Origin of the sequence: Pectobacterium atrosepticum (genome assembly GCF_000740965.1) — a bacterium.
Taxonomy (GTDB): domain Bacteria; phylum Pseudomonadota; class Gammaproteobacteria; order Enterobacterales; family Enterobacteriaceae; genus Pectobacterium; species Pectobacterium atrosepticum.
On record NZ_CP009125.1, the window covers coordinates 2075566 to 2306251 of the forward strand.

The 230686-nt window shown below is 50.6% G+C and carries 210 protein-coding genes, 1 tRNA gene, 4 pseudogenes and 1 other annotated feature (2 of these 216 running past the window's edge); of the genes and pseudogenes, 139 read left to right on the top strand and 76 right to left on the bottom strand.

Annotated elements, in window-relative coordinates:
* From rimK to rlmC, 8 genes are all read left to right on the top strand, one after another.
* On the top strand, window positions 1-153 hold the 3' portion of the coding sequence (rimK, locus tag GZ59_RS09085; protein ID WP_011094221.1) for a 30S ribosomal protein S6--L-glutamate ligase. 759 nt of this gene lie to the left of the window's left edge; 153 of the gene's 912 nt are visible here — the last part of the coding sequence; the start codon falls outside the window, past its left edge; it ends in the stop codon at window positions 151-153.
* A gap of 246 nt (window positions 154-399) precedes the next feature.
* Window positions 400-879 carry a type III secretion system chaperone family protein gene (locus tag GZ59_RS09090; RefSeq protein ID WP_039294919.1) on the top strand — a complete coding sequence of 160 codons (480 nt, stop codon included), beginning with the start codon at window positions 400-402 and terminating at the stop codon, window positions 877-879.
* Window positions 880-1247: 368 nt separating this feature from the next.
* A complete protein-coding gene (gene potF, locus GZ59_RS09095) occupies window positions 1248-2357 on the top strand; it encodes a spermidine/putrescine ABC transporter substrate-binding protein PotF (RefSeq protein WP_011094219.1) in 1110 nt (369 codons plus the stop codon).
* Between the two features lie 271 nt (window positions 2358-2628).
* On the top strand, window positions 2629-3762 hold the full coding sequence (gene potG / locus GZ59_RS09100; RefSeq protein WP_011094218.1) for a putrescine ABC transporter ATP-binding subunit PotG: 1134 nt from the start codon (window positions 2629-2631) through the stop codon (window positions 3760-3762).
* Window positions 3763-3776: 14 nt separating this feature from the next.
* Window positions 3777-4742 (top strand): putrescine ABC transporter permease PotH, encoded by a 966-nt coding sequence (potH, locus tag GZ59_RS09105; RefSeq protein ID WP_011094217.1) that lies wholly within the window; start codon window positions 3777-3779, stop codon window positions 4740-4742.
* Window positions 4739-5584 carry a putrescine ABC transporter permease PotI gene (gene potI, locus GZ59_RS09110; protein WP_011094216.1) on the top strand — a complete coding sequence of 282 codons (846 nt, stop codon included), beginning with the start codon at window positions 4739-4741 and terminating at the stop codon, window positions 5582-5584. Before potH ends, potI begins: the two co-directional genes overlap by 4 nt.
* Window positions 5585-5791: 207 nt before the next feature.
* Window positions 5792-6244: a YbjO family protein gene (locus tag GZ59_RS09115; RefSeq protein WP_011094215.1), complete on the top strand. Its 453-nt coding sequence runs from the start codon at window positions 5792-5794 to the stop codon at window positions 6242-6244.
* 126 nt (window positions 6245-6370) lie between these two features.
* The gene (rlmC, locus tag GZ59_RS09120) at window positions 6371-7498 is read left to right on the top strand and encodes a 23S rRNA (uracil(747)-C(5))-methyltransferase RlmC (RefSeq protein ID WP_011094214.1); all 1128 of its coding nucleotides are present in this window, start codon (window positions 6371-6373) and stop codon (window positions 7496-7498) included.
* A 387-nt stretch (window positions 7499-7885) separates the two neighbouring features.
* Here the strand turns inward: rlmC and artJ (GZ59_RS09125) are convergent, their stop codons facing one another.
* From artJ (GZ59_RS09125) to artP, 5 genes are all read right to left on the bottom strand, one after another.
* Window positions 7886-8617, bottom strand: coding sequence for an arginine ABC transporter substrate-binding protein (gene artJ, locus GZ59_RS09125; RefSeq protein ID WP_011094213.1), 732 nt, complete (start codon window positions 8615-8617; stop codon window positions 7886-7888).
* 277 nt (window positions 8618-8894) lie between these two features.
* Complete coding sequence (gene artM / locus GZ59_RS09130; RefSeq protein WP_011094212.1) at window positions 8895-9563, bottom strand: arginine ABC transporter permease ArtM; 669 nt, start codon at window positions 9561-9563, stop codon at window positions 8895-8897.
* Window positions 9563-10279, bottom strand: a complete 717-nt coding sequence (gene artQ, locus GZ59_RS09135; protein ID WP_011094211.1) for an arginine ABC transporter permease ArtQ — start codon at window positions 10277-10279, stop codon at window positions 9563-9565. Before artQ ends, artM begins: the two co-directional genes overlap by 1 nt.
* An 11-nt stretch (window positions 10280-10290) precedes the next feature.
* A complete protein-coding gene (artJ, locus tag GZ59_RS09140; protein WP_039291291.1) occupies window positions 10291-11022 on the bottom strand; it encodes an arginine ABC transporter substrate-binding protein in 732 nt (243 codons plus the stop codon).
* Window positions 11023-11042: 20 nt separating this feature from the next.
* The gene (artP, locus tag GZ59_RS09145; RefSeq protein WP_181023433.1) at window positions 11043-11771 is read right to left on the bottom strand and encodes an arginine ABC transporter ATP-binding protein ArtP; all 729 of its coding nucleotides are present in this window, start codon (window positions 11769-11771) and stop codon (window positions 11043-11045) included.
* A 157-nt stretch (window positions 11772-11928) separates the two neighbouring features.
* On the opposite strand from artP, the gene GZ59_RS09150 reads away from it, so the two are divergent.
* Window positions 11929-12252 (top strand): heavy metal-binding domain-containing protein, encoded by a 324-nt coding sequence (locus GZ59_RS09150; protein WP_005967367.1) that lies wholly within the window; start codon window positions 11929-11931, stop codon window positions 12250-12252.
* 75 nt (window positions 12253-12327) lie between these two features.
* The gene (locus tag GZ59_RS09155) at window positions 12328-13155 is read left to right on the top strand and encodes an N-acetylmuramoyl-L-alanine amidase (RefSeq protein WP_039291295.1); all 828 of its coding nucleotides are present in this window, start codon (window positions 12328-12330) and stop codon (window positions 13153-13155) included.
* Here the strand turns inward: GZ59_RS09155 and GZ59_RS09160 are convergent.
* From GZ59_RS09160 to GZ59_RS09175, 4 genes are all read right to left on the bottom strand, one after another.
* Complete coding sequence (locus GZ59_RS09160) at window positions 13152-14588, bottom strand: DUF2867 domain-containing protein (RefSeq protein ID WP_039291297.1); 1437 nt, start codon at window positions 14586-14588, stop codon at window positions 13152-13154. The two genes, GZ59_RS09155 and GZ59_RS09160, sit on opposite strands and share 4 nt — an antisense overlap.
* Before the next feature lie 267 nt (window positions 14589-14855).
* A complete protein-coding gene (gene hcr, locus GZ59_RS09165; RefSeq protein WP_011094206.1) occupies window positions 14856-15881 on the bottom strand; it encodes an NADH oxidoreductase in 1026 nt (341 codons plus the stop codon).
* Window positions 15882-16020: 139 nt separating this feature from the next.
* Window positions 16021-17673: a hydroxylamine reductase gene (gene hcp, locus GZ59_RS09170; RefSeq protein ID WP_011094205.1), complete on the bottom strand. Its 1653-nt coding sequence runs from the start codon at window positions 17671-17673 to the stop codon at window positions 16021-16023.
* A 189-nt stretch (window positions 17674-17862) separates the two neighbouring features.
* The gene (locus GZ59_RS09175; RefSeq protein ID WP_011094204.1) at window positions 17863-18762 is read right to left on the bottom strand and encodes a LysO family transporter; all 900 of its coding nucleotides are present in this window, start codon (window positions 18760-18762) and stop codon (window positions 17863-17865) included.
* A 308-nt stretch (window positions 18763-19070) separates the two neighbouring features.
* On the opposite strand from GZ59_RS09175, the gene GZ59_RS09180 reads away from it, so the two are divergent.
* Window positions 19071-20735 carry an ATP-dependent endonuclease gene (locus tag GZ59_RS09180; RefSeq protein ID WP_011094203.1) on the top strand — a complete coding sequence of 555 codons (1665 nt, stop codon included), beginning with the start codon at window positions 19071-19073 and terminating at the stop codon, window positions 20733-20735.
* A gap of 120 nt (window positions 20736-20855) precedes the next feature.
* On the opposite strand, the gene cspD is transcribed toward GZ59_RS09180, so the two are convergent.
* Window positions 20856-21077 carry a cold shock-like protein CspD gene (gene cspD, locus GZ59_RS09185; RefSeq protein ID WP_011094202.1) on the bottom strand — a complete coding sequence of 74 codons (222 nt, stop codon included), beginning with the start codon at window positions 21075-21077 and terminating at the stop codon, window positions 20856-20858.
* A gap of 424 nt (window positions 21078-21501) precedes the next feature.
* Between cspD and clpS the strand changes: the two genes are divergently transcribed.
* From clpS to GZ59_RS09200, 3 genes are all read left to right on the top strand, one after another.
* Complete coding sequence (clpS, locus tag GZ59_RS09190) at window positions 21502-21822, top strand: ATP-dependent Clp protease adapter ClpS (protein ID WP_011094200.1); 321 nt, start codon at window positions 21502-21504, stop codon at window positions 21820-21822.
* A 29-nt stretch (window positions 21823-21851) separates the two neighbouring features.
* Window positions 21852-24125, top strand: a complete 2274-nt coding sequence (gene clpA, locus GZ59_RS09195; RefSeq protein ID WP_011094199.1) for an ATP-dependent Clp protease ATP-binding subunit ClpA — start codon at window positions 21852-21854, stop codon at window positions 24123-24125.
* A 242-nt stretch (window positions 24126-24367) separates the two neighbouring features.
* Window positions 24368-24847, top strand: a complete 480-nt coding sequence (locus GZ59_RS09200; protein WP_011094198.1) for a carboxymuconolactone decarboxylase family protein — start codon at window positions 24368-24370, stop codon at window positions 24845-24847.
* On the opposite strand, the gene pdxR is transcribed toward GZ59_RS09200, so the two are convergent.
* The 6 genes from pdxR to trxB form a co-directional block, all read right to left on the bottom strand.
* The gene (gene pdxR, locus GZ59_RS09205) at window positions 24839-26293 is read right to left on the bottom strand and encodes a MocR-like pyridoxine biosynthesis transcription factor PdxR (RefSeq protein ID WP_181023434.1); all 1455 of its coding nucleotides are present in this window, start codon (window positions 26291-26293) and stop codon (window positions 24839-24841) included. The two genes, GZ59_RS09200 and pdxR, sit on opposite strands and share 9 nt — an antisense overlap.
* Window positions 26294-26445: 152 nt before the next feature.
* Entirely contained in the window at window positions 26446-26664 is a 219-nt protein-coding gene (gene infA, locus GZ59_RS09210; protein WP_002211347.1) for a translation initiation factor IF-1, read from the bottom strand.
* Between the two features lie 115 nt (window positions 26665-26779).
* Window positions 26780-27484 (bottom strand): leucyl/phenylalanyl-tRNA--protein transferase, encoded by a 705-nt coding sequence (gene aat, locus GZ59_RS09215; protein WP_039291306.1) that lies wholly within the window; start codon window positions 27482-27484, stop codon window positions 26780-26782.
* A 33-nt stretch (window positions 27485-27517) separates the two neighbouring features.
* Window positions 27518-29257: a heme ABC transporter ATP-binding protein/permease CydC gene (gene cydC, locus GZ59_RS09220; RefSeq protein WP_039291312.1), complete on the bottom strand. Its 1740-nt coding sequence runs from the start codon at window positions 29255-29257 to the stop codon at window positions 27518-27520.
* Entirely contained in the window at window positions 29257-31023 is a 1767-nt protein-coding gene (gene cydD / locus GZ59_RS09225) for a heme ABC transporter permease/ATP-binding protein CydD (protein WP_039291313.1), read from the bottom strand. Before cydD ends, cydC begins: the two co-directional genes overlap by 1 nt.
* A 236-nt stretch (window positions 31024-31259) precedes the next feature.
* Window positions 31260-32222 (bottom strand): thioredoxin-disulfide reductase, encoded by a 963-nt coding sequence (trxB, locus tag GZ59_RS09230; protein WP_039291314.1) that lies wholly within the window; start codon window positions 32220-32222, stop codon window positions 31260-31262.
* Window positions 32223-32806: 584 nt separating this feature from the next.
* Here trxB and lrp point away from each other — a divergent pair.
* From lrp to GZ59_RS09260, 7 genes and pseudogenes are all read left to right on the top strand, one after another.
* Entirely contained in the window at window positions 32807-33301 is a 495-nt protein-coding gene (gene lrp, locus GZ59_RS09235; RefSeq protein ID WP_011094192.1) for a leucine-responsive transcriptional regulator Lrp, read from the top strand.
* Between the two features lie 201 nt (window positions 33302-33502).
* Window positions 33503-33928, top strand: a pseudogene (locus GZ59_RS24125) (DNA translocase FtsK 4TM domain-containing protein); the annotation flags it as partial.
* Between the two features lie 621 nt (window positions 33929-34549).
* Window positions 34550-36826 (top strand): annotated as a pseudogene (locus GZ59_RS09240) (DNA translocase FtsK); the annotation flags it as partial.
* 212 nt (window positions 36827-37038) lie between these two features.
* Window positions 37039-37650 (top strand): outer membrane lipoprotein periplasmic chaperone LolA, encoded by a 612-nt coding sequence (gene lolA / locus GZ59_RS09245; protein ID WP_039291318.1) that lies wholly within the window; start codon window positions 37039-37041, stop codon window positions 37648-37650.
* 7 nt (window positions 37651-37657) lie between these two features.
* A complete protein-coding gene (locus GZ59_RS09250) occupies window positions 37658-39001 on the top strand; it encodes a replication-associated recombination protein A (protein ID WP_039291319.1) in 1344 nt (447 codons plus the stop codon).
* A gap of 103 nt (window positions 39002-39104) precedes the next feature.
* A complete protein-coding gene (serS, locus tag GZ59_RS09255; protein WP_011094188.1) occupies window positions 39105-40400 on the top strand; it encodes a serine--tRNA ligase in 1296 nt (431 codons plus the stop codon).
* A gap of 314 nt (window positions 40401-40714) precedes the next feature.
* Window positions 40715-41869, top strand: a complete 1155-nt coding sequence (locus GZ59_RS09260) for an MFS transporter (RefSeq protein ID WP_039291320.1) — start codon at window positions 40715-40717, stop codon at window positions 41867-41869.
* Here GZ59_RS09260 and GZ59_RS09265 read toward each other — a convergent pair.
* Window positions 41855-42796 carry a LysR family transcriptional regulator gene (locus GZ59_RS09265; RefSeq protein ID WP_039291321.1) on the bottom strand — a complete coding sequence of 314 codons (942 nt, stop codon included), beginning with the start codon at window positions 42794-42796 and terminating at the stop codon, window positions 41855-41857. The genes GZ59_RS09260 and GZ59_RS09265 overlap by 15 nt on opposite strands.
* A 273-nt stretch (window positions 42797-43069) precedes the next feature.
* On the opposite strand from GZ59_RS09265, the gene GZ59_RS09270 reads away from it, so the two are divergent.
* Genes GZ59_RS09270 through GZ59_RS09280 form a run of 3 tightly spaced genes read left to right on the top strand, consistent with a single transcriptional unit; the run spans window position 43070 to window position 47118 of the window.
* Window positions 43070-44377: a cytosine permease gene (locus GZ59_RS09270; RefSeq protein WP_039291323.1), complete on the top strand. Its 1308-nt coding sequence runs from the start codon at window positions 43070-43072 to the stop codon at window positions 44375-44377.
* Window positions 44378-44429: 52 nt separating this feature from the next.
* Window positions 44430-45539 carry a DUF917 domain-containing protein gene (locus tag GZ59_RS09275; RefSeq protein WP_039291325.1) on the top strand — a complete coding sequence of 370 codons (1110 nt, stop codon included), beginning with the start codon at window positions 44430-44432 and terminating at the stop codon, window positions 45537-45539.
* A gap of 10 nt (window positions 45540-45549) precedes the next feature.
* Complete coding sequence (locus tag GZ59_RS09280) at window positions 45550-47118, top strand: hydantoinase/oxoprolinase N-terminal domain-containing protein (protein WP_039291327.1); 1569 nt, start codon at window positions 45550-45552, stop codon at window positions 47116-47118.
* Window positions 47119-47228: 110 nt separating this feature from the next.
* Here GZ59_RS09280 and pflA read toward each other — a convergent pair whose 3' ends face one another.
* From pflA to GZ59_RS09295, 3 genes are all read right to left on the bottom strand, one after another.
* The gene (pflA, locus tag GZ59_RS09285; protein ID WP_051918065.1) at window positions 47229-48026 is read right to left on the bottom strand and encodes a pyruvate formate lyase 1-activating protein; all 798 of its coding nucleotides are present in this window, start codon (window positions 48024-48026) and stop codon (window positions 47229-47231) included.
* 40 nt (window positions 48027-48066) lie between these two features.
* Window positions 48067-49053 carry a phage integrase gene (locus tag GZ59_RS09290; RefSeq protein WP_011094182.1) on the bottom strand — a complete coding sequence of 329 codons (987 nt, stop codon included), beginning with the start codon at window positions 49051-49053 and terminating at the stop codon, window positions 48067-48069.
* A 66-nt stretch (window positions 49054-49119) separates the two neighbouring features.
* Window positions 49120-49419 (bottom strand): helix-turn-helix transcriptional regulator, encoded by a 300-nt coding sequence (locus GZ59_RS09295; protein ID WP_011094181.1) that lies wholly within the window; start codon window positions 49417-49419, stop codon window positions 49120-49122.
* 108 nt (window positions 49420-49527) lie between these two features.
* Between GZ59_RS09295 and GZ59_RS09300 the strand changes: the two genes are divergently transcribed.
* From GZ59_RS09300 to GZ59_RS09350, 11 genes and pseudogenes are all read left to right on the top strand, one after another.
* The gene (locus GZ59_RS09300; RefSeq protein ID WP_011094180.1) at window positions 49528-49890 is read left to right on the top strand and encodes a Cox family DNA-binding protein; all 363 of its coding nucleotides are present in this window, start codon (window positions 49528-49530) and stop codon (window positions 49888-49890) included.
* Window positions 49887-50087 (top strand): hypothetical protein, encoded by a 201-nt coding sequence (locus GZ59_RS09305; RefSeq protein ID WP_011094179.1) that lies wholly within the window; start codon window positions 49887-49889, stop codon window positions 50085-50087. Before GZ59_RS09300 ends, GZ59_RS09305 begins: the two co-directional genes overlap by 4 nt.
* Entirely contained in the window at window positions 50084-50209 is a 126-nt protein-coding gene (locus tag GZ59_RS23880) for a phage filamentation protein Fil family protein (RefSeq protein ID WP_011094178.1), read from the top strand. The genes GZ59_RS09305 and GZ59_RS23880 overlap by 4 nt, the downstream gene beginning before the upstream one ends.
* Window positions 50210-50289: 80 nt before the next feature.
* Window positions 50290-50625, top strand: coding sequence for a DUF5347 domain-containing protein (locus GZ59_RS09315; RefSeq protein ID WP_011094177.1), 336 nt, complete (start codon window positions 50290-50292; stop codon window positions 50623-50625).
* Between the two features lie 70 nt (window positions 50626-50695).
* On the top strand, window positions 50696-50929 hold the full coding sequence (locus GZ59_RS09320) for a DUF2732 domain-containing protein (RefSeq protein WP_011094176.1): 234 nt from the start codon (window positions 50696-50698) through the stop codon (window positions 50927-50929).
* On the top strand, window positions 50926-51825 hold the full coding sequence (locus tag GZ59_RS09325; RefSeq protein ID WP_011094175.1) for a 3'-5' exonuclease: 900 nt from the start codon (window positions 50926-50928) through the stop codon (window positions 51823-51825). Before GZ59_RS09320 ends, GZ59_RS09325 begins: the two co-directional genes overlap by 4 nt.
* Complete coding sequence (locus GZ59_RS09330; RefSeq protein ID WP_011094174.1) at window positions 51822-52670, top strand: DNA adenine methylase; 849 nt, start codon at window positions 51822-51824, stop codon at window positions 52668-52670. Before GZ59_RS09325 ends, GZ59_RS09330 begins: the two co-directional genes overlap by 4 nt.
* Window positions 52663-53692, top strand: a pseudogene (locus GZ59_RS09335) (phosphoadenosine phosphosulfate reductase domain-containing protein). The gene GZ59_RS09330 and the pseudogene GZ59_RS09335 overlap by 8 nt, the downstream one beginning before the upstream one ends.
* Window positions 53692-56226 (top strand): replication endonuclease, encoded by a 2535-nt coding sequence (locus GZ59_RS09340; protein ID WP_039291329.1) that lies wholly within the window; start codon window positions 53692-53694, stop codon window positions 56224-56226. The pseudogene GZ59_RS09335 and the gene GZ59_RS09340 overlap by 1 nt, the downstream one beginning before the upstream one ends.
* A 335-nt stretch (window positions 56227-56561) precedes the next feature.
* Window positions 56562-56846, top strand: coding sequence for a hypothetical protein (locus GZ59_RS09345; RefSeq protein WP_039291330.1), 285 nt, complete (start codon window positions 56562-56564; stop codon window positions 56844-56846).
* 9 nt (window positions 56847-56855) lie between these two features.
* A complete protein-coding gene (locus tag GZ59_RS09350) occupies window positions 56856-57266 on the top strand; it encodes a type II toxin-antitoxin system PemK/MazF family toxin (protein WP_039291331.1) in 411 nt (136 codons plus the stop codon).
* Window positions 57267-57337: 71 nt separating this feature from the next.
* On the opposite strand, the gene GZ59_RS09355 is transcribed toward GZ59_RS09350, so the two are convergent.
* From GZ59_RS09355 to GZ59_RS09365, 3 genes are read right to left on the bottom strand one after another with little or no spacing between them, the layout of a single operon-like run.
* Window positions 57338-57613, bottom strand: a complete 276-nt coding sequence (locus GZ59_RS09355; protein ID WP_080708286.1) for an Ogr/Delta-like zinc finger protein — start codon at window positions 57611-57613, stop codon at window positions 57338-57340.
* 47 nt (window positions 57614-57660) lie between these two features.
* Window positions 57661-58716, bottom strand: a complete 1056-nt coding sequence (locus GZ59_RS09360) for a phage portal protein (protein ID WP_039291335.1) — start codon at window positions 58714-58716, stop codon at window positions 57661-57663.
* Window positions 58713-60524 carry a terminase large subunit domain-containing protein gene (locus GZ59_RS09365; RefSeq protein WP_039291337.1) on the bottom strand — a complete coding sequence of 604 codons (1812 nt, stop codon included), beginning with the start codon at window positions 60522-60524 and terminating at the stop codon, window positions 58713-58715. The genes GZ59_RS09360 and GZ59_RS09365 overlap by 4 nt, the downstream gene beginning before the upstream one ends.
* 175 nt (window positions 60525-60699) lie before the next feature.
* On the opposite strand from GZ59_RS09365, the gene GZ59_RS09370 reads away from it, so the two are divergent.
* From GZ59_RS09370 to GZ59_RS23670, 24 genes are all read left to right on the top strand, one after another.
* Complete coding sequence (locus GZ59_RS09370) at window positions 60700-61758, top strand: GPO family capsid scaffolding protein (protein ID WP_039291339.1); 1059 nt, start codon at window positions 60700-60702, stop codon at window positions 61756-61758.
* Window positions 61759-61787: 29 nt separating this feature from the next.
* Complete coding sequence (locus GZ59_RS09375; RefSeq protein WP_039291340.1) at window positions 61788-62795, top strand: phage major capsid protein, P2 family; 1008 nt, start codon at window positions 61788-61790, stop codon at window positions 62793-62795.
* Between the two features lie 2 nt (window positions 62796-62797).
* On the top strand, window positions 62798-63502 hold the full coding sequence (gpM, locus tag GZ59_RS09380) for a phage terminase small subunit (protein ID WP_039291341.1): 705 nt from the start codon (window positions 62798-62800) through the stop codon (window positions 63500-63502).
* A gap of 110 nt (window positions 63503-63612) precedes the next feature.
* Window positions 63613-64086, top strand: a complete 474-nt coding sequence (locus tag GZ59_RS09385; protein WP_039291342.1) for a head completion/stabilization protein — start codon at window positions 63613-63615, stop codon at window positions 64084-64086.
* Entirely contained in the window at window positions 64083-64574 is a 492-nt protein-coding gene (locus GZ59_RS09390) for a phage tail protein (RefSeq protein ID WP_039291343.1), read from the top strand. The genes GZ59_RS09385 and GZ59_RS09390 overlap by 4 nt, the downstream gene beginning before the upstream one ends.
* Window positions 64574-65278 (top strand): phage virion morphogenesis family protein, encoded by a 705-nt coding sequence (locus GZ59_RS09395; RefSeq protein ID WP_039291348.1) that lies wholly within the window; start codon window positions 64574-64576, stop codon window positions 65276-65278. Before GZ59_RS09390 ends, GZ59_RS09395 begins: the two co-directional genes overlap by 1 nt.
* Before the next feature lies 1 nt (window position 65279).
* Window positions 65280-66419, top strand: a complete 1140-nt coding sequence (locus tag GZ59_RS09400; RefSeq protein WP_039291350.1) for a DUF2586 domain-containing protein — start codon at window positions 65280-65282, stop codon at window positions 66417-66419.
* 2 nt (window positions 66420-66421) lie between these two features.
* Window positions 66422-66877: a phage protein gene (locus tag GZ59_RS09405; RefSeq protein ID WP_039291352.1), complete on the top strand. Its 456-nt coding sequence runs from the start codon at window positions 66422-66424 to the stop codon at window positions 66875-66877.
* Between the two features lie 3 nt (window positions 66878-66880).
* On the top strand, window positions 66881-67168 hold the full coding sequence (locus GZ59_RS09410; protein WP_039291358.1) for a phage holin family protein: 288 nt from the start codon (window positions 66881-66883) through the stop codon (window positions 67166-67168).
* Window positions 67165-67506 carry a M15 family metallopeptidase gene (locus tag GZ59_RS09415; RefSeq protein WP_039291360.1) on the top strand — a complete coding sequence of 114 codons (342 nt, stop codon included), beginning with the start codon at window positions 67165-67167 and terminating at the stop codon, window positions 67504-67506. The genes GZ59_RS09410 and GZ59_RS09415 overlap by 4 nt, the downstream gene beginning before the upstream one ends.
* The gene (locus GZ59_RS09420) at window positions 67506-67880 is read left to right on the top strand and encodes a hypothetical protein (protein WP_039291362.1); all 375 of its coding nucleotides are present in this window, start codon (window positions 67506-67508) and stop codon (window positions 67878-67880) included. The genes GZ59_RS09415 and GZ59_RS09420 overlap by 1 nt, the downstream gene beginning before the upstream one ends.
* Window positions 67780-67998 (top strand): hypothetical protein, encoded by a 219-nt coding sequence (locus GZ59_RS24130; protein ID WP_476726656.1) that lies wholly within the window; start codon window positions 67780-67782, stop codon window positions 67996-67998. Before GZ59_RS09420 ends, GZ59_RS24130 begins: the two co-directional genes overlap by 101 nt.
* Window positions 67995-68267, top strand: coding sequence for a putative phage tail assembly chaperone (locus GZ59_RS09430; RefSeq protein WP_039291366.1), 273 nt, complete (start codon window positions 67995-67997; stop codon window positions 68265-68267). The genes GZ59_RS24130 and GZ59_RS09430 overlap by 4 nt, the downstream gene beginning before the upstream one ends.
* A 44-nt stretch (window positions 68268-68311) precedes the next feature.
* The gene (locus GZ59_RS23720; RefSeq protein ID WP_164671199.1) at window positions 68312-68461 is read left to right on the top strand and encodes a DUF6890 family protein; all 150 of its coding nucleotides are present in this window, start codon (window positions 68312-68314) and stop codon (window positions 68459-68461) included.
* A gap of 2 nt (window positions 68462-68463) precedes the next feature.
* On the top strand, window positions 68464-70644 hold the full coding sequence (locus GZ59_RS09440) for a phage tail tape measure protein (protein WP_039291370.1): 2181 nt from the start codon (window positions 68464-68466) through the stop codon (window positions 70642-70644).
* On the top strand, window positions 70641-70970 hold the full coding sequence (locus tag GZ59_RS09445; RefSeq protein WP_039291372.1) for a DUF2590 family protein: 330 nt from the start codon (window positions 70641-70643) through the stop codon (window positions 70968-70970). The genes GZ59_RS09440 and GZ59_RS09445 overlap by 4 nt, the downstream gene beginning before the upstream one ends.
* Window positions 70967-72151: a baseplate J/gp47 family protein gene (locus GZ59_RS09450; protein ID WP_039291377.1), complete on the top strand. Its 1185-nt coding sequence runs from the start codon at window positions 70967-70969 to the stop codon at window positions 72149-72151. Before GZ59_RS09445 ends, GZ59_RS09450 begins: the two co-directional genes overlap by 4 nt.
* Window positions 72144-72776, top strand: coding sequence for a hypothetical protein (locus GZ59_RS09455; RefSeq protein ID WP_039291379.1), 633 nt, complete (start codon window positions 72144-72146; stop codon window positions 72774-72776). Before GZ59_RS09450 ends, GZ59_RS09455 begins: the two co-directional genes overlap by 8 nt.
* 6 nt (window positions 72777-72782) lie before the next feature.
* Window positions 72783-74738 carry a phage tail-collar fiber domain-containing protein gene (locus GZ59_RS22435; protein ID WP_051623282.1) on the top strand — a complete coding sequence of 652 codons (1956 nt, stop codon included), beginning with the start codon at window positions 72783-72785 and terminating at the stop codon, window positions 74736-74738.
* Complete coding sequence (locus GZ59_RS09470) at window positions 74738-75352, top strand: tail fiber assembly protein (RefSeq protein WP_039291381.1); 615 nt, start codon at window positions 74738-74740, stop codon at window positions 75350-75352. Before GZ59_RS22435 ends, GZ59_RS09470 begins: the two co-directional genes overlap by 1 nt.
* Window positions 75353-76054 (top strand): hypothetical protein, encoded by a 702-nt coding sequence (locus GZ59_RS09475; protein ID WP_039291383.1) that lies wholly within the window; start codon window positions 75353-75355, stop codon window positions 76052-76054. It begins immediately after the preceding gene.
* Window positions 76051-76614 carry a baseplate complex protein gene (locus GZ59_RS09480; protein ID WP_039291389.1) on the top strand — a complete coding sequence of 188 codons (564 nt, stop codon included), beginning with the start codon at window positions 76051-76053 and terminating at the stop codon, window positions 76612-76614. Before GZ59_RS09475 ends, GZ59_RS09480 begins: the two co-directional genes overlap by 4 nt.
* The gene (locus GZ59_RS09485) at window positions 76611-78281 is read left to right on the top strand and encodes a hypothetical protein (protein WP_039291391.1); all 1671 of its coding nucleotides are present in this window, start codon (window positions 76611-76613) and stop codon (window positions 78279-78281) included. The genes GZ59_RS09480 and GZ59_RS09485 overlap by 4 nt, the downstream gene beginning before the upstream one ends.
* Window positions 78282-78364: 83 nt before the next feature.
* Window positions 78365-78619 (top strand): hypothetical protein, encoded by a 255-nt coding sequence (locus tag GZ59_RS23670; protein WP_039291393.1) that lies wholly within the window; start codon window positions 78365-78367, stop codon window positions 78617-78619.
* 265 nt (window positions 78620-78884) lie between these two features.
* Here GZ59_RS23670 and GZ59_RS23725 read toward each other — a convergent pair whose 3' ends face one another.
* The 4 genes from GZ59_RS23725 to ycaO form a co-directional block, all read right to left on the bottom strand.
* A complete protein-coding gene (locus GZ59_RS23725; RefSeq protein WP_039275386.1) occupies window positions 78885-79046 on the bottom strand; it encodes a hypothetical protein in 162 nt (53 codons plus the stop codon).
* A gap of 466 nt (window positions 79047-79512) precedes the next feature.
* The gene (gene pflB / locus GZ59_RS09500) at window positions 79513-81795 is read right to left on the bottom strand and encodes a formate C-acetyltransferase (protein ID WP_011094141.1); all 2283 of its coding nucleotides are present in this window, start codon (window positions 81793-81795) and stop codon (window positions 79513-79515) included.
* A gap of 57 nt (window positions 81796-81852) precedes the next feature.
* Complete coding sequence (gene focA / locus GZ59_RS09505; RefSeq protein ID WP_011094140.1) at window positions 81853-82713, bottom strand: formate transporter FocA; 861 nt, start codon at window positions 82711-82713, stop codon at window positions 81853-81855.
* Between the two features lie 452 nt (window positions 82714-83165).
* Window positions 83166-84929, bottom strand: coding sequence for a 30S ribosomal protein S12 methylthiotransferase accessory factor YcaO (gene ycaO / locus GZ59_RS09510; protein WP_039291399.1), 1764 nt, complete (start codon window positions 84927-84929; stop codon window positions 83166-83168).
* Window positions 84930-85321: 392 nt separating this feature from the next.
* Between ycaO and serC the strand changes: the two genes are divergently transcribed.
* From serC to GZ59_RS09540, 6 genes are all read left to right on the top strand, one after another.
* On the top strand, window positions 85322-86407 hold the full coding sequence (serC, locus tag GZ59_RS09515; RefSeq protein ID WP_039291400.1) for a 3-phosphoserine/phosphohydroxythreonine transaminase: 1086 nt from the start codon (window positions 85322-85324) through the stop codon (window positions 86405-86407).
* An 82-nt stretch (window positions 86408-86489) separates the two neighbouring features.
* Entirely contained in the window at window positions 86490-87779 is a 1290-nt protein-coding gene (gene aroA, locus GZ59_RS09520) for a 3-phosphoshikimate 1-carboxyvinyltransferase (RefSeq protein WP_039291401.1), read from the top strand.
* Window positions 87780-87999: 220 nt separating this feature from the next.
* Window positions 88000-88680, top strand: coding sequence for a (d)CMP kinase (cmk, locus tag GZ59_RS09525; protein ID WP_039291402.1), 681 nt, complete (start codon window positions 88000-88002; stop codon window positions 88678-88680).
* Between the two features lie 116 nt (window positions 88681-88796).
* Window positions 88797-90470, top strand: a complete 1674-nt coding sequence (gene rpsA, locus GZ59_RS09530; protein WP_011094135.1) for a 30S ribosomal protein S1 — start codon at window positions 88797-88799, stop codon at window positions 90468-90470.
* A gap of 91 nt (window positions 90471-90561) precedes the next feature.
* Window positions 90562-90846, top strand: a complete 285-nt coding sequence (ihfB, locus tag GZ59_RS09535; protein ID WP_005967571.1) for an integration host factor subunit beta — start codon at window positions 90562-90564, stop codon at window positions 90844-90846.
* Window positions 90847-91144: 298 nt separating this feature from the next.
* On the top strand, window positions 91145-93016 hold the full coding sequence (locus tag GZ59_RS09540) for an amidohydrolase (RefSeq protein WP_039291411.1): 1872 nt from the start codon (window positions 91145-91147) through the stop codon (window positions 93014-93016).
* Window positions 93017-93077: 61 nt separating this feature from the next.
* Here GZ59_RS09540 and hisIE read toward each other — a convergent pair whose 3' ends face one another.
* The 9 genes from hisIE to hisL form a co-directional block, all read right to left on the bottom strand.
* Window positions 93078-93710 (bottom strand): bifunctional phosphoribosyl-AMP cyclohydrolase/phosphoribosyl-ATP diphosphatase HisIE, encoded by a 633-nt coding sequence (gene hisIE, locus GZ59_RS09545; protein WP_011094134.1) that lies wholly within the window; start codon window positions 93708-93710, stop codon window positions 93078-93080.
* Complete coding sequence (gene hisF / locus GZ59_RS09550) at window positions 93704-94480, bottom strand: imidazole glycerol phosphate synthase subunit HisF (protein ID WP_039291413.1); 777 nt, start codon at window positions 94478-94480, stop codon at window positions 93704-93706. Before hisF ends, hisIE begins: the two co-directional genes overlap by 7 nt.
* Window positions 94462-95199: a 1-(5-phosphoribosyl)-5-[(5-phosphoribosylamino)methylideneamino]imidazole-4-carboxamide isomerase gene (hisA, locus tag GZ59_RS09555; protein ID WP_039291414.1), complete on the bottom strand. Its 738-nt coding sequence runs from the start codon at window positions 95197-95199 to the stop codon at window positions 94462-94464. Before hisA ends, hisF begins: the two co-directional genes overlap by 19 nt.
* Before the next feature lie 6 nt (window positions 95200-95205).
* Entirely contained in the window at window positions 95206-95796 is a 591-nt protein-coding gene (hisH, locus tag GZ59_RS09560; RefSeq protein WP_039291416.1) for an imidazole glycerol phosphate synthase subunit HisH, read from the bottom strand.
* On the bottom strand, window positions 95796-96863 hold the full coding sequence (gene hisB / locus GZ59_RS09565) for a bifunctional histidinol-phosphatase/imidazoleglycerol-phosphate dehydratase HisB (protein ID WP_039291418.1): 1068 nt from the start codon (window positions 96861-96863) through the stop codon (window positions 95796-95798). Before hisB ends, hisH begins: the two co-directional genes overlap by 1 nt.
* A gap of 15 nt (window positions 96864-96878) precedes the next feature.
* Complete coding sequence (gene hisC / locus GZ59_RS09570; protein ID WP_039291422.1) at window positions 96879-97952, bottom strand: histidinol-phosphate transaminase; 1074 nt, start codon at window positions 97950-97952, stop codon at window positions 96879-96881.
* Window positions 97949-99277 (bottom strand): histidinol dehydrogenase, encoded by a 1329-nt coding sequence (hisD, locus tag GZ59_RS09575; protein WP_039294930.1) that lies wholly within the window; start codon window positions 99275-99277, stop codon window positions 97949-97951. Before hisD ends, hisC begins: the two co-directional genes overlap by 4 nt.
* Before the next feature lie 5 nt (window positions 99278-99282).
* Entirely contained in the window at window positions 99283-100182 is a 900-nt protein-coding gene (gene hisG, locus GZ59_RS09580) for an ATP phosphoribosyltransferase (RefSeq protein WP_011094127.1), read from the bottom strand.
* A gap of 49 nt (window positions 100183-100231) precedes the next feature.
* Window positions 100232-100353: a sequence feature (His leader region), on the bottom strand.
* A complete protein-coding gene (gene hisL / locus GZ59_RS23485; RefSeq protein WP_106389040.1) occupies window positions 100329-100376 on the bottom strand; it encodes a his operon leader peptide in 48 nt (15 codons plus the stop codon). Its footprint overlaps the feature before it by 25 nt.
* Before the next feature lie 278 nt (window positions 100377-100654).
* On the opposite strand from hisL, the gene GZ59_RS09585 reads away from it, so the two are divergent.
* The gene (locus tag GZ59_RS09585) at window positions 100655-101497 is read left to right on the top strand and encodes an SDR family oxidoreductase (RefSeq protein WP_039291424.1); all 843 of its coding nucleotides are present in this window, start codon (window positions 100655-100657) and stop codon (window positions 101495-101497) included.
* Window positions 101498-101577: 80 nt separating this feature from the next.
* Here GZ59_RS09585 and GZ59_RS09590 read toward each other — a convergent pair whose 3' ends face one another.
* The 4 genes from GZ59_RS09590 to GZ59_RS09605 form a co-directional block, all read right to left on the bottom strand.
* Window positions 101578-103518: a methyl-accepting chemotaxis protein gene (locus GZ59_RS09590; RefSeq protein ID WP_039291426.1), complete on the bottom strand. Its 1941-nt coding sequence runs from the start codon at window positions 103516-103518 to the stop codon at window positions 101578-101580.
* Window positions 103519-103822: 304 nt separating this feature from the next.
* The gene (locus tag GZ59_RS09595) at window positions 103823-105757 is read right to left on the bottom strand and encodes a methyl-accepting chemotaxis protein (RefSeq protein WP_039291428.1); all 1935 of its coding nucleotides are present in this window, start codon (window positions 105755-105757) and stop codon (window positions 103823-103825) included.
* A 459-nt stretch (window positions 105758-106216) separates the two neighbouring features.
* Window positions 106217-106918, bottom strand: coding sequence for a response regulator (locus GZ59_RS09600; protein ID WP_011094123.1), 702 nt, complete (start codon window positions 106916-106918; stop codon window positions 106217-106219).
* 83 nt (window positions 106919-107001) lie between these two features.
* Window positions 107002-108603: an ATP-binding protein gene (locus GZ59_RS09605; protein WP_039291429.1), complete on the bottom strand. Its 1602-nt coding sequence runs from the start codon at window positions 108601-108603 to the stop codon at window positions 107002-107004.
* A 419-nt stretch (window positions 108604-109022) separates the two neighbouring features.
* On the opposite strand from GZ59_RS09605, the gene GZ59_RS09610 reads away from it, so the two are divergent.
* The 11 genes from GZ59_RS09610 to GZ59_RS09660 all read left to right on the top strand — a co-directional run bounded on the left by GZ59_RS09610 (window position 109023) and on the right by GZ59_RS09660 (window position 119925).
* On the top strand, window positions 109023-110393 hold the full coding sequence (locus GZ59_RS09610; RefSeq protein WP_039291431.1) for a 2-hydroxycarboxylate transporter family protein: 1371 nt from the start codon (window positions 109023-109025) through the stop codon (window positions 110391-110393).
* A gap of 117 nt (window positions 110394-110510) precedes the next feature.
* Entirely contained in the window at window positions 110511-111395 is an 885-nt protein-coding gene (locus GZ59_RS09615) for a fumarylacetoacetate hydrolase family protein (protein ID WP_039291433.1), read from the top strand.
* An 89-nt stretch (window positions 111396-111484) separates the two neighbouring features.
* Window positions 111485-112549 (top strand): [citrate (pro-3S)-lyase] ligase, encoded by a 1065-nt coding sequence (gene citC, locus GZ59_RS09620; RefSeq protein WP_011094119.1) that lies wholly within the window; start codon window positions 111485-111487, stop codon window positions 112547-112549.
* 23 nt (window positions 112550-112572) lie between these two features.
* The gene (citD, locus tag GZ59_RS09625; protein ID WP_011094118.1) at window positions 112573-112863 is read left to right on the top strand and encodes a citrate lyase acyl carrier protein; all 291 of its coding nucleotides are present in this window, start codon (window positions 112573-112575) and stop codon (window positions 112861-112863) included.
* Window positions 112863-113738, top strand: a complete 876-nt coding sequence (gene citE / locus GZ59_RS09630) for a citrate (pro-3S)-lyase subunit beta (protein WP_011094117.1) — start codon at window positions 112863-112865, stop codon at window positions 113736-113738. Before citD ends, citE begins: the two co-directional genes overlap by 1 nt.
* Before the next feature lie 53 nt (window positions 113739-113791).
* The gene (gene citF, locus GZ59_RS09635; RefSeq protein ID WP_039291436.1) at window positions 113792-115321 is read left to right on the top strand and encodes a citrate lyase subunit alpha; all 1530 of its coding nucleotides are present in this window, start codon (window positions 113792-113794) and stop codon (window positions 115319-115321) included.
* 26 nt (window positions 115322-115347) lie between these two features.
* Window positions 115348-115875: a citrate lyase holo-[acyl-carrier protein] synthase gene (gene citX, locus GZ59_RS09640; protein ID WP_080641312.1), complete on the top strand. Its 528-nt coding sequence runs from the start codon at window positions 115348-115350 to the stop codon at window positions 115873-115875.
* Window positions 115853-116758, top strand: a complete 906-nt coding sequence (gene citG, locus GZ59_RS09645; RefSeq protein WP_039291442.1) for a triphosphoribosyl-dephospho-CoA synthase CitG — start codon at window positions 115853-115855, stop codon at window positions 116756-116758. Before citX ends, citG begins: the two co-directional genes overlap by 23 nt.
* Window positions 116759-117155: 397 nt before the next feature.
* On the top strand, window positions 117156-117911 hold the full coding sequence (locus tag GZ59_RS09650; protein WP_011094113.1) for a flagellar brake protein: 756 nt from the start codon (window positions 117156-117158) through the stop codon (window positions 117909-117911).
* 411 nt (window positions 117912-118322) lie between these two features.
* Window positions 118323-118565 carry a hypothetical protein gene (locus tag GZ59_RS09655; RefSeq protein ID WP_039291444.1) on the top strand — a complete coding sequence of 81 codons (243 nt, stop codon included), beginning with the start codon at window positions 118323-118325 and terminating at the stop codon, window positions 118563-118565.
* On the top strand, window positions 118555-119925 hold the full coding sequence (locus tag GZ59_RS09660; RefSeq protein WP_039291447.1) for an APC family permease: 1371 nt from the start codon (window positions 118555-118557) through the stop codon (window positions 119923-119925). Before GZ59_RS09655 ends, GZ59_RS09660 begins: the two co-directional genes overlap by 11 nt.
* A 60-nt stretch (window positions 119926-119985) precedes the next feature.
* Here GZ59_RS09660 and sbcB read toward each other — a convergent pair whose 3' ends face one another.
* Complete coding sequence (sbcB, locus tag GZ59_RS09665) at window positions 119986-121413, bottom strand: exodeoxyribonuclease I (protein WP_039291451.1); 1428 nt, start codon at window positions 121411-121413, stop codon at window positions 119986-119988.
* A 281-nt stretch (window positions 121414-121694) separates the two neighbouring features.
* Here sbcB and GZ59_RS09670 point away from each other — a divergent pair, with 281 nt between their 5' ends.
* From GZ59_RS09670 to GZ59_RS09725, 12 genes are all read left to right on the top strand, one after another.
* Window positions 121695-122645, top strand: a complete 951-nt coding sequence (locus GZ59_RS09670; RefSeq protein WP_039291453.1) for a siderophore ABC transporter substrate-binding protein — start codon at window positions 121695-121697, stop codon at window positions 122643-122645.
* 11 nt (window positions 122646-122656) lie between these two features.
* Window positions 122657-123619, top strand: a complete 963-nt coding sequence (locus GZ59_RS09675; protein ID WP_039291456.1) for an ABC transporter permease — start codon at window positions 122657-122659, stop codon at window positions 123617-123619.
* Window positions 123606-124613, top strand: a complete 1008-nt coding sequence (locus tag GZ59_RS09680; protein WP_039291462.1) for an iron chelate uptake ABC transporter family permease subunit — start codon at window positions 123606-123608, stop codon at window positions 124611-124613. The genes GZ59_RS09675 and GZ59_RS09680 overlap by 14 nt, the downstream gene beginning before the upstream one ends.
* Window positions 124610-125368 (top strand): iron ABC transporter ATP-binding protein, encoded by a 759-nt coding sequence (locus GZ59_RS09685; protein ID WP_039291463.1) that lies wholly within the window; start codon window positions 124610-124612, stop codon window positions 125366-125368. Before GZ59_RS09680 ends, GZ59_RS09685 begins: the two co-directional genes overlap by 4 nt.
* A 329-nt stretch (window positions 125369-125697) precedes the next feature.
* Window positions 125698-126015 carry a PTS system regulator TmaR gene (tmaR, locus tag GZ59_RS09690; protein ID WP_011094105.1) on the top strand — a complete coding sequence of 106 codons (318 nt, stop codon included), beginning with the start codon at window positions 125698-125700 and terminating at the stop codon, window positions 126013-126015.
* 326 nt (window positions 126016-126341) lie between these two features.
* Entirely contained in the window at window positions 126342-128615 is a 2274-nt protein-coding gene (locus GZ59_RS09695) for a ComEC family protein (protein ID WP_039291464.1), read from the top strand.
* Between the two features lie 37 nt (window positions 128616-128652).
* Window positions 128653-130401, top strand: coding sequence for a lipid A ABC transporter ATP-binding protein/permease MsbA (msbA, locus tag GZ59_RS09700; protein ID WP_039294933.1), 1749 nt, complete (start codon window positions 128653-128655; stop codon window positions 130399-130401).
* The gene (gene lpxK / locus GZ59_RS09705; protein WP_039291465.1) at window positions 130398-131399 is read left to right on the top strand and encodes a tetraacyldisaccharide 4'-kinase; all 1002 of its coding nucleotides are present in this window, start codon (window positions 130398-130400) and stop codon (window positions 131397-131399) included. The genes msbA and lpxK overlap by 4 nt, the downstream gene beginning before the upstream one ends.
* A 111-nt stretch (window positions 131400-131510) precedes the next feature.
* The gene (locus GZ59_RS09710; RefSeq protein WP_011094100.1) at window positions 131511-131693 is read left to right on the top strand and encodes a Trm112 family protein; all 183 of its coding nucleotides are present in this window, start codon (window positions 131511-131513) and stop codon (window positions 131691-131693) included.
* Window positions 131690-132442, top strand: a complete 753-nt coding sequence (kdsB, locus tag GZ59_RS09715; RefSeq protein WP_011094099.1) for a 3-deoxy-manno-octulosonate cytidylyltransferase — start codon at window positions 131690-131692, stop codon at window positions 132440-132442. Before GZ59_RS09710 ends, kdsB begins: the two co-directional genes overlap by 4 nt.
* A 425-nt stretch (window positions 132443-132867) precedes the next feature.
* On the top strand, window positions 132868-134181 hold the full coding sequence (gene pelN / locus GZ59_RS09720; protein ID WP_039291466.1) for a pectate lyase PelN: 1314 nt from the start codon (window positions 132868-132870) through the stop codon (window positions 134179-134181).
* 402 nt (window positions 134182-134583) lie between these two features.
* Complete coding sequence (locus GZ59_RS09725; protein WP_011094097.1) at window positions 134584-135477, top strand: YcbJ family phosphotransferase; 894 nt, start codon at window positions 134584-134586, stop codon at window positions 135475-135477.
* Here GZ59_RS09725 and elyC read toward each other — a convergent pair.
* Window positions 135429-136277 carry an envelope biogenesis factor ElyC gene (gene elyC, locus GZ59_RS09730; RefSeq protein ID WP_011094096.1) on the bottom strand — a complete coding sequence of 283 codons (849 nt, stop codon included), beginning with the start codon at window positions 136275-136277 and terminating at the stop codon, window positions 135429-135431. The two genes, GZ59_RS09725 and elyC, sit on opposite strands and share 49 nt — an antisense overlap.
* Before the next feature lie 168 nt (window positions 136278-136445).
* Between elyC and cmoM the strand changes: the two genes are divergently transcribed.
* The 7 genes from cmoM to GZ59_RS09770 all read left to right on the top strand — a co-directional run bounded on the left by cmoM (window position 136446) and on the right by GZ59_RS09770 (window position 147370).
* Window positions 136446-137231, top strand: coding sequence for a tRNA uridine 5-oxyacetic acid(34) methyltransferase CmoM (gene cmoM, locus GZ59_RS09735; RefSeq protein ID WP_011094095.1), 786 nt, complete (start codon window positions 136446-136448; stop codon window positions 137229-137231).
* Window positions 137228-138553: a chromosome partition protein MukF gene (mukF, locus tag GZ59_RS09740; protein ID WP_011094094.1), complete on the top strand. Its 1326-nt coding sequence runs from the start codon at window positions 137228-137230 to the stop codon at window positions 138551-138553. Before cmoM ends, mukF begins: the two co-directional genes overlap by 4 nt.
* Window positions 138534-139256, top strand: a complete 723-nt coding sequence (gene mukE, locus GZ59_RS09745; RefSeq protein WP_010277044.1) for a chromosome partition protein MukE — start codon at window positions 138534-138536, stop codon at window positions 139254-139256. Before mukF ends, mukE begins: the two co-directional genes overlap by 20 nt.
* A gap of 53 nt (window positions 139257-139309) precedes the next feature.
* The gene (gene mukB, locus GZ59_RS09750; RefSeq protein WP_039291479.1) at window positions 139310-143749 is read left to right on the top strand and encodes a chromosome partition protein MukB; all 4440 of its coding nucleotides are present in this window, start codon (window positions 139310-139312) and stop codon (window positions 143747-143749) included.
* Between the two features lie 421 nt (window positions 143750-144170).
* Entirely contained in the window at window positions 144171-145913 is a 1743-nt protein-coding gene (ldtD, locus tag GZ59_RS09760; protein WP_039291482.1) for a L,D-transpeptidase, read from the top strand.
* 179 nt (window positions 145914-146092) lie between these two features.
* Window positions 146093-146641: a peptidoglycan L,D-endopeptidase MepK gene (gene mepK / locus GZ59_RS09765; RefSeq protein WP_011094090.1), complete on the top strand. Its 549-nt coding sequence runs from the start codon at window positions 146093-146095 to the stop codon at window positions 146639-146641.
* An 81-nt stretch (window positions 146642-146722) separates the two neighbouring features.
* Complete coding sequence (locus tag GZ59_RS09770; protein WP_039291484.1) at window positions 146723-147370, top strand: MBL fold metallo-hydrolase; 648 nt, start codon at window positions 146723-146725, stop codon at window positions 147368-147370.
* Between the two features lie 71 nt (window positions 147371-147441).
* Here GZ59_RS09770 and GZ59_RS09775 read toward each other — a convergent pair whose 3' ends face one another.
* The 4 genes from GZ59_RS09775 to pncB all read right to left on the bottom strand — a co-directional run bounded on the left by GZ59_RS09775 (window position 147442) and on the right by pncB (window position 153161).
* Window positions 147442-148632: an amino acid aminotransferase gene (locus GZ59_RS09775; protein ID WP_011094088.1), complete on the bottom strand. Its 1191-nt coding sequence runs from the start codon at window positions 148630-148632 to the stop codon at window positions 147442-147444.
* A 324-nt stretch (window positions 148633-148956) separates the two neighbouring features.
* Window positions 148957-150069, bottom strand: a complete 1113-nt coding sequence (locus GZ59_RS09780) for a porin (protein WP_011094087.1) — start codon at window positions 150067-150069, stop codon at window positions 148957-148959.
* A gap of 295 nt (window positions 150070-150364) precedes the next feature.
* Window positions 150365-151765 carry an asparagine--tRNA ligase gene (gene asnS, locus GZ59_RS09785; RefSeq protein WP_011094086.1) on the bottom strand — a complete coding sequence of 467 codons (1401 nt, stop codon included), beginning with the start codon at window positions 151763-151765 and terminating at the stop codon, window positions 150365-150367.
* A 190-nt stretch (window positions 151766-151955) separates the two neighbouring features.
* A complete protein-coding gene (pncB, locus tag GZ59_RS09790) occupies window positions 151956-153161 on the bottom strand; it encodes a nicotinate phosphoribosyltransferase (RefSeq protein WP_011094085.1) in 1206 nt (401 codons plus the stop codon).
* 223 nt (window positions 153162-153384) lie between these two features.
* Between pncB and pepN the strand changes: the two genes are divergently transcribed.
* The 3 genes from pepN (at window position 153385) to GZ59_RS09805 (ending at window position 158003) form a co-directional block, all read left to right on the top strand.
* Window positions 153385-156000 carry an aminopeptidase N gene (pepN, locus tag GZ59_RS09795; protein ID WP_011094084.1) on the top strand — a complete coding sequence of 872 codons (2616 nt, stop codon included), beginning with the start codon at window positions 153385-153387 and terminating at the stop codon, window positions 155998-156000.
* Between the two features lie 203 nt (window positions 156001-156203).
* The gene (pyrD, locus tag GZ59_RS09800; RefSeq protein ID WP_011094083.1) at window positions 156204-157214 is read left to right on the top strand and encodes a quinone-dependent dihydroorotate dehydrogenase; all 1011 of its coding nucleotides are present in this window, start codon (window positions 156204-156206) and stop codon (window positions 157212-157214) included.
* A gap of 201 nt (window positions 157215-157415) precedes the next feature.
* Window positions 157416-158003 (top strand): cell division protein ZapC, encoded by a 588-nt coding sequence (locus tag GZ59_RS09805; RefSeq protein WP_011094082.1) that lies wholly within the window; start codon window positions 157416-157418, stop codon window positions 158001-158003.
* Window positions 158004-158068: 65 nt separating this feature from the next.
* On the opposite strand, the gene GZ59_RS09810 is transcribed toward GZ59_RS09805, so the two are convergent.
* Window positions 158069-159172, bottom strand: coding sequence for a YcbX family protein (locus GZ59_RS09810; RefSeq protein ID WP_011094081.1), 1104 nt, complete (start codon window positions 159170-159172; stop codon window positions 158069-158071).
* 113 nt (window positions 159173-159285) lie between these two features.
* On the opposite strand from GZ59_RS09810, the gene rlmKL reads away from it, so the two are divergent.
* The 7 genes from rlmKL to GZ59_RS09840 all read left to right on the top strand — a co-directional run bounded on the left by rlmKL (window position 159286) and on the right by GZ59_RS09840 (window position 169426).
* Entirely contained in the window at window positions 159286-161403 is a 2118-nt protein-coding gene (gene rlmKL, locus GZ59_RS09815; protein WP_011094080.1) for a bifunctional 23S rRNA (guanine(2069)-N(7))-methyltransferase RlmK/23S rRNA (guanine(2445)-N(2))-methyltransferase RlmL, read from the top strand.
* A 3-nt stretch (window positions 161404-161406) separates the two neighbouring features.
* A complete protein-coding gene (locus GZ59_RS09820; protein WP_011094079.1) occupies window positions 161407-163317 on the top strand; it encodes an ABC transporter ATP-binding protein in 1911 nt (636 codons plus the stop codon).
* A gap of 100 nt (window positions 163318-163417) precedes the next feature.
* Complete coding sequence (pqiA, locus tag GZ59_RS09825) at window positions 163418-164764, top strand: membrane integrity-associated transporter subunit PqiA (RefSeq protein WP_071598449.1); 1347 nt, start codon at window positions 163418-163420, stop codon at window positions 164762-164764.
* Window positions 164724-166391: an intermembrane transport protein PqiB gene (gene pqiB / locus GZ59_RS09830; RefSeq protein ID WP_373365825.1), complete on the top strand. Its 1668-nt coding sequence runs from the start codon at window positions 164724-164726 to the stop codon at window positions 166389-166391. Before pqiA ends, pqiB begins: the two co-directional genes overlap by 41 nt.
* Entirely contained in the window at window positions 166391-166957 is a 567-nt protein-coding gene (gene pqiC / locus GZ59_RS09835) for a membrane integrity-associated transporter subunit PqiC (protein WP_011094076.1), read from the top strand. Before pqiB ends, pqiC begins: the two co-directional genes overlap by 1 nt.
* A gap of 316 nt (window positions 166958-167273) precedes the next feature.
* The gene (gene rmf / locus GZ59_RS22840; RefSeq protein ID WP_010276992.1) at window positions 167274-167441 is read left to right on the top strand and encodes a ribosome modulation factor; all 168 of its coding nucleotides are present in this window, start codon (window positions 167274-167276) and stop codon (window positions 167439-167441) included.
* 425 nt (window positions 167442-167866) lie between these two features.
* Entirely contained in the window at window positions 167867-169426 is a 1560-nt protein-coding gene (locus tag GZ59_RS09840) for a methyl-accepting chemotaxis protein (protein ID WP_011094075.1), read from the top strand.
* A gap of 292 nt (window positions 169427-169718) precedes the next feature.
* On the opposite strand, the gene GZ59_RS09845 is transcribed toward GZ59_RS09840, so the two are convergent.
* Window positions 169719-169808, bottom strand: a tRNA-Ser gene (locus GZ59_RS09845).
* Between the two features lie 278 nt (window positions 169809-170086).
* Here GZ59_RS09845 and GZ59_RS09850 point away from each other — a divergent pair.
* Window positions 170087-170824, top strand: a complete 738-nt coding sequence (locus tag GZ59_RS09850) for a phosphatase (protein WP_011094074.1) — start codon at window positions 170087-170089, stop codon at window positions 170822-170824.
* Between the two features lie 46 nt (window positions 170825-170870).
* A complete protein-coding gene (locus tag GZ59_RS09855; protein ID WP_011094073.1) occupies window positions 170871-171449 on the top strand; it encodes a TorD/DmsD family molecular chaperone in 579 nt (192 codons plus the stop codon).
* Between the two features lie 72 nt (window positions 171450-171521).
* Here the strand turns inward: GZ59_RS09855 and GZ59_RS09860 are convergent, their stop codons facing one another.
* From GZ59_RS09860 to mdtH, 3 genes are all read right to left on the bottom strand, one after another.
* Window positions 171522-172088 carry a lipoprotein gene (locus GZ59_RS09860; RefSeq protein ID WP_011094072.1) on the bottom strand — a complete coding sequence of 189 codons (567 nt, stop codon included), beginning with the start codon at window positions 172086-172088 and terminating at the stop codon, window positions 171522-171524.
* A 186-nt stretch (window positions 172089-172274) separates the two neighbouring features.
* Window positions 172275-172922 (bottom strand): glutaredoxin 2, encoded by a 648-nt coding sequence (grxB, locus tag GZ59_RS09865; RefSeq protein ID WP_011094071.1) that lies wholly within the window; start codon window positions 172920-172922, stop codon window positions 172275-172277.
* A gap of 181 nt (window positions 172923-173103) precedes the next feature.
* On the bottom strand, window positions 173104-174309 hold the full coding sequence (mdtH, locus tag GZ59_RS09870; protein WP_011094070.1) for a multidrug efflux MFS transporter MdtH: 1206 nt from the start codon (window positions 174307-174309) through the stop codon (window positions 173104-173106).
* Window positions 174310-174623: 314 nt separating this feature from the next.
* Between mdtH and rimJ the strand changes: the two genes are divergently transcribed.
* From rimJ to murJ, 4 genes are all read left to right on the top strand, one after another.
* Window positions 174624-175214, top strand: a complete 591-nt coding sequence (rimJ, locus tag GZ59_RS09875; RefSeq protein WP_039291495.1) for a ribosomal protein S5-alanine N-acetyltransferase — start codon at window positions 174624-174626, stop codon at window positions 175212-175214.
* A gap of 9 nt (window positions 175215-175223) precedes the next feature.
* Entirely contained in the window at window positions 175224-175862 is a 639-nt protein-coding gene (locus tag GZ59_RS09880) for a YceH family protein (protein ID WP_011094068.1), read from the top strand.
* A 29-nt stretch (window positions 175863-175891) separates the two neighbouring features.
* Window positions 175892-176857 carry a Gfo/Idh/MocA family protein gene (locus GZ59_RS09885; RefSeq protein ID WP_011094067.1) on the top strand — a complete coding sequence of 322 codons (966 nt, stop codon included), beginning with the start codon at window positions 175892-175894 and terminating at the stop codon, window positions 176855-176857.
* A gap of 127 nt (window positions 176858-176984) precedes the next feature.
* Window positions 176985-178520, top strand: coding sequence for a murein biosynthesis integral membrane protein MurJ (gene murJ / locus GZ59_RS09890; protein ID WP_011094066.1), 1536 nt, complete (start codon window positions 176985-176987; stop codon window positions 178518-178520).
* Between the two features lie 97 nt (window positions 178521-178617).
* Here the strand turns inward: murJ and argS are convergent, their stop codons facing one another.
* On the bottom strand, window positions 178618-180348 hold the full coding sequence (argS, locus tag GZ59_RS09895) for an arginine--tRNA ligase (protein WP_011094065.1): 1731 nt from the start codon (window positions 180346-180348) through the stop codon (window positions 178618-178620).
* Between the two features lie 655 nt (window positions 180349-181003).
* Here argS and GZ59_RS09900 point away from each other — a divergent pair.
* Together GZ59_RS09900 and cutC are read left to right on the top strand one after the other, a co-directional pair.
* Window positions 181004-181552 carry a VOC family protein gene (locus GZ59_RS09900; RefSeq protein WP_039291498.1) on the top strand — a complete coding sequence of 183 codons (549 nt, stop codon included), beginning with the start codon at window positions 181004-181006 and terminating at the stop codon, window positions 181550-181552.
* Window positions 181553-181990: 438 nt separating this feature from the next.
* Entirely contained in the window at window positions 181991-182749 is a 759-nt protein-coding gene (gene cutC / locus GZ59_RS09905) for a copper homeostasis protein CutC (RefSeq protein ID WP_011094063.1), read from the top strand.
* Window positions 182750-182904: 155 nt separating this feature from the next.
* Here cutC and GZ59_RS22845 read toward each other — a convergent pair whose 3' ends face one another.
* From GZ59_RS22845 to GZ59_RS09915, 3 genes are all read right to left on the bottom strand, one after another.
* On the bottom strand, window positions 182905-183141 hold the full coding sequence (locus tag GZ59_RS22845; RefSeq protein WP_071598450.1) for a hypothetical protein: 237 nt from the start codon (window positions 183139-183141) through the stop codon (window positions 182905-182907).
* A 403-nt stretch (window positions 183142-183544) separates the two neighbouring features.
* Window positions 183545-184147: a hypothetical protein gene (locus tag GZ59_RS09910; RefSeq protein WP_039291503.1), complete on the bottom strand. Its 603-nt coding sequence runs from the start codon at window positions 184145-184147 to the stop codon at window positions 183545-183547.
* Window positions 184148-184160: 13 nt separating this feature from the next.
* Window positions 184161-184745, bottom strand: a complete 585-nt coding sequence (locus tag GZ59_RS09915) for a papain-like cysteine protease family protein (protein ID WP_011094060.1) — start codon at window positions 184743-184745, stop codon at window positions 184161-184163.
* 38 nt (window positions 184746-184783) lie between these two features.
* Between GZ59_RS09915 and GZ59_RS22855 the strand changes: the two are divergent.
* The 3 genes and pseudogenes from GZ59_RS22855 to GZ59_RS24065 form a co-directional block, all read left to right on the top strand.
* Window positions 184784-184959: pseudogene (locus tag GZ59_RS22855) on the top strand (type II toxin-antitoxin system HicB family antitoxin); the annotation flags it as partial.
* A gap of 313 nt (window positions 184960-185272) precedes the next feature.
* Window positions 185273-185572, top strand: coding sequence for a hypothetical protein (locus tag GZ59_RS23890; RefSeq protein ID WP_011094058.1), 300 nt, complete (start codon window positions 185273-185275; stop codon window positions 185570-185572).
* A 158-nt stretch (window positions 185573-185730) separates the two neighbouring features.
* Complete coding sequence (locus tag GZ59_RS24065) at window positions 185731-186180, top strand: nuclear transport factor 2 family protein (RefSeq protein ID WP_226302311.1); 450 nt, start codon at window positions 185731-185733, stop codon at window positions 186178-186180.
* Here the strand turns inward: GZ59_RS24065 and cmoB are convergent.
* The 5 genes from cmoB to GZ59_RS09940 all read right to left on the bottom strand — a co-directional run bounded on the left by cmoB (window position 186065) and on the right by GZ59_RS09940 (window position 190691).
* Window positions 186065-187048: a tRNA 5-methoxyuridine(34)/uridine 5-oxyacetic acid(34) synthase CmoB gene (cmoB, locus tag GZ59_RS09920; RefSeq protein ID WP_011094057.1), complete on the bottom strand. Its 984-nt coding sequence runs from the start codon at window positions 187046-187048 to the stop codon at window positions 186065-186067. The two genes, GZ59_RS24065 and cmoB, sit on opposite strands and share 116 nt — an antisense overlap.
* Window positions 187045-187788, bottom strand: coding sequence for a carboxy-S-adenosyl-L-methionine synthase CmoA (cmoA, locus tag GZ59_RS09925; protein WP_039291507.1), 744 nt, complete (start codon window positions 187786-187788; stop codon window positions 187045-187047). The genes cmoB and cmoA overlap by 4 nt, the downstream gene beginning before the upstream one ends.
* Window positions 187789-188018: 230 nt before the next feature.
* Complete coding sequence (locus tag GZ59_RS09930; RefSeq protein ID WP_011094055.1) at window positions 188019-188414, bottom strand: MAPEG family protein; 396 nt, start codon at window positions 188412-188414, stop codon at window positions 188019-188021.
* A 156-nt stretch (window positions 188415-188570) separates the two neighbouring features.
* Complete coding sequence (locus tag GZ59_RS09935) at window positions 188571-189383, bottom strand: DUF72 domain-containing protein (protein ID WP_080641321.1); 813 nt, start codon at window positions 189381-189383, stop codon at window positions 188571-188573.
* Window positions 189384-189473: 90 nt separating this feature from the next.
* Window positions 189474-190691, bottom strand: coding sequence for an EAL and HDOD domain-containing protein (locus GZ59_RS09940; RefSeq protein WP_039291511.1), 1218 nt, complete (start codon window positions 190689-190691; stop codon window positions 189474-189476).
* Between the two features lie 543 nt (window positions 190692-191234).
* On the opposite strand from GZ59_RS09940, the gene aspS reads away from it, so the two are divergent.
* From aspS to ruvB, 6 genes are all read left to right on the top strand, one after another.
* On the top strand, window positions 191235-193031 hold the full coding sequence (gene aspS, locus GZ59_RS09945; protein WP_039291514.1) for an aspartate--tRNA ligase: 1797 nt from the start codon (window positions 191235-191237) through the stop codon (window positions 193029-193031).
* Between the two features lies 1 nt (window position 193032).
* Complete coding sequence (gene nudB / locus GZ59_RS09950) at window positions 193033-193476, top strand: dihydroneopterin triphosphate diphosphatase (protein ID WP_005967739.1); 444 nt, start codon at window positions 193033-193035, stop codon at window positions 193474-193476.
* Between the two features lie 23 nt (window positions 193477-193499).
* Complete coding sequence (locus GZ59_RS09955) at window positions 193500-194243, top strand: YebC/PmpR family DNA-binding transcriptional regulator (RefSeq protein WP_011094041.1); 744 nt, start codon at window positions 193500-193502, stop codon at window positions 194241-194243.
* 80 nt (window positions 194244-194323) lie between these two features.
* Entirely contained in the window at window positions 194324-194836 is a 513-nt protein-coding gene (gene ruvC, locus GZ59_RS09960) for a crossover junction endodeoxyribonuclease RuvC (RefSeq protein ID WP_011094040.1), read from the top strand.
* Between the two features lie 227 nt (window positions 194837-195063).
* The gene (ruvA, locus tag GZ59_RS09965) at window positions 195064-195681 is read left to right on the top strand and encodes a Holliday junction branch migration protein RuvA (protein WP_011094039.1); all 618 of its coding nucleotides are present in this window, start codon (window positions 195064-195066) and stop codon (window positions 195679-195681) included.
* A gap of 7 nt (window positions 195682-195688) precedes the next feature.
* Window positions 195689-196693, top strand: a complete 1005-nt coding sequence (gene ruvB / locus GZ59_RS09970; RefSeq protein ID WP_011094038.1) for a Holliday junction branch migration DNA helicase RuvB — start codon at window positions 195689-195691, stop codon at window positions 196691-196693.
* A 71-nt stretch (window positions 196694-196764) separates the two neighbouring features.
* Here ruvB and GZ59_RS09975 read toward each other — a convergent pair whose 3' ends face one another.
* The 3 genes from GZ59_RS09975 to GZ59_RS09985 all read right to left on the bottom strand — a co-directional run bounded on the left by GZ59_RS09975 (window position 196765) and on the right by GZ59_RS09985 (window position 200249).
* Complete coding sequence (locus GZ59_RS09975) at window positions 196765-198144, bottom strand: carbohydrate porin (protein ID WP_011094037.1); 1380 nt, start codon at window positions 198142-198144, stop codon at window positions 196765-196767.
* 170 nt (window positions 198145-198314) lie between these two features.
* Window positions 198315-198620, bottom strand: a complete 306-nt coding sequence (locus GZ59_RS09980) for a PTS lactose/cellobiose transporter subunit IIA (RefSeq protein ID WP_005967750.1) — start codon at window positions 198618-198620, stop codon at window positions 198315-198317.
* A gap of 318 nt (window positions 198621-198938) precedes the next feature.
* Window positions 198939-200249 carry a PTS cellobiose transporter subunit IIC gene (locus tag GZ59_RS09985; RefSeq protein WP_011094036.1) on the bottom strand — a complete coding sequence of 437 codons (1311 nt, stop codon included), beginning with the start codon at window positions 200247-200249 and terminating at the stop codon, window positions 198939-198941.
* Between the two features lie 459 nt (window positions 200250-200708).
* Here GZ59_RS09985 and GZ59_RS09990 point away from each other — a divergent pair, with 459 nt between their 5' ends.
* Window positions 200709-201668 carry a LacI family DNA-binding transcriptional regulator gene (locus GZ59_RS09990; protein ID WP_039291518.1) on the top strand — a complete coding sequence of 320 codons (960 nt, stop codon included), beginning with the start codon at window positions 200709-200711 and terminating at the stop codon, window positions 201666-201668.
* A gap of 93 nt (window positions 201669-201761) precedes the next feature.
* Here GZ59_RS09990 and znuB read toward each other — a convergent pair whose 3' ends face one another.
* Window positions 201762-202547: a zinc ABC transporter permease subunit ZnuB gene (gene znuB, locus GZ59_RS09995; protein WP_011094034.1), complete on the bottom strand. Its 786-nt coding sequence runs from the start codon at window positions 202545-202547 to the stop codon at window positions 201762-201764.
* Window positions 202544-203302 carry a zinc ABC transporter ATP-binding protein ZnuC gene (gene znuC, locus GZ59_RS10000; RefSeq protein ID WP_011094033.1) on the bottom strand — a complete coding sequence of 253 codons (759 nt, stop codon included), beginning with the start codon at window positions 203300-203302 and terminating at the stop codon, window positions 202544-202546. Before znuC ends, znuB begins: the two co-directional genes overlap by 4 nt.
* A gap of 76 nt (window positions 203303-203378) precedes the next feature.
* Here znuC and znuA point away from each other — a divergent pair, with 76 nt between their 5' ends.
* The 3 genes from znuA (at window position 203379) to lpxM (ending at window position 206869) form a co-directional block, all read left to right on the top strand.
* Entirely contained in the window at window positions 203379-204380 is a 1002-nt protein-coding gene (znuA, locus tag GZ59_RS10005; RefSeq protein WP_011094032.1) for a zinc ABC transporter substrate-binding protein ZnuA, read from the top strand.
* Window positions 204381-204392: 12 nt separating this feature from the next.
* Window positions 204393-205715, top strand: coding sequence for a murein DD-endopeptidase MepM (mepM, locus tag GZ59_RS10010; protein ID WP_011094031.1), 1323 nt, complete (start codon window positions 204393-204395; stop codon window positions 205713-205715).
* A 176-nt stretch (window positions 205716-205891) separates the two neighbouring features.
* A complete protein-coding gene (gene lpxM, locus GZ59_RS10015; RefSeq protein WP_011094030.1) occupies window positions 205892-206869 on the top strand; it encodes a lauroyl-Kdo(2)-lipid IV(A) myristoyltransferase in 978 nt (325 codons plus the stop codon).
* Between the two features lie 110 nt (window positions 206870-206979).
* Here the strand turns inward: lpxM and pyk are convergent, their stop codons facing one another.
* A complete protein-coding gene (gene pyk, locus GZ59_RS10020; protein ID WP_039291523.1) occupies window positions 206980-208422 on the bottom strand; it encodes a pyruvate kinase in 1443 nt (480 codons plus the stop codon).
* A gap of 375 nt (window positions 208423-208797) precedes the next feature.
* Window positions 208798-209667: a MurR/RpiR family transcriptional regulator gene (locus tag GZ59_RS10025; RefSeq protein ID WP_011094028.1), complete on the bottom strand. Its 870-nt coding sequence runs from the start codon at window positions 209665-209667 to the stop codon at window positions 208798-208800.
* A gap of 388 nt (window positions 209668-210055) precedes the next feature.
* Between GZ59_RS10025 and zwf the strand changes: the two genes are divergently transcribed.
* A complete protein-coding gene (zwf, locus tag GZ59_RS10030) occupies window positions 210056-211531 on the top strand; it encodes a glucose-6-phosphate dehydrogenase (protein WP_011094027.1) in 1476 nt (491 codons plus the stop codon).
* A gap of 167 nt (window positions 211532-211698) precedes the next feature.
* Entirely contained in the window at window positions 211699-212340 is a 642-nt protein-coding gene (locus GZ59_RS10035; RefSeq protein WP_011094026.1) for a bifunctional 4-hydroxy-2-oxoglutarate aldolase/2-dehydro-3-deoxy-phosphogluconate aldolase, read from the top strand.
* 188 nt (window positions 212341-212528) lie between these two features.
* On the opposite strand, the gene purT is transcribed toward GZ59_RS10035, so the two are convergent.
* On the bottom strand, window positions 212529-213707 hold the full coding sequence (gene purT, locus GZ59_RS10040) for a formate-dependent phosphoribosylglycinamide formyltransferase (RefSeq protein WP_011094025.1): 1179 nt from the start codon (window positions 213705-213707) through the stop codon (window positions 212529-212531).
* A gap of 200 nt (window positions 213708-213907) precedes the next feature.
* Between purT and GZ59_RS10045 the strand changes: the two genes are divergently transcribed.
* Window positions 213908-215959 (top strand): S9 family peptidase, encoded by a 2052-nt coding sequence (locus tag GZ59_RS10045; protein ID WP_011094024.1) that lies wholly within the window; start codon window positions 213908-213910, stop codon window positions 215957-215959.
* 354 nt (window positions 215960-216313) lie between these two features.
* Here the strand turns inward: GZ59_RS10045 and GZ59_RS10050 are convergent, their stop codons facing one another.
* The gene (locus GZ59_RS10050; protein WP_011094023.1) at window positions 216314-216544 is read right to left on the bottom strand and encodes a DNA polymerase III subunit theta; all 231 of its coding nucleotides are present in this window, start codon (window positions 216542-216544) and stop codon (window positions 216314-216316) included.
* Window positions 216545-216916: 372 nt separating this feature from the next.
* Here GZ59_RS10050 and ftnA point away from each other — a divergent pair, with 372 nt between their 5' ends.
* From ftnA to cspE, 3 genes are all read left to right on the top strand, one after another.
* Window positions 216917-217423 carry a non-heme ferritin gene (gene ftnA / locus GZ59_RS10055; RefSeq protein WP_011094022.1) on the top strand — a complete coding sequence of 169 codons (507 nt, stop codon included), beginning with the start codon at window positions 216917-216919 and terminating at the stop codon, window positions 217421-217423.
* A 281-nt stretch (window positions 217424-217704) separates the two neighbouring features.
* A complete protein-coding gene (locus tag GZ59_RS10060; protein WP_011094021.1) occupies window positions 217705-218061 on the top strand; it encodes a YebY family protein in 357 nt (118 codons plus the stop codon).
* 530 nt (window positions 218062-218591) lie between these two features.
* Window positions 218592-218804 carry a transcription antiterminator/RNA stability regulator CspE gene (gene cspE / locus GZ59_RS10065; protein ID WP_005967874.1) on the top strand — a complete coding sequence of 71 codons (213 nt, stop codon included), beginning with the start codon at window positions 218592-218594 and terminating at the stop codon, window positions 218802-218804.
* Between the two features lie 218 nt (window positions 218805-219022).
* Here cspE and GZ59_RS10070 read toward each other — a convergent pair whose 3' ends face one another.
* Entirely contained in the window at window positions 219023-219331 is a 309-nt protein-coding gene (locus tag GZ59_RS10070) for an excalibur calcium-binding domain-containing protein (RefSeq protein ID WP_011094020.1), read from the bottom strand.
* 234 nt (window positions 219332-219565) lie between these two features.
* Between GZ59_RS10070 and GZ59_RS23730 the strand changes: the two genes are divergently transcribed.
* A complete protein-coding gene (locus GZ59_RS23730; protein ID WP_162837368.1) occupies window positions 219566-219712 on the top strand; it encodes a hypothetical protein in 147 nt (48 codons plus the stop codon).
* Window positions 219713-219754: 42 nt separating this feature from the next.
* On the opposite strand, the gene GZ59_RS10075 is transcribed toward GZ59_RS23730, so the two are convergent.
* Together GZ59_RS10075 and GZ59_RS10080 are read right to left on the bottom strand one after the other, a co-directional pair.
* The gene (locus GZ59_RS10075) at window positions 219755-220237 is read right to left on the bottom strand and encodes a cupin domain-containing protein (RefSeq protein ID WP_011094019.1); all 483 of its coding nucleotides are present in this window, start codon (window positions 220235-220237) and stop codon (window positions 219755-219757) included.
* Window positions 220238-220492: 255 nt separating this feature from the next.
* Window positions 220493-220720: a YdgH/BhsA/McbA-like domain containing protein gene (locus GZ59_RS10080; RefSeq protein ID WP_011094018.1), complete on the bottom strand. Its 228-nt coding sequence runs from the start codon at window positions 220718-220720 to the stop codon at window positions 220493-220495.
* Between the two features lie 180 nt (window positions 220721-220900).
* Between GZ59_RS10080 and GZ59_RS23500 the strand changes: the two genes are divergently transcribed.
* Together GZ59_RS23500 and GZ59_RS10085 are read left to right on the top strand one after the other, a co-directional pair.
* Window positions 220901-221044 (top strand): hypothetical protein, encoded by a 144-nt coding sequence (locus tag GZ59_RS23500; protein WP_226302310.1) that lies wholly within the window; start codon window positions 220901-220903, stop codon window positions 221042-221044.
* A 39-nt stretch (window positions 221045-221083) separates the two neighbouring features.
* Window positions 221084-221779, top strand: coding sequence for an extensin-like domain-containing protein (locus GZ59_RS10085; protein ID WP_039291528.1), 696 nt, complete (start codon window positions 221084-221086; stop codon window positions 221777-221779).
* Between the two features lie 18 nt (window positions 221780-221797).
* Here the strand turns inward: GZ59_RS10085 and GZ59_RS10090 are convergent, their stop codons facing one another.
* The 4 genes from GZ59_RS10090 to yebS form a co-directional block, all read right to left on the bottom strand.
* On the bottom strand, window positions 221798-221989 hold the full coding sequence (locus GZ59_RS10090; RefSeq protein ID WP_011094015.1) for a YdfD/YebW family protein: 192 nt from the start codon (window positions 221987-221989) through the stop codon (window positions 221798-221800).
* 133 nt (window positions 221990-222122) lie between these two features.
* The gene (gene rsmF / locus GZ59_RS10095; protein WP_011094014.1) at window positions 222123-223577 is read right to left on the bottom strand and encodes a 16S rRNA (cytosine(1407)-C(5))-methyltransferase RsmF; all 1455 of its coding nucleotides are present in this window, start codon (window positions 223575-223577) and stop codon (window positions 222123-222125) included.
* 124 nt (window positions 223578-223701) lie between these two features.
* Window positions 223702-226344 carry a PqiB family protein gene (locus tag GZ59_RS10100; RefSeq protein WP_011094013.1) on the bottom strand — a complete coding sequence of 881 codons (2643 nt, stop codon included), beginning with the start codon at window positions 226342-226344 and terminating at the stop codon, window positions 223702-223704.
* 2 nt (window positions 226345-226346) lie between these two features.
* Window positions 226347-227627: a membrane integrity lipid transport subunit YebS gene (yebS, locus tag GZ59_RS10105; protein WP_011094012.1), complete on the bottom strand. Its 1281-nt coding sequence runs from the start codon at window positions 227625-227627 to the stop codon at window positions 226347-226349.
* Window positions 227628-227930: 303 nt separating this feature from the next.
* Here yebS and GZ59_RS10110 point away from each other — a divergent pair, with 303 nt between their 5' ends.
* The 3 genes from GZ59_RS10110 to prc all read left to right on the top strand — a co-directional run.
* A complete protein-coding gene (locus tag GZ59_RS10110; protein WP_011094011.1) occupies window positions 227931-228437 on the top strand; it encodes a GAF domain-containing protein in 507 nt (168 codons plus the stop codon).
* A gap of 84 nt (window positions 228438-228521) precedes the next feature.
* Window positions 228522-229271, top strand: a complete 750-nt coding sequence (proQ, locus tag GZ59_RS10115; RefSeq protein WP_011094010.1) for an RNA chaperone ProQ — start codon at window positions 228522-228524, stop codon at window positions 229269-229271.
* 19 nt (window positions 229272-229290) lie between these two features.
* On the top strand, window positions 229291-230686 hold the 5' portion of the coding sequence (prc, locus tag GZ59_RS10120) for a carboxy terminal-processing peptidase (protein WP_011094009.1). It continues 620 nt past the right edge of the window; the window shows 1396 of its 2016 coding nt (coding positions 1-1396); its start codon is at window positions 229291-229293; the stop codon falls past the right edge of the window.

Below are 230686 nucleotides of genomic sequence, written 5' to 3' on the forward strand. Positions count from 1 at the left end.
CGGGGACCGCTGGTGATGGAGGTAAACGCTTCGCCGGGGCTGGAAGGGATTGAAACAACGACCGGGCTTGATATTGCTGACATGATGATCGAGTTTATTGAGCAAAAGACTCAGAGGCGCATCGCAACATCGTCAACAATAGGAAAAAGTTAGCTTTCTGAAACAGATCCTGCGCCGTAAAATACGGTGTTGCTCCTTGGCTCATGGGCCTTGGCGTAAGGTTGAGTGAAGATGTTGCCACATTGCGGAACGAGAAATGCGCGTAGTGAGGCACTTTTATAATGGCATCGTCGCACAATATTCCGTAAGCTATGGGCCGTTTTTAACATCGCTTTTGCGTGAGTGGTGTTCCCTTTTCAACAAGGCTGTCTTTATGGTGGCAGGTATGAGGCAAACATGATGGATTCACTCATCGTACCGGATTTGGCTATGCTACGGCGATGGCTGGATCAACTGAATATTCTGTATTTCGAATGTGATTCCTGTCAGGCACTTCATCTTCCTCATATGCAAAATTTTGATGGTGTGTTTGATGCGAAAGTTGATCTGGTAGATGACGTGATCCTGTTTTCCGCACTTGCGGAAGTGAAGCCTAGTGCACTCATTCCTCTGGTCGGCGATCTGAGCCAAATCAATGCCAGTTCATTGACCGTCAAGGCATTTATCGACGTTCAAGACGATAATCTGCCAAAACTGATTGTCTGCCAGTCATTCAGCGTTGCCGCAGGCATGACGTTGGAACAATTCAGACATTTTATGCAGCAATCCGAAGAACAGATATCGATGGTGATTCTTGAAGCTGGTGCTAATAATCTGCTGTTTATTGGGGATGAAGAAGAGGGCTCTGCTGCCAGAGTCACGACTTCACATTTGCATTGATACGGTTGCTGCCAACGGCAGCAATTAGTTTTACTTATTTTCCGCTCGCCGCCATTTATTCTGGTAATTTCGCATTATTGCCAGATATTTCTCTTTGTTTGTCGCTAAACGCCTTCATCACATCGATAAAATGTGAATAAATAATCGTTAAAACCCATTTTTTACGTTCAAGTATGGTGTGCATGATGTTGTGGGGTTATGCTTTATTCCTGTAAGGGACAGACTGCCGAATCGGTGCTATGTCTGTGTCTGAGCGAATAAAAATCGGTGCATATTCATTCACCGATTAGATATCGCGGCAGGATATATTTTGTATCGGAACGATACATATACCCACGAATCACCCCCTTGAATGGAGGAAGGAACGGATGTTCACCCAACGTAAAAAATGGCTCTCGGGTGTTGTTACCGGCTTGCTGATGGCCGCGTCCGTCACCGCATCTGCGGAAGAGAAAACGCTGCATGTTTATAACTGGTCCGACTATATCGCACCGAACACGTTAGCCAATTTCCAGAAAGAAACCGGCATTAAGGTCGTCTATGATGTGTTTGACTCCAACGAGGTGTTGGAAGGCAAGCTCATGGCGGGCAGCACGGGTTTTGATCTGGTGGTACCTTCTGCCAGCTTCCTTGAGCGCCAACTCTCAGCGGGCGTTTTTCAGCCATTAGACAAGAGTAAACTGCCGAATTACAAAAATTTGGATCCTGAGCTGATGAAGCTCATTGCACAGCACGATCCTGATAACAAATATGCGTTGCCTTACCTGTGGGCGACTACGGGCATTGGCTATAACGTTGATAAAGTTAAAGCTGCGCTGGGTGCCGATGCGCCGGTTGATAGCTGGGATCTGGTATTGAAGCCAGAGAATCTGGAAAAGCTGAAAAGCTGCGGCGTATCCTTCCTGGATGCACCGGAAGAGATCTTTGCCACGGTATTGAATTATCAGGGTAAAGATCCGAACAGTACCAAACCGGGTGATTACACCACGTCAGCGACTGACCTGCTGCTGAAGTTGCGCCCGAGCATTCGTTATTTCCACTCGTCGCAATATATCAACGATCTGGCGAACGGCGACATCTGCGTTGCAGTCGGCTGGGCCGGCGATATCATGCAGGCGGGGAATCGTGCGAAAGAAGCGAAGAACGGAGTGAATATCCAATATAGTATTCCGAAAGAAGGTGCGTTGGCATTCTTTGATGTCCTCGCCATTCCGAAAGATGCTAAAAATCTGGATGAAGCCTATGCGTTTCTGGATTACCTGATGAAGCCGGAAGTGATGGCTGAGATCAGTAACCACACCTATTACGCTAGCGGTAATCTGGCATCCTTGCCTTTAGTGAACGAAGAGATTCGTAACAACCCAGGCGTTTACCCGCCAGCAGATGTCCGCGCTAAAATGTTTACGCTCAAGGTGCAATCTCCTCAGATTGACCGTACGCGTACTCGTGCATGGACCAAGGTTAAGAGCGGCAAATAGACTTTTGGATCTGAATAGTTACCCAAGAGCTTGATGGTTGCCGGTTTCGGCAACCAGAGAATAGATGGGTATAAAATACTCTAAATAATTCAAGTTTCAGGCAGCCAACGCACATGCAACTTGAAGTATGACGAGTATTAATGTGGCAAAGAACAGGCGGAGATACCGCCTGTTTGCGCTCTATATTGTGTCACACCGCTGAATGTAAAAAGTGCCTACTGGCGACATCAGCGGTGTGGCTTGTTCTGCTTTTGCCGGAGAGCAATACGAAGTGAATGACGCGATCCCCCGCCCTCAATCAAAACCTCAAAAAGCGGCCACGCCGCTGCTGGAAGTGCGCAACCTGACGAAGTCGTTCGATGGTCAGGCCGCCGTTGATGATGTCAGCCTGACGATTTATAAAGGCGAAATTTTTGCTCTGCTGGGTGCATCCGGCTGTGGGAAATCCACGCTGCTGCGCATGCTGGCAGGTTTTGAGCTCCCCACGCAGGGGCAGATTGTTCTGGATGGTCAGGATTTGTCATTGGTGCCGCCTTACCAGCGTCCCATCAATATGATGTTTCAGTCTTATGCGCTGTTCCCACACATGACGGTGGAGAAGAATATCGCGTTTGGTTTGAAACAGGACAAGTTACCGCGTGCAGAAATCAAAGATCGCGTGGAAGAGATGCTGTCGCTGGTGCATATGCAGGAGTTCGCTAATCGTAAGCCGCATCAGCTTTCCGGCGGTCAGCGTCAGCGTGTTGCGCTGGCACGTAGTCTGGCGAAGCGTCCAAAACTGTTGTTGCTAGACGAGCCGATGGGAGCGCTGGACAAGAAATTGCGTGACCGCATGCAGCTTGAAGTGGTCGATATTCTGGAACGCGTAGGGGCGACCTGCGTGATGGTGACGCACGATCAGGAAGAAGCCATGACTATGGCTGGTCGTATTGCCATCATGAATCGCGGCAAGTTCGTACAGATTGGCGAGCCAGAAGAGATCTATGAGCACCCGAATACGCGTTTCAGCGCGGAATTTATCGGCTCGGTTAATATGTTTGAAGGGATATTGCAGGAACGTCAGGACGATGCTCTGATCATCAAAAGTCCCGGGCTGGTGCATTCGCTGAAAGTAGATTCGGATGTCTCGGTGGTGGATGGCGTTCCGGTTTACATCGCGTTGCGTCCTGAAAAAATCATGCTGTGCGAAGAGGTGCCAGCTGACGGCTGTAATTTCGCGGTGGGGGAAGTGGTGCACATCGCTTATCTGGGCGATTTGTCGATTTACCACGTCAGGCTCAACAGCGGGCAAACTATCAGCGCACAGTTACAAAACGCCTACCGCTATCGCAAAGGCACACCGACCTGGGGAGATGAGGTTCGGTTGTGTTGGGATGCGGATAGCTGTGTCGTTCTGACGGTGTAACGAGGAAGAATGCCATGACTTTATTTCCCGAACATCACACGGCGGAACCACCAGGCAAAGCCAGACTCTGGCTGCGAGTGTTGATGGCGCGCTGGCGTCAAAAGCACGGCCGCAAGCTGGTTATCGCGCTGCCGTATCTGTGGCTGCTGCTGCTGTTTATGCTGCCATTCCTGATCGTATTTAAAATCAGTTTTGCTGAAATGGCGCGGGCGATTCCGCCCTATACCGATCTGGTTTCCTGGATGGACGACAAGCTGGATATTTCCCTTAACCTTGGGAACTACCTGCATTTGTTGGACGATCCGCTGTATTTCGATTCCTATATGCAATCGCTTCAGGTTGCTGCTGTATCGACGCTGTGCTGCTTGTTTATTGGCTATCCACTGGCCTGGGCAGTCGCGCACAGTAAACCCTCAACGCGTAATATTCTGCTATTACTGGTGATACTGCCGTCATGGACGTCGTTCCTGATTCGCGTTTACGCCTGGATGGGGATTCTGAAAAATAACGGTATCCTGAATAACTTTCTGCTGTGGCTGGGCGTGATTGATGAACCGCTGATCATTCTGCATACCAATTTGGCGGTTTATATCGGCGTCGTCTATTCCTATCTGCCGTTTATGGTGTTGCCGATTTATACCGCGCTGACGCGGCTGGACTATTCGCTAGTGGAAGCCTCGTTGGATCTGGGCGCACGGCCATTAAGAACCTTTTTCAGCGTGATCGTCCCGCTAACGAAAGGCGGAATTATTGCGGGCTCGATGTTGGTATTCATTCCAGCGGTGGGGGAATACGTGATTCCAGAACTGCTTGGCGGGCCGGACAGCATCATGATTGGCCGTATTCTGTGGCAGGAATTCTTTAATAACCGCGATTGGCCAGTGGCATCCGCTGTCGCCATCGTCATGCTGCTGCTGTTGATTATGCCGATTATGTGGTTCCACAAGCATCAGAGCAAAACGGCGGAGGGGGAAGCGTGAATAATTTACCTGTTGTTCGCTCACCGTGGCGTATTGTGATTTTGGTGCTGTGTTTTACGTTCCTCTATGCACCGATGCTGATGTTGGTGATCTATTCGTTCAACAGCTCCAAGCTGGTTACCGTGTGGGCAGGATGGTCGACGCGCTGGTATATCGAGCTATTCCACAATACGGCAATGATCAGTGCCGTGTTCCTAAGCCTGACGATTGCTGCCGCCTCGGCAACGATGGCCGTGATCCTCGGAACGATCGCTGCCGTGGTGATGGTGCGTTTTGGCCGTTTCCGCGGGGCTAATGGGTTTGCGTTTATGCTGACAGCACCGCTGGTGATGCCGGATGTGATTACTGGCCTGTCGCTGCTGTTGCTCTTTGTGGCATTAGGGCATGCTATTGGATGGCCAGCAGAGAGGGGGATGTTCACCATCTGGCTAGCGCACGTCACGTTCTGCACCGCGTATGTCACAGTAGTGATCAGTGCTCGTCTGCGTGAACTGGACCGTTCTATTGAAGAAGCTGCTATGGATCTGGGCGCGAACCCGCTCAAAGTCTTCTTCATTATCACGGTACCGATGATTGCCCCTGCGCTGCTTTCCGGCTGGCTTCTGGCGTTTACGCTGTCGCTGGACGATCTGGTTATCGCCAGTTTTGTGGCAGGGCCTGGCTCGACAACGTTGCCAATGCTGGTGTTCTCCAGCGTCAGAATGGGCGTTAATCCACAAATTAACGCATTGGCTTCTCTGATATTGTTAGTCGTTGGTATTATTGGTTTTATCGCCTGGTGGTTTATGGCGAGAGCAGAGAAGCAGCGCTATCGCGATATGCAAAAAGCGAGACGCGGCTGATTCGATTTCTCACCGTAATTTGCTAGCCTAGCGAAGATTTCCAGCAACGCCGCCAAAGTATGGGGGCGTTGCTGTTTTATAGGGTTATCAAGTTTTATATCAGTATCACGTTTTATATTGGCATCGAATTCTATATTGGTGCTGTATTTTTAGCGGATAAATGCCGCATGAAGGGAGAGCGTTGAAATTCTGTACACGAAGAAGGAAATGACACAACGCAAAGTTTATGCCCCGGTGCCAGTGATGGTGGCGGGGATTGCGATTATTGCTACCCGTTTTTTGGGGATTTTGCTGCTCGTGTGGGAATTGGGGCTCAGCGATTTAAGCGGCTGGATTGGCAGTAACGCGGAGGCTTGGGATTCGACGCTGGTGTTACTATTATCGCTCATTATCGTCGGTGTAGAGATCCGCTGTGGCTTTGCCGTTTTGGCTGGTGTGAACTGGGGACGATGGGGCTATATAGCCTGTCAGGGAGTTGTAGTGTGTTATCTCCTGCTGGCGTCACTAAGCGAATTTATGCCGGCGATATTCCATATTTCGGGGGAGAACCACGCCGCCGTGCTGCATCAACTCCTGATGCAAAAGATCCCCGATCTTCTGGTGATTGTTTTACTGTTTCTGCCACGACGCAGTAAGCGTTTTTTTCTACGCCAGAAATAGAAATTTCTATCTCCTGAGCCAGTTGTGCTGCTGGCGTCGCCCATGAGCAGCGGAAAGATCATAGGGTGACGCTGTCAGGGTGGTATAATCCTTTTATTCTGTATTTCTTCTGATAGTTAGATTTTTATGCATTGTGCCCGCTACAGCACGGGAACCTGTCGTTCCTGCCAATGGTTGGAAAAACCCTACCCACAGCAATTGTCTGATAAGCAGCAGCACCTTGAAGACTTGCTGCAACCGCACGCCGTGCAGCGCTGGCTACCGGTGCAACCTTCTGCGCAGACTGCATTTCGTAATAAAGCCAAAATGGTGGTGAGCGGCAGCGTGGAACGCCCGTTATTGGGGATGTTACACCGTGATGGAACTGCGGTAGATCTCTGTGATTGCCCGCTTTATCCGACCAGCTTCGCGCCAGTTTTCGATGTGCTTAAAGTCTTTATTGCCCGTGCGGGGCTGACGCCTTATAACGTGGCCCGGCGCCGTGGGGAACTGAAATACCTGTTGCTGACGGAAAGTACGCAGCGCGGTACGTTCATGCTGCGCTTTGTCTTACGCTCAGAAACCAAGCTGGCACAATTACGTGCCGCAATGCCTTGGCTACAACAGCAGTTGCCCCAGCTTGAGGTGATATCCGCCAACATTCAGCCTGTGCATCAGGCGATTATGGAAGGGAAAACGGAGATTATCCTGAGTGACGCGGCTGCATTGGCTGAGCAGTTCAATCAGGTGCCGTTGTATATCCGTCCGCAAAGCTTTTTCCAGACTAATCCGCAGGTAGCGGCTGCGCTATATGCGACGGCACGCGACTGGGTTGCAGAGCTGAAGATAACTAGCATGTGGGATCTGTTCTGCGGGGTAGGGGGTTTTGGCCTGCACTGTGCATCATCTGAGATGCGTTTGACGGGCATTGAAATCAGCGCTGAGGCGATAGCCTGCGCACGTCGCTCTGCGGAACAGCTAGGGTTGAAACATGTGGAGTTTCAGGCGCTGGATTCAACACAGTTCGCGACAGCAAAAGCGGAAATACCCGATCTGGTGCTGGTTAACCCACCGCGCCGTGGTATCGGCAGCGAGCTGTGCAGCTACCTGAGCCGGATGGCGCCGGACTACATTCTCTATTCCAGCTGTAATGCTGAAAGCATGGCAAAAGACATGACGGAACTGGCGAACTACCGCGCGCTGCGTGTACAGCTGTTCGATATGTTCCCACACACGGCGCACTACGAAGTACTGACGTTATTGAAGCGCGCTTGATAAGCGATAACTATATGTAATAAAAAATATCTCGGTAGCAATTTACTACGTTGTTGTATCTATGTTCGACAGTATGAAAGTTTCGGGCGTGTCAATCCTAGTGCTTTTCTATGATTTCATCACATGCCCGACAAGGAGCGCTCAATTGCCGCAGCTCCTTGACCACTGGCTTTTGGCGTGAATTGCGCCGCTGCGCGGTGCCTTCGGTGATCGTTCCCGCTTTTCGAGCCGCCAGTGACGCGTTCCCGACGCGGCACTGTCTTTCGCGGCGTCCTGCCGCTCACTCGACGGTAACGATCACCTCAGCGCAATTCTTTACGCCTGGACGACAAAAAAGCGGCGTTATATGCATGATTTCATACGATATCACACTGCGCAGATCGAACCTTATTGCGGGAACCACTTGTCATTGATGGTTTTGTACGTGCCATCGGCTTTGATCGCATCCAGCGCTTTATTTAACTTCTCCAGCAGTGCCTTGTCATCGGGACGAACGGCGATGCCCAATCCAGTGCCGAAGTATTCTGCGTCAGTCACATGCTCACCAACCGTCGCCAGTTCAGGGTTCGTCTTAATCCACTCGTTGACGACCGCAGTATCACCGAATACGCCGTCGATACGGCCGTTCTTCAGATCCAGTACCGCATTCTGATAGCTGTCATAAGAGACGGTTTGCACTTCTGTGTGCTTATCGTGCATGTATTTCTGGTGCGTCGTGCCATTTTCCATACCGATACGTTTACCTTTCATGGCAGCAAAATCGCTGAATTTCCCTTTCTGCGCGATAACCACGGCAGAGTTAGCATAGTAGGGCTGTGTAAACGCCACCTGCTTGCTGCGCTCTGGCGTGATATCCATACCGGAAATTACCGCGTCATAGCGACGGAATTTAAGCGCGGGGATTAGGCTGTCAAACGCCTGATTGGTGAACGTACATGTGGCTTGCATTTGTTTGCACAGCGCTTTCGCCAGATCCATATCGAAACCGACAATTTCATTGCTGGCATCCAGTGACTCAAATGGCGGGTAGGTGGCTGATGACGCAAAACGGATGGTGTCTGCGGCGGTGGCGCTGAAGGTGATTCCTGCCAGTAACGTGGCGAGCACTAATTTTTTCATTACCTACTCCTTTCTACTTTTTTTATATAATAGAGTTGCGCGGAAGGATTCCAGCGTTATGGTGATTACCATGCCAGTCATTGAATTTATATGCAATTAAAATGATTAATAAATCGATTAATTGCATGTTTTTACATCAGCAGGCAATAAAAAATTTTTGGGAGAAATTTTTAACGTTGTGTCAGCAACGGCCCTTAAGGGGGGCGGCCAGTGATGGCACGCCATAAAAAAGCAGGCTATAAAAGCCTGCTTTCTAAGTGGGTAAGTGCGTTAAGGATCAGTTGCGGCGTTCGAATACCAGTGAGCGACGTTCAACCCAGCGCATCAATAATGTCAGTAACCCATTGACGCAAAGGTAGATAATTCCAGCCGCGCCAAACACCATCACATCATATGTCCGGCCGTACATCAGTTGGCTGTAGCCCATGACTTCCATCAGCGTGATGGTATAAGCCAGCGACGTACTCTTAAATACCAGCACCACTTCGTTTGAATAAGAAGACAGCGCGCGTTTAAACGCGAACGGCAGCAAAATGCGTAATGTCTGCTTCTGATTCATTCCCAGAGCGGCGCAGGATTGCCACTGTCCGGCGGGAATTGCTTTTACCGCACCATAGAACAGCTGTGTGGTATAAGCCGCGCTATTGAGCGCTAGCGCCACCATCGCACATAGCCACGGCTGTGAAAGCAGGCTCCACAGCCAGGGGATTTGCTGAATAGAGGTAAATTGCCCCGGGCCGTAGTAAATCAGAAAGATTTGCACCAGCAGCGGCGTACCGGTAAACAGCGTAATGTAGCCTTTCGCCAACATTGATATGATGGGCGTTTTTAGCGTCAGTACAACAGTAAGCAGCAGTGATAACACCAGCGCGACGACAATGGAGACGGCAGTTAACGTCAGACTGGTATGCAGGCCTTTTAATAGCTCAGGTAAATAAGCGAGCATCAGGAAGGCCTCCGCTCAAAACGCGTGGTGCGCAGTTCAATGCGTTTCAGCACATACTGACTTAATAGCGTGATAACCAAATAGATTGCTGCTGCGACGACGTACCAGGTAAAGGGCTCCTGTGTCCGTGTAGCAATGCTTTTGGTTTGCAGCATCAAATCGTTAACGCTAATCAGCGAAACCAGTGCGGTATCTTTCAGCAATACCAGCCACTGATTACCCAATCCCGGCAGGGCATGGCGCCACATCTGCGGCATAATCAAGCGGAAAAAAATCGCAGACTTGCTAAGCCCGAGGGCTTGTCCTGATTCCCATTGTCCTTGCGGGACGGCTTTCAATGCGCCGCGCAGCGTTTGGGAGGCGTAGGCCGCATACAGCAGCGCCAGCGCAATGACGCCGCACAGGAAGGGGCTGATTTCAAACATGCCGATATCCAGTTTTACCGGAATCTGCACAATGAAGAGGTTCAGGATAAAACCATCCGCCAGCAGCATCAGCAACTGGGAAGAGCCAAAATAGATAAATAGCACGACCAAAATTTCTGGCAGGCCGCGCACGAGTGTGACTACCGCTGTACCCGTCCAGCTAACGGCTTTCCAGCGAACGGTTTCCCAAACGGCAAACAGCATCGCCAGCGCTAGGCCGAGCACCAGTGCACAAACGGCAAGGCCGACGGTCATACCGGCGGCGCTTGCAAGAGGTTGAAATTCAATCATTGAGCGTCAGATTACTGCTGGAACCATTTTTTATAGATGGTCTCGTAAGTGCCATCCTGCTTGATTTTGCTGAGTGCATCGTTGAATTTTTTCAGCAGCTCATCGTTATTCTGGCGTACCGCGATGCCCAGACCGATACCGAAGTAATCTTTATCCGTTACGTTTTCACCAACGGTAGCCAGCGTATCGTTCTGTTTCAGCCATTCGTTAACTACGGCGGTGTCACCGAATACTGCATCCAGACGGCCACTTTTCAGATCCAGCACCGCATTCTGGTAGCTGTCGTAAGGCACCGCAGTAATTTCAGGATGTTTTTCCAGCAGATATTTCTGGTGAGTGCTGCCATTCTGCATCCCTACACGTTTGCCTTTCAGTGCAGCGACGTCGGCAACTTTGCCTTTCTGGGCGATAAACAGGGCGGCGTTATCATAATAAGGCTGACTGAATGACACCTGCTGCTGACGCTCCGGGGTGATATCCATCCCTGCGATGACGGCTTCAAAACGACGGAATTTCAGGCCAGGGATCAGGCTGTCGAAAGCCTGATTGCTGAACGTGCAGTTTGCCTGCATTTCTTTGCACAGTGCGTTAGCCAGATCGATATCAAAGCCCTGAATCTGGTTATTGGCATCAACAAATTCGAACGGAGGGTAGGAGGCTTCTGTCGCGAAACGGATAGTATCCGCGGCGTTAGCAGAGGCGGCACTCACTGCGAATAATGCTGCAACAATCAATTTTTTCATTATTGTTTTCCTGATAGTAATCAATGTGATAAATAACCAGCGAATTCAGGCGTCTGCGGCTGAGCAAAGTGCGTCGCATCGCCTTGTTCAACGATGCGGCCGTTTTCCATATAAACCACTCGGCTGGCCGTTTTACGGGCAAACTCGACTTCGTGGGTCACGATCACCTGTGTAATGCCGGTTTGCGCCAATTCACGGATGATATTGACGACCTGAGCGGTAATCTCTGGATCTAATGCGGCAGTCGGCTCATCAAACAGCAAGACCTGAGGTTCCATCATCAGCGCACGAGCAATCGCGACACGTTGTTGCTGTCCACCAGAAAGATGGAGAGGAAATCGATCGGCAAAATCATTGAGGCGCAGGCGAGTCAGCAGCTTGTCTGCACGCGCTTTAGCTTCTTCCTTACTCAGCCCCAGCACGCGGCAAGGCGCTTCGATCAGGTTCTGCACCACGGTCAAATGTGGCCATAAATTATATTGCTGGAACACCATCCCGACGTTCTGACGCAGTTCACGGATTGCGCCGTCGGAAGGCGTGCGCTGAAAATCAAACTGATTACCAGCGATGGAAAGCGTACCTGAGCGTGGCATTTCCAACAGGTTAAGAACGCGTATCAGCGAACTCTTTCCCGCCCCGCTAGGACCGAGAAGCACCAGCGTTTCACCCGCAGGACAATCGAGGGTGATGTCAAATAGCGCCTGGTATGTGCCGTAGAAACAGTTAATGCCGTTTAGTTGAATACTCATGCGTAATAATTGAATAGACATTGATGCGGCGAATGTTAACGTTGGCAGAATAGTTATGCAATCACCGTGGGTTAAAATTTGCCAATAAGCGATTTATTGGTTAAATAATAGCACAAAATAGTGGTTTACGGCTTGAGGCCTGCTTTAGGAGAAACGAATGCAATTATCCACCACGCCCAATCTGGAAGGCTTCACCATTACTGAATATTGTGGCGTCGTAACCGGCGAAGCTATCTTGGGCGCGAATATCTTCCGTGACTTTTTCGCCAGTATCCGTGATGTGGTCGGCGGCCGTTCCGGTGCCTATGAGAAAGAGCTACGTAAGGCGCGGCAGATTGCGTTCAAAGAGCTACAGGAACAAGCTGAAGATTTAGGTGCGAATGCCATTGTCGGCATTGATCTTGACTATGAAACCGTTGGGAAGGATGGCAGCATGCTGATGGTGACCGTCAGCGGTACCGCAGTGAAGGTTCGCCGCTGAGGATGGAAGTCGCTTGTATAGAGGGTGAAGTGGTAAAGCGATGTGGCGCAAAAGACACATAAGAGTGGAATAACGATGTTTAAATGGGTGAGTTGCATAGCGTTGGGGTTGTTGGCGGGCTGCCAGGCGCCGTCTTCGTTGCAGGAACAGCATAATTATGTACTGGAGACCGCGTTGCAGTCGCGGGCGCAGGAATCCCGTATCCGCTTTTTGGTGATTCACTACACGGCGGAAGATTTTGCCACCTCGTTGAATATTCTGACGGACGATCACGTCAGCGCCCATTATCTTATTCCGGCACATCCGCCGTTGCAGCACGGCAAGCCGCTTGCGTGGAAACTGGTGCCTGAATCTCAGGCTGCCTGGCATGCAGGGGCGAGCAGTTGGCGTGGGTTTAGTCGACTGAATAATTCCTCGATTGGTATTGAGATCGAAAACGCGGGCTATCAGCGCACGTTAACCGGCTATACGTGGGCACCGTTCCCCACCTCGCAGATTCAGCTCGTGACCGCAATTGCTCGTGATATTGTCGAACGTTACCAGATTGCACCACAGAACGTGGTGGCGCACAGCGATATTGCCCCACAGCGGAAACAAGACCCCGGCCCACTCTTCCCTTGGCGGATGCTGGCGCAAGCTGGCGTTGGTGCCTGGCCGGAGGCACGTCGGGTTACGTTTTATTTAAAGGGACGGCAATCGACAGAACCGGTGGATGAAGCCATTTTGCTGGAAAAATTGTCGCGTTACGGCTATTCGGTGCCGGAAACGATGACGGCACGCGAGAAGCGGCAGGTGATTGCCGCTTTCCAGATGCATTTTCGTCCTGAGAATTATCAAGGCCAGCCAGACGCGCAGAGTGAGGCGATCGTTGATGCGTTGCTGGAAAAATACAGCCGCCGCTAAACCGTTTCCTTCTCTGCCAGCTTCGCAATACGGGCCGCCATGCCACGGAAGATAAACAGGTGAGCGGGCATCATTAGAAACCAGTAGACCAGCCCGTTAAACCCGGAAGGGTGCCAGCGGGCGCGCACATCTACGGTTCGGTGAGTGCCTTTGTCCGTGATAGTAAAATTGAGTTTACCCAGCCCCGGTGCTTTCATGCCGAATAGCAGTACCAGTTGGCGCTGTGGCTTGATCGAAATCACCTTCCAACTGTCAATCTTGTCGCCGACCTCCAGCGTTGGGCGGTCGGGGCGTCCGTAAGTCACACCGTTGCCGCAGAGATCGTCCAGCCGGGCGCGGATATTCCAGAGCGTATTGGCGTAAAAATAGCCTTCCTTGCCCCCAACCTGCTGGATCACTTGCCAGAGTGCTTGGCTGGATGCAGACGTTTCAAGCGTATGGCCCGCCTGTTTGGGGTAAAAGCCGTAATTCGGCTTCCAACGTGCACGTACTTCGGTATCGTCGCCCCAGTCAGCCTGCTGTCCGCTCTCCATTTCGCTTTGCAGCGTGGTGCGCACGGCGTCATCAAAGCTAATCAGCTTTTGTGGAATCAATGCCTGTAGTTCGCAGCCATCGGCCTGCAAATCGTGTTTTAACCCCTGAATCAGGGCACGAGCGATGGACGGAGGAACTGATGTCACCAGATGTAAAAACCAGACAGACACCAGATGCGTGGGCATGGGAACCGGGATCAGCAATCTGCGCTTGCCGCTGATCTGAATGAAGCGCTCGAACATCGTTTGATAGCTGATGTATTCGGGGCCTGCCGCATCCATAATGCGATTTTCTGTCGCAGGGTGATGCGCAATGTTGATCAGATAAACCAGCAGGTTTTCCAGCGCAATCGGCGACGATTTAGAGCGCACCCAGCGCGGCGGGGTCAGCACCGGCAGGTTATAGACCATGTCGCGCATGATCTCGAACGCCGCCGACCCAGTCCCGATAATAATACCCGCGCGCAGCTCCGTGACAGGAATCCCACTACTGCGTAAGACATCACCGGTGATCTGGCGTGCCAGCATATGCGGTGAGGTATCATCCTTCGCCTGAAGCGACCCCAGATAGATAATCTGCTTTACGCTGCTGGAGGTGAGTGCCAGCAACAGATTCATGGCCACCATGCGCTCTTTGGCGACGAAATCCGCGCCGTCGCCCATGCTGTGCACCAGATAATAGAGCGTTTCCGCCCCCCACAGACCATTAGGCAGGCTTTCTGGCTTAGTGAGGTCAACCTGCTGACAGTCGACGCCCGGCCAGTTCCGCGACGCGAGGGATTCGATATTCCGACCGGCAGCAATCACCCGGTTGCCCTGCTTGCTCAAGCGTTCGGTTAAATGGCGGCCAATGTAGCCAGTTGCGCCCAGAATCAGAATCGGGGCTGAGGGGGATGTCATACGCCAGCGGCTCCACAGCAAAATATAACCATGGCTTACTATATCCTAAATAATTCGAGTTGCGTGAAGGCGGCAACCGCATGAACCCTAGGAGCTTACTCAAGTAAGTGACTGGGGTGAGTAAGGGAAGCCAACGCACAAGCAATTTGAAGGATTACGGATATAACGGGGAACGACGAAAAGTGTGCGATAACAAGGCGTAATTTAACATGGCCTACCTGCCCGATAGCCGTGCTACCGAGCAGAAGGAGGTAAAACGGGGGAATATCAGGCCAGAACAGTATCGCCTTGTAGCTGGCAGCTACAGGCCAGAACATAGCCTTGCTCGATCTCGGCAGGCGTCAGCGTCATGGTGCTGGTAGTGGTGTATTTACCGGACAGCACGCGGGTTTTACAACTCCCACACACCCCAGCACGGCAGGCGGCGAGAACGTGCACCTTATTGGCTTCCAGTGCGGCCAGCAGGCTGATACCCACCGGAACACGCAGATTCTTCAGCGGACGGCTGATGGTCAGCGTGATCTGATCGGCGTCTTCATCCACCACTTCATCAGTCGGGCGGAACTGCTCTTTAAAGATGCGATTTGACGCCACGCCAAGCTGCTGACTCAGCGTTTCAATCTGGTTCATATATGGCGCAGGGCCGCAGGTCATGACGGTGCGGTTGGTGATATCCGGCACGCGTTCGACGAGCAGGTCGCCGCTGATGCGTCCGGCGAGGAAACCGGGCGCGGCGTCAAATTCTGCCATCAGCGTCAGATGCAATTGCTGCGGGTAGCGCTGCACCAGATCTTGCCATTCGCTGGCGAAGATCACCTGCTGTGGGTTGCGCACGTTGAAAATGATGTGGATATCGATTTGCGGCTTGTTTGCCAGCAGCCAGCGGCACATCGACATAATCGGCGTGACGCCGCAGCCTGCTGCTGCCATCAGGTAGCGATCGCTGACCGCGTTGGCGCAGGTAAATTCGCCCTGTGCATCGGACAGCCACAGATAGTCACCAATTTTTAGCGTTTGGGTCAGCCAGCGGGAGCCAACGCCGTCGTCCAGCCTTCTTACCGTCAAGGTAATAAAGCGGCTGAGGCCCGGCGAAGAGGAGATCGTATAAGCCCGTAGCGTCTCTTCGCTGTTAGCAATGCTGACTAGCGCATATTGACCCGGCTGATACGGATAAAAATCATGATTAACCAGTGAAATTGTCCAGACATCCGGGGTTTCCTGGGTAATCGAGTGCACCTGCATGCGGTTAGAACAAAGCGGTGTCGGCCCAGCGTGTGGTACTGGCATCGTCATAGTCAATCTCCATAACAAACGGATACGGTGAAGCGTGTAAAGATAGCGGCCCATGATTAGCAGGGCTTAGCGTGAAGCATCAATGCCGACACTTCACGCTGCGTGACGAGGAACGCGCTCCTCCGTCCGCGTTGATTCATCAAGCGGCCAGAATGGTGTTCATGTCCTGTTCAACGGTGGTAATCGCCCGCATACCGAATTTGTCGTTCAGAATGGCAAGCAGGTTGTCCGTCAGGAAGCCCGGTGCAGTTGGCCCGGTGTAAATATTTTTCACGCCAAGAGACAGCAGGGTAAGCAGGATGACAATCGCTTTCTGTTCAAACCAAGACAGCACCAGACTAAGCGGCAGATCGTTGACGCCACAGCCCAGTTTTTCCGCCAATTTAACGGCCAGAATAATTGCCGCATAGGCGTCGTTACATTGACCAACATCCAGCAGACGTGGCAGGCCTTCCAGCGTACCGAAATCCAGTTTGTTGAAGCGGTATTTACCGCATGCCAGCGTCATGATCAGGCAATCCTGCGGGACGCTCAGCGTGAAGTCAGTGAAGTAGCTGCGTTCTTCACGGCTGCCGTCACATCCGCCAACCAGAAAGACGTGGCGCAGTTTTTTCTGTGCAACCAGGTCGATGACGGTATCTGCGGCGCTCAGCAACGTTTCACGACCAAAGCCGACGGTGATCATGTGCTCGATTTCGCTGTATGGGAAACCCGCCAGACCTTGTGCCTGTTCGATAACCGAACTGAAATCGTCACCTTCCAGATGGTTCACGCCCGGCCAGCCTACGATGCTGCGCGTCCAGATGCGATCGCCGTAGTTGCCCACGTTCGGGTCGATAATACAGTTAGACGTCATGACGATCGCGCCAGGGAATTTGGCAAACTCGGTTTGTTGGTTTTGCCAGCCGCTGCCGTAGTTACCTGCCAGATGCTTGAATTTTTTCAGCTCTGGGTAACCATGTGCAGGCAGCATCTCGCCGTGCGTATAAATATTCACGCCAGTGCCTTCGGTTTGCTCTAGCAGCATGCGCAGGTCTTTCAGGTCATGACCTGAAATCAGAATGGCTTTACCCGCAATCGGGCGTACGTTAACGGAGGTTGGCTGTGGGTGACCGTAAGCGTCGGTTTCGCCATGATCGAGGATTGCCATGACGTTAAAGTTCATTTTACCGATGCCCATTGCGTTGTTCAGCAAGGTATCGACGTCGGTTGGCTGTGTGCCCAGCCATGCCATGAAAGCATGATATTCGGCATAGATAGCGTTGTCATATTGACCAAGAACATGGGCGTGTTCCATGTAGGCCGCTGCGCCTTTCAGGCCGTAGAGGTTGAGCATACGCAAGCCGTGGACGTCATCACCCACGATGGCTTTATCGCTGTCCAGCGCAAAATCCTCTGCCTGTTGCAGTAAGGTCGGAATATCGTTGCCTGCCAGTTGCAGCGCTGCCATCGGGTGATCTACGGTCGCCGTGGCATCGTGCAGACGGCAGCGAACTGCTAGCGACTCACGCAGTGTAATGGCTTCCTGTGCGTAGCCAATAATACGTTGGGAATCGAAGTTAACGTTGGTCAACGTAGAGAAGAAAGCGCGTGGTGCAAAGTTATCGACATCATGATCGATAATATCCAGTTCGCGTGCTTTCAGCGCCCAGGCAGAAAGCCCTTGCAGCACAGCCACCAGCAGGTCTTGCAGATCGGAGGTTTCTGCGGTTTTGCCGCACATGCCCTGCGCGTAAGAGCAGCCGTTTCCAACAGGGGTACGAATCGTTTGTTCACATTGCACACAAAACATGATGACTTCCTTTTTTAAAGTTGCATTTTAAATGCTTGTTTAAAGCATAGTGTCAGCCGAGGCAGGTAAAAAGGCTTTTTTAATGCAACTTTAGGTAAATTTGATTTAGCGCAAGTTTGGTGATGGGCAATGAAAATCACTCTCAATCACAGCCCATAAACGAGGGAGAAAACGACGATGAATGTGCACTTATGAGGAAAATAACGCCATCAGTATCGGTGCCGCGAGACTTAATAAGAAACCATGTACGATGGCAGCAGGCACGATATCAATACCCGCACTGCGTTGTAAAACCGGCAGCGTGAAATCCATCGACGTCGCACCACAAAGGCCTAATGCACATGAGCGATTGCGCTGTGCTAGCGCAGGAATCAGCATAATAGCCAGCAACTCGCGGGCCAGATCGTTGAAAAATGCCGCGCTGCCGATGACGGGGCCAAGGGCGTCGGTCAGCAGAATGCCTGACAGCGAATACCATCCGTAGCCGGATGCCATCGCCAGACCGGTTTTCAGCGGTAGTCCCAGAACCCATGCGGCAAGCAGGCCGCCACCGAGTGCGCTGATACCCACGATGAGCGCGATAACCAAACCGCGACGGTTTAATACTATCTGGCGTAATGTCATCCCGCTGTTACGCAGTTGAACGCCCACCAAAAATAGCAGAAAGATCAGTGCATATTCGCTGCCTTTGCTGGCGTGAGTGAACCCAGACCATTGTGTTAAACCGAGCAAAAAGCCCGCGAAGACCACGCCACAGAGTTTGAACGATTCAAGGATCATATGCAGTCGGGAAGGCGGTGCGGCGTCTTTGAATTTGCTGTGCCACGCGCTGCGTTTTTCCCATAGCCACAGCGCAATACCGTTTGCCGCGACAATGCAGAATGCGAATACGGCGGTGTAGCGAAAGATCAGTAACAAATTGCTGCTGAGGTTTTCCAGAAAGGCCAGACTAATCCCCATTAAAAACAGAATAACGTACACCATCCAACTCAGCAGTTGGTTAATCAACAGTAATGTTTTTTTGGCACGCAGCGGCACTAGATAGCCAATGATGAGCGGTAATAAAATAATTAATAATCCTGAATACATCACAGAATTGATGTCCTTACGCGAGAAAAACGGCACTAACCCGTATTTTAGGATTTGCGGGGGGCCGTAGTTAAACAATGAGGCTTTTCTTCTTCATTCTACCCCGATAGGCGTCGACGCGACGGGAATGCAAACCGTGCGTCAACAACATCGTGGGATTCATCGGCTACACTTGGCGGGAAGAAAAACGATAATCTATTAAAATTAAACAAATTATCGGAGCGAGTAAAGCGCTGACTGGCAGGATATTCTACGTGATGGAGATCTTGCCAGCAGAAACCCGCAGGTAGCCGCTACAGGAGAGAAGAATGCATCTGGAAAGTATTGAAATCCTGGGGTTTCGGGGAATTAATCGTCTGTCGCTGACACTGGACGAGAATAACGTGCTGATTGGGGAGAACGCCTGGGGGAAATCGAGCCTGCTGGATGCGCTTTCGCTGCTGCTGGCGCCGACATTGCCGCTTTATCATTTTGATATGCAGGACTTTCATTTTACCCCGGGGGATGAAAACAGTCGGGAAAAGCACCTTCAGATTATTTTCACTTTTTGCGAGACGGCGCCCGGCCACCATTTATCCCCTCGCTATCGTTCGCTTAGCCCAGTTTGGGTGGAGGGAAATGAGTCGCTATACCGCGTTTTTTATCGGCTGGAAGGTGAGGTGGACGAAAGCCAGTCAGTCTTCACCTGGCGCAGCTTTCTGGACGCCGACGGGCATCCGATACCGCTGGATAATATTGATGAACTGGCCAGAGAAATCATCCGCCTGCATCCGGTATTGCGGCTGCGCGATGCGCGCTTTATGCGGCGTCTGCGCTCCGGGACGCTGGCGGCGACGTTAGATAACAGCAATGAAAAACTGGCTCAGCAGTTTGAGCAACTGATACGTGAGTTGGTGCAAAACCCGCAGAAGCTGACGGATAAAGAGCTGCGTCAGGGCTTAGTGGCGATGCAGCAACTGCTGGAGCACTATTTTTCCGAGCAGAATGCTACGGGTAACGACCGACGTCATCATCGCCATGCGCGAACACACAATGGTAAATCGTGGCGATCGCTGGACAACATCAACCGCCTGATTGCCGATCCCAATAGCCGCAGTAGCCGAATTATCCTGCTAGAGCTGTTTTCTACGCTGCTACAGGCGAAAGGTTCAGTGGTGTTGGATCCCCATGCTCGTCCGCTCTTGCTGATTGAAGACCCAGAAACCCGGCTGCATCCGATTATGCTGTCCGTTGCCTGGGGGCTACTGACGCAACTGCCGCTCCAGAAAGTCACGACAACCAACTCAGGAGAGCTGCTGTCGCTGGTGCCAATGGAGCAGGTGTGCCGTCTGGTGCGGGAATCTTCACGGGTTGCGACGTACCGCATTGGTCGTCAGGGTATGAATGCGGAAGATAGCCGGCGTATTGCGTTTCATATTCGTCTGAATCGACCTGCTTCTCTCTTTGCTCGCTGTTGGCTGCTGGTGGAAGGGGAGACTGAAGTCTGGATGTTGAATGAACTCGCGCGTCAATGCGGCCATCATTTTGAGGCGGAAGGGGTAAAAGTGATTGAATTTGCCCAGTCGGGCCTCCGGCCATTGTTGAAATTCGCGCGCCGTATGGGGATTGAATGGCATGTGCTGGTCGATGGTGACGATGCGGGGAAAAAATATGCGGCGACGGCAAGAAGCCAGCTAATCGTACAGGATGAAAGTGAGCGAGATCATCTGACCGTCTTGCCTGCATCGGACATGGAGCACTACATGTATCGTGAGGGGTTCAGTCAGGTTTATCACCGCATTGCACAATTACCGGAGAAAGTGCCGCTATCGATGCACAAAGTCATCATTAGGGCTATCCATCGGTCATCCAAACCCGACTTGGCGATTGAAGTGGCAATGGAGGCCGCAACGATGGGCAGCGATGCCATCCCTCCACTCATTCGCGGTATGTTCTCTCGCGTGCTATGGCTCGCTCGAGGGCGTGCAGATTAATGTCATGTAGCGATAAAAAATGCCGTTCAGTGTGCTGAACGGCATTTGTCGCATTGTATTAATTTTACTGTTTAGCGTCGTGTGTTCTGAGTAGAAATGTAGGGTGTAGTGTAGAAGGGGTCAGGATACGGCCTCGACGATTTGCGGGACGATCAGGCAGGCATGATTGCCTTTCGGCCCTTCATGAACATCAAACCTGACAACCTGTCCGGCTTTCAGCGTCCGGTAGCCATCCATTTGAATAGTTGAGTAGTGCGCGAAGATATCGTCACCACCCCCTTCTGGACAGATAAAACCAAACCCTTTGGCATTATTGAACCATTTAACAGTACCTGTCTCCATGCATTGACATCCTTCGCAAGAGTATTCTTTTCAGTAATAGGTGTGGTTATTTGGTTACTACGAATACGAATTGATTAAAACCTCATCAATTCTTCCGTACACTTTAGTGAAATCGATCCCGGCGTCAAGCGATCCACCGCATGGTGACGAGGGGAGTTTGTCAAAGTTTGATGCAGATAACGCTATTGATGAACTAACAATCGCGTTGCGTAATCAATATATCGGATACAGGACTTGAATTTTGCTTTCCGGGAACCATTTCATTCCTCAGGTGGTAAAATAAAAAGTAGACGTGCTACTGTAAATGTAGAGATACCCGTCATCTTTCAAGTTGCAGGCACTCATTTACTGCTTCTCGGATTTTTTGGGAATAAACAGACGAATGTCGCGAGTCGCGATATTCGTTACATGATGTGGATAGAGAATGGGAAACAACCGTACGTGGTCACAATCGGAAAGCCTGACCGCCGATCAACAGAAAGAAAAATTGCAGCCGCCATCCATGTATAACGTGGTGTTGAATAACGATGATTACACCCCGATGGAATTTGTTATTGACGTTCTGCAAAAGTTCTTTTCTTATGATATTGAACGTGCCACACAGCTTATGTTAACGGTGCATTATCAGGGTAAAGCAATTTGTGGCGTATTCAGCGCTGAAGTCGCTGAGACCAAGGTCGTACAAGTCAATCGTTATGCCAGAGAAAACGAGCAGCCGCTGCTCTGTACGCTGGAAAAAGCCTGAAGTCAGGCAATTTATTGGGAGAGGTGCCTATGCTCAATCAAGAACTGGAACTCAGTCTCAACATGGCTTTCGCCAGAGCGCGTGAGCACCGACACGAGTTTATGACCGTGGAGCACCTGTTGTTGGCTCTGCTCAGTAATCCGGCCGCCCGTGAAGCACTGGAAGCCTGCACGGTAGATTTAGCCGCGCTGCGTCAGGAACTGGAAGCCTTCATTGAACAGACCACTCCAACATTGCCGCAGAGTGACGATGAGCGCGAAACGCAACCGACGCTCAGCTTCCAGCGCGTACTACAACGCGCCGTCTTCCACGTGCAGTCCTCCGGCCGCAGTGAAGTATCCGGCGCCAACGTTCTGGTCGCCATTTTTAGCGAACAGGAATCTCAGGCCGCCTACCTCCTGCGTAAGCATGACGTCAGTCGTCTGGATGTCGTGAACTTCATTTCCCACGGCACGCGTAAAGAAGAAACCGATCAGGCACCTAACGCTGAAAGTCCCGTCAATGAAGAACAGGCAGGAGGGGAAGATCGTATGGAAAACTTCACCACCAATCTGAATCAACTGGCTCGCGTTGGCGGTATCGATCCGCTCATTGGCCGGGAGAAAGAACTGGAGCGCACGGTTCAGGTATTGTGCCGTCGCCGTAAAAATAACCCGCTACTAGTCGGCGAATCCGGCGTGGGTAAAACTGCCATTGCCGAAGGGCTTGCCTGGCGTATTGTGCAGGGCGATGTACCGGAAGTGATGGCTGAGTGCACCCTGTACTCGCTGGACATCGGTGCGTTGTTGGCAGGCACCAAATATCGTGGTGATTTTGAAAAACGATTCAAGGCGCTGTTGAAGCAGTTGGAGCAGGATAAAAACAGCATTCTGTTCATTGATGAAATCCACACGATTATCGGTGCGGGTGCCGCGTCCGGTGGTCAGGTTGATGCTGCTAACCTGATTAAACCGCTGCTTTCCAGCGGCAGGATCCGCGTGATCGGTTCCACCACCTATCAAGAGTTCAGCAATATCTTTGAAAAGGATCGGGCGCTGGCGCGTCGTTTCCAAAAAATCGATATCACTGAACCTAGCGTAGAAGAAACCATACAAATCATTAATGGTCTGAAGCCGAAGTATGAGGCTCACCATGATGTCCGCTATACATCGAAAGCAGTTCGCGCTGCGGTAGAGCTGGCGGTGAAATATATCAATGACCGTCATTTGCCGGATAAAGCCATCGATGTGATCGATGAAGCGGGTGCACGCAGCCGTTTGATGCCGGTCAGCAAACGCAAGAAAACGGTCAACGTGAGTGACATCGAATCGGTTGTCGCCCGTATCGCCCGTATTCCAGAAAAAACCGTCTCCGCTAGCGATCGCGATGTGCTGAAAAACCTCAGCGATCGCCTGAAAATGCTGGTGTTTGGGCAAGACAAGGCTATCGAAGCGTTGTCTGAATCTATCAAGATGAGCCGTGCAGGATTGGGTCAGGAGCGTAAGCCGGTAGGGTCCTTCCTGTTCGCAGGCCCTACTGGTGTCGGTAAGACAGAAGTGACGTTACAACTGGCAAAAGCGCTGGATATCGAATTGCTGCGCTTTGATATGTCAGAATATATGGAGCGTCATACTGTCAGTCGCTTGATTGGTGCGCCTCCAGGCTATGTTGGCTACGATCAAGGGGGCCTGCTGACGGATGCGGTGATCAAGCATCCTCATGCGGTGCTGCTGCTGGATGAAATCGAAAAAGCGCACCCTGACGTCTTTAACCTGTTGTTACAGGTGATGGATAATGGCACGCTGACGGATAACAATGGTCGTAAAGCCGATTTCCGTAATGTCATTGTCGTCATGACCACCAATGCGGGCGTGCGGGAAACACAGCGTAAATCCATCGGTATCATCCATCAGGACAACAGTACGGATGCGATGGAAGAGATTAAGAAGGTGTTTACACCGGAGTTCCGTAACCGTCTGGACGGCATTATCTGGTTCAACCATCTATCGACCGACGTCATCCAGCAGGTTGTCGATAAATTTATCGTTGAACTCCAGGCGCAACTGGACGCGAAAGGCGTGTCGCTGGAAGTGAGCGATGAAGCGCGTGACTGGCTGGCAGAGAAAGGCTACGACAAAGCGATGGGTGCCCGACCGATGGCGCGCGTGATGCAGGAAAGCCTGAAGAAACCGCTGGCCAACGAGCTGCTGTTTGGTTCGCTGGTGGATGGGGGTTCTGTGACGGTAGAACTGGATAAAGAGACGCAACAGCTGACGTACGGCTTCCAGAGTGCGCAGAAGCGTAAAGCGGAAAGCGTTAATTAATCGATACCGTGTGTTATCTAAGAGGAGGGATGCTGATGCATCCCTTTTTTATTGCTGCACCTATCGCTTTTGGTGTTCTATTGCGCATTATGGCCCAGTTGAAAATACGATTCTTGGAGCTTGGCGGATAGGCCAAGATTTCACACAATCATGGTTACTGAACTGAGGCATTACCCTGTGCACATTAACGGGCATGTGGCTGTCTCTCTTCACCTCAACCCTGTCTAGTTTTGGAGTTAACTATGAGCCAACGTCTTGATTATTACAGTAAGTCTCCCGATGCTGCCAAAAAGTATCTGGAGTTCAATAACATTCTACACAAGAAACCGTTTCTGGCTGAGATAGGCCATCTGGTTACGCTGCGTGCTTCCCAGCTTAATGGCTGTGCATTTTGCGTCGATATGCATGTTAAAGAAGCCAAGATTAATGGGGAGCGGGAGCTACGCTTGCACCATGTGGCTGTCTGGCGTGAATCACCGCTTTTCTCCCCGCGTGAGCGTGCCGCACTTGAGTGGACTGAGGTATTGACGCATCTTCCTCCACATGGTGTGCCGGATGCGGTATTTTCACGCGTGCGTGAGCAACTGTCAGAAGAGGATTTGGCTGACTTATCGTTCATGATTATCGCGATTAATGGCTGGAACCGGCTGGGGGTTGCGTTTCAGGTCGTTCCTGGTTCCGCAGATAAGCTGTACGGGTTGGAAAAAGCGAACTTAAGCTAACGAGTTTCCGTGCTGTTCACATTCAGCAAGAATTAATGCGGCAAGCCGTTCCGACTCCATCACGGTGGTGCAGTTAGTGAAGCTGACGAGTAAAGCATTATCGCCACTCCCTGATACTGCCCAACGCGATAGCGGCTGAACGGCAATTCCCTGAGCCAGCAAGCGGTCGGCGAGTTGCCGATCGCTAAATTTATCCGGTAGGCGTAAAACTAAATGCATGCCGCCGGGCTGGGAGTCGATGCGTATGCGGTTTCCCAAAATACCTTGCAGCACAGTGATGGTGGCCGTGCGACGTTCTGCATAAAGGCGTCGCGTGCGCTGAATGTGCCGGGCAAAATGCCCCTCAGTAATGAAGCTGGCAACGATAGACTGCGTCATTGTTGGCGATGCTGACGCGAAGAAAATTCGATTTATGTGCTCAAAGGCTGCAACCTGCGATTGGGGCACAACCAAATAGGCCAATCGAATCCCCGGAAATAATACCTTGCTAAAGGTCCCCGCATATAAAACCCGTCCATGACGATCCAGGCTCGCGAGGGCCGGAAGTGGGCGACTGATATAACGATATTCTCCATCGTAATCATCTTCCATTATCCAGGCATTTTGCGCCGTTGCCCACTGTAATAATGCTTGCCGGCGAGGAAGCGACAACGACATGGACAAGGGGCTTTGATGCGCGGGAGTGACAACGGCCATACTGGCATCATTCGCCTGCGCGATGCCGCGTTCGACGTTAATTCCTTCACGATCAACGGATACTGCGATCGGACATAATCCAGATTGTGATAGCAACTGGCGAGTGGGGGGATAACCGGGATCTTCGACCCATACGCGTTGCCCCGATTTCAGCAGAGCCAACGTCGCGAGTTGCAAATTGGCGCGCCAACCCGAGGTGATGAATACCTGATTTGCTGTACAGTCAATGCCGCGTGACACTTGCAGATAAGAGGCGATGGCGTTTCTTAGTGCTGGTAAACCATAAGGCGCAGGGTAATCCAAATCCGGTAATTGCATGCTGCGAAGGTAGCGTGCACCCAGTCGAGCCCACAGTTTGCGCGGAAAGGCGTCAAAAGCGGGAACGCCCATTTGAAAGGGCAATAATTGCGATGGACGCCATAGTATCTGTTGTTCATCGTCTGGAGCTGAGGGAGATACTGGTGTCTCTGCAACGGGAAGGGATGCTGAGGGTAAATCAGGATTTACACGCGTCCCTGCTTGTCCGTGAGCCTGTAGATAGCCCTCGGCAATAAGTAATGAGTAGGCTTGTTCTATCGTTCCGCGTGCAACACCGAGTTCTTTAGCAAGCATGCGAGCAGAAGGTAGACGGTCGCCCGGAAACAATAGGCCTACGCTGATAGCCCGGCGCACCCGCTCATAAAGCTGACGATAGAGCGGCGTACTCTCCTGAAAGGAAAGAGGTGAAAATAAGTGAGAGCCAGGCTTCATAGTGGAATCCATGACAAGCAGATTATTGTCCAAAAAAACTGTTGGCTCTAAAAACTATTAGCTCTAAAAAACAAAGCCCTTGCCATGAAGGAAAGGGCTGGAGAGGGAGTCACATCCTCATATACCGCTGTTATCAGCGATGAGCGAACCGCTTAACGGCTGCGGAAGACAATGCGGCCTTTACTCAGGTCGTACGGGGTTAACTCTACAGTGACTTTGTCACCCGTCAGGATGCGGATATAGTTTTTACGCATTTTACCGGAGATATGAGCGGTAACCACGTGCCCGTTTTCCAATTCAACGCGGAACATGGTGTTGGGCAGCGTATCAAGCACGGTGCCTTGCATTTCAATATTGTCTTCTTTGGCCATCGAATCCTCTAGGTCTAATACTATCTTTATTTTTTAACCGCAAGATAATGCCGAAAAACCGACATTATGTAAAGAAGCGTTCACGTTTGGGGCGTTATTTACTCGGTTTCTGCTATCAGAATGCCGGTTCTGCGAGCTGCTGTGGTAGCCAACAACCCTCCTCGACAGCGATATCCTGCCACTGGGAAAGCTGTTGCAGAAAGCGATCGCGTGGAATTTCACTCACGCCAAGCGACGCTGTATGGGAATTTAACACCTGACAATCAATCAAATGACCGCCGTGGCGAATAAAATGCTGTTGAAACGCCAGCAGCGCATATTTTGAGGCATTATCCATACGGCTGAACATTGACTCACCGCAAAATAATCGCCCTTGTTCAATACCATATAACCCACCAACCAGTGCGCCATTGTGCCACACTTCGACGGAATGTGCTTTCCCAACCTGATGAAGCTGGCGATAAGCTGAAATTATGTCCGGCGTAATCCAGGTGCCGTCATGGTGTTCCTGCGCGCAGGCGTGAATAACATCATCAAACGCCTGATTCAGCGTGGCATGAAAAGTATGGCGCTTCAGGAATTTTTTCATGCTGCGGCTAAGATGGAGTTCGCCGGGAAGCAGAACCGCACGCGGATTCGGAGACCACCATAAGATAGGTTCACCGGGAGAGAACCAGGGGAAAATGCCTTGCCGGTAAGCTGCCTTCAGCCTGGCAACGGAGAGATCGCCGCCAACGGCCAGCAGGCCGTTGGGGTTATCTAGTGCATGATTCGGGTCAGGAAACTGAAGCGATTGAGACGATAACTGATATAGACGCATGTTGTTCAAACGTTGTGCTTCATTGAAATTGCCTTAAACGTGTTGGCGAAATTGCCAATAGCGCCCTTGTTGTGCCATCAAAGCCTGATGGCTGCCCTGTTCGATCACCTTGCCGTCATCGAGAATGCAGATGCGATCCATCGATTCTAAACCATATAGCCGATGAGTGATGACGATCAAAGTCTTATCAGCACAGTGTTGGCGGAGCAGTTGCAGGATACGTTTTTCGGTTTCTGCATCCAACCCTTCAGTGGGTTCATCCAACAAAACTAACGGCGCATCGTGTAATAAGGCACGAGCTAAAGCGATACGACGCTGTTCGCCACCGGATAGCTGGCGACCACCTTCTCCCAGCCAGGCGTTCAGTCCCTCATTTTCCAGCAGTTTTTCTAACCCGACCTGCTGTAATACCTCAGCCAGTTTTTCGTCCGGTGCAGTTGGGGCCGCCAGCAGCAGATTATCGCGCAGCGTTGCGCTGAAAATATGTACGCGCTGCGGCACCACACTCATCATGGCGCGGAGATCTTCTTCCCGCCAATCGGTAAGGGCGTGCCCGTTCAGCGTAATATCCCCGTATTCACAATTCCATGCCCGAGTCAGCAGTTGTAATAGCGTGGATTTTCCGCACCCAGTACGTCCCAACAGCGCCAGATGCTCTCCCGGCTGAATGGAAAGGGAGATATTTTGCAGCACGGGCTGTGGCTGACCGGGATAAGTGAAGCCGACATGTGAGAGTTCAAGTGAGGCCGTGCGCGAGGTTTGTGGGCCATGCATTGGGAACGTGACGTCAACGGGCTGGCGAATGATTTGATCGACCCGAGCAGCGGACGCAATAACTTGCCCCATGTGTTGGAAGGCCACTGTAACGGGAGCCAGCGCCTCGAAGGCGGCAAGCGAAGCGAACACGAAGAGGGCGATCAATGCTCCGGGCTGTGGGTTACCGCCAACGCCATCGGCAGCCAGCCACAGAATCAGGGTAACGGTAAGCCCACTGCATAAAATCATCACAGCCTGAGACAGACCGGTAAGATTGGCCTGCTGACGCTGGCGACGCAGCCAGTTAATTTCCACCAGAGCCAACTGCTGACGGACGCGATCGAGCGCACCGAAGACGGTCAGCTCCGCCTGACCTTGCAGCCAGGTTGTAAGCTGAAGGCGGTACTGTGCGCGCAGCGCGGTCAAGTCCTGCCCGATGCCGTTCCCTGCCTGATAAAAGAGAACGGGCAGGCACAGCAGTAACGTCAGCATGATGGCACCAAGCGTCAGAGCCAGCGAACCATCAATGAAGCTCAGACCGTAACAAACGATAAGAATGACGGCGAAGGCGCTGATGATGGGTGAAATAACACGAAGATAAAGATGATCGAGTGTATCAACGTCAGCCACGAGCCGGTTTAGTAGTTCGGCCTGACGAAATTGTGCTAGTCCTCCGGGGGAGAGCGGCAGAATGCGGGAGAATGTGAAAACGCGTAGACGCAGTAAAACGCGGAATGTGGCATCGTGGCTGACGACTCTTTCACCATAGCGTCCAGCCGTACGCGCGATGGCAGCGCCCCGCACGCCAGCGGCGGGCAGCATGTAGTTAAAAGTAAGTAGCCCGACGATCCCTGCCAGTGCGGAGCCCGCTAGAAACCAGCCGGATAGGGCGAGTAGACCGATGCTGGCCAGCATAGTAGCAATCGCCAGCACCACGCCCAGACTCAAATACCAGAAGTGCTGACGGTAAAGTGCCAGAAACGGTTTTAATACCCGCATCGTTTTCATCTGAGACATTACAGCGCCTCCTGTCGTTGTGCCAGCAGCGCCGCGAAGGGGCCTATTTCGGCTTGGAGTGTTTGATAATCCCCCTGTTGAACTAACCGACCGCTTTCCATCACCCAAATTGCATCATACTCGGTGATATCGGTGAGCTGATGTGTGATTAGCAGCGTAGTCTGGGAACGTGCAGCCTCGTTCAGCGCCGTCATAACGAGCTCCTCGCTATGGGCATCCAGGCTGGCTGATGGTTCGTCCAGCAGCAGTAAATTACAAGGATGAATGAGTGCACGGGCAACGGCGACTCGCTGTGCTTGCCCAACGGATAAACGCGCGGCACCGTCACCGATCGTGGTTTCCAACCCCTGTGGAAGCTGTGGTAAAAATTCTTGCACATAAGCGCGCTCAATCGCCTGCTGCAACGCCACGATACTGGCCTGCGGATTGCCTAGCAGAATATTGCTGCGCAGCGTCTGTTCCGGCAAATGGGGGTTTTGTCCAACCCAACTCAACTGCTTTCGCCATGATTCAGGCGTAAGCACGTTCAATGCCTGACCATTCACTGTTAATGAACCGCGATAAGGCAGGAACCCCAGTAGCGCATTAAGCAGAGAGCTTTTCCCTGCTCCGCTGATACCGACCAGCGCGATACGTTCGCCTGCACGAATATCGAACGTCAACGGTTGAGTCAATGGTGTGCCATTCGGTGCGAGGACAACCAGGTCTTCCGCTTTAATGGCAATCGCGGTATTGCTGCTGAATTCGTGTGCGCCTCCGCCGACTGTCTCACCTTCCTCTGCCAAAAAAGTCACCAGCGATTCTGCTGCGCCAATAGCCTGTGCCTTGGCATGATAGAAAGTGCCCAAGTCGCGTAAAGGCTGAAAGAATTCAGGTGCCAGAATCAGCACGAGAAAACCGGCGAAGAGCGTCACGCCCATTCCATAATGGCCAAAATTCAGCTCACCGAGATAAGAAAAACCGAAATAGACAGCGACAACCGCGATCGAAATGGAGGCAAAAAATTCAAGGACGCCCGAGGAGAGAAACGCCATGCGCAGCACTTCCATGGTGCGGCTACGGAAATCTTCGGAAGCATGGCGGATTTGTTCGGTTTCAGCCTGACCGCGATGAAACAAACGTAGCGTCTCCATCCCGCGTAGGCGGTCAAGGAAGTGTCCGCTCAGGCGAGCTAACGCCAGAAAGTTTTGCCGGTTGGCATCCGCTGCGCCCATACCGACCAGCGCCATAAACAAAGGGATGAGTGGTGCTGTCAGAAGTAAAATCAGACCCGCTGCCCAGTTGAGCGGAAAGATCGTGATCAAGATAAGTAGCGGGATCAGAGCGGCAAGATACATTTGCGGCAGATAGCGGGCGTAATAATCCTGCATATCATCAACCTGCTCAAGAATCATCGTTGCCCAACTGCCAGCGGGTCTACCCTGTACCCAGGCTGGGCCAAGCTGTTGCAATCGATCCAATACCAGTTTACGAATGTGCTGCCGAACCGCTTGTCCGCAAAGAAAACCAACACGCTCGCGTAACAAACTATTGAGTGCGCGCAGAATAAATGTGGCGATTAGCAGAAGAAAGGGGGAGAGCAGGGATTCACGTGGGACATGATCGATGATCAAGGCATGAAGCAAGGTGGCTAACAGCCAGGCTTGTGCCACGATTAACGCGCCGCTCAGGAATCCAAGCAGCCGTGAAAGCCGTAGCCAACGTTGCGCCAGCTTACTTTGCTGTTTCAGCCAGGCGGTCAGTTCTTGCTGTCTGGTTTTTTTCATCAGGCACCAGTTCGTTATGTTGCAGAAATGGACTTAACAGAAAATAACTCTTATGTAACCATGAGTTAACAAAATTATCTTCTATCATGCAGAATGCCGCCATGTTACCGCGAGCGGGACGCGCTGCAAATGAAAAGGAGAGGGGAAATAGGGTAGGCGATCAATTTTTGTGTTGCGGAAGGCAAATCGGAAGGAAGAAAACGGAACGGCAGTTGCCGCTCCGTTTCAGTATCGTACTACTTATTGACGGTCAGTCCGTCCAGGTAGCGCTCAGCATCCAGTGCAGCCATACAGCCTGTACCCGCGGAAGTAATCGCCTGACGGTAGATGTGGTCCATTACGTCGCCTGCGGCAAAGACACCAGGAATGCTGGTTTGTGTCGCATTGCCGTGAATGCCGGATTGCACTTTGATATAACCGTTTTCCAACGCCAGTTGACCGCCGAACACGGCCGTATTCGGGCTGTGGCCGATAGCAATAAATACGCCAGCCAGTTCCAGTTCTTCTGCAGTATCGCTTTGTGTATCGCGGATGCGCACACCGGTTACGCCCATGTCATCACCCAGCACGTCGTCCAGCGTACGGTTGGTATGCAGGATGATGTTGCCGTTTTTAACTTTTTCCATCAGACGGTCGATCAGGATTTTCTCTGAACGGAACGTCTCACGACGGTGGATCAAATGCACTTCCGCAGCGATGTTAGACAAATACAACGCTTCTTCTACTGCGGTATTCCCGCCACCAACAACGGCGACTTTCTGATTACGGTAGAAGAATCCGTCACAGGTTGCGCAGGCGGAAACCCCTTTGCCTTTAAACGCGTCTTCAGATGGCAGGCCAAGATAACGAGCTGATGCGCCTGTAGCGATGATCAGCGCGTCACAGGTGTACTCGGCGCTATCACCGAATAAACGGAATGGACGGTTCTGCAAATCAACGCGCTCAATATGATCGAAGATCACTTCGGTATTGAATTTGGTTGCGTGTGCGTGCATACGCTCCATTAACAGCGGGCCAGTTAAATCATCGGCGTCGCCCGGCCAGTTCTCTACTTCGGTCGTGGTCGTCAACTGACCGCCTTTTTCCATACCAGTGATCAATACTGGCTGTAAATTCGCCCGTGCAGCATAAACTGCGGCAGTGTAACCCGCTGGGCCTGAACCCAGAATCAATAACTTGTGATGTTTAACGGTACCCATGCTTTCCTCATTTCATGACGGCGGATAATGCTCATACGGCAATAGACTTCCTTACTATGAACAATTTATTACTATGAACATATCTACCACGGACAATGAGAACGATTGTAAGGAAATTACAGGAGTAAAAAAAGTATGCAGAAAAGTTGCTGGCTATTTGTTTAATCGTTAATGACGATGGTGATGACAAATCGCTGAAAAATCAGCCACATTCATAAGTAAAATGATTGAAGCCACCTTGGTGAATGGCTCTGGCTTATCCAATCTGGCAGTTTCTTCTGATTTTCGTTGTTTTGCTTTGACAATCGGCTGTGCATTTGCGAAAACATCTGGGTAAGAGGAAATTTTTTGTATGTGGACAGTTAAAAGCTCGGCTTTTTATTCGTTTCTGCGCAGGTAGGTCTTTTGGGCCATGGATATGACGTGATGGTCTTCTTCGCGGGTGAGTAATGCGTAGGGCGAGAACGAGAAGTGAATACTGTTGATATACAAAATAGGCAGCGTGTCTTCTTTAAGGGTAACTCTGATACATGAGGTCTATCGGGGTAAAGCGTGTGCAGGGAAAGTGAAGAGAGACAATAATAATGGTAGACACTAAAAAACGGCCAGGAAAAGATCTCGATCGTATTGATCGTAACATCCTGAACGAATTGCAAAAAGATGGGCGTATTTCCAATGTCGAGCTTTCCAAACGGGTTGGGCTATCACCAACGCCTTGTCTGGAGCGTGTACGTCGTCTGGAAAGACAGGGTTTCATTAATGGCTACACAGCGCTGCTAAACCCGCATTATCTGGATGCGTCACTGCTAGTTTTTGTTGAAATAACGCTAAACCGCGGTGCGCCTGATGTGTTTGAACAGTTTAACACTGCGGTGCAGAAGCTAGAAGAAATTCAGGAATGCCATCTGGTTTCCGGTGATTTTGACTACCTGTTGAAAACGCGTGTGCCGGACATGTCCGCTTACCGTAAGCTCCTGGGCGAAACGCTGCTGCGTCTGCCGGGCGTTAACGACACCCGTACATACGTGGTGATGGAAGAAGTGAAGCAAAGTAATCGTCTGGTCATTAAGACTCGATAAACGTGTGGGTGCAAAACCCGATAAATTCAGCTACACTCCTGTGAATTTATACAGTCCCAGCGCCGGGTTTTCTCGGCGCTTTGTCATAAACCTTACAGGCCCCTGGAGAGACTCTTGAGCCAGGAATATACAGAAGATAAAGACGTTACCCTGAAAAAACTCAACGGAACACGTCGTTTGCTTGAAGCGATTTTAATCGTAGTGGCACTTTTTGCGGTTTATCTCAGTGTCGCACTACTCAGTTTCAGCCCCTCGGATCCCAGTTGGTCACAGACTGCGTGGCATGAGCCTATCCATAATTTTGGTGGTGTGGCGGGTGCCTGGTTGGCGGATACGCTGTTCTTTATTTTTGGCGTTCTGGCCTATGCCATTCCGCCGATTATGTTATCCCTGTGCTGGGCTGCTTTCCGCCAGCGTGATAACCACCAGTCTATTGAATATTTTACCTTTTCACTTCGCCTGATAGGGACATTGGCGCTGATCCTGACCTCTTGTGGTTTGGCTGCGTTGAACATTGACGATCTCTATTATTTCGCTTCCGGTGGTGTCTTGGGAAGCCTGTTGAGCAGCTCAATGATCCCACGTTTCAACAGCATGGGTGCGACGCTCATTCTGCTGTGCGTTTGGGGCGCAGGGTTAACGCTGTTTACCGGCTGGTCATGGTTAACCATTGCCGAAAAAATCGGCGCGGGTGTGTTGGCCTGTCTGACATTTATGTCAAACCGTTCGCGCCGCGATGAGGACTACCGTGAAGACGATGAGCGTGATGCGCTTAACGTGCAGCATGATGAAGTATCAGGCGAAGCCATAACACAACAGCGTGATGACGATGATGTCCTGTTTTCTACGCCTTCCGTTGCTGGTGTCGTAAACGACACTGCGATGGATGACAAGATAGAAGAAGCATCCTCTTTAACCGAAAATGCGCCAGTTACTACACAACCGATCTCGTTAGCAGAAGCGCCGGTAGTGAATTCGGTATTATCTGAGGTTGTGCTGCCCGTTACCCCATCAGCGATTGATTCGACACCGTCGCTGAACCCGCCGTTGTATTCGTTTGAAGTCCCTGATGCGCCTATCGCGATGCCGGAGATTATGACCTCGCCTGAGATCCATAGCAGTGCGTCTATGCCTTACGGGAATACTTACGAGAATAGTGCTGTACCGCCGATAGTAACGTCACCGATAGTCCAACCGTTTGCTGAACCGCCACAACCAGCACGTGAGACAGATTTCAATGTGAACAACACCTTTATGCCCGCGTTCAGTGCTGATGCCGATGATAATCTGCAGATTAAACGCGGCGTAGGGCCTGAATTGCCGCGTCCTAATCCCGTGCGTATTCCTACGCGCCGTGAACTGGCGTCATACGGAATCAAGTTACCGTCACAGCGTCTGGCCGAAGAGCAAGCAAGGCTACAGGCGCAGAGCGGTAGTGCAGAAATGGAATTGACGAACGACGTGTATCAGGAAGAGACGCTGGATGATGTCGCCGAGCAAGAAGCTGCATTGCAGCAAGCGTATCTGGACCAGCAGCGCCAGCGTTACGGTGATGAGTACCCGTTACAGGAAGATGATGAAGACGCGCTTCTGCAAGCACAGCTAGCCAGAGATTTCGATGCACAACAGCAGTCACGCTATGACGCCAGTTCGTCGGAGCACGATGAACACATTCGTGCTCCGATAACACCGCCTGTGACCAGTGAGCCTATTCAGTCAAACCCTGTGGTGCCGCATAACGCTTTTTCATTCTCACCGTTTAGCGCGGAGAGTGAGCGCGAGCCTGAGCCACGTACGTCGAGCGAACCCACGTATTCGCAGCCAACCTATAACACTGAGCCAGATCTTCCGCCGATGCATGCTGATGAGGACGAGAGCGACGAGCGCAATCCGTTGATGTTTGATCAGCCAGTGCAATCGACGTCAGCGCCTGTTGACGTTACGCGACAGGAAAATGCAACAGCGCCAGCGCATCATCCGGCAATGGATGGCCTGATTCATCCGTTCCTGATGCGTAATGAACAACCGTTGCAGAAGCCGACTACGCCGCTGCCAACTTTGGATTTGTTGACCTCGCCGCCGACAAGCGAAGCGCCTGTTGATAATTTTGCTCTAGAGCAAACGGCGCGATTGATTGAAGCGCGTCTGGCTGATTTTCGGGTAAAAGCGGATGTGGTCGATCACTCTCCTGGACCGGTAATCACACGGTTTGAATTGGATCTGGCTCCGGGTGTTAAAGCAGCGCGTATCTCGAATTTGTCGCGCGATTTGGCGCGTTCACTGTCAGTTGTTGCCGTGCGTATTGTTGAGGTTATTCCCGGTAGGCCGTACGTTGGACTGGAATTGCCGAATGCACACCGTCAGACGGTTTATCTGCGAGAAGTGCTGGACTGCGATGCATTCCGACATAACCCTTCACCGCTGGCAATCGTGTTGGGGAAAGATATTGCAGGCGAACCTGTCGTTGCTGATTTGGCGAAAATGCCACACCTGTTGGTTGCTGGTACGACGGGCTCCGGTAAGTCGGTCGGCGTCAACGCCATGATCATCAGTATGTTGTATAAAGCCACGCCTGAAGACGTACGCTTTATCATGATCGACCCAAAAATGCTGGAACTCTCCGTGTACGAAGGCATTCCGCATTTGTTGACGGAGGTCGTGACTGACATGAAGGATGCCGCAAATGCGCTGCGCTGGTGTGTCGGTGAAATGGAGCGTCGCTATAAACTGATGTCAGCGCTTGGCGTGCGTAATCTGGCGGGATACAACGAACGCGTGATGACAGCAAATGCGATGGGTCGTCCGATTCCCGATCCGTTTTGGAAGCCGGGCGACAGTATGGATATGACTCCGCCAGTGCTGGAAAAACTGCCGTACATTGTCGTTATGGTTGATGAATTTGCTGACCTGATGATGGCTGTGGGTAAGAAGGTTGAAGAATTGATTGCCCGACTGGCGCAAAAAGCGCGTGCTGCGGGGATTCACCTGGTACTGGCGACCCAGCGTCCTTCGGTCGACGTAATCACCGGACTGATCAAAGCGAACATTCCGACGCGTATTGCGTTTACTGTTTCCAGCAAGATCGACTCACGAACTATCCTTGATCAAAGTGGCGCGGAATCGCTCCTGGGAATGGGGGATATGCTGTATATGGCACCTAACTCCTCAATACCTATCCGCGTTCATGGCGCTTTCGTGCGCGATGAGGAAGTTCATGCTGTCGTTCAAGACTGGAAAGCGCGCGGCCGCCCTCAATATATCGATAATATTGTCAGCGGCGGTGATGATGCTGAAGGTGGAAGCCTCGGTCTTGATGGCGATGAAGAACTCGATCCTTTGTTCGATCAAGCTGTAGGATTTGTGGTCGATAAGCGTCGTGCCTCTATTTCCGGCGTACAGCGCCAGTTCCGAATTGGCTATAACCGTGCTGCGCGAATCGTTGAGCAAATGGAAGCGCAGGGCATTGTTAGTTCTCCTGGGCACAATGGTAACCGTGAGGTCTTGGCTCCGCCATCAATGGAATAGAGCACTGTATTGATTGAAACCACTCCCTCTAAGGGCTGCGCGAGCAGCCCTTATGCAAAGAAGCGTAAAAGCGGCAATAAGCGGATAATTCACCTATCCCCGCTCAAGTGGGTTCAGATAACATAGATCTACGAATACGTGGGCGCTATGTGAAGCGTCTGACCTCGCTAGACGAAGGCGCGTTATATTTAGAAATTCAAAGGATTATGCGTATGAAAAAGTGGTTAGCTATCAGTTGCCTGATTGCAGGTGTTACCTCAACCGCTGTCTATGCGGACGCGGCAAAAGATTTGCAGGGTCGCCTCAATAAAGTAAACAGTTTCCATGCGAACTTCAGCCAGAAAGTAACTAGCACCGATGGTGCAGCGGTGCAGGAAGGGGAAGGCGAACTGTGGTTGAAACGCCCTAACTTATTTAACTGGAAAACCACGTCGCCTGATGAAAGCGCGTTGATTTCTGACGGTAAAACACTTTGGTTTTACAACCCGTTTGTTGAACAAGTCACGGCAACCTGGCTGAAAGATGCAACAGGAAATACGCCGTTCATTCTGATTACACGTAACGATACCAGCGATTGGAATAAATACGATGTGCGTCAGAAAGGCGATGATTTTGAACTTACGCCGAAGTCAGCGAGCGGCAATCTGAAGCAGTTCGCGATTAATGTGACGACAAACGGCACGATCAAGCAGTTTACCGCGACGGAACAGGATGGGCAGCGGAGCACTTATGTGCTGAAGAACCAGCAAAACGGCGCGGTGGATGCTGCGCAATTCACTTTCACACCGCCGAAAGGGGTCACGCTGGACGATCAGCGTCAGTGAGGTAAGAGTGAGCAATCTGTCACTTGATTTTTCCCATAACGAGTTCCAACCGCTGGCCGCGCGTATGCGGCCAGCGACATTGGCGCAATATATCGGTCAACAGCACCTGCTTGGTGCTGGTAAGCCTCTGCCACGAGCTATCGAGGCGGGGCAGTTGCACTCAATGATTCTTTGGGGGCCGCCAGGAACGGGAAAAACCACGCTGGCAGAACTGATTGGGCATTATGGCCAAGCCGATGTTGAACGCATTTCTGCTGTGACGTCCGGCATCAAAGAAATTCGTGAAGCGATCGAGCGTGCCCGACAAAATCGTAATGCGGGGCGACGTACCATTTTGTTTGTCGATGAAGTCCATCGTTTCAACAAAAGTCAGCAGGATGCGTTTTTACCGCATATCGAAGATGGAACGATCACCTTTATTGGTGCGACAACGGAAAACCCTTCTTTTGAGCTTAATTCCGCGTTGTTATCTCGAGCCCGTGTTTATTTGCTGAAAGCGCTGATGGCGGAAGATATCGAGCAGGTGTTGCTGCAAGCGATGAGTGACAGTGAACGTGGTTATGGTGGGCAGAATATTGTTTTGCCTGCCGAGACTGGGCGGATGCTAGCCGAATTGGTCAATGGTGATGCCAGGCGTGCGTTGAATAGCTTGGAAATGATGGCGGATATGGCGGAAATTGACGCGCAGGGCATGCGTATCCTGACGCCTGCACTCCTCAATGAAATCGCTGGCGAACGTAGTGCCCGCTTTGATAACAAGGGCGACCGCTATTACGATCTAATTTCAGCGTTGCATAAATCGGTAAGAGGCTCAGCGCCGGATGCAGCACTCTATTGGTACGCCCGAATCATCACCGCCGGTGGCGATCCGTTATATGTTGCTCGACGGCTGTTGGCAATTGCTTCGGAAGATGTCGGTAACGCTGATCCACGAGCGATGCAGGTCGCTATTTCCGCCTGGGATTGTTTCACTCGCGTTGGCCCCGCAGAAGGCGAGCGGGCTATCGCTCAGGCGATTGTTTATCTGGCCTGTGCGCCAAAAAGTAATGCAGTATATAGCGCTTTCAAAGCGGCGATGCAGGATGCGCGCGAGAAGCCGGATTATGATGTTCCCGAACATTTGCGCAACGCACCTACCCGATTGATGAAAGAAATGGGACTAGGAGCAGAATATCGGTATGCGCACAATGAACCTAATGCCTATGCGGCTGGCGAGAGTTACTTTCCGTCGGAAATGGCCGATACGCACTATTATGCGCCTACCTCACGTGGCCTTGAGGGCAAAATTGGTGAAAAGCTCGCCTGGCTTGCTACTCAGGATCAAAATAGCCCGACAAAACGCTACCGTTGAACTAAGCGTTGCGGTAAGGTTATTAAGGTATTTTCTGAAGCCGGCCGCGTAGCGCGCCGTGTACGCCACCATTTCATTTGATAATCATAAGCACAGGATTAGCATGCTCGATCCCAATTTACTGCGTAATGAGCTAGACGCAGTCGCCGAAAAGTTACTGGCTCGCAGAGGCTTTAAGCTGGATGTTGAGACCCTGCGTAAGCAGGAAGAACGTCGTAAAGTATTGCAGGTAGAAACCGAAAGCCTGCAAGCAGAGCGTAACTCCCGATCGAAAGAGATTGGTGCAGCGAAAGCACGCGGTGAGGATATCGAGCCTTTGCGTCGTGAAGTTAATACATTAGGCGAAAAGCTGGATACTGCGAAAGCAGAGCTGGATCAGTTGCAGAATGAGATTCGCGATCTGGCGTTAACGATCCCGAACCTGCCGGACGACTCCGTGCCGCTTGGGAAAGATGAATCACAGAACAAAGAAGTTACCCGCTGGGGTGAGCCGCGTAAGTATGATTTCGCCGTGCGCGATCATGTTGAACTCGGCGAGATGGCTGGCGGACTGGATTTTGCCGCTGCGGTGAAATTAACCGGTGCGCGTTTTGTCGTGATGAAAGGACAGATTGCTCGTCTGCACCGTGCGCTTGCCCAGTTCATGCTGGATTTGCATACACAACAGCACGGTTATCAGGAAGCGTATGTGCCTTATCTGGTAAACCACGCCACGTTATATGGTACGGGCCAGTTGCCTAAGTTTGGTGAAGACCTGTTCCACACCAATCCCTTAAGCGAAGAAGCAGAAAGCAGCCAATACGCGCTGATCCCGACTGCTGAAGTCCCGCTGACCAATCTAGTACGTGACGAAATTCTGGATGAAGAATCTTTACCGTTGAAAATGACCGCACACACACCTTGCTTCCGTTCAGAAGCGGGTTCGTATGGTCGTGATACGCGTGGGTTGATTCGTATGCACCAGTTTGACAAGGTTGAACTGGTACAAATCGTCCGTCCTGAGGATTCCATGCAGGCGCTGGAAGAGTTGACGACCCACGCCGAAACGGTGCTGCAACTGCTTAAATTACCTTATCGTAAGGTATTGTTGTGCACTGGCGACATGGGCTTTGGCTCCACCAAAACTTACGATCTGGAAGTTTGGTTGCCAGCGCAGGACACGTATCGTGAAATTTCTTCCTGCTCAAACATGTGGGATTTCCAGGCGCGCCGTATGCAGGCCCGCTGTCGCAGCAAGTCCGATAAGAAGACTCGACTGGTTCACACGTTGAACGGTTCTGGTCTGGCGGTTGGCCGGACACTGGTGGCCGTTCTGGAAAACTATCAGCAGGCCGATGGCCGCATTGAAATTCCTGAAGTACTGCGCCCCTATATGGGCGGGCTGGAATTTATTGGCTAATCGCTGCTATTTGAATTAAGCGCCTAAGGGCGCTTTTTTTACGTCTCATGTTCGGTAATATTTTTTTATCGTAAAAATAATTTATCTATATCATGCCGCCCGTGCTACTTAACTTTTAAGATTAAAATGTTTTAAAATCAATCAAATACTAACCTTCTGCTTTCAAGGGTGACGACCCTTCAGCGAGTATTGATTAATTCTTTCAATCCACAATTTGAGAAAGGCGTTTTAGCACTTTTTGCTCGGATTGACTTTTATATACGCAATGGCATGATGCGCTCACTCTTCTCCGGTTGTTTGGTTATTCACTCGCTATGTCTGCTTATTCCCGCCCAGTGCTGTTATTGCTCTGTGGACTTCTGCTGCTGACGGTTTGTATTGCAGTATTAAATACGTTGGTCCCACTTTGGCTAAGTTATCAGTCTCTTCCTGTCTGGCAGGTTGGCCTCGTTGGTTCTTCCTATTTCGGTGGCAATCTGGTTGGAACGCTATTAGCCGGTAAATTAATCAAACTTTATGGTTTCAACCGCAGCTATTATTTTGCGGCTTTATTATTTGGCATCGCGATCGTTGGCCTCGGTATTTCTGCGGATATCGGCAGTTGGTTATTCTGGCGCTTCTTGGCAGGGATAGGTTGCGCATTGATCTGGGTTGTGGTTGAAAGCGCCTTGTTATGTAGTGGAACGTCGACGCAGAGAGGACAACTGCTGGCTGCTTATATGATTGCCTATTACCTCGGTAGCGTGATTGGACAGCTATTGCTTGGCGTGTTGCCTACATCATTATTGAGCGTGCTGCCGTGGATGGTCGCGTTAGTTACTTTGGCTGTATTACCTCTGTTGTGTACTCATCTTCCTACTCCGCCCGAACAGCACGAAAAGCATGTCAATATGTGGAAAATGCTGAGGTATCGCAGTGCGCGTCTAGGAATACACGGCTGTATTATTTCCGGCGCAATTTTAGGATCGCTGTATGGCCTGATGCCGCTGTACCTCTCCCATCAAGGAATGAATGATGCGCAGGTTGGGTACTGGATGGCGCTGCTGATTAGCTCAGGTATTGTCGGGCAATGGCCTGTTGGGCGTATGGCTGACCGCTATGGTCGGTTGTTGGTTCTTCGGGTGTTAGTCTTTGTGGTGATTATTGGCTGTGTTGCCATGCTAAGCATTAGTCACTATGCCATGGCACCGTCGCTATTTTTATTGGGATGCGCAGGGTTTACGCTATACCCGGTCGCTATGTCGTGGGCATGTGAGAAGGTGCGTCCTGAAGAGTTGGTGGCGATGAATCAGGCGTTACTCCTTAGCTACACGCTTGGCAGTCTTTGCGGGCCAAGCGTTGCTGCGGTGTTGATGCAGAATTATTCTGATCGATTACTGTTCGTACTAATTGCCGCGGTAGCGATGATCTACCTGATGATATTGCTCAGAAAAGCCGATCATCATCCAACGCCATTAGCTGCTGCCTGAGTTAGCGGTATCAAGGCTGGCCAACGAGCTTTGTCCCGCGTCTACCATATTGTTCCACAGCGCCTCGGCTACCGGGCTAAGGCGTTGTTTTGCATTTCGTACCAGATAAAATATGCTGGTTAGCTTTAAACGATCTGGAGCAACTGCCGCAAGCTTCCCTTTTTCCACCCACGATGCTGCATAATGGTCGGGAAGAAAACCAATATGGGTTCCCGCGAGCAGAAGTAACAAGCTTCCTTCTAGATGCCAAGCTGTCTGGTGGTAACCTTGCTTTGATACAGAACCTAGCTGTTTAGATATCTCGTTGACGGCATGCCCACCAATTAACAGCCTGCGAGGATTTAATTCACCCTCAAGCCATTCACGTTCGATCATCTCAGCATTTTCTGCTAGAGAATAAAAGTAGCTATGTTCAACAAAGACGGGCTGATAGAAAATGTCTGCGGGGATGTCATCGGGTAGGGCGCTTAGAACAACATCGAGATGCCCGTTTTTTAGCCGTTCCATGAGCGGAAGGTATTCCATAATTTCGATTTCGACGTTGACTTCCGGGCTTTGGTCATAAAGATGGGATATAGCTTGTGATACAACGTTGTTGGGATGTGTGGCGATATTATCCAAGCAGCCTAGTTTTACTTTACCTATAAGCTGATGTTTGATACGGGCTAGTCTGTTAGCGAAATCATCGAGCGTGGAAATGACAGATTTTGCTTCCTGATAGACCACTTCACCTTCCGTTGTTAAGGCAAAACCCCCGCGACCACGTTCACACAAAACAAGCCCAAGTGTATCCTCGAGTCGAGACAGGTAGTGGCTTAGGACGGGTTGACTTAATCCAGTTACGGTTTGTGCGTTGGTAATTCCTTGTTTTTCAACGATTTTACAAAAAAGCTTTAACCAGCGAATCTCCAGTTTATCTAAGCGCATAGCATTTCCTTCGCATACATTACATATCTGAATGTTAACATCAAAATATATCTGTATTAATCGATATGAATCCCATTTATCTTACTGTTAAGCCGCATAGTAATGTGGTTACCACGAAAAAGCGTGGTTTTATGCGTCACATCAGGGTCTCTCATAAGCACAATGGTGTTGTTAGCTTGCTGACAACACCATTGTTCTATACGTCGCCAGACAACCTCTATAAAATATCACAACGATACAATAATTATTTGCTGCTTATTCAATGGAGGAGTTATGTCTCAAGGGAATGCTGTGCCTGAAAAACAACAACAGGAGCGGCAAATCTATGATTACGAATACGAACCTGTCCCTGCCGAAGCCAGAAAACGCTGGTATGTAATTACGTTAATATGGTTGGCGATCGGAATTGATATTTCAGGTTTGTTCCTTGGTACTTTTTTGAGCGGTGGGTTACCATTTTCTCAGGCCGTCAGTGCTACGCTTATTGGTTCTGCTTTGCTCGGTGTGCTTGCAGCATTATGCGCTAATGTGGGTTATGGCTGTGGACTATCGACGACGTTGTTAAGTATCTCGGTGTTTGGCAAATTTGGCGGCAAACTTATCGGCATATTCTCTGCGGTTTCTTTAGTGGGGTGGTTCGCTTTCCAGCTTGATTTCTTTGGTGCCATGCTACAAAAGGCATTACTTCATTATCATTTTGAACCCGGCCGTTTTCCTATCTTACTATTTGGCATGATACTGATGGCATTAACAGCTATTTGGGGAGTCAGATCATTAGGACGGCTCAGCATGTTTAGCGTTCCTTTAATGCTGATCCTGATAGTAACAGGGATTTATTTGGCCGCAGTTGATCACTCTACACCACCAACAATAACTATTAAAAATCCCATTAGTATGGGAAGCGCAATCTCTTATGTTGTCTCTATCTGGATAGTTGCGGCTAGTATTATGTCCCCTGATATTGCGCGCTACGCCAAAACACGTAAAGACGCCATCTTAGGGGCAGGATTAGGCTTTTGCTTCGGTAATAGCGCGACAATCTTAGTTGCGCTTTTACTGACCCATCTGGTCGGTAGCGATGATCTTGTCGAAATATTCTTTAGTATTGGGCTGGGCATGTCAGCCATTGTGATTTTAATCTTTGCTCAATGGACAACAAATAGCTCAAATCTAATCTCCGCATCGTTAGGGCTCTCTGTGGTTATCCGGGCATTGTCACGACCTACGCTAGTGATTTTGATGGCTTTTATCGGATTATTTTTCGCCTACAACGGGATGATTAATAATTTTACCCAATTTCTCTCATTATTGGGGGTGATAGTTTCACCAATCGCTGGTGTATATCTGGCTGAATATTACTTTTTTGACTTATCACCATCAAAGATCGATATATCAGAACCGAAGAATCTGAACATTGGGGCCGCTGCAGCGTGGATATGCGGAAGTTTGGTTAGCCTCTTGACATCGACAGATTTTTTCAATGTTCTTACTATTAGCTCTATTTCTGCTTTAGATGGAATAATGGTGAGTATGGCGGTATATGTCGCTTTGCGTAAGATATTCCCACGAGTGGGAATGTAATTGCTTGAACCCCTATTTTTAAATAGGGGTTCTTCGTCTGTCTGGACAAATAATGACTCGTTATATTGATTCTGAAACAATAGATGATATTGCTCTGGGAGCGTCGGTTCTCGGCACAGGGGGCGGGGGAGACCCCTATCTTGGCTCGCTAATTGCCAAGAATGCATTACGTAATACCCAGCCTATTGTTCTGATGAATCTCGATGATATCGAAGATGACTCACTTTTTGTTCCATGTAGCACTATGGGTGCGCCGACGGTTTCTGTGGAGAAAATTATTTCACAGCGCCAGATTATTTTGGCATTTGACACGATGGAAACAGTGCTAGCGGAATCAGCTTCGGGAACATTTTCAATCGAAGTCGGTGGTATTAACTCTCTGATCCCATTTGTTGTTGCGGCTAAAAAAGGGCTGCCGGTTATCGATTGTGATGCAATGGGGCGTGCATTCCCCGAAGCGCAGATGGTGACCTTTTTTCTCGATGGCTTATCTTCGGCACCGAACACGCTAGCTGATGAGAAAGGTAACTCGGTTATCCTTAATCCTATTGATGGTGTGTGGTCTGAGCGGTTAGCCAGAGCCATTACAGAGCAGATGGGTGCCGCCTGTGCGATGTGTGATTATCCGCTCCGTGGACACGAGCTCAAACGTAGCGCCATAAAAGGAACGCTTACCCTAGCGCAAAATATCGGAAAAACGCTGCGTGAGGCTCATCAGTCGGGCAGTGATCCTGTGCAGTCTCTACTCACTGTGCTTAATGGTCACGTCATTGCATCGGGTAAGATTATCGATGTTGATCGGCGCACAACCGGTGGTTTTGCTCGAGGTAAAGTGGTGCTGGATGGTATGGGCAACGATAAAGGCGAATCGTTTACGGTACTTTTCCAGAATGAACTCTTGCTGGCTTATCGCTCGTCACAGACGACAAACCCTACGCAGGATAATCTGCTGGCAGTTGTACCTGATTTAATCTCGATATTAGACAGTGAAACGGGACGTCCGATTATTACGGAGCATTTACGTTATGGGCAGCGAGTCGATATCATTGCCTATCCGTGCAATGACAAATGGCGAACGCCAAAAGGGATTGAGGTCGCGGGGCCGGAGTATTTCGGCTATCCGGTGCGGTATGTACCAATAGAACAGCTTGCAAACCGCTGAGGCTTTCCCGATGTTACATAAAAATGATTACCGACTCGGGATTGATGTCGGAGGCACAAACACGGATGCAGCAATTTTAGATGCTGATCTGCGCTGTATTGCGACGGCTAAATTTCCTACGAGTATGGATATCTATAGCGGCATTGAGCGCGTGATTGCTGCGGTATTGGCGCAATCAGGCATCGAGCCGCAGCATATTTGCTATGCGATGTTAGGCACAACCCAATGTACCAATGCAATTGTTGAGCGAAAAGGGCTGGATCGCGTCGGATTACTGCGTCTGAGTCTGCCAAGCAGTGATAGCGTCCCGCCGCTGTTTGGCTGGGATGACGAGTGGCAAAAGACATTAGGTGAGCATTTCTACCAGCTTCATGGCGGCTATGAATTTGATGGTCGGGAGATCCATCCCGTACTATTGAATGAAGTGCTGGCGGTCTGTGACAAGATGCGTGGTCATGTGGATAGCGTTGCTATCTGTGGCGTATTTTCCCCAGTAAATAATGATCAGGAATTGCAGGTTGCCCAATGGGTGAATGCGGCATTGCCTGATGTTTCCCTGTCATTATCCCACCGAATAGGCAGCACGGGATTGCTGGAAAGAGAAAACGCGACGATCCTGAATGCGTCGCTGCAAAGTACCGCAAACCGTTTTGTTAACGGCTTTATACAAGCGCTAGTTCGGCACGGAATCAAGGCTACGCCATTCTTCGGGCAAAATGACGGCACATTGATGTCCGAAAGTATGGTGAAGCAATATCCCATTCTGACGATGGCCTGTGGGCCAACGAACTCTATTCGCGGTGCGTGCCACCTTTCGGGATTGGATAATGCGCTGATTATTGATGTTGGCGGTACGACGACAGATATTGGCGTATTAGTTAATGGCTTCCCGCGTGAATCGGCAATTGCCGTTGAAGTGGGCGATGTGCGGACGAATTTCAGGATGCCGGATATTATTTCTATCGGCATTGGTGGTGGGACTTGCGTTCGGCAGTCTCAGAACGGAACACTCACCCTTGGGCCTGACAGCGTCGGCTATCGTCTTCTTGAGCAGAGCGTCAGTTTTGGCGGGGAGACATTAACGCTCAACGATATCATGCTGCAACTTCAGCCTGAGCGATGGACATCCTCGCTTTCTCATCCACTGCCTGAGCTAGATAAAGCACTTTGTCTGGAGGCTTATCGTCAGATGATTGATAAAGTGGAAAGTGCTATCGATCGGATTAAATCGTCGAGTGCGGCCATTCCTGCCGTGCTTGTTGGCGGTGGCAGTATTTTACTGCCTGACGTTTTATCCGGTGTCAGTCAGGTCATGCGTCCGCAGAATTTTGATGCGGCAAATGCGGTGGGTGTGGCACTAGGGAAAGTGGGGGCACAGATCGAGCGCGTGGTTAAAATGCCGGATAACGATCGTGAAAAGATAAAAAGCGAATTACAGCAGCAAACTATTTGTCTTGCGGAAGAGACGGGAGCCATGTCTGGCAGCGTTGAAATCATCGATTATCAGGAAATTCCGCTAGCCTATCTGCCGGGGAATGCAGTACAGGTGAAAATCAAAGCGGCAGGGAATCTGGCTTAACTCGGTACTTGTCTACAATGTAGCGGGTCAAGATCAGTCGCGATGTTGATCCGCTGAAATGAAAATAGCGCGCTGAGTGAGCGCGCTATTTTTTCAGAAAGCGTCAGAGATTAGTAGATTACCTTGTGACCGTAGCTTTCCAGAATCGATTTAACGCGATCCATCGTATCGGCTTTCGGCGGTTTAACACCGTCTAATTTGTACTCTTCCCCCATCGCTACCCACTTGTGTTTACCAAGCTCATGGTACGGGAGAAGCTCAATTTTCTCGATGTTCGTCATATCTTTGGTGAATTCGCCCAGCTTGTGCGTGGATTCATCGTCATCAGACCAGCCGGGTACCACCACATAACGTATCCAAGTGCGCTGGTTGCGTTTTGCCAGATAGCGAGCGAAATCCAGAGTGCGGTGATTCGATACGCCAACTAAATTCTGATGGATATCATCGTTCATTTGCTTCAGGTCGAGCATCACTAAATCGCTGACGTCCAACAGCTCGTCAATGACGGGATCGTAGCGGCGTACAAATCCATTGGTGTCCAAACAGGTGTTAATGCCTTCATCCTTACAAGCACGGAACCAATCGCGTACAAATTCGGCTTGCAGAATGGCCTCGCCGCCTGATGCGGTTACACCGCCGCCGGATGCATTCATAAAATGGCGATAGGTCACGACTTCTTTCATGAGTTCTTCAACCGTCACTTCTTTGCCGCCGTGCGTATCCCAGGTATCACGGTTATGGCAATACAGGCAGCGCATCAGACAGCCCTGAAAGAAGATAATGAAACGGATGCCTGGGCCATCGACGGTGCCACAGGATTCAAAAGAGTGGATGCGACCGATTACTGACTTTACAGCTTCAGCTATATCGGGTTTTTCTGTTGAAAAACAAGTATTTGAGTTATTCATATGATACCAATTAGAGCTAAGTGGTGCTGATTCATGGACATTATATGGACACTCCGTTGAGTGGATTTAGCAACACAGCATCTTGTAAGAAGTCTGGCGCAAAGTGTGCATAGACCATCGTTTGCTGGATCGTGGAATGCCCTAAAATTCGTTGCAGTGTAATAATATTACCCCCATTCATCATAAAATGCGTGGCGAATGTGTGCCGGAACACATGCAGTGCTTGCCCATCTGGTAAATCAGGTTTCATTGCACGTAATGTGTTTCTTACTGCGTCGTAATTTGGATGACATACGAAACCCGTTTTAGCGTGCTTTATTTGTGTCATCAGCGCCGGAGATATGGGAATGGTTCTACGTTTCCCATTTTTGGTTTTCATAAACGTGAGCATATTGTTGATAATGTGTTCACATTTAAGATTCGCGACTTCTCCCCATCGTCCTCCTGTTGCCAGGCAAACCAGAACGGCTTTGCGGTTATCACCATCCAGCAACTGAAGTAAGTCTTCTATTTCTCCGGCAGTCAAAAACGCCATTTCGGCTTGCTGTTCTTTCAACTGCTTCACATCTTTAAACGGATGCTGGGAGTGATACTCATCGGCTTCAATGAGCTTCGTAAACATTCCGCTTAAAATGGCATGATGCCGATTAACACTTGATGGTTTTAAACCTTCATTCAACCTGTTTACGCGGTAATCCAGAATTGCTTTTTTCGTTAGCTGGTCTGCACGTATTACGCCCACCTCAGCCAGTTTCACAATAATAGCGTTCAATCTTCCTTTCTCAATTTCTCCCCGATCGTGACTTTTACCGTGGTAAATCCACCAAAGGGATAGCAATTCAGTCAGTTTTCGGCGGTCTGCTGGCTTTTCTACCCAATCTTTATTGTGGTAGTTGACCAAAATGTGACGCTCAAAAATCTGGGCTTCGCCTTTTGTATTAAATTTTCGCCGAATGCGTTTTCCTTCTGCACCCTGCGGCCTAACGTCCACTTCATAACGACCATCATCAAGTTTCTTAATCGACATAAGATAACTCTCCGATGAAATGCTCATCTTGAAAATCAATATCAAAAAGGTAGGAAAAGTAAATATTTAGCCAATTTTGTGATCGGATTGGTGAGATTTTGTTTCGTCTTGCCCAATGTGTGCGAGGGCCGGTGCTATCTGCCCAGCTTCTGGGTTGGTTTCATCAAACATGAACCAGTCACGATATTTTCTGAATCTAGGGTGCTTTAGTAGCCGCACAACCGCATCATGTGAAATTGAAGATTTTCCATTTTCATACCCAACATACGTGACGTAATTAATTCCTGTCATATCAGCTACTTCTTTCTTTTTTAGCCGTTCAGACTCACGGATCAGTTTTAACTTTTCTTGAATCATAATTGACATAATGAATCAGATCTCTTATTTTTAATCAAAAGCAAAACCCAGAAGTACACTAGATAGTCCTAAAGGGTTCTAGTTAGAAGTACGGGTAACCATGTCGGAGGATAACAAATGTTAGACGAGGCTAAAACCATTCTTGAGGGGGAGGGGGACGATACGGCAAACACTACGCCGCGTCGTCAGATCCGATTGTCAGAGAAGCCTGCCGATCTCTTGTCAAAAGAGGGGTTTGCTCTGTATGTCGGTAAAACGACATCCGCTATTGTTGCCATGGCTAAAGCGGGGAAATTACCAGCCTTTTATATGGCTGACCCGCTAAAGCCAGGTGGTAATGCTGAGCTGTGGATTCACCGCCTAGAGTGGGATAAATACGCTAAGCAGTTGGTTGAAACCGCCCCGCCAGAATGGCATGGCTGGAAAGATAGAATTAGTGCCAGTAAACCGACCCGCCGCCATCGTGGGGTGTCTGCATGAGCGGTGAATTAATTAAAGTCAGCGAACATACCAGTGTTTATCGCGGCTTCTCTATTATTCGCTGTCCTAGAACAGCAACCAATCCGATAACTCGTTATCGCATAAGTCAAGGCGATCAATCTTTCGGGCTATTTGATGCACTAGGGCAGGCGACTTCTTATATTAACGAACTGCACGGCATGAGGAATTCAGCATGATTAGCACAGCGCGTTTATTAAAAGAAAAATCACCATCCCCGCAAGAAAATAAAGGCTGGCTGGAATTACCAAACGGCCAGCGTTTCCAGCCTACTCCCGCGCAAGCTTATTTTGCGCCGTGAAGCAAGAAACCCTACATGCCAGCGCCTAAGCAAAAGCGCCGCTGGTTTGCCCGCCTGATGGGTATTGCGGCGTAACTGTCATGGCTAACACCGAAGCCGTCCGCGCCGTTCCACTGAGTATCGCGGCTAGAACTGACGGGCTGAATCACATAGCTATGCTGAGGGGAAAACACTTCAACACAAACAGTGAAAAAGACATGTGCCGCTTTATTGACGATATGCGAGATAAGATAGACGGCGATTATCATCAAAATATGCGCGTACTGTCAGCGATATTTGAATTAGCAGATATTGATAAGGAACGGCGTAACATGAAATTTAATGAACTGACAACTGAAGAAAAAGCAAAGCTGATTAAGGCGATGAATAAACTTAAAGCAGTTGTGAGTTTATTCCCCAAACATTTAATTCTTTAACCGTAATAACTCCCGTTTTTAAAGGCGTAAACCCGCCGGGCTTTCTATTACCTGAAAAAAGGAAATCACGATGAGAAATGCAGAAGTTAAAGCGATGCAAGTAGCTGGCAATGAAGCACTTGTTTCACTGCTGGGAAAGGCTCGATTGGATGAAAAAAAAGACCAGCACTGGTCGTTTGCTCAACGTCTGGCAGCGCTGGCCCTTCACGCGCAGCAAAAAGAATATTCCGCAGCAGAGGTTATCGAGCTGCTGCGCAAAGAGGCAGAACACTTTGAGCATTCGTCACAGGAGATCATCGTATGAACCACGTCATGATTGATATTGAAACAATGGGTAAGAATCCCCGCGCACCTATTGCCTCTATTGGTGCCGTGTTCTTTAACCCTAAAACAGGTGAGTTGGGTGAACAATTCTATTGCCGTGTCGATTTTGAAAACGACATGCTCAATGGCGCGGTGACAGATAGCGGAACTATCAAATGGTGGTTGCGCCAGTCGCCAGAAGCCAGCGCTGAATTAATTAGTGATGATGCGACCCCGATTTGGGGGGCGATCAGTCAGTTTAGTGACTGGCTGACTGATAACGCTGAAAGCTTGAAAACGTTAAAGGTATGGGCAAATAGCCCATCTTTTGATTGCACCATTTTGAAGTCTGCGTTTGAACGGACTGAGATCGATATTCCGTGGAATTACTGGAATGAGCGGGACGTCAGAACGATGAAAGAAGTTGGGTTCGCCATCATGAATATGGGGCGTTTTCTCGGCACAGCAGAAACCATCGGCGTTAAGCATAACGCGCTGGATGATGCTATCAACCAAGTGGCTTTGGTTTCTGCTGTTATGTCTCGGTTGGTCGGTAATAAGCCGGAGAAATTAGGCGGCTGCGACTGGATTGATTGGAACGAATTAAGCAAACGAGGGCTATTGGCCCGTATTAATCATGAAATTATGCACCCAATCGGCCTAGCTATTTTCCGCGATCAAGAAACGGGGGGATCGGGTGGTGCATTAATTTCCCCTGATGGCAAATGGGAGTATGGCAAAAATCTACATGAGCCATTAAGTAACTTGATATTCAGTGAAGTTGCTGATTTTTTTGCTGGCTTAGAGCAACCTGGTGCGCCACGTTCAGCCGCAGATATGCAAAAGGCGTTGCTTTGTCGCTTGGAGCGGGTGATACGCGCGAGGACGCCGCAATGATCCGCCCGTTCATCAAATGGGCGGGGGGCAAAACCCGCGTCCTGCCTGATTTGTTGCCACTCTTGCCGAAAGGCGATTGTCTTGTAGAGCCATTTGTTGGCGGTGCGTCTGTATTCCTGAATACGGACTATCCCAGCTATGTGCTGGCTGATATCAATCCTGATTTAATTAATTGCTATCGTGTCGCTACTACTGATACGGACGCATTAATCTCAACGGCAAAAGTTCTATTTCAGCATGGCAATAATAAGGCTGAATACGAAACCCGCCGCCGTAGCTTCAACTATCAACGCAGTACAGGATATGGAACAGGGATAGAGCAGGCAGCGTTATTTTTATATCTAAACCGTCATGGTTATAACGGCATGTGTCGCTATAACCGTGAAGGCGGTTTTAATATTCCGTTCGGTAAATATCGTGCGCCCTATTTCCCAGAGCAAGAAATAAGGCAGTTTGCGGAAAAAGCCAATGATACCGGCGCTATATTTGTTTGTGCCGACTTCAAGGAAACCCTTCGTGTTTATGCAGAGCCGGACACTGTAATTTATTGCGATCCTCCTTATTTGCCTGTCTCTGACACAGCAAATTTCACTCAATATCATCATTCTGCCTTTACGCACGAACATCACCGCCAATTGGCTAAATATTTAAAGCACGTTCGTTACGAAACTGACGCGGCGGTAGTCATTTCAAATAGCGATACACCAGCCACGCGCGAGATTTATCAGCACTATCAATTCCATGAAGTCAGCGTCAGCCGTTCGCTGGGCGCTGCCGTTGCATCGAGGAAAAAGGCCAGGGAGTTAATTGGCGTGCTGACTGCGGGGATGTTGCGCGATGCATAATAATCTTGCCCCATTCACTCTTAATTGGCGCTGCCGTGAGCCAAATATCATCAACGTTATTAGCGTCTCAGGGGGTAAAGACAGCCTAGCTCAATGGCTGTTAGCCGTAAAGAACGGCGTTAGTCACATTCCGGCATTTGCTGATACCGGTCACGAGCATCCTCAGACTATGGAATATTTGGATTACCTGGAATCCAAACTAGGGAAAATCAGACGTGTCCATGCCGATTTTTCTCGGCAAATCGCAGGTAAAAGAAAATTCATTGCCGAAAAGTGGCCTATCACGCTTGTTTCAGAATGTGGTTTTACTGATGTGCAGGCCGAAAACATTATCGCTACTGCGTTAGATACCCTGCATCCTACCGGTATCCCATTTCTTGATTTGTGCATGTGGAAAGGCCGCTTTCCATCAACGAAACGCCGTTTTTGTTCAACTGAGCTAAAGCATGAACCTATCCGGCTACAAGTTGTTGAACCGATTGTTGATGCGGGGTTTGAGGTCGTCTCTTGGCAAGGTGTTCGTGCCGAAGAATCCGCGTCACGCGCCCTTTTGTCAGAATGGGAAAGCGGCTTTGATCTTGGCCCTCGTCTGAGCATCTATCGCCCCATTCTTCACTGGAAACACGCTGATGTTTTCGCGTTAGCAAAACGACACGGCATCAAGCCAAATCCCCTCTATGAGCAAGGCTGTAGCCGTGTCGGCTGTATGCCGTGCATCCATGCCAGAAAGTCAGAACTTGCAGAAATCTTCCGCCGTTGGCCTGAAGAAGTTGAGCGAGTCGCGCGCTGGGAACGCCTTGTTGCGGCATGTTCTCGTCGTCAGAACTCAACATTCTTCCCCTCAACAAACGATCCCAAAAAAGCAGAGCGCCGCATTGAGTGTATTAGCGTCGAGTCTCACGGTATCCACACCTACAGAGATTGGGCATTAACAACTAGGGGGGGGGCAGCAGTTCGATTTATTGGGCGAAGCCGCCGATCCGATGGTCTGCAACAGCGTTTACGCTGGGGTTTGTGAGTAATGTCCGAACAGTGGGCCTATCCGTGGAATGCACCACGTCCAGCGATCTCCATACCACAGGGGATCGCAGATTCATTTCTTTCCTCTACCGCAAATGCCACTGAGCCGCATCCGGCTGTCGAGCGTCATCTCAAGCGGTTGGTATCACGCGCCGCTTTCTCCGATCTGGATTTCGAGCAGGCCGTCGCGCGGCTGGAATACTTCGAGCATAATTCAACATTACTGACAATGCGCCGCCAGTTCGCAGAAGCTGAGCGGGACGAGCATCAAGCGTCATTACAAAACTGGATGGAAACGCCGGAAGGTGTCGAAACTCGTTTACTCGAACAACCGTTTTTTATCCGCGATACCTACAGGAAAAAAATAGAATGGCTGCGCGCTAACCGCGAGCCGCGACACGTCAGCGCCTTTTTCATGGGAACCGTGAAAAAAGCCCTGCTGCGTCTTGATGCCGTGCGTGTCAAGCAAGGTGTGCGTGACGGTTTTACGTCAGAGCTTGCCAGCTACTGGCGCGCACGCTGGCAGCATTTGGCAGAGTTTACGAAACATGAAGCGATTAACGCTGGTCATGCTATTGCGGCCAGCATCACTGAAATGTTTGAAACCGAATGCGGCAACACCTTGCCATCTGATATGACCAATGACGAGATCCAGTCGCTTTTCTGGCATTTGGGGCATGAAATGCTCGCGTTGCGGGTAACGCCGCCGTGCTGGGGCGTGATCATTGGCGATAACGAATCAAAAAAACGTATTTGCTCCGCCATTCTGCGCATCATCAGCCCTGAATGGTGGGGGCGTAAGTTGTGGCGTTTGCGCTGCGAATGGCGAGAAAACCAGTTCCGCGCCATCGGCGTGATCCATAAAAAACGGATGCCTTACGTCAGCATTGATGCACTGAATCAGTGGCAGGAGCAGCGCCGCAAAAACCGTGAGTTCTTTAAGGCGCATGAACTGGTTGATGAAGATGGCAACGTCGCATCGCTGGAAAATATGGTATACGCCAGCATCAGCAATCCAGTTATTCGCCGTCACGAACTCATGACGAGAATGGCGGGCGTTGAAATGGTTGCCATATCGCGCAGTGACGAGGGTGTTTTTCTTACAATCACTTGCCCGTCGCGTTATCACGCCACTATTCAGAGTGGTCATCAAAATCCCAAGTGGGATACGTCATCACCTCGGCAGGGACAGCGCTATTTATGTAAGACATGGGCTAAAGCCATGTCGAAACTGAACCGACGCGGCCTGCGTCCGTATGGCTTTCGCGTTGCCGAACCGCATCACGACGCTACGCCGCACTGGCACGTATTGCTATTCATGCCGCCCGAAGATCGGAAAGAAATCACTGAAATTCTGCGCGAATACTTTATTGCTGTAGACCGCGCGGAGCTGGGGCGTAATACCGGTGCGCGCTTTAAAGCGAAGCGCCTCGATCCCCAAAAAGGCAGTGCTACTGCCTACGTGGCGAAATATATCAGTAAAAACATCGACGGCTACGCTCTTGACGGTGAGCGTGATAACGAAACCGGAAAGCCTCTGCGCGAAACCGCACGGTTTGCGATGGCCTGGGCATCTCAACATAACATCCGGCAGTTTCAGCCGTTCGGCCTGCCGCCAGTCACCGTCTGGCGCGAGCTGCGCAAACTGGCGAACCAACTTACCGCAGTGCAGAAAGAAGCCGGAACCTTCAGGCGTGGGGCTTCTCAGTTAGCTGATCCGGCAATGGATGCCGTGCTGGCTTCGGCTGATGCAGGCTGTTTCGCTACTTACATCGAAAAGCAAGGCGGCGTGCTGATCCCGCGTGAGCTTTACACCGTGCGCATCGCGTATGAGGAAGCTGACGAGCAAAACGATTACGGCGAAACACCGGAAAAAATCTTTGGCGTTTTCTCACCGCGCTTAGGTGAGATATCACGTATCTGTACTCGTCTTGTTAAGTGGAAAATCCGCAAAAAACAGGCAGCAGACGCAGGCGTTAATGATGGCGCTGATCGTGGGTTGGCCGTTACGTCGCCCACCGGCGACGCTTGGAGTTCTGTCAATAACTCTACGGGCGATGAAAAAATAAGCATTTCCGAACCCGCCGATAGAGAGATTGGCAGTACGTCAGAGCCAGAAATTACCGACTTTGAGCACATGACCGACACGGAACGGCGTGGATTGCTCAACCGTCTTCGATCTCAGCCGCCGGATCGGCGACATAAAGAACACTCGTCCACAACTCAGCCCCATAAAGAGACTGAAAAACAGACTGTTAGTAAGCGGTCGGACGACTGGCGCACCAGCGTTGCCGATTTCGCCCGTTCGCTGGGTTGGGATATCAGCGCCGGTGAGCTGCGGCGGTTGGAAACCGGCAACGCGATCACGATTGCGGGCTATGCCTACGTTGCCAGCGCTGACGGCTGTCTGTACCAAGCGCCGATGAAGAAGCAAAAAGACACGGAATATCATGATAAAGCTGCGGCACTACTGCAACGTATCGCAGTGTTATGTGAAGCGACATGGTCTGAAACTACGTCGCAGAGGTATAGATAAAAACAGATAGGTGATACTAAGAGATATCATATTGATATCTTTTTCTTGACGCGTGATATCAATATGATATCTTTAACTCAGCTCGATAACGGGCTCAAATTAAACTTAAACTTAAACTTAAACTTAAACTTAAACTTAAACTTAAACTTAAACTTAAACTTAAACTTAAACTTAAACTTAAACTTCAAATTAACTTCAAATTAACTTCAAATTAACTTCAAACTTAGGAACTATCCAATGCGAAATTTAGTAAATATAAACGCATTTTTTCTTTTGCGAATATGAACTTAACAAAGAAAGAGAGGTTAACCACCAAATAACAGGAGTAGAAAATTATGACAGTAAACGTCGTTAAAAAAACCGGAGATTTTGTCCTTAGATTAAGAGAGAAAGATTCTCTGAGCGCCATCAGCGGTCGCACGTTGGAGACGTTGATAGACGTAACAGGCATGACAAAAACCGAATTGGCTCATCTGGCATTGCGAAGATTGGCCGATGCACTTTTGCCACATTACGAGAAAGACGATGGGGCATTATCCATCGCTCAAATCCAAACTATCCGAGAGTTCTCTACTGCTACGGATATACCGGAGGAGCGATTTACTAAAAGTCTTTTGTAAGGAGACATAATGATAAGTGGTACAACAGTATACGGCACTCTCCCTGAGCCAGGTGATATCGTCTGGTGTTACTTTCCTCAGGTAAAAGGAAAACCAGGGCCTAAGCCACGCCCTGCGTTAGTTGTGAAGGTGGCGGAAGAAGATAATGCTGTGATGGTTGTCTACGGGACAAGCCAGAAAACGGATAAAATTTTCGACACTGAATTTGTGCTCAGGTGTGATGATGCTGGTTTTGCAATCTCTGGACTCGCTTACGATACAAAATTTGATATGAGCACTCTGGTAACATTGCCTTATACGAACGAGTGGTTTGATATTGCCCCGATGAAAGGGGGGCAGCTACCAATCTCACCTGTGATGGGAACGCTGCACCCTACCTATATTTTGGCTCTAAAAAAGGCGAGTAAAAAAGGCTCATAAGAATTAGACGGCCTAAATGTAGAGAGAAAGCCCGCATTAGCCTAAAACTCTAGAAGGCGTAATGCGGTGCTTTACGTGCCATGTCCACTGAGCAAGTTGAGAGCGAATTGTTTTTCGTCGGGCTTGAGTTGGTCAATTAAGAATTTAACCAGCTTGTTGCCGGTTAACCCACTGGGACTAAGAGTGTGAGAAAACGAGGCGTTAAAAACAAACGTGTGACCGCATTCAACTTCGGTACAGGCGCAGTATAAATCCGCTAGTTTCTTGTCTTTCCAGTCAGACTTACGAATGATGGCTGGTGAGCCGCATTCAGGGCAATTAATTTTAAAAATTCGCATGTTCACCATCCCGCACGCTATTCCTAACAATGGACATGATTTTAACTTAATTGCGCTCATTTTTCGCCCTTATCATCGGTCATTGGTGAGGTTTCAACGTTAAACTGTAGATGTAAATGCGCTGGGATCTCGCTGTCCGTATTGACGCCATTCATAAATTTTCGTTGCAGCGGGATGACTTCATCCTTTCGGTATGTCGTGCGGGCCGTGTCAGGGTTGCCCATTACTGCGCCGTTTGTGGGAATAATGCCCGCGAGGCCAGCGGGGAAGCGATGAGCGGTGAAAATATCCTGCGCGGTGATCCCTTTGATGTTGGCAAACTCATCTTTTGCGCTAACCTCCCCAACGGGCAGGATTTTAACCCCCTCGGGGTTGCCTTTCGGGATGTTAATAAACATATTGCGGAAGTTGCCTAGCCCTTTTGACTCCGCGATCTTGGTCTTAATTTCATTTTCCATTTCCAGCGTCAGATTAGGGTCACTGGTATAAAGAATGAAGCCCATGTGCGCCCCGTTGTTGTAGTAACGGCGGCGGAAAATGGTCGCTTCGCTGTTGAGCAAGGCGGAATGAATTCCCCCGATGTAATCCGGCAGGCCGTAAACCTGCTGGCGCGGGTCGTACATTTTGAAAAAGACGATATCTTCAGGTTCATAAATCAGGGCTGGCCCTTCCTGAAGGATGACGAAAGAACCCTCCTTACGGCAGCGCAGGTAAAGCGAGGGCAGCGGCAGCAGGTCGATCACTTCCCCAAAAACATTGCGGATCTTCAGGATAGCAACATCCCCGAACAGCAGATAATCAAACGCCATTTGTTCGACCTGGTCAGCGGTTAACCCGCCGCTGATGTAGCCACTTGCCACCATGTTTCGCCGTGCATACAGTACGCCGCCGTGCTGTGCATTGAGGTTAGGCAACTGCGACAGCGCCAGGCGATCGATAGGTAACCGCCAGTGGTTATATTCATTGTCATACCAGATATTGTGGTAATCCGTGCCGGTTGTCAGGATGGGTTCCGGTTCGCCAAAGGTGATCACGCTGCCGCGCCCTGGCGTGAACGTCTCTACGTTATTTCCTGTTGCGGCCTTGAATTTCTTATTCTGTCTCTTTGTCATGCTGCTTCCCCGAATGCCCAGGTTGATGGGCGGTCAAATTCGTGATCGATAGGTTCATTAATAACGGCGTGTGAGATGGCGAAGAACACATCCGCGTGGCCGGTTGCATCGGAGCGTTCTGCAACGAATGTCAGTGCGTTGCCGCTGTTGGTCGTGGTGCGCCGGATAGCCATAAATGACGCTGGGATTTCCGCGCGCTCTTTATTGGTTTCGTCGATAGCGTCTTTTGCCCATTCAATACGTTTACGTTCGACAACGTCGATCATCTTCATGACCAGGCGGTTTTTACTTTCAACGCTGTAAAGAATGGCCGTGGCTTCACGGGGCGCGAACTTGCTGACTAGGTCATATACCCCTTTACCGATGCCGGTTGTGTCGATCCCGATATACGTGATGTTGAAACGGCGCATGAGCTGTTTTATCTGATCGGCCTGCCAGCTAAAGTTAAGCCCTTGCCATTGCCAGATAGCCAGAACGCGGAAGCGCTCACCGTCATGGATCGGGGGCGCGATTATTACAAACGTGGAATTATCACCAGAGCGGGACGGGTCAAAGCCTGCCCAGACTTCGCGGTTGCCGAATGGCCGTGCGGCGGTGGGGTCATAGTCACCCCAGATTGCCTTATCCACTTCGCAGCCAACCAGAGCGGCGAACTTGAATACCGCGTCTTTGCTGTCAACGAACTGGCACATGTAGAGCATGGCGAACGCGGTCGGGTTGTATTTATTGCGCAGGCGATCGATGTCAACGAGCGCACCCAGCCCGCCCGCGATAGCGTCTTCCATCGTAATGACATAACGCCAGATGCCATCAGGGCAAATAATCCCCTCGCGCATGGCACTGTCTTTCGGAAACTCAATGCCTTTACGCTTCGGATCGTCACCGCGCCACTCATCGCCAGTCCAGACCGGATACGCCTGATGTGTTTTGGCGCTGGGTGTTGAAAAGTAGGTCGTTCTAAATTTGTTATGTGTCGCCATGGCGCTTGCGACTTCATGCAGGCGCGTGAATTTCGGGATCCAGAAGACTTCGTCACCATACAGATGACCGTTAAAACCCTGCGCGGTGCTGGCGTTTGTGGACAGAAAACGCAGGATTGCACCGTTGCTGAGGCGGATATTTTTACCCGTCAACGTGATGCCAAAATGGTTCTGCGCTATCTGGACAATATACTCACGGAAGATTTCAGACTGGGCGCGGGAGGCTGAGAAGAAAACCTGATTGTCACCGCTGACGACAGCATCTTCAAACGCTTCCCAGGCGAAATAGTAGGTCATGCCGATCTGGCGGCTTTTCAGAATGAAGCGCCAGTCTTCATCTTTGTGATCGCGGCAGTGTAGCTGGTACTCGAAAAGATGTTCCTGTGCCCAGGTATCCAGCATTTCAGGCGTCAGGCTGGAAACATCATTTTTCTTATACCGGCGCTTTCTTTCCCCTGGCTCTCCGCTCGCTGCACTGAGGCAATAACCTTCACCATCATAGGCCGCTTTTTTGGCCTGCATTTCTGCCATTTTTTCGGCGTGCTTATTTTGCTGCGCCATTAGCTTGACGTGGTGAGCAATCAGATCCCGAAGTTCTTCCAGCTCCAGCGCGGTTTTCTTTTCGCGCCCCGTTAGCTGATCGATGCGTCTGGCGATCACATGCTCGACCGCTTCAACAGGCAGCAGAGAAGCCCACTGGCCTGTTTCAGCCCAGTGATAAATGGTGCGCGGCGGGAGGTTTAATTCCTGTGCAATATCTTTCGGCGCCCAACGTTTAATATATAGGGCGCGTGCCGCGTCTTTTATTTCATCGGAGTATTTAGCCATGCGGATATTATGACGGGAATATTCAGACGAAATTATCATTAAATATCGGAAAAAAACGGATAAGCGTTTATATCCGAATACATCAGAAATAAAGCAGTCGCGAACAATTAATCAATTAGTAATACTGACTACCGCAAACGAAATACCGTTATTTACTTTTTCAATGAAGGTTATTATGCCGCAATCTCATTACCGCACTGATTGGTTATGTATTGCCACGTCTGGACAGGCTGTGGACGGTCGCACCATTGAACCGCAATGGCTGATTGATGCGGCAGAAACCTACACCCGTAAAACCTATACCGCCATGATTTGGCCGCACCATCCACAGTATGACATTGGTGAGCGTGAATTTACCTGCAATCTGGGGGAAGTCGATGCGCTGAAAGTGGAAACGGAAGGGGATGTCACGAAATTATATGCCCAGTTAGTGCCGAATCAATTTTTAATTGATGCCAATCGAATGGGGCAAAAGCTTTTTACCTCTGCTGAGTTTGTTTCTGATTTTGCGGGCAGCGGGCGTGAATATCTTTTCGGGCTGGCCGTAACCGATATTCCGGCCAGTCTGGGAACGGAAAAACTCAAATTCGTTTTGGCTGGAGAAGAAAAGGACGCTGAGCGCGGAAACCTTGAAACGTTCAGCCTGGGTAAATTACAGACGCCGGATAAAAAAGAGTCTTTCTGGTCGCGCTTATTTTCGGCCAGTAAAGCGTTTACGCCAACACCAGAGCCTAACACTGATAAGCCCGACGAGGGCGAGGAACAAAAAATGGAAGAGCTAAAAGCCCTCCTTCAGCAATTGCTGGAATTGGTCAAAAACGGCAAAGACGCTGCCAGCGGTGACGCTGACGCGGTTGACACGCCGGAGCAGGCCGCAGAAGCAGTGGCAGACATCGCCGAAGAGATCGCCGCTGCCGCCGATGAGGTAGCCGTGCTGGCGCAGGACGTTGCTGATAACCCAGAAGACGAAGTCAAAGCGGCGGAGTTCACCGTGGCAAAAGCCAATCTGGCAAAAGCCATGAAAGCGTTCAACGTCACCCCAGATAAGCGCCCTCGTTCGCGCAGTCGTCGCCGTGAGTTTTCCGCACGTAGCAAGCCTGCTAACGATGCGATGGGCGATCTGACCACGCAACTGACCACTGTTCTGACCAAGTTGTCAGCGATGGAAGACGGTGGGACGCGTCGTCCAAACAGTGCGCCAAACGGCGGTAATCAACCGTTTGAGTTTGTTTAACTGCTCCTTTTTTCAGGAATAAAAAGATTATGCAATTAACCCCAAAAGCCGAAGCGCTACTGCGCAAATATGCCGCAGGGCTGGCAACCGCTAACGGCCAGGTGGATACGTCGCGATTTTTCTCGCTGACGAACCCAAAGGAAACCCAGCTCCGCAGTGCGCTGCTGCAAAGTTCCGAATTCCTGAGCCTGTTGCCGAACGTGTTGGACGTCAATCAGGTAACCGGTCAGGTCGTGACCACGGGCAAGCCAGGTATTTACACCGGCCGTAAGAAAGACGGCCGCTTCAGTCGCCCGCTGAGCGTGGGGGGTAACGAATACAAGCTGGTTGAAACGGATTCGGGTTCGTATCTGCCGTATTCGCTGCTGGTTGTCTGGGCAAATGCGGGCAGCGAAGACGAGTTTTTTCAACGTATTCAGGCATTCAGTAACGAGTCATTTGCGCTGGATATGTTGCGCGTGGCGTTCAACGGTACCAGCGTTGCGGACGATACCGATCCCGATGCCAATCCGAACGGCGAAGACGTCAACATTGGCTGGCACCAGATTGTTAAGACGCGCTCCGCTGAGCAAATCATCGTTGACGACGTGACAATTGGCGGTGCCGGTGCTGACTTTATCGGTCTGGATGCCGCAGTCACCGATCTGGTGCATAACTGCATTTATGAGCCGTTCCGCAATGATCCGCGCCTGATTGTGCTCGCGTCCGCCGACCTAATCGGTAATGACGCCACAACCATGATGAATCGGATTGATCGCCCGACTGAGAAGGTCGCGGCCCAGCTTATTGGCCGTCAGATTGCAGGGCGTACCGTATACACCCCGCCGTTTATGCCGGAAGGTCGCCTCGTTGTTACCACGCTGGACAACCTGCACTTGTATACCCAGGGCGGTACACGCAAGCGTAAAGCCGAGTGGAACGATGACCGCAAGCGCTTTGAAAATAATTACCTGCGCATGGAAGGTTATGGCGTCGAGCATGACGAGCTTTACGCGGCATTCGACAAAATCACTCTGGCAACCGGAGAGGGTGAATAAACATGGCCATGTCCCCGTGTCAGCGCCACCGCGCCAGCGTGAAAGCCGCCAAGGCGCTGGATAACCGTGAAGCGCTGGCCGCATCGCCGGTTAGCTTCCATCTGCAAAAGCTGGAGCTGGAAAAGGATGTCGCAATACTGCGCAGCCTGCCGCGCACGGAAGACCGCATCGAAATGAAACGCGATGTGCTTCTCCCGCGCTGGATGCCGAGCGTTGAAGCCTATCTTGCCGGTGATGCCCGCTTCGCCAATCCGGCGCTGGCTTACTGTGTGATCTGGTTGTTTGACACAGGGGAAATGGGCAAGGCATTGGACTGGGCCGACGCGGCAATCAGCGAGAGCCAGGCGACGCCGGATAACTTCAAAAGCACGTTACCGGCATTTGTTGCCGACACGGTGCTGGAGTGGGCTACCGGTGAAGCCGCCGCCGGTCACAGCATTGAACCGTATTTCAGCCGGACGTTTAACAACGTTCGTGATAAATGGCGGCTGCATGAGGACATCAACGCGAAATGGTTCAAATTCGCAGGGCTGTATTTGCTGCGTGATGAGAACGGCCAGCCGCGTGCAACGGCGGTTGATGACGTTGACACGCTCGAGCAGGCGGATGCGCTGTTAGAGCAGGCTGAAAAATTTAACCGCCATGCGGGTGTGGGCACCATCCGTAAAAAGATTACGGCCCGCATTCGGGGGCTGACCGAAAAATAACGACTACCGCAAGCCGGGGCGGGCGCGAGGGAGGTTGAAAACTCGTAAGGTTTTCAAGGCCGTGGATCTCGGTCTGCCCGCTTCCCCTACTTGCATTAATGAGGTGTGACATGGCCGTGCCATCCCTGGGGTTTAGCGGAAAACCGATTGATTATCAGGATGAACCCATCGTTAACGGTGTCGCGTTCTGGCCCGATCTCAATCTGGCGGAGTTTCAGCGCTCACGCACCATTCCGCCCGATCTGCCTGCGTCTACGGCGGCACAGGCGCTATTGGCGGCGGTTGCAGAGGTGAATGATAACCTCGGTGATGTAGTGATTTACTGGCGTGAACGGGGTCATGAGCAGGCCATTGATGTGCCAGGCGCACGGGCAGGGAATGAAAATCAACTGACCGCGCAATACAAAAAGGCGATTTATGCCCGCGCCAAAGCCGATTTACTGGGCGAATTCGCCAGCATTGGCCGACGCGAAACGCACCCAGGACAGGAGAGCGCTGAGACGCGAGACATTCTGTTAGCAGAAGCCGCCTTTGTGCTGCGAAACATGCAACGTTATCCGCGCGTTGGGGTGCATCTGATATGAGCCAGATTGAAAGTCTGACCGCCTTTTTAACGCAGAACCTGCCCGAGCGGGCTATGCAGCAGTTTGAAAGTGCGCTGGACAATGCGGAGTTAATACCCGCGCCCAAAGCGCTGGGGCTGGAACAGCGCCGGATAGGGGTATTTCGCTACCAGGCGATATTGAACTGGGGATCGTTCCCGTATCGGATTTGCCCGCCTGCGCAGGTTTACGCACTGGTGCTGGCATGGCTGGCTGATAGCCGCAACGAGCTGTATGACGAACTGGTGCTGTCGCCGCCCAGCGTTGACATTGAATTCGATGAAGAAGTGTCCTCCCCATTGGAGATCGTCGTCGAGCTGGCTGACAGCATCAACATCCGGCCAAGCGAAACGGGCGATATCCCATTTGGCGGGCAACGCTGGGAGCTGGCCGATCCTGAGCTATGGACGGCGTTAAGCGGGGCACTGTATGCCGCCGACGCCCACGGCGCACCGCTGAGTGAATCGTAATGGCGGTAGCTGTTCAGGGCGGGTTGCCGCAGCGACAGTTACGGCAATTGCGTGCCGCGCTGGCATCACTGGAACTGCCGCCGAAAAAGCGCCAGCGGCTGCTGTGGCGCATTGCCAAGCTGGGGGTCATTGTCGCGGCCAAGCGCAATCAGCGTAACCAAACCAGCCCAGACGGCCAGCCGTGGGCACCGCGAAAGCGGGGCAAGGGGAAAATGTTGCGCCAGTTGCCGAAGCTGCTACATGTGCGCGAAATGCCGCAGATCGACGCAGTCAGAATTTATCTTCAGGGCGGGCAGTACAAAAACGGCCAGGTGCCGGTTTCAGCCGGATTGATTGGCGCAGTACACCAGGGCGGTGCGTCATTTTCAATGAGTGCCGACCGTGCGCCACGCCCCGATCAGCGCAACCGGCCCGCGTTGCCCAGGCAGGCTAAAAAATTACGCGCTTTGGGTTACAAAATGCGCAAGGGGAATCGGTATGTCAAAGCGAGTAGCAAATACATTCTCGACACCTTGAGCATGGCGCAGGCGGGGTTATTGATAAAAAAACTCCGTGGTGAGCCAACAAAAACGACCTGGAAAATAGATATTCCCTCGCGTGTATTTTTGGGCGTGAGTGATGACGAATTTAACAAGATTTTGGCGCGTCAGTTGCAGGCCATCGGGTTTGGCTGGGACGTCAATGCACAGGACAGCGGGGGATAACATGACCTGGCCTACTATCACAATCAATCAGCTCAATCAGCTTCAGGGCGAAACAAAAGAGATCGAGCGCGTGGTGCTGTTCGTTGGCCGTGCGGTCGGGGATGCGATCCCTGTCACGCCGGTAAACACCCAGAGCAATCTGGATAGCCTGCTGGGCGCTGAAGACTCAACGCTCAAGCGTTGTGTTGAGGCTGCGCGGCTGAACGCAGGGCAGAACTGGAGCGCGTTTGTTGTCTCTATTTCTGACGACGAACTGGACGAGCAGCCCGCCGCCGAGGTTGCCAAAATCTGGGCGCAACGGGTTGAAAACGCGCAGGCCGTCGCCAGCGTGGAAGGGGTTGTCGTCACGCTGGAGGCGACAAAATCCACGATTGCCGCTGCTGCCAGCCTGCGTACCACGCTGATTTCAAAATATGGCCGCTGGGTCTGGTTCATCCTGTCCGTTAGTGGCCTGCAAGCGGGTGAATCGTGGACGGTGTACCTCGCCCGCTTAGCGGATTTACAGCGTGGCGACGCGGTGCCCTCGGTGCAACTGGTGCCAAATTTGTGGGGCAGTGAAGCGGGCGTATTGGCGGGGCGTCTGTGTAGCCGTGCCGTGACCGTCGCAGACAGCCCCGCGCGAGTACGCACAGGGCCGTTAATTGGCATGGGCACCGTATTGCCTGTTGATAGTGACGATATGCCGCTAGGGCTTGCGACCTTGCAGGCGCTGGAAGCCATCCGCTACAGCGTCCCGATGTGGTATCCGGATTATGACGGTATTTACTGGGCTGACGGGAGAACGCTGGACGTTGAGGGCGGCGACTATCAGGTGATTGAACACCTGCGCATTGTGGACAAAATCGCGCGGCGTGTTCGTCTCCAGGCTATCGCAAAAATTGCCGATCGCTCAATGAATAGTACGCCAGGCAGTATCGCCGCCCATCAGACGTTTTTTGCGCGTCACATGCGTGAAATGTCCCGCAGTAGCCAGATTAATAACGTCACGTTCCCTGGCGAGGTGCAGTCACCCCGCGAGGGGGATGTGGTGATCGCCTGGACGTCATCGGTCGCCGTGGCGGTTTATCTCACGGTACGGCCTTACGGCAGTCCGAAATCAATCACAGTGGGCATCATGTTAGATGCCACGTTGGAGGCATAACGATGACACAGCGAATCGGCGGGCAGTCGTTTGATATTTCGCTCGGTACTGAGCTGGTACACGTCAAAACCGCGACATTGGATATCACGGATAACACTGCTGTATCACAAACGCGCGGCATTCCAGACGGTTTCGTCGCGGGTGATGTCGGTGCTGAAGGTGAAATGGAATTTGATACGAAGAATTTTAAAAAAATCACCGCACTGGCGCGTGTAGCAGGCAGTTACCGCGCGATCCCGACCTCCGATATTTTGTTTTACGCCAACACTGGCGATGAAGAATTCAAGGTTGAGGCGTTCGGGTGCAAGTTGGTCCTGACGGGGCCGGTTGCCTTTGATCCGAAAGGCGGGGAGACGGCGACGCATAAAGTGAAGTATCTGGTGACCAGTCCCGATTTTGTTCGGATTGATGGCGTGCCGGTACTGTCGGAAACGGATATTCGGGATCTCATTGGGTGAATTATGCCAAACGGTGAAACGTCATTTTTTGCAAATTTATTGTTGGTGGGGGCGGCAATCGGGCTGGGGAAACTGCTGGTCAGCGAAGAACGGATCACGTTTCGCCTGTTAGTGGGCCGCATTATTTTAGGTTCGGCGGCGTCAATGGTCGCGGGTGTGGCCCTGATCCAGTTTCCTGAGTTGCCAGAACTGGCGGTATTGGGATTGGCCTCGGCGCTGGGGATCGCCGGTTCAACCGCGATTGAAGCCATCATTGAACGCAAACTGAGAGCATCACGGGGGAATTCATGAGTTTAAGCGCAAAACAAGCCACGTTTACGGTCATGGTTGCACGCCTGATCACCTGGGCGGCAGAGAACGGCTATTCACTGACGTTCGGCGAAGCCTATCGGACGGCGGAGCAAGCCGCTATCAATGCCAAATCGGGGGCAGGTATCAGTAACAGTCTGCACACCCAGCGTCTGGCCGTGGATTTTAATCTGTTTGTTGACGGTGTGTATCAGTCAAGAACGGAAGCCTACACCCCACTCGGCGAGTTTTGGGAGTCTATCGGCGGCGCGTGGGGCGGGCGCTTTACTTCTCGTCCCGATGGTAACCATTTTAGCCTGGCACACGGCGGCGTGCGCTGATGAAACAGCTACTGGCGTTCGTGGTGGCGGCGTTTCTGGCGGGCTGGTATGTCAACGACTTGCAGCACGATAGCACAGAGTTGAGCATCACCCGTGCGGCTACCGCCGCCGCTAATGGCGTGCGTACCAGCCTGGAAGACATCGCCGGTCAATCGGGGCGGGTGCTGGAAGAAAAATTACAGGAGCTACGCGCCAATGAGCACACCCAAGACCGTGTTTTTCATACGGAAACCCTTAAGCCTATTTTTCTTAATGTGTGCGCTAGTGATGAGTATGTCCGGTTGTTCAACGACAGCGCAGAGCAGGCCGAGCGTGCCTTATCAGGAAAATTTGCTAACCCGCTGTCCGGTGCAACTCCCCCGCCTGGCGGGTAATACCGGCCAGGATTTTGATCAGGCATTACGGGCGTACAGCACGCTGTATAGCGAATGCGCCGCCCGACATAACCAACTGATAATTGAAGTTAATCAACGCAGAGAGATTGAACAATGAGCAAAGAAACTAACGTGATCACGTTGACCGTCAACGGTCGTGAACTGTCATTTTCGCCAACGCTGGTGGCGTACAACAAGCTGTCAAACGAGGCGGCGCGTGACGGTGATGTCATCGGCACGATTGCCACCTATCTGAAGCGTATCGTTACCCCCGATACCCGCGACACGCTGAATGAGTTGCTGCAATCACCCGGCATCGGCACGCAGATCGCTAAGAAGGTCAACGAGATTTACGCGCCAGAGGTGGAGATCGAAGTAAAGGGATAAGCGCGCTGATTGATGCCATTAAGGGCAATCAGCTTGAGCAGTATATGACGCTGCGGCGTCATTACCTGCCCCATGACGATGACGACGCCATGAGTCTGGCCCGTGCGGCGTGGCTGGCTGAGTATTTTCACGAATGCCAGATTAACAGTACCGCCGCAGGTATCGCTTTTGCGTTCAACGGCAGCAGGGAATAACGATGAGAGAGCTGGGCTTTTTATTGAGTCTGAAAAACCAACTGAGTGCGCCGCTGGGGCGGGCACAGCAATCCGTTGAACAGTTTGCTAACCGCAGTGCGGATGCGCTGGCACGGGTGGCAGTTGGGGCGGCGGGGTTGTGGGGCGTCGCTCAGGGCGTTAAGGGGTTGCTCGATCCTGCTAACGACGTCAAAAAAGCGCTGGATGAATTATCGACACGTAACGTCAGCACGCAGTCGCTGGATGCAGTTTATCAATCAGCCCAGGCATTCAGCACGGCGTACGGTAAGTCGGCGGCGGAGTTTGTCGCGTCAGCAACGGTCATCCGTAGTTCAATCGCTGGGATAACTGACACCGAGCTTCCCCGATATACCACGGGCCTGAATACGCTGGCCGTGGCAACAAAATCCAGTGCTGAAGGTGCCGCCAGTTACATGAATGACATGGCGAGTAACTTCAGCACCGTGGCAAAGCGAATGGGCAACATTCCGTTTGCTGAAATGATGGCGTCAAAAGGGGCGTACATGGTGCAGAACTTTGGCACCAGTCTGGACGAAATCAAGGAATTGGTGAAGTCCAGTAAAGGAACCGGCACACAGATGGGTGTGGGCATGGATGAGCAATTTTCTGTGATGGGGATGCTCAAGCAGACAAAAGGCACGGAAGCGGGCGGGATTTATGATGCGTTTCTGAAATCAGCGGTAGAGGGCGGTAAACAGCTTGGTCTGAGTTTCACCGATGCGCAGGGCAAGATGTTGCAATTCCCCGACATCCTGCAAAAGCTACAGGGAAAATTTGGCAGCTCGATCGAGGGCAACATCAAAGCACAGGCCGCGTTAAATAAGGCGTTTGGTGATGGTGCGCAGGCATTAACGGCGACGTGGGGCCAGGCTGATAAGTTGCGTCAGCATATGCGCGATATGGGGAATACGCAGGGGCTGGATCGCGCCACGGAAATGGCGAAAAAAATGGCGGATATGTGGGAACGTCTCGATAAGGTCTGGGAGCGTATCCGAGTATCGATCGGGATGCGGCTGATCCCTGCTATTTCCCCTCTTGGTAACACCGTGATCGCTATCGGTGAAAAATTTGCTAAATGGCTGGATATGTTCCCGAACATAGCCCGCTGGCTGGGGTATGTTGCCCTGTCTACGTTGGCGTTTGCGGCAGCGGGCGCGACAGCTAACATCGTCTTTGGCGCGTCCAGATTTATCTGGACGGGGCTGTTACCGCTCTGGTCGCTCGGGACTAAATCATTAGCGCTGGTCACGGGGCAATTAAACGTCATGACCTCAATCGGTACAAAAGCGACAACGGCAATGAACTGGCTGCGCTCGTCATTTATCGTCACCAAAGTCGCTGCCTGGGCGGCGGCGATTGGTGTTAATGCGGTCATCTGGCCGATCCTCGCCATCATTGCTGCCATTGCGCTGGTTGTCATCGCTGTCGTGAAGTTTTGGCACCCCATCAAAGCATTTTTCAACGGGTTTATCAGTGGGTTTAGTGAGGCGTCCGGTGCGCTGGCGCCACTGTCTCCGCTGTTTGATTTACTGGGTGCTGCCATCGGGATTGTCTGGCAGGGGATAAAAGCGCTGTTTGGTAGCTTCTCTGAGTTGTTAACGCCGATTGCGTATTCGTCTGAAGAGTTGGCGGGCGTCACGTCAGCGGGTGAAATGTGTGGCCGTATCGTTGCGGAGGCTATCGGCTGGATCCTGGCTCCTATCGGCTGGGTGGTTGAGGCGTGCCGCGTGCTGGATGGCGTTTTTGCTGACCTCTGGTCATCGATACAGCTCGGGTGGGAAATGGCCGTGAATTTCTTTGCGGGATTATCCCCTGTTGCGGCCTTCGGTGGATTTGTTGACGCCATAAAAAATATTTTTAGTGGGCTGTGGGCCTCGCTAATGGACTCGTTTACCCAAACCTACAATTTCATTGCGCAGGGGCTGAATTATCTGCCTGGTATCAATATTGACCTGAAGCCGACCTCCGGCAGCACATTGGCCGCACCGGCAGGAATAACCGCGCCACCGATGCAGAACGGCGGGATTTCCAAAACCTTACAGACCAATAATCAAAGCACGGCAAATACGCGCAAAACGGAAATTGCCAGCGTGAATATCTATCCACCTAACGGCGCAACGTTCACCAGTATCGCCGAATCTCAGGAGCTGGCCGCAGGATGAGTGATGCACTGTATTTTGACCTGCTAATCACTGACGGTGATTTTACGCTGAATACCGGTAATGAGCCGCAGTTGTGTAATAACCGCGTCAGCATTGCACAGGATGTGGTTCACCGGCTGATTGAATCAGGACTGGTTAAACAGCTGGTTGCTGAACGCAGTCCGGTATTGCGCAGTGACATCATGTTACGCATGGAGCTGCTGACAGAAGAAGATACGCGCCTGGTGCCAGGGACGGTGGTTATCCGTGATAACGGTCGTGGAAATTATTTCATTGACGCTGAAACGTATGATTTCGGCCCTATTTCAGTGAGTGAACCATTATGAGTAACCGCCCCAATCCCGACTATGAACGTATTCTGGCTGAACAGGGCATGCCTGTTACCGATAAACAGATCCGTGCCGAGTTTGACGAGGTTGTTGCCGATGCGGGCATGATAACGAATACCTCCCGTATGTCCCCGTTTTGGCGATTAATCACGGCGATTGTTACCGCGCCGGTGATGTGGTTAAAGAATGCGCTGGTTAACACCGTGATGAAAAATCTGTACCTGGCTACCGCCAGCGGGGCATTTGTTGATGTGTTCGCCTGGGCTGTCAATCTTGAGCGCAAAGGCGCGGCGGGAGCGCGTGGCGTGATTTTGTTTACTAAATCCGATCCCAGTATTACGGCCGTTGTTCCTGCGGGAACGCAGATTCAGACCGAGCGGATCAACGGTACTGTCTACCGGCTGACAACAGATGCGGATTTTACTATTGATGCCGGTATCAGCAGCGCCTTGATTCCGGTGACTGCCACCGGTGCCGGTAGCGGGCATAACCTTGCGCCTGGCTACTATCGCATTTTATCGGTTGGTGTAGACAACATTGAGCAGGTTGTTAACGACGATGACTGGCTGACAGCGCCAGGCGCAGATGTTGAATCTGATGACGAGCTACGCGACAGGGTGCGCAATCAGTTTAATTTGCCTGGGCAATATCACATTGATGCCGTCTATCGTGGCGCGATTGCGCAGATTGCAGGGCTGACGACTGACCGTATCTTTTTTCAGCATGACGCGCCACGCGGGCCAGGTACAGCCAATGTCTTTTTGTTGCTGGATTCCGGCGTTGCCAGTCAGCCATTTATCGATACGGTCAATGATTATGTGATGGCGCAAGGGCACCACGGGCACGGTGATGATGTCCTGTGTATGCCGTTGCCGGAGTTTGATGTACCGCTCGGCGTCACGGTTTACCTGAAAAATTATGAAAATTTCACGATACAGGAATTGCAGGCGTTACGCGTTAACGTGCTGGATCTGATCCGCTGTGCATTCCGTCAGAACACCGATTATGACGTGAAAAAGACGTGGCCCTATTCCCGTTTTTCCTTTTCAGCTCTGGCGGGGGAGTGTCACCAGTATTTTCCTGTGATCGAGTCAATCACCTTCAGTGAGTCAGATATTGTCAGTGATCTGAGCATTCCGCGCCTGTCGGGTGTCAGCGTGGTATTTAAAAATGTCTGAGTTCAAAACGTGGCTGGATAGTCAGCCGCTGCCACCCTGGATGGATAAAGGGGAACCAATCAAGCTGTTTACGGCCGTAAAACAATTTTGGCTGAAAACGTATGACTGGGTGCAATTTCCATTACGTCAGTTTGACGCTGAAACGTGTGACGTGGCGCTGCTTGACGCGATGGCCTATCAGCGTGATATCCAGCGGTTTAACGGGGAGCCGTTAGCACTCTACCGCAAACGGGTGAAGTTCGCGTTTATCAACGCGGTTGATGCGGGCAGCGTTGCGGGGTTTATCAACATCTTCAGGCGGCTTGATATCGGTGATGTGACGCTGGCTGAACGCCAGCCCGCACATGACTGGGACGTTATCCTGGTGCAACTGGATGACGAGCAACTCGGCACCTATAACACGTTGATGATGGATTTGATCCGCCAGTATGGCCGGACGTGCCGACGCTACCATTTTGATGTAACGAACGCGGATATATCCCGTATTCGTGCTGCTGAGTTCAGCCATGATGCCGCGTTTTACGCGGTCGATGTTGACACTGTGCATGGCCTGGTCGAAGGGCGAACCCCAACGAACGCCCCCGCGTTTACCTCATCAACCGAATACTACACAGCCAGTCAGTGAGGATTTATGGCACAGAGTATTGTTACCCGTGCATTTGAAGCATGGAACGTAAAAAAAACGCTGGACGGGCAACCCGCCGTTCCCGATCAGATTGTTTTCGCTCTCATCCCTAATCAGGATGAGGATCAGGCGGTGAGCCGTGATGAGGGGATGCCCGACGCCGCCGCAATCAAACACCGTGCCGCTATCACGCAATCGGGTGTGCTCAATACTAACGCGGTGGTCTATTCCGTTGTGTTAGACACCGCTATCGGGGATTGGGATTACAACTGGATAGGGCTGGTCGATAGTCAAACCCAAACGGTACTGATGATTGTCCATGTTCGTACTCAGCAAAAAATAAAAACGCAGAACGGCAGGCAGGGAAACAGCCTGACCAGAAATCTGGCTATGCAGTTTGACGGGGCCGCAGAAGCGACGCAGATCAATGTATCTGCGCAGACCTGGCAGATTGATTTTTCTGCCCGCCTGTACGGCATGGATGACGCACTCCGTGTGGCTTTGTTGGATTACTACGGCCCCGCCGCATTTCTGGGGGATGGGTTCAACGTATCGGTTGCGGGTACGCAGGCGATGGTAGCACCAGGTGTGGGGTATGTCGGTGGTTTGCGTGCTGTGCTGGATGCTGCGGAACAACTGGCTGTTAGTGCGAATACGGGCGTATGGGTGGACGTTAGCCGTCAGGGAACGGTGACGGGTGCATGGGAAAACCGTGTAACGCTCCGCACTGCGGCGGAACTGGCGGATTACACTGACGAAAACGGCTATGCACACTACATAGCGAAGGTCGCTACCATCACGGCGGGGCAGGTTGTTGATAATCGTATGGCGTCCCCTGTCTATTTGCTCGATAAGCGTTTTTTACAGATTGATGCAGCGGCTGAAAAATATGCGCCATTGAAGAGCCCTAAGCTGATTGGAGCGCCAACCGCGCCGACCGCGTCGCAACTGACCAGTAATAGCCAGATTGCTACAACTGAATTTGTGAAAGCGGCAATTCTGGCGTTAGTGAATGATTCGCCTGCTGATCTGGACACACTGAAAAGCCTCGCTGAAGCGGTCAACAATGATCCTGATTTTTCTAAAAAGGTATTAAGCGCGTTAACGGGAAAACTGGAGAAAGATAAGAACGGTTCGGATATCAATGATGTAGGCGTCTTTTTGTCAAACATTGGTGCCGTCAGCCTCAATACATTTCAGGTGATTACCGGAAAGAAATTGCTGTCTGCCGACGATGACGTGTTGACGATAAAGCCCACGGCTAACGGGCAGCGTGCATACATCCAGTTTAATAATGCGCAGAGCACAGAGGCGATAGCGTTTGTCGGGATGCGGTACGGCAATAACGAGCAGGCACTAACGTTTGAGCACCGATCAGGGTCATCAATCAGATTGGTGGATGGCGAAGTCAGCTTACACGGATTGCCTCGCGTAACAACCGCGGCACAGGGTACGAATACAACGCAGATTGCATCAACCGAATTTGTGCAGTCCGCTATCAATGACGGCGCGGGTATTCCACTGCCGTGGCCCCAGGCAGTCGCCCCGACTGGCTGGATGAAGTGCGCAGGTCAGTCGTTTAACAAATCCGAATACCCTAAGTTATCGCTGGCGTACCCGTCTGGCGTATTGCCGGACTTGCGCGGCGAGTTTATCAGGGGGTGGGATGATGCCCGTGGTATTGACGCCGCACGTGTACTGCTCAGTGCTCAAGGCGATGCTATTCGTAATATCACTGGCGAGATCTGGACGACAGCACAGAATCTTCAGTTTTTAGGGGAAAACCTGCAATCAAGCGGCGTGTTTGAATTGCTGCATGAATTTGGTGTTGGCGCTATCGCTGATGGGGCGGGGGATTCATGCCCATCACGCATGCGTTTTGACGCATCACGCACTGTGCCGACAGCGTCGGAAAACCGCCCACGCAATATCGCATTTAACTACATCGTGAGAGCCGCATAATGAGCAACTATTCAACACAAATTAAAAACGCAGAGCTGAATGAAAGCGGGCTGGCAATCAATGCGGGCTGGATTACGGTTTATCACGTGAACTCCGCGACACGCGAATATCAGTCAGCTAGTTATGAGTACGTCATGCAGGGTGTTGGCTTACCCGCTGACAGCTACGCCGATGAACCCGAGTTACCGCCCGTTGGTCAGGCGCTGCGCCGTACAGATGACGGAAAGGCGTGGGAGGCTGTGCCAGACTATAGAGGTCAGACCGTTTATAGCATGAACACGCGGCAGGCACAGATCGTTACGCAGTTCGGTGAACTGCCGGATAACGTCACGCTGCTGAAACCTGCCACCGAATTCGATGTTTGGAACGGTAAAAAGTGGGTTATCGATAAAGCCGCGCAAGCCGCCGCCGCGCTCAAGGCCGCACAGCTGGAGCTGGCGACACGCAAAGCCGCTGCGACATCGCGCATTAATGAACTGACCTATGCCATTGATCTGGACATTGCGACCGATGACGAGAAAACGGCACTGACAGCGTGGCAGAAATACGCGGTGCTGCTGAGTCGCATTGATGTGAATGCGGCGAAAATCGACTGGCCGGAGGCACCACAGTAAATGTGGCATGAAAAACGCCTGGCTATCCCCGCGAACATGCGCCCAATCACATGCTCGACAGTGGTCGTTCATCCGTGGACGTTTGGTGTCGGGCAGACGGTGGAATCTGGTGTTTTTCTCAGTCCGCCCAACGCCGTTAACACACTGGCGGGAAAATTGGCGGGTACGCCCGCCAATCATGATGTCGTGATATTCATGATAACTGCGCCCACGATTGAGCAATTTATTACGTTGTTAACTGCCGCCGCTGCGGTGTTCCCGTTGCCTGATTTGACGCAGGTTCAGCGCCGTGCACGCTCGGCGTTGAGTCTGGCGGTAACGAAAATGCAGCGCCCCATGATGGCAGGCAGTTTGCCCGCTGCGGTACCGCTGTCATTCAGTACCGCCCGCTCGGCCTCCACTGCGCAGGCGATGCAGCAGGCTATCGGGCAGGCAAGCGGCGCGGGTATGGCGGATATCGCCGACGCGTTGGCAGGGTTTGCTGCCCAGCGTCAGACGTTATTAGCCGCAGCGGGTGAGACATTACAGCAGCTACAGGGGATGTCAGTGCCTATTTGGGCGTTAGAAGTCAGCGGTAGTGTCGAAACGGCGCTGCTGGACATGCGGGAAGATATCCCTAACCCTGATGCCGTCTTGACGCTGTGCATGATGTTTGTTGGCGAGGATTTGGGGCCGCTGCGTGAAATGGTGACAGAACGATGAATCAGATTATTGTGCTGGCGTTGGATGGTGAGGCGATATTGCTAAAAAATATTCTGGTGTCGCCCTCAATGCAAATTCAGGATAAAGACCAGAGCGGGCAGGCCAGCAGCACGGCCAGCGCAGAGCAGGGAATTAAGGGCAAGGAATTGCGGGTTTCCGGTTTGATCCCGTTTGCTGAGAAAACACAGCTTACCCGCCTGTTTGCGCTGGCAGAGGCTAAAAGTGCTGACGGCAGCATGAAGCGTTACCGCGTGGCGAATGAAGTCGCCCAGGCGATAAAGTTCAGGGAAGCAACCTTCTCCGGCGCTATCGATGCCGCGCCGCAGACTGACAAAATGGCCTGGCTGGTGAATTTCACGCTGAAAGAATTTTTTAGCGTGGCAGAGCGTAAAGCGGCGCAGGCCAGCGCCAAAGGCGGGGCGGGAACCAGTGCCGGTGCAACGGCACAAACGGCCAGCGGAACAGGCAACGCCGATGAAGGTGAGGAAAAGCTCTCCTGGTTTGAATCCGTGCTGAAAAAAATCGATAACAAGATAGGCCCCGCAGGGGAACAGACATGAAACCGATCATCGCATTGCGGCTGGCTGGCGACGATATTCCCGTCAGTGGCTTAAATCTGGTGCTGGAGCTGAATAAATGCGGACTGGGGTTTGTTACGGCATTGACCGATCGTGATGTCACGGGCGAGCTGGTTCGCTTAGATTTGGGGTACAACACGTCGGTGTACCGCTGGTTTACCGGATTTGTTGAACGCTGTGCGCCTGCGGAGAACGGCGCACAGCGTCTGTTTATTCGTGAGCTGGTTGGTGTATTTGAGCGCCATTGGCCGATCTCGCTGCAACATCCCACGCTACGTGATGTGATAAAACAACTCGAATCCAGCACGTCCATGCGGTTTTCATTGCCTGCCGCGCGGTATGTCGATACGCCAATCCCACATTTCACCCATTCCGGCAGTGGTTATCTGCTACTGGCTAATTTGGGGCGTGCGTTTGCCATTCCTGACTATACGTGGTTCCAGTTGCCGGATGGTGAGGTTTATGTGGGCAGCTACGCGGATTCGCGTTTTGCTGATTCTCCTGTTGACGTTCCCAATGAATTTTCTACCGCAGGCGGGGCAGGGAATACCCAGACATTGCCGGTCATTCCGGCTATTCGTCCAGGGGTTATTGTTAACAGCCGACGCATTACCAAAGTGGCTATTGATAATGATGAAATGTCGCTGACGTGGACACCACTGAATGCCAGCGGCAAACCCGCGCAGAAGCCGCCCGCGCAACGCCAGATAGAACAGCATTACCCAGAGCTGAGCGCCGGATTACACCTGCCACGTCTGGCGCGAGTGATGAGCACTAACGACAGTGCCGCGCTGGGTGACCAGTCTGATCCGTTTCGTCCCCGCTATGCAGTCAACCTGCAACTGATGGATGAGAACGGCAACCCTGCCGCCGACACACCCGAATATCACGCGGTACCACTGCCCGTTCCGATGGCAGGGGCTGAAGGGGGCATGTTTCAGTATCCGCCTGCGGGATCGGTTGTTGAAATTGGCTTCGCGGAGGGACGGCCCGATAAACCGGTTATCAGGCAGACCATGCAGGACGGCATGGCATTGCCAGATATTAAGCCAGGTGAACAGCTCCAGCAGCAACGCGCAGGCGTCAGCCAGCGTGTCACAACTGATGGCAGTTGGCAGCGTGAAACTGACCAGACTATTCAGGAACGCAGCAGTCAGCGCCACGTTACCAGCGATGCAGAAACTCGCACGACCACGACACGGACAACCACAGTCAACGGGACAGACACCACAACCGTGCTCGGTACCCATAAATTATTGGCTGGCGCGGTTGTGGCATTGGCGGACGGGGATTATGCGATCGGAACGTCGGCAAACATGCTGATACGTAGCAGCAAAGACCGGAATGACTATGTCGGCCAGAACTACCATTCAGAGGTTGCGGGGGCACTAACAGAGCGTATCGCGGGTATCCGTCGCAGTGTCGCCGCACAACAAGAATTGATTGCGCCATCAATCAGGCTGGGCAACGATCAGTTGAATGTGCTCACGCTACTGACGGACACACTGGACGTGCTGCACACGCTGGCGCAGCAGACGGCCAACCACACGCATAACAATACCGGCACACCGCTTAACGCCGAGGCGATCAATGGTACCGGTCAACGTGCTACGGCGTTAAGCGAGAAATACGGCCCCTTCATCGCCTGATAGGCTGCGCATTTTTACCCTTCCACGTAAAACCGCATCAATCAAATTCTAAGCCCCGCAGGCTGTCATTAACGTGACGGTCTGTGTCGTTTCGTGATCGCTCAACCATCGCCCGCGCCGGAGTTCTCAGCCCGCATACGGAAGCGCCAGCGAGACGTAAAGCGCGCTACACCGCACCCGCCTGCACGATTTGGATCATGAAAATTTTGCAAAAGAAATCTGGCGCAAACCATACCGCCAGCCCGCGCGGTGGCTGGGGTTCTGGTGTCTGGGCGCTTTTGCACGGTACGCAAGGTTTTGCAGCATTTTGCAAAATCAGGCGCATGACGCCCGCGTGATGAATTGAGTAATGCATTGTTTTAAAAGGATCACTTGCGGTTTTCGTCACTTTTTTTATGAACAAATTTTGAGGTTGTTATTTTTGCCGAAATGCGAGAAATCCAGTGCGGGCGCGGCTTGCAGGGTGATAGCGTTGTCGGAAGTGTTTGCAAAATATTGCATGAAAGGATCTACAAAAGGATCGTTAAGGGGCCGTAAAAAAAGCTAGCGGGCTGATGACGGAAAGCAGATTCAGGGCGTTCTGTGATGGTTCGCCCGACACGTTTAAATGCCGAGCTTGCGACGTGGGCTGTACAGTGTGTGATCTACAACGATGAATCCTTTTTCCAGCCATTGCGTCACCTGGGCAGGTTGTACGCCAGTGAGTCGGGCAAACGATGCCTGATTCCCGTTGTAGTATTTTTTGATGTAGTCGAGTAGTGGCATGGAAGCATCCTTTTATCTATCTCAATTGAAATATAGTAAAATACTATATGATAATTTAAGTGTAAAGTGAGAAGGCAAAAGAAAACCCGCAATTACGCGGGCTTATTGTCGATGTGGTCAATGTGTGGACATTGAATAAAATAAATCCTTTTATTTCATGTTGTTATGGTCTATTTCAGGTCACCGATTACTGACATTGCGAGGTTTTCTCCAAATTTGACCGGACAATAGCGGTCTTTATGAGCGCAGTCATGAGAAAGCAGGTACCTATCTGGCAGGAATTTCTGACAGAAGAACACCGTATGACAGATGCTGCGTCGAATCTGTTTTGCAAGCCATCCACATGATGAAGGCAATATAGCGGGCTGGCAAAACAGGCTGACAATCTGAACGACAAGCGAGGGCGAGAAAAAGGCCCCACTGACGTGGAGCCTTTATTTTACGCTTTTTCAGACAGCCATGGAAATTAGATTGACTGTGTGAAGGTACGGGTAATGACGTCTTGCTGCTGTTCTTTAGTCAGTGAGTTGAAACGCACTGCGTAGCCAGATACACGGATAGTCAACTGCGGATATTTTTCCGGGTTTTCCATCGCATCAAGCAGCATTTCACGGTTCATGACGTTGACGTTCAGATGTTGACCGCCTTCGATGCTGGCTTCGTGGTGGAAGTAACCATCCATCAGGCCAGCAAGGTTAGCTTTACGCACGTTGTCGTCTTTACCTAACGCGTTAGGTACGATGGAGAAGGTATAAGAAATACCATCTTTCGCGTACGCAAACGGCAGTTTGGCAACAGAAGTCAGAGAGGCAACCGCACCTTTCTGATCACGACCGTGCATTGGGTTAGCACCTGGTCCGAACGGTGCGCCTGCGCGGCGGCCGTCTGGCGTGTTACCTGTTTTCTTACCATATACCACGTTAGAGGTGATGGTCAGAACAGACTGAGTTGGTGTTGCGCCACGGTAGGTATTCAGTTTCTGAATTTTCTTCATGAAACGTTCAACCAGGTCACAAGCCAGTTCATCTACGCGAGAGTCGTTGTTACCGAATTGCGGATATTCGCCTTCGATATCAAAGTCGATAGCCAGACCATCTTCATCACGAATTGGTTTAACTTTGGCATATTTGATGGCAGACAAGGAGTCAGCAGCAACAGACAGACCAGCGATACCACACGCCATGGTACGGAAAACGTCACGATCGTGCAGTGCCATCAGCGCCGCTTCGTAGCTGTATTTGTCATGCATGTAGTGAATGATGTTCAGAGAGGTGACGTACTGCTTAGCCAGCCAATCCATGAAGTGATCCATACGTTCCATCACTTCGTCGAAGTTCAGAACATCACCTTTGATCGGTTCTGATTTCGGACCAACCTGCATTTTCAGTTTTTCGTCCACGCCGCCATTGATTGCGTACAGCATGGTTTTTGCCAGGTTTGCACGGGCACCGAAGAACTGCATTTGTTTGCCAACGATCATCGGGCTTACGCAACAAGCAATCGCGTAGTCATCGTTGTTAAAGTCAGGACGCATCAGATCGTCATTCTCGTATTGCAGAGAAGAGGTATCGATGGAGACTTTAGCGGCATAGTTTTTAAAGCTTTGTGGCAGTTTCTCAGACCACAGAATGGTCATGTTCGGCTCTGGAGAAGGCCCCATTGTGTACAGGGTGTTCAGGAAGCGGAAGCTGGTTTTGCTCACCAGTGTACGACCATCCAGACCCATACCAGCCAGAGATTCTGTTGCCCAGATCGGGTCACCAGAGAACAGCTCATCATACTCAGGTGTACGCAGGAAACGCACCATACGCAGTTTCATGACCAGATGGTCAATCATTTCCTGAGCTTCTTCTTCCGTGATTTTTCCTGCTTTCAGATCGCGATCGAGGTAGATATCCAGGAAGGTGGAGACACGTCCGAAGGACATTGCCGCACCATTCTGTGATTTAACTGCAGCCAGATAGCCGAAGTAAGTCCACTGAACGGCTTCCTGAGCTGTCGTTGCTGGGCTAGAAATATCACAGCCATATTTAGCTGCCATTTCTTTAATTTGGCTCAGTGCATGATGCTGATCGGCAATTTCTTCACGCAGACGGATCGTTGCTTCCAAGTCTTCGCCATTTTCCAGTTTGGATTGCAGAGAAGTGAACTGAGCAAACTTGTCTTTCATCAAGTAGTCGATGCCGTACAGCGCAACGCGACGGTAGTCACCGATGATACGGCCACGGCCATAAGCATCCGGCAGACCAGTCAGAACACCAGATTTACGGCAACGCATGATGTCTGGGGTGTAAACATCGAACACGCCCTGATTGTGCGTTTTACGGTATTCAGTGAAGATTTTTTTCAGTTGAGGATCAAGTTCACGACCGTAAACTTTGCATGAACCTTCAACCATTTTGATGCCGCCGAACGGAATTAACGCACGTTTCAACGGAGCGTCAGTCTGAAGACCAACGATTTTTTCCAGGCCTTTGTTGATGTATCCCGCGTCGTGAGACGTGATAGTTGCAGCAACATTGGTATCAAAATCAACAGGCGCATGAGTGCGGTTTTCCTGTTTGATGCCTTCCATGACGCTGTCCCACAGCGCTGAGGTCGCTTTGGTTGCGCCAGCTAGGAAAGACTCATCACCTTCATACGGCGTGTAGTTTTTCTGGATAAAGTCACGAACATTGACGTTATCCTGCCATTCACCTTTGCTAAAGCCTTGCCATGCATTGGCCAATTTTTCATTCAGCTCGGTCATTTTACACCTACCTTTGATATGGATTTCTTAAAACCCGACGTTGCGGCCGATTGCACCTTAGTGGTGCTTGTCTCCACCGCGCAAATAAATTACCCAATATGTTAAACCGACCATTACGCCGCCGCCGATGATGTTCCCTAGGGTGACGGGAATCAGATTATCGGTAATGAAGTGGCTAACGGTTAAATGTTCAAACTGAGACGGCACCATGCCAATGGCATTCCAGAATTCCGGGGCCGCAAAATTTTTGATAACGATGCCCATAGGAACCATGAACATGTTGGCGATGCTGTGCTCAAAACCGCTGGAAACAAACATGGCGACAGGCAGAATCATTGCAAACATTTTATCTGTAAGCGTACGGCCAGAATAGCTCATCCACACGGCCAGACAGACCAGCAGGTTTGCCAGAATACCCAGACACAACGCTTCAACGAACGTATGTTCAAGTTTGTGTTCAGCTGTTTGCAGGACGTTCAGACCCCACGCACCGTTTGCGACCATATGCTCTCCCGAGAACCAGATAAGTCCAACGAAGAAAAGCGCGCCAATCAGGTTGCCGACATAAACATTAGCCCAGTTACAGGCTAGTTGTTTCCAGGTAATACGTCCACTGGCTTTGGCAATCACGATGAGAACGGTTGAGGTAAACAAGTCTGCGCCGCAGACGACAACCAACATGAGGCCAAGGGAAAAACAGATACCCCCGATCAGTTTCGCGATACCGAAAGGAATCGTCGCGGTCCCGGTAGTGGCAGTAATATAAAAGACGAAGGCGATCGAAATAAACACACCCGCAGTGATCGCTAAATAAAACGTCGTACACGGTTGTTTGGTAGCTTTATAGACTCCGGCGTCTTCAGCAACTTTTGCCATAGCGGCCGGTAGTAATAGAGTGAAGGGGTTGTCAGCTTTCACACTAACTCTCTCTTAAAATTTATCAGCGTTGAGATACTAACAAAGCAGTATACGGTAAAATTTGATGTGGATCATATTGCAAGAAATTAATAGGCAGGTAAGTAGGGGGTGATAGTATAATTTTATAGGTAACGTATTGAATTATATAATATAAAAATATTTTAAATTTTACAAAAAGAGTTGAATGGCATACGTTAAACCTACCGATTTAGCGTTAATGAAAATCATGTTTTGTAGAATTTTAGTACCACCTTGTCGAGGTAATTTAATTAAAAATTCACCATTCAATAACAATACTCTGGTTATGCATCACGAATAATCAGTATTGCCCTTTGGATAATGAAATAGCCCTTTAAATTAAAGGGCTATTTCAGGTGGTGATGCGTAGATTGCTATTTGCAATGGATCGCACTCATCGCTATGAGACGCGTGCTGGCTGCCTCACTCAGGCATTATTTAGCCTGCCAATAACGACGTTTAGCTTGTTGCAGTTTTTCATAGGCAGCCAGTAGCGACTGGTGCGCAGGTAAAGAAGTAAATGTGTCATCCACGGCAAAGAGACCGTAAAAACACGCTTCTCCAGCAACGGCGGCACTGGCAGCCTCGACCGTCTCGCTGCCGTACATTTTGGTAAACGCATCGTAATATTCTGCTGGATCGCGCTCAGGCTCTTGTGCCAGTAACAGCAGGGTTTGCAGGCAGCGGTAGTAATTGCTGCGCTGTGCCGTAAAGACGGAGTCGTTGAAATCCTGCGTCCATTCTGTCCAGATCAGAGCCTGATCCAGATCGCCACCGGCCAGACCCAGCATGGCTTTCAATTCGCCAACGCGTAGAGTGAGCCAGCCGTTATCTTTTCCGGTGGCAATACCAAGCAGCTCGCGTACGCGAGTGAAGTCATCCAGCCCTTCATCATCCAACTGTTGCAACAGCGCCAGATAGTCTTCTTTTTTCCATTTGCTGTCCGGCAGCGCCAGCAGTGTGTCACGCAGATGAGCACCCATGCTGTTATTGGCTAACAGCAGATCGTCGGCAGGGTAGATATCTGACATTCCCGGCACGATGATGCGGCAGGCATAAACGGCCAGATGCTCATAGTCAGCAATGTAGACTTCTTTATCTTCCTGCTGGAAGATCGCCATCAGCGTTGCGAATTCTTCTTCTGTCGACCCTTTAAAGCTCCAGTCGGCAAATTCATAATCCGCCTGCTTCTTGAACATATCCCAGGAGATCAGACCACTGGAATCGATAAAGTGGGTTTCCAGATTAGCGTGTTCGCCAACTTCTTCATCATCGAACGTCGGTGGAGTAAATACGTCCAGATCTTTCAGGCCGCGACCCTGCAACAGTTCAGTGACGGTACGCTCCAGCGCTACGCCGAAGTCAGGGTGTGCGCCGAAGGAGGCGAAACAGGTGCCGTTAGCAGGATTAAACAGTACTACACAGATAACCGGATATTTACCGCCCAGTGAGGCATCGTAGGAAAAAATCGGGAAGCCTTCTTTTTCCAGCGTTGCAATCGCTTCGACCACGCCTGGATAGCGGTTCAACACGTCTTGTGGAATTTCCGGCAGGCTGATGGATTCAGCAATGATTCGGTTTTTAATGCTGCGCTCAAACACCTCTGACAGCCCCTGAACGCGGGCTTCGTTGGCGGTGTTACCGGCGGACATTCCGTTAGAGACGTACAGATTACCGATGATATTCATCGGAATATAGACGGTTTGCTGATCGGACTGACGAGTAAACGGCAGTGCGCAAATACCTCTGTCGGCATTGCCGGATTGCAGATCGATCAGATCGCTGGCGCTCAGTTCCTGTTCTGGGTCGTAAAACTGGTGCAGACGGGCATCCAGAATACCTTCCGGCAGCGCATCATCTTCTGGAATAGGGAACCATTTTTCATTCGGATAGTGAACGAAATCACCGTTAGCGATAGTTTTGCCGAGATAGAAGTCAGCAAAGAAATAGTTGGTGGACAGACGCTCGAAATACTCGCCTAACGCGGAAGCCAGAGCCGCTTTTTTACTGGCACCTTTGCCGTTAGTGAAGCAGAGAGGACAATCGCGATCCCGAATATGGACAGACCAGACGTTCGGCACTGGGTTCAGCCATGACGCTTCTTCGATGTTAAACCCCAGGTCCTGGAGTTGCTGTTGAAAACGGGCGATGGAGTCTTCCAGGGCGGCGTCTTTGCCTGGGATAAACGTTTGAGTCATGGTGTTCACTCTTATCGAGATTAGCGGAAGCGGCATGATACGGATTTTTCTGTCTGGACTCTATTCATTCATAACAGATCGGCAACAGCGAAAAAGAACAGACTACGTAACGTGTCGTTTTGCATAATGAAAGCGCAATAAGCATTGCAGCCGCGATGGACGAGTGATAAAACCGATAGCAGGGTAAAAGTAGTGTGGTTATGGCGGTCGTTCCGTTATAGCTACGATCTTGTAACAGCGGTGTTTTTATAACCGGCAGGTCTATATGCTCTAAATAATTCGAGTTGCAGGAAAGCCAACGCACATGCAGCTTGAAGTATGACGGGTATAAAAATGGTATTTGTAACAACGGTGATAAAACAGCCGCTATTTTTCAGGTGTGGTGAGGGGAAATGACTCAGATTTTTAATTTTAGCGCCGGTCCAGCAATGCTGCCGGTTGAAGTACTGCGTCGTGCTGAACAGGAATTATGTAATTGGAATGGCCTGGGAACATCGGTCATGGAAATCAGCCACCGCAGTAAAGAGTTTATGCAGGTTGCCGCTGAATCCGAACAAGATCTGCGTGATTTGCTGAAAATCCCCTCCAACTACAAAGTGCTCTTTTGCCACGGCGGTGCTCGTGCGCAATTTGCGGCAGTGCCGTTAAATCTCCTAGGTGAGCGCTCAACAGCGGACTACATCGACGGCGGATATTGGGCACACAGTGCAATCAATGAAGCCGAAAAGTACTGCACGCCTAACGTGATTGACGTAAAAACGCGCATAGACGATCTGCGCGGCATTAAACCGATGCGTGAATGGAAATTGTCTGATGACGCGGCGTTTGTGCATTACTGTCCGAATGAAACCATTGACGGTATTGCGATTGAAGAAGAGCCGGATTTTGGCGACAAAATTGTGGTCGCCGACTATTCTTCCAGCATTCTGTCCCGTCGCATTGACGTTAGCCGCTATGGCGTGATCTATGCCGGTGCGCAGAAAAATATCGGCCCTGCTGGCCTGACGCTGGTTATCGTGCGTGAGGATTTGCTGGGTAAAGCACGTCGTGAACTGCCATCGATTCTGGATTACCAAGTTCTGGCGGACAATGACTCCATGTTTAACACGCCGCCGACGTTTGCCTGGTATCTGTCCGGCATGGTCTTCAAATGGCTGAAAGAGCATGGCGGTCTGGCTGAAATGGAAAAACGTAACCAAGAGAAAGCTGACTTGTTGTATAGCGCGATCGATGGTAACGACTTCTATCGTAATGACGTCGCGTTGGCGAACCGTTCTCGTATGAACGTACCGTTCTTACTGGCAGATTCCGCACTGGATAAAGTCTTCCTGGAAGAGTCAGTCGCGGCGGGTCTGCATGCGCTGAAAGGCCATCGTGTTGTGGGCGGCATGCGTGCTTCTATCTACAATGCGATGCCGTTGGAAGGCGTGAAAGCGCTGACTGAGTTTATGGCCGACTTCGTACGCCGCCACGGTTGATTAACGTCAACCCCGCTATACATTTTGATCAACCCCGGGCTTTCCGGGGTTTTTATATCCACTTTGAAAGAATAGGCTTCACATGCAGGAATCCCTGACCTTACACCCCATCAAGCTGATTAACGGTACCCTTAACCTTCCAGGGTCCAAAAGCGTTTCTAACCGTGCGCTTTTGCTAGCCGCCTTGTCGGAAGGAAAGACCCGACTGACTAACCTGTTAGACAGTGACGATGTCCGTCATATGCTTACTGCGTTAACGGCGCTGGGGGTGGAATATCATCTGTCATCCGACCGGACCGTGTGTGAAATTATTGGACTGGGTGGCGCATTTGCAGCGTCGCAGCCGCTAGAACTGTTTTTAGGGAACGCGGGTACCGCGATGCGCCCACTGGCTGCAGCGCTGTGCCTGACGGATGGCGATATTGTGCTGACAGGCGAACCCCGAATGAAAGAGCGGCCGATCGGGCATCTGGTCGACGCACTACGTCAGGGCGGGGCGAAAATTGACTATCTTGAACAGGAGAATTATCCGCCGCTTCGTCTACACGGCGGTTTCCAGGGCGGTGAAATCAGCGTAGATGGTAGTGTATCGAGCCAGTTTTTGACTGCTCTGCTGATGACTGCGCCACTGGCCGCGCAGGATACGCAAATCAGCATTCAGGGCGATCTGGTTTCCAAGCCGTATATCGATATCACGCTGCATATGATGAAAGCGTTCGGTATTGACGTGCGCCATGAAAATTACCAGCACTTCTTCGTGGCAGGTCGTCAGCAGTATCGCTCACCGGGTGATTATCTGGTTGAAGGCGATGCGTCGTCGGCCTCTTATTTCCTGGCTGCGGCGGCGATTAAAGGTGGCGTTGTACGTGTGACTGGCGTGGGCCGTAATAGCGTACAGGGTGATATCCGCTTTGCTGATGTGCTGGAAAAGATGGGGGCAATCGTACGCTGGGGCGAGGATTATATTGAATGCGAACGTGGTGAACTGCACGCGATCGATATGGATATGAACCACATCCCTGATGCCGCAATGACTATTGCTACGGCGGCGCTTTTCGCTCAGGGCGGAACCACCACGCTACGTAATATCTATAACTGGCGTGTGAAAGAAACCGATCGTTTAGCTGCGATGGCGATTGAACTGCGCAAAGTGGGCGCGGAAGTGGAAGAGGGGAACGACTACATTCGTATTACGCCACCGGCCAAGCTGAAAGCGGCAGAAATCGGTACGTACAACGATCATCGTATGGCGATGTGTTTCTCGCTGGTGGCGTTGTCGGATACGCCAGTCACGATTTTGGATCCGAAGTGTACGGCTAAAACCTTCCCTGACTACTTCGAGCAATTGGCGCGTCTCAGCGAACTAGCGTGATTCCATTCTAAGGCACGGTTTTCGTGCCTTTTTTCCTCGATCGATTTCCACCACATTCCGCTGTGTTTTTTTCTGAAATTGCGTAGCGCGTTCAGAGAATGCCTTATTTTTCCCGCCATTCCGCCATTGGGGTAACCTTTCTCTGCATTGATGCGTATAATGAGGCTCCGTAATGCCATAAACGGCATAAGCGGAACTTCCCAGTATTAAGGAGAGAGAAATGACGGTGATGGCACCGGTAGTTACGGTTGACGGACCGAGCGGCGTAGGCAAAGGTACCTTATGTAAGGCATTGGCTGAAGCTTTACAATGGAACCTGCTGGACTCGGGGGCTATCTATCGTGTTTTGGCGTTGGCGGCGTTACACCACCATGTGGATATCAGTTCAGAAGATGCGCTGGTCCCGCTAGCCTCTCATCTTGATGTGCGCTTTGTTGCAGAAGACGGGCAGTTGAAAGTCATTCTGGAAGGCGAAGACGTTAGCCACGAAATTCGTACCGAAGCGGTGGGCAACACGGCTTCTCAGGCTGCAGCTTTTCCTCGTGTTCGTGAAGCATTATTACGTCGGCAGCGTGCTTTCCGTGAGGCTCCGGGGTTGATTGCCGATGGACGTGATATGGGAACGGTGGTCTTTCCTGACGCCCCAGTGAAGATTTTCCTGGATGCCAGTGCGGAAGAACGTGCACAACGTCGCATGCTACAGTTGCAGGGGAAGGGCTTTAATGTTAACTTTGAACGTCTTTTGTCTGAGATAAAAGAACGGGACGATCGTGATCGTAGCCGCCCCGTTGCGCCGTTAGTACCTGCTGCCGATGCGCTGGTGCTGGATTCAACGGAAATGACAATCGATGAAGTGATAGCGCGCGCGTTGGCTTATGCCCGCGAAATTTTAGCGTCGTAATCACAGAAAACTGAATTTTTACCTCGCTGTAAGGATGCACAGCGGGGCATGTTAAACAACCCCATCGAGCAGGATGCCAGATGGACGTTAAATTGAAACCCTTAAGATTATCAAACATGACTGAATCTTTTGCTCAACTCTTTGAAGAATCCCTGAAAGAAATCGAAACCCGTCCTGGTTCCATCGTACGTGGTGTTGTTGTGTCTATTGATAAAGATGTCGTACTGGTTGACGCCGGTCTGAAATCTGAATCTGCCATTCCGGTAGAACAATTCAAGAACGCACAGGGCGAACTGGAAATTCAGGTTGGTGATGAAGTAGACGTTGCTCTGGACGCTATCGAAGATGGCTTCGGCGAAACTCTGCTTTCTCGCGAAAAAGCTAAACGCCATGAAGCATGGCTGACGCTGGAAAAAGCCTACGAAGAAGCTGCAACTGTTACTGGTATTATCAACGGTAAAGTTAAAGGCGGTTTCACTGTTGAGCTGAACGGCATTCGTGCGTTCCTGCCAGGTTCTCTGGTAGACGTTCGTCCGGTTCGCGACACGCTGCATCTGGAAGGCAAAGAGCTTGAGTTCAAAGTTATCAAGCTGGATCAGAAACGCAACAACGTTGTTGTTTCTCGCCGTGCAGTTATCGAATCTGAAAACAGCGCTGAACGCGATCAACTGCTGGAAAACCTGCAGGAAGGCATGGAAGTTAAAGGTATCGTTAAGAACCTTACTGACTACGGTGCATTCGTTGATCTGGGTGGCGTTGATGGCCTGCTGCATATCACTGATATGGCTTGGAAACGTGTTAAACATCCGAGCGAAATCGTCAATGTGGGCGACGAAATCACTGTTAAAGTGCTGAAATTCGACCGCGAGCGTACCCGTGTGTCTCTGGGTCTGAAACAGCTGGGCGAAGATCCATGGGTCGCTATCGCTAAGCGTTACCCAGAAAGCACTCGTCTGACTGGTCGCGTAACCAACCTGACTGATTACGGCTGCTTCGTTGAAATCGAAGAAGGCGTTGAAGGTCTGGTACACGTTTCCGAAATGGATTGGACCAACAAAAACATCCACCCATCCAAAGTTGTTAACGTTGGCGATGTAGTGGAAGTAATGGTTCTGGATATCGATGAAGAACGTCGTCGTATCTCCTTGGGCCTGAAACAGTGTAAATCCAACCCATGGCAGTTGTTCGCAGAAACTCACAATAAGGGCGACCGCGTTGAAGGTAAAATCAAGTCAATCACTGACTTCGGTATCTTCATCGGTCTGGACGGCGGCATCGATGGTCTGGTGCACCTGTCTGACATCTCCTGGAACGTGGCTGGCGAAGAAGCCGTTCGCGAATACAAGAAAGGTGATGAAATCGCCGCTGTTGTTCTGCAGGTTGACGCAGAGCGCGAGCGTATCTCTCTGGGCGTGAAACAACTGTCTGAAGACCCGTTCAATAACTACCTGTCTGTTAACAAGAAAGGTGCTATTGTTACTGGTAAAGTTACAGCAGTTGACGCCAAAGGTGCTACAGTTGAATTAGCAGACGGCGTAGAAGGCTATCTGCGTGCTTCTGAAGCTTCTCGCGATCGCATCGAAGACGCAACACTGGTGCTGAATGTTGGCGACAGCGTTGAAGCGAAATACACCGGTGTTGATCGTAAAAACCGCGTTGTTAGCTTGTCTGTCCGTGCGAAAGACGAAGCTGACGAGAAAGATGCAATCGCAACTGTTAACAACAAGCCGGAAGAAAACAATTTCTCCAGCGCGATGGCAGAAGCGTTCAAAGCAGCTAAAGGCGAGTAATCACAACGGTAGAATGAGCAACGTGAGTTGCTCATTCTTGTAACGGTAGTCAGTTATCCCGGCTATTGATAGCCACGCATTTGGAGGCGCTATGACCAAGTCTGAACTTATTGAAAGGCTTGCTGGACAGCAATCTCATATCCCGGCCAAAGTGGTTGAGGATGCAGTGAAAGAAATGCTTGAACAAATGGCTTCTACGTTAGCCGAAGGCGACCGTATTGAAATCCGTGGGTTTGGCAGTTTTTCACTTCACTACCGTGCACCGCGTGTGGGTCGTAATCCGAAAACGGGTGATAAAGTTGAGCTGGAAGGTAAGTACGTCCCTCACTTTAAACCGGGCAAGGAACTCCGCGACCGCGCTAACATTTATGGCTAATTGTTAGTCATAAATATCAGCCTTATAAAAGCACTCATTTTGGGTGCTTTTTTGCATTTATCGATCTTGTTCCCTCAAAGCTTCCGCGCTATTGGCTATTTGTTCTGATTACTTATCAGAGTGCCATTCCTTGTTATACGTTTTCTTTCTCCCTTTGAGCTGTTAAGTGACCGCGACATATGAAATATGAATATTTTGATTTCCAGCCGTTTGGATGTTGAAATTTCGAATGTTATTGCCTATTTTTTATGCATTACATTAATTTCTCTAATGCATTATCTCTAAATAAGGAAAGTGTATGAGTGAAGCATGTAGCCATTCCGGTAGCATAAGCTGTTCCTGCTGTAGTCCTCTATGGAAATCATTTCTCCCCGATACGCCAGTTGATATTCCTGAGTGGGAAAACAGTCTACATATTGAAACGAAGTTATTCCGTTCCGCGCCAAATAAGGATGGTAGCCCTGGAAAAGCGATTCTGACGCTGGAAGATGGGCAGGAGGTTTCGGTTGAAGCAATTGGTATTCATGACGGACTGGTGGTTGCGACAGGTTCATATCAAGATGTGAAGGCCAAAATGCCGAAAAACACGTTGGAACATCAATTATCAGGCAAACAAACGCTGTTGCCGGGTCTGATTGAGCCACATGTGCACATCATTAACACCGCGATGTTATCTGCCATTGGCAATGATGTTAGCCCGTTTGAAGAGCAGAGATTACGCAAAGATTATAATAGGGTTTGGGTGACATCCTCTCTGGCTGAGCAGGCAAAGTCGGATACGGATAAAAATAATAGCTGGCTTATCGGCTTTGGCGCCGATCCTTCCTTGTTTATTGGCGGAGAGAAGGAATTTAATTCTGCCGTTCTTGATGAGCATGTGACGGATAAAAGACCCGTATTTGTCATCAATGCCTCGATGCATCTGGCCTATATCAATACGTGTGCGATTAAACTCGTCAGGGAATTTTATAAAGATAAAGTTATTCCACCGGATGACGGCATCCTTAAAGAAATAGACGGTATAGAGCCTGTCGTGAATGTCATTGTTAGCAGTTACCCCAAAGCAAAATTGGCGCTGATGCTAATTGAATCGGTTAACAAACTGTTTGGTGTGGCGAGTAAACGCGGCGTGACTTATATGCTCGATGCTGGCGTTGAACCCAAAGGTACTCAGCCTGGCTTCGATCAAGTGAGTTTTCTGGATAAATGGGCACATCTGCCGATCTGTCCGGTGCGGATCGGTGGTGCGCTGATCATTACGAATAGTGATGATTTCAAAAATAAGGTGGTGGATCATTACTCTCCAGGCTATGGAGATGAACATTTCCACTTGCCGTATATCAAGATTATTTCAGATGGTTCAAATCAAGGGCTGACGGGGTATCAATCCACGCCGTACTGCTGTAATAGCCGTTATGAAAAAACGCCGAGTGAGAAAAATATTGGAGCCTTCAACTTTACTCCTCCAACTGATATCAATACGCTGGTGGATAGCGTTGTGCAGCATCAATGGCCGTTGATGATTCATACTAATGGTGATGAAGCCATTAGCCTGACGTTAGCGTCATTTAAAAAGGCAGGCGTGACGTCAGGCTCTTACGAACAGCGTCGTGATCGTCTGGAACATGCATCACTGCTGACTGATGACCATCTGTCTGAAATGAAGCAACGCGGTATTTCGCCCAGTTTCTTAATTGGTCATGTGGGGTATTGGGGCTGGGCATTCCAGCAAACCATATTGGGAGAGGAACGGGCTAATCACCTTGATCGCTGCCAGTCCGCTATTAATCACGGGATGAGGATTACTTTACACAGCGATAACGGTGTTACACCGCTTGGCCCACTGCGCATGATGGAACAGGCAATTTCACGTGTGATGGAAGGCGCACCTCAAGGGACAACTCCTGCTGTGTTGCGTGAACAAGAGCGGATTTCCCGTTTCGCCGCGCTTAAAGCCGCGACCTATGATGCCGCTTGGCAATGCCATGCAGATCAATGGGTAGGTTCGCTAGTTGCCGGTAAATGTGCTGATTTTGTTATTTTGGCGGATTCCCCGCTGACCTATGACTCAGCAGATAAGAATAATCCGGTCAAAGATATGCGTGATATACCGGTTCTGGAAACCTGGAAAGGGGGGCGTAAAGTGCATTCAGGTGCTGGTCATTCTTAACGCCACTGTATCGTCATGCTAAAACCCCGCGTTATCAATGACCGATAACGCGGGGAAAGGCTTATTTATTGTGACGTTCTTTCAGGCGATTGATGATGGTCGCGAGATCTAAATCTTGATCCTGTAGCAGCACCAGCAGGTGGTACATTAAATCCGCTGCTTCATTAGTGAGCTCTTCGCGGTCGTGCACCGTTGCCGCTAATGCGGCCTCCAGACCTTCTTCACCAACTTTCTGCGCGATGCGCTTAGTGCCGCTGGCATACAGACGTGCGGTGTAAGAGCTGTCTGGGTCGGCATGCTTACGCTCTGCCAACAGTTGCTCTAGCTGATAGAGGAACGTCCAGTCGCTGGCTGCAGGCGAGAAACAGCTGCTTGTACCCAGATGACAGGTTGGTCCGATAGGATTAACCAGAATCAGCAGTGTGTCGTTATCGCAGTCTGGCGTGATAGAGACGACATTGAGGAAATGGCCGGAAGATTCTCCTTTTGTCCACAACCGCTGCTTGGTACGCGAGAAAAACGTAACCTTGCCGCTCTCTTCGGTAGCCTGCAACGCATCCTGATTCATATAGCCCAGCATCAACACTTCACCGGATACCGCATGTTGCACGACAACCGGCAGCATGCCGTCCGTTTTTTCCCAATCGAGTTGGTTTCGTTGTTCGTCGTTTAGAAAGCACTCTTCGCTTAACACACTCGAATCTCCACGCCTTGTTGCTTAAGATATTGTTTCAGTTCGCCAATATTAATAATTTGCTTGTGAAACACCGATGCTGCTAGCGCGCCATCAACGTGGGCGGTCTGGAACGCATCCAGAAAATGCTCCATGGTGCCTGCGCCGCCGGAAGCAATCAGCGGGACGTTGCAGACATCACGCACCAGATTTAACTGGTGCAAATCATAACCATTGCGCACGCCGTCCTGATTCATCATGTTCAGGACAATCTCACCCGCGCCGCGCTTTTGCACTTCTTCTACCCAATCCAGCGTTTCCCAAGTGGTGACCTTAGTTCGCGTTTCATCACCTGTGTATTGATTCACATGATAGCGGCCCGTCGAGGCATCATGCCAGGTATCAATCCCGACGACGATACACTGCACGCCATAGCGATCGGCCAATCGGGTAATTAACTCAGGGTCGGCCAGCGCCGGTGAGTTGATGGAAATTTTATCCGCGCCGAAAGAGAGTATTTGACCGGCTTCTTCCACGCTTTTAATGCCGCCCGCCACACAGAAAGGAATATCGATGACTTCCGCAACGCGGGATACCCAGCTTTTGTCGACTACACGGCCGTCGGAAGAGGCGGTGATATCATAAAAAACCAGCTCATCAGCGCCTTCCTGCGCATAGCGCTGCGCCAGCGGCACGATGTCACCGATGATTTCGTGGTTGCGGAACTGCACACCTTTGACGACCTGACCGTTACGCACGTCCAGGCAGGGGATTATCCGTTTTGCCAGCATGAAATAGCCTCCGCGACGTTAAATTTACCTTCCAACAGCGCACGGCCGACGATAACACCCTGCACACCGCTACTGCGCAAATTGGCGATATCGGTCAGATTACCGATGCCGCCGGACGCCTGAAAGGCAATCTGCGGGTAGCGCTGACTGATTTCACGATAGAGCTCGACGTTGGAGCCGCTCAGCGTACCGTCACGGGAAATGTCGGTGCACAGCACATGCTTCAGACCGAACGGCAGATATTGTTCAACGATCTGCTCAAGCGTGGCCTCTGAATTCTCCTGCCAGCCGCTGATGGCGACGTACTTCGTGCCGTTTGCGTCGATACGCACGTCTAGTGCAAGCACCAGCGCTTCTGCGCCGTAGCGGGTGAACCATTGCTGAACGAGTTCCGGCTGCTTAACCGCAGTGGACCCAATAACGACACGGCTGGCACCGGCTTTTAGCAACGCTTCTACGTCCTGCTCGGTACGAATGCCGCCGCCGATCTGTACCGGTACGCTAACGCCAGCCAACAGCGTGGTTAACAGGGGAATTTGTCGGGCAGAGGGATCTTTTGCTCCGGTCAAATCCACCAAATGCAGCACGCCTGCACCTTGTTGCTGGTAATCCTGCAAGCGGGGAAGCGGATCGCTTCCGTATTGGCGCTGCTGGCCATAATCACCCTGATGCAGACGGACAACCTGCCCATCAATCAGATCTAATGCGGGAATAATCATGACGCTCTACATCTCCAGAAAGTTTTTCAGCAGTTGCGCGCCCGCAGCACCAGAACGCTCGGGGTGGAACTGCACGCCAAAGAAGTTATCTTTTTCCAGCGCGGCGGTGAAGGCTTCGCCGTAGTTGGCTTGTGCAATCGTGTTTTCGCAGACTGGCATGGCATAGCTGTGAACAAAATAGAAATAAGCGCCGTCATCGATATCGCGGAACAAACGATGCCCGGCCTTCGGAATCACCTGATTCCAGCCCATGTGCGGCAGTGGCAAGCCGTGGTCTATTATTTTTTTTACTGGCGTATCGACAATCCCCAGCGTGGGGATACCGCCACTTTCGTCGCTGTGTGTCCCCAGCAACTGCATGCCGAGGCAAATGCCGAGAACCGGTTGGGTACAGGCTTTGATCAGCGCGATTAGATCGCGCTCTTCCAGTTGATTCATCGCGGCCTGCGCGGTACCAACACCCGGCAGAAATAGCTTGTCTGCTTGCAGGACAATCTCGGCCTCGCGGCTAACAACCGGCGTATACCCCAACCGCTGCACGGCGTAGGTCACCGAAGAGAGGTTGGCGCAGCCGGTATCAAGAATGACGACCTTCATCAGAGCACTCCTTTCGAGCTCGGCAACGTGTCACCCTCGACGCGAATTGCCTGACGTAGCGTGCGCCCGAAGACTTTAAACAGGCTTTCCACACGGTGATGATCGTTACGCCCTTTGGTTTTCAGGTGCAGCGTACAGGCCATGGAATAAGACAGTGAGCGGAAGAAGTGTTCGACCATTTCCGTACTCAGATCGCCAACGCGCTGATAGTTGAATTCGGCTTTATATTCCAGATGCGGGCGCCCTGAAATATCCAGCGCACAGCGTGCCAGACACTCATCCATCGGCAGGACGAAGCCAAAACGGCCAATGCCGCGTTTGTCGCCCAGCGCGTTATTCAGGGCTTCGCCCAGCGCCAGACCGGTATCTTCCACCGTGTGGTGATCGTCAATGTACAGATCGCCTTTCACTTCAATATTCATGCGAAAGCCGCCGTGGGTGGCGATTTGATCCAACATGTGATCGAAGAAGCCAACACCGGTGTTAATTTTGCTGCCGCCTTCCTGATCCAGCCAGACGTTTACATCAATCGCGGTTTCACGCGTAACGCGGTTGACGTGTGCATGGCGGTTACGCTTGGTTAGCTGGTCAGTAATTGCTTGCCAGTTCAGCCCGCCACGCTGGTAGAGCAGGCCGGTAATGCCCATATTTTGCGCCAACTGAATATCGGTTTGGCGGTCGCCGATGACGTAGCTATTTGCCACATCCATCAGGCCGCCGTTCAAATAGGCCGTTACCAGTTCGGTCTTGGGTTTGCGACAGGTGCAGTTATCTGCCGGTAAATGCGGACAGATCAGCACGTGCTCAAAATGGATGCCCTGCGATGTCAGAATCTGCATCATCAGGTTGTGCGGTGGATCGAAGGTTTCCTGCGGAAAGCTATCGGTTCCTAGCCCATCCTGATTGGTAATCATCACCAGCGCATAACCGGCCTTTTGCAGTGCCAGCAGCGACGGAATGACATCTGGTTCCAGCGCCAGTTTATCCAGACGGTCAACCTGAAAATCCTCAGGCGGTTCAGCAATCAATGTTCCGTCACGGTCGATAAAGAGGTATTTCTGGCCCACGTGAGCTCCTTAAAATTAAGCGTTGATGCCCGGCAATGATTGTAATGCAGCAACAACGCGTTCACATTCGTAGCGGTTGCCGATAGTAATGCGCAAACAGCCTGCGAGGCTGGGTTGCTTATTTTGGTCACGCAGAATAATGCCTTGATCCCACAGCGTTTTAAATACAGTAGGGGAGGCGGTAAAGCGTACCAGCAAGTAATTACTCTCGCTGTGAAAGACTTCCTCAATGCAGGGAATATTTTTCAGAATATCACTCAGCCAGCGGCGGTTGGCCGTCACCTCTGCAACATTCGCCTTCATTTTAGCGATCCCTTCGTGGCTCAGTGCCTGAGCCGCGATGTCCGCTACGGGAGTGGACAGTGGGTATGGCGCAATGACCTTCAGCAGGAGCTGAATTACTTCAGGGTTCGCCAGCGTGAAGCCACAGCGCAATCCAGCAAGTGAAAAGGCTTTGGACAAGGTACGCAGAATTACCAAATGAGGGAACTCAGCCAGCCAGCTTGCAGTGGACGCCTGCGGACAGAATTCAATGTAGGCTTCATCGATAACAACCAGTGCTTTTCCCTGTGCCAGCGTCAGCAGTTGGCGTAAATCATCCCGTGCAATCAGGTTGCCGGTCGGGTTGTTTGGGCTGCAAACGTAAACGACCTTGGTTCCGTCCAGCTGTGATTCAATCGCATCAAGATCCAACTGCCAGTCTGATTTGCTTGCCGCCGTGCGGCGTTCGACGCCAAACGTCTCGGCGCTAACGGCATACATACCGTAGGTCGGGGGACAGAAAAGAATGGCGTCTTTCCCCGGCTCGCAGAATGCACGAATCAGCAACTCGATACCTTCGTCAGCACCACGGCTGACCAAAACCTGTTCCGGCGTTACGCCTGCATACTCGGCGTAGCGGTTGATAACCATGACCGGCTGACATTCTGGGTAGCGGTTCAACGTCTGTAACGTTAATTGAAACTCCGGCGCTTGGGGGTATTCATTAGCATTTAGCCAGACATCGCCGTTGCCGCCCAGACGACGAGCAGACTGATAAGGTGTCAATGCACGGACGTTGGCACGTGCCAGTTCTTCAATGCTGCTCATGCTTGCTCCTTCAGTGCTGCAACGCGCAGGGTAACGGCATTTTTGTGGGCGGTCAGCTGTTCAGCCTGTGCCAGGATTTCTATTGTTGGTGCCAGTTGTAGCAACCCCTGCGGCGTGAGCTGCTGTACGGTCATGCGCTTCTGGAAATCGGCCAGACCCAGACTTGAGTAAGTCGAGGTATAGCCATAGGTCGGCAGAACATGGTTAGTGCCGGAGGCGTAGTCCCCAGCGGATTCCGGTGACCAGTCGCCAAGGAACACGGAACCGGCGCTGGTGATGCTATCAACCAATGATTCGGCATCGCGTGTCTGGATTATCAAGTGCTCAGGACCATATTGATTGCTGATTTCAATACACTGCGCCAAATCACGTGCGACGATGACGCGGCTGCTGGCAAGCGCCTGACGTGCGATGTCTGCACGAGACAGCTGCGTGAGCTGCTCTTCAACGGCGTCCGCTACGGCTTTGGCCATTGCAGCATCGGGCGTTAACAGGATGACCTGTGAATCCGGGCCGTGTTCTGCTTGCGATAGCAGGTCGGAGGCGACAAACGCGGGCGTGGCACCGCTGTCGGCGATCACCAATACTTCGGATGGCCCTGCGGGCATATCAATCGCTGCGCCATCAAGCTGCTGACTGACCTGACGCTTGGCTTCCGTGACGTAGGCATTGCCGGGGCCAAAAATTTTATCCACTTTCGGCACGCTATCGGTGCCAAACGCCATCGCGGCAATTGCTTGCGCGCCACCAAGCTGAAACACTTCTTTAATACCGCACAGCTGTGCGGCATACAGAATTTCATCGGCAATTGGCGGCGGTGAACACAGCACCACGCGACGGCAGCCTGCGATGCGTGACGGCGTTCCCAGCATCAGCACGGTTGACGGAAGTGGGGCAGATCCCCCCGGAATATACAGGCCGACGGTCGCGATAGGGCGAGTAATCTGCTGGCAACGTACGCCCGGCTGCGTTTCGATATCGACAATCGGCAGCTTTTGCGCGTTGTGGAACGTCTCGATATTACGCACGGCGATCGCCATGGCCTGTTTTACCTCATCACCCAGACGGGCGGAGGCGGCGGTAATCTCGGCATCGGTGATGCGAATCGCATCCACCTGAACCTTGTCGAACTGTGCGCTGTAGTCGCGTAAGGCGCTATCACCACGACTTTTCACGTTTGCCAGAATATCGCTCACGACTGCAGTAATGCGGTCTGACGCGGAAATGGCTGGGCGAGTCAGCAACTGGCGTTGTTCTTCAACTGAACAGCGCTGCCAGTCAACAAGCGTGCTGAAACTGCCTGTGCTATTGGTGTTGTCAGCCATGGTCATCACTCCATCATTTTTTCAATGGGCAGGACCAGAATGGAGCTGGCACCCAACGATTTCAGCTTTTCCATGGTTTCCCAGAATAGCGTTTCACTGCTGACCATGTGCATGGCAACACGGCTTTGGTCACCAGCAAGTGGCAGAATGGTCGGGCGCTCGGCACCTGGTAGCAGAGCAATGACTTCGTCCAGACGTTCACTCGGCGCGTGCAGCATGATGTATTTGGATTCACGTGCCTGAATCACGCCTTGCATACGCGTCAGCAGTTTATCGATTAGCTGTTGTTTCTCTGCGGGCATCTCACCGTCGCGCTGAATCAAGCAGGCTTTAGAACGGTAAATGACTTCGACTTCACGCAGACCGTTGGCTTCCAGCGTGGCACCGGTTGATACCAGATCGCAGATGGCGTCAGCCAGACCTGCGCGCGGTGCCACTTCAACTGAACCATTGAGCAGGCAAGATTTGAAATTGACGGATTGTCTGTCGAGATATTGTTTGAGCAGGTGAGGATACGAGGTGGCAATACGTTTATTTTGCAGGCATTCAGGGCCGGTATAGGCTTCGTCCAGCTGCATTGCCAGCGACAGGCGGCAGCCGCCAAAATCCAGACGGCGCAGCGTGAAGTAACGCGGATCTTCGCCCTGTGCCCGGCGGTTTAACAGCTCTTCTTCCAGCACGTTTTCACCGATAATACCCAGATCGACCACGCCATCCATCACCAGTCCGGGGATATCGTCATCCCGTACGCGCAGGATATCAATCGGCATATTTTCTGCGAACGCGATCAGACGCTGTTGCTGTAAGTTGATTTTGATACCGCAGCGTGCCAGCAGCTCGCGTGAATCGTCGCTCAGGCGGCCTGACTTCTGCATTGCAATCCGTAAACGTGTTTTATCCAGCATGGAAACCTCATTAACCTGTCAAATTTAAATTTCTAGAAATATAGCGAGCATAAAAAAACCCTCGGAAGATGATCTTCCGAGGGCTCTCTTTGTGTTCTGCGCCACTGGAAGATCTGAACGTCTTCCAGCACCAACCGTCCGAAAGACTAATCAGGATGATGGTGATGATGGTGGTTAAACAGAACGCGTGTCATAAAATGTCTCTTTGTTGTGCCAGTGTTTATTAAATCAGTAACGATTTATCTGTCGAATAACCTAAACCATGTTCGGGCCGTTGTGCAACATTTTTTTAGCAGATAAGGGAAGTTCGTTTTGGTTGAGCGATACGCTAGCATAATCACGCTGGATATCGGCTCTTGATAGGCAGAAAAGCCTGCGGAAATCGGACGAGCTCCGTAGCGATGGATGTAAAAGCCGTTTACTCTGTAGGCGTGGGTGTTAATCACAGGCTCCTTGCAGGGGAGAACGGCAGATGAAAAAAGTATCGATTGTTGGATTGGGCTGGCTGGGTATGCCGCTGGCTCTGGCGCTGAATGGACACGGTTACCACGTGACGGGAACCAAAACTACTCAGGATGGCGTTGAAGCGGCGCGGATGAGCGGGATTGAATGCTATCAACTGGTTCTGACGCCTGAGTTGGAATGCGATGCTGACGAGCTTAGTGCGTTACTACAGGTTGACGTATTAATTGTAACGTTGCCCGCCAGCCGAACAGCGGAAGGTGGCGAAGGGTATGCGCAAGCGGTACAGCAGTTGGTGAATATGGCGCGCGTATTTCATGTCCCGCGAATTATCTTCACCAGTTCAACCTCGGTCTATGGCGATGGTAGCGGCACAGTAAGAGAAACCTCACCGCTACAGCCGTCGACGGTAGCAGGGAAGACGCTGGTGTCCCTCGAACAGTGGTTACAGCATTTACCCGATATCTCTGTCGATATCTTGCGTCTTGCGGGGCTGGTTGGTGGCGATCGCCATCCCGGCCGTTTTCTGGCGGGTAAAACCAATCTGCCGCGTGGCAGTCATGGCGTGAATCTGGTGCATCAGGAAGATGTGCTGGCGGCAATCTTGTTGCTGCTTAAACTACCCAACGGTGGGCATATTTATAACCTGTGTGCGACAGAACATCCTGCCAGACAAGACTTTTATCCTGAACAGGCGCGCAGGTTACATGTATCTCCGCCGCAGTTTGCACCCGTGACCGATAGCTCTCAGGGCCGGATTGTTGATGGACAGCGCATTTGCCATGAGCTTGGGTTTGACTATCAGTATCCCAATCCCTCGACGATGCCGTTGAATGCGGGCGAGTCGCGCTAACCGCAGTGCGCGACCACAAGATTTACTTCGAGACGGTTCTGATTCGCCCGGATGAGCGTGAGACTATCCGGGCGGAGGCATTAAAACGACGTCCAATCACTTTCTGACGACGCAGCTTTTGCCGACACACTTTTTGGCAGCGTGTGTCGCGGTATAGAGGATGACGCACCTGAAGCTACGCGATTGTCAGACTGGGACACGCGGAAGTGTTCCAGCAACTTTTCCAACAGCACCGCCTGTTCCTCCAGCGAATTGGCGGAAATGGAGGACTCCATCACCAGCGAGGCATTCTGTTGCGTGGTGGTGTCCAGCTCGCTGATGGCCTGCGCGATTTGCCCAATTCCTCGACTCTGTTCCTCAGAGGCGGATGAAATTTCTCCCATAATGTCGTTCACGCGGGAAACGGAATCGACGATTTGCTCCATGGTTTCTCCGGCAACCGCAACAAGATGGCTACCCGCATTGGTACGTTCGACCGATTCTGCGATCAGGGCTTCGATGTCTTTGGCAGCCTGAGAGCTACGTTGTGACAAACTGCGCACTTCGCCCGCGACAACGGCAAAACCACGTCCTTGTTCACCGGCGCGTGCGGCTTCTACCGCGGCGTTCAGCGCCAGAATGTTGGTCTGGAAGGCAATGCTGTTGATGACGGTAGTGATATCGGCGATTTTTCTGGAGCTGGCTGCGATATTGTCCATCGTCGTCACCACCTGTTTCACGACCTCGCCGCCTTTAAGCGCGCTCTTGGAAGCATCGGCAGCGATCTGGCTGGCATGTTTGGCGTTGTCGGCATTGTTTTTCACCGTTGAGGTGAGTTCTTCCATGCTGGCGGCGGTTTCAACGACTGCCGCTGACTGCTGCTCAGTGCGTGACGAAAGATCGCTATTGCCTGTAGCAATTTTGCTCGCCGATTGGCTGACGCTGCCGACGCTGTCCCGGACTTCGGAAATAACGTGGCGCAACTGTTCATTCATCGTCCCCATGGCGTGGGTGAGCCTTCCCAGCTCATCGTGGCGATCGGTATGAATCGTCGTGGTCAGGTCGCCACTGGCGATGCGTTCCGCCAGCGACAGGTTATGGATGATGGGTCTGGTGATAATTCGAGTAATGTAGATGGAAATGATGATGCCGATAATGACGGCGATGAGACCGATGATCATCGTAATGGTGGCAGAGTTATAGGCCAGCTCATCATTTTTTGCTTTTACGACAGTAATGAGTGATTTGATGTCGGCGCTGCTCCGAGTACCTGCTTTCATCACGTCATTTTCTGTCTTTTTTACATCATTTAATGCCGCGTAATAGGCCGTATTAAGCTGCATGTATTGGCCAATGTAACGCCATAGCGTATCGGTTTGCGTTTTAACGTCGGCTGGTAATGAAGGAGATAATGACTGATAGGTTTTTTCTGCGTCCTTATAGCGCGAATCCAGAGCGGCTAAGGCGCTATCGGTTCCTTTCATCTGTAGCTCATAGGACCGATGCTGCATATCGGTTAACAGAAAAGCAATATCGCTTGCGTGATGATAGGTTTCACCGTCGATGAGAGCATTGCTGAGCGCTTGTCGGAAGGTATCAATGACCGTGTTTGCATTTTCTGTATTAATGGCTTCGCGTGCTCCGACCATTTTTTGCGTCGCGGTAGACATCGCAGCAACCGACTGTTGGAAATCTTCTAAGTTATTATGCAGGTTTTTAATAAAACCTAATTCTTCATCACTCCAGGAAAGCGTGTTGGCACTGTTGGTTAACGTTGATGCACTTTTTACAAAGTCGGCGAGTATGTCTTTAGTTTTTTCGTCTGCGGTGTAGAAATATTTAACGCGATTAATCTTGGCCTGGAAAACTTCAATGTTAATGTTGTAAATAAGGTTCGTTTTCTCATAAATATCCCGAATGGCAATGAATCTATTCATGCTAAGCGATGACGCAATAATGACAAGTAGTAAAATAATCCCAAACCCGGCATACAATTTATGTGCGATTTTTGTGTTACGAATTCGACTAGCAAGATGCTGCATTATAACTCTCCATGTATGACTCTTTTTTTAATAAAAATAACGATCACGATTTCATTGCTAACGGCTGTTTATGACTACCTACTATGAGTTATCGGATTTTGTTATCGCTATGTTAGTGTCGAAGCCGGAGATAATAACATTCTGTGATGGATATCAAGGTGGGCTGTGCAAATGCATAGTGTTTTATGTCAATACTGCCAAGGTAACGTAGTGTACTGATTATTTAACGCTTTATTTATTACCGAGGTAGCATTAGATCATTAAATCCGGCCCTGACGTAATATCAGGGCCGGGCGGTCAAATGTTAGAATGTCGTCCAGCCGGAATCCTGCGTTTGTTTTGCTGCAGGCGGCAGATATTTTTGCTGTGGTGGCAAACCAGAAATATTCGTTTTTGGCTTACGCCCCTCGTTCTCAGACAGACGGAAGTTCGCTACCATACTTTCCAATATTGCCGACTGTTCTTCCAGCGAGTTAGCGGAAATTGAGGATTCCATCACCAGCGCGGCATTCTGCTGCGTGGTGGTATCAAGCTCGCTGATGGCGCGGGAAATTTGCTCAATGCCACGGCTTTGCTCATCGGAGGCGGAGGCGATTTCCCCCATGATGTCGTTGACCCGTGAGACGGAGGAAACGATCTGATCCATCGCGGTTCCTGCATTGGCCACCAACTGTGTTCCCACATTGATCCGTGCCACCGATTCTGAAATCAGGCTGGCAATCTCTTTTGCAGCCTGAGATGTGCGTTGAGAAAGCGTCCGTACCTCGCTGGCCACCACGGCGAATCCACGACCTTGTTCCCCGGCTCGCGCGGCTTCTACTGCGGCGTTAAGTGCCAGAATATTGGTCTGGAAAGCAATGCTGTTGATAACGGCGGTAATGTCCGCAATCTTCCGTGAACTGTCTGAAATGCCCGACATCGTATCCACTACATTTCGTACTACTTCGCCGCCTTTGTGTGCATTTTGTGAGGCTTCGGTACTGATTTGGCTCGCCTGTTTGGCATTCTCAGCATTGTTTTTAACGGTCGATGTCAGTTCTTCCATGCTGGCGGCGGTTTCTACTACGGCGGCAGATTGTTGCTCGGTGCGTGAGGATAGGTCGCTATTACCCGCGGCAATCTTGGCCGCAGAGGTTGAAACGCTGTCCACGCTGTCACGCACATCACTGATCATGTGGCGCAGCTTTTCGTTCATTCTCCCCATTGCGGCCGTTAGCTGACCCAGTTCATCATCGCGGTCGACTGTGATCGTTGAGGTCAAATCGCCAGCAGCGATTTTTTCCGCCAGAGAGAGGTTATGAATAACAGGGCGGGTAATTTGGCGAGTAATCAGCAGTGAGATGATGATGCCGATGACCACAGCAATAAAGCCAATGATCATCGTGATCGTGGCAGAACCGTATGCCAGCGCGTCATTCTTCTCTTTGACGATAGTAATAATTGCTTTAATGGAAGCGCTACTTTTGTCCCCGCCGACCTTCACGCCGTCTTCTGCTTTTTTCAGGTCGTTGATACTCTGGAAGTAGTCGTTATTGAGCTTTTTATAGCCGGTGACATAGCTTCGCAGGCTCTCTACAGCCACTTTCTGTTCCGGCGTCAACACCGCAACGGTGCCCTGATAGCTGCTGTCAAAGCGGCTAAAAACCGCATCGAACTGCTTCGCGGCATCGGCATTTTGCCTGAGCTGCAATTCATAGGAAGCCTGCCTCAGTTCTGAAACCTGCGTTGCGAGATCCTCAGCCTGATATAGCGTTGCGCTATCAGAAGGTTGCTGTCGCAGCCTGGCGTAGAAATCAGTAGTTATGTTCTGTCCGTTAGCGGCGCTGATTTTTTCTCGATTTTCTACCACGCGCTGCGTAGCTTTGCCCATATCGGTGATTGCGCTTTGGAATTCGGCCAGATGCTGACTGAGGTCGTTAATCAGAGTTAACCCTTCTGGGCTCCATGAGAGCGTTTTCGCTTCAGTGGTTAATTCTGATGCATGTTTAACGAAGCCTGCCATCGTTTCGCGCGACTTTTCATCATAGGAGTAAAAATATTTCAGACGGTTTATTTTTGCCTGAAAGACTTCAATGTTGATGTTGTAAATAAGATTGGTTTTCTCATAGATATCACGAATTTCCCTGAAGCGCCCTGCGCTGAGTAGCGATGCTATGATGACCAATAGCAGGATGACCCCGAACCCAAGATAAAGTTTTTGGGATATTTTAAGATTTCTGATTTTTTTGGCTAAGAACATGACGTCTCTCCGGGGATAAATTACTGGTGTCGGTTTTTAATAAAGATATGACCCATAGTGCTTATCGGATTCATGGTGATTTTTTTTAGTGTGGGTGAAGAAACTAATAATAATTTGTGAGGGCTATCTCTCGCTGTTGGACAACTGCACAGCAGTTACCGGTTGAATTGCTAATAGCTGGTGGCGTTAATTGAATTCGTAATAAGTACAGGGGGTTATTATTATTTTTTAATTTTTAAAAAATGAATAAGAAAATCGCTGATTTGGAAATATATTGAAATGAAAATGGAATGAAAAACATGAATGGTTAAGTTTAGTCTTAATTCAGGTGCATCTGAGGGATTGATTAATACAGTTATTTTTTATCGCACTTTTTATAGAGAATTGTCGCCGATCTCTGGCTGTGCCGGATACCCTATGTCGGCTAATATCGTCGCCATAGGGTATGGGCTGCGGCACCTAGTGTGCGCTCTTTGTTCTATATAGACGGCGTGGGTGGCCAATCTTTCCGTAACGCATTTCGATATCGAGGAACTGGTTTTCAACGCAGAACTCCAGATAGCGGCGCGCCGTCGTTTTACTGAGCCCCGTTTGTTCGACGATATCATCGACAGAATAGAGCGTATCGCCACCATCACTGGCAAAAATCTGTTTGATTAGCCCTAGAGTGTTCTCCTCAATGCCTTTTGTGGATGATGAGGACGCTGCGCCGGACGATTGCAACTGGTAGAGAATATCAACGTTCTGCTGATCGACAATTTTGTATGTGTGCTGGGTTTTCACGAATTGAATAAATCGCTCCAGCGAAGAGCGTAGCCGCGGATAGGAGAGCGGTTTGATAATGTAATCAAAAGCCCCGCAGCGAATCGCCTGAGCACAGGTATTCATGTCGCTGGCGGCGGTGATAAAGATAACGGAGCAGTCCATTCCTTTGAGCAGTTGGCTTTCAATCAGCGAAACCCCTTCGCCGTCGGGCAAATAGTTATCAAGCAGGATCAGGCGCGGCCTGTGTTGCTGAAGGAGTTTTTTAGCTTCAAAAAGCGTAGCGGCAATCCCTATGACACGCAGATTGAAATGTTTTTCAATAAATTCAGCATGAATATTTGCCAGCTTACTTTCATCTTCAACGATTAAGACATCGAAATGTTCAGTGTGCTGCATGGTGTGAATCCCTGTTAGTAAAAGAGGATCTGATACCCGTTTTGTCCCTCTCAAGCTGTCTATGTGTAGTCAACACGCGCAGCTCAAATTAGTGGGGGTGATATCGGTATAAATAGGGAAAATATACTGCCATTCGGCTGGTTGGCCGAGACCTCGACAATTCCCTGAGCCTGATTAACGTAGCTGGCGACCAGATGCAGCCCCAGCCCGTGATCGCCCTGTGTTTTACTGGTCACGCCCATTTCAAACAGACTATCGGCAATCGCCGGATCGATCCCTGTTCCCTGATCGGCGACTTCAATGACCAGCTCTTGTTCACTGTCATAGATGTACACCTCGACAGGATAATGTGGGGTAGTGGTGGCTAATGTGGCTTCCATCGCGTTATCCAGCAAATTACCAATGATGGACATCAGCTCCGTTTCGCTCAGTGCGGGTGGAATGTGGCTAAGCTGGCAGCGTGGGTCAAAAACAATCTCAATACCTTTTTCTCGTGCTGTCGCGTACTTGCCCAGCAGCAGCCCGCACAGCGCTGGTGAACAGAAACGGTGGGAAACAAAATCCAGCACCACCTGCGCGCTTTCCGACTGCGCTTCAATATATTTAATAGCTTCGTCATAGCGTTTTAGATGCAGTAACCCGGCCAGCGTCGCGGTCCAATTAAGCTGTTCGTGGCGCAGAATGCGCAGGCTGTTAGCGTAACGCTTCACCTGACTAAGCTGCATGCTGAGCGTGTGGATATCGTTTTTACCGCGGAAGCTGATCACCCAGCCTTGAAGTTCATCCTCGAGCATAATCCGCACTCGGCTGGCAATGACGGTGGCATGGTTAAAACGGCAGATCTCATCGTGGGTGTCGCTGTTCCACATTGCCTCGCCGGAGAAGAAGGGGACGGGTTTAATCACGGTATCAATCGGCTTACCGCGCAGCATATGGGAAGGTTCGTTTAACCCGAGGATCTCTTTGGCGGCATGGTTAATAGCGGCAATACGGTGTTGCTTATTGATGGCGATGACCCCTTCGTAAATCGATTCGAGCAGCGCCTTCTGCTGCCTGACTAGCATGCGAATTTCAAGGGGTTCGAGTCCAAACATCTGTTTCTTCAGGTTGCGCGAGAACCACCAGGAAAAGATAAACAGCGCGACGAACATCGCCAGAATCGCTAGCAGAATATGCGCCAGTTTACTGAACGTCAGGTTATCGATGTGGGTTTTCAGATAGCCGACGGAAACAATACCAATGACTTGGCCGTCAGCCACGATCGGCGCTTTGCTGCGTAGCGAGATGCCGATACCACCTCGGCGCACCGTGATAATGCTTTTCCCTGCCAGAACTTCAACATTATCGCCACCTATCATCTGTGTGCCGACGAGTGCGTCATCTTCAGAATGAAACAGATGGTGTGCCTGATTATCACCGACCACGATATAACTGGCGTCACTGCGCTGTTTTAACTGCTGAAGAAGAATATCTATCTGACTGATATTTTTATTTTTTACCGATTCGATCAGCGATGGGATGATGGCGATCTCTCTGGCTTGCACCTGTGCTCGTGTACCCAGCTCAGAATACAGTTGCTTATCGATATCATGATAATAATAGATACCCGTCATTAGCAGTAGCGAAGAGAAGAAGACGATCAAATAGATAAATAATTTGATATGAAAGGAAAGTCTCAATCTCATGATGCACGCGAGCCTTGTGGTTAACTAAAAATGGTTACTGAATTTATCACGAATGGTATTAAGAATGGACTGGGAGAAAAAAACTTGTGAGCAATAACACGTTTAAATATGTTGTGACCAATACGATGATAGTAATAAATAGATAAAATTAAACGACTCTGTTTTGTTTAATAAACAACTCAATTACTTTTTATCAACATAATCATATTTGGGAAATAAAAACCATAAACGCCATAAAAACCTTAAAATTTATTATGAGCATAAAATCATCTAACTGACTGCGTAATAAGCAATTTGTTAATATAAACCATAAAAATCATAAACGCCTTTAAAACTCGTTTTTTAATTTGAAGAGAATCACATAATAATATGTGACCGCCCATTATTATGCGTTGACAAAATAAAACGGGGACTGAGTTATGAGTACGACTGATGATTCATATATTGTTGTAAATAATGAGGCAGCTGGGAAGGTTTCATTAAAGGAAAAATGGTGGCATGTTCTGGATACCTATAAAGTAGGTATTATTCCCGTGCCACTTTTTGTACTGGCGGGGGTATTAATCGGCATCGACTGCCTGAGCGGCAAGCTGCCGAGCGATATCGTTGTGATGGTGGCAACGCTGGCATTCTTCGGGTTTGCCTGTGGTGAGTTTGGCAAGCGTCTGCCGATTATCGGCAAGATGGGGGCGGCGGCAATCTGTGCGACCTTTATCCCTTCTGCGATGGTGCATTATGGCCTGCTGCCGGACGTTGTCGTTGAATCCACGACCAAGTTCTACAAAAGTACCAACATTCTGTATCTCTACATCTGCTGCATTATTGTCGGCAGCATCATGAGTATGAATCGGCAAACGCTGATTCAGGGCTTCATGCGTATTTTCTTCCCTATGCTATGCGGTGAAATCGCCGGGATGCTGGTGGGCATGGGCGTAGGTATTGCGTTAGGTCTGGATCCGTTCCAAATCTTCTTCTTCCTGATTCTGCCGATTATGGCGGGCGGGGTGGGTGAAGGGGCTATCCCTCTGTCTATCGGCTATGCCACGATTTTGCACATGGACCAAGGTGTTGCTCTGGGGCGTGTCTTGCCTATCGTAATGCTGGGCAGCCTGACTGCGATCATCCTTGCCGGTGTGCTGAATCAGTTGGGTAAACGCTATCCACACCTGACCGGTGAAGGTGAACTGATGCCGAATAAAGGCAATAACTTGGGCGGTAGTGAAAGCAGCGCTCCAGCTTCTGGCTTTAGCGGTAAAGCAGACGTAACGACCATTGCCTCTGGTGCTCTGCTGGCAATCCTGCTGTATATGGTGGGTATGCTCGGTCACAAAATGATTGGCCTGCCTGCACCAGTTGGCATGCTATTCGCCGCCGTGGTGGTGAAGTTGGCCCACGGTGTTTCACCTAAAATGTTGGAAGGCTCTCAGGTTGTTTACAAGTTCTTCCAGACTTCGGTGACGTATCCGATTCTGTTTGCCGTCGGGGTGGCGATTACACCGTGGCAGGAACTGGTCAATGCCTTCACGATTCAAAACCTGCTGGTGATTATTTCTACCGTAGTGACGCTGGTCGGGACCGGTTTCTTAGTGGGTAGAAAGATCGGCATGCACCCAATTGATGTTGCGATTATTTCCTGCTGCCAGAGCGGGCAGGGCGGTACTGGTGATGTCGCGATTCTGACGGCGGGTAACCGTATGATGCTGATGCCATTCGCGCAGATTGCCACGCGCATCGGCGGTGCCATTAATGTTTCGATTTCACTACTGGTTCTCGCCAACTTTTTAGTCTGATGTGATTCAGAAAATAAAAAGTGGTTGAGCCAAATAAATAGTGTCTTGAGAGAAATTGCGTTGAGTTAACGAAATAAAACCACCATCTGAATGGGTTTATTTTGCACAGGAAACATTATGAAACTTGCAAGCTATCGTTATAACGGTAAGGACAGTTACGGCATTTATACGGCTACGGGATTAATCGATCTCGGCGGAAAAATTGGCCACCGTTACCCCGATCTGAAAACACTGCTGGCGCAGAATGCATTACACGTTGCGCATGAATTCAGTATGAGCACGCCGGATATTGCGGTTGCGGATGTCACGTTCCTACCCGTTATTACCGCGCCAGGGAAAATACTGTGCGTGGGGATGAATTATGCGGCTAAGCGTCAGGAATTTAATGAAGAGAATCCTGCGCCAACGTTATTTGTCCGCTTTGCGGATTCGCAAACCGGACATGCAACGCCCGTCATCAAACCTCATTATTCCAGCGAGTTTGATTATGAAGGTGAACTGGCGGTCATTATCGGTAAAGGCGGACAAAATATTTCTCGAGATGTCGCGCTTTCTCATGTCGCAGGTTATAGCTGCTACATGGATGGATCTGCGCGTGACTGGCAGCACAGCTGGTTTACCGCGGGTAAAAACTGGCAGAAAACCGGTGCATTCGGTCCGTATCTGACCACCACGGATGAAATTCCCGATCCGCATGTATTGGCAATCCGCACGTATCTGAATGGCCGCATGGTGCAGGACGACAATACCAGCAGCATGATCCACAAAGTCGCTGAATTGATTGAATACATCAGTACCTTTACCGAGTTGAGCGCGGGTGACGTGATCATTACCGGTTCACCGGGTGGCGTGGGTAAAAAACGCAATCCGCCGCTGTTTATGAAAGCGGGAGACTGTATTGAAGTTGAAATCGAAAACATTGGCCATTTGCGTAACACGATAGTGGATGCCGCTGCGCCATTGAAATCGGTTCCGGTAGCCGCTGAAGCTGCTGTGCACTAAATATACAGGTAAGTACAAGGCTGCCGGCGTTAAAACCGGTAAGCCTGCAATGATTGCCCTAAATAATTCGAGTTGCAGGAAGAACCGTGATGTATGCCAATGATTCCGTCTTTTTTGACACGCTGGATGTGCGCCTTCGGGAGCAGGAGAGGGACGCCGTGCGACAGTTTCTTGCACAGTGCCAGCTCGGCATGGATGACGATATTGACATCGTTGTTGTTGGCAAGCTAGGCGGGCGGCTGATCGCCTGCGCGGGACTGGCCTCCAACACCATTAAGTGCGTTGCGGTCGATCCTGAATTCAGACACCTCAACCTGGGTGTGCAGGTGGTGAATGAAGTGATGCAGCAGGCGGCACAGCGCGGCCACTTCCACCTGTTTCTTTATACCCGACCGGAAAATGTCGACATCTTCCGAGGATGTGGATTTTACCCACTAGCGTGCTTTCAGGACAGCGCGGTGCTGATGGAAAACACACCGATTGGCATTCAGCAGTATTGTCAGTCATTGACGGCGTTTGCACAGCCCGAAGCGCTCGCAACGCGAACGGAAAAAAAGATCGGCGCCATTGTCATGAATGCAAACCCCTTCACGTTGGGCCACCGCTATCTAGCGGAACACGCGGCGCAGTCGTGTGATTGGTTGCACGTATTCGTGGTTCGGGAAGATGTTTCCTTTTTCCCCTTTAGCGAACGTCTGGAGATGGTGCAGCGCGGCGTGGAGCACATCCACAATCTAACGGTGCATGCCGGTTCGAACTACATGATCTCTAAAGCGACATTCCCCGCCTATTTCCTGAAGGAAGAGAAACTGATCACCCGCGCTCATGCCGCACTCGATTTAATCATTTTCAGGAAATATATCGCACCCGCGCTCGGGATTACCCAGCGTTTCGTCGGCACCGAACCCTTTTGCCCGGTGACGTATCAATACAACCAGGACATGCACTACTGGCTGGAGAAAGACCAGACGGTGTCTTCCCCGGCGTTAAACGTGGTTGAAATTGAACGTAAACGGCAAACATCAGGACTGGCAATTTCCGCTTCGGAAGTCAGGAAATTACTCAAACTTCGGCAGTACAGCCGTATTCAGGACATCGTGCCAGCCTCAACTTTTGAGCATTTACAACGCTATTACGAACCCGAATACGCGTAATTAAAATTAATCAGGATAAGTCTATGAAGATTGTTAAGGAGTCGCTGGCGGGCACCTTTGAGTCCAGCGATTTGCTGGTCAAAGTGGCACCGGCAGACGGGAAGCTCACCGTAGTTATCAACAGTGAAGTGATTAAGCAGTTCGGTCATCAAATTAAACAGGTCGTGAATGACACGCTGAAAGAGTTAGGCGTACAGGAAGGGACGATCATTGTGGATGACAAAGGCGCATTGGATTGTGTCATCCGTGCCCGCGTGCAAAGCGCGGTACTGCGTGCGACAGACGGACAGCAGATTGAATGGGAGAAACTATAATGAATAAGCTTCGCCGCAGTATGTTATTCCTCCCCGGTGCGAATGCCGCCATGCTGTCCAATGCGTTTATCTATAAACCTGACTCCATCATGTTCGATCTGGAAGATGCGGTTTCCTTGCGGGAAAAAGATACCGCACGCCTGCTGGTTTTCCATGCGCTCCAGCACCCGATGTATCGCGATATTGAAACCGTGGTGCGTATCAACCAGCTCAGTACGCCGTTTGGCCTGTTGGATCTTGAGGCCGCTGTGCGCGGTGGTGCCGATGTTATTCGTCTGCCAAAAACCGATTCCACCGATGATGTGGATGAGCTGGAACGTCATCTGGTTCGTATCGAAAAAGCCTGCGGCCGTGAGGTCGGCTCAACGCGCATCATGGCGGCGATTGAGTCTGCGGTGGGCGTGATTAACGCGGTTGCCATTGCACGTTCTTCCGAACGCATGATCGGGATTGCGCTGGCGGCGTTTGACTATGTGATGGATATGCAGACGGAACGCGGTGATGGCACGGAGCTATTTTATGCCCGTTGCGCGGTGCTGCATGCCGCTCGCGCTGCCGGAATTGATGCTTTCGACGTGGTTTATCCCAACGTCAATGACGATGCGGGCTTCCTGAAGGAGGTCGATCTGATCCGCAGACTGGGCTTCAACGGTAAATCCCTGATTAACCCGCGCCAGATTGAGCTGTTACACAACGCTTATGCCCCCACGCAGGATGAAGTGGACTATTCCCATCTGGTGATCAAAGCCGCCGAAGAGGGCGAACGTGCCGGTCTGGGCGTCATTTCCCTAAACGGAAAAATGATCGACGGGCCAATTATCGACCACGCCAGAAGAGTGCTGGAACGTGCTCAGGCCTCCGGCGTTCGCAAATAGCCGTTGCGTGATTACACCGCAATTGCCGCTCTCAGGAATCACAGGATTAGACAATGAGTCATTTTATTGAAGCACTGCAAAAGCAGTACCCAGAAAAACGTCATCTGCAACCCTTCGTCAACGCCAATCAAAATACGCCATGGTTGAACGATGTTGAACAAAAACATGAACGCAAACTGTGTGACGATCTGGAAGACGCGATTCGTCACAGCGGGCTGAAGGATGGGATGACGATCTCTTTCCATCACCATTTCCGCGAAGGCGATAAGGTCATTAACCGAGTGATTGATACGCTGGCGCGCATGGGTTTTCGCGATCTGACGCTGGCATCCAGCTCGCTGATGAGCTGTAACGCGCCGTTGATTGAGCACATCAAAGCGGGCGTGATCAGCCGGATTTATACCTCTGGGATGCGCGGCAAGCTGGCCGATGCGATTTCCCACGGATTAATGAAAGAACCGGTACAGATTCATTCTCACGGCGGCCGTGTCCATCTGCTGCAAAGCGGTGAGCTGAATATCGACGTCGCTTTCCTGGGCGTTCCGTGCAGCGATGAGTTTGGTAACGCCAACGGCACCGCTGGGAAATCCAGCTGTGGCTCGCTCGGCTACGCTATGGTCGATGCGCAGTTTGCCCGAAAAGTGGTACTGCTGACGGAAGCTTTGGTGCCGTTCCCGAATATGCCTGCCAGCATCGTACAAGATCAGGTGGATTATATCGTTCAGGTCGATGAAGTGGGCGATCCGGCCAAAATCAGCGTCGGCGCGGCGCGTGTTACCAGCAACCCGCGTGAATTACTGATTGCCCGTTCAGCCGCAGATGTGATTGAACATGCAGGTTATTTCAAAAACGGTTTTTCGATTCAGACGGGTTCCGGTGCAGCTTCTACGGCTTGTACGCGTTTCCTTGAAGATAAAATGCGTCAGCAAAATATTGTGGCGCGTTTTGCGCTGGGCGGTATCACCGGCGGTATTGTCGACCTGCATGAGAAAGGGCTGATCGAAAAACTGATCGATACCCAGTGCTTCGATGCCAATGCGGCCGCGTCGCTGGCGAAGAATCCGAATCATGTTGAGATTTCCACCAACGTTTATGCCAATCCGAGTTCTAAAGCGGCCTGCTGCGATCAACTGGATATGGTGATTCTCAGCGCGCTGGAAATTGACACCGATTTCAATGTCAATGTGATCACCGGTTCAGACGGCGTGATGCGTGGTGCATCCGGCGGACACTGTGATGTCGCGACGGCAGCGAACCTGACCATCGTCGTTGCACCGCTGATTCGTAGCCGTATCCCGACCGTAGTACGTCAGGTGACGACGCGCGTTACGCCGGGAGAGAGTATCGACGTACTGGTGACCGATCACGGCATTGCCGTAAACCCGGCGCGTCCAGAGGTTGCTGAACGCCTGCAACAGGCGGGGCTGAATGTGATGACGATTGAGGCACTTTATCAACGAGCGATTGCGCTTGTTGGTGAGCCACGCGCTATCGAATTTCACGATCGCATCGTCGGCGTTATTCGTTATCGCGATGGTAGCGTGATTGACGTTGTTCGTCAGGTTAAAGAAGCCAACGAATAAGCGGTAAACGCATGAGGGAATCGACGATGACAAATGCTGTTTCCATCACTCTGGAAACCTTACTCGCGGCGAAGGAACGCCGCGCAGTTCGCCAGCAAGAATGGCTCGCTCGGCACGGTGCGACGCTGGTGTCGCTGACGCTGGTCACGCCTGGGCCGGTAAAAGATAGCGAAGGCTATCGGCAGGTGATGGCGGAAGCCGTAAAGGCATTTGCCTCACTGTGCCAGACGCGCGGCTGGACAGTATTGGAAAAGCAGACATTCTGGCTGGCAACGGGGGCGGAAGGGCTGTGGGCAATCACCAAAGATGCATTGTCAGTGAAAGCGGCGACCATCGTACTGGAGGATAACCATGAACTGGGCCGGCTATGGGATTTTGACATCTTCAGCCCAGAAGAAGGATCGATTGGTCGATCCATGCTGGCGCACAGCGGACGCGCCTGCCTATTGTGCGATCAGATGGCACACGCTTGTAGCCGTTCACGTCGGCATTCACTTCCCGAGTTGCTTGAACACATTGAGGACAAGGTCAATGCCTACTTTACGCCAGCCTGACGGTGTACTGTCGGCCGCGGTCTCTCGTTCCGTCGTCAGTGAGTATCGGGAACGTTACTCACTACCGGATATCGACCAGCGCGTGGCACACGCGCTGACGATGGAAGTTATGTTGACGCCGAAGCCTGGACTGGTGGATCGCGCCAATAATGGATCTCATCGCGATATGGATGTCGCGCTGTTTCAGACCAGTATTCAGGCGATTTCTCCTTGGTTCCGACATTTTACCGACGCGGGCTATCAGCATGCTAACGTACCGCTAGCGCAGCTGTTGTCTCAGGTTCGCCCTATTGGCATCGCCTGTGAGCAGACGATGTTGTCAGCGACAAAAGGTGTGAATACCCATAAAGGTGGGATTTTCGCGTTTGGCCTGCTGTGTACCGCCGCTGGTTGGCTGACTGCGCGGGGAGAACGGGTGACGCAGCGTAGCCTGTGCGACAGCGTGGCCGCAATGTGTCACGAGTTGGTGCGTAATGAGCTAGAGACGTGCTCTGGAGCCGCAACGGCGGGTGAGCATCTCTATCAGCGGCATGGCTTAACGGGCGCGAGGGGGGAGGCCGCTAGCGGCTTCAATACCGTATGCCAGCACGCCTTGCCCGCTTTGCAGCAGGCTATTGCTGCTGGGATGGACGACGAAACGGCCCTATTGCAGACGCTGCTGGTGTTGATGGCCTACAATCCTGACACCAACGTCGTTTCGCGCGGCGGAATGGATGGATTAGCGTTTGTGCAAGACTATGCGCAGAGATTACTGGCTGGCCCACTGGATCGTCAGGCTCTGATAAAGATGGATGAGGCGTTGATTGCCAGAAATCTTAGTCCGGGCGGCAGTGCCGATCTACTGGCCTTAACTTGGCTGCTGTATCACTATCCTACCGAATAGCGAACATATGTTGCAAAACAGCGAGTTGGCCTTGTGATGGTTACGTCGATGATTCCCATCATTTGACAGCTCGTTGACACTTTTCTGATTTTTCCACTAAGGTTATTGAGAAAATTGCCGATATCGTTTTCACCAACTTCTACCCGTAATACGTCGAGTTACCATGTGCTGGCTAACCAAATTCGTTCCCGGCGAATTTTCGCTTCGCTTGCCACCCTCTTGTAACTTGAATTATTTAGGGTAGGTATCATGCTGTTTCAGGTACTCCGAGTAATCGTTTTCGATATGCAGCCAGTGCTGTGGCATCGTGTATGGCACACATGGGACTTGAAAGATAACGGAGAGGCGTGCATCAATATAAGCCATTGACACATAATCCATGTAAATAATGGTGGGGATGAAAGCGGTGAATGAAAATTTGAAAGAGCAGTTTGTTAAGCGCAACAAACTGGCTATCTGTGCAACGTTGCGCGAGTTAAAGAAGAATGATACGTCTCTGATGGTCCATCATTCTCATGGACAATTCATCAGCAAAATTCTTGACGTTGTACCCGATAATAACCTGTTTGTCTTCGATTTAGGCGGCATTGAGCGTGAAAATAGCCGTGCGCTGTATGCGGGCGCGTTGTCTTTCATTGCCGAGCCTGCTGGCGCGAAAGTTGAATTTAATGCTGAAATTGCGAAAACGGTGAACTACGACGGACTGCCTGCCTTTAGCGCGCAGATTCCTGAACTCCTTTATCTTATCCAGCGCAGAACCTATTTCCGCATCAATACGCCACTGTGGCCGCCGTTGACCTGCCGTGGCGAACTGCCGGATGACAGTGTTTTCACGTTCACCATCAAAGATCTCTCTCTGGGGGGATTAAGTCTGTATACCGACCGCGATACCACGGGGCTGTTGACCGAAGGGGACATCATTAAAAGCGTGGAGATGGATCTTGCTGACCACGGTTTTTTCTGCGTGGATTTGCAGTTTGTCGGCCAGGCAATGGTGAAGATCGTCGATAACAAAGGCGAATTGAAACTGACTCAGCGTTTGAGCTTCAAGTTCCCTTCACTGAACGCGGCACAGGAACGGGATCTTCAGCAGGTGATTTTTGAGTTGGAAAAATTACAAAACGAAAAGAAAAAGCGGTTCCAGGAATTGTAATTTTTAAGTGCAACCCTTTGTTTGGGCTTCACACATAACAGCAACGTTTTTCATTACGAGAATTAACGTATCGCCCGACTTATTTACCTATAAGTAATGCGAAAGCCCGCGTACAGGCGGCTTGAAGTATCACGGGGATAAATAAATGGTTTCTAACGTTCTCAGAGCCTTGTCAGATGAGATCGTCTGGGGCAGAATACGCGCCTTGCAAAATAACCGACGTCTAATAGCGTCGGTTATTTTTTTACATTTATGCTCGTCATACTTCAGGTTACAGGGGTATTGGTGTGGTTCTTACCTTCTCTCTGTGACTCAGGTTTGCTGGGTATAGGGTCTTCAACGAAAGAGGCCGGACAACGATCCGGATAGATAATTTTGTGTGTGCCTGTGAGCACAGTGAGGAAAGGAAAGATGGGGCAATTAACACGTTTCGCACCGGTGCCCGCCGGTTTGTGCTGCAAAGGTATTGGTTATGGCGCGACGCAGTCGCAGGTTATCTCTGGTGCTGTTACAGCCACCTCTTCTCATCGTGATTCAGGCGATCCCTGTATCCACTCTCTTATTTTCAGTACGTTCGAGTACGACTTTAGTGCGTTCGCAGATAACAATGCCGCGTCTGCCGTGATAAACGGAGGTGTGCGTCATGTCGCTTGATACGCATCTGCCTAATGCTGGCACAAAACGTACTCAGCTCAAAAGAACACTCACGCTGTGGCCCGTTGTCATGATGGGGCTGGCGTACATGCAGCCGATGACCATTTTTGATACCTTCGGTATCGTGTCTGGCCTGACTGACGGTCATGTGGCTACCGCCTATGCGTTTGCGTTGGTCGCTATTCTGTTCACGGCGCTGAGCTACGGCAAATTGGTAAAACGTTTCCCGTCTGCCGGTTCTGCTTATACCTATGCACAAAAAGCGATTAGCCCGCACGTTGGGTTTATGGTCGGCTGGTCGTCACTGTTGGACTATCTGTTCATGCCGATGATCAACATCCTGCTGGCGAAAATCTATCTGGAAGCGATTTTCCCCGGCGTTCCGTCATGGATTTTTGTGGCGGCGCTGGTCGGGCTGATGACGCTGTTTAACCTGCGTGGCATCAATCTGGTTGCTAACCTGAACTCCATTATCGTGGTGGTACAGGTCGCTATCATGGCGGTGTTCCTGGGTCTGGTGATTCACGGTGTTTATCTGGGTGAAGGTGCGGGTACATTGACCAGCACGCGTCCGTTCTGGTCCGAGGACGCCCATGTCGTGCCTATGATCACTGGGGCAACCATTCTCTGCTTCTCGTTTCTGGGTTTTGACGGCATCAGCTCTCTGTCAGAAGAAACGCATGATGCGGGCCGGGTGATTCCCAAAGCCATCTTCCTGACGGCGCTGTTCGGCGGCGTGATCTTTGTTGCCGTGGCGTATTTCCTGCAACTGTATTTCCCGGATATTTCGCGCGTTAAAGAGCCTGATGCTTCTCAGCCGGAAATTATGCTGTATGTGGCGGGTAAATTCTTCCAGTCCGTCATTCTGGTGTTCTCCTGTGTCACGGTGCTGGCATCCGGTATGGCTGCACATGCAGGTGTCTCTCGCCTGATGTATGTGATGGGGCGTGATGGCGTGTTCCCTGAGCGTTTCTTCGGCTACATCCACCCGAAATGGCGTACGCCGTCGTTGAACGTCTTGCTGGTTGGCGTGATTGCACTGTCTGCGGTTTCGTTCGATCTGGTGACAGCAACCGCGTTGATTAACTTCGGGGCGCTGGTGGCGTTTACGTTCGTGAACCTGTCGGTGATTTCACAGTTCTATATCCGTGAACGTCGCAACCGTACTGTGAAAGACACTATTAACTTCCTCGTGCTGCCCGTGATGGGTGCGTTGACGGTGGGGGCGCTGTGGGTCAATCTGGAAGCCAGTTCGATGACGCTGGGTCTGGTGTGGGCAACGATCGGGTTGTTATATCTGGCGTTTGTGACGCGTAGTTTTCGTCAGCCGGTGCCGCAATGCAGTGAAGAGCCCGTGTAAGTCAATTGATGGTTTATCGATGAAAAGAAGCGGAGCCAATGTGCTCCGCTTCTTTATGCCTTATCCCACCAGTTCCTGCGCATAGGCGTAAAGCGCTTTGAGCTGTGCCATCTTCTCTTTATCGTTTTCATGAAGCTGATACAGATCGCTGAGTTCTGACAGGTAGGACTGCAAGCGTTCCGACGTAAATACTGCACGCCGATGCTGTAGCCAACGCTGTTGCTCGCGGTCATCCAGCGTACCGGGGAAATTGCGGGCGCGGTAGCGGAAGAAAAGTGGCTCCAGACGATTATCGGCAAACGTGAGATCTAACGCAGGGAGATTCTGCGGCGCGGTCTCCTGAATAATCTTCATCGCCATGCGGTCGGCATCGCCAAAGAAGCCATCATAAAGCCGTAAATCGACATCATCAGACGCGGCAAAGGCGGGGGCTTCGGCAAACAACGCTACCACTTTCTCCCTGATGTCTGCGTTGTTACGCAGCAGCGCCAGATTATCCAGACAGCGTTGACGGTCGATGCCCAACCTTGCCGCATCCTCCGGCCGTAAGGTATTAGCTGGCGCTAATACTGGGCATTTATTGATGTGCACCAGCTTGAGCGGAACTGCGCTTTGATCGGCAGTCAGCGCATCTCGGCGCGTATATAACCGTTCACGTAATGCCTCGCTGTCCAACTCCAGCAGCGGTGTCATATCGCCAGCCAGATCGCACATGATGACCGCATTACGGTTATCCGGATGCCAGGCGAGCGGCACAATCCAACTGGTATTGCTTCTCGCCGCGCCAAACATACCGGAGACGTGAACGAGCGGCTTCATTTGTGGGATATCGATCAGTACGGAAATTTTGTTTTTATTGCGCAGCGGAAAAAGATACTCGAAAAGCTTGGGCTGCGCCTGCTTGAACAGTTTCGCCATCGCGATGGTGGCATAAACGTCGGACATCGCATCATGCGCTTGCTCGTGCGCAATACCGTTGGCTTTCGTCAGATGTTCAAGACGGAAACTGGGTAAGCCGTCATCGTTTTCGGGCCAGACGATGCCTTCCGGTCGCAGGGCATAGCAGGCGCGTAGCGCATCCAGCAAATCCCAGCGAGAATTACCGTTCTGCCAGCTGCAGGCGTAAGGATCGTAGAAGTTACGATAGAAAATATTACGGCTGACTTCATCATCAAAGCGGATGTTGTTGTAGCCCATAATGCAGGTGCCGGGCACGCTGAATGCGTCGTGGATCTGACGGGCGAACTCGGCTTCATTGACGCCTTTCGACAATGCGATCTGCGGAGTGATTCCGGTGATCATCACCGCTTCTGGCTCCGGCAGGTAATCATCGGTCGGGCGACAATAAATAACCAACGGCTCACCGATGATATTGAAATCCATATCGGTACGGACACCCGCAAACTGCGCGGGGCGATCGCGCGCTGGGTGTTTGCCAAATGTCTCGTAATCATGAATGAAAAAAGTGGGTTGTGTTTTATCGGCCATATATGCAGTTAGCTACGTGTATGCGCTGAGCCTGAAGTTAGGAAAAACAGACTGGAAAACGGCAAGGATACCATCGAATCGATTTTTCTGTGGTGCTTTACTGATTTACATCACTTCCCTGACTTACATCAATAGGAAGGGAGACATAATCACTAGGCATGTGTGTGTCCATTCGGTTACAATTTTCGTTTTAATGCGAATGATAATTAAATTCTTTATTACCTCGTAGATGACTCTGTGAGGAGCATTCGGCAACAAACAGCGAAATGGAGAACACACTTATGCGGTTAAATGCAGCGTTTGCAGCGAAGGCGACGTTATTGGCATCTATGTTTGTTTTGGCCAGCTGCGATCAGCAGGCATCGTCTTCAGAAGGGAGTCATACGGTAAGCATTGAGCATGCACAGGGAACTACACAGGTTCCGCAGCCGCCGAAGAAAGTAATTGTGTTTGACCCGACATCGTTGGATACGCTGGACGCGTTGAAAGCCGAAGGAATTGCTGGCGTACCGAAAAGCAGCACGCCGCTGCCTGCATTTTTATCAAAATACAACAGCGATAATTACCTGAACGCAGGGACGCTGTTTGAACCTGTCTATGAAGCGCTCAGCAGCGCTAAACCCGACCTGATTATTGCCGGTGGACGCACGCGCGATGCCTACGACAAACTGAGTGGCATTGCACCGACGATCTCGATGGATGTGGATGAGCATCAGTTTATGACGAGCTTTATACAGCGCATCGAGCAACTGGGCACCATCTTCGGCAAAGAAGATGAAGCGAAAAAACAGATAGATGACTTTAAACAACAGATCGTCCAAACGCGCGCCAAAACGGAAAACGCGGGCAATGCGTTGGTATTGATGATTAGCGGCGGAAAAATGTCTGCCTATGGTCCCAAATCGCGCTTTGGCTTCGTATTTGATGAGTTGGGCTTCAAACCTGCGACTGAGTTCCCTGATTCAGGCCGTCATGGCAACGTCGTGACATCAGAATTTTTGCTGAGCGTGAACCCTGAGTGGCTGTTTATTCTTGACCGTGACAGTGCGATTGGTCGCCCAGGTGGAGAATCTGCCAAACAGGTGCTGGATAATCCGCTGATTCACAAAACCAACGCCTGGAAAAACAATCACGTGGTCTATCTGGATTCTGCATCGCTGTATATCGCTGGGGGGCTGCAAAGCTACAAAAACCTCGTGAGTACCGTCAGCGACGCGTTGGATAAGAAATAACGGCAGAATCAATGAAGTCTTTTTACTATTCACTGGGTCTTTTTTTTCTGGCCTGCATGGTCGTTGTCAGCCTATTTGTTGGGGCAGGGCAGTTAAACATACAGGCCGTCTGGAACGACCCAGAAATGCGCGATATTTTCTTTATCAGCCGCGTTCCTCGCACTCTGGCTTTGCTACTGGCAGGCAGCGCGATGAGTGTGGCCGGTCTTATCATGCAGTTGCTGACACAAAACCGGTTTGTCGAACCGTCTCTGGCGGGGACCACACAGTCGGCCAGCCTTGGCCTGCTGGTGGTGATGATTGTCGTGCCTGGTGCGACAATCATCACCAAAATGGTGGTGGCGAGCCTGTTTGCGTTGGCGGGCACATTCCTGTTTATGATGCTGTTACAGCGGATTGTGCTGAAGTCTGCACTGGTTGTGCCGCTGGTTGGCATTATGCTGGGTGCGGTGATCAGTTCAATCACCACGTTTGGTGCGATGTATTTTGATCTGTTACAGGCGCTTGGCAGTTGGGAATCAGGTGATTTTTCCGGTGTCTTGCAGGGGCGTTACGAGCTGCTCTGGCTGGTTGGCGTGTTAACGCTGGTCGCCTGCTGGATTGCCGACCGTTTCACCGTCGCAGGAATGGGGCGTGAGTTCTCCGTTAATGTCGGCCTTAACTATCGACAGGTGATGTTGATGGGGCTGAGCATCATTGCCATAGTCAGTGGCGTCGTGGTGGTGGTGGTCGGTAGCCTGCCCTTTATCGGACTGATTGTGCCGAACCTAATCAGCATGATGCTGGGCGACAATGTACGCAAAACGATTCCGTGGGTGTGCCTGCTCGGCGGCGGTCTGGTACTGTGCTGCGATATTATCAGCCGCGTGATTCGTTATCCTTTCGAAATTCCGGTGAGCGTGGTTCTCGGCGTCATTGGCGCTGCCGTTTTCCTTCTCTTATTGCTAAGTCAGAAACGCCATGTCAGTCAATGAACGTAATACGGTGCTGACCGCTGCTGTCAGCGAAAAACGTGCGGGCTTATCTCCTGTCCAGCGATTGCTGTGTCTGACGGGTGTGGCTGTCGTGGTGATCGTGCTGTTTATGACCATCAATCTAGGCAGCAATTTACGCTACATTTTGACGCACCGTGGGCTGATGCTGACAACGATGCTGCTGGTGGCTTTTGCTGCCAGTGCATCGACCGTGCTATTCCAAACAGTGACGAACAACCGGGTATTGACGCCGTCGATTATGGGGTTTGAAGCCCTGTTTATCCTGATTCAAACGTCGCTGGTCTTTACTTTCGGCATTGCCGGTATTCCGGGGCTGGGTATTGAGGGCAAATTTGTTCTTGAGACGCTGCTGCTCATTATTTTCTCTGCACTGCTGTATCGCTGGCTGTTTACCGGCAGCCGCAATAACCTGCATCTGGTGTTGCTGGTCGGCATTATCTGCGGCACGTTGTTTCGCAGCATGGCGGGCTTGATGCAGCGCCTGTTGACCCCCGGTGAGTTCGCCATCTTGCAGGGGCGGATGTTTGCCACCTTCACCCGCACTGTCCCCGAACTGGTTGCGCTGTCTGTCGTGATTACGTTAGTGGTCGCGGTGGTGATCTGGCGTATGCGCTTTCGTTTTGATGTGCTGGCGCTGGGGCGCAATAACGCGATTAATCTTGGCATCGACTACAAACGCAGCGTCACTGTCATTCTACTGCTGGTTTCCGTGCTGGTCGCCATTTCAACGGCGCTGGTCGGCCCGTTGACCTTCTTAGGTTTTATGGTCGCAAACCTTGCCTATTTGGTCATTGGTTCCAGCCAACATCGCCTGTTGTTACCGGCGGCTTTCCTGCTGGGCGTCATTTCGCTGGTTGGCGGACAATTGGTGCTTGAGCATCTGCTGGATATGTCTGGCGCGCTGTCGGTCGTTATCGAATTTGTGGGTGGATCGCTGTTTATTGTGTTGCTACTGAAAAAGGTTTCCGTGTGATTGAGATCGGCAATGTAACGAAAACGTATAATAACGTGACCGTATTGAACAATGTCACGGCGACGGTGCCTCGTGGTGGCGTTACGTCGATTATCGGCCCGAATGGTGCAGGGAAGTCGACATTGTTGTCTATCATCAGTCGCCTGCTGGAAGCCGATAGCGGGCAGGTAAAAGTTAACGGCATGGATGTGATGACAACGCCAAGCGATAAGCTGGCGACGTGTTTATCCGTGCTACGGCAGGAAAATCAGTTTACCAGTCGCTTAACGGTGGCAGAGCTGGTGGGCTTTGGGCGCTATCCTTACACCAAAGGGCGACTGAACGCTGACGATCGTGAACGCATCAGCGCGGCGCTGGCTTTCCTCAACCTGACCGAGTTGAAAGATCGATTTTTAGATGAACTTTCCGGCGGCCAACGTCAGCGGGCCTATGTCGCGATGGTGCTGTGTCAGGACACGGAATACGTGTTGCTGGATGAACCGTTGAATAATCTGGATATGAAGCATGCCGTGGCGATGATGAAGCAAATTCGCCGTGCGGCCGATGAGTTAGGTAAAACCATTGTGCTAGTTATCCACGACATCAACTTTGCTTCCGCCTATTCGGACTACATCATTGCGATGCGCAAAGGGCAGATTATCTATACGGGAAAACCGGAAGACATCATGGTGTCCGATGTGTTGGAAGATATTTTCGATACGGAAGTGGCCATTGAAGAGGTTCATAACCAACGTATCGCAGTATATTACCGCTGAATACCCGTCATACTTCAAGCCGCATGTACGTTGGCAATACTCGGCTCATATTCGAGCCTCGCCCTATAGGGCCGTCGCAAGCGACGTTCAAATCGACTAAGTCAATTTGTCCTTGCTCACCCCAGTCACTTACTTGAGTAAGCTCCTGGGGACTCGTGCGGTCGCCGCCTGCATGCAACTCGAATTATTTAGGGTATGGTTTGGTGACAGAGTATCCGCTTAGCGATGCGTTAGCGCAAAGGGCGTAAGCACTGCTTGAAAGACGCTGGGTATAACCTGTATGGTGAATGCATAAAGAATTTATGTATGACTTAAGGTAAGGGCTAAAGATGGATAAGGACACTAAGCCGTGTTTCCAGGATGTGCTGGAATTCGTGCGTATGTTTCGTCGTAAAAATAAGCTTCAACGTGAAATCGTCGACAACGAAAAGAAAATTCGTGATAACCAGAAGCGCGTTCTGCTGCTGGACAACCTGAGCGAATACATTAAACCTGGCATGTCCATCGAGGACGTGCAAAATATCATCGCTAACATGCGCGGTGATTATGAAGACCGTGTTGATGACTACATCATCAAGAACGCCGATCTGTCGAAAGAACGTCGTGAGCTGTCTAAGAAACTGAAAGCGATGGGCGAAGTTAAGTAACCTAAGCACCGTTTTCTACCGTAAAAGGATCGCTTCGGCGGTCCTTTTTCTTTTGTCCTCTAAGCCATAATCCTTTTCTTTCTGTTAACTGCTAGTTTGCGTGCGGATGCTCCGGTTATTGATGGCTCTGTTGCTGGTGAACATGCTGAAGGCCCAGAGAATTAGAATCTCGCTCGCACTATGGATGTCATTTTTTGCAATTCAGTCGTTTTCTTGCGAAACGCTTCCCTACCTGAGTTTTCCGTTCTGTTGCATTAGTCTGGGTTACTGCAACATCCCATAGCGAACCACAGGGAAAGAGGGAAGGTGCATCATGGTAATGGACGATGTCGGTAAATAGTCTGGCGTGGGCGAGCGTGCTTGGCATCCTGCCGCTGCTTTTTTTACCGCAGATCCCAGCGTTAACACCGCTGTTATGGGGAATTGTGCTGTCGACCTGCGTGATATTCGTGGGATGTCGTCATGCGGGAATACGCTTTCTGGCTTTTGTTGCCGTGAGTTTTTGCTGGGCATTATTGAATGCTCAAACTCTGTTGCTGCAAATTGATCGCGTCACGCAGGACCCAGTTAACGCTGTCGTGACAATAAGCAGTATACGGTTCAGTGAACACAATGACGCCTTGCTCACCGTTAGGTTGGAGGAAGTCAACCAGCGCCGGATATTTCCTCCGCTGTATGCCCAACTTACCTTATCACCTGTTATGCAAAACTGGTGCGGTGGTCAACGCTGGGCAATCACTGCCACTTTTCGCCCCATCCATAGTCGACTAAATGAAGGCGGCTTTGATAGCCAACGCTGGGCTGTAGCCAAGCGACAACCACTATCGGGCCGTGTACTAACGGCAAACGTACTCGATGGCCGTTGTGATTTTCGCCAGCGCACGATTGCGCAGGCAGAACAGCAGGTACAAGGATTGCCTTGGCGTTCTATTTTACTGGCGCTGACGTTTGGTGAGATGAAAACGGTTAGTCCGGAACTCAAGACGCTACTTCAGAATACCGGAACGATGCATCTGATGGCGATCTCTGGTCTCCATATCGTGCTCGCGGGTCTGGTGGGTTGGGGAATGGCGCGGGCTTTACAGTATGGCTTTCCTGTACCGTGGATTGGCTACATATTCCCATTACTGATGAGTATTGTGGCTGCATGGGGATATGTCTGGCTGGCAGGAGGAAACCCTCCTGCGGTACGGTCTGCGCTGGCACTTAGCGTATGGGTTTGTCTAAAAGTGCGGAGCGTTAACTGCTCAGCTTGGCAGGTTTGGCTCTGGTGTGTTGCGTTAATTCTGGTCAGCGATCCATTAAGCGTACTGTCAGACAGTTTTTGGCTATCTTGCCTTGCGGTAGCCTCGCTTATTTTCTGGTTTCAGTGGGCACCGCTTCCCCATAAGTTACAGACCCAGCGCCGGTGGTTCTGGCTGCGCTGGATCCATCTACAAACAGGTATCACATTGCTATTGATGCCCTTGCAACTGCATATTTTCCATGGTTTTAGCATCACCTCTTTGCCCGCTAACCTTTGGGCTGTACCTTTAGTATCCTTCGTTACCACACCGCTGATTTTGCTGGCATTGACCACTATCGGGTTCGCGCCGCTGAGTGATATTCTATGGTGGCTGGCGGATATTTCGCTGCGTGTGGTATTCGCACCGCTGTCTTATCTACAGACAGGATGGATTTATCTTGATGCGTCTCTGCTACTAGGGAGTATCGCGGGATGGGGCGCAGTGGTGATATGGCGCTTTAGCTGGTGGCGAATTTATCCCGCGAGCATTGGCGCTCTGATCCTGGTTTTATTGGTATTTCGCACAAAGAGTGATGCGCCGGATTGGCGTGTGGACATGCTGGATGTCGGCCACGGTTTGGCAATCGTGATCGAACAGCGTGGGAAGGCGGTGCTATATGATACGGGAAATCGCTGGGAAGGAGGCGACATGGCGACGCGAGAAATTCTACCTTACCTGCGATGGCAGGGCGTCGATGTAGAAAACATTATCTTGAGCCACAGCCATATGGATCATATCGGGGGACTGGAGACGCTACAAACCGCTTACCCTGAAGCAACGATATATAGCGCGACCAAATCTATGAATCATCACCCTTGTCTGCGTGGTGAGCGCTGGCGCTGGCAGGATCTCACCTTTACCGTCCTATGGCCGTTAGCACTCGTCGAGAGAGCAGAAAATAACGACTCCTGCGTTATCCGCGTAGATGATGGGAAACACAGCGTCTTATTGACGGGCGATCTGGAGTCGGATGCGGAAAAGGCGTTGATTCAGTTAGAACGCAGTGCGCTGCGTGTGAATTTGTTACAAATCCCCCACCATGGCAGTAAGACCTCATCGTCACCTCCCTTTATTCGTGCAGTTAATGCTGAGTTGGCTATGGCCTCAGCGGCACGCTATAACCCATGGCGGCTGCCTTCAGTAAAGATTGTCGATCGATATCGGCAATATGGCTACTCGTGGTTGGATACTGCGTCATTCGGGCAATTAAGTGCACGTTTTTTCAGCGATTCATGGCATGTTCTGCGGTTCAGGGATCACATATCGTCGCGTTGGTATCATCAGTGGTTTGGCGTAGAGCGGTATAATGAGTAAAATGGTCGGCTATTTCTTCCCTATTCAGGTTCACTACATGCTGAATGATAAAGATCTCTCCACCTGGCAGACTTTTCGCCGCCTATGGCCGATGATCTCTCCTTTTAAGGCAGGGCTTGCTGTTGCTGCAATTGCGCTCATTATTAACGCAGCTGGCGATACACTCATGCTTTCACTGCTTAAACCTTTGCTGGATGAAGGATTTGGTAAGGCGGATCGCTCCGTATTGCTCTGGATGCCGCTGGTTGTTATTGGGTTGATGTTAGTCAGGGGGGCGTCGGGCTTTGTCTCCAGCTACTGCGTTTCTTGGGTTTCAGGCAAAGTGGTGATGAATATGCGCCGCCGCCTTTTCTCTCATATTATGGGTATGCCGGTCGCATTCTTTGATCAACAGTCAACAGGAACGCTATTATCCCGTATTACCTATGATTCAGAGCAGGTTGCGGCTTCGTCATCTGGCGCGTTAATTACTGTTGTCAGAGAAGGGGCCTCTATTATTGGCCTGTTCATTCTGATGTTCTACTACAGCTGGCAGTTGTCCATCATCCTGATTGTGATTGCGCCGATTGTGTCGATCGCCATGCGCATGGTGTCCAAACGGTTCCGTAGTATCAGTAAAAACATGCAGGATACGATGGGGCACGTCACCACCAGCACGGAGCAAATGCTTAAAGGGCATAAAGAAGTGCTGATGTTTGGCGGTCAGGACGTCGAGACTAAACGCTTCGAACAGGTCAGTAACCGGATGCGTCAGCAGGGCATGAAGATGGTATCTGCTTCTTCAATTTCCGACCCTATCATTCAGTTGATCGCTTCTCTGGCCTTGGCATTCGTGCTGTATGCTGCCAGCTTCCCTAGCGTAATGGAAACGCTAACCGCGGGGACGATTACGGTGGTGTTCTCTTCCATGATTGCGCTGATGCGTCCGTTAAAATCACTGACTAACGTGAACGCACAGTTCCAGCGCGGTATGGCCGCATGCCAGACGCTGTTCGCTATTCTGGACATGGAACAGGAACGTGACACGGGTAAACGAGAAATCGAACGTGCGAAAGGTGAGCTCGAATTCCGTCAGGTGAATTTCGCTTATCCGGCAAGAGAAAATCTGGCGCTGAAGAACATCAATCTGCATATCCCCGTGGGTAAAACGGTCGCGTTGGTTGGCCGCTCTGGTTCAGGCAAATCGACGATTGCTAGTTTGATCACGCGTTTTTACGATATTCAGTCGGGTGAGATTCTCCTCGATGGCCATGATTTACGTGAGTATCGCTTGTCTTCCTTGCGTAATCAGGTGGCGCTGGTTTCTCAAAACGTCCATCTGTTCAACGACACGATAGCAAACAATATCGCTTATGCCCGCAACGAAAACTATAGCCGTGAAGAAATTGAGCGCGCTGCAAAAATGGCATATGCAATGGACTTCATCAATAAGATGGAGCACGGTTTGGATACGGTCATTGGTGAAAATGGCGTGATGCTTTCTGGCGGGCAACGGCAGCGTATCGCGATTGCCCGTGCGCTGCTGCGTGATAGCCCAATCCTGATATTGGATGAGGCTACGTCGGCGCTGGATACGGAATCCGAACGCGCGATTCAGGCAGCATTAGACGAACTGCAAAAAGATCGGACCGCGCTGGTGATTGCACACCGTCTTTCCACGATTGAGAAAGCGGATGAGATTCTGGTGGTTGAGGATGGAAGAATTATTGAGCGAGGCAATCATACCGCGTTACTGGCGGCTAACGGTGCCTATGCTCAACTACATAGAATGCAGTTCGGCGAATGATTGAGCGTATTTGGTCCGGACAATCGCGGCTCTATTGGCTGTTACTGCCGCTTTCGTGGTTATACGGACTCATTACTTTTCTCATCCGTCAGAGCTATCGGCTAGGATGGCGGAAAAGCTGGCGATCTCCCGTGCCCATCGTGGTTGTGGGGAACCTGACGGCAGGCGGCAATGGGAAAACACCCGTAGTCATTTGGCTCGTCGAACAGTTGCAGCGCAGAGGCTATCGTGTCGGCGTGGTGTCGCGTGGTTACGGTGGAAAAGCTGAACGTTATCCGCTGCTGCTGAATGAATCGGTGACGACAGTGCAGGCTGGCGATGAACCAGTGTTGATTTTCCAACGCACTGGCGCGCCCGTTGCGGTAGCCCCTCGTCGCGCGGAAGCTGTGAGCGCATTATTGGCTCGACACACGCTAGATGTGGTGATCACAGACGATGGATTACAGCACTATGCGTTGGCAAGAGATATCGAATTGGTTGTGATTGACGGGATGCGGCGTTTTGGCAATGGATGGTGGTTGCCTGCGGGCCCGATGCGGGAAAGAGAAAGTCGCCTAGCGTTGGTGGATGCCGTCGTTGTTAACGGCGGTGTTCCGCAAACAAACGAGATAGGCATGACATTAACGGCGGGTATGGCGGTTAATTTACTGTCAGGTGAATCCCGCTCGCTTAGCCAGTTGCATGATGTGGTTGCGATGGCGGGCATCGGACATCCTCCTCGTTTTTTTGCTACGCTGCGCGATGCGGGCGTCAGCATTGCACGCGAAGTTGCCTTTGCTGACCATCAATCGTACCAGCCAGAACAGCTCGCATTGCTGACTCAAGATACGACGCAGCCGTTGCTGATGACGGAAAAAGATGCGGTAAAATGTAAGGCGTTTGCCCAGGATAACTGGTGGTATCTGCCCGTCGATGCGGTGCTAGCCGAGCCTCAGGGCACGCAATTGCTCGACAAACTAGAATATATGCTTAATCGGAATGTTGGCAGCAGAACGTAAATCGTCATTCTGCTACGATTTTAGGTATCCTCTGTGGGTATCAACTTATTAGATCGCTGCTACGGCGATAAAGAAAATGTCGGTCATTGATCGGCCAAAGATGGAGGAAGCATGGATCACCGTTTACTTGAGATTGTTGCCTGTCCTGTTTGTAATGGTCGGCTGTATTTTAATAAAGAGAAACTGGAGCTGATATGCAAGGCCGATGGGTTGGCCTATCCAGTTCGTGATGGTATCCCTGTGCTGCTGGAGAATGAGGCACGTAAACTTGGGGCTGACGAGATAACGCAATGACCTTTACTGTGATCATCCCTGCGCGCTTTGCGTCAAGCCGACTGCCGGGTAAACCGCTGGCGGACATCAACGGCAAACCGATGGTCGTTCATGTGATGGAACGGGCACAGGAATCAGGGGCACAGCGCGTCATTGTTGCCACCGATCATCCTGATGTTGAGGTTGCCGTGCGGCAGGCTGGTGGTGAAGTGTGTTTGACTCGCGCCGATCATAATTCTGGCACCGAGCGGCTGGCTGAAGTCATCGAACGCTATGGTTTTACCGATGACGACATCATTGTTAACGTTCAGGGGGATGAACCACTCATTCCATCCGTTATCATTCGTCAGGTGGCGGAAAACCTTGCAGCCAGTAAAGCAGGAATGGCGACACTGGCCGTGCCGATTGAAACCAGTGAAGAAGCCTTCAATCCGAATGCAGTAAAAGTGGTGACCGACGCTGAGGGATACGCGCTGTATTTTTCCCGAGCGACGATTCCCTGGGACAGAGAGCGTTTTGCTCAGTCGAAGGAAACCATTGGCGATCATTTCCTCCGGCATATAGGTATTTATGCCTACCGTGCGGGTTTTGTTCGTCGTTATGTCACATGGGCCCCGAGCCAACTGGAGCAAATCGAATTACTGGAGCAACTACGTGTGCTGTGGTACGGCGAGAAGATTCATGTTGCGGTTGCCAAAGCCGTTCCTAGCGTCGGTGTTGATACACCAGAAGATCTAGCCCGTGTGCGACAAGTCATGGCTGGTCAATAAAACGTATCACACTAACCTGCTATAAGTACTTCATGGGCGTCTATTCTTGACGAAATAGATGCCCATGAAACTTTTCTTAAGACCATCACTTTATTTTTAAATTATTTAGTACTTATTTAGATAACTATACCCTAAATAATTCGAGTTTCAGGCAGGCGGCAAGGGAATGAGTCCCGATGAGCTTACTCAAGTAAGTGATTCGGGTGAGTGAACGTAGCCAACGTACATGCAACTTGAAGTATGACGGGTAAATTCTTAAATTTTCTCAAACTACGCTGTATCGCTTTATTTATGCAGGTTATGTATTCCCATCCTGAATTGAACCGCCGCGAGTGGAACTTTTATTTTTATATTTAAATGCTACTATCAATTCGCCATGTTTTCGCATGGCGTTTTTTGTTATTTCAACTAAGGATGGTAATGATATGGATGCTAAACGTTATATAGCAAAAATTTTTCTCGGCGGTATGTTAATGGGTGCAGCTGCGGGCAGCAGTGCGGCGGTTTATTACATGGCACCTAACGGCGATGACGCGAGTAACGGCAGTAAAAACTCTCCCTGGAAAACGATCGATCGCGCGCAGAAAACGTTAAATGCTGGCGACCGTCTGTGGGTTCGTGGCGGTAAATACGTGTTCACTAAGGGACTGAACGTTTGTGCTACTCGCACTGATGTAGTGAATGCGATCACGCTAAGTAAGAGCGGAACGGAAGGTAAACGCATAGAGTATTGGGCGTCTAGCGGAGAAGTACCAATTTTTGATTTCAGCCAGATGCAGGATGATTGCCGCGTTAAAGGGTTCAACGTTGTCGCAGATTGGGTTTCTGTGAAAGGGTTGGAAATAACCGGTGTTCCGCAACGTAATAACCTTAACCATGAATCCTGGGGCGTGTGGAATAGGGGCAGCAATAATATATTTGAGCAGTTGAATATTCACCATATTATGGGGACGGGCCTGTTCATTCAGCGTGGGGGAAATAATCTGGTATTGAATAGTGACTCTCACCATAATTACGACCCACTGACATCTAATGGTGCGGGCCAAAGTGGAGATGGCTTCGGTGCGCATATCCCTGCTAATCAGCCAGGTAATATTTTCCGTGGTTGCCGGGCATGGTCAAACTCAGATGATGGCTTCGATTTAATTAATGCCTATTCTCCGGTGTTGATTGAAAACTCTTGGGCCTGGTCGCACGGTTATCTACCGGGGACGACACAATCACTGGCAGCAGGTAACGGCAATGGTTTTAAAATCGGTGGCTACGGTGGTGTTTATGTGGCAAATGCGGTGAAACATACCGTGCGTAACTCGGTTGCGTTTTTAAATAAGGCAGCTGGTTTTTATGCCAACCACCATCCGGTAGCGAACGATTTCTTTAACAACACGGGCTATAAAAATAACCCGAACTTTGCTATCCGCGGCATTGATGCAAACGGAAAAGCAATTGGGCTGGGTACGCTGCGTAACAACGTTTCCCACGGCGGTAAAGACTTGTCGTTCTCCGACGGGGCAAACATGCGCTATAACTCGTGGGATCTGAAAATTGTGGTATCAGATGCTGATTTCGAGAGCGTTTCCGTCACCGGATGGGATGCGCCGCGTCAGGCGGATGGTAGCTTGCCAGTACTCAAGAGCCTGCATCTTGCTTCGGGCAGCGCGTTGATCAACAAGGGTGGCGATGTCAAATTGCCTTACAAAGGATCGGCTCCAGATTTGGGTGCCTTTGAACGCGAATAGTAGTGGCGTGGTAGTACACTGGCCTGTCACTCACGATATTCCCTGCTGACGTGCAGGGGATATTGCTGCAATAACTTCAGCAGGGCGTGATCCCTGCCGTCATTGATCCCCGCTTATACTCTAAATAATTCGAGTTTCAGGCAGGCGGCAAGCGAAGGAGTCCCGATGAGCTTACATAAGTAAGTGATTCGGGTGAGTGACAAATCCGCCAAAGGCTGATTTGAGCGCTGCTTGCAGCGACCCCAACGGGGCGAGGCCCACGCGAGTGGGCTGAGTAGTGCAGCCAACGCACATGCAACTTGAAGTATGACGAGTATATTTGATCTGCATTGAAGTATTTGTCCTCTGCTCGCCGCATCATGGTGGGTGGAGCTATTTGGCTCAACTGAGGTATAGCCGTTTATGGAACAGTTGAAATCGGAACTCAGTACGGTTTTGGGGGAAAGCCTCAGCCGACTTGAGCGCATAAGCGAACAGCCCTATGCGGATCTGTATGCCTTGTATGATAAAGAGGGTCATGCGATTCCTTTGTTGGCCAAAAGTTATGTTTGCCAGGGGGTGGCGCAGCAGGAAGCCTATAAACTTTCGATGCTGGCGCGTGAAGGCGATGTCCGTCTGCCAACCGTCTATGGACTGGTGTTGACGCAACAGCAGCCTTATCGGGAACTGCTGCTGATTGAGCGCTTGCGCGGTGTGTCGGTGGAGGCTCCCCCAAGAAGCGGCCAGCGCTGGACGCTGCTGATGGATCAAATTGTTGAAAACGTACTGGCCTGGCACCGAATTGACAGCCATGGCTGTGTCGGTTCTGTCGATAGCACACAGGACAACGATTGGTTCAGTTGGTACCAGCAGCGTCTGGAAGTCCTGTGGTCTACGTTGCTTAATGTCAATGCGCCTCAGCTCACACAGCAGGATCGTACCGTGCTTTATCGTTCGCGCCAGTGTCTGGAAGTGTTGTTTGAGGATTTTGACGACAGCTGTGTGTTGGTGCACGGCAACCTTTCGCTACGCAGTATGTTGAAGGATGCGCGTAGCGACCAACTATTAGCGATGATTAATCCGGGGATGATGCTGTGGGCACCCAGAGAGTATGAACTCTTTCGGCTTTGCGAATCCGGAATGCCGGAGCAACTGCTTTATCACTACCTCAAACAAGCACCGGTATCTGAATCCTTCGTCTACCGGCGCTGGCTCTATGTCATTTGGGAAGCAGTGTCCCGCTATATCCATACAGGACAGTTAGACCGTCAGCTATTTGATGTGGCTTCTCGCGAGCTATCTCCCTGGCTGGAGTGAGTCTGCGGTTGTTCCGCGTCGTGCGGTGCTGCCGAGGTTCCCTTTAGCAACTGCCAGAGGCGACCGAGCGTTTCATACCAGGCTCGCTCGCTGTGTGATAAATAGTAAGCTGAAGGGAACACTTTCTCCCACGGGTTGAGCGCAGAGGTGATCGCCATCTGATTCGCCGGAGCGGGAATCGGTGCTAGCCCCTGAGCCTGGAAAAAGCGGATGGCGCGAGGCAGATGGTTAGCTGAGGTCACCAGCAGAAAAGGGCGATCGCCAACAATCTTAGCGGTTGCCGCTGCTTCTTCTTCCGTATCCCTTGGCGTATCAAGAATGACGATATCCTGCCGAGGGATACCCAAACTCTCTGCTACCAGCGCCGCGGTTTTCGCACTACTGACAGGATTCCCCTGTGCCGCCCCGCCAGTAAAAATCAATTTTGCGCCGGGGTTGGCATGATAAAGGCGAATGCCTTCCGTGACGCGCGGGAGGCTGTTGCTGATGAGGTTGGAGCTGGGCGCCCATTCCGCGTTATAGGTATATCCCCCGCCTAGCACGACAATATAGTCGGCTTTGCTCGCCTGTGACGTCTGCTGCCAGGTTGGATACTGTGATTCCAGTGGTAACAATAGTCGATCGGCCACAGGTTGCAGGCTGAGTAGAATAAGCATCAGCCAACTGCCTAATACCATCGTTTTCCCCGTGCGCTGCCGCCGAGTAAACCAGAGCAACAACAGGCCAACACCCATCAAAAGCAGTAGCAATGGCAGAGGTTGCAGAAGGCCACCGACGAACTTTTTGAGTGTGAAAAGCATAAAATTGCATTCCTTTTGAGTGAAAAAACCGCATCTGGGAAGATATCATGCGGTAAGGCCATTCATTCTAAGCCAGCCTGTGCCAAAATGGCAGGCTGGAAAAAATTGCATCGCGCAGACAGGTGCTGCACGATCTTCCCCCGTTTATATGATGCGGAACAATGACTGATGCAGGATCGCAATTTTAACGATATCGCCGAAAAATTTGCTCAGAATATCTATGGCACAACGAAGGGGAGACTTCGGCTGGCGGTATTGTGGCAGGATCTTAGCGAGCTTTTGGCCAAGCTTCCGGCTCGGCCTTTGCGCATCCTTGACGCGGGAGGCGGTGAAGGGCAGATGGCCTGTCGTCTGGCGGCTTTAGGACATCAGGTATTGTTGTGCGATGTTTCCGATGAGATGATTCAGCGCGCCAAAAACGCGGCAGCTGCGCAGGGTGTCAGCCATAATATGCGTTTTGTGCAGTGTGCCGCACAGGATATCGCGCAATATATGGAAAGCCCCGCCGATCTGATATTGTTCCACGCGGTGCTGGAGTGGGTCGCGCAACCGCAGCAGGCGCTGAAAATATTGTATGATTGCCTGTCGCCGGGTGGTGCGCTGTCTTTGATGTTTTATAACCATCACGGGCTGTTGATGCGTAACATGGTGCTGGGCAACTTTGATTATGTTCAGGCCGGCATGCCGAAGAATAAACGGCGTTCGTTATCGCCAGATCACCCGCTGGATCCGCAAGAAGTGTACGGCTGGCTTGATGATATGGGGCTAACTATTAGCGGAAAAACTGGCGTGCGTGTGTTTCATGACTACTTGCAGAATAAGCAGCAGCAGATTGATAAATTTGCCGATATTCTGGAGCTTGAGCAGCGGTATTGCCGACAAGAGCCTTTTGTGAGTTTGGGCCGTTATATCCATGTCATGGCGCATAAACCCCCTTTGAAGGATGCATTATGAGTGATTTTTCCCAGACTGTACCCGAACTGGTCGCCTGGGCACGAAAAAACGATTTCTCCATTTCCCTCCCCACCGAACGCTTGGCGTTTTTGATGGCGATTGCCACGCTTAATGGCGAACGTATGGATGGTGAAATGAGTGAAGGTGAGCTGATTGATGCTTTCCGTCATGTGAGTCAGGGATTTGATCAGACGAGCGAAACCATTACCATCCGCGCCAACAATGCGATTAACGATTTGGTGCGCCAGCGGTTACTTAACCGTTTTACCAGTGAACAAGCGGAAGGTAATGCGATTTACCGTCTGACCCCGCTGGGGATCGGTATTACTGATTACTATATCCGGCAACGTGAGTTCTCGACGCTGCGGCTTTCTATGCAGCTCTCTATCGTGGCGCAAGAGCTTAGCCGTGCGGCCGATGCGGCGGAAGAAGACGGCGATGAGTTCCACTGGCATCGCAACGTATTTGCGCCGCTGAAATATTCCGTTGCTGAAATTTTTGACAGCATTGATTTGTCGCAGCGCGTGATGGATGAACAGCAGCAGGGCGTTAAAGACGATATTGCTGCGCTGTTAAATCAGGATTGGCGAGCGGCGATCAGCAGTTGTGAACAACTGCTGACGGAAACCTCGTCTACGCTGCGTGAGTTGCAGGACACGCTCGAAGCCGCGGGTGACAAATTGCAGACGAGCCTGTTGAGCATTCAGGATACGATTATGAATAACCCGCATAATCTGGAGTTTGTCGATAAGCTGGTGTTCGACCTGCAAAACAAACTTGACCGCATTGTGAGTTGGGGGCAGCAGACGATAGATTTGTGGATTGGTTACGATCGGCACGTACATAAGTTTATCCGTACCGCCATTGATATGGATAAAAACCGCGTCTTTGCTCAGCGGTTGCGTCAGTCAGTGCAGAGCTATTTCGATAACCCTTGGGCGCTGACGTTTGCCAACGCCGATCGTTTGCTGGATATGCGTGATGAAGAACTGACGTTGCGTAGTGAAGAAGTGACCGGTGAACTGCCGCCGGAGCTGGAATACGAAGAGTTTAGTGAAATGCGCGAGCAACTGATCGCGTTGGTCGAGCAAGCGCTGCATAAATATAAAGCGCAACAGATCCCGCTTGATTTGAGTGAAGTGATGCGTGAATACCTCGCGCAGTATCCTCGCTCGCGGCATTTTGATGTTGCCCGAATCGTGGTCGACCAGGCAGTACGTCTGGGCGTAGCCGACACAGATTTCACCGGATTACCTGCATTGTGGCAGGCGATCAATGAGTACGGAGCCAAGGTGCAGGCCCATGTCATCGACAAATATTGAACAATTTATGCCAGTGAAGCTGGCAACCGCGCTGTCGAATAACCTCTTTCCCGCGCTGGATAGCCAATTACGCGCTGGGCGCCATATTGGTATTGAGGAACTGGAGAATCACGTATTTTTGATGGATTTCCAGGAGGTGCTGGAGGAGTTCTACAGCCGTTACAACGTGGAACTGATCCGCGCGCCGGAAGGGTTTTTCTATCTGCGTCCGCGCTCTACCACGTTGATCCCTCGCTCTGTGCTGTCCGAGCTGGATATGATGGTAGGGAAAATTCTCTGTTATCTCTATCTGAGCCCAGAGCGCCTGGCGCACGAAGGCATTTTCAGCCAGCAGGAGCTTTATGAGGAACTGCTGAGTCTCGCGGATGAAAGCAAGCTGTTGAAGCTGGTGAATCAGCGCTCCACTGGCTCCGATCTGGATCGCCAAAAGTTGCAGGAAAAAGTCAGAACCTCGCTTAACCGCTTACGTCGGTTAGGCATGATCTACTTTATGGGCAATGACAGCAGCAAGTTCAGAATTACTGAATCGGTATTCCGCTTCGGGGCTGATGTGCGCAGCGGCGATGATGCCCGTGAAGCACAGCTACGAATGATTCGCGATGGTGAAGCGATGCCTGTTGAAGGTAGTTTGTCGCTGAAAGATGACAGCGACGATAACGATCGCACCGATGATACCGCGCCAGAAACGGGCGAGGATGAATAAGAGCTTATCCCACCTCTACTGGGATAGGCTCTACGTGTTGAGGATGAACAGGAATGATTGAACGCGGTAAATTTCGCTCACTAACGCTGGTCAACTGGAACGGTTTTTTCGCCCGCACCTTCGATCTGGATGAACTGGTTACTACGTTATCCGGCGGTAACGGTGCCGGTAAATCCACCACGATGGCCGCCTTTATTACGGCGCTAATCCCTGACCTAACGCTGCTGCATTTCAGAAACACCACCGAAGCCGGTGCCACCAGCGGTTCACGCGATAAAGGCCTGCACGGTAAATTGCGTGCCGGTGTCTGCTACTCCACGCTGGATGTGGTTAACTCGCGTCATCAGCGCGTGCTGGTTGGGGTTCGTCTCCAGCAGGTTGCGGGACGTGACCGTAAAGTCGATATCAAGCCTTTCACCATTCAGGGATTGCCGACGGCTATCCAGCCGACGCAAATTCTGACGCAGATTGTCGGCGATCGTCAGGCGCGAGTGCTCTCGTTGCAGGAGCTGAAAGAGCGCGTCGAGGAGATGGAAGGCGTTCAGTTCAAGCAGTTTAACTCCATCACCGACTATCATTCGCTGATGTTTGATTTAGGCGTGGTGCCGCGTCGCCTGCGTTCTGCCTCCGATCGCAGCAAATTTTATCGTCTGATTGAAGCCTCGCTATACGGCGGTATTTCCAGCGCCATTACCCGCTCGCTGCGTGATTACCTGCTACCGGAAAACAGCGGCGTGCGTAAGGCGTTTCAGGATATGGAAGCGGCGCTGCGTGAGAATCGCATGACGCTGGAAGCGATTCGCGTCACCCAGTCCGATCGCGATCTGTTTAAACACCTGATTTCCGAAGCGACCTCCTATGTTGCGGCTGACTATATGCGGCACGCCAATGAGCGCCGCATTCATCTGGATGGGGCGTTGGAACTGCGTCGTGACCTGTTTTCCAGCCGCAACCAACTGTCGAGCGAGCAATATCGCCATGTTGAAATGGCGCGAGAACTGACGGAGCAGAATGATACCGAAGGCGATCTGGAAACGGATTATCAGGCTGCCAGCGACCACTTGAATCTGGTGCAGACAGCGATGCGCCAGCAGGAAAAGATCGAGCGTTATAACGCCGATTTGGAAGAATTGAGCTACCGCCTCGAAGAACAGAACGAGGTAGTGGAAGAAGCGCGGGAACAGCAGGCCGAAAACGAAGAGCGTGCCGATGCCGCTGAACTGGAAGTCGATGAACTGAAAAGCCAGCTTGCCGATTATCAACAGGCGCTGGACGTACAGCAAACGCGTGCCATTCAATATCAGCAGGCACAACAGGCGTTGGAACGCGCTCGCACGCTATGCCAGTTGCCGGATCTGACCGCAGAGAATGCAGATGAATGGCTTGACAGCTATCAGGCGAGAGAGCAGGAAGCGACAGAGATTCTGCTGATGCTGGAGCAGAAGCTGAGCGTGGCAGACGCGGCGCACGGCCAGTTTGAGCAAGCCTATCAGCTGGTGAGTAAAATCGCTGGCGCAGTCAGCCGTAGCGAAGCCTGGCAGGTCGCGCGCGACCTGCTGCGTGACAGCTCTTCGCAGCGCTATCAGGCTGAGCGGGTACAGCCGCTGCGGATGCGTTTGTCTGAGTTGGAACAGCGCCTGCGCGAGCAGCAGGATGCTGAACGACTATTGCAGGATTTCAGCAAACGTAACGGCCAGGATTATCAACCAGAAGAGCTAGAGTCGCTCCAACAAGAGCTTGATGCTCGTATCGAAACGCTGTCATCGCTAGTGGCGGAAGCGGGTGAGCGCCGCATGACGCTGCGTCAGGAGCTGGAGCAAACCCAACAGCGAATTCAGAAGTTGACGGCGCGTGCGCCAGTCTGGCTGGCTGCACAGGAAACGCTGACGCAACTGAGCGAGCAGAGCGGCGAAACGTTTGAAGATAGCCGTCAGGTGACGGAGTTCATGCAGCAATTGCTGGAGCGTGAACGTGAAACCACAGTTGAACGTGATGACATCGCTGCCCGCAAACGCCAAATTGAAGCGCAGGTTGATCGATTAAGCCAGCCGGGCGGTTCAGAAGACCCGCGCTTGAACGCGCTGGCAGAACGTTTTGGCGGCGTGCTGCTGTCTGAAATTTATGATGATGTGACGCTGGATGATGCCCCGTATTTCTCAGCGCTTTATGGTCCATCTCGCCATGCGATTGTGGTGTCCGATCTTTCTCTGATACGCGATCAGCTTGCCGGTCTGGAAGACTGCCCGGAAGATTTGTATCTGATCGAAGGTGATCCGCAGTCGTTCGATGACAGTGTGTTTGCCGTTGATGAGTTGGAACGCGCTGTCGTGGTGAAAGTCGCGGAACGCCAGTGGCGTTACTCTCGTTTCCCTGAAGTGCCGCTGTTTGGTCGCGCTGCGCGGGAAATGCGTTTGGAAGGCCTGCGTGATGAGCGCGAAGCGCTGGCAGAGCAGTACGCGACGCTGTCATTTGACGTGCAGAAAACGCAGCGCTTGCATCAGTCTTTCAGTCGGTTCATCGGTACTCATCTGGCTGTTGTTTTCGATGAAGATCCCGAAGCGGAAATCCGTACGCTCAGCTCTCGTCGCGGCGAACTGGATCGTGCGATGGCCAGTTTTGATGGTGAAAACCAGCAGCAGCGCCAGCAATACGAGCAGGCGAAAGAGGCCAGCGGGCAACTGAATAAACTGATTCCGCGTATTAGCCTGCTGTGCGACGAGACGTTGCAGGATCGCGTGGAAGAGATTCGTGCGGAGTTGGATGAAACTGAAGAATCGGCCCGTTTTATTCAACAGCATGGTGTGACGCTGACTAAGTTGGAACCGCTAGTTTCTGTCTTACAAAGCGACCCGCAGCAGCATGAGCAATTGCAGGAAGATTATACTCAGGCGCAGAACGTACAGCGGCAGGCAAAACAGCAGGCGTTCACGCTGACTGAGGTTGTGCAACGCCGCGCACACTTCAGCTATGCCGATTCAGCTGGAATGTTGGGTGAAAACGCTGGCCTGAATGACAAATTGCGCCATCGTCTGGAACAGGCAGAAGCGGAACGAACCAAAGCACGTGAACAGCTACGTCAGCATCAGACACAGCTGACGCAGTACAGTCAGGTTCAGGCGTCGCTGAAAAGTTCTTATGACGCTAAACAGGACATGCTGAAGGAACTGACGCAAGAGCTTCAGGATATCGGCGTGCGTGCGGATGCCGATGCTGAAGCGCGCGCCCGTCAGCGTCGTGATGAATTGCATGCCGCCTTAAGCACCAACCGTTCGCGGCGTAATCAGTTGGAGAAACAGATTACGTTCTGTGAAGCGGAAATGGACAGTTTGCAGAAGAAATTACGCAAACTGGAACGCGATTATCACCAAATGCGCGAGCAGGTTGTCACGGCGAAAGCAGGCTGGTGTACGGTCATGCGTTTGGTGAAAGATAATGGCGTTGAGCGTCGTCTGCATCGCCGTGAACTGGCCTATATGGAAGGTGATGAACTGCGTTCCATGTCGGATAAGGCGCTGGGAGCGCTGCGTCTGGCCGTTGCGGATAATGAACATCTGCGCGATGTACTGCGGCTTTCCGAAGATCCTAAGCGACCAGAGCGCAAAATTCAGTTTTACATCGCTGTTTACCAGCATCTGCGCGAACGTATTCGTCAGGATATTATCCGCACCGATGATCCGGTAGAAGCCATTGAGCAGATGGAAATCGAGCTTAATCGCCTGACCGAAGAGCTGATGGCGCGTGAGCAGATGCTGGCAATCAGCTCGCGTAGCGTGGCAAATATCATTCGTAAAACGATCCAGCGCGAGCAGAACCGTATTCGAATGCTGAATCAGGGGCTACAAGCGGTATCGTTTGGTCAGGTGAAGAGTGTTCGTCTGAACGTCAACGTGCGTGAAACACATACCACGCTGCTCAATGTGTTGTCCGAACAGCAGGAAATGCATCAGGATCTGTTTAACAGCAATCGTCTGACCTTCTCGGAAGCGTTGGCAAAACTGTATCAACGCCTGAATCCTGAAATTGATATGGGGCAGCGCACGCCGCAAACTATCGGCGAGGAGCTACTGGACTACCGAAACTATCTTGAAATGGAAGTTGAGGTTAACCGTGGCGCGGATGGCTGGTTGCGAGCGGAAAGTGGGGCGCTGTCTACCGGGGAAGCCATTGGTACCGGGATGTCAATTCTGGTCATGGTGGTACAAAGCTGGGAAGAAGAATCTAAGCGTCTACGCGGCAAAGATATCATTCCGTGTCGTCTGCTTTTCCTCGATGAGGCGGCTCGTCTGGATGCCAAATCGATCGCGACGCTATTCGAGCTCTGCGATCGTCTGGAAATGCAGTTGGTTATCGCGGCACCGGAAAATATCAGCCCCGAGAAGGGAACGACCTACAAGCTGGTGCGTAAAGTCTACCAGAACAACGAGCACGTCCATGTGGTCGGGCTACGTGGGTTCGGAACGGAAACGCCAGAGACGCAAGAGCAAGCCTCTTAGCTTATTGAAGCTTGCAGTGATAAACCTTGCTGCTATTTTCTTCTATAATGATAAAGCCGCTTTTTTAAGCGGCTTTATTTTTGCGTAGAGAGAATGCAAGTGGTGAATAGGTTCATCAAACGCGTAAGATAATAACCAGAAGAAGAAGCAAAAATATTTTTCTCTTTATATACTGACGATAAAACAATTGCAGGCCGTAGAGGGATTTGCGGTTGTACATTGTAAAGCGGCGTATCAGTAATATTTTACGCCATATAAAAAACGATCCTATTTCATTCTTTATCGTTTTCTACGATGAATGGAAAACGAAAGAATGTGCTTACGCCGGTGTGACCGTATACGAGCGAATTCGGTTTGTTATTTCCATGTTCAACGTGGATTGTCGTGAAGCATAGTGATTAATGAGTACAGGGGATAATGGATGTTGTTGTTACATAAACGAAAAATGGTCAGGCTGTTGTTGCGCGTGGGTTGTATTTGGGTCGGAAGCCTGTCTCCTTCGTTTTCGGTGCTGGCAGCATCTCCGACGGTGACATCCGGCCTATCACAAAGTTCGGGTGTGGTTTCTGTAGAAAATAGCCGTGCAGGGCTTTTGGCAGCGCTGCCGCATGGCATGACGGTACATTATCTCTCTGATTTATCATCGCTTTATGCTCAACACCAGATGCAACCTATGTGGGCAGATAATCGCGCGGTTCAGCAGTTTCAACAGCAACTCGCCGAATTAGCGATCGCGGGTATACAGCCGCAGTTCACCACGTGGGTGACCTGGCTAACCGATCCTCAGTTGACTGGGTTTGCGCGTGATGTCGTGCTATCGGACGCGATGCTGGGTTATTTGCAGTTCGTCTCTGGGGTAGAGCGCAGCGGTAATGACTGGCTGTACAGCAGCGTGCCTTATCGCCTGCAATCTCCGGCAGCTAATATCGTTGCTCAATGGCAGCAGGCCGTGAAATCAGGCACCAGTGCAGCCTATGTCGTGTCGCTGGCACCACAGCATTCGCAATACGCCAAAATGCATGAAGCATTGAGGACGATGCTGACGGACAATCGCCCGTGGCCGAGCCTGAACCTGACGGAATCTTTGCGCCCGGAACAGCAGAGTCAGGGGCTGACGGTACTGCGTGAAATTCTGCAACGTACTGGCATGCTGTCGTCAACAGAGAATATCACGCTGTTTAACGAAAATACCGCTGCGACAACCACATCGCTAACTGGGCAAGCGCCTGTCGTCGATGGCGTTACCAATGCAGACGATCGCTACACGGGCGAATTGGTTGACGCGGTTAAACGCTTCCAGCATTGGCAAGGGCTGGAGGATGACGGCGTGATTGGTAAACGCACCCGCGACTGGCTCAATGTGTCTCCGCAAATGCGTGCCACGCTGCTGGCGTTGAATATCCAGCGTTTGCGCCTGCTACCGGATAATGTTCACACTGGTATCATGGTAAATATTCCCAATTATTCGCTGATCTATTATCAGGATGGCGCTGAGCGTTTATCCTCACGTGTCATTGTTGGGCAACCTAAGCGTAAGACGCCGTTGATGAGTAGCTCGTTGTATAACGTGGTGGTCAATCCACCTTGGAATGTCCCTACGACACTGATTCGGCAGGATATCATTCCTAAAGTAGTACGCGATCCTGGCTATCTGGCGCGTCATGGCTATACGGTGTTGTCCGGCTGGAGTCAGGATGCAGAAGTGATTGACCCCTCGATGATCGATTGGCAGGTGGTATCACCAGAGCGTTTCCCGTATCGCCTACGTCAGGCGCCTGGTGCGAACAACTCGCTGGGGCGCTATAAATTCAATATGCCTAACTCAGAAGCGATTTATTTGCACGACACGCCGAATCACAATCTGTTCCAGCGTGATATTCGGGCACTGAGTTCCGGCTGCGTGCGCGTCAATAAGGCATCGGAACTGGCCAGTATGTTATTGCAGGATGCGGGATGGAATAATAATCGTATTTCTTCCACCCTGGATCAGGGAAACACCACCTTTGTTTCAATGAAACATCGGATTCCGGTCAATCTCTATTACCTGACCGCGTGGGTGGCTGAAGATGGCCGACCGCAGTTCCGAACAGATATTTACAATTATGATGATACCGCCAGAGCTGGGACGAAAGTACTGTCCAGAGCAGGACTGTTACTTCAGTAAGTATTGAAAACACGGACATTAGCGGTATTCGTATTTTATCGTTTTGCGGGGGATCGATGCGATCTCCCGCAAACCTGTAAGCAAAGCGGGTTGACTCACTTTTATCTGGCAGTTAAGGTTCAAGGCGGTGCGTTTTGTGCCTCCTTTTATACCGTTCTTTTAGCCAGGGTACTTGTTCTATGGATCACATTGACAATCATCGCCGTAAGTGGCTTGCACTGGGTGGTGCCGCGCTTGGTATCGCACTGCTTCCCGGTCAGGCATTTGCAACGTTATCTACCCCCCGACCTCGAATTTTGACGCTAGACAACCTGAATACCGGAGAGCGGCTAAAAACGGAATTCTTTGATGGCAAACGGTATAACAAATCAGAACTTTCCCGCCTGAATCACTTTTTCCGCGATTATCGCGCCAATAAAGTCAAAATGATTGACCCCCAACTTTTTGATCAGCTCTACCGTTTACAGGTCATGCTGGGTACCAACAAACCTGTGCAGCTGATTTCTGGTTATCGCGCGATAGATACCAATAATGAATTACGTGCGCATAGCAGAGGTGTGGCAAAGCAGAGCTACCACACGAAAGGGCAGGCGATGGATTTCCATATTGAAGGTGTCCAACTGGCCAACATTCGCAAAGCTGCCACCAAGATGCGCGCCGGTGGGGTTGGCTACTATCCTCGCAGTGATTTCGTTCACATCGATACCGGCCCGGTCCGCACCTGGTAACCTTCTCCCACAGCGCTACACTTTTTTGATACGGCTCGCTACTACATCGCGAGCCGTTTAGTTTATTCAACATGGAGTGATATGAAATATCAAATTGTTCCGGTGACGGCATTTAGCCAGAACTGCACGTTGTTATGGTGTGAAAAAACCAATGAAGCGGCGATCGTCGATCCTGGTGGCGATGCAGAAAAAATCAAACGCGCCGTTGCGGATGCAGGGATTTCGGTTAAGCAGATTCTGTTAACGCACGGCCATCTGGATCACGTTGGTGCTGCTGCGGAATTGGCCGAGCACTATCAGGTAGCGATTATTGGCCCGCAGATTGAAGACGCATTCTGGCTGGAAGGGTTACCGGCACAGAGCCGGATGTTTGGTCTGGAAGAGTGCGCGCCCCTGACGCCATCACGCTGGTTACAGGAAGGTGATGAGGTTAACGTGGGGGAGACGACACTGGCGGTTTTCCACTGCCCAGGTCATACGCCCGGCCACATTGTCTTCTTTGATGCTGAGTCGCGGCTGGCACAAGTGGGCGATGTTATTTTCAACGGTGGCGTAGGGCGTACCGACTTCCCACAGGGAGATCATCAGGCATTGATTGCGTCCATCAAAAATAAGCTGCTGCCGCTGGGTGACGATGTGACGTTTATTCCGGGGCACGGCCCGATGTCGACCTTAGGACATGAGCGTAAAACCAATCCTTTCCTGCGCGAAGATGTCGCGATTTGGTAGTATTTTATAGCGTTGAAAAGCTGAAATAAAAAAGCCGACACAGAATGTCGGCTTTTTTGATCGCAGAACGATCAGAGTACGGCAACAATCGCTTCGCAGAGTGGTGCCATGTTTTCTGGCGTCATTCCCGCAACATTGACTCGGCCAGAATTCACCGCATAAACGCCGAATTCGTCACGCAGACGCAGAACCTGCTCCTTGGTCAAGCCGCTGAATGAGAACATCCCATTCTGGTTGATGATGAAGGAGAAATCCTGCTGTGCGCCTTTTTCCTGCAAGGTATTCACGAACAGCTGACGCATACGCTGAATACGCTCCCGCATTGCCGTCAATTCCTGCTCCCAAATGGCCTTCAGCGCATCATTGCCCAAGATGGTAGCAACAATGGTCGCGCCGTGTGACGGCGGGTTAGAGTAGTTTGCGCGAATGGCGGCTTTCACCTGACTGAATGCCTTGTCTGCTGTTGCGGCATCAGCAGCAACCAGCGTACAGGCACCGACACGTTCATTGTACAGACCGAAATTTTTAGAGTACGAGCTGCATACGATCAGTTCAGCGTGCTTCGCAGCGAAGAGTCGCAGGCCTTCCGCATCTTCTTCGATACCACGGGCAAAGCCCTGATAGGCGAAGTCAAACAGCGGCAGCCAGCCTTTTGCTACCGACAGCTCGGCCAGCGTAGCCCACTGCTCAGCGGTAGGATCGATACCGGTTGGGTTATGACAACAGCCGTGAAACAGCACCACGTCACCCGCTTCTACGGCGTTCAGGCTATTCAGCAAACCATCAAAATCCAGTGCGTGGTTAGCAGCATCGTAATAGTCATACTGGCAAACTTCCAAACCGGCAGCAGAGAACACGTTATTGTGATTTGGCCAGGTTGGGTTACTGATCCAGATGCGTTTTGCTGACGTCTGATTTGCAATGAAATCAGCGGCTACGCGCAACGCACCGGTTCCGCCTGGGGTTTGTGCCGTACGAGCACGTTTGTCGGCAATGATGGCATTCTGCTTGCCAAACAGCAGTTCCTGCGTGCACTGACCGAATGCTGGCAGACCGTCAATGCCCAGATAGTTTTTGGTGGTTTCATTTTCCAGCAGATAGTGTTCTGCTTTTTTTACGCTGGTCAGAACCGGAGTTTTGCCGGTTTCATCTTTATAGACACCAATACCCAGATTGATTTTATCCGCGCGGTCATCGGCGCGGAAAAGATCGGTCAGCCCGAGAATAGGATCGGCCGGTGCAGCAGAGATATTTTCAAACATTGCCAGAATGTTCCATAACTGAGATGAAATAAGAATTCTCAGAGTACCGTCAGTAAAAGGCTTTGCCAACCGTTGATGTCAAAAAGAAAGGGAAATAACAGGGAGAAGGAGAGAGACGAAATAAAAGACTAGTTAGGCGAGAATAATTGGCGCAGCGTGGCGTAAAGCTGAAACAAAAAACGCGGTGAGAATTTTTCAAGTCGTTGGCAACGGCCTGTAAGGGTAGTGTGCTACCAACATAACAGGCAATAAAAAAGACAGAGCCGAGGCTCTGTCTTTTCCTGCAATACGAACGATTAACTCGTTACGTTATGCGGCGACAACTTAGAACTGGTAAGTCAGGCCAACAGCAACTTTATCGTCGTCGCTGATGCCGTAGGCATTGTCAGACTTAAGCAGATTGATGTCATATTCGGTGTAAACAGACATGTTTTTGTTGAATGCATAGGTTGCGCCCAAGCTAACATATTTGGTGATGTAATCATTTTTGTTGTTTGCATCATCTTTAGCTTTGCCAGAAACATACGCCAGAGATGGAGTCAAACCGAAATCGAAGTTGTATTGTGCAACAGCTTCAAAGATTTTGGTTTTGTCTGCGAAGCCATCAGTCAAAGCAACGCCCGCTGGGCCTGCAGTTTGACCAATATAGGATACGTTACGGTATTCACCATAGGTAGCAGCTAAATAAACAGAATTAGCTTCATATTTCAGGCCAGTGCCCCAAGCTTCAGCTTTTTTACCACGACCAGTCGTCGCATTGTTATTTTGATTATCAGTGCGGTTAACTGCAGCATAAGAACCTACGATGCCCAGACCGATATCTGATTCGTAGGAGGAAGATACGCCCCAGCCATCGCCGTTCTGTTCGTCAATATTGTTACGGCGATTTGTGCTGTCGCTGTTGTTTTTACCTTGGTATTGAACTGCGAAGTTCCAGCCATCAACTAAACCGAAAAAATCTTTGTTACGGTAGGTGGCAACACCTGTAGAACGACCAGTCAGGAAGTTATCAGAATTTGATTGATCTCCGCCCCACTCAGGCAGCACATCCGTCCAAGCCAGACTGTCGTATGCAATACCCAAGTTACGGCCGTAGTCGAAAGAACCGAAATCGGCAAATTTCAAACCAGCAAAGGCATAACGAGTTTTATCTGCGTTGGAGGAATTAGAGCTTTCTGCTCTGTTACCTTGAAATTGGTACTCGAAACGACCATAACCAGTTAATTCACTAGAAATCTGAGTCTCGCCTTTGAAGCCCAGACGTGCATAGGTTTTATCGCCATCGTTGCTATTGTCATCAGAGAAATAGTGCAGGGCGGTGATTCTACCAGTCAGATCCAGCTTGTTGCCGTCTTTGTTATAAACTTCGGCTGCGTTTGCTGCGCCTGCGATTAACAGAGCTGGGATTACTACTGCAAGAATGTTGCGTTTCATCATTATTACCCTCATTGGTGTTATTTAGACACCTGCCACTGCCATAAATAATTCTTTAGGGAACTATTCCTGAAAGTTTGGTGTCTTCCTGTGTCTGAACGCAGTTTTCCATTCACTCGCTAGTTAATCCACCCTAAAGATGCTACAAAGTTCGCAATCGAGTAACAAATGGAAATAATGTGTTTCTAAATGTAAAAATAAGGGAACTTTGTGAGACATAACAAAAATTAAAAAAAAAGAGCCGGAAAATCCGACTCTTCTTTTCTACATATTTGTTTTACTTATATTAAATTTTTATTTAGAAACTGGCATTCCGTGGAGTACGCGGGAAAGGGATCACGTCGCGCACATTTTGTACACCGGTAACATAGGCAATTAATCGTTCAAAACCTAAACCAAAACCGGAATGTGGAATGGTGCCGTAACGACGTAAATCACGATACCACCAGTAGTCTTCTTTATTCAGTCCCATCTCTTCCAGACGGCTATCCAGCGCTGCCAGACGTTCTTCACGCTGAGAGCCCCCGATGATTTCACCGATTCCTGGAGCCAGAACATCCATAGCGGCAACAGTTTTACCATCGTCGTTCATGCGCATATAGAAAGCTTTGATATCTTTCGGATAGTTTTTAACGACAACCGGTGCTTTGAAGTGTTGCTCCGCAAGATAACGCTCATGTTCGGAGGAGAGGTCAACGCCCCAGTAAACCGGATTTTCAAACTGCTGGCCGCAGTTCAGCAAAATCTCGACGGCATCGGTGTAATCTACCTGTGCAAAATCGGAGCTGACGAATTTTTCCAGTCGAGTCACCGCTTCTTTATCGACGCGCTCGGCAAAGAACGCCATATCATCGGCACGCTCGTTCAGTACGGCTTGGAAAACATATTTCAGTAGATTTTCTGCCAGAGCAGCGACGTCATCCAGAGAAGCAAAAGCCACTTCTGGTTCGATCATCCAAAACTCAGCCAGATGGCGGGCGGTGTTGGAGTTTTCTGCGCGGAAAGTCGGACCAAAGGTATACACGTTGGACAGCGCACAAGCGTAGGTTTCGCCATTCAACTGACCGGATACGGTCAGGAACGCTTCTTTACCGAAGAAATCTTTGCTGAAATCTACTTTGCCTTGTTCGGTACGCGGCAGGTTTTCCATATCGAGCGTGGAAACACGGAACATTTCACCTGCACCTTCGGTATCAGATGCAGTAATCAGCGGGGTAGACACCCAGAAATAACCGTTCTCGTGGAAGAAGCGATGAATCGCCTGCGCCAGCGTATGACGAACGCGCGCAACGGCACCGATCAGATTGGTTCGTGGACGCAAGTGCGCGACTTCGCGCAGGTATTCGATACTGTGACGCTTTGCTGCCATCGGGTAGGTATCGGGATCGTCAACCCAGCCGACGACGTTGACGTTGGTCGCTTGCAGCTCGAAGCTTTGGCCTTCACCTGGAGAGGCGACGACGTTACCGGTGATTTCAACGGAGCAACCGGTAGTCAGACGCAGTACGTCATCCTGGTAATTCGAGAGATTATTATTAACGACAGCCTGTAATGGATTAAAGCAGGAGCCGTCATAAACGGCGATAAAGGAGATACCGGCTTTAGAATCTCTCCGGGTACGTACCCAGCCGCGCACGGTGACTTCGCTGTCAACGGCAACACGGCCTTGCAGTACATCGACTACAGGCACTACGCTCATAAAATTCTCTCTTTAATTAATCGTGTGTAAGAAATATATCGTGTTTAAACGATGAGTGGCCCAATCCAAGCCATTTGCTATGTTACTTGCGATGCAACAGGACACAAGCAGAAATCACCAGAATGGCGCGAAGTTTTCGCTCATGCTGGTGAGTCTGCTGCAAAGTTGGTCAACCTCATGGGGGAAAGCCTTAACTGGCCTTTTTCACGCGGGGTAAGTCAAACGCTTTGCGTAACTCGCACACGAAGTTCTGATCCTGACAGATGGTTTTACCCGGGCTATCGGAGAGTTTCGCTACCGGTTTGCCGTTACATTCTACCAGCTTGATCACGATATTCAGCGGTTTCACGCCGGGAATGTCACACGTCAGGCGTGTACCCATGCCAAATACCAAATTCACGCGCTGGCAGAAGTGACGATAAAGCACCAGCGCTTTATCCAGATTCAGATTGTCGGAGAAGACCAGTGTTTTGCTCATCGGATCGATGTTCAAGCGTTGATAATGAGCAATGGCTTTCTCTCCCCAGTCAACAGGATCGCCAGAATCGTGGCGTAGCCCCTGATAGGCCTCGGCGAACGGTAAATCGAAATCACGCAGGAAGGCATCCATGGTGATGCAATCGGTCAACGCGATGCCCAAATGCGTGGGATATTCACGTAACCACATTTGTAGTGCGGCACGCTGGCTGTTTGCCAGCGTCGGACTAATCTGCTGATGCGCCTGAAACCACTCGTGCGCCTGCGTGCCGACAGGTGTGATGCCCAAACGGCGCGCCAGATCGTAATTGCTGGTGCCGATGAGATAAGGAAAATCGGCTTGCAGTGCCGTCACGATGGTTTGCTGGATATCACCTGAGAAGCGGCGACGCGTGCCGAAATCCATCAGTTTGAACTGACTGAGATCAACATTCATGCTGTTCTGGCGGAAACTTTCTAACGAGGTAGAAAGCTGAGCGACGGCCTGCTCTGTCGTGACGTTGGGCGAACGATGCCGATGCACGACTTCGCTGATCACCGCAAGCAGAGGAACTTCCCACAAGATCACTTCACGCCACGGCCCGGTGATGCGGATATCCAGCTTGCCAGCATTATTCTTAATCGAAACCTGCTGTGGATTAAAACGGAAGTTCCGCAGCCAGTTGAGATAATCCTGCTGAAAGAACGGCAGAGAAGAAAGATAGGTGAATTCATCGTCACTCAATGACAGGAAACGCATCAGATCAACCTGATGGGCTATCTCGTCGGCGTAAACGCCTAATAACTCATCACCGCGACAGCGAAACTCAGCCGCAACGTCGACATCATAGTAGTGATGATACACTGCCTGTTGCATGTGCAGCTTGTAGGCATCGGTATCCAGCAATGAGTGTAGAATCGGGGAAGTGTGCAAAGTCATAATGCGTTACAGCATCCTTGTAAGATGCCTATCCACCATCGGGACAATCAACAATGTTCGGTCAGTATACCTTGATTATCCGTTTATTACATTACGACAACATAGCGAGACGTGCGGGAGTGAACCACGGTACGATGATTATCCTCATTATTTTGTCGTGGTAACATTAAGATAACAGGCTTAGACTTGATCCTTGATGCTTATGACGAGGTGGAAACATTATATGAATCAACAGCCGCAAATAAAATATCGCCATGACTACCGTGCGCCGGATTACACCATTACCGACATTGCACTGGATTTCGATCTCCATGCCGAGAAAACTCGCGTAAAAGCCGTTAGTCAGGTGGTGTTGCAGGGGGAAGCAGGCGCGCCGTTGAAGCTGGATGGTGAAGGGCTGACGCTGATTAGCCTGAGCGTCAATGGGCAGCCGTGGACACATTACCAACAACAGGACGATGGCCTGATTGTGACGCAATTGCCCGCGCGTTTTACGCTCAGCATCGAAACAGACATCAATCCCACCGCCAATAGCGCGCTGGAAGGGCTATACCTCTCTGGCGAAGCGCTTTGTACGCAGTGTGAAGCCGAAGGTTTCCGCCACATTACCTATTATCTCGACCGACCGGATGTGTTGGCGAAATTCACGACACGCATCACAGCAGATAAAGCTCGCTATCCTTATTTACTCTCTAATGGCAATCGTATTGCACAAGGAGAGCTGGAAGGTGGACGCCACTGGATTGAATGGCAGGATCCGTTCCCGAAACCCGCTTATCTGTTCGCGTTGGTTGCCGGTGATTTTGATGTCCTACAGGATCGCTTCACGACACGTTCTGGCCGCGATGTTGCACTAGAGCTGTTTGTTGACCGCGGTAACCTCGATCGCACCGGTTGGGCGATGACTTCGCTGAAGAATTCGATGAAGTGGGACGAAGAGCGTTTCGGCCTGGAATACGATCTCGACATCTATATGATCGTCGCCGTTGATTTTTTCAACATGGGGGCGATGGAAAACAAAGGGCTGAACGTATTTAACTCCAAATACGTATTGGCGAAGGCAGAAACCGCGACGGATAAAGATTATCTCAACATTGAAGCGGTGATCGGCCATGAATATTTCCACAACTGGACGGGCAACCGCGTCACCTGCCGCGACTGGTTCCAGCTTAGCCTGAAAGAAGGGTTGACGGTGTTCCGCGATCAGGAGTTCAGCTCCGATCTGGGTTCGCGTCCAGTGAATCGTATTGATAACGTGCGCGTGATGCGCGGTGCGCAGTTTGCTGAAGATGCCAGCCCGATGTCGCATCCGATTCGTCCCGATCAGGTGATCGAGATGAATAACTTCTACACGCTGACGGTCTATGAAAAAGGATCGGAAGTGATCCGCATGATGCACACCTTATTAGGTGAAGAAGGCTTCCAGGCTGGCATTCGTCTGTATTTTGAGCGTCACGACGGCAGCGCGGCGACCTGTGATGACTTTGTATTGGCGATGGAAGAGGCCTCCGGTGTCGATCTCACGCAGTTCCGCCGTTGGTATAGTCAGTCAGGTACGCCGGTGTTGACCGTGCGTGATGACTACGATCCACAGACGCAACAATATCTGCTGAGCGTGAGCCAGATGACGCCAGTCGGTGCCGACAAACAGCAGAAGCTGCCGCTGCATATTCCGTTGGATATTGAGCTGTACGATCTGCAAGGGCAGGTGATCCCGCTACAGAAAGACGGTCAACTGTTGTCGTCTGTGCTCAATGTGACCGAATCCGAACAAACCTTTATTTTCGATCAGGTGCCTTGCCGTCCGATTCCTTCTTTATTACGTGAGTTTTCTGCGCCGGTAAAACTGAACTATGCCTGGAGCGATGAACAACTGACGTTCCTGATGCGTCACGCAAGCAATGCATTCTCACGTTGGGATGCGGCGCAGAGCTTACTGGCTAACTATATCCGTCTGAATGTTTCCCGCTATCAACAGAAGCAGCCGCTTTCCGTGCCGATGCATGTTGTCGATGCCTTCCGTGGCGTGTTACTGGATGAAAAGCTGGATCCGATGCTGGCTTCTCAGATTCTGACATTGCCGAGCGAAAACGAAATTGCTGAGCTGTTTGACATCATCGATCCTACTGCAATCGCTGCCGTGCGTGACAGTATGACGCGTACGATGGCGAAAGAGATGGCAGATGAGTTTCTGGCGGTATACCACGCGAATCACGCGCCGCAGTATCGCATTGAGCACGCGGATATAGGCAAACGCGCGCTGCGCAATGTCTGCCTGCATTATCTGGCGTTCAGCGATGCGGATCAGGCGGATAAATTGGTACAGGCGCAGTTCCGTCAGGCGGATAACATGACGGATTCGCTGGCAGCGCTGTCTGCGGCGGTAGAGGCTCAACTGCCGGTGCGTGATGAACTGCTGACGCAGTTTGATAACCGCTGGCATCAGGATGGCTTGGTCATGGATAAATGGTTTGTGCTGCAAGCCACCAGTCCGGCAGATAATGTACTGACCCGCGTGCGTGAATTGCTGCAACACCGTTCATTTAGCCTGAACAACCCTAACCGCCTGCGTTCGCTAGTGGGGGCGTTTGCGGCGTCGAACCCGTCGGCTTTCCATGCCGAAGACGGCAGCGGTTATCGTTTCCTGACGGAGATTCTTACCGATCTGAACACTCGCAATCCGCAGGTCGCAGCAAGGATGATCGAACCGTTGATCCGTCTGAAGCGCTATGATGCTAAACGTCAGGCGCAAATGCGTCAGGCGCTGGAGCAGTTGAAGACGTTGGAAAATCTGTCTGGCGATCTGTTCGAGAAGATCAGCAAGGCACTGCAAGACTAATCCCGCCACGCTAATCCTTCTGTCACACGCGGTAGCCTGCCGCGTGTGACATTTTCCCTTACGCTAATTTCTTACTTCCGCAAACGTTTTACTTTCCGCAGAGATGGCACTACCATCACCGACCGTGAGTTAAACCGTAATCCACTATTGCTGACTTCCAGCGTAGGCAAGATACCTTTACGATAGGGATCTCAGGAGACAATATGTTCTATCCCGTTATCAAAAAAGCCCTGTTTCAGCTCGATCCAGAGCGTGCACATGAGCTGACCTTCCAACAATTACGCCGTATTACCAACACGCCTTTTGAATTTCTCGTCCGTCAATCCGTTCCTACTAAACCAGTTACCTGCATGGGGTTATCTTTTAAAAACCCGCTGGGTCTGGCTGCGGGATTAGATAAAGACGGCGAATGTATCGATGCATTAGGCGCAATGGGATTTGGTTTTATTGAAGTGGGAACGGTAACGCCGCGTCCACAATCCGGTAATGACAAACCGAGACTATTCCGCGTAGTGGAAGCGGAAGGGCTGATCAACCGGATGGGCTTCAATAATAAAGGCGTGGACTATCTCGTCGAAAATGTAAAGAAAACGCGTTTTGGCGGTGTATTAGGCATCAACATTGGCAAGAATAAAGATACGCCAGTTGAGCAAGGTAAAGACGATTATTTGATCTGTATGGATAAGGTTTATCCTCACGCGGGTTATATAGCTATCAACATTTCGTCACCCAATACGCCGGGATTACGCAGCCTGCAATATGGTGAAGCATTAGACGATCTTTTACTGGCGATAAAGAATAAGCAGACAGAATTAAAAGAGAAGCATCAGAAATACGTCCCTGTGGCGGTAAAGATCGCGCCGGATCTTTCCGAGGAAGAATTGATCCAAATTGCCGATAGTCTGGTTCGTTATAACATTGATGGTGTGATTGCCACGAACACGACACTCGATAGAAAACTGATTCAGGGATTAAATCACTGTGGGCAAACGGGTGGATTAAGTGGACGCCCGTTACAAACAAGCAGCACGGAAATTATCCGCCGTTTGTCACAGGAATTAGCAGGACGTTTACCTATTATTGGCGTTGGCGGAATTGATTCTTTGGTCGCCGCGCGTGAAAAAATGGATGCTGGTGCGTCACTGGTACAGATATATTCAGGCTTTATTTTCCACGGTCCTCGTCTGATTAAAGATATCGTTACACATATTTAATCCGAAATGCCTTTCATTTCTAACTGGGGGTTTATTTATCCCCCCAGCTAGTCTATATTTTATCCGTTTGCGTAAATAAACTATCAACTGATGTCTGATCTTCTTACCACGATGTTTATGACGATGAAAGATTATTGCGATGTAAGAAAATACAATCAGCCATTTCTGATATTTCTACTGTGAAGGCGAAGGGTAAATAATATGAAGTTAAAACCTGACGATAACTGGCGCTGGTATTTTGATACTGAACACGATCGCCTGATGTTGGATCTGGCTAACGGCATGTTATTCCGTTCTCGTTTTCCGTCTAAAATGCTAACGCCGGATGCATTTAATGAATGTGCATTTTGCGTTGACGATGCCGCGTTATTTTTTACCTATAACGATAAATGTCAGAAAGCGGCACTGCATCGCGACCTTCAGGGCGAATTAGTCTTGAACGCGCTGGTGGCAACCCGATTCCTGAAACCGTTAATGCCGAAAAGCTGGCATTTCATCCAGCAGCCGGATGCCATGACGTATTCACCGCAGGCGGGTGACGTTGTACAAGTGCAGCTCACCGAAACACATGAAACAGCGTGCTTTTTGGTGGCGGAAGCGGGAGATAAAGCCTGTCTCTGTCTGCTGGCGCAAGAACAGCTGTCATTAAGTGGGAAAACCATGCTGCTGGGCGATGCCATAAAAATCATGCACGATAGATTAATTCTGGCCGTTGTTCAGAATAGGTCTGAGTGGGAAACCACACTGGGTGAAGGCACGTCGGCATTTGAGTATGCCAAAGTCGTCTAATCCCCCCTGGTATCGATTCCTCATACTTCAAGCTGCATGCATGTGTGTTGTTGCACTTCATCGAATTATTGCAGATGAATGTCGCTCTGCGGAATACAGCTACAGGTAAGAATCTCGCCGTTTGCTCTGATAGCGCTTTGCTTCAGTGCAGAAACCTCTCCGCTGACTAACGTCAATTTACAGCAACCGCACAGTCCTGCTCGACAAGAGTAGGGGACTCGAATGCCCTGTTGCTCCAACTGCTCCAGTAAAATCTGCTGATTGTTCCCTTGCAGTGATTTTCCCTGATAGTGAATGGTGACGGCTTGTTCGCTTTTTTCAGGCACGACAAGGCTTTCGACGACTTGACCGGAACCATAAGGACGCGGCGGTTTGGTCGCTAAGACTTCCAGCGTGTCGCCCACTCGAATGATGCCCGTATTTCTGGCTACCAGGTTTTGCCCAAAATCAACGTCGCCATTTTCGGCAGTGCGGAAAGATTGCAGCGTTGCCAGCGGCTCTGCTGACGGGTGTTTACGGCCACGTTCGGTGCTGACGGTGGTCAAAATGCAGCGACTACAGGGTTTGACGACGTCAAAAATAACCTCGCCAATACGAATGGTTTTCCAGCTATCTTCGGCAAAGGCTTCCGCGCCAGTTACTACCAGATTAGGACGGAATTGCTCAATTTTGATTCCGGCAGAGCAGCGCTGGCGTAGCGCCTGAAATGATGCATCATTGATTAACAGAAACGGATAACCGTCGGCGAACGCCAATGGAACTTCCGGATAATGCTTAACCCGCCGAGATGGTTCACTGCCCACCCAGCGAAGCTGCACGGAACGCTGGAAATAATGACTTAACCAACGATTGATAGCGTCGGGTGCGACGAGCGCGGTGAAGTGCGTTCCCCAGACTTCTGTCGGCTGTGGGGTTTCAATGAAGTCGGCAAAACGAATGGTGGCAGTTTGGCCATCCGGAGCGGCAATAAACAGCCCATCCGGTAGCAACGCGGGAGTAAATAACACCATTTGTGGATACTGGCGGGCAGTAATAAAGGTGCCATCAGATTCAGTAATCATGAAGGCACGATCGTTCGCCAAACCGCTGACGGACGCCATCGCGTGGGACAGTTGTAGCCCTCGCATCGATTTGACTGGATGTATATAAAGCCGCGTTACGCCGATCACTGACCTATTCCTTGCCGAAGTAAAGCGGCAACTTTATGACAAGCGTCTCGGATTAGCTATAATGCGCCTCAATTTCTTTCTTTAATGTATTTCTTTTTGGTGATAGTGACGACATGAATGCTTTGTTTGCCAGCACGGCGCGGGGACTGGAAGAGTTATTAAAAAGTGAACTCGAATCATTGGGTGCGCAGTCCTGTGCGGTTGTGCAGGGCGGTGTCCATTTTGAGGGTGACAACCGCCTACTGTATCAGAGCCTGCTGTGGAGCCGTCTGGCGTCGCGCATTCTGCTGCCGCTGAATGAATTCAAGGTACACAGCGATCTGGATTTGTATTTGGGCGTACAGGCGATCGATTGGTCAACGATTTTCAGCATCGATAAAACCTTTGCTGTGCATTTCACCGGCACTAATGAAGATATCCGCAACAGTCAGTACGGCGCGTTAAAAGTAAAAGACGCGATTGTGGATAGTTTTACGCGCAAAACTGGGCAGCGACCGGATGTGGCGAAACAGCAGCCAGATATTCGTGTTAACGTCTTTTTGCAGCGCGATACGGCTAGCGTCGCGCTGGATTTAAGCGGCGAAGGCTTACATCAGCGTGGTTACCGTGACTTGGCCGGGCTGGCACCGCTCAAAGAGAATCTGGCGGCGGCGATTGTTTCACGCTCTGGCTGGCAAAACGGCACGCCGATGGTCGATCCGATGTGTGGTTCTGGTACGTTGCTGATCGAAGCGGCAATGATTGCGTCCGACCGTGCACCCGGTTTGCATCGTACACACTGGGGGTTTAACGCCTGGTTAAAACACGATGCTGAACTGTGGCATGAACTGACCAGTGAAGCACAGCAGCGTGCTAGTCAAGGGTTGCAGGCGACAACGTCGCGCTTCTTCGGATCGGATAATGACCGTCGAGTGATTGAGATCGCGAAAGCCAATGCGCGTCGCGCAGGCGTTGCCGAGCTGATTTCTTTCGGCGTGAAGGATGCAGCACAGCTACAGAACCCGTTGCCGGAAGGGCCTAAAGGCACGGTTATCAGTAACCCGCCTTACGGTGAGCGTCTGGAAAGTGAACCCGCGCTGATCGCCTTGCATAATATGCTGGGCCGTAAAATGAAAAGCGATTTTGGCGGCTGGCAGCTATCGCTGTTCAGCGCATCGCCGGAGCTACTGAGCTGCCTGCAACTGCGTGCTGAACGTCAATTCAAGGCAAAAAATGGCCCGCTAGACTGCGTGCAGAAGAATTACCAACTGGCGGACACACAGGGTGAATCTGCGGGGCAAATCGCGGAAGACTTTGCCAACCGCCTGCGTAAGAACCTGCGCAAGTTGGAAAAATGGGCCAAACAGCAAGGGATTGAATGCTACCGAATCTATGATGCCGATCTGCCTGAATATAATGTAGCCGTTGATCGCTACGGCAGTTGGGTCGTCGTACAAGAATATGCTCCACCGAAAACCATCGATGCTCAAAAAGCCCGTCAAAGGCTGTTTGATGTCATTAACGCCACGCTGATTGTGCTGGAATTACCGTCGAACCGTCTGGTGCTGAAAACGCGTGAACGTCAGAAAGGCAAAAACCAGTATGAGAAGCTGGCGCAGAAAGGCGATTTCCTCCTGATGGAAGAATTTGGTGCCAAGCTGTGGGTCAATCTGACCGACTACCTCGATACTGGTTTGTTCCTTGACCACCGCATCGCCCGCAAAATGTTGGGTGAGATGAGCCGTGGCAAAGATTTTCTCAACCTGTTTGCCTATACCGGCACCGCGAGTGTTCACGCCGGATTGGGCGGCGCACGTTCGACGACCACCGTCGACATGTCGCGCACCTATTTGGAATGGGCAGAGAAAAATCTGCGGGTGAATGGCCTGACCGGGCGTCAGCATCGTCTAATACAGGCGGACTGCCTGTCATGGTTACATAATGGCCATGAACAATTTGATGTGATCTTCATCGACCCGCCGACCTTTTCTAACTCAAAACGTATGGAAGAGTCGTTTGATGTCCAGCGTGATCATCTGGCGCTGATGAAAGATCTCAAACGGCTGTTGCGCCGTGGTGGCACCATCATGTTCTCGAATAATAAACGTGGCTTCCAGATGGATATTGCTGGCCTGACGGCGCTGGGGCTGAATGCCAAAGAAATTACCGCGCAGACCCAATCTCAGGATTTTGCCCGTAATCGTCAAATTCATAACTGCTGGCTGCTAACGCATGCCGGTGAGGAAAAGTAACCGATGTCTTTAATTAGTGTTTCAGGTGCATGGCTGTCCTTTAGCGATGCACCGCTGTTGGATAATACCGAACTCCATATCGAAGAGAATGAACGTGTTTGTCTGGTTGGACGCAATGGCGCAGGTAAATCGACGCTGCTGAAAATTCTGGCCAAAGAAACTCCGCTGGATGATGGCCGCATCATCTATGAACAGGATCTGATTGTTGCACGTCTGCAACAGGATCCACCGCGTGATGTGGCTGGTAGCGTGTTTGATTTTGTTGCTGAAGGGGTTGCCGAGCAGGCGGGCCACCTGAAAAACTATCACTCCATGCTGCGTCTGGTAGAAAACGATCCAAGCGAAAAGAATCTGAACCAGTTAGCTAAGTTGCAGGACGTTCTGGAGCATCAGGGGCTGTGGCAACTGGAGAGCCGCATTCACGAAGTGCTGGAACAGCTTGGCCTGTCCGCTGATGCGCCGCTGGCGTCGCTATCCGGCGGCTGGTTGCGTAAAGCTGCACTCGGCAGAGCGTTAGTGAGTTCACCACGCGTGCTGTTGCTGGATGAACCGACCAACCATCTGGATATTGAGACGATTGACTGGCTGGAAACCTTCTTGAAAACGTTCCAGGGCTGCATCGTCTTTATCTCCCATGACCGTTCCTTTATTCGCAATATGGCGACCCGTATTGTCGACCTCGATCGCGGTAAACTGGTTTCCTGGCCGGGTAACTACGAAAAATATCTGGATGGGAAAGAAGAAGCGCTGCGGGTTGAAGATCTGCAGAATGCAGAGTTCGATCGCAAACTGGCGCAGGAAGAAGTGTGGATCCGTCAGGGTATCAAAGCTCGTCGTACCCGTAATGAAGGGCGCGTGCGGGCATTGAAGGAAATGCGTCAGGATCGTGCGCAGCGTCGTGAGGTGATGGGCTCGGCGAAAATGCAGGTTGAAGAAGCTGCTCGCTCCGGCAAGATTGTGTTTGAGCTGGAAGATGTTAGCTACCAGATTGACAATAAGGTGCTAACGCGCAATTTCTCTGCTCAGGTACAGCGCGGTGACAAGATTGCGCTGGTGGGGCCGAATGGCTGCGGTAAAACCACGCTGCTAAAATTGATGTTGGGTGGGCTGGAACCTATCAGCGGACGTGTGCATTGCGGCACGAAGCTCGAAGTTGCCTATTTCGATCAGCACCGCGCTGAACTTGATCCAGAACGCACAGTGATGGACAACCTAGCGGAAGGCAAGCAGGAAGTGATGGTCAACGGTCGCTCACGTCATGTGTTGGGCTACTTACAGGACTTCCTGTTCCATCCGAAACGTGCGATGACACCGGTAAAAGCGCTGTCGGGTGGGGAGCGTAACCGCCTACTGCTGGCGCGCTTGTTCCTCAAACCTAGTAACCTGTTGATTCTTGATGAACCGACCAACGATCTGGATGTGGAAACGCTGGAACTGCTGGAAGAATTAATCGAAAGTTATCAGGGAACCGTTCTGCTGGTCAGCCATGACCGTCAGTTCGTCGATAATTCGGTGACCGAATGCTGGATCTTCGAAGGCGATGGTAAAATTTCCCGCTTCGTCGGTGGATATTTCGATGCGCAGCAGCAGCGTGCAACGAGAACACCACTGCGAACAACGGCTGCTCCAGAGGTAACGGCGTCAGTGGCGACGGCGAACACCGCACCGTCCGCTAAACGAAATGTCGTGAAATTAAGTTATAACCAGCAGCGTGAGTTAGATCAGTTACCGCCGCGTATTGAGCAACTGGAGCAGGAGATTGAGTCGCTGCAAGCGCAGATGAACGACGCCAATTTCTTCAGCCGTCCACATGACGAAACACAGTCGGTGCTGACTGCACTGGCGGAAGCGGAAGGCGCGCTGGAAATCTGTTTTGCCCGTTGGGAAGAGCTGGAAGCACAGAGAAACGGCTAATCTGCGTTGTTTGTGTTATGTCATCAATACGGGAGGTTAACTCCCGTATTGATAGACGATGTTTTCGGTCAGAAGCTGACGAGTTTGAAGGAGAGGGCGCGTGTGTTCCCATCACGATCGGCATGACGGTAATCTTCAGCGTAAGCATGGCCTTCACGATGAACATGGCCTTGAACACGAACATCATCACCATGATGACTATATGCTTTGCCCGCAGTGTGACCTGCTGGTGGAGTTACCCATACTGTCACACGGACAGAAGGCAACCTGTCCACGTTGTAAAACCGTGCTAACTAGCCGCCAGACCGAACCGCGTAAACGGCCGGTTGGCTACGCGATAAGCGCATTGTTCATGCTATTACTGGCAAATCTATTCCCCTTTGTTTCCATGCGCGTTGCGGGAATCACCAGCGAAATTACCCTGATACAGATTCCTAAAGTGATGGTGGCGGAAAACTACGCCAGCGTCGCGACGCTATTTATGCTTTTTGTTCAACTGGTCCCGGCTTTCAGTATGGCGACCCTTATTTTGCTTTGTTTGCATGCTCAGCTGCCGTTGGCACTGAAAAAAGGCATGGGCAAGATGCTGTTTCATCTTAAAAGTTGGGGAATGGCAGAAATTTTTCTGGCTGGCGTGTTGGTCAGCTTTGTCAAACTCATGGCCTATGGTGACATTGGCATTGGCACCAGTTTTATGCCTTTCGTCCTGTTCTGTCTGCTACAGCTGCTGGCCTTCCAAAGTCTCGATCGCCGCTGGCTGTGGAATGATATTGTGTCGCCACCCGCATTACCGGCAGCACCGGTTTTGGGGAAAAGTGGGCTATCGCAAGGGCTGCGATCGTGTTCGTGCTGCACCGCTATTTTGCCAGCCAACCAGTTAATATGCCCACGCTGCCACTCACGCGGACACGCCCGTAAGAAACACAGCTTGCAATGGACGCTGGCGCTGCTGATCACCTCTGTGATGCTATATATCCCCTCGAATCTCATGCCGATCATGGTGACTGAAGCCTTCGGCGATCGTATGGGATCGACGATTATGTCAGGCGTCATCCTGCTGTGGGGAATGGGATCTTACCCTGTCGCTATGGTGATTTTTATCGCCAGCGTGATGGTGCCGACGCTAAAAATGCTGGCGTTAGGCTGGCTGTGTTGGCAGGCCAATAGCAAAACCAAAAAAACGGAAGACAGCGAGCGGATGCATGTCATCTATGAGATGGTTGAGTTTGTTGGGCGCTGGTCAATGATTGATGTATTCGTTATTGCCGTGCTGTCTGCGATGGTGCGCATTGGTCGTCTGATGAGTATTTATCCCGCCATTGGGGCGGTACTGTTCGCGGGCGTGGTGATTCTCACCATGTTTTCCGCGATGATGTTTGATCCCCGTTTGTTATGGGATCGTCGAGATGATGTTCTTCATAAGGAGTCCTCCGTTGGCGAAAGATAATCATGCCGTTGCGGATGTAGAAACGATTAAACGCTGGTCGCCGGTCTGGATTGTGCCGATTGTCACGGTGCTGATCGGTGCCTGGATACTGTTTTACCATTTTAGTCATCAAGGGCCACAAATTACGCTGATTACCAGCAACGCCGAAGGCATTGAAGCAGGAAAAACCGCAATCAAAAGCCGTAGCGTTGATGTTGGGGTGGTAGAAAGCGTGGTGCTGAGTGATGACCTCCATCGCGTGGAAATCAAAGCGCGCCTGCATGACGGTATGGATAAACTGCTAAAGCAGGATTCCGCTTTCTGGGTGGTGAAGCCGCAGATTGGACGAGAAGGCGTTTCCGGTCTAGGTACGCTGTTATCCGGTGCCTATATCGAACTGCAACCCGGCGCGAATAAGGACGATAAGCGCGAGTTTACGCTGCTGGACGCGCCGCCGCTGGCCTCACCGGATGCGAAAGGCATCAGGGTGATACTCGACAGCGATCAATCCGGGCAGTTGAATGCCGGTGACCCCGTCCTGTTCCGCGGTTATCGGGTGGGGTCGGTGGAAACCAGTGAGTTCGATCCGAAAGCGCGCAAGATGCGCTATCAGCTGTTTATCTCGGCGCCGTATGACGGGTTGGTTACCAGCAACGTCCGTTTCTGGAAAGACAGCGGCGTCGCATTCGATATGTCGGCACAAGGCATGCGTGTCGAAATGGGCTCGCTGACTACGCTGTTCAGCGGTGGCGTAAGCTTTGATATCCCGGCTGGATGGGAACTGGGCGATGCAGCCAAGGCAATGGCACAGTATCGGCTCTTTGATAGCCAGCGCAGTATTCAGGACTCGCTGTACACCGAATATAAAGAGTATTTGCTGTTCTTTAGCGAATCGATCCGTGGTTTACAGGCTGGGGCACCGGTTGAATTCCGCGGTATTCGATTGGGCACGGTTGCCGAAGCGCCATTTTTCCCGAAAAATATGAAGCAGGAACTGGATGGTGATTATCGCATTCCGGTGCTGATTCGTATTGAACCCGATCGGTTCGAGAAGAAAATTGGCGGCTCGTTCGACTTTGAGCAGCATCTGAAGCAGGCTCAATCGTTGGGGCTACGGGCCTCGATGAAGTCGGCTAACCTCCTGACAGGCGCGCTCTATATCGATTTAGATTTTTATCCAAAAGAAAAAGTGGATAAGGCGCTGTTCGTGATGGATGGCTACCCGGTTCTGCCCACCATTGATGGTGGCCTGTCACAGATTCAGCAGAAGCTGATGGCGGTGCTGGATAAGGTGAATAGCCTACCGCTGAATCCGATGGTTAATGAAGCAACGAAGACGCTGACGGAAAGTCAGGCGACGCTGCGCGAAATGCAAAAAACCTTGGCGACGTTGAACAAATTGACGTCCAGCAAAGCGATGCAAGATCTGCCGGAAGATATGCAAAAAACGCTGCTTGAGCTGAATCGGAGTATGAAAGGCTTCCAGCCTGGTTCACCAGCGTATAATAAGATGGTGGCGGATATGCAGCGGTTAGATCAGGTTTTACGGGAACTACAGCCTGTGCTGCGTACCCTGAATGAGAAAAGCAACGCGTTGGTGTTTGAGGCCTCTGGTAGTCAAGATCCTCAGCCTAAGAGGGCAAAATAATGATGAAAGTATGGACGCTAGCTCTGGTGCTGGTATTGAGCGCTTGTAGCAGTAGCAATACGCAGAAAACGTACTACCAGCTACCGACAATAGCAGATACCAGCACGGCGCAAACTGCTGTGACTCAGGGGCGTCCGCTATGGGTTGAGCATGTCAGCGTGGCGGATTATCTCGTCAATACCGGGCTGGTCTATCAGACCAACGATGTACAGTATGTTATTGCCAGTAATAACCTGTGGGCCAGTCCGTTGGATCAGCAATTGCAGCAGGCGCTGGTGGTTAATCTGGGGCATAAACTGCCCGGTTGGATCGTGACCACGCAGCCGCAGGGAAGCGAACAGGCTGTGTTGAACGTTTCTGTCACAGGCTTCCATGGCCGTTATGATGGCAATGTTGTCGTCCGTGGAGAATGGATGCTGACCTATCAGGGAAAAGTGCTTAAGCGCCCCTTTAGCGTGCTGCTGCCACAAACGGAAGATGGTTACGACGCGCTGGTAAGAACGTTGGCGCAAGGCTGGCAGCAGGTTTCCCAGTCGATTGCTCAGCAGGCAGGTACGCTTAACTAAGTTTTACCGCTGGTTGGCATTATCTGATCGTTGTTTGACACAACGACGACGCCAAAGACCAAGTTTCTAAAAATCAGACCTCTAAAGATGTAATGCTGTGATTGCATTGCGTTTTTAGAGGTTTTTTATTATTTTCAATTGGTTAGGATTTTTCATTATTGAACGGGGAAAATTCCTATTTTGGATCACAAATATGACACTGGCGTGAATTTTGCGCCTTGACCTTTGGCGGCAGAATCGGTATTGATAGTTTGTGGTTGCTTATAAAGTAATCATTGTTTTCTTTCCACCAGATAAATGATGAGGGAAATAAGGCATGAAGAGACAGAAACGCGATCGCCTTGAACGGGCTCATTCACGTGGTTATCAAGCAGGTATTGTCGGTAGACCAAAGGAATTTTGTCCTTATCAATCAATTAATGCCCGGTCTTACTGGTTGGGAGGCTGGCGAAAAGCCATGGAGGACAGGGCTGTTACCGCTTAGCGCGCCTTGTCATTAGAGGGAATGCCTCCGCTTTTGCGGAGGCTTTTGTTTTTAAGGGCGAATGTTTTTTAGGAGCCAAATGCTCTGATTCTGCCTCTCTCTGTTCAATCGACACAGAGATCAACTGAAGATTCGATCGACAAACACAATCAATAAATATATGTGTCTCGTATGACGATCCGAGGCTTTGTTGCTTCTGTAACGTCATTTACGTATCTATTTCGATTTCGATCATTTATTGCCATTTATTTATTCGTTACTGCGCGATTTTGTCTTTAGGTTGAGCGAAAAGGGTGGTTTTCCATTATTTTTTGTTAAAAAATCTATCATTACTACCTGAATGGTATGGCTCAAGGCGGCAATGTAGTGTAATTTTTTATTCGGAATTTTCTGAAAAGCAGTTAGAGATTAGAGAGAAGAATATAGTGAAATTACGAACCAGAATTGCACTGCTATGCGGCACGACCTTGTTAGGGATGCTAATTTTATCTGCGGTGGCGCTGAACACACTCTATAACACGATGATGAGTGAACGTACTGGCCAGCTCTCTACGCTGGTTGAACTGGCTCATTCGGCGGCACAGAAGGCGTATGAACTGGAGAAAAGTGGCCAACTGTCACGCGATGAAGCAGAGAAGGAGGCCAAACGGACGATCGGTAGTTTCCATCAGGGCGATCGCTATTTCTTCGTGCGCGGTTATACGAATGACGTGAACTATGTGCACCCGAATCCCAAGCGTATTGGCATCATCGATGCAAATGGCGGTAAAGAAGCCGGAGAACGCTATCGTGCTTCGCTGCAAGGCAATACGATTGGCACGGTGATCGCGGAAGGAACGCGTCCAGGTCAGCAAAATAAGGTTGAGAAGCTCTATGCCGTCATTAAATTTGAGCCGTGGGACTGGACGATTGGCTATGGTGACTACATTGACGATATTCAGCAGACGTTCTGGCACAATGCGCTGATTTTACTGTCTTTAGGACTGGTTCTGCTGTTAATTATTTCCGCGTTTGCAGGGAATATGTTGCGTACGCTGATGCGCCAGCTTGGCGGTGAGCCGCAATATGCGGTTGATGTTGTACGCGAAATCGCAGAAGGCAATTTACGTGTTGACGTTGAAACGAAGTCGGGCGATCAAACCAGTATTCTTTACGCTATCCGTGCGATGCGCGACAACTTGTCGCATCTGGTTAATCAGGTTCGCAGCAGCACAAACTCCATTGCTACGGCTTCAACGCAGATCGCATCGGGTAATGGTGATTTGTCTGCCCGTACCGAATCACAGGCCAGCGCATTAGAACAGACGGCAGCGGCAATGGAACAGCTGACCGCAACGGTGAAACAGAATGCGGATAATGCGCGCTATGCGAATGAACTTGCTGTATCGGCATCGGGTGTAGCGGTGCGCGGTGGGGATGTTGTCAGCCGAGTTGTCGTGACGATGGATTCTATCAGTTCATCATCTCGCAAAATTGTAGATATCATTGGCGTCATTGACAGCATTGCTTTCCAGACGAACATCCTGGCGCTGAATGCGGCGGTGGAAGCCGCGCGTGCTGGTGAACAAGGGCGTGGTTTTGCGGTGGTCGCAAGTGAAGTACGCATGTTGGCGCAGCGTTCGGCATCCGCAGCCCGAGAAATTAAAGGTTTGATTGATGATTCTGTTGCCAAGGTTGAAGAGGGTACGGGTTTCGTGAAGCAGGCTGGCGATACGATGAGTGAGGTGGTTGAAAGCGTGCACCGCGTAACATCCATGGTGGGCGAGATCAGCGTTGCGAGTGCAGAACAGCGCTCTGGTATTGAACAGGTCAATCTCGCGATATCGCAGATGGATCAGAGCACTGAACAGAATGCGGCGTTGGTTGAAGAAGCGCTGGCTGCGGCACACTCGCTGAACGAACAGGCACAAGAGCTGTCACGCACCGTTGAACAGTTCCGTGTGGATGAATCTGCGGGCAGCTATCTGGCGCTGGGTGCAAGATAATCTGCGTAAAATGGCAGGGCTCAGGCATTAATCGAACCCTGCTGATGTTTCTCACCCGTCCCAACACCATAAAAGAAAACGCCCTTAACTTGCGTCAAGGGCGTGTAAATCTCATGGCATGTACATGCCGGAGGATTGACTCGCGGCGTCCTGCCGCTCACCCTTCGGGCCGCCGTTGGCGGTCCAAAACGCCAGTCCTGTCGTTTTGTCGAACCCTGTCAAGACTTCTCACCCGTCCCAAGACTATAAAAGAAAACGCCCTTAACTTGCGTCAAGGGCGTTTTCTTTTATATGGCGGTGAGGAAGGGATTCGAACCCTTGATACGTTTTCACGTATACACACTTTCCAGGCGTGCTCCTTCAGCCTCTCGGACACCTCACCGTGGCCTCGCTGCATGTCTTACCAGCGGACGGCGCTAATGTAGGTAAATTGCCGGACAGCGTCAACAAACTTCTGCATTCAATACGTGTAATTAGCTAAAGTTAACGCAATTTGTTGGTTTGCTCACCGTTTTTGATCTCATCTTCGTCCATTCGTTAGCATTAGTCCAAAACCCCATGTTTCATTTTTGTTAATCATGCGTTATAAGTCCGCTGGCTGGCTGCGGAATACCCCTGAAAATGGTATGCTGACTTGCAAACGTTGACTCAGGAGAACCTATGTATCCCGTCGATTTACATATGCATACCGTTGCCAGTACGCATGCTTACAGTACCCTTCATGATTACATCGTCGAAGCGCAGCAGAAGAATATCCGCCTGTTTGCCATTACCGATCATGGCCCAGATATGGCAGATGCGCCGCATTACTGGCATTTTATGAATATGCGAGTTTGGCCGCGTCTGGTTGATGGTGTCGGCATCCTGCGTGGTATCGAAGCGAATATTAAAAACATTGAAGGCGATATTGACTGCACCGGACCTATGTTGGATCAGGTCGATGTGATTATTGCGGGCTTTCACGAGCCAGTTTTTCCACCGCAGGATAAAGATACGCATACTGCGGCGATGATCGCGACCATGGCGCGTGGTGATGCACATATCATTAGCCACCCCGGTAACCCGAAGTTTCCCGTCGATATCCGCGCAATTGCAGAGGCCGCGGCGAAATATAACGTTGCGCTGGAGCTGAATAACTCTTCTTTCATACATTCACGCCAAGGCAGTGAGCCAAACTGTCGGGCAATTGCTGAAGCCGTTCGTGACGCGGGTGGGTTACTTTCTTTAGGTTCTGATTCCCATATTGCGTTTTCTCTGGGAGACTTTACCCACTGTGAGCGTATTTTGCAGGAAGTGAATTTCCCCCAAGATCGGATATTAAACGTAAGCCCTCGGCGTGTGTTGGATTTCCTCGAACAACGTGGAATGCCTGCTATCGCTGAATTGGCTGATTTGTGACGGTGTCACTTTAAAGTGTTGTCACTTAAAATAAATAGGGTTATGAATGAACGAGTTTTCTATTGTGTGCCGCCTATTGGGCACGCTGTTTTATCGCCAGCCGCAGGATCCTTTGCTGACACCGTTATTTACGCTGATTAAGGAAGGGAAACTGGTACAGCACTGGCCGCTGGATCAGGATGCGTTGCTGGTCCGCTTACAGAAAGGGCTGGATTTACCCGCGATGGCGGCGGATTATCAGGCGCTGTTTGATAGTGAAAATGGTTCGGTTTCACCGCTGCGTTCGTCCTATGAAAGCGATGCTGATGATGCAGAAATTCGTACCTTCCTGCAACAGCGCGGTATGCCGCTAAATGACGGTGCGGTCGGTCATTTTGGTAGCTTGCTGCTCGCGGCGTCATGGTTGGAAGATCAGGCACAAGAAGATGAAACGGCCGCGCAGATTACCCTGTTCGATGAATATATATTACCGTGGAGCGATCGTTTTCTTGGGAAAGTGGAAAGTCACGCTACCACCGCATTTTATCGCACACTGTCGATAGTGTGCCGCGAAGCACTCGAAGCCATGCGGGATGAGCTGGGTGAAAGCGAAGAAGATGAAGATGAGTCTGAAGCAGAAGAGTAATACGCCAAGCCTGCTATGCCGATAGCAAAATAGCCGATAGCAAACATCGCGTATGCTATCGGCGAGTGAGCGTTAGTCAGTAAACAGGATAACGATCTGGCCGGGTTTGATTTCAATGCCTTTCGCCATTTTTTTCGCCATCGATTCCGTTGTGCTCTTATCTGCATTCAATACATAAGCCGGTTTTTGGTCAAAATAGCTTTTCAGTGATTGATTGAGATAAGGGCTTAGCGTTTTCATTACCGTCTGCATTTTTTCCGGTTGTACGGTGTAATCAACGAGTTCCATGTCCTTCAGGTAAATTGCCCCCTGAGCTTTATCAAATACCGGTTGTGCTTTTAGCGTAAGTTTCATATCAGCAGTCTGATTGCCCAGTAGAGACGAAATATCGACCTTCGCATTGCCCGCTAGCGTGATTTTACCAGGTTCTGCCCGACCAATCTGACTGGATAGCTCGGTCAAGACGATATGGGCATCCACCACGCCAGGTACGCCCAACTGTTTCTGGTAATCATTGTGCTTTTGCAGGTACTCATTCACTTCCTGCTCACTGAGCGTGTATTGCGTGAGTTTATTACAGCCGCTGAGTGTAAAGGCAAGCAGCACTGCGGCTACTGCCAGCCATCCTGATTTTTTCATTATTTTGACCTCTTAATGCTATTTATTACGCGCACAATTTATTTATCTGGGCGGTCTATTCATGCAAAAAATAACCATGATCTCGCTTGGGCAGCGTGCGCCCGATGCTCAGGGTAAACAATAGGATAGCACTGAAATGGCAGATAATGCCGCTTCAGAACGAAGCGGCGGAGTAAAACTGAATGGCTAGATTGCCAGACTACTGAGTAGCGTTACCTGAGTTTGCTTTGCCATGTTATCCCGATAGTCTGCAACGCGAGAAGGCGGCGTAACACCCGCAACGATAGACAAAGAGCGAAGCAGCGGGAAGAGATCGAAGTCATCCGTCGACAGGACGCCGTTACAGGCATTCGGCTGAACAATTAGCGGATCGAGATCCTGTAGATCATGGTTCAGTTTCTTAATCAGCCCCTGAGAATGGCTCAGATGGTCAGCAAAATTGCCTAGCTGGGCTTCCTTCTTATTAACAAAGTATTGCCGGGCAGGAGCGGAGGCAAACTCTTCAAAGGCTGCCTGCGCAAAGCGGGGAATAATCAGACGTGGCGTATATTCAGTAACTTTACGTAGCCAAGCGGCGATTGCTGGATTGGTTGAGCCAGTCAACAGCGGCTTACGGTCATAGCTGTCGATGAAATGAACAATGTCCATACTTTCTGGCATGTAGCTGCCGTCATCTTTTTGCAGAATGGGCACCATTTTCTGGCCGATCAGCCGCTCCGGTGTCGCAGCGTCATCGTTCGCCAATATTTGCAGTTCGACAGGGAGGTTTTTCAGGCCGAAGATCATGCGTGCTTTAACGCAGTAGGGGCAGTGATCATAAATGTAGAGCTTCATACGTCGTCTCCTAAATCACAGGTTGTAGACAAAGGCCGCAGCGCGGCCACGTGTGTAACCCATCATCAAACAAGGTAAGTTACGTGAGCGAGAAGACTCGCGACGAAACAATTGTTTGAATGTATTAGGAAAGTATAGAAGGGCTTTACCGACGAGATCAAACTCGTCGGTAAAATTCAGACTAATGACCACCCAGCATCGCGGGTTCGATGCGGCGTTGATTGAACTGCCAATACAGCGCGGCTAACGTCAGAAACCCTATGGTGCCGAGCATGAACCACGGCAGTTCCGGCTGATTTAATGCGTGTCCGGTATCAAATAGCCAGCCGCCGCCGCTGTAGCCAATCGCGCCGCCCAGCGCCAACCCAAGCCGGCTGAAGCCCATATAGCTGCCTCTGGCCCTGGAATCTGCCAGCGAGGCGCTCAAGGTTTCACGTGCAGGTTCAGCGATAATAGAGCCCATGTAAAACAGACTGATAAGCATCAGCAGCGGCCGAAGCTCTGTCGTCATCCCAATTGGGAACATGCTGACGGACATGATGAAAAGCCCCACCATCAAGCGCTGTTCCAACCGGAAACGCTTCTCGCTCCAGCGGGCGATAGGATAAAGCAGCGTCAGCGATAGCACCGCTTCAATGGCATACATCCATTTCACCGCAGACGGCGTTCCGGCGATTTCGTTGACCATAATGGGTAGCATTAACAGAACCTGAACGGCCAACATGTAGTAGCCCGTCAGTGTTAATACGTACATCAGGAAACGGCGGTCGCGAATCACGCGCATCAGCCCTTCTTTGATTGGCGTTCTTACCGTTGAAATACGGTAGGCCGGTAACAGCCAGGCATTAAGCCCTGCTACAAGCACGAAAATGACCGCGCCAACCCAGCAGACAACCTCAAAATCGTACTGAAGCAGCCAACTGCCGAGCAGGGCGCCAATGACGGCACCGGCGCTGTCTTGCATCATCAGTAGTGAATAGAAGCGGCCACGTTCTTGCGGGCGAATCAGCTTGATCACCAGTGCGGTACGCGGCGGATCGAATAACGTGCCACCCAAACCGGACAATGCACAGGACAGCCAGAGCAGCCAAGGCTCGTCAGCAATCGCCATGAAAACAAAACCGGAGGCGCGCAGCAGCATCCCAGTGATAATCATCGGTTTGGCACCAAAGCGGTCAGCGATGGCTCCGCCAAAAATACCCAGACCTTGCTGAATAAATTGACGCAATCCCAATGCGATACCGACTAATAATGCGGCCCAGCCGAGTTGATCGACAAAACGAATGGAAATAAGGGGGAAAACAACGAAGAACCCTAAAACCACCAGCATATTATCTAGTAATAAAAAATATTTACCCAAGCTCCGAGCTTGCGACATCAGAGGCATGTTTCACCACAACGAAGAAAGGAGGAAAATAACAGACGTGACTATTTTGTACTCTAATTCAACTTTGGTATAGCCTATTGTTGGATAATATTTTTTTATCGATTTAACGTTATCCGAGTAGCATTTCAGCGAGAAAAAATGGCTTTCCTGATTCAACTGCGCAATAACTCGGCGACGAGGATTTTACGTCCATGAATTTATGTGGTTATAGTAAGGATTATCGGGAATGCCGATATTTTCTGCTTATGTGAAATAGTCACTTTTTCAGCGCCGATGAATTTTACTTATCGATAACATGGAGAGTAGGGGGCAAAATGTTTGGCTATCGTTCAACGCCGGCAAAAGTGCAATTGACAACCGATAGGCTGGTGGTGCGTCTGGCCCATGAACACGATGCATGGCGTCTGGCTGAATACTATTCTGAAAACCGTGATTTTCTTAAGCCGTGGGAACCCGTGAGAGACGCCAGCCATTGCTATCCATCTGGCTGGCAGGCGCGGCTTAGCGTGATTAACGAAATGCATAAACAGGGCAGCGCTTATTACTTCCTCCTGTTGGATCTGAATGAAAACGAAGTGTGTGGCGTAGCGAATTTCAGTAACGTACTGCGGGGATCGTTCCACGCCTGCTATCTGGGTTACTCTCTCGGCCAGAAATGGCAGGGGCAGGGGCAGGGGCTGATGTACGAAGCATTGCAGTCGGCATTGTGTTACATGCAGCGTCAGCAGCATATGCATCGCATCATGGCTAACTATATGCCGCATAACCAGCGCAGTGGGAACCTATTGACGCGTTTGGGGTTTGAACGTGAAGGCTATGCGAAGGATTATCTGCTAATTGATGGCAAATGGCAGGATCATGTATTAACCGCGTTGACCAACGCCGAGTGGAAGTCTCCGCGTTAAGGAAAAATGATGAAATACCAATTGGATGCTCGCGAAGCCCGCGTAATCGGCTGCATGTTGGAAAAGCAGATCACTACGCCGGATCAGTACCCTATGTCGTTAAACAGCATCACCACGGCTTGCAACCAGAAAACCAACCGTGAGCCAGTGACGGAACTGAGCGAAAGTGAGGTACAGCAAACGCTGGATTTGCTCGTGAAGAAGCATTTCCTGCGCACGCTCAGCGGCTTTGGTAACCGTGTTGTGAAGTACGAACATCGTTTTTGCAATTCGGAGTTTGGCGATCTGAAGCTCTCTCCCGCGGAGGTCGCTCTAGTGACGACGCTTCTGCTGCGTGGTCCACAGACGCCGGGTGAACTGCGTACGCGTGCCGCTCGATTGTATGATTTTTCAGATGTTGGCGAAGCTGAATCCACCCTTGATCAATTGCAACAACGTGACGATGGCCCGTTTGTTGTACGACTCGCGCGGGAGGCGGGCAAACGGGAAAGCCGCTACCGGCACCTTTTCAGTGGTGAAGCGAGTGATGCGGCGGTTCTTGAAGAGGAAAGCGTGAACGACAATTCGCATCCGCTGGCCGAGCGAGTTGAAGCGTTAGAGACAGAGGTTGCTGAACTCAAACGTCAACTTGCCGCACTGTTAGCGTAATAGAATCTGTATCAGGGAGAAAATCAGCCATGAAGCCTCAGTTTCCATCTGCGGAAAACGTTGCAGAACCTACCGTATCCATCCAACGCCCTCGTATCGGTGTCGTCGGGTTGGGATCCATCGCGCAGAAAGCCTATTTGCCCATTCTCAGTCAGGCTGAGCGCTGGGAACTGGTTGGTGCATTTTCTCCCGATCGACAAAAGACGCAGCGGATTTGCCAACACTATCGGATGACGGGTTTCTCTGCATTGGATGAGTTGGCAGCCCACTGCGATGCGGTCTTTGTCCATAGCAGTACCGCCAGCCATTTTTCCGTTGTAAGCCAACTGCTTGAGGCGGGTGTCGATGTCTATGTGGATAAACCGCTGGCAGAGACGCTGGAGCAAGCGGAAGTGCTGGTCGAATTGGCAGAGCAACAACAAAAAATTCTCATGGTTGGCTTTAATCGTCGTTTTGCTCCGTGCTATCAGCAGCTAAAGCAACGGTTGGATCAACCCGCATCCCTGCGCATGGATAAACATCGTATTGATAGCGTCGGGCCGCAAGATGTGCGTTTTACCTTACTGGACGACTACCTGCATGTGGTTGACACCGCGCTATGGCTGGCAGGAGGTGATGCCGAATTGGTTGATGGTGTTTTGCATGCAAATGCGGACGGCCAACTACTGTATGCCGAACATCATTTCCAGAGCGGCAACTGTCAGGTGACGACCAGCATGCATCGTCAGGCCGGGAGCCAGCGAGAGTGGGTTCAGGCCGTTACCAACGGTGGGTTATATCAGGTGGATGAGATGCGTGAATGGCGTGAAGATCGCGAAGGGATGACGCTCCACCCAACTGTGCCATCCTGGCAAACTACGCTAGAACAACGTGGATTTGTCGGTGCGGTGCATCATTTCATGGCAGCGATCGAACAACGGAAACCAGCGGAAACATCCGGTAACCAGGCGTTGCTATCCCAGCGCATGATTGAAAAATTGCTGGGAAAAAGCTGAAAAGTTCAGCGGTTATGACAATGTTCGGTAGCTATTACACGCGCAATGCGTAGACTAGTCGCACCTCGCAATCAGGATGACCCCAACGGGTTAATAATCACGCCTGAACCGTTCAGAACATAATCGGATGAATTTACTTAAATCACTGGCTGCTGTCAGTTCCATGACCATGTTATCGCGCATTTTAGGATTTGTGCGCGATGCTATTGTCGCGCGTATTTTTGGTGCAGGTATGGCGACGGATGCCTTCTTTGTCGCGTTCAAACTGCCCAACCTGCTCCGACGCATTTTCGCGGAAGGTGCATTTTCACAGGCGTTCGTGCCTATTCTGGCCGAATATAAAAGCCAGCAGGGTGATGAAGCCACGAGAACGTTCCTCGCTTATGTCTCCGGTATGCTGACGCTGATTCTGGCATTAGTCACCGTGGCGGGTATGGTCGCCGCGCCTTGGGTCATTATGGTCACTGCTCCCGGCTTTGCTGCGACGCCGGAGCGCTTTGAGCTGACCTCTAATCTATTAAGAGTCACGTTTCCCTATATCCTGCTGATCTCACTGACCTCCATGGTGGGTTCGGTGCTAAACACCTGGAACCGTTTCTCGGTGCCGGCATTTGCCCCGACGCTGCTAAACGTCAGCATGATTGGCTTCGCGTTGTTTGCTGCACCGTATTTTAACCCTCCCGTAATGGCGCTGGCCTGGGCGGTATTGGTTGGTGGTTTACTGCAACTCGGCTATCAGCTACCGCATCTGAAAAAGATTGGCATGCTGGTATTGCCGCGCCTGAAATGGCGCGATCCGCGAGTCTGGCGAGTCATGAAGCTGATGGGACCTGCGGTTTTAGGCGTGTCGGTGAGCCAGATTTCGTTGATCATCAACACCATTTTCGCGTCCTTCCTCAACGAAGGGGCGGTGTCATGGATGTATTACGCCGATCGTCTGATGGAATTTCCTTCCGGCGTATTGGGGGTGGCGTTAGGGACGATCTTACTCCCGTCGCTGGCGAAAAGTTTTGCCAGTGGCAATCATGACGAGTATTCCCGCCTGATGGATTGGGGGCTTCGTCTGTGTTTCCTGCTGGCGCTACCGAGCGCGGTAGCATTAGGAATTTTAGCCAAACCTTTAACGGTGTCGCTGTTCCAGTACGGTAAGTTTAGCGCCTTTGACGCGCTGATGACCCAACGCGCGCTGGTTGCCTACTCGGTTGGGTTGATGGGATTGATTGTCGTCAAAGTGTTAGTGCCTGGCTTCTATTCCCGGCAGGATATCAAGACGCCAGTAAAAATAGCGATAGTCACGCTGATTCTGACGCAAGTTATGAACCTGATCTTTATCGGTCCGCTGCAACATGCGGGTCTGGCATTGTCCATCGGACTTGCTTCCTGCTTGAATGCAGGGCTGCTGTATTGGCAACTGCGTAAGCAGGATATTTTCCAACCACTGCCGGGTTGGAGAGGTTTTCTGGTTCGCCTGCTGGCAGCGGTTATCGTGATGTCGCTGGTTTTACTGGGCATGCTGTGGTGGATGCCCGCATGGGATGACGGCAATATGACGATGCGAATTCTGCGCTTACTGCTGGTCGTCGTCGTGGGCGCGGGATCCTATTTTGCCACGCTGGCGCTGTTGGGATTCCGACCCCGAGATTTCGCCCGCCGTAGCGTGTAACAACATTACGGAATTGCGTAGTAAAAAACGCCATTGGTGCTGCCACCAATGGCGTTTTTGTTTTACGTTGATGGATACGTTTTTAGTCGATGGAGAATTACATCTTATCGACGGTTTCGATACCCAGCGTATCCAGACCCTGCTTCAACGTTTTTGCCGTGAGCAGCGCCAGTCTTAGACGGCTCTGACGCACATCATCATTTTCGGCGTTCAGGATGGGGCAGTGTTCGTAGAAACCAGAGAACAGGCCAGCCAGATCGTACAGGTAGCTACACATCACATGCGGCGTGCCTTCGCGGGCAACGGAGGTGATGGTTTCTTCAAATTGCAGCAGGCGCGTGGCAAGCGCAAATTCGCGCTCATCATTCAGCGTAATCGGCTGCGTTAAGGTGTCTTCCTGTATGCCCGCACGCTTGAAAATGGACGCAACACGTGTATAGGCATATTGCATATAAGGCGCTGTGTTGCCTTCAAACGCCAGCATGTTATCCCAATCAAAAACGTAGTCCGTGGTACGGCTTTTCGACAGGTCTGCGTATTTAATCGCGCCGATAGAAACCACTTTCGCCAACGCTGCTAACTCGTCGCTTTCCATCTGTGGATTTTTTTCCGCGATGAGTTTCAGTGCGCGACCGTAGGCTTCATCCAATAGCTCGGACAGCTTGATCGTTCCGCCTGCACGCGTTTTGAATGGTTTACCGTCTTTGCCCAGCATCATGCCAAACATGTGGTGTTCCAGGCTGACAGAATCGGGCACGTAACCCGCTTTACGCACGATCGTCCAAGCCTGCATCAAATGCTGATGCTGACGGGAATCGATGTAGTAAAGCACGCGATCGGCGTTCAGGGTTTCATAACGGTATTTGGCGCAGGCGATATCGGTTGTGGTGTAGAGGTAGCCGCCATCTTTTTTCTGGATGATGACGCCCATCGGTTCGCCTTCCTTGTTTTTGTACTCATCAAGGAAAACTACCGTTGCGCCTTCGCTTTCAACTGCCAGACCTTTTGCTTTCAGATCGGCAACGATGTTCGGCAGCATGCTGTTATACAGGCTTTCACCCATCACATCCTGTTTGGTCAGCGTGACATTAAGGCGTTCATAGTTGATCTGGTTCTGCGTCATGGTGATATCGACGAGCTTGCGCCACATCTGACGGCAATATTCATCGCCACCCTGTAATTTCACTACGTAACCGCGTGCGCGTTCAGCGAAATCGGCATCTTCGTCGTAGTGTTTCTTCGCTTCACGATAAAACGCTTCAAGATCGGACAGATCCATCTCGTTGGCGCTTTCGTTTTGCATTTTTTCAAGGTAGGCAATCAGCATGCCGAACTGCGTACCCCAATCGCCAACGTGGTTAGCACGGATGATATTGTGGCCTAAAAACTCCAGCGTACGGGCTGCGGCATCACCAATAATGGTTGAACGCAGGTGGCCGACGTGCATTTCCTTCGCGACGTTGGGGGCAGAGTAGTCAATCACGATCGTTTGTGGTTCAACGGGCGTTAAACCCAGTTTTGGTGCATTCAGGGCGTTCTCAACTTGGCTCGCAACCCACTGCTTATCGAGAAAAATATTAATAAATCCCGGGCCCGCGATTTCTGTTTTTTCCGCAATGCCTTCCAGTGCCAAAAGCTGGACGACTTTCTCAGCCAATTGTCGCGGCGGCATGCCCAGTTTTTTCGCCACGGCCATGACGCCATTAGCCTGATAATCACCAAACTGTGCTTTTGCCGACTGACGAACCTGAGCTTCGCTGTCTGCTGGCGCGCCCGCGGCGGTTAACGCCTGGCTGACTTTTTCGGAGAGAAGAGCCTGAATATTCACCGGTTTACCTTAAATTAAAAATTAAGCCTTGCTTATACCATATTTGCCTTTCCTCGTCAGCAGACGGCGGAAGCAAAGGGATGTTCAGGCGAAAAATTACCCGCAGAGCGGGAGATAAAAAAGGCGCGATGAGATGAAAGAATGGATTGAGGAGAGCGCGATAAAAATAAAAAATAGTTTTAGGTAGAATAAAAATAAATCAAATCGTGATCTTAACGTTTTTTCGACCGACTATTTACACCAATTTTATGTGAGTTTCTGGTTTTAAAATGGCGGAAAATAGCGTATGCCGCAATAGCGATAAGCGCGATGGATATAATGAGTAAAACCATGATGATATCTCTGCGTTATTATTTATTTTCTTAATTTATACGTTTTCTTTTCAGCGTTCAATGGAGGTGGGCTTATTTAAGATTCCTCCCAGAATAGATTGCGAGAAGTATCGCAGATTAACATCGGGTAAAAAACGTTTCCGTTTATTAATCAAACGACATGGTTGCCTTTTCTTTGCATTTAATGCGTTTCACGTAACGAAGGTGTAAATAAATGTACATGGGGAAAAGTAGAATTTAATTAGAATGTACTATGGGTATGATATTCTCACTATCGAAAATAGTTATTGATATGTGATGGGCCGCGAGGAGTTTTACCCGATATGTTACCCAATGATTTGATAACGGATTTAGCGCGATTTGAGCGAGACTTACAGGAATTAGCGGGTGTGCTACAGCTGGACTTGGGCGCGTTTCATGCTGATCATATTTCGCTGCGTTGTCATCAGAATACCACGGCTGAATCATGGAAAGCGGCGTTGCTGAAGGCTGGCTGTCTGCTGTCTGAAAACCAAATCAATGGCCGCCCAATCTGCCTGTTTATACTGGATAATTCAATATCTGTCGGCCCCTGGCAGATTGATTGTATCGAATTACCGTGGCCGGGGAAAAAATATTATCCCCATGAAGGATGGGAGCATGTGGAGCTGGTGCTTTCCGGTGATACGGAAACACTGCATCAGCGTGCTTTGACCTGCTTGTCTGATGATGCACTACGTACGCCTGGCATCAAGCTTAAATTTAGTTCTCCGCAAGGCGAAAAAGAACGAATCCCTAATCCGACACTAGCAGTAACTAATGGGAAAGTGACAATAAAGTTTCATCCATTTGATATACGAGACGTTGTCACGAGCGAAATGTCTTCGTTATGAAAATAGCTGAGCATGTAGAGCAATCAGAAAGATGACATTGACTAAAAGTAAAATGGCATATCACGTTATTCATGCCACTTTCTTTTACTGTATACCCTAAATAATTCGAGTTTCAGGACAAAACGTTAGCGTTTTGAACAACGGCAGATTTGAGCGCTGCTTGCAGCGACCCCGACGGGGCGAGGTTCACGCGAGTGGGCTGAGTAGTGTAGCTAACGCACCTGCAATTTAAAGTATGACGGGTATAGAACAGATTAATAAAACTGTGGTTTATGTCATGTTTATTTCGGCGCTGTATCGCGTTCATTGTGACTCCCGTCTCCTCACGATATGAATGCGAATGCCATAGTTATTACTTTAATCGGCGTAATGATTCGTCGATTTTTCGACAATGACAATTAAGAAAAGTAGTCTGGGAGTTTACATGGAGGAGCAGCGATGACGAAACTGGAAGTATGCTGTTATAGCGTTGATTGTGCGATAACGGCAGCGCAGTCTGGGGCTGACAGGATTGAACTCTGTGCAGGACAGCGAGAAGGCGGATTAACGCCATCCTATGGTGCGCTGCGGGGTGCCCGTGAAAAGATCGCGATTCCTGTTCACCCGATTGTGCGCCCGCGAGGCGGCGACTTTTGCTACAACGCGACGGAGTTTGCTGCCATCAAATACGATATTGAGCAGGTTCGTGAGATGGGGTTCCCTGGCGTTGTTGTCGGTGCGCTGAATGAGGAAGGGCACATTGATTTGCCCAAAATGCGCGAAATCATGGCGGTGGCTCAAGGGATGGCGGTGACCTTTCACCGCGCGTTTGATATGTGTCTGAACCCTTATATTGCGCTGGAACAGCTCACCGACCTTGGCGTATCACGCATATTGAGCTCTGGGCAGCAGCAGACGGCGGAGAATGGGTTGCGGTTATTACGTGAACTAACACAGGCCAGTCGCGGTCCAATTATTATGGCGGGTTCCGGCGTGCGGTTGACTAACGTGCACAAATTTCAGCAAGCCGGTATCCGGGAACTGCATAGCTCCGCAGGTCAGTGGACGTCATCGCCTATGCGTTATCGCAAAATCGGCGTGTCGATGTGTTCTGATACGGAATTAGATGAATTTAGCCAGTATTGCGTGGATGGTGATGTGGTGGAAGCAATGAAACGGGCGGTCAGCCCGGATCGTGAAATGCAGTATGTATCGTAACGCAAAGTGTTTCATGGTGTAGCGGTTGATAGATCGCATTGTATAGACACCACATCGTCATTCTTCAATTTTGCCGCGCCGCATACCATCAGGTTTGCATGGCAAGTACCAAGCCCCAGTGTGTTGCTGGGGCTTTTTTTCAACGCCTAGGAATTTCAAAGTGCCCGTAGCCGCGTAGGACAGTGAACACAGGGGGCAGGATCCTGACTTTTTTTGGGTGGCTCCCTGAAGTCGGCACCGTCATAACAGGAAGATAATGGTTTTTTGAGCGTCACCCCGGATTTCAGGCGCAACTTCCCCGCATCACCCGGCGTACCGCATTCGCGCAATGGCCATGCGTTACCAACCAGCTCTCCCACCTTCAGCCCCTTCATGGCCCAGTGGTACACCATCCTGCCGCCGCCAGACTGCTTCGTTCGTGATTTTCATTTGCAGTTAATGTGAGCCCAAATTTGCGATAAACGCGAGCCGTTACACTTACTGGTGTGTTGATGATTTTCATACCGAACCTCCAATCGTTGACTTAGAGGGGCCGGCCCGTAGAGCCGGCGGTATTCTTCAAAGGATGCAGGGAAACCACGCCAAACAACCACCACTGGGCGGAGCGAACTCCGCCCAGTGGTTTAGCCTCTGACTCCGTAGTTCAGCGACGCCACCATGACCGTGTTACCCTGCTGAACGCGGATCTCACACAGTGAGTCGCGCACCATCTAGGTGTTAAACACAACACTATCAGGCTAAAAAAGCCAATTTTAGTGGCATTGTCTTGAACCTCTAAAGTGAAGGTTTTGGCTTTTATCCACCCCCTAACAGCCCACTGGTGTCTGCGTCGAAGCGCTTATGGGCCTGATCAGCCGCCGGTTTGAGCAAAGCGAGCAGCTCTGCCTCATTATACAACTGAGTGACTGCAATTTCCTTGGGGGTTGGCTCAATTGGGATCAGCACATCTTCGCTGTCGGCGTACAGCCAGATTGCCACAACGTGGAGTGCCGAGATGAATAATACTCGCAGTTCAACGGTTTTTCCCTGTAGTTGCGGCGATAGATCCGCCAGCTTTAGCGCCTCTACCGTCGCGGCTGCCAAATTTCCGTGGTTGAGCGAAGCGAACTCGACATGTCCGTGCACGTCGGTCAATTGCGCGTCGGCAATCGTCACTTCATCGGCAAACACTAAGTAATGCCAATCGCCGACCTTAGCGTCTTTGAGGCCTTTATCGTGAATCAGATCCTCTAGGCTGAGCGAGTAGCCACGATAGCCTTCGCTCAGCTTTATTTTGCCCGGCTTGGCGCCCGCGAATTGACGATTGATGCCGAAGCCCTGAGGTTTCAGCGCAGATTGCAGTGCCGGACGCAGTGCCTGTACGCCGTTGGAAGGCGCTTTTGGATAAGTCAATTGCATGATGTTGCCCTCTTTATTTTTTTACGGTGAAGTAAGTGTCAGTCCAATTTCCGCCGGATTTGTATAACCTGGGGAACGAGTTCAAAGCACGGGTCGAGTAACCGTAGATCGAATCTGCAATCAACAGGTAATCACCGTCGGTCCCATAGATAACCAAAAAGTGCGCACCGCCACCGTACCAGGCGCAACGCAAACCGATTGGTCGGCCCTTTTTGATCTGGTTCCGAATGGCCGACATCTGCAAGGATCCTCTATTCATGCCGTTGTAGCTGCGTGTGATTCGCAAGGCGGAATCCAAATAACCGTAGATGTTGCACGGTCCCGGTTGATTGCAGCAGTTGCGGTCCAGAGAGGCGCTGGCTACACCGCACTGGGTCCAAGACCCAGTGCGGTAGAAGTTGCCGACCGAGGCGGAAACAGCCGCCCAGCACCAATTAGTTTGGGTTTGTTTCTGCATTTTAAAATTCAGACGGGAAGTAGCCATTGCCTTAATCTGAGGAGCCGCTTCAACTTCGACCAATTGCGGATCGATCAGATGGCCTATCAGGTCGTTTAGCTTTCTGTCGCCGGTGATTCGGGTTGTTCCAGTGGTTAACATTTTTTATATCCTCTATGAGTCAAACAAGCGTCCAGCTTGATAGCTGGTTTGTTATCGATGTTGACCTATCTGCTTTTGAAGGCAAACAGCAACAGACCAACATCGCGTTACCCGACACGCTGATTCAGCGAGTCGATAAACGTGTAAATAGTCTGTCAATGCCTAACGTGATCGGAGCCATTTTTTGGCAGGGGCTGTACGTCATGAGTTGGCGTCACAACAATTTGCCGATTTCCGGCCGACTCCACGACTCACCGTTCCAGTCATACCCAAGCTCCAACATTCTTTTCCACTCAAGTCCATCACGGTTTGTTAATACTGTATCCATCATTAAGCTCCTGTTTGATTATTGTCACTGTATATATATACAGCTAATTATGGAGATTACTCACCAATAGAAAATCTGTCAACAAATGATATTGATTATCATTCTCTCGTTGTGTGGGGAGCATTGAAAAACGACAGATACTGGCATTGAATTCAGGATTAGCGCGTCCGGTCTTTGCCGGAGGATGGGGGTTAATTAAGTGCGCTACAGTGAAAATGCGTTTTTTGTCCTTGCCTATCTCAATCTGGTCAAGTGCCGAGGCCGCATGGGAGTATTTGCCGCGTTAGAGCGTTCGGGTAAAGATTCGGTTGTCGTACAGATCGGTAGAGTCGATGTAAACCGACGGGAACAGGTGTTATGCCACCTATTTGCGGTAGGGCAACGCAACGGAGATGTATCTTCAGCTCGACCGGCATTACTGTTGGTACGAGCTTTTCTGAGCAGCTATTACGGTCTGCGCGTATTGGGTCGGGCGATGCCAGTACGCGAAATTTGCTGAATGGATCGCTGTGTACGCTGCTTGGCTTACCCACGATATTGACGGTTTGGTTTTTATCGTCGACGGCGATCGGATCGCGGTTGAAGGCCGAGAATGGGGCGTTACGCGTGATGGACGAGCGTGGCCTGACGGTTGCTCATCGCAAGGTCGCTTTGCAAATGTTTTCGAATTCGACCTGGGCTCAGCCCGACGATCCACAGATACTGAAGGCGATCGTCGAGCTGTTTACGCAGGAAGTAGAGTGGGATATCTCGGGTGATGTGCAGGTCGTTCCTTGGAGCGACCCGCGTCGGAATCGGGAGGAGGTGGCTTCATTTTTCCGTGAATTGGCTAAGCAAATTATACCGGAGCGATTCGAGGTGTGGCGGATTGTGGCCGATGATGACGTCGCCGTGGCGCTTGGCGAACTGGCGTCGCGAGTCAAGCGCACTGGCCGTCTTATCGAGTTATCGTCAGTGCTTTTATCGAACGTTATAATGGAGGCGCAGAGGCCTATAGCTCAGCACCAGGTTTACGTGCAACCAATACCGCTCGTACCGGTGCGGGATAACCTTCCACCGTTTTCGTTGGATCCTCAGGGTCGAGGAATTCAGCCAGCGATTCAGTGATCATCCAGTCTGTCCGGCGCTGTTCCTGTGTTGTGGTTGTGCAGATATCGACGATGCGGACATCGACGAATCCGCATTTTTCAAGCCATGTTGTCAAAGCCACAGCAGACGGGATGAAATACACATTGCGCATTTGCGCGTAGCGTTCTCCCGGCACCAGCACCTGATTTTCATCACCTTCAATGACCAGCGTTTCCAGCACCAGCTCACCACCCGCTACCAGCTGATTTTTCAACTGCCACAGGTGGTCGAGCGGGGAACGACGATGGTACAGGACGCCCATGGAAAATACGGTATCAAACGCAGCCAGCTCGGGAAGTTGCTCAATGCCGAGTGGCAGAACGTGTGCGCGCTGGTCGTCGCCGAGTAGCTTACGCACGGCTTCAAACTGACATAAGAATAGCTGCATGGGGTCGATACCCACCGCCATCGTGGCACCTTCACCGACCATTCGCCATAGGTGATAGCCGCTGCCGCAGCCTACATCCAGAATCAGGCGATTTTTCAGCGGGCTGATATGTGGTAGAACGCGCTGCCATTTCCAGTCTGAACGCCATTCGGTGTTGATATCCACACCGTAAAGCGAAAAGGGGCCTTTACGCCAGGGCATCAGATTACGTAGCAGCTTTTCAATCCCTTCGCGCTGACCGACGGAAATATCGGGCTCGATGCGTGCTGTGACGCTGTCGTTCAAATCTAAAGAGGTTGGCTTCAGCGACGGGAGGTGTTCCAGCGAGTTAAACCATAGCTTGAACTTACCGTGCAGGGATTCTTGCTGCCAACTGCTGAGCTGTGAAGGCAGCGTGTTAAGCCAGTGGCTGAGCGGGCCCTTTGCGATTTGCTGATAAAAATTGCCGAAATCGATCACGCCTTTTCCTCTGCTTTTACGGCTAATAACGAACCAAAATTAAAACACTGAAACCAGATCTCGCTGTGCTCAAAACCAGCATCTGCCAGTCGAGCCTTATGGGTTTCTACTGAGTCGGTCAACATGACATTTTCCAGCATGCTGCGTTTCTGACTGATTTCCAGCTCGCTGTAGCCATTTGCCCGTTTGAAGTCGAGATGCATGTTGAACAGCAATTCGCCGACGTCTTTGTCCGCAAAATTGAATTTCTCAGAGAGCACAAGCACGCCGCCGGGATTCAATCCCTGATAAATACGCTCGATAAGCACTTGACGCTGGGAAGGCTCCAGAAACTGAAGAGTAAAGTTCAGCACAACCATGGAAGCATTCTTGATATCAATGTTCAGAATATCCGCTTCTATAACTTCGACAGGCGTTTCGGAGCGAAAAGCGTCAATGTGGCCACGACAGCGTTTTACCATCGCCGGAGAATTGTCTACCGCGATAATTTTGCAGTCCGGCACATGGATATTGCGTCGCATAGATAGCGTGGCTGCGCCTAGCGAACATCCCAGATCGTAGACGAGGCTATTCGAGCGGGCGAATCGCTCTGCCAGCATGCCAATCATTGAGATGATGTTGGAATAGCCGGGCACGGAACGTTGGATCATATCGGGAAATACGTCGGCAACGCGTTCGTCGAATGTCCAGTCGCCTAAATTGGCAATTGGCACAGAAAAAAGCATATCGCGGTTTGGCATGGCGGAAAGTGCACTGAGAGTAATAAAGAGGCGCACATTCTAGCAGAATACGCCATACCCGTCATACTTCAAGTTGCATGTGCGCTGTTCAAAACGCTAACGTTTTGTCCTGAAACTCGAATTATTTAGGGTATGTAGCCTTCACCTTTCACATGTGTGCGGCTTTTGATTCTCGGACGCATTATATCTGTGCGCCCGAGAGTGGTAGGTATCGTTTTTGTCGTACGCCATCAATACAGCGTGAAAACCAGATCCCAAGGGAGATAATAGAGGTTTGCTGCAATCATCAGGATGAGTGAGGCATAGGTTGCCGACATACCCGAACGCCGCCAGCGGAATTCGCGATGCCGAAGTCCGTAGTAGTGAGCTAAACGTCCGGTAATCAATAGAATGCCGCAAAAATGGATCATGATGATAAGGGCGCCATTCATTTCCATCAGTACCAGTAGAATCGCCGCAATTGGAATATATTCCACTGCATTGCCATGTACTCGGATCGCCGTTTGCAATTCATAAAATCCACCGTCGCCGTAGGCCACGCGATACTGCATTCTCAGTTTCACAACATCAATAGACAGCTTTATCAACAAGATTGCGCCGAGCACGATATAGAGCGCACTTACCATTTTTTACTCCGTAACCTAACCGAAAACGGCTTGCAGAATAATAGCTTTCCCTAACGCAACTGTCGCCTGCAAAGGCTGATTTTTTTAGCGGAAATGGGCTACGTTATGAAATTTTTTATAACTAAATGAACTAATACAGCCCCCGCATCCTGTGGTTTAAAAGAGCGTCGCCTGCTGCGGCCAATCTGGCTGAGGCGGCAGTGTCGGATCGATCTCGGCGAGTAATGGCCAAAGCTGTTGCGCCAGCGGCGGAGCATCACCGATATCCGGTGTATGGATAAAGAAGAAGGGATTCGCCTCAGGCCACTGCGGCAGCTTGTTATGCCATGACTTGAACCAGCGCAGATTTTCTTCCAGAGTTTCACTGCCGATAAAGCGGATCAGCGGCTGCGTGGCGGTCAGCACGGCGTGTACCGGCACGCGAGGCTTCTTCCGCTGGGCTTCACGCATGGCAACGCTGTCTGGCGCAGCGTGATGAACCGGACGGCTGTCGAGAATCACGCGGTTGATGCCACGCTGCTGTAGCCCCTGATTCAGCGCACGCTCCTCATCGCCTTTGGTAAAAAATAGCGGGTGACGCACTTCTACGCCGTAGCTAAATCCCTGCGGTAAGGCATCAAGAAAACGCCACAGAACGGGTAACAACACTGGCCCGAAGGTGGCGGGGAGTTGCAGCCATAGCTGTCCGATACGGTGTTCGATCGGCTCAAGGCATTGATAAAACAGGCTGACATCGCTATCGCAGTTCTGTAAGGCAGCCTTATGGCTGATCGTTGAGGGAAACTTGAAGCAAAAGCGAAAATTATCATGTGTCATATCACGCCAGCGCCCGACAATCTCGCGTGAAGGCAACGCATAAAAGGTCGTGTTACCTTCGACACAGCTAAAGTAGCGGCTGTAGTCGGCAAGATCGTTTAAACCCAACCGACTCCATGCAGGGTGCTGCCATTGTGGTAATCCGATGTACATCATCGCACCATAATTTCATTGAGCCTCAATAGGATGGCAACGATTATCGCGTAATTGCTAGACCAGCGCGAGTGAGCCGAGATAAATCGTTTATAAAATCTCATCCGCCCACTGTGTTGCCTCCATTATCATGGTAAAGAAGTTTTCTTCATCGATATCCAACTGGATTAAGAGGCGTTCAAGCTCTTCCCACTCTTGCTGTTCGTATTTAGCGATTAACGTCAGATAAACGGCAAGTTCGCCGGTGTTTTCTAATAAGCTCTGGTTAATTTTTTCCGATAGTGCGATTTGTGAGAGCAACAGCGGCATCGGTGAGTCCAATACAGCATCAAGCAGCGATAATAATCCGCATAGAAACGCCTCGGTGGTATCTTCTTTCACATTAAAAGAGGCATACAGTAATTCGAAAAATCTGGCACGAATTAAGCTAGTGCGATAAAGCTCACTGGGTTTATTCTCATTACTATTGGTAATACTAATTAATGACACAAAACGTTTGAGTTCCCGTTGCCCAAGCAGCATTGCCATAGAACGGAACGACATCGAGGTCGCAGTGATACCAAAGCGAGTGTTGTATTTGATATTGGTGATGTGGCGCATCAATTTATAATAAAGCGACAGATCGGCACAGACCAATTCTTCGATCGCGGCATAGTTGATTTCAGGTTTATTAACCTCTCTCAGTAGCCTTATGGTATTGCTGGATTTATTGACCAGTTTTTTCGATTTAATCATTTCAGGACGACTGAAAAAATACCCTTGAAAAAGTGAAATGCCCAGCTTTTTGCTTTGCATGTATTGCTCATGCGTTTCTACTTTTTCGGCCAGATAAATTAACTTACGCTGTTTGGTTCTTTTGATGAAATTTTCAATGTCGCCAAAAGTCGACAGGGTTAAATCGAATTTGATGACATCAATGTAAGGCAAAAAACGATCCCATTCTGAATCCATTGAAAAGTCATCAAGCGCAATTTTGAAGCCCTTTCTTTTTAGCTTTTTTACGGCAGCAAATAAATCATTGTCGGGTGCAGCATTTTCAAGAATTTCTATAACAACCTTTTCCTGCGGTAATACTTCAGCCTGACCATTGATCAGCATTTGATGGGGGAAATTAATATAGTAAGGCTGCTCGACTACGGATCTTGCCAATGGATTGGTTAAAAATTGATCGGAAATAAGCTGCGCAGTCGCAAATTCAGGGCTGACGTCAGGGAATTTATTGGTGATGTCCATGCGAAAAAGTAGCTCGTAGGCAACGGTTTGGCGGTGTTGATTCAAAATGGGTTGACGGGCAACAAATGAATACATACTTGTTCTCCATGTAAACCATACGCATTAGCCAATAATGGAAAAGCGTTTTTTATTAAAATTTTTTATAAAAATAAGCAGTTACTTAGTAATTTTAGCAGGTTTTACTAAAAGGGAAGGTTGGTTTCCACAAATCATCATGCTGTGGGCGTCGGTATGTCCTATGCCTTTGGGTCGATGCGCCTCCGAATATTGGCCAACTTAAATGCTGCTTTTCTGACGATTTTCTGATCACCGCACTCTTGTGGTCTGGTTTTCCTCTGATGTTTAGTTTTGTAACAACTATTCCTAGATTAGCGAACATTTCGTTAACCGAGAAGGGAATTTCGTAAAAAGAGTAGGCGGCGGCGTCGCAGAGCGTTACCTTCATGCTTATCGTTCTGGCTATTATCCTTTATAATAGCCGCCTTTTTTCACCGGACAGTAACCCAGAAAAATCATACCGTGCAGCGAAAATGCCACGGTTTTTACGTTGTGATCTACCGTGAAAAGTAATCTATCGTGAAAACGTGTGGGCTGGCGGATGAGTAAAAGGACATCGTGATGCGTACTAATTATTGCGGGCAGTTGAATTCGTCCCATGTGGGCCAGGAAGTGACATTGTGCGGCTGGGTTAACCGCCGCCGCGATCTGGGTGGTTTGATTTTTATTGATATGCGTGACCGCGAAGGGCTGGTTCAGGTGTTTTTTGACCCTGATCGTCAGGACGCATTTAAACTGGCATCCGAGTTGCGTAACGAGTTCTGCATCCAACTTACCGGTGTAGTTCGCGCCCGTCCAGAAAGCCAAATCAACAAAGACATGGCGACGGGTGAAGTTGAAATTTTTGCCAACGCACTGACAATCGTTAACCGTTCTGAAGCGCTGCCGTTGGATTCCAACCAAACCAATACTGAAGAAGCGCGTCTCAAATTCCGCTATCTGGATTTGCGCCGTCCTGAAATGGCGCAGCGTCTGAAAACGCGTGCACGTATCACCAGTTTTGTTCGCCGTTTTATGGACGACCACGGCTTCATGGACATCGAAACGCCGATGTTGACCAAAGCGACGCCGGAAGGCGCGCGCGACTATCTGGTGCCGAGCCGCGTACATAAAGGCAAGTTTTATGCGCTGCCGCAGTCCCCACAGCTGTTCAAACAGCTGCTGATGATGTCTGGATTTGACCGCTACTACCAGATCGTCAAATGCTTCCGTGACGAAGACTTGCGTGCCGACAGACAGCCTGAATTTACCCAAATCGATGTGGAAACCTCTTTCATGACCGCGCCACAGGTGCGTGAAGTGATGGAGCAACTGGTACGTGAGCTATGGCTGGACGTGAAAGGCGTCGATCTGGGTGATTTCCCGGTCATGACGTTCGCAGAAGCGATGCGTCGTTTCGGTTCCGACAAGCCAGATTTGCGTAACCCGCTGGAACTGGTCGACGTTGCCGATCTGCTGAAAGATATCGAGTTCAAAGTGTTCTCCGGCCCGGCAAACGATGCCAAAGGCCGCGTTGCCGCTATTCGCGTACCGGGCGGCTCACAGTTGAGCCGTAAGCAGATTGATGAATACGGCAAGTTTATTGAAATCTATGGTGCGAAAGGCCTGGCTTACATCAAGGTCAACGAGCGTGCTAAAGGTCTGGAAGGCGTTCAAAGCCCAGTAGCGAAATTCCTGAGTGAAGACGTTCTGTCTGCTTTGCTGGATCGTACCGCGGCGCAAGATGGCGACATCCTGTTCTTTGGTGCTGACAGCGCAAAAGTGGTGACCGATGCGCTGGGTGCGCTTCGTCTCAAGCTGGGCCGCGATCTGAACCTGACGAAAAACAATAGCTGGGAACCGCTGTGGGTGGTCGACTTCCCAATGTTTGAGGAAGATGGCGAAGGTGGGTTGTCAGCGATGCACCATCCGTTTACCGCACCGCGTGACATGCTGCCTTCTGAACTGGCGGCTAACCCCGTTTCGGCGATCGCTAACGCCTATGACATGGTCATTAACGGTTATGAAGTGGGCGGCGGTTCCGTACGTATTCACAGCGGCGAGATGCAGCAAACCGTGTTCCGCATTCTGGGCATTACTGAGCAAGAGCAGCGTGAGAAATTTGGCTTCCTGCTGGATGCACTGAAATACGGTACGCCGCCGCACGCGGGTCTGGCGTTTGGCCTTGACCGTCTGGTGATGCTGCTGACGGGCACTGATAACATTCGTGACGTTATCGCCTTCCCGAAAACGACGGCAGCAGCGTGTTTGATGACGGAAGCGCCAAGCTTCGCTAACCCAGCCTCGCTGGAAGAGCTTGCCATTGCGGTTGTTGTGAAAGGGAAAGCGGCTCAGGATGGAAAATCCGAGAACGAATAAGATGGTATACAAGCGACCTGTTTCGGTGCTGGTGGTGATTTATGCCCGTGACACCGGGCGGGTGCTGATGCTGCAACGGCGTGACGATCCTGAATTCTGGCAATCCGTGACGGGGAGTATAGAAGAAGGAGAAAGTGCGCCGTATGCTGCACAGCGTGAAGTCAAAGAAGAAGTTAACATTGATATATCCGCTGAAGCGTTATCACTCTTTGACTGCCAGCGCTGTATTGAGTTTGAGCTATTTGCTCATTTGAGACGTCGCTATGCGCCGGGGGTCACGCACAATACCGAACATTGGTATTGTCTGGCGTTACCTGCTGAGCGCGAGGTGCAATTATCCGAGCATCTTGCTTACCAGTGGCTGGATGTGCCCCATGCGGCACAGTTGACCAAGTCCTGGAGCAACCGGCAGGCGATTGAAGAATTTGTTATTTATCCGGCCTGAACAGGCTTTTTTCGGAGATTTTTATGGCAGGTCATAGTAAGTGGGCGAACACAAAGCATCGTAAAGCAGCACAGGACTCCAAACGCGGTAAAATCTTTACCAAGATTATCCGCGAATTGGTCACCGCAGCCCGTTTGGGTGGTGGCGATCCAGGGTCTAACCCACGTCTGCGCGCCGCGATCGATAAAGCACTGTCCAACAACATGACGCGCGATACTCTGAACCGCGCGATTGCCCGTGGCGTCGGCGGTGATGATGATACCAACATGGAAACCATCATTTATGAAGGCTACGGCCCGGGTGGCACAGCTGTCATGGTGGAATGCCTGAGTGACAACCGCAACCGTACCGTTTCCGAGGTGCGCCATGCGTTTACCAAAACTGGCGGTAATCTGGGGACTGATGGTTCCGTTTCGTACCTCTTCACCAAGAAGGGCGTCATTTCTTACGCACCGGGTCTGGATGAAGATACAGTGATGAACGCCGCGCTAGAAGCGGGTGCCGATGACGTCGTCACGTATGACGACGGCGCGATCGACGTCTTCACGCCGTGGGAAACATTTGGTGACGTGAAGGATGCCTTGGATGCGGCAGGCTTGAAGGCTGAGTCTGCGGAAGTGTCTATGATTCCGTCCACTAAGGCGGATATGGATGCAGAAACGGCACCGAAGCTGATGCGTCTGATCGACATGCTGGAAGATTGCGACGATGTGCAGGAGGTTTACCATAACGGTGAGATCTCCGATGAGGTGGCTGAACTGCTGTAATGGCAGGTCGGTGATGCAAAGTAGAAACAGCTACCCACATAGGCGAATCGGCGGAGCGGCACGATGACAATCGTAGCACCATGACAATCATAGTAGGCATCGACCCCGGTTCGCGCGTGACGGGTTATGGCATTATCCGCCAGCAGGGGCGGCATCTGACGTATCTCGGCAGCGGTTGTATTCGCACCGTGGTAGATGATATGCCCACTCGGCTTAAGCTGATTTACGCTGGCGTCAGTGAAATTATTACGCAATTTCAGCCAGACTGTATGGCGATCGAACAGGTCTTCATGGCGAAAAACCCGGATTCAGCCTTGAAGCTGGGGCAGGCGCGCGGTGTGGCCATCGTCGCGGGTGTGAATCAGGATCTGCCCGTGTTTGAGTATGCAGCGCGTTTGGTCAAGAAAACGGTGGTAGGTACGGGCGCAGCAGATAAAAAGCAGGTACAGCATATGGTTCGCTCATTGCTGAAACTGTCGGCCAGTCCGCAGGCGGATGCTGCCGATGCGTTGGCGATTGCGATTACTCACTGCCACTTTAACCAGAGTCTGCTGCGTACCGCAGCAGTGAAAGTAAACCCGCTGGCAGGATGACTGCGCTGAAACAGGAGGCTGGATATTCATCCTAGTGCTGTTCGCTTCAGCCTGTTGTTAGGGGAAACACAGGGGGAGGTTCCCGCAGGGACGCCTCACCCCTGTGGTCGCCCCGTGTATCTTGATGCTTAAACGATCGGTATTGCTGGATATTCATCCAGCCTTTTTTATGTTATATATTCGTCATACTTCAAGTCATTCATTCCCTATGTAAAAGGAAGCGCAACGTGATAGGTCGTCTCAGAGGCATTATCCTGGAAAAACAGCCGCCGCAGGTGCTGATAGAAGCTAACGGTGTGGGTTACGAAGTCCATATGCCGATGACGTGCTTTTACGAACTCCCTGAGCTCAATCAGGAAGCGATTATTTTTACCCATTTTGTTGTCCGCGAAGATGCGCAACTGCTGTTCGGTTTTAATGATAAGCAGGAAAGGGCGCTGTTCCGCGAGTTGATTAAAGTGAATGGCGTTGGGCCGAAACTGGCGCTGGCGATTCTCTCTGGGATGTCCGCAACGCAGTTTGTCAGCGCGGTTGAGCGCGAAGAAATTGGCGCGTTGATTAAACTTCCGGGCGTGGGTAAGAAAACGGCGGAAAGGCTGGTTGTTGAAATGAAAGATCGCTTCAAGGGCCTGAGCGGCGATCTGTTTAATTCGGTCAGTGATATTCCGCTGACGTCACCTGCTAACGTAGACAATCGCGTTGGCGAACCCGAAGCGGAAGCCGCAGCGGCACTGGTGGCGCTGGGCTACAAACCGCAGGAAGCCAGCCGCATGATTTCCAAGATCGCGCGTCCCGATGCAGACTGTGAAACCCTAATCAGGGATGCACTGCGCGCGGCGCTGTGAGGTATTGATGATAGAAGCCGACCGTTTAATTTCCGCTGACGCCGTTCCAGAAGAAGAATTTCTCGACCGAGCGATGCGGCCTAAACTGCTGAAAGAATATGTGGGCCAGCCGCAGGTGCGTGAACAGATGGAAATTTTCATCCAGGCTGCGCGTAAACGTGGGGATGCGCTGGATCATCTGCTAATTTTTGGGCCCCCCGGCTTGGGTAAAACGACGTTGGCGAATATTGTCGCCAATGAAATGGGCGTGAATATGCGCACGACATCAGGCCCAGTGTTGGAAAAAGCTGGCGACCTTGCCGCGCTGCTGACCAATCTCGAACCGCATGATGTGCTATTTATCGATGAAATCCATCGTCTGTCACCGGTTGTGGAAGAAGTACTGTATCCGGCAATGGAAGATTACCAGTTGGATATCATGATCGGTGAAGGGCCCGCTGCTCGCTCAATTAAACTCGATCTGCCTCCTTTCACACTGATTGGTGCAACGACGCGAGCGGGGTCGTTAACCTCACCGCTGCGCGATCGCTTTGGTATTGTGCAGCGTCTAGAGTTTTATAATGTAGCCGATTTGCAGTATATCGTTGGCCGCAGCGCCCAGTGTTTGGGACTGGATCTGACGCAGGAAGGCTCCCTTGAAGTGGCTCGCCGTGCGCGTGGTACGCCGCGTATCGCCAACCGATTATTGCGCCGGGTGCGCGATTTCTCCGAGGTTAAATCGGAAGGTGCGATTACTGGAACAGTGGCGACGCAGGCGTTGGATATGCTTGCTGTAGATACCGAAGGCTTTGACTACATGGACCGTAAGCTGCTGTTGGCAATCATCGATAAATTCATGGGTGGCCCTGTCGGGCTAGACAATTTAGCCGCCGCGATTGGCGAAGAACGGGAAACCATTGAAGATGTATTGGAACCGTTTCTGATTCAACAAGGGTTCATCCAGCGTACGCCGCGTGGCCGAATGGCGACTCAGCATGCCTATCGGCATTTTGGCTTAACGCGTGAAGAATAGTATCGTTTGAGCACGTTTTTCTACATCGTCCATATTTAGGGAGACTATACAGTCTCCCTAAATTTAGGTAATCAGAACCAGGCTTCCCACATTGCCCCAACGTTGAACGAGTCGAGCTGCGTATTGACCCCAGTCGTTGTCCGCGCGGTGTGTTTGTTATCCACTTCTCCGCCAGTCACATAGAAGCGCAACATCGGTCTGAACTCCGGTCCCATGGCAATCGAGACATTCTGGGAAAGTGTCAGTTTCCACCCTTTGTTGTCACCGCCCTGACCGTAGTCCACATGCTGATAGCCGGCTTCAAGCCAGGTAGAATGCACGTCATTCCAGAAATACATAGGGCGAACGATGGCATTGTAGTTACGACGGTCGTCCTGACTCGCAGAGTCGTTCGAGTAGTCGTGGTAGGCCAGCAAATATTCGACCTGCGTTTGCGGTGTGAATTTGTACTTACCTTCGAAGCTGGCATAGAAGGTTTTCAGGTTATTCGTTTTGTTGTAAACGCTGTTATCCGCATTGTCCGAATAGCGGGTGATAAACTGATTGAGGCTATTTTTCCCTGTGTGGCTCAGGACTGCACCGCCTTGCCAGGCCTTCATCCGCTCATCGTTATTCACCGCTTTTGAGTCAAAACCGTAGTTAGCGTACAGCGCAAGATCCAACGGCCCTAGCTTGATGCCATGCACTTTGGAGGTCAGCGCGTAATTGCCCTTATCGCCTGTGCCGGAGCTGCCGGTACAACTGATGCGTGAGGGGTTCGCATTATCCTCCATCACCTCAGGATTACAGGACTCCACGGCACCGACGGCTGCCACATCGAATCGAACACCGCCGATATCAACGTTTTTTATCCCCGCACCTTGACCGTCATGGTTCATCCAGAAGTAATCGTTGATACCTTGCTGTGGACGCTGGTGGAAATCACGTCCCGCCCAGAGATAGGCGTTGGGCTGAGAGGCGAAAAGATTGGTGACGCCTGCATAGGCTTTTTTCAGGTTAACTTCGTCGCCCCAGTGGTCGATCATCACGACGACATCCCAGATAGCGCCGTTGTCACCTTTGAAAGCTTTGGAAAGCTGAAATTCACCACCGTTACCTTCGTTACCCAGACGACCGAGTGCGGAAGCACCGTTATAGGAACCGTCAACCGCAACATATTTCTGGTCACCGCTCTGGAATTGCGCGCCGTAACGCGCATAGCCAGTGAATGCGACGCCATACGGTATCGCCATGTCAGGGGTTTTGGGGGACTCAGGCGTCGTCAGAGGATCGACCTGTTTGCTGGCAATCGCGTCTAACTTGGCCTGACGCTCCGCCAGCGCTTTTTCCACGGCCTGAGCAACGGCACGATCGAGTTGTTCCTGAGTAATGATTTCTTGTGCGAGTGCGGAACTGGAGCAAAGGGCGGCCAGCACTGCCAGCGTAACTGGAAGTTTTTTGCAACTTTTCATAGTCATCTCAATTCAGTAAGTTATTATTCAGACAATAACCATCCCGCTCTGATTGACGTGAATAATGGCACGGCGCTCAGAACAAGGTGATTGTTATTTTTCTAATAGTGCAACGTAATTAAATAACCGACGTAATCGACCCTCCCTTTAAGAGGCGTTCATTATTTACATTATTGTCGTTGATAAAGGTGAATTATTTCTTCTGATAATTCGCGGGCGAGTAATGATGTCATTAAATGATCTTGAGCATGAACCATAATTAACGTCATCGGCTGTCTGGCTTCACCTGCATCCTGTTCGATCAGCTGAGTTTGCATATGGTGTGCCTTGCGCGCGTAGCCATCGGCTTCTTTCAACAGATTTTTGGCTTCATCAATGTTGCCTTTACGTGCAGCGTGCAGTGCCTCAAAACACAGGCTGCGTGACTGCCCAGCATTGACGATAATTTCCATTACTGCATCTTCTAATGTAATCATCATATGACCTATTTTTTTATGTGACAGAATACTCGCGGCAATAGTTTTATTCCCTATGCCGCGCTCTTAAATACTAGTCAGAACGGTGAATATGAATAATAAAAATATGCCGCGTCCGAACGCTTTATTTTCTTTCTTCTATTTAATATGTTTAACTCGTTCTTTATTCACTTCATTAATTACTACTCGCTGTTTTTGTCATCGATATACCCGTAATACTTCAAGTTGCATGTACGTTGGCTACGTTCACTTACCCGAATCACTTACTTGAGTAAGCTCATCGGGATTCCTTCTCTTGCCGCCTTCCTGAAACTCGAATTATTTGGTGTATAGATTGCTCTGCATTTTTTGTTCCTCGCTTTTCATCAACGTATGTTCATAAGCCCGCAGGAACGGTAAATACATTAATGCGGAAAACAGCATACACAGCATGCACATGATAAACGGGCTGAAACTCCAGTTTGCGGCCCACGATGCACCAATGGGTGCTGGTGTCGTCCAGGGCGTTAGCGATACGACCTGTGCCAGCCACCCCATTTTGGTTGCCGTGTAAGCCAGCACGGCGTTAACCATCGGTACGAAGACAAAGGGGATGAACAACATCGGGTTCATAATGATGGGTGCACCGAACATGATAGGCTCGTTGATGTTAAAGAAGCTCGGTACGATGCCCATTCTGCCTATGGTGCGTAGGTGAGTCACTTTGCTGCGTAACAGCAGGAAAGCCAGCGGTAGCGTTGACCCTACGCCACCAATCAACAGATAGTGATCCCAAAAACCCTGTAAATAGATATGTGGCAGCACATCGCCTGCCGCGAGCGCGGCTTGATTCACGGCCAGATTGGTCATCCAGAATGGATTCATGATGCCCGTTACAATCAGTGAGCCGTGGATCCCCGAAAACCAGAAAAGCTGACACAGCAGCACAGACAGAAGGATGGCAGGCAGAGAGTCTGAGGCAGAAACCAGCGGCGCCAGCAGATGCATAATCGCTTCGGGAATGATCATGCCCGTTTGCGCTTCAATGAAGAGGTTGAGTGGATGCAGTGTCGCGACAATAACCAACACGGGAATGAGGATTTCAAACGAGCGAGCAACCCCCGTCGGCACTTCTTTCGGTAAACGAATGGTAATGTTGTGCTGTTTCAGCGCGGCATAAACACGGGTGGAATAGATAGAGGTCAGTAAAGCGGTGAATATCCCTTGCCCTGACAGGTATTCAGTAGAAATTTTGTCATCGGCGTAAGGAGCAGCGACGAGCAGAAAAGCCATAAATGCCAGCAGACCGGACATCACTGAATCGAGGTTAAACTGTCGCCCCAGGCTGGCCCCGACGCCCACGGAAATGAAAAATGTCATCACGCCCATGCTCAGCTCGAAAGGCAGCATCAGCTGTTCGCGGTAGGTGATGGAAAAGTCCAACCAGGTGCGGGCAAATCCGACGGTGGTATTGGCAGAGAACGGGGGGAAAATAAACACCAACATAAATGAGCCGATGATCATAAAGGGGAGCGCGGCGGTAAAACCATCGCGGATAGCGATCACATACTTTTGTTGCCCCAAACGCCCAGCCAGCGGGGTAATCGATTGTTCGATAGTGGCAATCATCGATTGATATAAGGAACTCATGTGAACACCTTCTCGTGTGCCACCGCAACGGCGACAGATCATCATCAAGTACATATCGCCACGTTGCATACCGTAACCCATTGTATTAGCAGGTCGGATAGATAAATCGTATGTGGCAGCCTTTTGTGAAAGTGAGCCTATATCCGTTATATGTCTTCCGCGACGGACCGCATTTTCCGCCAAGCAGGATGTAAAAACTTATTGCTAAGATGATTGGATATCATATGGAAACCGTTTTCCATGCAAAGAAAAGAGAAGTGTGATGACCGTCAATATGTGATGGTTTCTGGCGGTATTAATTAGATTTACATCACATCTTATTGGCAGGAATGCCTATTGGATGTTAAATGGATAATCGGTTTCCATGCTGAATGGAAACGGTTATACTGCGAAGCAATACAATGCGCTGTTGGTGTTAAGGGTTTCAAGTCGGGTTTAGCGTTTTTCCAGGGGCAAATGATGTCTACAATCAACGATGTATCGCGTTTAGCTGGGGTGTCCAAAGCCACAGTCTCCCGGGTGTTGAGTGGTTCACGCGGCGTAAAGGAAGCCAGCCGCCTTGCAGTGTTAAAAGCGGTTGATGAGCTGAAATATCGGCCAAACGTCATCGCCCAATCGCTGTTAAGCCAGTCAACCGGATGTATTGGCGTCATTTGCGCTCAGGACAACATCAACCAGACAACTGGCTATCTTTATGCGTTGGAAAAACACTTTAGTCGGCATCAAAAACATCTCTTGTTGCGGTTTGCCAGCAGCAGGGCAGAAGTGATGAATGTGCTGGATGAACTGACTAGTGGCTTGTGTGATGATATTTTAATCATCGGTGCGCGCTTTCCACTGAATCTGGCCGATAAGAGCATCATTCTGATCGATTGTATGGAGGCGGATACCACCAACAGCCTGCAATTCGATCACGCTTTCGCCACAGAAACGGCATGTAATTACCTGATTCGTCAAGGAAGGCGTCAAATCGCGCTGATCAATCCTGCTGCCAGCAGCTCTGCGGAACAGGTTCTGTTAGGGTATAAACGGGCACTGGAAAATAACTTCTTGCCGTTTAACCGCAACCTGATTTTTATGGATGCGTCTTCCTCGTCGTCGGTTGCGCTGCAAGTGTTGCTCAATAACAGCACGACGCTGAATTTCAATGCGCTTTTGGTCGCTGATGAGCAAGAAGCAAAACGTGTCATCACACAGCTTCAGGCGTTTAATAAATCTGTGCCAAAAGACATTATGGTATTCAGCCTTGCCGGTTCTCTTGATATTCCTGGCATTCCGGCGATACCGGCGATTGAATATTCGATGGATGCGGTGGCGGCCAGAATCGTGTCTTGGCTTAATGAAAAAACGCAGGGTGTGTTGGGATCGTATGTCTTGCGCGGCGATTTAATTATCCCCGATATGGCTAATAGGAACTAACGCTGTTCGCGCGAAATTACCGATCTTAAAAAGAAAAAGCCCCTCTGAAGCGTGTGCTCAGAGGGGCTTTTTCTTTTTAGTTTTTATTGTTGGCTAAGCGGGTTGTGGCTTAAGCAGGCTGACAATAAATAGCAGTGATGCACACAGCACCACAGACGGTCCGGCTGGTGTATTGTAGCCAGCTGAGAAAGCTAAGCCGCCCGTTACAGCAATCATTCCAATCATAACGGCGATGATTGCCATTTGTTCCGGCGTCCGTGCGAAGCGTCTGGCGCTGGCGGCGGGAATAATCAACAGTGAGGTAATGATCAGTGCGCCAACAAATTTCATGGCGATGCCAATCGTTAATGCGGTAGTCAGCATTAAAAGCAGCTTGGTGCGTTGTATCTTCACTCCATCGACGTGTGCCAGTTCTGGGCTAATCGTCATGGAAAGCAGTGCGCGCCATTGCCAACGCATAACAGCGACAACGATTATCACACCAGCACCGATCACCCACAGGTCCTCTGTTGTGACGGAGAGTAAATCACCAAATAGGTAGGCCATTAAATCCACACGTACATTGTTCATCAGGCTGACGACAACCAATCCAAGCGACAGGGCGCTGTGAGCCATGATGCCGAGTAACGTATCGACAGCCAGGTAGGGACGACGCTCTAGCCAGACGAGGCCCAGTGCAAGAATGAGCGTCACGGCAATGACGGCAGAAAACAGGTTAATGTTCAGCAGTAGGCCGAATGCGACGCCAAGCAAGGATGCGTGCGCCAGCGTATCGCCAAAATAAGACATCCGCCGCCAGACGACGAACGAACCGAGTGGGCCTGCCGCAATCGCCAGTAAAATCCCTGCCAACCAACCGGGAAATAGCAGTTCTATCATGCGTCGTTTCCACCTTGTCTTTTCAGAATGATACGTCCTTGTAGGTCATGACGATGATTATGATGATGGCGATAAATGGCTAATTGCTCCGCGCCGCGGTGGCCAAACATCGCTAAAAATTCGGGGTGAAGGGAAACGACTTCAGGCGTGCCGGAGCAGCAAACATGTTGATTAAGGCAGAGAACTTCATCGGTTTTTGCCATCACCAAATGCAGATCGTGCGACACCATCAGCACGCCGCAGTGGAATTCCTGCCGCAACTGATTAATCAGATCGTACAGTGCCATTTGCCCATTGACATCGACACCCTGTGTCGGTTCATCCAGAACTAGAAGTTGGGGCTGATTGAGCAGTGCGCGGGCTAACAGCACGCGCTGGGTTTCGCCACCGGAGAGTTTCTGCATCGGCTGTTCCAGCAGATGTGCAGCCTGAACACGTTTGAGGGCGGGTAAGATATCCTGCTTTTTCACGCCGGGGCGCAGTTGCATAAAGCGGCTGACGGTCAGGGGCAGGGTGGTATCCAGATGCAGCTTCTGCGGAACGTAACCGATACGCAATGCGGGATCCCGCACCAGTGAACCGGAGGTGGGTGCAAGCAGCCCCAATACCACGCGCACCAGCGTCGATTTCCCTGCGCCATTTGGCCCCAGCAGCGTCAGAATTCGACCTGCCTGCAAGGTCAGAGAGATATCTGACAGGATCTTCCGACTGCCAAATGTCACTGAAATATTATTAAGTGATACCAATGTAGACATATAATTCGGTTTGCATAACCCATGTAATGTTATAATATAACAAACAACACGACAAAAATCGATGGGATCGACTTTCATGCAGCAATCTATTCAGCAAAAAAAATGGTTAAAAAGTGTGTTTGTTGCCAGTGCGCTACTCGCATGCGGGATGTCAATCAGCGCGGCATCCGCTGCGGTAATTACGTCAATTCGTCCTTTAGGGTTCATTGCGTCGGCCATTGCCGATGGTGTGACGCCAACCGAGGTTTTGTTACCTGATGGCGCGTCGCCTCACGATTATGCCTTGCGCCCGTCTGATGTCCAGCGTTTACAGTCTGCCGATCTGGTGATTTGGGTCGGGCCGGAAATGGAAGCTTTCCTTGGGAAACCGTTAGCGAAAATTCCATCCACAAAACAGATCGCGCTTTCCGTACTACCCGGCATTAAATCTGAGCTGGAAAAAGAAGCCGGACACGATCATGAAGATGACCATGGGCAGGCACATGATGAGCATGAAAAAGGCCACGATCATAGCCATGCGGCCCATGATGACGGCGACGATGGTCACCATCATGGCGAGTACAATATGCACATTTGGCTCTCACCGGAGATGACAAAACAGGCGGCAACCGCCATTCATGCAAAATTATTGGAACTTATGCCTCAGAATAAGGACAAACTAGACGCGAATCTGCTTTATTTTACGGATAAAATTGCGCAAGCAGATGAAAAAATTGTTAAGATGCTAGCGCCTGTGCAGGGTAGAGGCTATTTCGTGTTTCATGATGCCTATGGCTACTTTGAGAAACACTACGGGTTAAATCCCTTGGGTTACTTTACGGTTAACCCCGAAATTCAGCCCGGTGCACAGCGTTTACATCAAATACGAACACAGTTGGTTGAGCACAAAGCCGTATGCGTTTTTGCTGAACCACAATTCAGGCCAGCCGTTATTAATGCTGTTGCCAAGGGAACCGACGTGCGCTCGGGTGTGCTCGATCCATTGGGAAGCAACATTGCACTGGGTAGAGATAGCTATGCCGATTTCTTGTTGCAGCTATCGAACCAGTATGTGAGCTGTCTGGAGGAAAAATCATGAGGATACGAATAAGTGCAGCAGATAGTCCGAACTATCGCTCTGGCGTATAACAGTTTACCTCGGCCCCATCGCGTCATGCTGGGGTCGCTTACCGTTGTGACATTGGCCGTTGCTGTTTGGCGGCCTTTTGTTTACCCCCATGTCGATGATGCTCCCGCCATCGTGAAAGATATCGACCTGGAAACCAGCCAACTGCGTACGCTGACGCCTGAAGCCAGTGAACCGATAGACCAACCCTCGCCAGATGACGACATTCCGCAAGATGAGCTCGATGATAAGGTTGCCGATGAAGGTGGCGTACATGAGTACGTGGTTTCTACGGGTGATACCTTAAGCAGCATTTTGACACAGTACGGTATCGATATCGCGGATGTCACTCAGCTCGCAGAGCAGAATAAAGATTTACGTAACCTGAAAATTGGTCAGCAAATTTCGTGGACTCTGGCAGAAAACGGCGATCTGCAAAGTTTGACCTGGCAGATGTCTCGCCGCGAAACACGTATTTATGAGCGCGTAGGTGCCGATTTCAAAGAGCGTATAGAGACGCTGAAAGGCGAGTGGCGCAACAGTGTTCTGAATGGTCGGGTCAGTGGCAGCTTTGTCAGTAGCGCGAAAAGCGCCGGTTTGACCAGCACAGAAGTGCGGGAAGTGATCAAAGCGCTGCAATGGCAGTTGGATTTCCGTAAGTTACGCAAAGACGACACCTTCTCTGTCCTGATGTCCCGCGAAATGCTCGATGGCAAAAGTGAACAGAGCGAACTGGTCGGCGTTCGTTTGAATACTGGCGGTAAAGACTATTACGCTATTCGGGCAGAAGACGGTAAATTCTACGATCGTGAAGGTTCCGGTTTGACGCGTGGCTTTATGCGTTTTCCGACCATGAAACAATTCCGTATTTCCTCCAACTTCAATCCGCGTCGTTTGAACCCGGTGACTGGGCGTGTTGCGCCGCATAAAGGGGTCGATTTTGCCATGCCAGTCGGTTCGCCAGTTCTGGCCGTCGGGGATGGTGAAGTGGTGATTGCGAAACGCAGCGGTGCAGCGGGTAACTATGTAGTGATTCGTCATGGTCGCCAGTATACGACGCGATTTATGCACCTAAATCGCATATTGGTTAAACCTGGGCAGAAAGTGAAACGTGGCGATCGCATCGGGTTGTCTGGTAACACTGGTCGTTCCACTGGCCCGCACCTGCACTACGAATTCTGGATAAACCAGCAGGCGGTAAACCCGCTGACGGCTCAGCTGCCGCGTTCTGAAGGGCTGGCGGGTAAAGATCGTCGTGATTATCTGGCGCAGGTGAAGGAAGTGGTGCCGCAGCTTAAGTTTGATTAACCATACTGACTGCATGTTGTGCCGGTGGCTTGCTGCCGGCATTTTCATTTATAGAACAGCTGCCCCTGATTTTTTATTGTCGAGCAGACGTGTTTTTGCTTAATTGTCAGTGGGTGTTGCTAAACGCCGAGCAGCAATTATGATTATGTTTATTGATTGATATGAAGAGTTTAGGCATGGAAAAAGAAAAAAAATCGAACGCTGAATTTGTTCCCCAGTTTCAACGCGCCTTTTTTCATCCGCGCTATTGGGGTGTTTGGTTAGGCGTTGGCGTGATGGCACTTACTGCCTATATTCCCGCTCGGTTAAGAAACCCAGTATTGGGTGGGTTAGGGCGTTTTGTCGGGAGAATATCAAAAGGTGCTCGCCGCCGTGCCCGCATTAATCTGCTGTATTGCATGCCAGAGTTAACGGAAGCACAGCGCGAAACCATCATCGATGACATGTTTGCGACAGCGCCTCAGTCGATGATCATGATGGTTGAAGTGGGAATTCGTAACCCAAAGAAAATCGAAAAATATGTTCGTTGGCACGGCGAAGACATTCTTGAACGTATTAAAGCGCAAGAGAAAAACGTGATTTTTTTGGTTCCGCATGGATGGGGTGTTGATATTCCTGCGATGTTGCTGACTTCTCGCGGACAGCGCATGGCGGCAATGTTCCATAATCAGAAGAATGCGCTGGTGGATTATTGGTGGAATCGGCTACGCCGTCGTTTTGGTGGACGCATTCATGCTCGCAATGACGGTATTAAGCCGTTTATCAGCTCCGTACGCTCTGGATGCTGGGGGTATTACTTACCCGATCAAGATCACGGCCCTGAGCATAGCGAGTTCGTTGATTTCTTTGCAACCTATAAGGCAACGCTACCTGCTGTCGGACGGCTGATGAAAGTGTGTCGCGCTGATATCGTACCGTTGTTTCCGGTATATAACGCCAAAGATGGTTGCCTGGATGTGTTTATTCGTCCGCCGATGGACGATTTGGCGGAAGCGGATGATGCATATATTGCACGGCGCATGAATGAAGAAGTGGAAATTCTGGTCAGACCGAACCCTGAACAGTACACCTGGATTCTGAAGCTGTTGAAAACCCGCAAGCCGGGTGAGATTGAGCCATATTGTCGGGATGAGTTGTATCGCAACAAGAAGTGAGATGAGTAGCGTATAGCCGCATGGATAAAAAAGCCGGATGAGAAATCGTCCGGCTTTTTACTATCATAATATCGACCGCTAACTTAGCAGCGGATCGGTGATTACAATGATTATTCCACGCGCAGAATGCGAATGGTGTTGGTTGTGCCTACGGTACCCATGATGTCACCTTGTGTGACGATGACCAGATCCCCAGACATCAGGAACCCTTTATCACGCAGTAGGATCACCGCATCATTGGCCGCGGCAACGCCATCCGTATAGCTGTCGAAATGTACCGGTGTGACGCCGCGATACAGCGCGGTCAGGTTCAGTGTGTGCTCATGGCGAGACATGGCGAAAATCGGCAAGCCAGAACTGATACGAGACATCATCAGAGCGGTACGGCCAGACTCCGTCATGGCAATCAGTGCAGTAACCCCTTTCAGGTGGTTGGCTGCATACATGGAAGACATCGCGATGGATTCTTCCGTGTTATCAAACTGCACGTCAAGGCGATGCTTGGAGACGTTGATGCTTGGGATTTTTTCCGCACCTAAACACACTTTCGCCATGGCAGCGACGGTTTCAGCCGGATATTGACCCGCAGCGGTTTCTGCTGAGAGCATCACCGCATCGGTGCCATCCAGCACGGCGTTGGCGACGTCCATTACCTCGGCGCGTGTCGGCATCGGATTGGTGATCATCGATTCCATCATCTGCGTGGCCGTAATGACTGCACGATTCAACTGACGGGCACGGCGAATCAATTTCTTCTGAATCCCTACCAGCTCAGGGTCACCGATTTCAACACCCAGATCGCCCCTTGCGACCATTACCACGTCGGAAGCCAGAATAATGTCATCCATTGCGGCATCTGAGCAGACTGCTTCAGCACGTTCAACTTTTGATACGATCTTGGCGTTACAGCCTGCGTCGCGTGCGAGGCGGCGTGCGTAGTTGAGGTCTTCACCGGTGCGTGGGAAAGAGACTGCCAGATAGTCGACGCCAATTTTTGCAGCAGTAATAATGTCGGCTTTATCTTTTTCCGTCAGGGCTTCGGCAGACAGACCGCCACCGAGTTTGTTGATGCCTTTATTGTTAGACAGCGGGCCACCAATGGTGACTTCGGTGTAAACTTTCAGGCCTTCAACTTGGAGGACTTTCAGCTGTACGCGGCCGTCATCCAGTAACAGGATATCGCCAGGCACCACGTCGCTCGGCAAGCCTTTGTAATCGATCCCGACTTTTTCTTTATCGCCTTCGCCTTTCGCTAAGTTGGCATCCAGCAAGAATTTGTCGCCGATATTCAGGAAGATTTTACCTTCTTTGAAGGTAGAAACACGAATTTTTGGACCCTGTAGATCGCCAAGAATGGCAACATGGCGGCCTAATTTAGCCGCAATTTCACGAACTTTGTTGGCACGTAATTGATGGTCTTCTGCTGTGCCGTGAGAAAAATTCATGCGTACAACGTTAGCGCCCGCATTGATAATCTTTTCGAGATTATTATCGCGGTCGGTAGCGGGCCCCAGGGTGGTAACAATCTTGGTTCTTCTGAGCCGTCTGGACATGTATAACTCCGTTCACTTGTGAAGCTGTAGTGTTGCGATTAAGCGTCGAATAACGGTGCAAAATGTCACTTTACAACAAAACTATTTCACCTGCGTTATCCGAACATCGAGTTGAGTCTGATTATCATACTGTACAGGTAATCCCTGCCATCTTTCCATAACCGTGGCCTCTGGCCACATTGAGATGAGGCAGGTAGATGATACCGCTCATTTTTGTTACCCGTCATACTTCAAGTTGCATGTGCGTTGGCTTCGCTTACTCACCCGAATCACTTACTTGAGTAAGCTCATCGGGACTCCTTCGCTTGCCGCCTTCCTGAAACTCGAATTATTTAGGATATAACTAAAAACAAAGCACAACGTAAAACTTACCTATCACCTGAAAGGATTAATCAATCGTTCGTCTTTATCAAAGCGTGATTCACGCAAGGCCTCTTTGACCCGTTTCAGGTTATCACGAAATTTTTCCCCGCGACGCAGTGTGAACCCCGTAGCCAGAACGTCGATTAGCGTCAACTGAGCGATGCGGGATACCATCGGCATATAGACATCGGTATCTTCAGGCACGTCAAGTCGCAAGGCCAGCGAGGCTTCACGCGCCAGCGGCGTGCCGTCTGAAGTGATGGCGATCACCGTCGCATCGTTTTCGCGTGCCAACTGCGCCATTTCGACCAGACTTTTGGTTCTACCGGTATGGGAGATCAATACCACGACGTCACCGTCGCTGGAATTCATGCAACTCATGCGCTGCATAACGATGTCATCAAAATAAACGACGGGGATATTGAAGCGGAAAAATTTGTTCATCGCATCGTGTGCGACCGCTGCGGAAGCGCCTAGACCAAAAAAAGAGATTTTCTTCGCCTGCGTCAGTAAATCCACAGCGCGGTTGACCGCGGCAATATCAAGGCTCGATTTTACCTGCTCTAAGCCAGCCATCGCGGATTCAAAGATTTTACTGGTATAGGCGTCAACGCTGTCATCTTCTTCCACGTTACGGTTCACATACGGTGTACCGTTCGCCAGACTTTGCGCCAGATGTAGTTTAAAATCGGGAAAACCTTTAGTTTCAAGGCGACGACAGAAGCGATTAACCGTTGGCTCGCTCACGTCGGCCATTTTGGCTAAGGTCGCGATGCTGGAGTGAATGGCCGTCTGTGGAGTGCTCAGAATCACTTCAGCCACTTTCCTTTCTGATTTGCTCAAGAGTTCTAAGTGACTCTGGATTTTTTCCAGCATATTCATACGACAAGGGCCATGTAAGTTTTTTCCAATTTCAACTTAAGTTTTTCCAATTTCAACTAAAGGTACAACTGGCATTCATTACGTGAAAATATACTACGACCCTGTGGTGGTTGGCAGAGGGCAACACGCTAAGTTGGGGCCTTTTTTTGCCAGAACATGACATGTGTCTAACTTTCAGAAAAGTAATTGACTGTCAGAAACGACGAAAAATTTCGTTTTAGGGCGAATGCATAAGTGACTTCAGCCACTGCACAGACCGATTTACGCATTGTTTTCAGTCAATACCGACCATTATTTGGCATTTTTATGATGGGTTTACTGGCTGTAGTCAAAAAGAGTACATTATCGCTGTAATAAAATTACAGCATCCTGCAACGAGGAGATGAACATGGCGGTAACTTCAACAGCCCAAGCGTGCGATCTGGTTATTTTCGGTGCCAAGGGCGATCTGGCGCGCCGTAAATTGCTGCCTTCCCTGTACCAGTTGGAAAAAGCAGGTCACATCCATGCGGACACCAAAATTATTGGGGTGGGCCGTGCGGATTGGGATAAAGCGGAGTATACCCGCGTCGTGCGCGAAGCGCTTGACACCTTTATGAAAGAAGCCATCGACGATAAGTTGTGGGAAACGCTAAGCAGTCGGCTGGATTTCTGCAATCTTGATGTGGAAGACACGAAAGCTTTCAACAAGCTGGGCAAGATGCTTGACCAGAAAAATCGTACCACGATCAACTATTTTGCGATGCCACCCAGCACATTCGGAGCGATCTGCAAAGGGTTGGGAACCGCAGGGCTGAATAAAGAGCCTGCACGCGTGGTGATGGAGAAACCGCTGGGTACCGATCTGGCGTCTTCCCGTGCCATTAATGATCAGGTCGCGGAATTCTTCAACGAGTGTCAAGTTTACCGTATCGACCACTATCTGGGTAAAGAAACCGTTCTGAACCTGCTGGCGCTGCGTTTTGCCAACTCGCTGTTCTCCTCAAATTGGGACAACAGGACGATCGATCATGTACAGATCACGGTAGCCGAAGAAGTCGGAATTGAAGGACGCTGGGGCTATTTTGATAAAGCCGGCCAGATGCGTGACATGATCCAGAACCACCTGTTACAGATTCTGACGATGATTGCAATGTCGCCGCCGTCTGATTTGACGACCGACCGCATCCGTGATGAAAAAGTAAAAGTGTTGCGCTCGCTGCGTCGTATCAATCGCTCCAATGTGCATGAAACGACGGTGCGTGGCCAATACTCTTCTGGCTTTGTTCAGGGACATAAAGTGCCGGGCTACCTGGAAGAAGAGGGTGCGAACAAAAGCAGCAGCACGGAAACCTTTGTCGCAATTCGTGTCGACATTGATGACTGGCGCTGGTCTGGCGTGCCGTTCTATCTGCGTACCGGTAAACGTCTGCCAACGAAATGTTCAGAAGTGGTGGTGTACTTTAAAAATCCAGCACTGAACCTGTTCCATGATTCTTACCAGCAGTTACCGCAAAACAAACTGATCATCCGTTTGCAGCCGGATGAAGGCGTGGAAATCCAGATTCTGAATAAAATCCCAGGATTAGAGCACAAGCACCGTCTGCAAACGGTGAAGCTGGACCTGAGCTTCTCGGAAACCTTTAATCAGCAGCACTTGGCGGATGCCTATGAGCGTCTGTTGCTGGAAACCATGCGTGGGATTCAGGCGTTGTTCGTTCGCCGTGATGAAGTTGAAGAAGCCTGGAAATGGGTGGATTCCATCATGGAAGCCTGGGCGATGGATAATGATGCGCCGAAGCCGTATCAGGCAGGAAGCTGGGGTCCGGTAGCATCCGTCGCGATGATTACCCGCGATGGCCGTTCCTGGAATGAGTTTGAGTGACTTTTTGATAACAAGTCAGTAACGGGAATGCTGAGGTTATTAGGCATTCCACCGTTTTAATGTATGGCTAACGGTGCGGTCGGACATCTGCGGCGACGCAGATCCCTGTGGCAGGGGCGCGCTATATAATTAATGATGCCTTCGGGCATGACTGGAGATAATTTTTGATGAAAAACTGGAAAACGAGCGCGGAACAGATTTTGACAACGGGTCCCGTTGTTCCTGTGATTGTGGTCAACAAACTGGAACACGCTGTGCCGATGGCAAAAGCGTTAGTCGCGGGCGGCGTTCGCGTTCTGGAACTGACATTGCGTACCGACTGTGCCATCGACGCGATCCGTGCGATTGCGAAAGAAGTGCCAGAGGCCATAGTCGGTGCGGGTACGGTGACAAACCCTCAGCAACTGGCTGCGGTGGTTGAAGCCGGTGCACAGTTTGCCATCAGCCCCGGTCTGACCGAGCCGCTGTTGAAAGCCGCGATAGAAGGCAACATCCCGTTGATTCCAGGTATCAGCACCGTGTCTGAACTGATGCTGGGTATGGATTACGGCCTGCGTGAGTTCAAATTCTTCCCAGCAGAAGCTAATGGCGGCGTGAAAGCGCTCCAGGCAATTGGGGGGCCGTTTGCTCATATCCGTTTCTGCCCGACTGGTGGCATTACGCCGAATAACTACCGCGATTATCTGGCGCTGAAAAGCGTGCTGTGCGTTGGTGGCTCTTGGTTGGTACCGAACGATGCACTGGAAAGTGGTGATTACGCGCGTATTACTGAACTGGCGCGTGAAGCGGTTGCAGGCGCAAAAGCCTAAGTTTGTCGGTTACTGAATGACGAAGGCCACTCACTGCGAGTGGCCTTTTTTTATGACGGACATCCTTGTCCGTCACCCTGCGGGCCGTTGCTTCGCAACGTTGAAAAGCGTTCCCTACGTTTTTTATGGCCGGCTATTCTGTCCGCTGTCAGTGAGGTTTTCCCTCATCCGATCAGCAATAAAACGTATCAGCCGCTGACTTTAACGCTCGCCGCGACACGCTTGGCGATTTCAATGGCATCGTCTGTCGTTTCCGCACTGGCTAACGCGACACCCATACGGCGTTTGCCGCTGATATCTGGTTTACCAAACAGGCGAATTTGCGTATGAGGAAGTAGTGCGCTTTCCAGTTCTTGATAGCGCACATTGTCGCTATCCAATTCCGGTAAAATTACTGCGGAAGCCGATGCGCCATACTGACGAACCGCGCCAATTGGCAGCCCTAGAAAAGCGCGAACGTGCAGGGCAAACTCGGACAGATCCTGAGAAATCATCGTCACCATGCCGGTATCGTGAGGGCGAGGAGAAACTTCACTGAAAATAACCTCATCGCCGCAGACGAACAGTTCAACGCCGAACAGACCATAGCCGCCAAGCGCTTTCACAACATCGCTGGCCATCTTCTGTGCGCGTTCCTGCGCCAGCGCACTCATCCGCTGTGGCTGCCAGGATTCACGATAATCACCGTCTTCTTGTCGATGGCCGATGGGTGCACAGAAATGAATTCCGTCAACGGCATGGATGGTCAGGAGGGTAATCTCAAAATCAAAATTAACTAGCCCTTCAACGATGACGCGTCCACCACCCGCCCGTCCACCCTGTTGGGCATAGACCCATGCCTGCGCTAACTGCTCAGCGGAGCGAATCAGGCTTTGTCCTTTGCCGGATGAACTCATGACGGGCTTTACAATGCAGGGATAGCCAATGGCTTCTACGGCCTGATGAAAGCGCTCTTCGCTATCGGCAAAACGATAGGTGGATGTGGGAACGCCGAGCGTTTCTGCAGCCAGACGACGGATACCTTCACGATTCATCGTCAGGCGTGTCGCTTCAGCACAGGGGACAACATGGTGACCCTGATTTTCTAGCGTGACCAGCATGTCGGTAGCGATGGCCTCAATTTCCGGCACGATGTAATCAGGGCGTTCGGCTTCAACCAACGCTTTTAATGCATCGCCATCCAGCATATTGATGACGTGGCTGCGATGCGCAACTTGCATCGCGGGTGCATCCGCATAGCGATCGACCGCAATCACTTCGATTCCAAGGCGCTGACACTCAATCGCCACTTCTTTGCCTAATTCACCGGAGCCAAGCAGCATCACTCGTGTGGCGTCCGCACGCAGGGCGGTTCCAATCGTTAACATAACCTTATACCTGATCGGGTTGTGAAAAATGGCCTCAGTATAAACGAAAACGTTTGCGTACGCATTAAAGAGGGAACGCCTTGGAATGCGTTACGCAAAAGCGCACCAAGAGACAAGGACGCGGCTTGGCATTGCTGGGCAATCGTGCCACTCTTCTTGCCGAGTTAAAATTTTATGTCAAGACAACGAGATCCGACGCGATGAAGACACCGCAAGCTGAAAAAAGACCCCACGCGATAAGTACACATGGCGATACGCGTATCGACAACTATTACTGGCTGCGTGATGACGAGCGTGCCGATCCGCAGGTGTTAGCCTATCTGGAACAGGAAAACGCCTACAGCGAAGCCATCATGGCACCTCACGAGGCGCGCAAACGATCGCTGTATGATGAAATGGTTAAGCGTATTCCGTCGACGGATATGTCTGTGCCGTATGTCAGAAAGGGGTATCGCTACCAAAGTCGCTATGAGCAGGGTAAAGAGTACGCCATCTATCTGCGCCAGCCTGAGCAGGCAACAGAAGTGTGGGAAACGCTGTTGGATGGTAATCAACGTGCGGAGGGGCATGAATTTTATAGCCTCGGCGCGCTTGAGATTAGCCCGAGCAACTCGCTGCTGGCACTCTCGGAGGATTTTTTATCTCGTCGGCAGTACACGCTTCGCTTCCGTGATCTGAACCGCGACGAATGGCTACCGGATGTGATCGAAAATGTGACCGCAGGTGCTGAATGGTCGGCAGATTCAACGGTGCTGTACTACGTGCGTAAACATGAGAAAACGCTGTTACCGTATCAGGTCTACCGTCATCGCTTAGGCAGCGATCCGGCGCAGGATGAGTTGGTGTATGAAGAGAAAGACGATACTTATTATGTCAGTCTGAGTAAAACGACATCAGAGCACTATATTACCATTTATCTTAGCAGCACCACGACGACCGAGGTTCTACTGCTCGATGCGACGCTCCCAGATGCGGTGCCGCAGGTACACATTCCGCGTCGGAAAGATCATGAATATGGTATTGATCACTATCAGGACCAGTTTTATCTGCGTTCCAACCGAGAGGGAAAGAACTTTGGTCTTTATCGTTCGGATAAGCCTGATGAGCACGCGCTGGAAACACTGATTGCCCCACGTGAACAGTGTGTGCTGGAGAGTTTTGAGCTTTTCCGTGATTGGCTGGTGGTGGAAGAAAGAGCGCGCGGTTTGACCAGCTTACGTCAGATTCACTGGCATACGCAGGAAGAAAAAACGATCACCTTCAATGATGCGAGCTATGTGACGTGGCTGTCGTACAACCCTACGCCAGAAACGGCATTGATGCGATATGGTTATTCATCAATGACAACCCCCAGCACGTTGTATGAACTGAATCTGGACACGGGCGAACAGCAGTTACTTAAACAAGCCGAGGTGAAAGATTTCTCCCCAGATAGCTATCGGAGCGAACGCTTGTGGATCACGGTCCGAGATGGTGTCGACGTGCCCGTTTCGTTGGTTTACCATCGCGACCATTTCAGCCCAGGTAAGAATCCGATACTGGTCTATGGCTACGGCGCATATGGTAATAGCATGGATCCTGACTTCAGCGTTAGTCGTCTGAGCCTGCTAGACCGAGGGTTTGTTTTTGCCTTAACGCACATTCGCGGCGGTGGTGAACTTGGGCAGCAGTGGTATGACGATGGTCGGTTGCTCAATAAAATGCATTCCTTCACGGATTTCATCGATGTGTCTCAGGCATTGGTAGAAAAAGGCTATGGCGACAGGAAAAATATGTTTGCCATGGGTGGCAGCGCGGGAGGTCTGCTGATGGGGGCGGTCGTGAATATCGCCCCTGATCTGTTTAAAGGCGTTGTCGCTCAGGTTCCGTTCGTTGATGTGTTGACGACAATGCTGGATGAGTCTATCCCGCTGACGACCGGGGAGTATGACGAGTGGGGCGATCCGAATGAACAAACCTACTATGACTATATCAAGCAGTACAGCCCCTATGATGGTGTTACCGCACAGCACTACCCACATTTGCTAGTGACTACTGGGTTACACGACTCGCAGGTTCAGTATTGGGAGCCTGCAAAGTGGGTGGCGAAATTGCGGGAAGTCAAAACGGACGATAGTCTAGTACTGTTGTATACCGATATGGAGGCTGGGCACGGCGGAAAATCCGGTCGTTTCAAACGTTATGATGATATCGCGCTGGAGTATGCTTTCCTGTTGATGGTGCTTGAAAAGGCTGCAGAAAGTCATGAATAAAGGCTAGTAACTGCGGTTATGAGGGTAAACCCGTTTTCGGGTTTACCCTATCAGCATGGCACATTACGCAGGCAACATTAGTACTTAGGTAATATCAGCCTGTGGTTTCTTTGCCTTTTTATCGGCCTTTTTTTCGGCGGCCGTTTTCAGGGGCTTTTTCTTGCTGTTCTTTTTACTATCTAGTCCTTTACTCATATCTTGCCTCGCTTGATAAAAGAGTAGGTTACCACCCCATTAACCTCCTGTACGGGCCGATATGCAAGCAGAAAATCGTTTTCGCTGTGTAAGAATGTAACCCGTGGAAAGGGATGTTTTCCACGGTAAAGCCGTCTTAGATTGGAATGAGATGAATCGCTATTTAGACTTAGGCTCGTAGGGTAAACGAGAGAACTGGAGTGAACGCTGGCGGTAAAACATGACGCGCTCACGAAAATAGTTACGCAAGTGTTGGGGCTGTTCTCTCTCAATAACCTCTGGAATGACTGGCATATTGTAACGTTCTTTGAAGGCAACACCTGACGCTGCCAAGTCCACGTTAATCTTATCCATATCTTCTTTGGATAATTCTGCCAGATTATGTCCCATACCGCTTTCTCCTGCCTATTGTCCACAGACTGATGTGTGCCACGGTAAAGTAGCGATGGGGAAATGGCAAGTGTTCACCTTTCATGTGCATGTTTATTATTCTCATTACGAAGTGGGAATCATTTTTTAATTCACTCGAATCATAAATTTTATATATCGATGTTGTTATTTTTGATAATAAAAACGATTCGCAATAGTATAGTAAAATCCATGATTAAATGATAATGAATATCAATAGCAATAATCATAAATTATTGTTTTTACTTTCAATTTAACTTAGATATTATCTATGTTAATAAAGTGTTTTTTATTTTATTTTTTCAGGCATAATTCTCAGAATAATTTCACCTGCCGGGAAAATAGGGAGTTACTATGTTAAAAAAAGAAATGATTCAGAAGCTGAATGAACAACTTAATTTGGAGTTTTATTCCGCGAATTTGTATCTGCAAATGAGCGCATGGTGCGGTGATAAAGGTTTTGAAGGTGCATCCAGTTTCCTGAAAACGCATTCTCAGGAAGAAATGCAACACATGCAGCGCCTGTTTGACTATTTGGATGACACGGGAAGCCTACCTATATTAGGCGCGATTGCGGCACCGCCGATTGATTTCGATTCACTGGCTGATGTCTTCAAGCTGACCTATGAACATGAACAGCTGATTACAGCAAAAATTAATGAGCTTGCGCACGCTGCGATGGCGCAGCAGGACTACTCTACATTTAACTTCCTGCAATGGTACGTTGCTGAACAACACGAAGAAGAAAAACTGTTCCGCTCTATTCTGGACAAACTGGCGCTGGTTAATGCCAGTGAGGGCGGCCTGTTCTTCATCGATCAGGATCTGAAAAAAATGTCTGCGGCAGCACCGTCAGCCTAACGACAATCGATGCTTTTGTCGGCCAATGCGCATTTGAATGACGCGGGATAATGTTCTCTTTATCCCGCTATTTTTCTTCTCGAACGACCTTTCTATCTACTCCTCACCGTAGATTTTATTCTTGGCTTCGCGCTCGACTTCATCTTCCTCTGTCGCTATGATCACGCGAGTAGTGATACACAACTTTATGTTTTATAAGGTTTGAGGCTGTCTTTCTCTGATTCGGATAAGGCTGCAAAACTCACACACATCATTGTCTGAATACGCATGTTGGGAATACCATGATGAAGAAATTTTTGCTATCTATCGTGCTTACCTCACTTTCTGCTAATGCTTTTTCTGCCGCCAAACTGGCAAATATCAGTCGGCTGGAATATGGCGAACGCTGGGCTTTCTCGCGAGAAGAGGTTCAACTGATTTGTCGCCCTGGCAATGCGCTATACGCATTACATACTGGAACGTTGATGCAATATCCGCTGAATGATGTTGCCATCGAGCAGATGAAGTCTGGGCGGGTGAGTGCGCAACCGATAGACGTCATCTGGCTGGACGATCCTAAACATCCTGGACAGAAAAAAAGCCTTCAGCCATTTATCGAACGTGCAGAGCAACTGTGTCAGCCAGACGCTAAACCATGAAGTAATTGATTTGCTTATTAATGTTAATTGGTCGCTTCTTTATGGTTAATGCAAAGTGTGAAATCTGTTCCATTTGTGATAATTGCGAGCGGGTTAAAGCTGGAAAACGCGGGGGAGTTGGCTACGCTTAAGGTTACAGGGCTAGTACAGCTTGTATAAATGCCAACTTTTAGCGCACGGCTCTCCCAAGAGCCATTTCCCTAGACTGAATACAGGAATCGTATTCAGTCTTTTTTTTGATGTCGCCGTTGGTGAACCATTACCGATGAACGAGTGGAGTGAGACGATTTCCCCATCTGTCCGACTTTTAAAGGTTTTTAAGAATAAATGCTTGCTAAAGATTGTTGTACATGCGTTAATAGCTCGTCGGTTTGGTTCGCAGACCTAAAAAGCAGTTTAGTAAAGCAGTTCTCATTTCAAAGTGTTATCCATAGATATCCCTTCTTTGAGCCTCCTTATTGTTGCTAATTAAATTCTGTGCACAGGCCCTATTCCGCCGGAAGGCACTATAAAAAATTAAGGTAATTTCTATGTCTAATAAAATGACTGGTTTAGTAAAATGGTTTGACGCTGGTAAAGGTTTTGGTTTCATTACTCCTGACAACGGTAGCAAAGATGTATTCGTACATTTCTCTGCTATTCAGAGCAACGATTTCAAAACTCTGGACGAAGGCCAAAAAGTTGAGTTCACCATTGAAAATGGTCAGAAAGGCCCATCAGCTGGCAACGTTGTTGCGCTGTAATTGAATTAATATTTCTCTTGCGATAGCGATGATGGTGTAAACCGGAGCAGCCAAGAAGAATAGTAAAAAAACCCTAGCGTAAAGCTGGGGTTTTTGTTTATGTATCATAGTGAATTGCAACGAATTTTTTATACTTAGGGCTCACCAAAATCACTGGGCGATCATCTCAATCGCGCATGATTTTTTAATCCATGATGCACGATATGCTCATGAGATAGTTAATATCGACCGGCTCTAATTGGAGGGAAACGTGAGTCGCGTTCGCAAGGCACTCCATCATGGTCGCCATCCATTTTGGTCTTAGGGCAGTTTTGAATGAAAAAGTACGCCTCTTCTCTCGAGTTCATCTGGCTACAATACTGTCTGCCATCACAAACAAATCGATTTTCTTTTTGTTTTCGATCTTCCGCTTTTATTTTTCCCGCATCTTGACTATCACCATCATGGCGATATTGATAGGACGATGCTGTCTGAACAGTAAAAGAGAATGCTGTAGATAATAGAATAACGAAGAGTTTTCGTTTCATCGATACATCCATGAAAGAATTAATAAGAGAAGCCTATCATTCTTGATAGGGCATAATTATTAATAATTCTTCATTATCAGTGGATAGGTTGTGATGATAACCATATTGATGTTGTTTGAAAATTAAGCTTTTCTATACAGTGTCGTCTGCCACACTGTGCATTTTTACTGGTTTATCTCTCATTCTAATGATTATCGACTAAATTTATAGAACACGAAATGATGGGAGGAAACGATGACTGATAAAAATCCGGGTACCGAACATACGGACAAAGACGAGCATCCTGCAAAAAATGCGCCGAAAGATCAGGGTGAAATTCCTCGCAAGCGTGATGACAGTAAGGACGATGTCGAAGATCCGTTTGATGCTAATAAGGATTAACTTGCTGGCGACAAGCCTCTGTCGCCAATTTTCTGTGAAAAATTAGTGTGCTTTAGCCACCACCGTAACCGATGAATTTGGGATGAAGTAATCATTATCTTCCACTATCGGAATATAAATTCTGACCCACTCTGTGCCTTCAACCATCTCCCAGCTATGTCCTTCGCCCTGCGTATCGGCGGCAATCAAAACCGTTCCGGGAGAAAGCAGGAAAGTGGAACCATCGCTGACTCGAAATTTTAATGTGCCCTTCAGCGTGATGACATATTGTTTGCGCGGCGCTGCGTGAACGTTCATCTCCCACGCTTCAGTAGAGTTACTAAGCCAAAATTTTTGTGCGGTGATTTTTTCCAGAGCGGGAACACTGCCTGTTACGAAGGCTGAGTGATTATCCGGCGTATTGATCAGTTTAATAGCCGGTATCCGAGTTTCCTCAGTATGAGGTGAAGGGGAGGTGGCAGAATAAGTAGTAATGGAAACCAATAATCCGGCAAGCGCCAGTAGAAAACACGATGTCTTTTTCATTTAAATAAAATCCATATTATTTATGCCTGATGAACAGGCAACCCTATGTATGTCAGCCGCTTATGTTTACGCCTTACAATGTCGGGGATGGTACTGCTGAGGTTTATTTTTCACCAGATGGTTAAAGCAATTGCATTGATTGGTATATCACGTGATTTGTTTATATTTTATTCGCGATTGTGTGGTGCGCGGGAGGGGAATTGTTGAGCAAAATACGACAGAGGAGCCCTGAGGCTCCCTGACGTCGGGCTTGATTTATTTATACAGAACCGCAGTGCCGTGTAACTGATCTCGCCCGGTGGCGGAAACAATGCGATATGACGACGCGCCAGCTTGTTGGGCTTTTTGAGCAACCTGTACTTCGAAAGCGTCTAATGTTTTTGCACCGCTAACGGAGACCGTTGCGATTTCCTGCGCAGCAAACGCACCGAAAGACAAAGTAGAAAGAGCGATAACTGCGATAAAGTTTTTGATAGTTTTCATGACTTATTCCTTCACGCTTTATTGTGTTAATTAGGCGATTTTACCTGATGTGAGAAATGATAGCGCCATGATGTAGCAATGAATATCAGAGAGATTTGTTATTCTCTTTCAAAAATACTGTTCTTTTTTTTGCTGTGCTGTTCACACCTATTCAGCAGTAGAATGAACCCGGTGGATAACATGACGACGATTATCATCGATCCCGCCAGTATGGTTTCCATGACATGGTTGCATGTTTATCTGTCCGATCAGGAGTGGCAGAAAATCGTGGAGGCGGGGGTATCGTTGGGGATGAACCCGGCCGAGTTTGCGTTAATAGCATAATATTACTTAGGAGAAGAAAATAACTGGGAGACAAAACTGATGCGAAGATGGGTGATATTTGCGGTGATACTGGGGGTATTAGTGGCTCTGGCTCCCTGGATTCAGCGTCAGCTCCCGCCCGGTTACGATCCTTTCTCTTCGTTGTCCGTCGATGACCCACCTACGTTTATTACCCGTCTAAAAATGAAGTCTGTCGCCAACGATCCCGAAGCCTGTCTGGCAGTGTTAAAGCAGGCGCAGCAAAATGGGCGGCTACGATTCGCCGAGGCCAGTGACATCAGTGGACAATGCCCGGTGGCATCACCTGTTCGGGTGCAAGGTTTTGGTTCGGTCACACTCAGCTCCAGTTTTCTTGCCAGTTGTCCACTGGCGCTGAGTAGTACGATGTTTGTGGCGCAGGTTGCAGTGCCTCAGGCGGCGTCTCTTGGTACGTCGCTGACGCGTATCGACCATATGGGCAGTTATGCTTGTCGAAATGTCTATCATCGGCCAGAAGGACGCCTGAGTGAGCATGCAACGGCAGATGCGTGGGATATCGCCGCTTTTCGCCTATCTGATGGGCGGCAGATTAGTGTTCTGAATCAGTGGTCGGAAACGGGCGATCGCGGCAATTATTTACGTACCACGTTCAGTGAAAGCTGTCGTTTTTTCGGTAATTCGCTAGGGCCGGAATATAACGCTGCACATGCCAATCATTTTCATTTTGGCATGCGTGGTTTTGGCGTGTGTCGGTGAGAATGCGCAGATTGGGGATTAAAAATCAGCGTACTCCTGCGCGGGGATCCAGAAGCCATCAATATACTCTTCGATAGGGAAGCAGCCAGCGCGACGCAGGCGCTGTTCACCCATCGCTTGCAGACACTGTGCTTCGGTGTTGTAGGCACCGACGACCAAATCGTCACAGCCATGCCCGAGATAACAAACAAAGATGACTAACGCAAACATGCCGTTCTCCAGACATTACTATTACCGCGATTCTTTCTCTCTATCGAGATAATTGTAGATGAGAATCAGTGAGAAAAGAGATAACGGGCTGTTCATCAGGTGGTTTTATCGCCACCTGATGCAGAAACCGCATTTATTCTTTAGCTAGAGGTCGCGCGGAGGACGCGCCATCCCGGACTAAATCGCGCGGCAGGCTGTTTTTTATCCGACTGCTGATGCGCTTTGCCAGACCAACGGGTGTGTTCTGGTAGGTTAAAATTAACTCATCCGCAGTAGGAAGCGGTTCCGGGTAGCTGTCTTTACCCTGAAACCACTCACAGGCGATGCGATCGTTCAGTGCGTAGGCATTGCTCGCGTTCGGGTCTGCTAGTGCGACAATGGCTTCATGCTGCCAGCGAAAACCTTTGGGGAAACGCTCGGCGAGTTTAATGCCAATGCGTGAGAATTTGATGTTGCCGAAAGCGGAAGTCAGTGCCGCAGGGAAGAGCCAAACCTCGCTATCGCGTTGCCACAGCTGAAGTAATTCCTCATCCCAGCGAATACCCTGTTTACGCGCAGCCTCTGTGAGTAACGCACGATCTTTGTGGGCAACCGGAGAGAACGGGAATTTACCGACTTTATAACCAGGGCGTGGCAGCGGCGGCACGCTGCCGGTTTTACGCAAGCGTGCAACAAAGAAGCCTTCACTGTCATAAATCTGAGGGAATACGTGCAAGAAGCCTTCTTCCGTTGTGGCGCGTTCGGCGCCGGCGAAGAGATCGTCTAACGATTCAAACTCACACGCATCAGGGAACTGTGCCTGTAGCCAACGACAGACCTGCTGATTTTCCTGCCTATTCAGTGTACAGGTGGAGTAAATCATTACACCACCCGGTTTCAGAGCATGGAACGCGCTCAGAATTAGGTCGCGCTGCGTAGCGGCAATGTCAGTAATGCTCTCTTGCGACCAGTGGCTCATCGCCGCCGGATCTTTACGCACCACACCTTCGCCTGAGCACGGGGCATCCAGCAAAATCGCATCAAAATATTCCGGTAGGGCAGCGCCGAAAACTCGCCCGTCGAAGTGCGTGATCGCGGTATTGCTGACTCCGCAGCGGCTGATGTTGGCATGCAGCACTTTTACCCGACTCGCTGAATATTCGTTGGCGACGATAGCCCCTTCATTATTCAGTCGTGCCGCGATCTGCGTTGTTTTGGAGCCTGGAGCCGCTGCGACGTCCAGAATAGTACCCGGCGCGTCATTATGGTGGAATAGGGCGCTGGCGGGCAGCATGGAGCTGGCTTCCTGAATGTAGAATAGCCCGCTCAGGTGCTCCAATGTATTGCCTAGCCGCGTATTTTCCTCTTCAGCATTAAGCAGCCAGAAACCTTCTTGGCACCAGGGAATCGGCTCAAGCTGCCAGCCATAAGGCTGCGCGAGCTGAAGAAAGGCATCGACGCTGATTTTTAACGTATTGACGCGAATGCTCCGGCGCAATGGGCGCTGGCAGGCGGCAATAAAATCCTCCATCGAAAGCGATGAAGGCATGATGTCCCGCATAGTGTCGAGAAATTCAGCAGGCAGGCTGGCTGGGGTAAATTTTGCCACGGCGTGGTTCCGTACAGGTTATTCAGTAAAACGAGGGGAAGAAGCGGCGAAGTGTAGCACGGATCTTTAATAGATAACGTGAAAACGACAGGGCGGCAATCGCCGCCCTGATAGGTGATGAACGTTAATTATCCGAGATATTGGGGATCGCCGTACCCCATTGCCGCCACTCTTTAGGCTCTTCGTTCCTCAGCAGGAAATGTTTTCCTTCCTGTGCTTTGGGGGCGAGTGGCGTGCTGGGTGGCGTGGCAAAAGCGATACCGCCGCGAATGAACTGCTGGAAGGTTCCGCTCTTGATAACGCCGCCAACCAGTCCGAATTCCAGATTGTAGCCCGAAGCCTGCCAGAAGACGGAGTTATCGCGTACCAGATGCTGATAGCGTTTGCTGATGCGTAGCGACACGGCGATGCGATCCGACAAATTGCCCAACGACAGTCCGGTTACTGTACCCACCTCGATACCGCGGAACAGAACCGGTGTGCCGACCTGCAATGCTCCCGCTTCTGGCGCATCAACGCTGATATTCAGGCCGTCCTGATAGCGGGAGTCAGTGATAGTAGCCTGTTGCAGTTCAAAATTGCGCGTCACGCTGCCGTTGCCCGGCTCGACGTTGATATAAGGCTGGAATAGCGTTTCCAGATGATTCACTCCCGCCGCGGAAATTTCTGGGGTGACAACGGAAAAGCGCGTCCCAGATCGAGCGAAATTGCGCACATATTCAGGATAGAGCACGGCCTGCACCAGCACTTCGTTACGTTGTTCAGACAGCTTCAGCGAATCCAACTGGCCGATATCGATGCCCAAATAGCGGATCGGCATACCCGGTGCGAGTTTGCTGGCATCGTAGGTACGCAGAATGATCCGGCTCCCCACGGCGCGCGCGGCTGTTTCGGTGTTGTACAGAACGCGCTTACCGCCTTTAATTTCCGGTGCACCTTCCAGATTATCAAAACTGATCGCACCTTTAAGCGCGCGATTCAACGGAGAGGCCTGCACAGTCAGGCCCGAGGTGTTCAACTGCACGCGGGCCCCGCCTTCTGCCCAGAACACGCTGTTTTCCGTCAACAGTTTGCGGTGTTCAGGACGGATATAAACCTCGACCTCAAAGGTATTCGCTTTGGGGCGCACTCGCATGATTTCACCCACCTGGAATTTACGATACAGCACGATGGAACCGTCCTGAATATCCGGCAGGCTATCGGTCACCAAGGTGAGGGTAGGCGAGGGGGTGGAACCGCGAATGCCCTCTTCGGCTTTTTCAATATCGCTGAACAGCGGGTAACGTGCCTGAATCTCGCCCTTGCTGCCCGGCAACACCTGAATACCGCCGCTGACCCACTCTTGTGCGCTGGCACCCAGCACTTGAATCCCATCCAGTCCCATTTTCACATTCAGGCGGCTGTTAACGATGAATTTGCTGTCGCGATGCAATAGCTGACGATATCGCGGTTCGATCACCAAAATGAAGCTGACACCTTGCTCGTCCAACGTACGTTTCACTACCTGACCAACTTGCACGCCGTGCAACAGTACGGGCTGTCCGCTATCAATGCCGTAACTTTGTGCCGCTGTAAGCTGAATGGAGAGCGCACCGGGCTGGGTGAGCTGCTGTTGCGCGCTATCTAACACCTCGAAGTGCTGTCGTGGTTCGCCTTCCCCGGGGAGTAACGTCAGCGTTGGGCCGCTCAGCAGGCGTGACACATTCAGATCGCTGAGCGAAAGCTGGGGTTTGCTGAGTTCGATACGCGTGCCTTCCCGCATCAGCGAAATTACAGAGGGATCGATGATCAACTCTCCGCTGACCTTACCGCCGTCTGGATTCAGCGTGATTTTATTGAGCGTCCCGACTTCCAATCCTTGATACATCAGCGGAGTACGTCCTTCGGATAAGCTGTCGCCCGAAGGTAAATCTAGCGTGATTTTCACCCCGCGCTGGCTTTGTGCCAGATCGGGATAGAGGCGATAGGATTGCTCGGCACCGGCGTCTTCGCTCTCTTCCGGTGAATCGAATGCAACGGCACCGTTCACGAGCGCCGCCAGATTTTCCATCTCAATTTTTGCACCACTGACGCTGATGTCGGCATTAAAACCAGACACATTCCAGAAGCGACTATTTTTCTTCACCAAATGGGTGAAACGGCGTTCAACCAGCACGTCAATCATCACACCGCTGCGATCCTGAGAAACGGTATAGTCGTAGACTTTCCCCACCGGAATTTTACGGTAGTAAACCAGCGAGCCGGTATTCAGTGAACCCAAATCGTCCGCGTGGAGATGAATCAGTAATTCCCCAGTGTTAACGCGATATTTGGGCTGCGTATCCAGCGCGGAGAAGTGTTCTTGCGCCTCGCCGGAACCAGGCATCATACCGATGTAGTTGCCGCCCACCAGCGCATCTAATCCTGAAACGCCGGCGAGAGAGGCTTTCGGTGTAACCAGCCAGAACTGCGTACCGCTGCGCAACGCTTCCTTCATATCGCTTTTGATACTGGCTTCAACCTCTATCGTGCGTAGGTCGTCGCTTAGCTTGATATTTTGTACGGTGCCTACCTCTACCCCTTGGTAGCGTACGGGCGTACGTCCGGCGACAATACCGTCGGCGGAGACAAAATCAATGGTGACCGTCGCCCCGCGTTCCTGCTGATTGGTGTAAATCAGCCAGCCGGCAATCATCAGTGCAATGAGCGGCAGCAGCCAAAATGGCGACAGGCGACGCTTGTTTTTTACAGCAGCTTCGGTTGGTGTCCCGGACGTATTATCTTGCATTGTTATTCCACATCAGTGTTATCCCACATCAGCCGGCTATCCAGCCATTCGACTGCGAGGATAGTGAGAATCACCGCTGCGCCAAAATAAAAGGCAGCAGGCCCCATGGTAAAAGCGAGTAGTTGATCGCGGTTGACGAGCGACATCGTCAAAGCAATCACAAATAAATCGAGCATAGACCAGCGACCGATCCAACGGATAACGCGCAGCATCTTCATGCGCATCATTATGCTGCTTTCTGATCGGATATGAATACTTATCAGTAGCCCAAACAGCACAATAACTTTAGTAAACGGCACCAGAATACTGGCGATAAAGACCACCAGTGCGACCGGAACATTGCCTGATGCGAGTGAAAGGATGCCGGAAAAAATGGTGTCCTCCGTGCGTGCGCCATTGACATAAATAATCGATATCGGCAACAGGTTAGCGGGGAACAGTAAAATTATAGAGGCAATGAGCGCTGCCCAAGATTTTTGCAGACTTTGCCGCTGACGCAAGCGGAGCGGAATGTGGCAACGTGGGCAGCGTCCCTGATTGTCAGGTGAGCTGGTGAAATGGCAGGAAAGGCAGATTCGGTAGCGTTCTGGTGAAATCAATGGCCTCAGCCGTGGGTAAAACCGCTGCCAAAGCTGGTCGGTATTTAAGTGGATCAGCGTCAACAGGCTTAAGATCATCAATGCCAGAAAGGCGACCAGCCCGATCCCCACCTGAACATCCGCGAATTCACGGACTTTGATCGCGGCGACGGCCATACCAACCAGATAGATATCCAACATCATCCACTCTCTTAGCCGTTGCAACATGAGCAGGATGGGCCGCAGATTCATGCCGATTCGGGGAGCGAAAAACAGGTATAACAGCGAAAAAACTAATGTTAGCGGCGCGCCAACGGTACAAAAGGCGACCATACTTGCCGTGAGCGGGTGCCCCTGACGGGTGATTTGCCAAATGCCTTCGAACAGGCTGGCATTGATGGTAACACCCAGCAAACGAATGCTGATCAACGGTTCGGTAAAGGCAAACGGCATGAGCACTAGCATGGCGACGGCCATTGCAGCAAGTCGGGAAATGGTCCAGTCTCTGCCTGAACTGACTGTGGCATAGCAGCGTGGGCAGCTTGCTGTCTGGTTTCGCTTCAGCTGTGGCAGCGCAAAAAAAGCATCACATTCCGGGCAGCGATGGTAGCGATCTAAAGTAGACACGGCGCTTTTCACACCGCCGGTTAGCGGTGGTCGGGGAGAAGAAAACGGTGCAGGGCTGGATATATTATGTATTTTCATCTTTCCTGCGATCCGGTAGAAGGTGTCGACTCTGTTATTCCCGATGGATAACGTATTCACAGCTATTCAGTGTAACTGAAGGCTCACTGAATGATAAATTCATAAAAGGATATGATCTCTGCCCGATATTATTTTGCAGGTGGGAATAGCACGATATGCACGACAACGATACAGTAAGGCGAATGATTCTTCGCGCGAAGGCGTTAATCTTATGGCATTCTGTAATAGATGCTTATGCAGTCTGTGTGGGATTTTTCCGCACTGTTTTGAAAAGACAACGATATACTTTATGAATAAACAAGTATGAATAAACAAGAATTTTATCAGGACCTCATCCGCGATATGTCATCGCTTATCGCGGATGAAAACCGTTTTATTACGATTTTATCAAACAGTAGTGCGCTGCTGTTTGAGCGTTTGGATGGGGTTAACTGGGCAGGGTTTTACCTGTTGGATAACGACACGCTTTTCTTGGGACCATTTCAGGGCAAGGTTGCCTGTGTGCGTATTCCAGTTGGCAAAGGCGTATGCGGTGCGGCAATCGCTGAAAATCGCATTCAGCGCGTGGATGATGTTCATGCGTTCCCTGGTCATATTGCCTGTGATGCCGCGAGTAATGCTGAAATTGTGCTACCGCTTGTCGTTAACAGGCAGTTGATTGGCGTTCTGGATATTGACAGTACCCTTTATCAGCGTTTTGACGCGGATGATGAAGAAGGGCTGAAGGCCGTGGTGAGCGTACTTTGTGCTCAACTGGAAGCGAGCGATGTGATGACATTCATCAATTCTCTCACGTTGAGACAAGGTTAACGTGGCAATTGCCGATGGCGTCATTATAATGACGCCTGTTCATGCCTGCGCCGGTTGGCAAACCCGTTGTAATCAGGAAATTTCATGGAAAATCAACCTAAGTTGAACAGTAGTAAAGAAGTCATTGCCTTTTTGGCAGAGCGGTTCCCGCTTTGTTTCACCACTGAAGGTGAAACTCGTCCGTTAAAGATCGGTATTTTTCAAGATCTTGTTGAACGTGTACAGGAGTCCGATAACGTCAGTAAGACGCAATTGCGCTCTGCGCTGCGCCTTTACACATCAAGCTGGCGGTATCTGTACGGTGTAAAATTGGGTGCCCAACGTGTGGATCTGGACGGTAATCCGTGCGGTGAGTTGGAACAGCAGCATGTCGATCATGCCCGTAAGCAGTTGGAAGAAGCAAAAGCGCGAGTTCAGGCTCAGCGTGCTGAGCAACAGGCGAAAAAACGTGAAGCAGCCGGAGAAACGGCAGAAGCGGCACGCACCCCTCGTCCTGCTCAGAAGCGTGCGCCGCGCCGCGATGGTTCAAACGATGCATCTCGAAACCATGCATCTAGAAACAATACGCCGCGTAAACCTTCTTCCGGCCAATCGCAGTCCTCTTCTCAACAACCAGCGAACGCTCAACCGCGTCAGGCTAAGCCTGTCAGCAATGAACGTCAGCGGGTTGCGGTTACGGATGTTTCCAAACTGCAAATCGGTCAGGAAATCAAAGTCAGAGCCGGCAAAGACGCCATGGATGCCACCGTGCTTGAAATTGCCAAAGGCGAAGTCAGAGTACAATTGGCTTCTGGACTGGCAATGATTGTACGCGCAGAACACTTGCAGTTCTGATACGGAGGCCAACCTGGGCATGAACAACTTAATCAGAATAACCGCCATTGCAGGTTTACTGCTGGCGGGCTCTAGTTTTGCAAATGAAAACATTACGCGTGTTGAGCAGATCCCTCAGCTACATCAGGAGCCTCAACATGCTACCGTTAGCGACAGGGTGGCCTCACGTTTCCTGCGTTCGCATTATCGTCAGTTTATGTTGGATGCGCAGTTCTCCGAGAAAATTTTTAACCGCTACCTCAACATGTTGGACTACAGCCACAACGTGCTGTTGGCCTCTGATGTGGCGCAATTTTCCGGGCAAAAAGCCCAGTTGGGCGACGCGCTGAAATCTGGGCAACTGGATATTCCGTACGCGTTGTACAATCTGGCGCAGAAACGCCGGTTTGAGCGTTTTCAATATGCACTGTCGCTGCTGGATAAACCGGTAGATTTGACGGGCAATGACACGTTTGAACTCGATCGCAGCAAAGCTCCTTGGCCGCAGAACGCGGGCGAACTTAACCGCCTGTGGGATGCCAAGGTAAAATATGACTGGCTCAGCCTAAAGCTGACCGGTAAAGATGATAAAGACATCAAAGAGACGCTGACCAAGCGTTATCAGTTTGCGATTCGCCGTTTGGCGCAGAGCAACAGCGAAGATGTTTTCCAACTCGTCATGAACGCCTTTGCGCGTGAAATTGACCCGCATACTAGCTACCTGTCACCGCGTAACACCGAACAATTCAATACCGAAATGAGCCTGTCGCTCGAAGGGATTGGTGCGGTGCTGCAGATGGATGACGACTACACCATGATTAATTCCATGGTGCCAGGCGGTCCGGCAGCGAAGAGCAAAAACATTACCGTTGGTGACCGTGTGGTTGGCGTAGGCCAAAGCGGCAAACCGATGGTGGATGTTATCGGCTGGCGTCTGGATGATGTGGTCGCGCTGATCAAAGGGCCGAAAGGCAGTAAGGTGCGTCTGGAAATTCTGCCCGCAGGCAAAGGGACGAAAACCCGTATTATCACGCTGACGCGCGAACGTATTCGTCTTGAAGACCGTGCGGTTAAAATGTCTGTTAAGACGGTCGGTAAAGATAAAGTCGGCGTGTTGGATATCCCCGGCTTCTATGTCGGCCTGACGGATGACGTAAAAGTTCAGCTCCAGAAACTGGAAAAACAGAACGTCAGCAGTATCGTGATTGACTTACGGACTAACGGCGGCGGTGCGCTGACGGAAGCGGTAGGGCTTTCCGGTCTGTTTATCCCAAGCGGCCCCGTGGTTCAGGTACGTGATAATAATGGCAAGGTGCGCGAAGACAGCGACACTGACGGCATTGTGTATTACAAAGGCCCGCTGGTGGTGCTGGTAGACCGCTTCAGTGCTTCCGCTTCCGAGATTTTCGCGGCGGCGATGCAGGATTATGGTCGTG

Excerpts from the sequence above, each read along its gene's own strand:
- rlmC (WP_011094214.1), top strand. The coding sequence starts at position 6,371 with ATGCATTGTGCCCGCTACAGCACGGGAACCTGTCGTTCCTGCCAATGG.
- GZ59_RS09350 (WP_039291331.1), top strand. The coding sequence starts at position 56,856 with ATGATAAGTGGTACAACAGTATACGGCACTCTCCCTGAGCCAGGTGAT.
- GZ59_RS09280 (WP_039291327.1), top strand. The coding sequence starts at position 45,550 with ATGTTACATAAAAATGATTACCGACTCGGGATTGATGTCGGAGGCACA.
- hisD (WP_039294930.1), bottom strand. The coding sequence starts at position 99,277 with ATGGCTGACAACACCAATAGCACAGGCAGTTTCAGCACGCTTGTTGAC.
- hcp (WP_011094205.1), bottom strand. The coding sequence starts at position 17,673 with ATGTTTTGTGTGCAATGTGAACAAACGATTCGTACCCCTGTTGGAAAC.
- GZ59_RS09980 (WP_005967750.1), bottom strand. The coding sequence starts at position 198,620 with ATGATTACATTAGAAGATGCAGTAATGGAAATTATCGTCAATGCTGGG.
- GZ59_RS10025 (WP_011094028.1), bottom strand. The coding sequence starts at position 209,667 with ATGAATATGCTGGAAAAAATCCAGAGTCACTTAGAACTCTTGAGCAAA.
- pncB (WP_011094085.1), bottom strand. The coding sequence starts at position 153,161 with ATGACTTTGCACACTTCCCCGATTCTACACTCATTGCTGGATACCGAT.
- citG (WP_039291442.1), top strand. The coding sequence starts at position 115,853 with ATGCCTACTTTACGCCAGCCTGACGGTGTACTGTCGGCCGCGGTCTCT.
- cydD (WP_039291313.1), bottom strand. The coding sequence starts at position 31,023 with ATGAAAAAAACCAGACAGCAAGAACTGACCGCCTGGCTGAAACAGCAA.
- GZ59_RS09265 (WP_039291321.1), bottom strand. The coding sequence starts at position 42,796 with ATGCGCTTAGATAAACTGGAGATTCGCTGGTTAAAGCTTTTTTGTAAA.
- GZ59_RS09915 (WP_011094060.1), bottom strand. The coding sequence starts at position 184,745 with ATGTTAACCACTGGAACAACCCGAATCACCGGCGACAGAAAGCTAAAC.
- pdxR (WP_181023434.1), bottom strand. The coding sequence starts at position 26,293 with ATGAAGCCTGGCTCTCACTTATTTTCACCTCTTTCCTTTCAGGAGAGT.
- GZ59_RS09650 (WP_011094113.1), top strand. The coding sequence starts at position 117,156 with ATGAAAGCGGTGAATGAAAATTTGAAAGAGCAGTTTGTTAAGCGCAAC.
- GZ59_RS23500 (WP_226302310.1), top strand. The coding sequence starts at position 220,901 with ATGACGACGATTATCATCGATCCCGCCAGTATGGTTTCCATGACATGG.
- zwf (WP_011094027.1), top strand. The coding sequence starts at position 210,056 with ATGGCGGTAACTTCAACAGCCCAAGCGTGCGATCTGGTTATTTTCGGT.
- ycaO (WP_039291399.1), bottom strand. The coding sequence starts at position 84,929 with ATGACTCAAACGTTTATCCCAGGCAAAGACGCCGCCCTGGAAGACTCC.
- hisG (WP_011094127.1), bottom strand. The coding sequence starts at position 100,182 with ATGCTGGATAAAACACGTTTACGGATTGCAATGCAGAAGTCAGGCCGC.
- GZ59_RS09365 (WP_039291337.1), bottom strand. The coding sequence starts at position 60,524 with ATGGCTAAATACTCCGATGAAATAAAAGACGCGGCACGCGCCCTATAT.
- GZ59_RS09355 (WP_080708286.1), bottom strand. The coding sequence starts at position 57,613 with ATGGTGAACATGCGAATTTTTAAAATTAATTGCCCTGAATGCGGCTCA.
- GZ59_RS09445 (WP_039291372.1), top strand. The coding sequence starts at position 70,641 with ATGAGTGATGCACTGTATTTTGACCTGCTAATCACTGACGGTGATTTT.
- clpA (WP_011094199.1), top strand. The coding sequence starts at position 21,852 with ATGCTCAATCAAGAACTGGAACTCAGTCTCAACATGGCTTTCGCCAGA.
- serS (WP_011094188.1), top strand. The coding sequence starts at position 39,105 with ATGCTCGATCCCAATTTACTGCGTAATGAGCTAGACGCAGTCGCCGAA.
- pqiB (WP_373365825.1), top strand. The coding sequence starts at position 164,724 with ATGATGTTCTTCATAAGGAGTCCTCCGTTGGCGAAAGATAATCATGCC.
- artP (WP_181023433.1), bottom strand. The coding sequence starts at position 11,771 with ATGAGTATTCAACTAAACGGCATTAACTGTTTCTACGGCACATACCAG.
- GZ59_RS09695 (WP_039291464.1), top strand. The coding sequence starts at position 126,342 with ATGTCGGTAAATAGTCTGGCGTGGGCGAGCGTGCTTGGCATCCTGCCG.
- mukE (WP_010277044.1), top strand. The coding sequence starts at position 138,534 with ATGTCATCGACAAATATTGAACAATTTATGCCAGTGAAGCTGGCAACC.
- aroA (WP_039291401.1), top strand. The coding sequence starts at position 86,490 with ATGCAGGAATCCCTGACCTTACACCCCATCAAGCTGATTAACGGTACC.
- GZ59_RS09680 (WP_039291462.1), top strand. The coding sequence starts at position 123,606 with ATGTCAGTCAATGAACGTAATACGGTGCTGACCGCTGCTGTCAGCGAA.
- GZ59_RS09180 (WP_011094203.1), top strand. The coding sequence starts at position 19,071 with ATGCATCTGGAAAGTATTGAAATCCTGGGGTTTCGGGGAATTAATCGT.
- kdsB (WP_011094099.1), top strand. The coding sequence starts at position 131,690 with ATGACCTTTACTGTGATCATCCCTGCGCGCTTTGCGTCAAGCCGACTG.
- cspE (WP_005967874.1), top strand. The coding sequence starts at position 218,592 with ATGTCTAATAAAATGACTGGTTTAGTAAAATGGTTTGACGCTGGTAAA.
- GZ59_RS09320 (WP_011094176.1), top strand. The coding sequence starts at position 50,696 with ATGAGAAATGCAGAAGTTAAAGCGATGCAAGTAGCTGGCAATGAAGCA.
- GZ59_RS10090 (WP_011094015.1), bottom strand. The coding sequence starts at position 221,989 with ATGTTTGCGTTAGTCATCTTTGTTTGTTATCTCGGGCATGGCTGTGAC.
- GZ59_RS09200 (WP_011094198.1), top strand. The coding sequence starts at position 24,368 with ATGAGCCAACGTCTTGATTATTACAGTAAGTCTCCCGATGCTGCCAAA.
- GZ59_RS09470 (WP_039291381.1), top strand. The coding sequence starts at position 74,738 with ATGAGCAACTATTCAACACAAATTAAAAACGCAGAGCTGAATGAAAGC.
- msbA (WP_039294933.1), top strand. The coding sequence starts at position 128,653 with ATGCTGAATGATAAAGATCTCTCCACCTGGCAGACTTTTCGCCGCCTA.
- asnS (WP_011094086.1), bottom strand. The coding sequence starts at position 151,765 with ATGAGCGTAGTGCCTGTAGTCGATGTACTGCAAGGCCGTGTTGCCGTT.
- GZ59_RS09610 (WP_039291431.1), top strand. The coding sequence starts at position 109,023 with ATGAGTACGACTGATGATTCATATATTGTTGTAAATAATGAGGCAGCT.
- elyC (WP_011094096.1), bottom strand. The coding sequence starts at position 136,277 with ATGCTTTTCACACTCAAAAAGTTCGTCGGTGGCCTTCTGCAACCTCTG.
- GZ59_RS09805 (WP_011094082.1), top strand. The coding sequence starts at position 157,416 with ATGAAGTTAAAACCTGACGATAACTGGCGCTGGTATTTTGATACTGAA.
- cmoM (WP_011094095.1), top strand. The coding sequence starts at position 136,446 with ATGCAGGATCGCAATTTTAACGATATCGCCGAAAAATTTGCTCAGAAT.
- GZ59_RS09385 (WP_039291342.1), top strand. The coding sequence starts at position 63,613 with ATGGCCGTGCCATCCCTGGGGTTTAGCGGAAAACCGATTGATTATCAG.
- GZ59_RS09420 (WP_039291362.1), top strand. The coding sequence starts at position 67,506 with ATGAAACAGCTACTGGCGTTCGTGGTGGCGGCGTTTCTGGCGGGCTGG.
- GZ59_RS09540 (WP_039291411.1), top strand. The coding sequence starts at position 91,145 with ATGAGTGAAGCATGTAGCCATTCCGGTAGCATAAGCTGTTCCTGCTGT.
- ftnA (WP_011094022.1), top strand. The coding sequence starts at position 216,917 with ATGTTAAAAAAAGAAATGATTCAGAAGCTGAATGAACAACTTAATTTG.
- artJ (WP_011094213.1), bottom strand. The coding sequence starts at position 8,617 with ATGAAAAAATTAGTGCTCGCCACGTTACTGGCAGGAATCACCTTCAGC.
- artQ (WP_011094211.1), bottom strand. The coding sequence starts at position 10,279 with ATGATTGAATTTCAACCTCTTGCAAGCGCCGCCGGTATGACCGTCGGC.
- GZ59_RS09600 (WP_011094123.1), bottom strand. The coding sequence starts at position 106,918 with ATGCAGCACACTGAACATTTCGATGTCTTAATCGTTGAAGATGAAAGT.
- GZ59_RS09955 (WP_011094041.1), top strand. The coding sequence starts at position 193,500 with ATGGCAGGTCATAGTAAGTGGGCGAACACAAAGCATCGTAAAGCAGCA.
- rlmKL (WP_011094080.1), top strand. The coding sequence starts at position 159,286 with ATGAATGCTTTGTTTGCCAGCACGGCGCGGGGACTGGAAGAGTTATTA.
- rpsA (WP_011094135.1), top strand. The coding sequence starts at position 88,797 with ATGACTGAATCTTTTGCTCAACTCTTTGAAGAATCCCTGAAAGAAATC.
- GZ59_RS09985 (WP_011094036.1), bottom strand. The coding sequence starts at position 200,249 with ATGAGTTCCTTATATCAATCGATGATTGCCACTATCGAACAATCGATT.
- GZ59_RS09475 (WP_039291383.1), top strand. The coding sequence starts at position 75,353 with ATGTGGCATGAAAAACGCCTGGCTATCCCCGCGAACATGCGCCCAATC.
- hisF (WP_039291413.1), bottom strand. The coding sequence starts at position 94,480 with ATGCTGGCAAAACGGATAATCCCCTGCCTGGACGTGCGTAACGGTCAG.
- artJ (WP_039291291.1), bottom strand. The coding sequence starts at position 11,022 with ATGAAAAAATTGATTGTTGCAGCATTATTCGCAGTGAGTGCCGCCTCT.
- GZ59_RS23730 (WP_162837368.1), top strand. The coding sequence starts at position 219,566 with ATGACTGATAAAAATCCGGGTACCGAACATACGGACAAAGACGAGCAT.
- GZ59_RS24130 (WP_476726656.1), top strand. The coding sequence starts at position 67,780 with ATGTCCGGTTGTTCAACGACAGCGCAGAGCAGGCCGAGCGTGCCTTAT.
- aat (WP_039291306.1), bottom strand. The coding sequence starts at position 27,484 with ATGCGTCTATATCAGTTATCGTCTCAATCGCTTCAGTTTCCTGACCCG.
- hisA (WP_039291414.1), bottom strand. The coding sequence starts at position 95,199 with ATGATTATTCCCGCATTAGATCTGATTGATGGGCAGGTTGTCCGTCTG.
- citX (WP_080641312.1), top strand. The coding sequence starts at position 115,348 with ATGACAAATGCTGTTTCCATCACTCTGGAAACCTTACTCGCGGCGAAG.
- GZ59_RS09615 (WP_039291433.1), top strand. The coding sequence starts at position 110,511 with ATGAAACTTGCAAGCTATCGTTATAACGGTAAGGACAGTTACGGCATT.
- GZ59_RS09275 (WP_039291325.1), top strand. The coding sequence starts at position 44,430 with ATGACTCGTTATATTGATTCTGAAACAATAGATGATATTGCTCTGGGA.
- GZ59_RS22845 (WP_071598450.1), bottom strand. The coding sequence starts at position 183,141 with ATGGTGTACCACTGGGCCATGAAGGGGCTGAAGGTGGGAGAGCTGGTT.
- hisC (WP_039291422.1), bottom strand. The coding sequence starts at position 97,952 with ATGAGCAGCATTGAAGAACTGGCACGTGCCAACGTCCGTGCATTGACA.
- artM (WP_011094212.1), bottom strand. The coding sequence starts at position 9,563 with ATGCTCGCTTATTTACCTGAGCTATTAAAAGGCCTGCATACCAGTCTG.
- GZ59_RS09160 (WP_039291297.1), bottom strand. The coding sequence starts at position 14,588 with ATGACATCCCCCTCAGCCCCGATTCTGATTCTGGGCGCAACTGGCTAC.
- infA (WP_002211347.1), bottom strand. The coding sequence starts at position 26,664 with ATGGCCAAAGAAGACAATATTGAAATGCAAGGCACCGTGCTTGATACG.
- GZ59_RS09315 (WP_011094177.1), top strand. The coding sequence starts at position 50,290 with ATGGCTAACACCGAAGCCGTCCGCGCCGTTCCACTGAGTATCGCGGCT.
- GZ59_RS10075 (WP_011094019.1), bottom strand. The coding sequence starts at position 220,237 with ATGAAAAAGACATCGTGTTTTCTACTGGCGCTTGCCGGATTATTGGTT.
- GZ59_RS09820 (WP_011094079.1), top strand. The coding sequence starts at position 161,407 with ATGTCTTTAATTAGTGTTTCAGGTGCATGGCTGTCCTTTAGCGATGCA.
- clpS (WP_011094200.1), top strand. The coding sequence starts at position 21,502 with ATGGGAAACAACCGTACGTGGTCACAATCGGAAAGCCTGACCGCCGAT.
- GZ59_RS09455 (WP_039291379.1), top strand. The coding sequence starts at position 72,144 with ATGTCTGAGTTCAAAACGTGGCTGGATAGTCAGCCGCTGCCACCCTGG.
- GZ59_RS09670 (WP_039291453.1), top strand. The coding sequence starts at position 121,695 with ATGCGGTTAAATGCAGCGTTTGCAGCGAAGGCGACGTTATTGGCATCT.
- GZ59_RS09090 (WP_039294919.1), top strand. The coding sequence starts at position 400 with ATGGATTCACTCATCGTACCGGATTTGGCTATGCTACGGCGATGGCTG.
- GZ59_RS09305 (WP_011094179.1), top strand. The coding sequence starts at position 49,887 with ATGAGCGGTGAATTAATTAAAGTCAGCGAACATACCAGTGTTTATCGC.
- cspD (WP_011094202.1), bottom strand. The coding sequence starts at position 21,077 with ATGGAGACAGGTACTGTTAAATGGTTCAATAATGCCAAAGGGTTTGGT.
- GZ59_RS09585 (WP_039291424.1), top strand. The coding sequence starts at position 100,655 with ATGAAAAAAGTATCGATTGTTGGATTGGGCTGGCTGGGTATGCCGCTG.
- GZ59_RS09855 (WP_011094073.1), top strand. The coding sequence starts at position 170,871 with ATGAACGAGTTTTCTATTGTGTGCCGCCTATTGGGCACGCTGTTTTAT.
- GZ59_RS09390 (WP_039291343.1), top strand. The coding sequence starts at position 64,083 with ATGAGCCAGATTGAAAGTCTGACCGCCTTTTTAACGCAGAACCTGCCC.
- GZ59_RS09660 (WP_039291447.1), top strand. The coding sequence starts at position 118,555 with ATGTCGCTTGATACGCATCTGCCTAATGCTGGCACAAAACGTACTCAG.
- GZ59_RS10050 (WP_011094023.1), bottom strand. The coding sequence starts at position 216,544 with ATGGGACATAATCTGGCAGAATTATCCAAAGAAGATATGGATAAGATT.
- GZ59_RS09930 (WP_011094055.1), bottom strand. The coding sequence starts at position 188,414 with ATGGTAAGTGCGCTCTATATCGTGCTCGGCGCAATCTTGTTGATAAAG.
- murJ (WP_011094066.1), top strand. The coding sequence starts at position 176,985 with ATGAATTTACTTAAATCACTGGCTGCTGTCAGTTCCATGACCATGTTA.
- GZ59_RS09155 (WP_039291295.1), top strand. The coding sequence starts at position 12,328 with ATGTTTAAATGGGTGAGTTGCATAGCGTTGGGGTTGTTGGCGGGCTGC.
- lolA (WP_039291318.1), top strand. The coding sequence starts at position 37,039 with ATGAAAAAGTGGTTAGCTATCAGTTGCCTGATTGCAGGTGTTACCTCA.
- pflA (WP_051918065.1), bottom strand. The coding sequence starts at position 48,026 with ATGAATAACTCAAATACTTGTTTTTCAACAGAAAAACCCGATATAGCT.
- GZ59_RS09370 (WP_039291339.1), top strand. The coding sequence starts at position 60,700 with ATGCCGCAATCTCATTACCGCACTGATTGGTTATGTATTGCCACGTCT.
- GZ59_RS09450 (WP_039291377.1), top strand. The coding sequence starts at position 70,967 with ATGAGTAACCGCCCCAATCCCGACTATGAACGTATTCTGGCTGAACAG.
- GZ59_RS09485 (WP_039291391.1), top strand. The coding sequence starts at position 76,611 with ATGAAACCGATCATCGCATTGCGGCTGGCTGGCGACGATATTCCCGTC.
- GZ59_RS09360 (WP_039291335.1), bottom strand. The coding sequence starts at position 58,716 with ATGACAAAGAGACAGAATAAGAAATTCAAGGCCGCAACAGGAAATAAC.
- cmk (WP_039291402.1), top strand. The coding sequence starts at position 88,000 with ATGACGGTGATGGCACCGGTAGTTACGGTTGACGGACCGAGCGGCGTA.
- pelN (WP_039291466.1), top strand. The coding sequence starts at position 132,868 with ATGGATGCTAAACGTTATATAGCAAAAATTTTTCTCGGCGGTATGTTA.
- rmf (WP_010276992.1), top strand. The coding sequence starts at position 167,274 with ATGAAGAGACAGAAACGCGATCGCCTTGAACGGGCTCATTCACGTGGT.
- cmoA (WP_039291507.1), bottom strand. The coding sequence starts at position 187,788 with ATGCCAAACCGCGATATGCTTTTTTCTGTGCCAATTGCCAATTTAGGC.
- GZ59_RS09940 (WP_039291511.1), bottom strand. The coding sequence starts at position 190,691 with ATGTATTCATTTGTTGCCCGTCAACCCATTTTGAATCAACACCGCCAA.
- GZ59_RS10100 (WP_011094013.1), bottom strand. The coding sequence starts at position 226,344 with ATGCAAGATAATACGTCCGGGACACCAACCGAAGCTGCTGTAAAAAAC.
- GZ59_RS09300 (WP_011094180.1), top strand. The coding sequence starts at position 49,528 with ATGTTAGACGAGGCTAAAACCATTCTTGAGGGGGAGGGGGACGATACG.
- citE (WP_011094117.1), top strand. The coding sequence starts at position 112,863 with ATGAATAAGCTTCGCCGCAGTATGTTATTCCTCCCCGGTGCGAATGCC.
- GZ59_RS09330 (WP_011094174.1), top strand. The coding sequence starts at position 51,822 with ATGATCCGCCCGTTCATCAAATGGGCGGGGGGCAAAACCCGCGTCCTG.
- GZ59_RS09340 (WP_039291329.1), top strand. The coding sequence starts at position 53,692 with ATGTCCGAACAGTGGGCCTATCCGTGGAATGCACCACGTCCAGCGATC.
- ihfB (WP_005967571.1), top strand. The coding sequence starts at position 90,562 with ATGACCAAGTCTGAACTTATTGAAAGGCTTGCTGGACAGCAATCTCAT.
- GZ59_RS09990 (WP_039291518.1), top strand. The coding sequence starts at position 200,709 with ATGTCTACAATCAACGATGTATCGCGTTTAGCTGGGGTGTCCAAAGCC.
- GZ59_RS09590 (WP_039291426.1), bottom strand. The coding sequence starts at position 103,518 with ATGCAGCATCTTGCTAGTCGAATTCGTAACACAAAAATCGCACATAAA.
- GZ59_RS09775 (WP_011094088.1), bottom strand. The coding sequence starts at position 148,632 with ATGTTTGAAAATATCTCTGCTGCACCGGCCGATCCTATTCTCGGGCTG.
- GZ59_RS09935 (WP_080641321.1), bottom strand. The coding sequence starts at position 189,383 with ATGTACATCGGATTACCACAATGGCAGCACCCTGCATGGAGTCGGTTG.
- GZ59_RS09910 (WP_039291503.1), bottom strand. The coding sequence starts at position 184,147 with ATGCAATTGACTTATCCAAAAGCGCCTTCCAACGGCGTACAGGCACTG.
- potF (WP_011094219.1), top strand. The coding sequence starts at position 1,248 with ATGTTCACCCAACGTAAAAAATGGCTCTCGGGTGTTGTTACCGGCTTG.
- GZ59_RS10080 (WP_011094018.1), bottom strand. The coding sequence starts at position 220,720 with ATGAAAACTATCAAAAACTTTATCGCAGTTATCGCTCTTTCTACTTTG.
- potH (WP_011094217.1), top strand. The coding sequence starts at position 3,777 with ATGACTTTATTTCCCGAACATCACACGGCGGAACCACCAGGCAAAGCC.
- pflB (WP_011094141.1), bottom strand. The coding sequence starts at position 81,795 with ATGACCGAGCTGAATGAAAAATTGGCCAATGCATGGCAAGGCTTTAGC.
- znuA (WP_011094032.1), top strand. The coding sequence starts at position 203,379 with ATGCAGCAATCTATTCAGCAAAAAAAATGGTTAAAAAGTGTGTTTGTT.
- GZ59_RS09880 (WP_011094068.1), top strand. The coding sequence starts at position 175,224 with ATGAAATACCAATTGGATGCTCGCGAAGCCCGCGTAATCGGCTGCATG.
- ruvB (WP_011094038.1), top strand. The coding sequence starts at position 195,689 with ATGATAGAAGCCGACCGTTTAATTTCCGCTGACGCCGTTCCAGAAGAA.
- GZ59_RS10045 (WP_011094024.1), top strand. The coding sequence starts at position 213,908 with ATGAAGACACCGCAAGCTGAAAAAAGACCCCACGCGATAAGTACACAT.
- ruvC (WP_011094040.1), top strand. The coding sequence starts at position 194,324 with ATGACAATCATAGTAGGCATCGACCCCGGTTCGCGCGTGACGGGTTAT.
- GZ59_RS10035 (WP_011094026.1), top strand. The coding sequence starts at position 211,699 with ATGAAAAACTGGAAAACGAGCGCGGAACAGATTTTGACAACGGGTCCC.
- GZ59_RS23880 (WP_011094178.1), top strand. The coding sequence starts at position 50,084 with ATGATTAGCACAGCGCGTTTATTAAAAGAAAAATCACCATCCCCGCAA.
- GZ59_RS09850 (WP_011094074.1), top strand. The coding sequence starts at position 170,087 with ATGTATCCCGTCGATTTACATATGCATACCGTTGCCAGTACGCATGCT.
- grxB (WP_011094071.1), bottom strand. The coding sequence starts at position 172,922 with ATGAAGCTCTACATTTATGATCACTGCCCCTACTGCGTTAAAGCACGC.
- znuC (WP_011094033.1), bottom strand. The coding sequence starts at position 203,302 with ATGTCTACATTGGTATCACTTAATAATATTTCAGTGACATTTGGCAGT.
- mukF (WP_011094094.1), top strand. The coding sequence starts at position 137,228 with ATGAGTGATTTTTCCCAGACTGTACCCGAACTGGTCGCCTGGGCACGA.
- GZ59_RS09345 (WP_039291330.1), top strand. The coding sequence starts at position 56,562 with ATGACAGTAAACGTCGTTAAAAAAACCGGAGATTTTGTCCTTAGATTA.
- GZ59_RS22435 (WP_051623282.1), top strand. The coding sequence starts at position 72,783 with ATGGCACAGAGTATTGTTACCCGTGCATTTGAAGCATGGAACGTAAAA.
- citC (WP_011094119.1), top strand. The coding sequence starts at position 111,485 with ATGTATGCCAATGATTCCGTCTTTTTTGACACGCTGGATGTGCGCCTT.
- GZ59_RS24065 (WP_226302311.1), top strand. The coding sequence starts at position 185,731 with ATGTTTTCGAATTCGACCTGGGCTCAGCCCGACGATCCACAGATACTG.
- GZ59_RS10085 (WP_039291528.1), top strand. The coding sequence starts at position 221,084 with ATGCGAAGATGGGTGATATTTGCGGTGATACTGGGGGTATTAGTGGCT.
- GZ59_RS09395 (WP_039291348.1), top strand. The coding sequence starts at position 64,574 with ATGGCGGTAGCTGTTCAGGGCGGGTTGCCGCAGCGACAGTTACGGCAA.
- pyrD (WP_011094083.1), top strand. The coding sequence starts at position 156,204 with ATGTTCTATCCCGTTATCAAAAAAGCCCTGTTTCAGCTCGATCCAGAG.
- lpxM (WP_011094030.1), top strand. The coding sequence starts at position 205,892 with ATGGAAAAAGAAAAAAAATCGAACGCTGAATTTGTTCCCCAGTTTCAA.
- trxB (WP_039291314.1), bottom strand. The coding sequence starts at position 32,222 with ATGGGTACCGTTAAACATCACAAGTTATTGATTCTGGGTTCAGGCCCA.
- GZ59_RS10110 (WP_011094011.1), top strand. The coding sequence starts at position 227,931 with ATGAATAAACAAGAATTTTATCAGGACCTCATCCGCGATATGTCATCG.
- GZ59_RS09175 (WP_011094204.1), bottom strand. The coding sequence starts at position 18,762 with ATGTATTCAGGATTATTAATTATTTTATTACCGCTCATCATTGGCTAT.
- gpM (WP_039291341.1), top strand. The coding sequence starts at position 62,798 with ATGGCCATGTCCCCGTGTCAGCGCCACCGCGCCAGCGTGAAAGCCGCC.
- GZ59_RS09400 (WP_039291350.1), top strand. The coding sequence starts at position 65,280 with ATGACCTGGCCTACTATCACAATCAATCAGCTCAATCAGCTTCAGGGC.
- GZ59_RS09290 (WP_011094182.1), bottom strand. The coding sequence starts at position 49,053 with ATGTCGATTAAGAAACTTGATGATGGTCGTTATGAAGTGGACGTTAGG.
- citF (WP_039291436.1), top strand. The coding sequence starts at position 113,792 with ATGAGTCATTTTATTGAAGCACTGCAAAAGCAGTACCCAGAAAAACGT.
- pepN (WP_011094084.1), top strand. The coding sequence starts at position 153,385 with ATGAATCAACAGCCGCAAATAAAATATCGCCATGACTACCGTGCGCCG.
- GZ59_RS09900 (WP_039291498.1), top strand. The coding sequence starts at position 181,004 with ATGTTACCCAATGATTTGATAACGGATTTAGCGCGATTTGAGCGAGAC.
- GZ59_RS09770 (WP_039291484.1), top strand. The coding sequence starts at position 146,723 with ATGAAATATCAAATTGTTCCGGTGACGGCATTTAGCCAGAACTGCACG.
- GZ59_RS09295 (WP_011094181.1), bottom strand. The coding sequence starts at position 49,419 with ATGTCAATTATGATTCAAGAAAAGTTAAAACTGATCCGTGAGTCTGAA.
- GZ59_RS09675 (WP_039291456.1), top strand. The coding sequence starts at position 122,657 with ATGAAGTCTTTTTACTATTCACTGGGTCTTTTTTTTCTGGCCTGCATG.
- nudB (WP_005967739.1), top strand. The coding sequence starts at position 193,033 with ATGGTATACAAGCGACCTGTTTCGGTGCTGGTGGTGATTTATGCCCGT.
- GZ59_RS23720 (WP_164671199.1), top strand. The coding sequence starts at position 68,312 with ATGACGCTGCGGCGTCATTACCTGCCCCATGACGATGACGACGCCATG.
- GZ59_RS09440 (WP_039291370.1), top strand. The coding sequence starts at position 68,464 with ATGAGAGAGCTGGGCTTTTTATTGAGTCTGAAAAACCAACTGAGTGCG.
- GZ59_RS09150 (WP_005967367.1), top strand. The coding sequence starts at position 11,929 with ATGCAATTATCCACCACGCCCAATCTGGAAGGCTTCACCATTACTGAA.
- GZ59_RS09725 (WP_011094097.1), top strand. The coding sequence starts at position 134,584 with ATGGAACAGTTGAAATCGGAACTCAGTACGGTTTTGGGGGAAAGCCTC.
- GZ59_RS09375 (WP_039291340.1), top strand. The coding sequence starts at position 61,788 with ATGCAATTAACCCCAAAAGCCGAAGCGCTACTGCGCAAATATGCCGCA.
- cutC (WP_011094063.1), top strand. The coding sequence starts at position 181,991 with ATGACGAAACTGGAAGTATGCTGTTATAGCGTTGATTGTGCGATAACG.
- GZ59_RS09780 (WP_011094087.1), bottom strand. The coding sequence starts at position 150,069 with ATGATGAAACGCAACATTCTTGCAGTAGTAATCCCAGCTCTGTTAATC.
- mdtH (WP_011094070.1), bottom strand. The coding sequence starts at position 174,309 with ATGCCTCTGATGTCGCAAGCTCGGAGCTTGGGTAAATATTTTTTATTA.
- sbcB (WP_039291451.1), bottom strand. The coding sequence starts at position 121,413 with ATGGCCGATAAAACACAACCCACTTTTTTCATTCATGATTACGAGACA.
- pyk (WP_039291523.1), bottom strand. The coding sequence starts at position 208,422 with ATGTCCAGACGGCTCAGAAGAACCAAGATTGTTACCACCCTGGGGCCC.
- yebS (WP_011094012.1), bottom strand. The coding sequence starts at position 227,627 with ATGAAAATACATAATATATCCAGCCCTGCACCGTTTTCTTCTCCCCGA.
- pqiC (WP_011094076.1), top strand. The coding sequence starts at position 166,391 with ATGATGAAAGTATGGACGCTAGCTCTGGTGCTGGTATTGAGCGCTTGT.
- GZ59_RS09885 (WP_011094067.1), top strand. The coding sequence starts at position 175,892 with ATGAAGCCTCAGTTTCCATCTGCGGAAAACGTTGCAGAACCTACCGTA.
- mepK (WP_011094090.1), top strand. The coding sequence starts at position 146,093 with ATGGATCACATTGACAATCATCGCCGTAAGTGGCTTGCACTGGGTGGT.
- proQ (WP_011094010.1), top strand. The coding sequence starts at position 228,522 with ATGGAAAATCAACCTAAGTTGAACAGTAGTAAAGAAGTCATTGCCTTT.
- rimJ (WP_039291495.1), top strand. The coding sequence starts at position 174,624 with ATGTTTGGCTATCGTTCAACGCCGGCAAAAGTGCAATTGACAACCGAT.
- serC (WP_039291400.1), top strand. The coding sequence starts at position 85,322 with ATGACTCAGATTTTTAATTTTAGCGCCGGTCCAGCAATGCTGCCGGTT.
- GZ59_RS09270 (WP_039291323.1), top strand. The coding sequence starts at position 43,070 with ATGTCTCAAGGGAATGCTGTGCCTGAAAAACAACAACAGGAGCGGCAA.
- purT (WP_011094025.1), bottom strand. The coding sequence starts at position 213,707 with ATGTTAACGATTGGAACCGCCCTGCGTGCGGACGCCACACGAGTGATG.
- tmaR (WP_011094105.1), top strand. The coding sequence starts at position 125,698 with ATGGATAAGGACACTAAGCCGTGTTTCCAGGATGTGCTGGAATTCGTG.
- znuB (WP_011094034.1), bottom strand. The coding sequence starts at position 202,547 with ATGATAGAACTGCTATTTCCCGGTTGGTTGGCAGGGATTTTACTGGCG.
- GZ59_RS09325 (WP_011094175.1), top strand. The coding sequence starts at position 50,926 with ATGAACCACGTCATGATTGATATTGAAACAATGGGTAAGAATCCCCGC.
- GZ59_RS09860 (WP_011094072.1), bottom strand. The coding sequence starts at position 172,088 with ATGAAAAAATCAGGATGGCTGGCAGTAGCCGCAGTGCTGCTTGCCTTT.
- GZ59_RS23725 (WP_039275386.1), bottom strand. The coding sequence starts at position 79,046 with ATGCCACTACTCGACTACATCAAAAAATACTACAACGGGAATCAGGCA.
- GZ59_RS10070 (WP_011094020.1), bottom strand. The coding sequence starts at position 219,331 with ATGAAACGAAAACTCTTCGTTATTCTATTATCTACAGCATTCTCTTTT.
- cydC (WP_039291312.1), bottom strand. The coding sequence starts at position 29,257 with ATGTCTCAGATGAAAACGATGCGGGTATTAAAACCGTTTCTGGCACTT.
- citD (WP_011094118.1), top strand. The coding sequence starts at position 112,573 with ATGAAGATTGTTAAGGAGTCGCTGGCGGGCACCTTTGAGTCCAGCGAT.
- GZ59_RS09595 (WP_039291428.1), bottom strand. The coding sequence starts at position 105,757 with ATGTTCTTAGCCAAAAAAATCAGAAATCTTAAAATATCCCAAAAACTT.
- GZ59_RS09605 (WP_039291429.1), bottom strand. The coding sequence starts at position 108,603 with ATGAGATTGAGACTTTCCTTTCATATCAAATTATTTATCTATTTGATC.
- GZ59_RS09405 (WP_039291352.1), top strand. The coding sequence starts at position 66,422 with ATGACACAGCGAATCGGCGGGCAGTCGTTTGATATTTCGCTCGGTACT.
- GZ59_RS09655 (WP_039291444.1), top strand. The coding sequence starts at position 118,323 with ATGGGGCAATTAACACGTTTCGCACCGGTGCCCGCCGGTTTGTGCTGC.
- GZ59_RS10060 (WP_011094021.1), top strand. The coding sequence starts at position 217,705 with ATGATGAAGAAATTTTTGCTATCTATCGTGCTTACCTCACTTTCTGCT.
- GZ59_RS09975 (WP_011094037.1), bottom strand. The coding sequence starts at position 198,144 with ATGAAAAGTTGCAAAAAACTTCCAGTTACGCTGGCAGTGCTGGCCGCC.
- hisH (WP_039291416.1), bottom strand. The coding sequence starts at position 95,796 with ATGAAGGTCGTCATTCTTGATACCGGCTGCGCCAACCTCTCTTCGGTG.
- aspS (WP_039291514.1), top strand. The coding sequence starts at position 191,235 with ATGCGTACTAATTATTGCGGGCAGTTGAATTCGTCCCATGTGGGCCAG.
- mukB (WP_039291479.1), top strand. The coding sequence starts at position 139,310 with ATGATTGAACGCGGTAAATTTCGCTCACTAACGCTGGTCAACTGGAAC.
- hcr (WP_011094206.1), bottom strand. The coding sequence starts at position 15,881 with ATGACGATGCCAGTACCACACGCTGGGCCGACACCGCTTTGTTCTAAC.
- GZ59_RS09115 (WP_011094215.1), top strand. The coding sequence starts at position 5,792 with ATGACACAACGCAAAGTTTATGCCCCGGTGCCAGTGATGGTGGCGGGG.
- lrp (WP_011094192.1), top strand. The coding sequence starts at position 32,807 with ATGGTAGACACTAAAAAACGGCCAGGAAAAGATCTCGATCGTATTGAT.
- lpxK (WP_039291465.1), top strand. The coding sequence starts at position 130,398 with ATGATTGAGCGTATTTGGTCCGGACAATCGCGGCTCTATTGGCTGTTA.
- GZ59_RS09410 (WP_039291358.1), top strand. The coding sequence starts at position 66,881 with ATGCCAAACGGTGAAACGTCATTTTTTGCAAATTTATTGTTGGTGGGG.
- ldtD (WP_039291482.1), top strand. The coding sequence starts at position 144,171 with ATGTTGTTGTTACATAAACGAAAAATGGTCAGGCTGTTGTTGCGCGTG.
- GZ59_RS09415 (WP_039291360.1), top strand. The coding sequence starts at position 67,165 with ATGAGTTTAAGCGCAAAACAAGCCACGTTTACGGTCATGGTTGCACGC.
- GZ59_RS09430 (WP_039291366.1), top strand. The coding sequence starts at position 67,995 with ATGAGCAAAGAAACTAACGTGATCACGTTGACCGTCAACGGTCGTGAA.
- GZ59_RS09480 (WP_039291389.1), top strand. The coding sequence starts at position 76,051 with ATGAATCAGATTATTGTGCTGGCGTTGGATGGTGAGGCGATATTGCTA.
- GZ59_RS09260 (WP_039291320.1), top strand. The coding sequence starts at position 40,715 with ATGTCTGCTTATTCCCGCCCAGTGCTGTTATTGCTCTGTGGACTTCTG.
- GZ59_RS09710 (WP_011094100.1), top strand. The coding sequence starts at position 131,511 with ATGGATCACCGTTTACTTGAGATTGTTGCCTGTCCTGTTTGTAATGGT.